The organism is Erwinia wuhanensis (assembly GCF_030484085.1).
Lineage (GTDB): Bacteria > Pseudomonadota > Gammaproteobacteria > Enterobacterales > Enterobacteriaceae > Erwinia > Erwinia aeris.
Window position 1 is genome coordinate 1 of sequence record NZ_JAUJUH010000005.1, and the last position, 229,770, is coordinate 229,770.

The following is a 229,770-nucleotide window of genomic DNA, read 5'->3' on the forward strand; positions in this document are numbered from 1 at the left end:
CACCCAGGCCGCTACGTGCGGTATCGACGCTCTTGATACGCGCGTCCAGGTCAGACAGGTTGCCGCCGGTCACGCTGAAGGTTGCGCCCAGGCCAGAAGTCTGGAAGCCAGCGCCTGACAGGTCGATATTGATGACGTTAGCGTCGGTTGCGTCGTTGGCGCCAACCTGGATTTTTACGCTGCCGGTCGTATCAAAGATCGCCGTGCCGTTGAAGGTAGAAGCTTTACCGATACGGTTGATTTCAGACAGACGCGCGTCAACTTCTTTCTGGATTGAGTCGATGTCGTCGGCGCTGTTGGTGCCGTTTTTCGCCTGAACAGTCAGTTCACGGATACGCTGTAAGTTGGTGTTCATCTCGTTCAGAGAGCCTTCAGCCGTCTGAGTCAGAGAGATACCGTCGTTGGCGTTACGTGCCGCCTGAGTCAGACCTTTGATCTGAGAGTTCATGCGGTTAGCAATAGCTTCACCCGCGGCGTCGTCTTTTGCGCTGTTGATACGCAGACCGGAAGAAAGACGCTCGATAGCGGTGCTCAGAGAAGCCTGTGATTTGTTCAGGTTGTTCTGAGTAGTCAGCGACATGATGTTAGTGTTAATAACGGACATAATAGTTTCCTTCAAAATCAGTTAGTTTGTTAGGCTGAGCTTTTAACGCTCACGGCGTCTGCCACCGTTACTGAAGTTATCGGTTGGGTTAATCTGAACTTTAGAAAAAAAGTGAAAAACCCATTAGCCCGTTGAATCAACATTAAAAATCGTGACTATTCTACCCTTCCCAACCGCCGTTTCGCGGCCGATACGTACTCTGCAACTCTCATTATAGTAACCCCGGCCTGAAGAAACGATCTGGCTAATTACCTGCGGATACCCCTCTTATTCTGCCCATTAAATTTTTTTCTGCGGCGTAAACTTTTTATCTCTGCGGCCGATATGTGTTTTGCACCTATCTCATTCTTAAGGATCTCTCATGGCAAGTGTAAGCTCGCTCGGAGTCGGTACCAGCCTTGATCTGGATACCCTTTACACCAGTTTAGAAACCGCTGAGAAGACAAAACTGACCGCGATTACTAAACAACAGACGACCTATAATTCCCAGCTCAGCTCTTATAGCAAGCTGCAGAGTTCTATGGCCGCGCTGCAAACGGCGGCGGCGGCGCTGACCAAGACGTCTGCTTTCAGCGCGACGGCCGTAACCAGCACCAATACTTCCTTTACCGCTACTACCGACGCAACGGCCTCAACCGGCGATTACAGCGTTGACGTTGATCAAATAGCGAAAGCGCAGACGCTGATGTCCGGCTCGTTTAGCAGCAACAGCACGGCGCTGGGCGGCACCACCAGCGGCAACAGCCGTACGCTGACCATCGCCCAGGGCGGCAGCACTACGCCGCTGACGATTACGCTGACCGACAGCCAGACGTCGCTGTCCGGCATTGCCGACGCCATTAACAAAAGCGCCGGCAACGTCAGCGCCAGCATTATTAAAGCCAGCAGCGGCGATTACCGTCTGATGCTCAGCTCGAAGACTACCGGCACCGACAGTGATATGACCGTCAGCGTGACCGGCGACGATACGCTGCAAAGCGCGATTGGCTATAGCGCCAGCGCGACCGGCACGCAAAATATGTCGGTGCAGACCGCCTCTCAAAACGCCAAACTCAACATTAACGGCGTGGCGATTGAGCGTAGCAGCAACAATATTACCGATGCGTTAACCGGCGTTACGCTGAACCTGAACGCTCCCAGCACCGATGCCTCCGGCGAGAAGCTGACGGTTTCACGCTCTATTGATGACAGCAAAAAAACCATCAATGCTTTTGTGACGGCCTACAACTCGCTGAAGTCGACTATTGCTTCGGTTACCAAGTATACCGCCGTTTCAGCTGGCGAAACGCAGGCAAGCAGCAACGGCGCGCTGCTGGGCGACAGTACGGTTCGTGCGGTAGAAAACAGCATGAACTCGATCCTGACCACGGTACAGGGCGGTTCCTACTCGATTCTGGCGCAGCTGGGCATCACTATCGATCCAACCGTGCAGAGCGACGGTTCTACCGGCGCGCTGACCGTAGACGACACCAAGCTGACCGCCGCGCTGACCAATAACCCGCAGGCTGTCAGCCAGTTCTTTATCGGCGACGGCAGCACCACCGGTTTCGCGACCAAGCTGAACAGCACCTTAACCGCGATGCTGAGCACCACGGTCGGTAAAGAAGGCATCATCAAGAACGCAGAGGATGGCATCAATACCACGCTGAAAACGCTGAGCAATCGCTATGATCAAATGAGCGATTCGATTGACGCGACGATGGCCCGGTACAAGACGCAGTTTACGAACCTGAGTACGCTCGTAAACTCCCTGACCAACACGTCGACCTACCTGACGTCGCAGTTTTCTTCAACTTCATCCAGCTAATTAAGCCGGGGACGATATGTATAAAGATTCAGGAGCACAGCTCTACCGCAAAGTAGGTTTGGAAAGCAGCGTGCTGGGCGCCAGCCAGCAGCAGCTGACCACGCTGTTGTTCGACGGGGCGCTTAGCGCCCTGGTTCGCGCACGGTTGTTTATGCTGGATGGCCAGATTGAAGGCAAAGGCAACGCCATCTCCAAAGCCATCAACATTATTGAAAATGGGTTGAAAGTGGGCCTGGTGGATGAAAGCGGCGACGAGCTGGCTGCCAATCTGCTCGCACTCTATGACTACATGATAAGACGCCTTCTCCAGGGTAATTTGCAGAATGATGTCGCTGCCGTTCAGGAAGTAGAAGATCTGCTGCGCAACATTGCCGATGCCTGGAAAGAAGTTACTGTTAATACTGTTCTTCAGGACGCCGTTTAATGAATATTGCACCGCATCTGCTCTCGATTTACCAACAGCTTTTAGTGCTCAGCCAGTCAATGTTGCGTCTGGCAACAGAAGGCGAGTGGGATAAATTGATCGAAATGGAAGTCGATTATGTCAGTGCGGTGGGAAAACTGGCGGAGTGTACGCAGCAAACACCCGTCTCGGCTCAGACTCAGGACCAGTTACGTCCTGTACTGCGCCATATCCTTGCCAACGAAGCGGAAGTGAAAAACCTGCTGCAGGCGCGCAAGGCAGAGCTGGCGCAGCTGATTAGCCAGACCAGCCGTCAGAAAACCGTCAATAAAGCCTATGGCGGCATGGCGGGCGTGATCCTGTTCCCGCAAAACGCCCAGGGCGTTTAATTCCACTCGGGCAATCGTCCCGAATGAAGCCAGTAAGCGCAGCGGAAAATATTTCTGCGCTTACCGCGCTTTTCCCGCCGCCTCTTCCATACTTCAGTTTCCCGCTGATGACTATTGGAGCAATGGCATGCGTAACCCCACATTATTACAGTTCTTTCACTGGTATTACCCCGAAGGAAGCAGGCTGTGGCCAGAAGTGGCTGAACGCGCCGAATGGCTGGCGCAGGCGGGGATCACCGATGTCTGGCTGCCACCAGCCTATAAAAGCTCCGAAGGCGCAACAGGCGTAGGCTACGCCACTTACGATCTTTTTGACCTTGGGGAATTTGAACAGAAAGGCAGCCGCGCCACCAAATATGGCGATAAAGAGCAGCTGATCGCGGCGGCAAACGCGCTGAGAGAGCATGAGGTCGGCGTCATTATGGACGTGGTCTTCAACCATAAAATGGGCGCGGACGAAAAAGAGAAGGTGCAGGTCAATCGCGTTAACCCTGAAAACCGGGAAGAGATCGATGACGAGGTGATTGAGGCGGAAGCATGGACCCGTTTTACGTTTCCGGGCCGTGGCGGCCAGTATTCAAAATTTACCTGGGATTATAAATGCTTTAACGGCGTGGACTGCATTGATAACCCGGAGGAGTACGGCGTCTTTAAGATTATCAATGCCTATACCGGCGACGGCTGGAACGAACAGGTTGACGACGAGCTGGGCAATTTTGATTATCTTATGGGCGCCAATATCGATTTCCGCAATCGCGCGGTTACCGAAGAACTGAAGTTCTGGGCGCGCTGGATGATGCAGCAGCTGCCCTGCACCGGCTTTCGTCTGGATGCCGTCAAGCACATTCCCGCCTGGTTCTATAAGCAGTGGATCGATCATATTCAGGAAGTGGCAGAGCAGCCGATGTTTATCGTGGCGGAATACTGGTCGCACGAGGTCGAGAAGCTGCAAAACTATATTCATCAGGTCGAAGGCAAAACCATGCTGTTCGACGCGCCGCTCCAGATGAGATTCCACAATGCCTCCCGCGAGGGCGCCAACTTCGACCTCAGCCAGATTTTCAGCGGGACGCTGGTCGAACACGATCACTGGCATGCTGTAACTATTGTCGCTAACCATGATACCCAGCCGCTCCAGTCGCTGGAGGCGCCGGTAGAGCCCTGGTTTAAACCGCTGGCCTATGCGCTGATCCTGCTGCGCGAACAGGGCGTACCCTGCGTCTTCTATCCCGACCTGTTTGGTACCAGCTACAAAGACACGGGCGGCGATGGCGAAGAGTATCAGATTGATATGCCGGCAATCCCGGAGCTGCCTGCATTGCTGCGTGCGCGCCAGGAACATGCGCACGGCATCCAGACCGAATGGTTCGATCATCCGAACTGTGTGGCTTTCGCGCGCAGCGGCACGGATGAACACGCGGGCTGCGTGGTGATTATGTCAAACGGCGAACAGGGCGAGAAAACGCTGCCGCTGGGCATGGATTTTGCCGGTAAAACATGGCACGACTACCTGGGCCATCGTGAAGAGCAGGTGACCTCGGACGAAGAAGGCAACGCGACCTTCTTCTGCAATGCGGGCAGCGTCAGCGTTTGGGTGCTGGATATTTAAAAAAATGCGCGCGCGGCGGGCCGCGCGCGGCTTGTTCAGGATCAGGATTTCCCGTTTTTCATCATCACTTTATGATGCGACCGGCCGTTGCTATGTGCTTTGGCGACTTTTTGCGCCTGCGCCTGCTCTGTAGCCTGTTTTAACGCTTCCTGACACTCGGCGGTTGGCTGCTGCACCTTCTGCATCACCAGCTTGTCGTAGTGCAGCGCCTGTCCTTCCAGCACCAGCGGCATGACGCGCACTTCATTATTTACATTCACCCAGTCGCCGGAGAACAGGGTAATCTTGCCCGGCTTGGCGATAACGCGCTGCCACTGGCGACAGTCCAGCGTATCGCCTTCGGCGGTAACGATCAGGCTGGCTTTTGCCTCTTTGCTGACCAGCCCCTTCTGCGGCCCCATCGTCTGCCAGTTACCAACCAGGTTTGCAGGCGGCGGCGTTTTAATCGCGCTCTGGTAATTAGGTATTTGCGCACAGCCAGTCATCGCGACGGCAGCGGCCGCTAAAATCCACTTTTTCATGTTCAGTTCCTGATTCTTCAGCCAGGCGCTACGTTATAATTTTTTACCCGTACAATTCAAGCTGTCTCGCCCTGCCCTACGCGCTTTTCAACAGCAGATGCTGAAAAGACGCCGGACGTGTAAACTGGCGCATCATTTTTTTGCCGGACCCCGCTATGAAAACCATTGAAGAGTATTACGCCGCCGCCACCGCGCTTTTTCTGGAAGCGCACCCGGAAATCAAAGCCGGTATCGCCGCGCTGAGCCAGCAGGACGCAGAGACGCTCGGCATGTCGTTACCGGCCTTACAGCGTATGCAAACCGATCGCGCCTATGCTGCGTTTACGCGTGAAAAAAAGCTGGATGGCATGTTGTTCGCCATCCAGCTGGCCGAGCCGGATAAAGCCGTAGCGGCTCAGGCTATCGAAGCCTACCTGCGCCAGCACGCCGAAGCGCTCGGCATGAGCTGGGAAGAATTCTGCATCAAAAACGAGCTGTAGCCGTTTATCCTGCTTTTTTCCGGCGTAATCCCTCTGTTGCGCCGGATAAACGCAACTTCAGGACCGACCCCGGTGAGAATGCTCTCAAACAGAAAAGCGCAGTGAATAATAATGCGTAAAGCGCACTTTTTTACGGTATATATAGCCTTAACGCCTGTATCTCGTGATAGATCGCGACAGGATGATTAATTTTTCAGGAGATTGAAAACAGCAAATTATAAGGATATTCTTTACGCGCTTTTCCGCCTGGATAAATAAGCCTGACTTTATTGCCTTGTCGCGACCAGGGGCATTATCTGCTTTACCTGTTTGAATCATAAGAAATTATTAAGAATACTAAAGTCAGAAAACCAACTGTGATAGCTGGAAGTATAAGCGCAGGCCACGTTTGCGGCATTGCCTTAAATAAAATTTGAGCCACCGAAATGCCATTAAGTAAATATAAAATCAACCTGGTTATTCTGCTATTTTTTATCACTCTTTGTATGGCAATGCTGGGGCTTTACTGCCGCACTAACGCCGCGCTTTCTCTTTTCTGGCCCTGCAACGCGATGCTGCTGGGTCTGCTGGTCCGTTTTCCCCAGCTTAGCTCGGCCCTGACTTTTCCGGCTATTTACGTTGGGCTGGTGACTGCGGATATCGCTTTTGGCACGCATGTCGCTGCCTCAATGGGCATGGACGCGGCCAACCTCTCTTTTATCGTCACCGGCCTTGGCGTCCTGCTAACCGGCAGCACTACGTCACGCCGCCTGCAGGCGCTGAACCGCGTTTTTCCGGCTTCTGTCGTGGGCGCAGCGGTATGCGCGGTTATCGGCTCGGTCGCCAGCCAGCACTATTTTCATGACGATTTGGTGCAGGGCTGGATTTCCTGGTTTTGCGAGCAGGTATCCACTTCTATTCTGCTGTTGCCGGTCATGATTACCTTGCCCCGCAGCGATGAAATCAACGAGCTGCTGAGGGAGTGCCGTCAGGTTTCGCCGCTGCCGCTGATTTCGCTGGGCGTATCCATCGCCGCCGGCATTAGCGTGGGCGGCGGCGGCAGCCTGATTTTCCCCCTCCCGGCGCTGATGTGGTGCGCGGTCAGCTATCCGCTTTTTATCACCTGTCTGCTGACGCTTATCACGGGCATCACTGAAATTATCCTGGTCGCCAGCAACGTATTAACGATTCAGGGCAGAGACGATTTCTTTCTGATCGATAGTCTTGCTTCGGCGCGGCTGGGCGTAGCGGCGATGACGGTCAGTCCGCTGATCGTCGCCCTTAGCGCTACCGCCAATAAAAAGCTGGTGGCGCGCATTACCCGACGGGCCGATTACGATCTGCTTACCGGCGCGCTGACCCGCAGCGGTCTGGCCGCCAGGCTCGACGCTTTGATGGCGCGCAGGGATCATAACTTTAACGGCGCGGCTTTTGTGGTGGATATCGATCGCTTTAAAAATATCAACGACACTTTTGGACATGCGGCGGGAGATTATGTGCTGGCGCAAACCGTCGAGCGTATTCGTCAGACGCTACAGCAAACGGCGATTATCAGTCGGATGGGGGGTGAGGAGTTTTTAATTTTAATTGAGGATATTTCGCTGCCTCGCGCTTTTCTGCTCGCCAACCGGCTGCGGCAGAGCATTGAGCAGCATACGATTATTCTTAACGACGACGATTTAAGCGTGACGATCAGCATCGGTATCAGCTCGCTGGAGCGGGTTGATGCTAAAACGCTGGATGAAGCGATTAAGAGCGCGGATAAACAGCTCTATCTGGCCAAAAGCAGCGGCCGCAATCGGGTCTGTCCGGAAGTTGTGCTGTAAAAAAAAAGGCCGCCATCACTGGCGGCCAAAGCCTTAACGGCTAATAGTAAGCAATTTTACGGTCTGTACCGTTAATATTGACCGTGACATAGCCTGCTACTGTCGTGGTCGAAGGTGCTGTAGCGGTAGCGGTAGCTATCGTCAGCACGCCTTTTTCATTGGCGCCAATCCCTGCCAGTCCGTTGTGCAGGCTCATCCTGGCGTTAACCACCGTTGTCCCTACGACGCTGGCATCGGCTTCTGCCAGACTGGGTCGGTAGTAACAGCACTCGCCGGAATCAAAGCGGCTTGGGCCCGTCGCCCGCAGGCTGAACGAGGTATCGCCGCTGTTGGCTTTCACCTTGATAAAGACTTCCGCAACGGTCATCCCAACACGGTTGATTTTGGCCTCCAGCACGGACGGCAAGCCTTTGTGCTGCATATCGCCATAAATACCGTTCCAGCAGCGCGAAATATTCAGCCAGGTCATACAGGAGTTGGTTGAGGTGATCGGATTGCCCAGCGTTTTATCCAACGCTTCCGTACTTAGCTTGCCGATAATCTCAAAAACCCATTGCAGGTTATCTTTCGGGAAGTTAATTAATCCCAGATTGAACCACTTATCGGTGCTGGTATTGTTCGTCACCCGATAGCCGGAGTACCAGCCGGGACGAATCGAACCGTTGAGCGAGATACCGTAGTTTTCATCGCGGCGCCAGCCGTACTCAAAGGCGGACAGCCAGCGGCTTTTATCATCAAAGGTCAGGTCCAGCGCGCTGCCGCTTTGCAGGTTAAGCTGACGCATCTGCACGCGGCTGTTGGTCATATTCAGCTTGTTGGCGCAATCCTCCACGCTCAGCGCATCGACAATCCACTGCCCGTCACTTAAGTTGCCGGGGAAGCGGGTATGTTCGATCCAGACGTTGTTGATCAACCCCTGGGTCACGCGCGGCATCCACAGCGTCGCTTCGCCATAGCCGTACTGGAAGTTCGCATTCGTCAGCTCAATTGCCGTTGAGTGATCCCACGAACCCGCCGCCGTGCCGGAATAGTTGACGTCAAAAATCCGGCCGTAGGTGGTGGTGGTATAAACCTGGTTAAACTTGGTATCCAACGTATCCAGCAGCTTGATAACCGTACCGCCGCAGTACTGCGCGCGGAAACCGTCAATCAGTACGGATTCGCCCGCCACGATGGTATTTTCAAAGAACGGCTGCGTGTTGGAACACATCGCCGCCGTAATCGCCCCCGTATTGGTTTTAACATCCGCCGCCGTCTGACCATCCCAGCAGATACCTTCAATGGTGACACGCCGCGATTTAACCTTGAATACCGGCGCTGACGACTTATCGGAGATAATCGTGGTACGGGGGATGGCGCCGTGCGGGTTATGATCCCCGTAGAGATAGAAGAACGCCGTCTCACTTGCTGAAATATCAATGGGCTTAACCAGAAATTTACCCGCCGGGAAGCGCACGGCGATATCACGCATACTGGTGTTATACGTCTGTGCCCAGTTCAGCATGTTTTTAACCGGCGTAGTATCGTCGTTAGCGCCATCACCGCGTGCGCCGAAATGGAACAGGTTTACCTCATCCGGATCGTCCACCACGCGGCGCCAGTAGAAGCCGTTTCCGACCGCAATGGTACCGCCATTATCTGCCGGCAAAGAAGTGGTAACGTAGCCCACGAAATTACCGCCGCCGCGATAGTAGTTGTCGTTATTATAATAACGACGCAGGATAGCCAGCTCGCCGGTTTTGGATGGCGCAGTTGTTTTCAGTTCAGCAAAAGAGTTAACTTCAATCATAATAACCTCCGCGACAATAAGCAGGTGCAAATTGCCTGTAGTGAATAAAAGAATAGTTAAACAGATTTAGCCTTTATTATTTCCCGCCTGCTCCTTCCCCTGGAGGGCGATTAGTGTCCTTTTTATTTGTGCAGAGTTTATTCCACATATCATTGTGCACATTTATTTCCTTCACTGTCCTGATGTCCATGAGTTTCCAGTCTTCCCCGTATGTTTTAACAGGTGAGAAAAACGTACAGGATGAATCCACAATTAGCCTAGGGCTGTTTGTCGTTGTATTGCGACTCGCGCAGCTTGCGACGAGCGTCGTCGTCATTAAGAGCATTATTAGCGGCCTGAACATTTTTGGCTTCCTCGCTATTTTTTGCCTGCTTTTCAGCAACGGCGGAAATTTGCGCGCTTTCAACCTTTGCGGCCTGAACGTCCGCTTTCGCTTTCTCCTGCACCTTGCCGGTTTTTTTACCGCCGAACCAGCTGGCCACGACTGCCGCGATTACTACGCCGATCCCGGCAAGGACATGCCAGCTCCCGTTAAATAAGGCGAGGAAACTTGTCATGATTTCTCTCCCGGTTTAGGCTGCGTTTCCGGTGCCACAGGGGCTGAAGCAGGTGCTGCCGCCGTATGCGAACCGCCTGGCCTGCCGGCTACGGCAGTTTGATCCGACGTTACTACCGAAACTTCAGGCGCTACGGGCATTGATACCGGTGCTACGGGGGTTGCGTCAGAGTCCGCAGGTGCCGGGTCAGATGGCGTCGTTGCGTCAGGTGCCGTCGTTTCCGGCGTGACCGGCCTGCCGGGTACCGCGGTTTGCTCCGACGTCACGACTGACACCTCAGGCGCCACGGGCGTTGATACTGGTGCCGCAGGCGTTGAGTCAGATTCCGCAGGTGTCGGATCGGGCGGCGTTGTCGTTTCTGACATGGTCGGCCTGCCGGGTACCGCGGTTTGCTCTGACGTCACGACCGACACCTCAGGCGCCACGGGCGTTGATACCGGCGCTGCGGGCGTTGAGTCAGATTCCGCAGGTGCTGCGTCAGGCGGCGTCGTTGCGTCAGATTCCGCAGGTGCTGCGTCAGGCGTCGTTGTCGTTTCCGGCGTAACCGGTCTGCCGGGCACCGGAGTTTGCTCCGATGTCACGACTGAAACCTCAGGTGCCACGGGCGTTGATATCGGCGCGGCGGGCGCTGAATCAGAGTCCGCAGGCGCTGCGTCAGGCGGCGTCGTTGCGTCAGGCTGCGTCGTTTCCGGCGTAACCGGCCTGCCGGGCACCGGGGTTTGCTCCGACGTCACGACTGAAACCTCAGGCGCCACGGGCGTTGATACCGGCGCTGCGGGCGTTGAATCAGATTCCGCAGGCGCTGCGTCAGGCGTCGTTGTCGTTTCCGACGTGACCGGTCTGCCGGGCACCGGAGTTTGCTCCGATGTCACGACTGAAACCTCAGGTGCCACGGGCGTTGATATCGGCGCGGCGGGCGCTGAATCAGAGTCCGCAGGCGCTGCGTCAGGCTGCGTCGTTGCGTCAGGCTGCGTCGTTGCGTCAGGCTGCGTCGTTTCCGGCGTAACCGGCCTGCCGGGCACCGGGGTTTGCTCCGATGTCACGACTGAAACCTCAGGCGCCACGGGCGTTGATATCGGCGCGGCGGGCGTTGAATCAGATTCCGCAGGTGCTGCGTCAGACGGCGTCGTTGCGTCAGGCTGCGGCGTAACCGGCCTGCCGGGCACGGGGGTTTGCTCTGACGTCACGACCGACATCATGGCCGAGGAGGATCCCATCCCCGATGCTGCTGCCATTGGCATTGCTAATATCTCTGGCATCACCGAGCCGGAAGCCATAGCCGGCGCCGTAACCGCGGTTAGCGGGTTAGCGACCGGCACCCGAATTGGCCTTATTTCCGCCGTTGGCCCGGCGGCCAGCTGCCCTTTTTCCGCCGCTAATTTTTTCTGTCGGATAAACTGGGCGATTACCGCCATCGCGACCATAAAAGAGGCCAGGAAGCCCAGAAAATGCTGCGGAATAACCGTTTTTACATCCTCAGGCAGGCCGTTCCACGCGCTGGAAGCGGAATCCGGGAAGGACTGCACCCAGGCGCCGATGGCCGAGCCGGCGGAGGCCAGCCAGACAGACCAGGTTTTGAACAGGAGCTTAGCGTGGGCTACCAGCTGGATGTTGCCGTGTTTACTGCTCCACCAGACGATAAACCCGATCGCCATCACAATAAGAATAAAGAGGATAAATTTCATAACGCCCCCTGCCACGCATCATAAGTTCCGCTGCGCATAGCCTCTGCATGACGCTTCGCTCGGGCAGGCGTCTGTTTTGCCCAGAGGCTGCTCAGCATTCCTTCCGCCGCGCCTGAAAAGTTTTTATTGGAAATCATGACCAGCGTATTTTTAAACGCGGCCAGCCCGTCGATGCCAAGCTGATAAGCCATACTGTAAAGCACATCAGCGCGAGCTTCGTTGCACTCTTTGAGCGCGGCTACTAATACCGGTCTGTTATTCATTTCCTTTATTTTGTCGTTAATTATTTTTTGCATCCATACATCGCCGACCTCACGCGGAACGGTGAATGAATAATATTTCAGCGGCGCCTCTTTGGGGCCAATGAGAATACCGCACCCCACCGTTGGGTAGCCTTCAGTATCGATATATGGCTTCTCTTTATAGCCTTCTTCATAGGCCAAAATTTGAATTATCTTACTCATTTTTCACCCCTTCATCGAATAAGCCGCCGTAGCGGAATGGATAAGGACCTTTCCCCGGTGAAAATGAATTTTATATTTATGCAGGCGGTTTAAATTGCCTTTCTAACACACTAGAACCGAAATTGCGTACGCAACCAATTTTTCTTAAAAAAATTTTCAAGCTATAGGAAAAGATATTTAAAGTTAAAGGAATTTTTTAAAGGAAATAAAATATTTAGGCCCGTAACGAGGCGAAAATTATTTTTCGCACTCCAGCTCTACCTCCAGCGCGCTCAGCACGCCTTCAACAAAGCCCTCGGCGGTTTGCAGCTGTTTACGAATGGTGCCGTCCGCACAGCGACGACGGCGCGCAATAGAGCGCAGTGAGATCCGATAGTGATAGTGCGCCACCAGCAGCGCATGTTCGTCAGGATGATTAATTTTCAGTCTGCTGATGCAGCTATCAAGGATCATGCCGTCGTTATCACTACAGGTAGGACGATCGGAAGGCGCGGCGGTAATCAATCCGCGGAATCCGGCGGCGATGTGTGAATAGCTGACGCCGCTCTGTTCCGTCGCCGCCCAGCCTCCCCATTTTTCCAGCAAGCGTTTCATGTCTCGCATCTTGACCCCCTCAGAGTGAGTAAAGCAGAAGAAAAAATGAAGTTTCCCACACTTTCTCTTAACACCTGCTAATTTCAAAACGGTACTGTTTTTTTGCGTGCGGCGCTGCCGCTTCGCTTGTTTTCCCTGGGTCAAATGGGTTGCCAGCGGTTAGGCTGGACGGCCTGATTGTCAAAGAGCGGGCGTGCTGAAACTGATAGCCTGAAGGAAGAACTTTTATCCGCTTAAGTATCAACACACCTTAATTAATAGCATAGGTTATTAAACCTGCCAATAGCAAAGCGTGTTTGACGAAAAATACGCGTCGCTATAAATTCTGGTATATGAAACCGAATACACTCGCCTACCGACTGAACATGGCTATGACCATGATGGGGATCACCCAGGGTGCTTTAGCTAAAGCATCGGGCGTATCACAACCTACGATCTGGCGTCTGACCAAGGGAGAGGCCGAAGGGTCGCGCAAACTGGTCGATATTGCCAGAGCGCTGGATGTTAATGTGCAATGGCTGGCCAGCGGCGAAGGAGAGATGCGCGGCAACGCTGGGCTGAGCGCTATTGATAAAGTAAAAAGTGGATCGACGATTCCGGTCTGGGGACCGGAAGGGAAAACAGGGGAAATAGTCTCTTCGCCCAATGGAGTAAAGGCGAAGAAGACCTGGCGCGCCTACATTCTTGACAGGAACAGTGGCTGCGCGGAAGCCACTACCGGCAGCATCGTTATTGTCGATACCGACGTACCACCCGAATCTGGAGATTTGGTCATGGCCAGGGTGAGTTCACGCATCTCGGTTTATCGCTATCTGGAAGGCCCCTCCAATGGTTTTTTAACCGTGGACGATCCCCGATTGCCCGCCGTAGAACTCTCCGATGAGTCAGAACTGATTGGCGTAGCGATCTTTCTAATCCGTGATTTAAGGCGATAGTTACTGACATCCTGCCCTGGCAGAATGGTTTCTTTGTAACGCCCCCCAGACACTCTGTGCAGCACAGATATCATCAGCTTATCCTCGCGAAAACCCATCCTCTGTAACAGTTAATCTGCGCAGAGGCTTTGGCGCATTGATTCAACTGAATAGATTAGTAAAGCTTTTAATAACATCGCCAGAATAATACGTAAAAAAAGCGTTAAGAAAATAATTAAGCAAACAAAAACAACAACTTAAGCCAATAACAAAAGTTATACTTGCAATACCTATTGATATTAATAATAACTATGGCTATTGTTTTTTAAGGTGGACAAATTCCCCCCACTTAACATTCCTCATCGCCTTGTTTAAGTCGCTGGGAAATCGACTAATTTGCCCGTAACCGGAGGGTTGTTTATGACCATTATCATCTGGAAAAAGTCCCGTCCTGCCGGCACCAGCAAGAGCCGTTATAAGGCCAGACGTGCCGAGATGCAGAAGGTGTTGGCGCAGGAAGAACAGCTTGCCCGGCGGATAACGCGAACGTTGGCGGGCTGCAGTTTGAGGGTGCTGAAGGCGGTACACAAGTGACACAATGGCCTGCTCCTGTAATTTATACTGGTTTTATATACAGTATTATTTCTTTTACCGGGCAGGCAAGTTTTTTTCATAGCGGCTGGTACGGTTTTAAAGGTCGTTCTCCCCTTCCCACCGTTCCCCCGTACTGTCGCAGGGCGCAACAGTGCAGGTCTGCGCAGTAAAATGCGCGCAGGCCGACGGAAAATCAGGCCCGATCGGCGTTAGCAGCGTGACAGGCCGGAAAAAAACTTTTTTGGGGCGATAGACTAGCTGGCGAAAGCTTTGTAGCTAACCGTCATGGTGGCTTTGCAGAAGATGCAGTTAGCGCCGTGAGGATTTTTAGGCGTGATACTGTGGAGCGAGAAGCGGTACTGACATCCGTGGCATGTCGGACATCTGAATTTGATAGGAGGAATAAGTAGCCTTAGTTTTACGAAATTGAAGCTCCAGCCTAACACTCCCTGCCGTCTCTGTCGAATCTAACACCCGTTCCACATCAATAAATGCGATTATTTATTCCGTCAAACTGCTTCGTTGACGTTGGTGAAGTTCTTAAAGCCGCTTCTGATATGGATACGCCTGCTAAAACGCCATCACAGCGCTGTCACAGCATTTTTATCCATTAACGTCCTGTCACCCTGGTAGCGTGCCGTAACGGTGTCAGTCGCTCGACAGCGGCTCTGAAGCGGGCTGCCGTCATAGCAGCCCGGATCCTGCGGATCCTTGATATATTCACGGCCTTTAAGGCCTTTTGCCGACATTAAGACTAAACTCAAGAGGCATTTACCCCGGTAGACATAATCCGGATAGCGTAGTCGTACCACCCCCTTGTCAAGCCTTACGCCTTTCACACTCAGAAACAGTCAAATCTTGTTTATCAATTCTTTGCGGGGGATTTTACCGTGGTGTTTTTTGCGACCCGTTTCCGGCTACCGTACGTAACCAGAAGCAGGGTAAAAAAAATCAGAGCTGAGCCAATCAACGTTTCCATTAAAAGCCTGCCTTAATGATTTGATGAAGTCCCTATTTTTGCCCGACGCCGCTAAACGCTTTGCCAACATGCTGCATAAATGTCCTGTTCTGCCCTTCTGGTAAGCGCTATCTGACGCCGCTATAACGATTTTTTGCTCCCGTTTTGCGAAGGGTTATGCATTCTTCTGCAAGTCGGCTGTAAGAGATTTTATTTTTTGGAATAAACGTCAGATCTGAAAGAAGTTGTCGGTGACAGCCTTTCGGCAACAGGCTTAGGATACAAAACGAAGTCAGAGAAAAGTCAGGACAGACCGTTACAACGGATGCCAAAAGCAGTATGGCAAGGGAGCGTAACTTATGCGAAGGCAAGTAAAGAAAACAGTCAGCTTGCCGTTCCCGGCGTTAAACCAGCCTCATGACGGCCAGATCAGCGGAGAAGAAAGGATGCTTAACCGAATCAAAAAACTGGAAGAAGATATGTACATCGTCCGGACAGACGTGGCGGTCATCAAGGCCAGCTATGCCACACGGACAGACGTCAGCGAAGCGAAACAAAGCATTATTTTATGGGTGGTAAGTGCCATTTTTCTGGTGCAGCTTTTACCTGCTTTTATTCACTACTTCAGCCCTTAAGCCGGCAGGCCACGGCATTCGCCCGGCAAAGCTGCTGCTGGCATCCGTAAGCCAGCCAGATGCGCAATGGCGCGATGGCCCTACCCCAGAAACGTTGGCGCCCAGGCCTGCGTATGGCCCTGGCGCGAAATACGGCGGTAATAAGCGGTTTTAAACCAGAAGGCTGGCGGACTATACCTGCATATTCATCACTTCGGAGTAGGCATTGACCAGCTTGTTGCGCACCTGAATGCCCATCTGCATAGAAAGCGATGCCTTCTGCATATCGATCATAACGTCATTCAGGTTCACGCCGGGTTTACCCAACTCAAAATCCTGCGCCTGCGTACGTGCTTCAGTTTGCGTATCGCTGATTTTGTTCAGCGCAACTTTCATCGCGTCTGCGAAATCTGCGTGGCTGGCCGCATCGGTCTGCTTACCGCTTGCCTGAATCGCTGCGGTCTGCAGCTGCTGCATTACGCTCTCAATACCCTGAATTGCCATGACTTACCTCGGTTAGAAAAGGGAGAAGATTTTTGCTGTGTGAAAACTTACCACAATGTCAATAAGACAAAGCCCGTAAATAAGAGCAAAAGTCATAGCTTATCCAGCCATCGAATTTTTCATTTCAGAAAATAATGGCACCCCATAAGAGGTGGATTAATTTGTTTAGCCAGCACATCAGGGAGTCAGATTTGTTACGACACTACACGAAACAGTCCGGTCAACTGTCAGGCGGGAAAGAGTCATGAATGCAACTGTCACGCAGGATCAACCAGAGAAGAAAGGTTTGAACGACCTTTTTGCTCGTTTAAAGGCAAATCCTCGCATCCCGATTATCATCGCTGCGGCGGCTGCCGTTGCCATTGTAATCGCCATGGTGCTGTGGGCCAAACAGCCTGAGTACCGTGTGCTTTACAACAACCTCAGCGATGAAGATGGCGGCGCCATCGTCACTCAGCTGACCCAGATGAACATTCCTTATCAGTTCGATGATAAGGGCGGCGCGCTGATGGTGCCCGCTGAGAAAGTGCACGAGCTGCGTCTGCGCCTGGCCCAACAGGGCCTACCGAAAGGCGGTGCGGTCGGCTTCGAGCTGCTGGATCAGGAAAAGTTCGGCATCAGCCAGTTTAGCGAGCAGGTTAACTACCAGCGCGCGCTGGAAGGCGAACTGTCCCGTACTATCGAAACGTTAGGCCCGGTCAAGAACGTACGCGTACATCTTGCCATGCCAAAACCGTCGCTGTTTGTGCGTGAACAGAAAGCGCCAACCGCATCGGTTACCCTGACGCTGCAGCCCGGCCGTGCGCTGGACCAGGGTCAAATCAGCGCCATCGTGCATATGGTATCCAGCAGCGTTGCCGGCCTGCCGCCGGGCAACGTGACCGTGGTCGACCAGGCCGGTCATCTGCTGACGCAGTCCGATAATGCCGACCGCGATCTGAATGACGCGCAGCTGAAATACGCCAGCGATGTGGAAACCCGCTACCAGCAGCGTATCGAAGCGATCCTGAACCCGATTTTGGGTAACGGCAACGTACACGCTCAGGTAACGGCGCAGATTGATTTTAATGCTCGTGAGCAGACCGACGAGAAGTATCAGCCCAACACCGATCCTTCTAAACAGGCGATCCGCTCACGGCAGAGCAGCAACAGCGAGCAGTCCGGCGGTCAGTCCGGCGGCGTGCCCGGCGCACTCTCTAACCAGCCTGCGCCTGCCAACAGCGCGCCGGTGACGACGCCAGCTAATGGCGCAAACGGTGCGAACGGTGCGAACGGTGCGAACAGCACCACGGCGAACAACGCCACGGCAAACCAGAACAGCAGCACGACAAAAACCGGGCCGTTAAGTAGCCGTAATGATGACACCACGAACTACGAAGTAGACCGCACCATCCTGCATACCAAGATGAATGTAGGTGAAGTACAGCGTCTTTCTGTAGCCGTAGTGGTGAACTACAAAACCGACGCGGCCGGCAAGCCGATAGCGCTGACCGATGCGCAGCTGAAGCAGATTGACAACCTGACGCGTGAAGCGATGGGCTATTCAGAGCAGCGCGGCGATACGCTGAACGTGGTGAACTCCCAGTTCAACGATACGCAGGAAATCGGTGGCGACCTGCCATTCTGGCAGCAGCAGTCCTTTATCGACCAGATAATGGAAGCCGGACGCTGGTTGCTGGTACTGATTGTGGCCTGGATCCTTTACCGCAAGCTGGTTCGTCCACAGCTGCAGCGTAAAGCGCTTCAGGAGAAAGCGATGGTGGATGCCGCGACCCAGGCAAGAGCGGGCAGCGATGACGATGCCGTCTCCGTGAAGCTGTCGAAAGACGAGCTTGATCAAGAACGTAAGTCTCAGCACCGCATGAGTGCTGAGGTAATGAGCCAGCGTATTCGTGAGATGTCGGAAAACGACCCACGCGTGGTGGCTCTGGTCATTCGCCAGTGGATGAAGGACGAACTATGAGTCTCACCGGTACCGAAAAAAGCGCCATTCTGATGATGACGATTGGCGAAGACCGCGCGGCCGAGGTGTTCAAACACCTTGGCGCCCGCGAGGTGCAGCACCTGAGCGCCGCGATTTCAAATATGCGTCAGGTTTCTCACAAGCAGCTGACCGAAGTACTGCATGAGTTTGAAAACGATGCCGAACAGTTTGCGGCGCTGAGCGTTAACTCTAACGACTACCTGCGCTCCGTACTGACTAAAGCGCTGGGTGAAGAGCGCGCAGCCAGCCTGCTGGAAGATATTCTGGAAACCCGCGAAACCACTACGGGCATGGAAACGCTCAACTTTATGGAGCCACAGGCGGCGGCAGACCTGATCCGCGACGAGCATCCGCAGATCATTGCTACCATTATGGTACACCTGAAGCGTTCGCAGGCGGCCGATATCCTGGCCCAGTTCGACGAGCGTCTGCGTCACGACGTGATGCTGCGTATCGCCACCTTCGGCGGCGTGCAGCCAGCGGCGCTGGCCGAGCTGACCGAAGTACTGAACGGCCTGCTCGATGGTCAGAACCTCAAGCGTGCGAAGATGGGCGGCGTGAGAACCGCAGCGGAAATCATCAACCTGATGAAGACGCAGCAGGAAGAAGCGGTTATCGAAGCGGTACGCGACTTCGACGGCGAACTGGCGCAGAAAATTATCGACGAAATGTTCCTGTTCGAAAACCTGGTGGAGGTCGACGACCGCAGCATCCAGCGTCTGTTGCAGGAAGTGGAATCGGAATCGCTGCTGGTGGCGCTGAAAGGCTCCGAACAGCCGCTGCGCGAGAAGTTCCTGCGCAACATGTCGCAGCGTGCGGCAGATATTCTGCGCGACGACCTGGCGAACCGTGGCCCGATGCGTATGTCGGCAGTGGAAAGCGAACAGAAAGCCATCCTGCTTATCGTTCGTCGTCTGGCGGAAAGCGGCGAGATGGTGATTGGCGGCGGCGAGGAACAGTATGTCTGATAAATCTTCACTTCCCTGGCAGCGCTGGCAGCCCAACGATCTTGGGCAGCCGAATAAGCCGCTGATGGCCTCGTTCGACGAGCCGGAAGCGCCGCTGGCGGATCTGACAGACGATCCGTTCAGCCAGCAGCAGTCTGAGCTGGAGCAGATGCAAAACCAGGCGCGCAGCGAAGCGCAGGGCCAGGGCTATGCCGAAGGGCATCAGCAGGGGTTCAGTGAAGGACAGAAAGCAGGCTATGAAGCCGGCTTTCAGCAGGGGCTGGCCGAGGCGCAGCAGCAGCAGGCGCCGCTTCAGGCCCGTATGCAGCAGCTGGTCTCTGAGTTTTCCCACACGCTGGAAGCGTTGGACAGCGTGATCGCCGCCCGTCTGATGCAGCTGGCGCTGGAGGCCGCTCGCCAGGTGATTGGCCAGGCGCCGCACGTCGACGGCACCGCCCTGCTTCGTCAAATCCAGGGCATGATCCAGCAGGAGCCGATGTTCAGCGGTAAACCCACGCTGCGCGTGCATCCGGATGATTTACAGCGTATTGAGCAGTCGCTGGGCGCCACGCTCAGCCTGCACGGCTGGCGCCTGATGGCGGACAGCACTATCCATCCCGGCGGCTGTAAAGTCAGCGCCGAAGATGGCGACCTTGACGCCAGCATCGCTACCCGCTGGCACGAACTCTGCCGCCTTGCCGCGCCGGGAGAACTGTAATGACCACCTCTCGCCTGTCGCGCTGGCTTGGCGCGCTTGACTCTTTCGAACAGCGTCTGGCCAATGTGCCGGACGTTCGCCGCTATGGTCGCCTGACCCGCGCCACCGGCCTGGTGCTGGAGGCGACCGGCCTGCAGCTGCCGCTGGGCGCGACCTGCGTGATCGAGCGCATGGACGGCAACGGCGTCAGCGAAGTCGAGAGCGAAGTCGTCGGTTTTAACGGCCAGAGGCTGTTTTTGATGCCGCTGGAAGAAGTAGAAGGCATTTTGCCCGGCGCGCGCGTGTATGCCCGCGTGGCCGGCGACAGCCAGCACAGCGGCAAACAGCTGATGCTCGGCCCGGAGCTGCTGGGGCGCGTACTCGATGGCAGCGGTCGGCCGCTGGACGGGCTGCCTTCGCCGGAAACCGGCTATCGCGCGCCCTTGATTACGCCGCCGTTTAACCCGCTGCAGCGTACGCCGATTACCGATGTGCTGGACACCGGCGTGCGGGCCATTAACGCCCTGCTGACCGTGGGTCGCGGCCAGCGTATGGGCCTGTTCGCCGGGTCCGGCGTGGGTAAAAGCGTGCTGCTGGGCATGATGGCGCGCTATACCAAAGCCGACGTAATTGTGGTTGGGCTGATTGGCGAGCGTGGCCGTGAAGTAAAAGACTTTATTGAAAATATTCTGGGCGCCGAGGGCCGCGCGCGCTCTGTAGTAATCGCGGCGCCAGCGGATGTTTCTCCGCTGCTGCGTATGCAGGGCGCGGCCTACGCCACGCGCATCGCGGAAGATTTTCGCGATCGCGGCCAGCACGTGCTGTTGATTATGGATTCCCTGACTCGTTACGCCATGGCCCAGCGTGAAATCGCCCTGGCTATCGGTGAGCCGCCTGCCACCAAAGGCTATCCGCCTTCCGTTTTCGCCAAGCTGCCCGCGCTGGTGGAACGTGCCGGTAACGGCATTGACGGCGGCGGCTCCATCACCGCTTTTTATACGGTGCTGACCGAAGGCGATGACCAGCAGGATCCCATTGCGGACTCCGCGCGCGCCATTCTTGACGGTCACATCGTGCTGTCGCGTCGCCTGGCGGAGTCGGGCCACTATCCGGCCATTGATATTGAAGCGTCGATCAGCCGCGTGATGTCGCATCTGATCGACGATACGCACTATGCGCGGGTTCGCCAGTTCAAACAGCTGCTTTCCAGCTATCAGCGCAACCGCGATCTGGTAAGCGTAGGCGCCTATGCCGCCGGCAGCGATCCGACGCTGGATAAAGCGATCAAGCTCTATCCGGAGCTGGAAACCTTCTTACAGCAGGGCATGTTTGAGCGCAGTACGTTTGACGACGCCTGTCTGCATCTGCAGGCAATTTTTGGTTAAGGGCTGACTGATGGCAAAACACGCATCGCCAATTGAAACCTTGTGCGGCCTGGCGCAGAAAGATCTGGAAAAGGCCGCCATCCAGCTGGGCGACGTTCGTCGCGGTCAGAAACAGGCTGATGAGCAGCTACATATGCTGCTGAACTATCAGGACGAATATCGCAAAACGCTGAACACCACCATGGCGGAAGGGATTAACAGCACCCGCTGGTACAACTACCACCAGTTTATCGAGACGCTGGAAAAAGCGATCGAACAGCATCGCCAGCAGCTGGCGAACTGGAACGGCCGGGTAGAAAACGCATTGCGCCTGTGGCGCGACAAGCAGCAGCGGCTTCATGCTTATGAAACCCTACAGGCTCGCGCGGCAGCAACCGCACTATTACAGGAAAACCGTCTCGATCAGAAACGGATGGATGAATTTGCCCAACGGGCATCATTGAGGAAAGGCGAATGATGACTTTGCCACTGGTTAACACGGCGGCGAAAACCGCGACCGCTTCCACTAACGGCGCGGCGGCGGATGCTACCGATATCGGCACGGATATTGGCGGTGCGGCTACGGCCGACGGCGCGCAAACTGGCAACGCGGGCTTTCTGTCACTGCTTGGCAATAAGCTGCTGACGCTGGCGCAGCAGGGGCAAACAGCCCTGCCCGCCTCGGCGACGGCGGCCGTTGCCGCTGCCGACGATAAAAATGCCGCCTCGCCGAAGGCGAAACTGAACGCGCTGCTGGCCGCGCTGGATAAACCGGAAACGCTGAACTCGCTGCTACAGTCCGCGAAAACACCGTCGGAAGACAACGCGATCGCGCTGACTAAAACCCAGGACGACAGCGAAACCGCCGCCGCCCAGCCCCTGAGCAGCAGCGATATGCAGGCGCTTCAGGCGCTGTTCGCCATGCTGCCGCAGGCGCAGCAGCAGCCGACCGCAGCCCTTGCCAAAGGCGGCGATAGCCTGACCGAAGGCAATATCAAAGGCAGCAACGCTAACGCTACCCTTGCCTCGCTGTTAGCCAGCGCGGGCGGAGCTAAGACGACAGCCGTCGACGGCGATGAAACCGCAAAAGACAGCGACAGCAGCATGCCGCTGAGCAGCACTAACACCCTGAGCGCAACGGCCGGCACGCAGAAAGGCGATATCGCTACGCTGAACAGCGCCTTCCAGCAGGTGCTGGGCCAGGTGACTAAAGACAGCGATAAAGACAGTGCCGCCAGCCAGACAACGATTACACCTGGTGTTATCAGCGCTGCTTCCGTCGCCGTGACGCCAGCTACAACCTCGCTGGTTAGCGCACCGGCTACGCCGCAGCTGAGCTCTCAGCTGGGCAGCCCGGAATGGCAGCAGGCGCTGGGCCAGCAGATTGTGATGTTCAGCCGCAACGGTCAGCAGACCGCCGAGCTGCATCTGCATCCGCTGGATCTGGGCAGCATCCAGATTAGCCTGAAGCTGGACAGCGATCAGGCGCAGCTGAGCATGGTGTCGAACCACAGCCAGGTGCGCGCCGCGCTGGAGGCTGCCATGCCGCAGCTGAAGGAAGCGCTGGCGCAGAGCGGCATCAACCTTGGGCAGACCAACGTCAGCAGCGATGCCCAGGCGCAGAGCCAGAGCTTTAGCGGCCAGCAGGAGCAGCGTAATAACAGCCGTGGCAACACCTTTAGTCTTGCTGCCGACGCCGACAGCGAGATCACCCCTATCGCCGTTCCTGCCTCCCTCCAGGCGCGCGCTTCGGGCAGTAATGCCGTTGATATCTTCGCCTGACGATCACAAACGCCAAAGCTAACGGCAAAACCCGCGTCTTTTCGCCCTATTGTTTAGCGAGCGATGCGGGATAATCTGCCCATAACGTCGTCAGAGAGCAGGCACTCCCGGCTCTTGAACATACTCACAGGAATTATCGCCCGTATGACTGAGAAGAAAGCCAAAAGCGGCAAACGTAAACTCTTGATTATCCTGATAGCGCTGGTGGTTCTGGCCGCTTGTGGCGCAGGAGGCTATCTGGTCTGGCATAAAATGCACGGGTCTGCCGACACGGCAAAAGCTGAAAAGCCTGCGCCGCCGCCTGCACCGGTATTCCTGGCGCTGGATACGTTTACCGTTAACCTGATCAACCCGGATAACGATCCCGATCGCGTGCTTTACGTTGGCTTCACGCTGCGTCTGCCCGATCAGGAAACGCTGCAGCGCGTAAATGATTATCTGCCGGAAGTTCGCAGCCGCCTGCTGCTGCTGCTCTCTAACCAGAACGCCGCGTCGCTGGGCAACGAACAGGGCAAGCAAGAGCTGGTCAAACAGATTAAAGCCACGCTTGCGCCGCCGCTGGTGCCGGGACAACCTCCGCAAAAGGTGACGGACGTTCTGTTCACCGCCTTTATCCTGAGGTAGGGCAAAATGGCCGATAGCATTCTCTCACAAGCGGAAATTGACGCGCTGCTTAACGGCGACAGCGACAGCGCGGCGGAAGAAAACGTCAGCAGCGCGGGCGACAGTGATATTCGTCCTTACGATCCCAATACCCAGCGTCGCATGGTTCGCGAACGTCTGCAGGCGCTGGAGATCATTAACGAACGCTTTGCGCGTTCATACAGGATGGCGCTGTTTAACCTGCTGCGTCGTAGCCCGGATATCACGGTAGGCGCGATTAAAATTCAGCCGTATCATGAATTTGCTCGCAACCTGCCGGTACCGACGAACCTGAACCTGATCCACCTGAAGCCGCTGCGCGGTACGGCGCTGGTGGTGTTTTCGCCAAGCCTGGTGTTTATCGCCGTGGATAACCTGTTTGGCGGAGACGGTCGCTTCCCTACTAAAGTAGAAGGACGCGAGTTTACGGCAACCGAACAGCGCGTCATTCGCAAGATGCTAAAACTGGCGCTGGAAGGCTACAGCGAAGCGTGGAAACCGATTTATCCGCTGGACGTGGAGTATGTTCGCTCCGAAATGCAGGTAAAGTTTACTAATATTACTACTTCACCTAACGATATCGTGATTACCACGCCGTTCCAGGTGGAGATTGGCAACCTGATTGGCGAGTTCAATATCTGCATTCCGTTCAGCATGATTGAACCGCTGCGTGAAACCCTGGTCAACCCGCCGCTGGAGAACTCGCGTCAGGAAGATCACAACTGGCGCGAGACGCTGGTGAAGCAGGTTCAGCACTCCGAACTGGAGCTGATTGCGAACTTTGCCGACGTCTCGATGCGGATTTCACGCCTGCTGGCCCTGAAGCCCGGCGATGTATTACCGATAGAAAAACCGGATCGCATTATCGCTCATGTCGATGGCGTGCCGGTCTTAACCAGCCAGTACGGCACCCTGAATGGGCAGTACGCGCTGCGTGTGGAACATCTGATTAACCCGATTTTGAACTCGATGAATGAGGAACAGCCCCATGAGTGACACCAATAAGCCGTCCGTTGACGACCTCTCTGCGGACGACCTTTGGGCTGACGCGCTGAACGAGCAGTCAAACTCAACCAGCACCGCGTCCGAAGGGGTGTTTAAATCTCTGGAAAGTAATGATATCGCCGGTTCGCTCCAGGATATCGACCTGATTATGGATATCCCGGTCAAGCTGACCGTGGAACTGGGCCGCACCAAGATGACCATTAAAGAGCTGCTGCGTCTGACGCAGGGTTCCGTGGTGGCGCTGGAAGGCCTGGCCGGCGAGCCGCTGGATATTCTGATCAACGGTTATCTGATTGCCCAGGGCGAAGTCGTGGTGGTTGCCGATAAATACGGCGTGCGCATCACCGACATCATTACGCCATCTGAACGTATGCGTCGACTGAGCCGTTAATGACGACCGCCAGCCAAACGCAGCAGGAGCAAGCGCCAATGAGCACGGGCCAGCAGCAACCGGCGGCGCATTCGCCGGTCAACGTCGGACAAACGCAACAGCCGCCAGGCCAGCCGGCCGCTTCCACCGGTTCAGTGTTGACGCAGGTCAGCAGCGTGTTGGCCGTGATTATTCTGTTGATTCTGGCCTGCGCCTGGCTGGCGAAACGATTTGGCTTCGCGCCCAAAACGGGCAAGCGCGGCCAGCGGGATATCTCGATCAGCGCCAGCTGCCAGGTTGGGCAGCGCGAGCGCGTGGTTATCGTTGACGTGCAGGATGCCCGGCTGGTGCTGGGCGTGACCGCACAGCAGATCACCCATCTGCATACCCTGCCGCCCTCACCGGTGCAGGAAAATCCGGAAGAGCCGCAGCCCGCTGGCGATTTCCGTCAGGTGTTAGAGCTTATTAAACGCGCCGGAAAACCAAAATGAAACGCATTCTTCCTTTCTTAGCGCTGCTGCTGCTGCTGGCGCCTGAAGTTCACGCCCAGTTGCCGGGCCTGGTCAGCCGTCCGACGGCTAACGGCGGTCAGAGCTGGTCGCTGCCGGTGCAGACGCTGGTGTTTATCACCTCGCTGACTTTCCTGCCCGCTATTTTGCTGATGATGACCAGCTTTACGCGCATCATCATTGTTTTCGGCCTGCTGCGTAACGCGCTGGGCACGCCGTCCGCGCCGCCAAACCAGGTGCTGCTCGGCCTGGCGCTGTTTCTGACCTTCTTTATTATGAGTCCGGTATTGGACAAGATTTATCAGAACGCCTATCTGCCGTTCAGCGAAGACAAGATCAGTATGCAGGACGCGCTGGATAAAGGCGCGCAGCCGCTGCGTGAATTTATGCTGCGGCAGACTCGCGAAGCGGATCTGGCCCTGTTTGCTCGCCTGGCCAACTCCCCGCCTTTGCAAGGCCCGGAAGCGGTGCCGATGCGCATTCTGCTGCCGGCCTACGTGACCAGCGAGCTGAAAACGGCGTTCCAGATTGGCTTTACCGTGTTTATCCCGTTTCTGATTATCGACCTTGTCGTCGCCAGCGTGCTGATGGCGCTGGGGATGATGATGGTGCCGCCCGCGACCATCGCGCTGCCCTTTAAGCTGATGCTGTTCGTGCTGGTAGACGGCTGGCAGCTGCTGATTAGCTCGCTGGCGCAAAGCTTCTATTCATAATAATCGGGCGACGACGTCGCCCGGCAAAAATCGCGGCGCTGCCTGTCGCGACGATATAGGCCCTCAATTTTCCCGGAGTCGTGATGACACCAGAATCGGTTATGTCAATTGGTCATGATGCGCTGCACGTTGGGCTGATCCTGGCCGCACCTCTGCTGCTGGCGGCGCTGGTCAGCGGTCTACTGATTAGCCTGCTGCAGGCGGCGACGCAAATCAACGAACAAACGCTCTCTTTTATTCCAAAAATCCTCGCCGTCGTTGCGACAATCGTCGTGGCTGGCCCGTGGATGCTGAGCCTGGTGCTGGACTATATGCGCACCCTGTTTACCAACCTGCCTAATATGATCGGTTAAATGATTAACTTCGACAGCAGCCAGCTGATGTTATGGATGGGGCAACTTTTTTGGCCCCTCGCCCGCGTGCTGGCGTTAATCATGACCGCCCCGATCCTCAGTGAAAAATCGATTAGCAAAAAGGTTAAGCTCGGCTTAGGCCTGATGATTACCTGGGTTTTGATCCCCACGCTGCCGCCGGTTAATGTGACCTTATTCTCAATTGGCGGCTTCTGGCTGCTGATTCAGCAGATTCTGATTGGCGTGGCTATCGGTTTTACGATGCAATTTGCCTTTGCGGCAGTCAGAACCGCAGGTGAAGTCATTGGTTTGCAGATGGGTATCTCTTTTGCCACCTTTTTCGATCCTTCAAGCCGACTGAATATGCCGGTGCTGGCCCGCTTTATGGATATGCTGGCCATGCTGCTGTTTTTATCTTTTAACGGTCACCTGTGGTTAATTTCTATGGTCGCCGACAGCTTTCATACGCTGCCTGTTGGCGGAGAGCTGATTAACGGCAACGCGTTTCTGGCGTTAACGAAAGCAGCCAGTCTGATTTTCCTTAATGGAATGCGATTAGCGTTACCCCTGATAACGCTGCTGCTCATCATTAACCTGGCACTGGGTTTGTTAAACCGTGTTTCACCTCAGCTGTCGGTTTTTGCCATCGGCTTTCCTATCACCTTATCAATCGGTCTTATCTTCCTGAGCCTGATGATGCCGCTCCTGGCCCCGTTTTGTGAGCATTTATTCAGCGAAGTATTTGATTTACTCTCACAGATCCTTAGCGAACTTCCTGCCAAATAAACTTAAGTATTCAGAACCACCTCAAGAGAGGCCCTGGGTGCATTGTTAAGCGTGTAGAATGTTTTTGCACATTTTTCAAACCGCCGATACCAGAAAATTCTTAAGGAAAATCTGATTAATCGCTTCACCCAATGAAAATTATTCTTATTAAATGCCAGTTAGCGTATTTTGTTTAACGAAACGGATGCAATGTTGCTTAAATGTTAAGCATCGGAGTGAATAAAAACGTCTGTTTTTACTGGAAATTTTATTTTTTGCCGTTATTCTTGTAGCAAATCGTATTTCACAGCAGGTTTAGTGCCCTATACAGCGGCACACATTCGCGTGATGAATGTTTTTTAGGATTCGTCCTATCAGATTTCTCTGCGTTCTGCGCGATAGTGGCGAAGTTCACAAAGCAGTGCGGCAAACTTCTGTCAGATCCTCCATCTGTCTACGGATGTTTTACCGCGTTGGTAGTGGGTGGTTTGCCTAAACTAAACGGTTACATCGAGCATGGACAGGTTTGTTCAGCGTCCGCTAACAGACTTAATGCTGAGTACAAATAATAAAATTGAAAACAGAACATATTACTCTCGTAACTTACACAACGCGTAATTCATCGTTAGTTTAAACGAATAACAATTTGGTGAGGGTCGCAGTTATGCCAACAATTATAATGGATTCATGCAGCTACACACGCTTAGGTCTTACTGATTATATGTCCGTCAAGGGAGTTAAAAAGAAAAACATAACTTCCGTTACCGACATCGATCAGCTTCAAATTAAATGCCAGCAGCTCCAACCGGGCGTTGTATTTATTAACGAAGATTGTTTTATTTATGAAGCAGATGCCAGCCAGCGTATAAGAGACATTATTACGCAGCATCCTGACACGCTGTTTTTCATCTTTATGGCTATCTCTAACATCCATTTTGAGGAATACCTCTACGTTCGTAAGAACCTGATTATTACGTCAAAATCGATTAAGCCTGCTACACTCGATAACTTACTTCTGTCCTATTTCCAGAAGAAACTCAACGTGTCGCCTCGCTATTCCGCTGGCTTCGATGTTCATCCATTGACGCTAAGCCAAACCGAGTCGAACATGCTTAAAATGTGGATGTCCGGTCACGATACCATTCAGATCTCGGACAAAATGCAAATTAAAGCCAAAACGGTTTCTTCGCATAAAGGCAATATTAAACGCAAGATTAAGACTCATAATAAACAGGTCATCTATCATGTTGTGCGCCTGACTGATAACGTCACCAGCGGTATCTACGTCAACGTACGCTAAGCGTTAAAGAAGCCGGCTTATGCCGGCTTTATTTTATCCACTAATGTTAACAGGATCACACTTTTCCGTTAACCTTTCGCCTCTCTCTGCCGATGAGTTGTAAACAAAGCGAAGCCTGTCGCTTCGTTTACCCAGACAGAGAGCACAAGGACATGACACCACTCCCCCAACCCGAAGGTTCTTCTCACTTAAGTTTCTGGCAGCATCTGCGCCTCGTTCCCCTGTTCACCACTATTCTCGGTGCCATCCTGTTTCTGTTCGCCCTGTGCATCGGCCTGGCGAGCTATTATCTGATCCAGAGTAATCAGTCGCTCAAGGACGTTACCGAAGAGATCCAGGTACGTATGGCTATCTCTAACAGCTCCAATCACCTGCGTACGGCCCGGCTGAATATTATTCACGCGGGCGCGGCGGTGCGCATTGGCGATATGGATCTGTTTAACGAGAATCTTAAACAGGCGGAAAAGCGTATTCAGCTGGCTGGCGAGAATTTTAAAGCCTACACGCAACGGCGCATTAAAACCCCGGCGGACGAAGCGCTGGATGGTGAATTGACCACCCGCTTTACGGCCTATGTCAGCGAGGGCCTGCTGCCAATGGTAAAAAGCGCCAAAGACGGCAGCTTTGAAAATGTGATAACGCGAGAAACAGATTTCACGCGCGGCCTGGATAATGACTATAACGCCGTACTGCTGAAAGCCATCGCCATTCGTACCCAGCGCGCCACCGCCATTAACGCGGGCGCGGAGGCGCAAACCCGCATGGGCTTTATTATGATGGCCGGCGCTTTCGCCGCCGCGCTGCTGCTGACGCTGGCTACCTTTATCTTCCTGCGTCGCGTGATCATTGCCCCGCTACGCCAGGCGGTGCAGCGAATTGAGCGTATTTCGCATGGCGATCTGACCGCGCCGCCGCAGGCCTGGGGCCGCAGTGAAATCGGCGCGTTGGGCAGCAATCTGCAAACGATGCAGCAGGCGCTGGTGAAAACGGTCGGCACGGTGCGTGAAGGTGCGGTAGCTATCTATCAGGGCTCGACCGAAATTTCGGCGGGCAATACCGATCTATCCTCCCGTACCGAGCAGCAGGCGGCGGCGCTGGAAGAAACGGCGGCCAGCATGGAACAGCTGACCGCAACCGTGAAGCAGAATGCGGAAAATGCGCACCATGCCAGCCAGCTGGCGGGCGACGCCTCCGGGAAAGCCCGCCAGGGCGGGGATATCGTTTCCGGCGTGATCGGCACCATGAATAATATTTCCGCCAGCTCAAAGAAAATTGCTGAAATTACCACGGTTATCAACAGCATCGCATTCCAGACCAATATTCTGGCGCTGAATGCCGCCGTTGAAGCGGCGCGGGCGGGCGAACAGGGTCGCGGTTTCGCCGTGGTGGCCAGCGAGGTGCGGAATCTGGCGCAGCGCAGTGCGGGCGCGGCGAAGGAAATTGAAGGGTTGATTGCCGAATCGGTCAGCCTGATCGATCGGGGATCGACTCAGGTCAGCCATGCAGGCGAGAGAATGACGGATATCGTCCAGGCCGTACACAGCGTTACGGAGATTATGGCCGAGATTGCTTCTGCTTCTGATGAACAAAGCCGGGGCATCCAGCAGGTGAGCCAGGCCGTATCGGAAATGGATAACGTTACCCAGCAGAACGCCTCGCTGGTGGAACAGGCCTCCGCCGCCGCCTCATCGCTGGAAGAGCAGGCCTCACGTCTGACGCAGGCCGTAGCGGCCTTTAATCTTAGCGGCACGCCGCAGCCGACTGCGCCAGTGCTGAAAACCAAAGCGGCACCATTGCGTCCGGCGCTGGCGGACGGCGATAACTGGGAAAAATTTTAGAACGGGCGTAAAAAAGGGCGAATCGCTTCGCCCTTTTTCATCCTGCGCGGCTATTCGGTATGCGGTTCTACAAAAATGCCGTCCCGCTGCCCCAGCTCGTTAAAAAACCAGATCCCCTGCGGATAATCCTCCAGCGAGACCAGATACATGGTGCCTTCGCTAAAGTCCTCTACCGCCAGTACCGTGCCGGCGCGGCGCGGCCCGCCGTCGGTCTTTACCGTGACCCGATCGTTTACCTTCATTTTTTTCTCCTGGTAGGTGCGCTACAAATAAGATAGCGCATCTTACCCGGAAACCGGCGCGCTTAACGACGCGCAATGACCCAAACGGCGTGCACAATACCCGGAATGTAGCCGCAGAGCGTCAGCAGGATATTCAGCCAGAAGGCGCCGCCAAAACCGACCTGCATAAAAACACCCAGCGGGGGCAGAAGAATAGCAATAATAATACGTAAAAGATCCATGTCGCCTCCATAGCGCGGATAACAGCTTGTTTTGTAATCGTTTGTTCAGTATAGCCCGAATCTGCCGTTGCGCCTGCCGCCGCATGTAAAACAACGTAATGAACGTATATTTTTCACTTTTTTAACGTTTTACGGTGAGACTTCTGACAACGGCCCGGCATACACTGTTCCCACTGCACCAACCCCAAAGGCGCAGTCAACCTAAAAAGTAACAAGGATTTTTGCCCGCGCAGCGCGGGCTTTTTTTTGCCTTTTTTTCAGGCATTGCGTCGGTTATGCGCAAAAAAAACCCGGCCAGCGGCCGGGAAAAAATTAAAATTCGCTACAGAGAAAAATCTCTGACCCGCGTAGCCTACCGATTGGCCTTATTAAGAATTTTCTTAACTTCATAGCACATTATTTTTTTTCCTGTGAATTTATCCACCTTTTTTGTCTGAAGTCCTGTCGCCTCGCCTGCTCGCCTGTAAGTAGTTACTTACGTGAGTTATTGCTGTTTTTTAAGAGAATTCCTGGGCGAACCGCTTCGTTTGTTTGCCTGCCTTTTCTGCGCCTTCGATGGATACCGCTATACTTGAGTCACTTGCCTCAGGCTATGGAGAAACAACGATGCCAGCGCTGCATGATCCCCTGATGATAGTTACGGATTTAGATGGTTCCCTGCTGGATCATCATACCTACAGCTGGGAGGCTGCCGAGGCCTGGCTGGCGCGTCTGAAGGCGGCCGATATTCCCATCGTGATCTGTTCAAGCAAGACGGCGGCGGAAATTGAGCCTCTGCAGCGGGCGCTGGATATCGTCGGCGCGCCTTTTATTGCGGAAAACGGGGCCATCGTGAAATGGCAGCAGCAAACGCCTGTCGCTGCCGATCGGCCTTCCGCAAAAGATTATGCGGCGATCTGCAAGACGCTGCGGCAATTGCGTGAGCAGGATGGCTTTAAATTTACCGGGTTCGCCGACGTGACGGAAAAAGAGGTGGCGGACTGGACAGGCCTGACGCCGCGCGACGCCGCCCTGGCGAAAACGCGGGAAGGGTCGGAAAGTTTGATCTGGCGAGATACCAGCGAGCAGTTTACCGCTTTCCAACAGGCGCTGGCGGCGCAACAGCTGGAGCTGGTTCAGGGCGGGCGTTTCTGGCACGTCATGAATCAGGGACGCGGTAAGGGCGCGGCGCTTGACTGGCTGCTGACGCACTACCCGCCTCCCGGCAGCGGCCGCTGGATCACTATCGGTCTGGGCGACGGTCCCAACGATGCGCCCATGCTGGAGAAAGTAGATTATGCCGTCGTGATCAAAGGCTATAGCAAAACCGGCGTGACGCTGAAGCGTCAGCAACATGTTTTTTACAGCGCAGGCTTTGGCCCGGAGGGCTGGAGCGAGGGCCTGACGCACTACATTACCTGATAACAGATTTCCCATGCAGCCCAACTACGGGCCCGGCTTAAGGAACACGCGATGAGTGATTTTTTCCAGAACGGCGTTATCACCAACTTTCATAATCTCACCGCACGTCCAGTTGAGGAACTGGAGCAGGAGCTGGTGCAGTTCGCCACGCGGCGCAAGATGGGACTGATCCTGCCTTCGCTTTTTTCCGAACTGGAAGGCCCGGCGCTCGGCCATATCGTTGACGAGCTGGCTAAGGTGCCCTATCTCGAAGAGATAGTTATCGGCCTGGATCGCGCCGATCGCGAGCAGTTTCTTTACGCCCGCGACTTTTTTTCCCGCCTGCCGCAGCGCCATCGTATTTTGTGGAACGACGGGCCGCGCCTGAAGGCGATTGATGCCGAGCTGGATAAAGAAGGACTTTCCCCTTCTCAACCGGGCAAGGGTCGTAATGTCTGGTTCTGTACCGGCTATACGCTCTCTTCGGAAAGTACCAGCTGCGTGGCGCTGCACGACTGCGATATCGTAACGTATGAACGCGGCATGCTGGCAAGGCTGCTCTATCCGCTGGCGAACCCGTCTTTTCAGTATGAGTTCTGTAAGGGTTTTTACGCCCGCGTGGCCGACAACAAGCTGAACGGTCGCGTTGGCCGACTGCTGGTTGGGCCGCTGCTGCGTTCGCTGCAGAAAGTGTACGGCCATTCGGAATACCTGGACTATCTGACCAGCTTCCGCTATCCGCTTTCCGGCGAGTTCGCAATGCGCACGCACGTGCTGAACAATATAAAAATCCCCGGCGACTGGGGGCTGGAAATCGGCGTGCTGTCTGAAATCTATCGCAACTACACCACGCGCCAGAGCTGCCAGGTTGAGATCGCGCATAATTACGATCACAAACACCAGCCGCTGTCGGAAGAGGACGGCACCGGCGGCCTGCGTCGGATGAGTAACGATATCGTCCAGTCTTTGCTGCGCAAGATGGCGACAATGGGCGTGGATTTGACCAGCGACTCGTTCCGCGTGTTGAAAGCGACCTATTACCGCAACGCGCTGGATATGATGGAGATTTACAGCCATGAAGCGGCGATGAACGGGCTGAAGTTCGATCAGCACGCGGAAGAGGCGGCGGTGGAAATGTTTACTCAGTCGATTCTGGAAGCCGGACAGTCCTTTATCGAGCGGCCGAACGAAAAACCGTTTATTCCAAGCTGGAGCCGCGTGCAGTCCGCTTTCCCTGACATTATGCAGCGTATCTATCAGGCGGTGGAAGAGGATAACAAGGGCAACGTTTAGTCCCGGTCGCAGACGCGATTGCGTCCTGACGTTTTGGCTATATAGAGCCTGCGGTCGGCAATCGAGCGCAGGCTTTCAAAATGGTAGTCGCCCGACGCCTCGCTGGAGGCGACTCCCAGCGAGGCCGTTACCCTCAGCCATGCTGAATTCCCGGCAAACACCTGCTTTTGCGCCAGCGCGACGCGAACTTTCTCCGCTATTGTCACGGCCTGGGCGGCAGTAACGGCCAGCGCAATGCAAAACTCTTCACCGCCAACGCGCCCGGCGATCGCCGACGGGTCAATGGTGTCATCTATCACGGCGGCGGCATAGGCCAGCACGCGATCGCCTGCCTCATGACCATAGCCGTCGTTTACCTGTTTAAAGCGGTCGAGATCCAGCTGGATCACCGAAAAAGGCCTCTGCCTGAGCTGGCTCTCGTACGCCAGCGCGTTAGCCCGTTCGAAAAACGCGCTGCGGTTCAGCATCTTCGTCAGTCCGTCATGGCTGGCGCGCCAGCGGAGTTTTTCCTGCATTGCCAGCAGGCGCCTGACCAGACGAATAATGAGCTGGTGCGACAGCAGCAGCGCCAGCGTAAACAGCAGCCACATCCCCAGCAACGCCAGCGCTACCTGACCGGTGCTGCCCGTCAGACTCTGCCGCAGCGTATCCACATTAATCAACACGCCTCGGGCATAACGGGTTTTGACCCAGCTGATATAGCGCGTATCAAGCCGCAGCGCGCCGCGATCGCTGTGGGCGATGGCCCGTTGCAGCCGGGCGATCTGCTCAGCGGTAAAATGTGCGGTCGCTGGCCCGTCTACGGCGCTGGCCAGCGGCCTCAGGTTGATATCATAAAAAAGTATGCTGCCCATTGGCCGTTCAGGCAGCGACAGCAGAAGCTGTTGGCGAATGTTGGCGGCCGAAAAATCCATTGCCAGCACGCCATACCAGTAGCCGTCCAGATCGACAGGCAGACTGAGCGTCAACGCGCTGCGGCCTGCGGCAGTCGCGTCCGGGCCGCTCCAGCGCGGCTGCCTGGACAGATTGCTTCCAGGCCGCATAGCGGTAAACCAGGGCGCGCTCACCACGCGGGTAAGATAGCGCAGCGTATCCTCGCCCTGCGGCAACGGCGTGGAGCTAAGCCAGAATCCCGCCCGCGAGAGGTACCAGAGCCGCGAATGAAAATCTCTGTTGGCGTCGTTAAGCTGCAAAATCAGGCTCATCATCAGCGTTGCCGCCAGCTCCGGCTTTAGCCTGGCGTCGTCGCGCCTGAGCAGCGGATAGGCGGCAACCGCGTCGTCGGCAATACCGGATAGCGGCAGGCTGTGGGTCATGCTGGCGTAGAGATGCCAGACCGGCTGGCTACGCAGCAGCGAAAAATAGTCCAGCTGTCGCCGCATCTGGCTGTTTTCGGCAGGCGCGCGCATAACCTGTTGCAGCATATTGCGGCAGAACAACAGCTGGTCAAGGCTGAACTGAAACTGGCGATCAAGATCGTCGGCAATATCTTTCAGGCTGGCGCGCTGGCTAAGCTCATAGGTTGCTTTTAACATGCTGCCTTCTCGCCAGGTCAGTACCGAGGAGAAAAGAAAGACCAGCAGAAAACAGACATGAATAACTGCCTCAGGATGGGAATGGGCCAGCTTCACACGGCAACGCTCCTGCCAGCGGGAAAGAGCTTTTCAGTTTAGCTGCGGCAGGAAGGTTGCGCCAGCAGCGGCGCGGCGGGAAGTAAATGATAACAGGACGAAATTTCTCGTCCCGTTCGGTCAACGCTAGCTGGCAAGCCGGTTTTGCCCCGCGCTCAGCGCGCAAAGCTCCTCTTCCCGAAACGCTTCGCGCCGCACGCTGTAGCCGTCATACCAGCGACACTCCACCATACCGCTGGCATAGCCGGTAACCACCATTGCCGGACCGCCTTCTTTAAGCTGCACTGCCTCACTGACCATGATCATGCCGTTTCTCCTGAGCTGGAAACTTCGGGGGAAATTCAGGTATAGCAGGCAATCGCGCGGCGCGCCGTTAACGGTAGGTAAAAGTTTTGTTAAAAAGGAATAAGCAGTTAAAAAGGCGAAAATTAAAAAAAGCGAGTAAGGATTACTCGCTTCAAAGAAGGGTCGAACTCAGATTTTGCAGCCTTCGCAGTCCGCTTCGTCGCTCAGGTCAGTCGGGACTTCGCTGGCTTTTTTCTCGGCGTTGGCTTCTGCCTGTTCCAGCTCGGCATCAATATCAAATTCAAAAATATCGTCTTTCATCTTCGCTCCCGGTTTGGTGAAGGGGTGTCTTTATACTGATTATGCCCGCAGTTTGCCAGCCAGATTTACCCCGCACAGTACGATCGATCCGACGATAAAACCAATCACCAGATTTGCGCCGTTGCTGATAAGCGAGCTGATAAAACCGCTGTGGCCCGCGGCCAGATGCTCAATAAAGTGATGGATGAAGGGCACGCCGTGCGCAATGATGCCGCCGCCGACCAGAAACATCGCTATTGTGCCGACTACCGTCAGCACCTTCATCATTTTTGGCGCCAGGGTCAGCAGCACGCTGCCGATACCTTTGGCCAGCGATGAGGTTTTCTGTTGCAGCCACAGGCCCAGATCGTCGATTTTCACGATACAGGCGACAATGCCGTACACGCCGACGGTAACCAGAATGGCGATACCCGCCAGGATCATCACCTGGCTCAGCAGCGGCGCTTCGGAAACGATACCCAGCGTAATGGCCACAATTTCTGCCGACAGAATAAAGTCCGTGCGCACTGCGCCTTTGACCTTTTTCTTCTCGAAGGCGGCGGCTTCCTGCTGCGAGAGATTGCGCAGCCGCTGTTCTCGCGCCGCATCGCTGTTTTTCTCTTTGCCGTGCAGGCTATGCAGCACCTTTTCCACGCCTTCATAGCTAAGGTAAGCACCGCCCAGCATCAGCAGCGGCGTGATCGCCCAGGGGATCCACGCGCTGATGGCCAGCGCCAGCGGCACCAGGATCAGCTTGTTAAGAAAAGAGCCTTTCGCCACGCCCCAGACCACAGGCAGTTCCCGATTGGCTTTGACGCCGCTGACCTGCTGCGCGTTCAGCGACAGATCGTCGCCCAGCACGCCGACGGTCTTCTTTGCCGCCACCTTGCCCATGATTGAGATATCGTCCATCAACGTGGCGATATCATCCAGTAAAGTCAGTAAGCTACTACCCGCCAAAATTTCCTTCCTTATTTAATGTTCATCATGCTGACAGCAGGGACAGACGTTGACTTCCGCTACCGTCATATCGGCTATGCCTTCGCAATCCCACTCAACCCTCACCGGCTGGCCCGCGTCCAGGTTGTGATGCACAAATTTGCTGACCGGGCTTTCGGTCATCCCGGCGATCTCCTCCGTCGCCACCAGCTGCTCGCCTACAAAAATGCGCGCGGTAGCCTGCGTGTTGACCATGCGCTCGCCGCTGATTTTGTACAGCCGTCTGACTGTGAGTTTGATACTGGCCATCGTCTGTCCTGCTACAGGATGTTAAAGAGTGTGATCTAAGCAAGTATGCACGAGAGATGCAAATTATGTGGACTGAATCGCTTTCCGGCCGTTAAAAAGACGCTATTTCATCTGGTTGAAATCTTTTTTTAACGGTAACTTAACGACCCCAACCCGCTGTGAGAAACCTTATGTTACGTCGTGCGCCCGCTCTGCTTCCGCTTCTGGCCGCTTTGTTCGCCCTTTACTTTATCTGGGGATCGACCTATTTCGTTATTCGTATTGGGGTAGAAAGCTGGCCGCCGATGATGCTGGCTGGCGTGCGCTTCGTGCTGGCGGGCGTCGTCCTGCTGGTCTTTCTGCTGCTGCGCGGCGAGCGGCTTCCCGGCTGGCGAGCGGCAGGTAACGCCGCGCTGGTGGGGATTATGCTGCTGACCATTGGCAACGGCGCGGTGACGATTGCCGAGCATCAGCAGGTGCCTTCCGGTATCGCCGCCGTGATGGTCGCTACCGTGCCGCTGTTTGCAATGTGCTTCAGCCGCCTGTTCGGCATGGCAACCCGCTGGATAGAGTGGCTGGGCATTGCGGTTGGCCTGGTCGGCATTATTCTGCTGAACAGCGGCGGCCACCTGGGCGGTAATCCCTGGGGCGCATTGATCATTCTGATCGGCTCGATCAGCTGGGCGTTTGGCTCGGTATGGGGATCGCGCATCACGCTCCCGACAGGCATGATGGCGGGCGCAATAGAAATGCTGGCGGCGGGTGCGGTTCTGCTGGCGGGCAGCCAGCTTAGCGGCGAAAAGCTGGTTGCCGCGCCGGGCCTGTCCGGCCTGCTGGCGCTGGGCTACCTGACGCTGTTCGGTTCGATTATCGCCATCAATGCCTATATGTTTTTGATCCGCAACGTCAGCCCGGCGGTCGCCACCAGCTACGCCTACGTTAATCCGGTGGTGGCGGTGCTGCTGGGGATTAGCTTCGCCGGTGAAAGCCTGTCGCCGCGCGAATGGCTGGCGCTGGGGGTGATCCTTTTTGCAGTGGTGCTGGTCACACTGGGCAAATATCTTTTTCCCGGCAGGCCGGTGATTAAATCGGTATCTCGTCCAGACTAAGGCGCTATGCGGGGCTTTTATCCATTAGTGGATGCCCTCAGTCATCAATGGCCAGAGCACTATGCAGGGCGTTCGCGCATCAGGTGAATGCCCTGCCAGTCGATTTCGGCGTTACCCTCGCCGGCAAAAAGCCACTCTTCCAGCCTGGCGCTTATCGCCTCGTCAGCCAGCTTGTGCTTACCGCGCAGCGCGCATTCCCAAACCACCAGCACCCGCCAGCCGCTGGCGCTCAGCTGATCGATAAAACGCTTATCGCGCGTCACGTTGCCGCTGATTTTATTCATCCAGAATTCGGTGCGGGTTGCCGGCACTTTAAACAGATAGCAGTCGTGATGATGCCAGAAGCAGCCGTGCACAAAAATAATGGCCTGGGGGTTCTCCAGCACGAAGTCCGGCTTTCCCGGCAGCGTCTTATCCTGCACGCGATAGCTGAACCCGCGCTCGGCCAATAGCTCGGCCAGGCGGGTTTCAATGGCGGTATCCTGGGTACGGATAGCGCGCATATTTTTACTGCGAATTGCGGAAGTGTGAACATCGGCCATAGCATCCTCCTTGAGGTGGCTTAAGTATAGACGCCTCCGGGCCTACTTCTCCGCCTGCTTAACCGCCTGCGCTATCCAGGGCTGCAACAGTCTGGCGACGGCGGCAAAGGCGGGCACCACCACTGAATTGCCAAACTGGCGATAGGCCTGACTGTCTGAAACCGGAATGCGGAAACGCGTTTCGCCCGGCGCCTCAAAGCCCATCAGGCGGGCGCACTCTCTTGGCGTCAGGCGGCGCGGACGGCGCTGCTGGTTTTGCGGATGGTCGAAATCCACCTCGCCCTGCTCTTTGTCCCAGCCGCGATCGATCAGGATTTCCGAGCCGTCTTTGTAGTAGCGCGCGGAGAGCGTGCGCACCACGCCGTGCTCTTTATCCGGGTCGACCAGCCCGTAGCCAAAGCCGTTGCCCTTCGCCTGATGCTTTTTCGCGTAGTTATAGAGATATTTCCACAGCGACGGCGTCAGAATATATTTGGCCTCGACCTGGCTGTCCAGCAGCTGGCGCAGCGGGATCCTTTGCTGCGGATAGTGCTGAGCGAGCGCGGAAAGCGTGAATTTGGGCAGATTTAAATCGCGCCGAAACCCGACCAGCACGATACGTTCACGGTGCTGCGGCAGAAAATGCCTGCCGTCGACGATTTTCGGATCGGCGGCGCCGTTGAGATCCGCATCGGCCACGTCGTAGCCCAGCTCGTCCAGCGTTTCCATAATGATGCGGAAGGTTTTGCCTTTGTCGTGGCTCTTCAGGTTTTTGACGTTTTCCAGCACGAAGATCGCCGGTTTCTTCGCGGTGATAATGCGCGCCACGTCGAAAAACAGCGTGCCCTGCGCTTCGCACTCAAAGCCATGAGCGCGGCCCAGCGCATTTTTTTTCGATACGCCCGCCAGCGAAAACGGCTGGCAGGGAAAACCGGCCAGCAGCACGTCGTGATCCGGTACCTGCTGGTCAATATGTCGATAGGCTTCCTGCTCGCTGACCGGCTGCGCGCTTAGCGTCACGTCGCGGATATCCTGATTGAAAACGTGCGCCTGCGGATCGCAGTACCAGTTCGCCTTATAGGTTCTGACCGAGTATTTATTCCATTCGCTGGTAAACACGCACTGCCCGCCAATCGCCTCAAAGCCGCTGCGGATACCGCCGATACCGGCAAACAGATCGATAAAGCGGAAAGCGTAATGCGGATGGTGCGCGGGCGGCTGAGGCAACAGGCGCGCCAGCGCGTCCGCTTCCGCCTGGCTTAACGTCCCGCCCGTGCCTTTCAGCCAGCGGCTTAACGATTCCCGCGTCCACTTAGCGTGACCAACCTGCTGCAGCGTAGCCAGAAGGGTTTTGATATCGTAAACGGCCTGCAGGCGGGCGGCCAGCTGGCGATCTTCCAGTCCAGGCTGCGCCTCTGCAATAGTGTCGAACTCGCTCATAGTCTCTCCGGAAATAAACGCCTGCCAGTCTACCACTTCATCACGCTAAAACCAGGGGCAACCGCCTTTTACTGCGGGCCGCGATCCGTGACATCGGCCGGCCATCAGCCTAAACTTGTCGTGTTTAAAACAATGGAGCTGAAATGATGAGCGATATTACGCGACCGCCGTTAACTCTGCCGAACGGCGCGAACAAACTGCTGCTGCACTCCTGCTGCGCGCCCTGCTCTGGCGAGGTTATGGAAGCCATCGCGGCGGCCGGCATCGATTACACCATCTTTTTCTATAACCCCAACATTCATCCACAAAAAGAGTATCTGCTGCGCAAAGAGGAGAATATTCGCTTTGCCGAGAAGCACGGCGTGCCTTTTATCGATGCCGATTACGATACCGATAACTGGTTTGAGCGGGCTAAGGGCATGGAATGGGAGCCGGAGCGCGGCGCGCGCTGCACGATGTGTTTTGATATGCGTTTTGAACGCACCGCGCTTTATGCGCACGAAAACGGCTTTCCCGTTATCACCAGCTGCCTGGGCATCTCTCGCTGGAAAAATATGCAGCAAATTAACGAGTGCGGCGAGCGGGCCGCGGCGCCCTATCCGGGGCTGGTCTATTGGGATTACAACTGGCGGAAAAAAGGCGGATCGGCGCGCATGATTGAAATCAGCAAGCGCGAACGTTTTTATCAGCAGGAATATTGCGGCTGCGTTTATTCACTGCGCGACAGCAACCTGCATCGTAAAAGTCAGGGGCGTCCGTTGATTAAGCTTGGCGTACTCTATTACGGCGATGAAGACGAGTAGCGGCTGACAGGCGTCCCTGACCGGGCAGTCAGGGACGGAAAGGCCTTTTTACTTCTTCTTTTTCGTTTTTTTCAGCAAGGCGCGTACCTGTTTCAGCTCGCTGGCGTTCAGCTGGGGATCGACGTCTTCGAGCACGCTCTGGTTGTCCACGGCCGGATGCTGCTGGGTGGTCAGACTGAGCTGTAAACGATGGCTGACTTCCTGGCTGAGCGAAATCTGGTTTTCCTGCGCCAGGTTTTTCAGCGTTTCTTTCAAAGCGGGGTCAATTTTTAACGTTAAGCTAACAGCGTCGGTCATGCCTGAATCTCCTGATAAATGTTAGCAACACGGTAGCCTGAAAAGATCTGCTTAACCATACTGTCACAAAAATTTAATATTTCCCCCGCGCCGCGACAAATTCACGCAGCACATCCGGATCCAGCTCGCAAAACTCCCCTTTCAGTTCGGCGCAGAGTTTGGCCATATAGGTAATCAGGAAATCCGCATTATGCTCGGCAAGCCGACGCCCTTCCGCCGTCTGCATGGTTTGCGGCAGCTTAAGCAGCTTCTTCTGGAAGTGATCGAGCGCCCATTCAGCATCATTTAGCGGGCGATCGCGACCCAGCGGATCGGCGCTGTCGAACAGCGAGCGGCCCAGCGCGCCGGAAACATAAAACACCCGAGCCAGCCCGATCGCGCCCAGCGATTCCAGCCGGTCGGCGTCCTGAACAATTTTTGCCTCCAGCGTTTCCGCCGTTACGTTGGCGCTAAAGCTGTGGGCATGTACCGCATGCGCTACCGCCTCACGCTTATCGGCAGGAAAATCAGGAAACACTTCCGACAAAATTCGCCGCGTTTCAACCGCCGCCTTTGCTGAAGCCAGGTGTCTTTCGGGATGGTTCTTAGGCAGGTTGACGATATCGTGGAAATAACAGCTGGTGAGCACAACCAGTTCATCCACCGCCATCCCTTTCATAATACGCTGTGCAGTCAGCCAGACGCGCCGTAAATGGGCGATGTCGTGCGCTTTATCATCCTGCGGCCAGGTCTCAAACAGCCAGCTTTCAAAGCGGGTTTGCCAGTGGGTTAGTGTCATAGCCTTCTCCCTGTAATGTAAAATTGCAGAGACGTCAGCGGCCTTGCTTCACCGCGGCGCCACCGGCGATAAAAATGCGATCTACTTCATGTTTATAACGTTTGTCTTAACACTTCCACAACCCCTTTCCCGTTACCTTCGTCGCCCGCCATTATCAGGTGGCGCGTTTTTAACCAAAAAGATAAACGCTTATAATGTTGTTTTTGCAATAAGTTACCAGCATTTTGTTGCACAGTAAGTTAGAATCAATGCCGGTCGGTCGTTGTTTTTAGCTCATGCCATCATCAGAAAGCTCCGATAATACACCCTTGCGGCTACTGTAAGGGATTGTAAAGGCGGCATATGTCAAATTTATGATGGCCCGGATAATCCGGCGCTAACCGGCCTTCCGAACCCGATCCTGGCCACCCGTCGCACACAGAAAGCGAGAGCGCAGAACGGGTTCAAAAATAAACAAGCACGGCTAATGATTGCATACTTTTTGTATACACTTTTCACTACAGGCTAACAGCATATGCCGGATCCCTTTTCGCCTGACGGCGGCGAGCGGGTCTTAACTAATAAGAAACAGGGGTCAAACCATGAAAGAACGCCCGATTTTGTTTAGCGATCAACGGGTGCGAGCACTGCTCTCAGGCCAGCAGCGCCAGACCCGACGCATTATGAAGTCACAACTTTTTGGTCCAGGCCAGGATAACCATGAAGGATGCTACGGGATTGATGTTCTGAACAATCACTTGCAGGGCAACCGCGTGATGGGCATGGAGAACTTGAGCTACCACTGCCCTTACGGTCAGCCTGGCGATCGCCTGTGGGTAAGAGAGACCTGGCGCGGCCCGGTGGTTCCCGTAGAAGAGATGGCCAACTACGAGCGCAATCCGGCCCAGTTTAAATCTTCCGCCTGGTGCCGCTATCGTGCCGATACCAGCGAGTTCTCCAGCGCAGGCGAAGAAGACGAGCATTTTGGCTGGCAGGCCGGCATCCATATGCCGCGCTGGGCAAGCCGCATTGATTTAATGGTGACCGCCGTTCGGGCAGAGAAAATTCAGGATATCAGCGACGATGATGTGCTGGCCGAAGGCGTGCAGACAGACTCCCATTTTCTGAATAACTTCTTCACCATGCACAACGAGGTCGTTTCGCCTAAGGATGCCTACCGCAAGCAGTGGGCATTGCAGTATGGCGGCACCAGCTGGGAAGTGAACCCCTGGGTGTGGGTTATTGAATTCGAGCGTATATAACGCTGCCCGCAGGCTCCGGCTGGTCTGGGCCGCCGGGGCCTGAATATCTCGCTTCGTCACAGAAAATCGCTGAAAAGCTTGCTTAAATTCGCTCTGCTGTTCCATGCTGCTATGCCCTTTTATATGGCCTGCTCGCCGGAGACTGCGCCAAGCGATCCGCCGAAGCAGGGTAAGATTTTTCTGCTGTGGGTTGCATCATGATTAAATGGTTCCGGAAATCCAACGATGCTGTGTTCGACGCGCTGCCCTGGCAGCAGGCGTTAGCTATTCCGCTGCTTGGCGCGCTGAATGACGCCGAGCGGCAACAGCTTATCCAGCTGGCCACGCGCTTCCTACAGCAGAAACGGCTGGTGGCGCTACAGGATTTCGCGCTGGATGAGCTGAAGTCGGCCCGGCTGGCCCTGCTGTTCTGTCTGCCGGTACTTAATCTGGGTTACGACTGGCTGGACGGGTTTCACGAGGTGCTGATCTATCCCGCGCCTTTTATCGTTGACGACGAATGGCAGGATGAGTTTGGCCTGGTGCATCGCGAGAGTATGGTGCAGTCGGGCCAGAGCTGGCAGCAGGGTCCGGTGGTGCTCAACTGGCTGGACGTGCAGGATTCGTTCGATCTTTCCGGCTATAACCTGATCGTTCACGAGGTTGCCCACAAGCTCGACAGCCGGGGCAGCGACCATGCCAACGGCGTGCCGGCTATGCCGCTGCGTCACGTCGCGGCGTGGGAGCACGAGCTGAATGCCGCGATGACCAGTATTGCAGAAGAAATCGAACTGGTCGGCGAAAATGCCGCAACGATTGATGCCTATGCGGCCAGCGATCCGGCGGAGTGCTTTGCGGTCCTGTCGGAATATTTCTTCAGCGCCCCTGAGCTGCTGAACGACCGCTTTCCTGCGCTTTATCCGCATTTTTGCCGCTTCTATCGCCAGGATCCGCTTTTGCGCAACGGCGCGGGCGTAGTACATTAGCTGCGCGCCCTGTTTTAAAGATAGCCAGTTGAAAGGGCTGGACTTTTTTCCTGTTGACACGCCGGTCCGCCCTCGCTACTATGCGCCCCATCGAAACCGATTCCTCTGTAGTTCAGTCGGTAGAACGGCGGACTGTTAATCCGTATGTCACTGGTTCGAGTCCAGTCAGAGGAGCCATATTAAAGAAGCCCGCTCAAGGAAACTTGAGCGGGCTTTTTGCTTTTTGGCCCAGGCCGCTTTTAGCATTAAGCCTGACCCACCCGTTTTAAGCGTATAGCCAGCCCTCATTTTATTTTGCTATGCCATAAAATTACACCAGGCACGGGGTAGCGACATTGCCAGGTCTCTACCATCTGAACACCTGCTATTTGCTGCTTTAACCATTGAGCAGGTAATAAATTCAGCCACGCATACTCAGCAAAAGAGCCATAATTGCTGTCAGAGCACGGCCAGCTTCACCAGCCGCCGTTTTTTTAGCGGCAGCGGGCTGACAGGATGGCTTTTTGCGCCCCTGGCATCGAGAATAGCGCCCTGAAACAGTCATTCACGGAATAAAAAGAGGTTATAACATGCAACAAGGACCCTTAACGGCTGAAGAGCTGGAATGGCTCGATAATATTCTGGCGCAGTACGGCACCGATGACGCGGTGCTTGATGCCTCAGAACTGGATGGATTGTTAACCGCCCTGCTCTCTTCACCGGAACCTGTCTCCGACGAGCGTTTGCAGGCCATTATTTGGGGCGGCGAAAACAATCTTCCGCTTTGGAATGAAACAGACCAGCAGCGTTTCACCGAACTGGTGACGCAGCATCAGAACGATATCGCCGAGCGGCTGAAAGAGTATCCCGAGCAGTTCGAGCCGCTGTTCGGCACCAGCAGCGAGGAAGATCTGGAAGTCACTATCGTGGAAGAGTGGTGCATTGGCTATATGAAAGGCGTAGCGTTAAGCGACTGGTCGGCGCTGCCGGATCACCTTAAGCCTGCGCTCCATGCCATTGCGCTACATGGCAAGGAAGAGCACTTTAGCGAGCTGGAAAAAATGACGGCGGAAGAGTTTGAGCAAAGCGTGGAGGCTATTAGTCACGCCGCGCTGGAGCTGGCCGGCAACTGGCCGCTGCACTAAAAGCGAAGACGTGCCGCGTTGCTGAAGACGCGGCACGCTAAAGCGCACAGTTCATTCCAGTAGCTGTAGCGCAGCGTCAGGCGGTAGCGATTATTTTTCACCGTAGCCCCTTGCGCGCAGCCAGCTCATCTCAAAGCCGTACAGCTGGCCGATCGGCAGCAGCGATTCACTCAGCCTTGACGGATCGATGCTCTCTTCGGGTGTAACCGATGGCGTAAACCAGCCGGAAAAGGCGGCAAAATACTTTTTCAGACGAGACATAAATTTCTCCTGCAAAGCGGATAGATGCGTTAAGCGGATTTAACCGCAGGTGCGCCTGGCAGGGAAATATCCACTTCTTCCAACCTTTCCCAAAAATCAGCTTAGGGTTTTTATGGTATTCTTGTCCGCTTCAGCCGCTAAGGCTCTGGATCACGGATTAACTGATTTGCTATGCCCGCACTTGCCAAACGAAAAAACGACCCGGAAGGGTTAAAGAAACGTATTCTTGCCGGCGCGCTGGCTACTTTTGCCGAATTTGGTTTACAGGGCGCGCGCATGGAGCAGATCGCCGACCACGCCGACACCACTAAACGTATGGTGGTCTACCACTTTACCAATAAAGAAAACCTGTACATGGCGGTGCTGGAACAGGTCTACCAGGCTATTCGCCAGCACGAAACCGAGCTGAACCTGACCGAACTGCCGCCGCAGCTGGCGATGCAAAGGCTGGCGGAAGCGAGTTTTGACTATCATCTCTCCCATCCCGACTTTATGCGCCTGGTATGCAGCGAGAACCTGATGCGCGGCCGCTATATCAGCCAGTCTGCGCGCATTAAGACGTTAAATCAGAGCGCGCTTAACGTGCTGGAAGAGATCTTAACGCGGGGCAAAGCCGACGGCGTTTTCGACCCCAACGTCAATACGGTGGACGTGCACCGCCTGATTAGCAGCATCTGTACGCATAATGTCTCTAACCGCTACACCTTCAATACGCTGTTTGGCGATAACGAAAGCGAACAGCAAAGTATTGCCCGCAATCGCCAGCTGGTAGTGGATGCCACGCTGCGCTATCTGCGGCCCGGTGCCGCATAAGGTTGTACAACTTACAAATATGTTGTACAACTTTTTTACCCTGAACCGCTGTTGTTCCAGGGTGATTCAGCTACGCTTACTGAGGTTAACCCCTTTAGTTCGTCCCGCATTTTATCTTTTGAAAGGCCTCACGCCAGGAGTTGCCAATGGCAAGCGAAAATTCCGGTTACCCACGCCGTAAGCCGGATGCCGAAGAAGGCAAAATAATGAACTGGGCGCAGAACGCGACGCTGGCCGACAGCCACGCCGTCAGCGCCCCCAAAACGGAAGAAGAGCTGTGCCGCCTGATTGCTGCCAGCCGCGGTAAAATCCGCGTAATGGGCAATAAAATGTCGCCTGGCCGCGTGCTGAAACTGGCCGCCGCAGGCGATACGCTGCTGGATCTGCGTCATCTGCGAGGATTAATCGCGATGGATGAGCACAGCGCGACTTTTGCGGGCAGCACGCCTATGCATGAGATTTATGAAATACTGAGCGCCGAAGGTAAAATGCTGCCCGCCTCCCCTGGCGTTATCGCCGCGCAAACGCTGGCGGGCGCGCTGGCGACCGGTACGCACGGTCAGGGTCTGCAGCAAAGCTCTATCGCCGACGAGGCGCTGAGCATCCGCATGGTGCTGGCCGACGGCACGGTGGCGGATTTCGATCGCGATCATCCTTTCTTTCACGCCGTGCAGCTGGGCGTGGGCGCGCTGGGCATTGTGACCCAGGTAACGTTGCGCACGCGATCTTCGCTGATCTACACCTGTTATAAAAATGCGGTCAGCGGCGATACCCTGGAGCAGGATATCTATGACTGGAACCATAACTATGCGCTGAGCAAAGCATGGTGGTTCCCTAACGAAAATCAGGTGCACGTCTGGACGGCTCGCGAAGCCGATAGCGAAGAGATTGCGCAGTATCGCGCCAATAATAACGATCTGGTGAAGCAGGAACAAACCAGCGATGCGATGAACGAAACCATCGACCAGACGCTGGAACATATGCGCAGCGATACCAAAATCGTGGATGAAAACGGCAAGCCGTTCCGCACCGTCACGCGTTTTAAAGATTTCTCCGACGTAACCGGCGACGTTTACCAGGTGTTCTGTCGCGGTATTGCTACGCCGCAGATTAACGTTGAAATCGGTATTCCCATGTCGCGCGTGGGCGAGGTCATCCGTAAGATTAAAGACTGGCACAGCGAAACGCAGCCGCATATGCACTACCCGATTATCTTGCGCTGTACCGGCCCTTCCGCCAGCTGGCTCAGCCCGGCTTACGGCGTCGATACCTGTTTCTTTGGCTTTGTGGTTTATTACGCCGAAGACGGCTCGCTTTCTGAAGAGGGCGTCAGCTTTTTGCAGGCCATCGAGCGGGTGCTGGCGGCGGAAGGCGGCAGGCCGCACTGGGGCAAATACTTTGACGAGTCGCTTTACCACTGGCCGGAAATTTACCCGCAGTGGCAGGCGTTTCGGCAGGTTCGCGAGACGCTGGATCCGCAGCATAAATTTGATAATGCGTTTACCGCAGCACTGTTTGATTAATTAAGGAGAATGCCAATGAAGGCATGGGCAACCCTGCTGACGCAGCCGGGCTATCTGGTGGGCGTCAGCGCGTTGAATCGCTCGCTGAAAAAAAGCGGCAGCCGCTATCCGCTGGTGGTAATGGTCACGGAAAATATCGACGCCCAAAGCCGGCAGATCCTGGAGCAGGAAGGCTGCCTGGTGCGGGAAGTGCAGCCGATCAGCCCCGACAGCAGCCTGGCGCAGCACTACGCCAACGCGCGCTTCTCCGAAGTGTGGACCAAGCTGGCCGCCTGGCAGCTGACGGAATTTAAGCGTATCGTTTTCTTAGATGCGGACATGCTGGTGGTGCAGAACATGGATGAACTCTTTGCCCTGACGCTGGCAAAAGAGAGTATCGCCGCGTGCCACGCCTGCCGCTGCAATCCTAACAAGATCCCGAGCTACCCGAAAAACTGGACGCCGGAAAACTGCTTCTATAGCTACTGCCGGGGCGTGGATCATACGGAGCAGCCTGACGAAGTGGATAATTATCTGAACGGAGGTTTTCTGGTGCTGACGCCGGATCGCGCCGTCTATGACGATATGCTGCAAAAGCTGGCGGAGGTGAAGGATTTGTCGCGCTATCTGTTTGCCGAGCAGGATTTTCTTAACGACTACTATCATCAACGCTGGCGGCCGCTGCCCTATATCTATAATGCGCTGAAAACCCTTCCCTTCCAGCACAGCGCCATGTGGCACCTGCCTGAAGTGAAGAATATTCATTACATTATCGATAAGCCGTGGGAGCGTCAGCCTAATCCTGACGATCGCTACTACTCGCTGAATAAAATGTGGTGGGAGATTGCCGGTTAACAGACCACAACGTTGGTGGTGTGCGGCAGCGCCATCATCTGATCGCCGCAGGTAAAAATCAGGTCGATCGGCTGAGGGAAAGAGTGTACCCGCTCACGCAGGTAATGCAGAACCGCTTTCGGCAGCTTTGGCGCAACGGCGCGAGACTCACGCAGGGCCGGGCCGCTTAAGCGCAGCGTCAGGCCGCCGCTTAGCGCAGGCACCTCAATAATCACGGTGGCGGGCGCGTCGCCTGGCGAAAATTCCGCAATGGCCATGTCGGAAGCGGCATGAAGCAGCGCCACCGACGCTTCCGCTTTGGCCGTGGTTCTGGCGCCAAAACGCTGTAGATTTTCCAGCATCGCCTCGTCGCCGAGCGAGCTGTCCAGCCAGAACGGCGTTTCCCGATCCACCAGCGTCATTAAAATAGCCGTTGCCGCAGGCGAAGCGTTGCCCCATACCGGGATTTGCGGCAGCGTCACTTTTACGCCGGGTTCGCTTATCGCTTTCAGAATAAGACGGAAGGCGCGCTGCGAATCGGCAAAAGAGTGGCTGAAGCTGGCAATCAAAGTCATAAATTTTCCTGTGAGATAATAGGCTGGTTGGTCGGCCCGCAGAACGGACGGCAACGGAATAGCCGTTAAGTTTTAAGCATGGCAGAAAAAAATGACAGCGACGTTAAAAATGCGTGGCGTTCTGATGAAAATCAGACTGGGCCGTCCCGTCAGCCTTCAGCGCTGCGCATCCGGCGTCAAAAACAGCATTCTTTCGCGCTTTCTGCGCGGCAGCAGGAGATTGACCAGTTTGCCCGCTCTTTTCCACAGCAGAAAAGCCTCTGCGGCTTCCTGATAGTGTTTTTCATTCAGTTTTTTTCTGACCGTGGAATTAACGAAAGCCGTTACGCCAATATTAAAAATCAGGCTGCAAAGCGCGTCATATTGATTCTGGCTAAGCGGTACGGCGACATGCTTTGCAATAGCCTGTTCGACGACCGCTAAATCTTTGCGCAGCAGCTCGGTGGATTTTTCCGCGCTGATCATCATCTCTTTGCTGACGGCAACGCCATCGACGTGGCCGGTATGCCCTACGCCAATCGTCGCTATCCCCACCGAATCCAGATAGCCGCTCAGCTTCTCGCCCTCCTCCTCTTTAATAAAGCGGATACCTTTTTCGCTAATGTTCATTCTGCTTTCCGTTCTCTGTTTGCTGATTAACGCTGTTGCCCATATGCAGCGCTCGGCTGGCTGATTAATGACGGACAAACCGACGTGATTTTTAATACGCGCGGCTGTTAAACGGCGAAGGCGTATTAAAAATCACGCTGTAGTAGCCGTTAACGACTTAACAACGTGATTTGATTTAATTTATGTCAGGCGAACGGGCCGCGTCCCTTTGGCCCGCAAGGATAAATTAACGTGCCTGACGCCACAGGGTTTCTGCCAGACCCGGCGCCCAGTCAACGGCGTGGGCAACATGCGTCTGGATACAAACCCAGTTTTTACCTTGATGGGTAACGATATCGCCAGCGGTGTAAGATCCGCCCAGCACCCATGCCGGATACTGGCCGTTATCGCCGTTGTCGTCGTTGCCGTTGTCGTCGTTGCAGTTAGCCAGAGTGGTGATGCTCAGTACGTTGCTCGGAACGGAAAGCAGATCCTGAGAATCCACAGCGGCAACAAAGTAACGGTAAGTGGTTTCTGCACGCAGGCCGCTGTCGGTATAGCTGAGCTGAGAAGCCGCCACGCGAGCGATTTCATCACCTTCGCGGTAAACGATGTAGCCGGCAATGGCGTTGCTGCCTTGAGAAGAACCCCACATCAGCGCAACGCTGTCTGCGGTCACGCCCATGCTGTGCAGCTGTGCTGGCGCAGTTGGTGGCGTGGTGGAGGCGTCAGGATTTTTAGTGGTCACGATAACAGCTTCGCTGCGAACGGATTCTCTGCCTGTAGCGCTGACCGCGCTGATGGTGTAGCGGTAAGCGGTGTTTGCCTCCAGGCCGTTATCCACAAAGCTCAGCTGGGTACCGTTGAAGATCATGTTGTTGTCACGATACAGACGGTAAGAAACGCCTGCGGTTGAAGAAGCGTTCCACGCCAGCGCAATGCTGCTGGTGGTGATATCGGTCGCGTGCAGGCTGGCTGGCACCGCAGGCGCAGTTTCGCCGCCGTTGCCGTTGCCCACGAAATCCAGATCGATAACCTGGTAGAACGCGTTACCGGTATCGGCAACTTCCCATACCGCCAGCAGCACATGGTAGCCGCGACGCTGTGGCAGCTGGATTTCATGCGTGGTTGGGCCGGTCGGACGCAGCGTGGCGCCGTGGCTCCAGTAAGGCTGCTCGGTAAATTCCGCTTTAAAGAACGGCGTGGATTCAAACTGCGCGCGGCTCAGCGGCTGGTTTGGATTCCAGTCTTCGCGGGTAATAAAGTAGTTATAGCGACGAGTGGTGTGAGCTGCGGTATAGGTCCAGACGAATTTCATGATTTCGCCTGGGGTTACCGTGTGTTTTTTCCAGTGGGTGCCTGGCTCATCCAGGAAGCGACCGTCGCCCTGGTTGGCGCTGGCGATTTCGCCGTCGCGTGGTGGCACAGCATTCGGGCTGTCGTCCGGCGCTACAGCGTCACGCAGACCGCTCTGCGCAGCCGGGAAGAATTTACCCGCTTCGCGCTGGTTCAGCTGCCCGGCGTTCAGTTTGCCTTCCTGCCATGCAAAGAAAGCACGTGAAGCTGGCGTGGCGATATGACCGTGGCGCAGTGCCGGACCGATGTTATTTGACATTGTTTTAAATTCCGTAGTGGTTTTATTGGTGGAAATTGGCTGCCAGAGCGATGTAGCCAGTTCAGGCGTCCAGAAAAGGTTAGAGTCATGCTGCATAACGCAGATATAGTTACGTGACAGCCAGCTCACGCGGGCACCATCGATATAACGCACGCCCGCGCGCCACTGTTCAAACTGCGGTTCAGGCGTGGGTTCAGGCGTTGGCTCTGGGGTTGGTTCCGGAGTTGGCTCAGGCGTTGGTTCCGGGGTTGGGTCCGGAGTTGGCGTCGGCCCAGGCACCACACCATCACCGGCCAGGTAGCCGTAGCGACGGATAAATTCCCAGTTGTAAGGCACGTTATCGCTGGTAAAACCGGCATCCCAGTTAACGGACCAGGTCATCAGACCCGCAACAGGCAGACCAGCGGCCTCAAGGCGAGCCAGGGCATTTTTCACATCCTGTGGATTAATGACATAACCGGTTGCTGCCGCATCGTTATTGGTTGGCAGGCCGATAATGAATTTTTCGCTTGGGATCTTCAGGAAATTACGGGTACCGGTGACCAGGCTTTCAGTCAGGTAATAGAGAAAATCTTCTTTAATCGCGTCGTTGCTTTGCGACACCCATTGGTTGATTTCATCAACCCAGACGCCGTCGCCGCCCTGGTTATAGAACTGTGGCGCAACGTAATCGTAGTAGCCTTCCAGGCCGATGATATAAGGGCTGTAATGGCCGCCATTGGTCAGGTAAGGGAATTCTGGCGCCATGCTGATGATGAAGTTCTTACCGAACTTGCGGTAGTGATCTTTCACCACGCGCAGCGCAGCAGGGATCACCGTCTGGTTATCGGCAGCGGTAATCGCAGACTGCTCCAGATCGATATCCAGGCCGTCAAAGCCATATTTATCGCTCAGCGCGATAATACGCTCGGCCAGCGCCACTTCGTCCCCGGCGTGCATTTCGATATGCGCATCGGCGCCGCCCATGGAAATCAGAACTTTACGGCCCTGAGCCTGCACTTTCGCGATTTCGCTGCGGAATTCAGCATCCGTTCCTTTATACGGTTTGAAATCAGGGATGCGGTCGCTGTCATCCAGCACTTTCATAAAAGCGACGGCGATAATGTTATATTGCACAGGAATTTCGGACAGGGTCATTTCCGTGAAGCGGCCCTGTTTATAACCCTGAGCGCCTACGGCTGGCCAGTTGTGCCAGAAGCCCATAACGATTTTATTTTGCGCGGAGCGGTTTCCGGCAATCTGACCTGCCGATAAATTTTTAGAAGCTGGCATAATTCCTCCATATGCATCTGCCATGATGCATATTTCATTATGTAAAATGTTCTTTTTGTTATGCAGCCAGCAAGCAAAATAATGCGCTTACTGCATGCGTTCTATTTTATTCAGCCAGGCAAAACAGACAAACCCAATAATTGCATTCAGCTATTAATAATTGAAAAGCCTTTGTTTTATATGAGTTATTTATAGAAACACCTCGTCATTTAATTTTATTTAAACCCTGAATAAACACCTTTGATTATTCTATTTACTTTTAAAATTACATTATAAGAACGTATATGTTTAGCTATTATTTAATTTTATAACCTTGCGCAAACACCAGCAAAGGCATTCCATTACATCGTCATTTCATTTTGGTAATTAATCAGGGAAAGGAGCAGTAGATGCGGCCAGAGATTCAGGTGGGTAAATAAAATAAAAATAAATATTGCGTTATTTTATGCAAGGGTAACATGAAAAAAAACCGGCCATATCAAGGCCGGTTTTTCACTAATGGGCATTAGCTGTTTATGGGTTTTAGTTCAATCGCGTAATCAAGACCGTTTACCCTTACCCGCAGGCATTCTCTGGCCGTACCAACCGACGCGGTGCTGACCACGCGGCCACGCATAATCAGGTCGTTATTATTGTTGTAACCATAGCCGACCCGATCCGTTCCTTCCCAGTGCTGCAAAAATGCCGTTACCGGCTCGGCATCCAGCACGGCCGCTTCCGCAGCAGAAACCTGCGTATAAGACTTGATAAAGCGGAAATGAACGCCGCGCGAGAAACGATCGTGGCAGTTAGTGGTGATCAGAGCGATACAGAAGCCGGTGTATTTAGCCAGCTTAACAAATATTTCCCCTCTGCTGCTGCCCAGCGATCTCACCCTGACCCGCGTCACCGGGCACGATCCTTCCGCTGCCCAGGAGGCGTTAAAGCTGCCGTTCACGTTCTGAATAGAGATTATCGCTTCGCCTTCCGGCGTGCGTGACGTGAAGTCGATTTGCGTTTCCGGCATCGCATTAAACTGAGAGGAACCGATAATGCGCATCTGCATCTGCGTGGTCCATTCCGGCATCTCAATCTCGCCCACTTTAAACCAGGTTTCCCGATCCTGACGGTTATCCATACGTTCCTGGGAAGTGATGTACTCGTAGTTCAGCGAACCTTCAATACGGGCGCCGTGGTTTTCAAGGAATATCTGCCCTTCTTCATATACAGGCAGCCAGCGCTCGCCGCTGTCAGAGAGATCCAGCCCCTCGCCGTTATGCACATTCAGCATGGTAGAAATAAGGCGCGTATGATGGCACTTGAGCGGATTTTTATTGCCTTCCAGATTCAGCGCATTGACCTTCCACTGGCCGTTGGAAAGGTCGCCGGGGAATTCGGTATGCTCAATCCAGCCGTTATGCAGCACGCACTGCGTCGCGCGCGGCAGATCGATCATTTCAGACTTCACGCCGTACTGGATATTAAAGTTGCTGAGCTCGATAGCGGTAAGGTGATCCCAGGAGCCAGCGGCGCGATCGGACCAGCGGCCATAGATAACGCTGCCGGCGCAGCGGGTGGCGTACCACTGATCGATCTTACAATCCAGCGTATCGAGCAGATCCAGCGCGCGGCCGCCCACATCCTGGAAATGCACCCCGGTCACGCGCAGATACTGACCGCCGGGGATGATATTTTTAAAGAAACCTTTGGTTTTAGTGTTGTCCTGCCCGTTAACGATAATGCCGCTGATATAGGTCCAACGGGCGTTGACGGTAAACATGTATTCGCCGTCTTTCTGGTCAGAGAAAAGACGGGTGTTAGGGAAGTAGCCGAAGTTGACGTGGGCGCCAGAGAGACGGAAACGGTTTACCTCCTGGCCGGAGAAATCAAATTTAGAGATAAAGAAGTTACCTGCCGGAAAGCGGATGCCGACGTTTTCATGGGTACGTACATTGTTTTGACGATCCATGATGCGTGACCAGTGCCACATACGGGTAACGGCTTCCAGACAGTCCGTTTTGCCATCCGGGATAGCGCCGAAATCGACCACGGTTACGCCCGCGTTATCGGTAATATAACGTTTCCAGCGCATATTTCGGGGAGTAACGATAGTCATGCCGCCATCTTCCGGCGCCGTCTTGTCGTTAAAGTCACTGATAAAAATACCGCCGCCGTAGCCGGTTCCTGCACTATAAGAAAGCACAATAGCCAGTTCGCCGTGGGCGGCAGGCTCGTGCGCCCGTAATTCATCAATAGAGTTCAGCATAGAAAAGTTATTTTCTTCATCAGCTGAATGCGCAAGATATACAATTCTGTCGAAGTCAATAGCTTTGCCATCTTTATCAAGTACGTTTAAGTTCCTGACCATTTCATTTAACTTAACCTGTTGTGATGTTAAATTATCCTGGTTGTTGTCACCAATGACACTCATTTAAAGCCTCTTTATTAAATATATATTATACGATGGTTGCATTTTCTGATGGGTTGCAGGCTTGCATTTAATGTTGGTTTAGTTTTCCACCAAAAAACGCGGTTTAAACCATATTTCTTGCTTTAGTTTTTAGAATTGGCAGGATAATAATTGAAGGCCATTCATACAATTTTAAAAAATGATGCTCACGCGTAGAAATTAGCATCTCTATGATTAGCAAAATAAAAACAGTCTTATTTTGTAAATACCCCCCATCCAGAGCTTTCGTAAGTATGCTATATTTTTCATAAATTTACGCTAAGTTAACAGTTGTTAAACGATCTGGAGGTTTTATGTTTCTGTCATCTAATCTGAAATGCTTTATTGTGCTGGCGAAAGAGAAGTCATTAAAGAAGGCTTCTGAGATATTATTCGTTACCTCTTCCCCTATTTCTCGCCGGATAAAAATATTAGAAGACGAGCTGGGATTTAAATTATTTTCACGCACGGACCATGATTTCACCCTGACCAAAAAAGGGCTGGAACTCTACGATAAAATAATGCCGCATTACGATAAGATGACGGAACTGGAAGACTATTTTTCACGAAAAAGAACCAACGTTAATATTCGCCGTGGCCTGATGATTGGCGTAGAAAACCTCAATCCCTTTTTATTCAACCTGCTGGTAAAAACCCGCAAGAAGACCGAAAGCGTCTCTTATTGTTCCTGCGATACCAAAACTTCGGTGGAATCGCTGCTTTCCGGCGAGATCCACGGCGTTATTTCCCATCGGGAAATCAACGATAACGGGATCCTGTCGATGAATTTTTTCAGCGAGCCCGCCTGCTATCTCTATTCTAAAAAGTTCCCCGATTCGCAGCTTAGCGATATAAAAAACACGCCCGTCATCATTCCTACCAATGGCTTTTACGAACACTATGTGAAAAACGCGCACGCCAAAATCCTGACTATGTGTCCTACGGCGCAGGTTATTATCGTGGATGATATTTATGATTATATTTCGCTGATTGCCAATGGCGAAGCCGTTGGGCTAATCAGTGAATCAATGGTGTCATTTTATCAAAGCAAAATAAGCAATTTCAGTGAGTTAAGTTACAGAGTCGAAAAATCATTCCCGGAGCTTAAAACCTATATCTACTATCTGAAAGAACGTGAGTTCTCTTTGAAATATGCGTTAGACACCGTTGACGCCGCACAGGTAAATGCGTGATAACAGAGACAGGATGTCTCTTTTTTAACATTCTTACAGGCTGAGGGACAACGGGAAACGCATCGGGAAAAAACTTTTTCCTGATCTGGCGGGTAAAGCATGGCGCCAGAATTAATGACTGGTATCATCCGCGACGGTGAAAAGCGAACTATCCCTGGCGTATCGCCAACCAGGGAAAATAAGAAAGGATAACGCCCTTCATAACATTTTTGCCGTCATTATGTCCGACAGCCATCAGAACTCCATCGTTTGACGAAAGATAAGCGAACGCAGCGGCACGCTGCTTTTCAGGATCGGCGATTTAATAACAATGTAGCTAAAGTATTTATCTATCCCGATTTTAGCGTCCAGAACGCTTTCAATGACTTCCTGGTAATGTTCGATGCTGCGGGTAATAAAACGCAGCAGATAATCGTATCCACCGGTAATCAAATGACACGCCATCAGTTCGTCCACCTCCCGGAGCGCGTTTTCAAAACGCATAAAGTCTTCGCGCCGGTGTCCGGCCAGCGTAACCCCGGTGAAGACGGTAACGGAATCGGTAATTTTAGGTAAATTAACGTGCGCCTCGTAACCGGTAATAAACCCTGCCGTTTCCAGACGTTTTACCCGCTGTAGACAGGGACTGGGTGAAAGCCCGACAGCGTCGGCAAGGTTTACATGACTGATGCGACCGTCCTTTTGCAGCTGTACCAGAACAGGGATATGTAACGCCTCGCCGATATCCGGCTACTGGCGAAACACCGCTTACGCCGCCGGCTCCGCCACCAATGCCGCCCGGATAAGGCCGCGCTCCGGCTCTGATTGCTGGAGGATATTTATGCCATTGCCTGGCTCACCAGCGCGAACGCCCGCACGTCCTGCGGCTGCCAGGGGGTGCCTTTATACATGGTGATGGGCTCGTCAACCTGAACCATACCCAGGGCGACGAGCCATTCGCCCAGCCCGCAGGCGCTGTCGGTATCGATACGGACGAAGGCGCCTTCCAGACCGGCAAGCAGTTCGCTGACCAGTACTTTCGCCTGCTGTAGACTGGCACAGATAATAGGGCCGATAGCGAAGCCGTGCCCGAAGCGGCGTAGGCAGGCGAATCCCGCCGTTTGATCCTGCTCTTCCAGTACCAGAAAGCGGTCTGCGCTGGCAAAAAGCTCGGCGATCAGTGCCGGACGATGCTGCCCGTGCGCCCTGGTTTCCAGCTTGCTCAGCGCCGTCAGCTCTTCGCGGCGAGCGGGGCGCAAGCTTTGCGACGCCTGCGGTAGAACGCGTTCGCCCGGTGCCAGCGCGCGACATTGATGCTGAGCGATCGTTCCCGTGACCACAAACCCCAGCTTTTCATACAGCCCTTTGCCCATTTCCGTGGCGTGCAGGCGCAGCTGATGCCCTTCCAGCGCGGCCAGCGCCGTCTGCATAAGCTGTTTACCGATACCTTTGCCCTGCGCGCTGCCGGCGACGTTCACCAGACCAAGGGTGGCGTAGTCGCCCCAGCGCCAGTAAAGCACGGTGCCAATCAGCTCGCCGTTTTCCATCGCCGCCAGGCCTTCACCCAGCGCCAGCGCCTGCTGCCAGTCTTCACGGCGGTGCGGCCAATGTAACCGCTGCGTCAGGGCATAAGCGGCATCAAGATGCTGCTCGTTCATCGTTACTATGTTCATCCTTTTCTCCTTAAATCATGCCTGGCTGTTGCTGGCCGCTGCCGTCTGTCAGCCTGGCATAGCGGGACGGCGTGGGATCAACCACCGGCGCAGAATCGGTCGCTAAATCAGCGGCCAGTCGCCCGGCACCCGGTTCTCGCAGGAAAGGCGTCAGGCCCCGTTCCAGCCTGAGGTTTTTGCGCCTGGTTTTAAACGTGGGATAAAACTACCGCGCATAGCGCAGCCTTTGTACGGCACAGGTTAGGACGCTCAGCCATGTGCAACAGGAATTTATACTGTGGACGCGCGGCCATGTGCAACAGAGATTTATATTGTGGACGCGCGGCCATGTGCAACAGAGGTTTATACTGTGGACGCGCAGCCGTGCGCGGCGCAGGTTTATGCTGCGGGCGGAGATAACAGGGCTTAAGCGAGCCCAGAAAAATTATGATGTGGCCGGATAATGTCAGATATTGCACAACTACATTTTATGCGCTGAATAAGGGAAAGCTTATTTGGGGGCGATTATCGGGCCGCATCATGGCCCGATAATTTTCTCCGTTCATTTTTATAAATTTTCAAACATACTTTCCGACAGCGGTCAGGCCGTTGGCGCTTTACCGCCGCAAGCCTGGCTATGGCGTTGAGAACGTCGCCACATCCTTCACCATATCGTCAATAGCGCCCTTCACGTCCGCCGGGGTAATTGGCACAGTGCCGTTCGCCACGCTTTTACCGTATCCTTTACGGATAATTTTAATAACCGGCTTGCCGGTAGCAATATCAATCGCTTCCGCCTCGATAAATAGCTCGGCGTTCTGGCTGCGATGCCCGGTGGCGGCCATCGTGCCTGCTACCACGGCGGCGACCGGCACCACCTCATAAAACTGGAGATCTTTGTTTTCAGCGGTTACGGCAGTAATGGCCGTTTTCACTATCAGACCGCCAGGCTGAGGGGTGTCGACAATCTTCTTACGCCCGGCCAGCGCGCTTTTAAGACTGGATTCGGTATAGCTCCGGATTTGCTCCAGCGTGGCGGCAGAGACCCGACTGTTGGGTAACGCGCGAGGATAATAAGTAACAGGCGCAAAATAGAGGCTGGTATAACGATCTGACTGATAATCGGGCGCAATCCAGCGCAGCGTTTCATGCCCGCTTGCTGTGTTTACCGGTTTTATCTCTGCATAGTTTCCTAAAAAGCCGGAATATTGCGACTGCTCGGCGGTTTTGCTGGCACAGCCGGTCAATAAAATAGCGAGGAGAGCAAAAGGCAGCGTTCTTTTAGCAACAACCATACAACCCCCTGGTGGATAAACCTGCTTTACAGCATAGTCGTTCGCCGTTTATTTACTTGCTGTCAGTGTTAACTGTGCGATCGCCCCGCCGCTCTGCTTCCAATAACATGCTGTACGGCGATAGCGCGCCTGGCCAGGCGCGCTAAAGGCTATTACCACTATGGATCGCATCCAATGAATAAAACCCCACCATAAAAAATTTTTGCTGCACGACACCGAACGCAAGCTACCCAGGCCCAGGGGCAAAAACAAGGCAATATTGCCGGGCGAACGGCTTTCTTTGCTGTTCTTCGGGACGCCTCTGAAATTTTAAATCTGAAAATCCAGCACCGGTTCTACCGCGTCATGCGTGGAAAGCGCCTTGCGCTTGATCTCTTCCAGCGACAGGTTGGCGTTGCACAGTTCCAGAAACTGCCAGACGTAGTTGCGCTGTAGCTGCCCACGCTTCAGGCCCAGCCAGACGGTATTGGATTCAAACAGGTGTTTGGCTTCCAGCCGGGTCAGCGCGGCCTGCGCATCCAGCTGGCAGGCCTGATCCGCCAGCACGCCCACGCCCAGCCCAAGTTCGACATAGGTTTTTACCACGTCGGAATCCTGCGCGCTGAGCACGATATCCGGCGTCAGCCCGGCGGCATGAAAGGCGCGGTCAACGCGGGAACGGCCGGTAATGCCCTGGCGATAGGTAATTAAGGGATAGCGGCTGAGCGCCGCCAGCGAAACCGGCTGCTCCTGCTCCAGCGGATGCCCCTTTGGCACCAGCAGCGCATGATGCCAGCTGAACCAGGGAAAAGCCGCCAGCGACGGATTATTGACGACCTGTTCGCTGGCAATACCGATATCGGCTTCGCCCGCCATCAGCATGGCGACAATCTCCTGCGGCGTGCCCTGATTTAACTCCAGGCGAACACCGGGATAGAGCGCGCGAAACGCTTTGATCACCTTTGGCAGACTATAGCGCGCCTGGGTATGCGTGGTGGCGATGGTCAGCACGCCGCTGGATTCGTTGGTAAAGACATCGGCCAGACGGCGCACCTTTCCGGCTTCATCCAGGATGCGTTCAGCAATAGTCAGCAACGCCTTGCCTGGCTCGGTCATGCCGAGCAGCCGCTTGCCGCGACGGATAAAGATCTCCACGCCCAGCTCATCTTCCAGATCGCGTATATGGCGGCTGACCCCTGACTGGGAGGTAAAGAGCGTATTAGCCACTTCGGTCAGGTTAAACTCGCAGCGTGCCGCTTCCCGGATGATTTTAAGTTGCTGAAAATTCACGTGCGCCTCTCCCTCTGTTATCTGTTGGTTTCAGCCATGTTAATAAGGCACATTGATAGCAACAAATAATAAAAAGAGGTTTTATATGCTTTTTAGCGATATAGGAGTGAGGCGCGCCGACGCGCGCCCGCAGAAAGGCATTAGCTCACCAGCATCAGTTCACGCTCTTCAATCGTCGGTTTGTTGAGCAGCGACAGCAGGATATTTTTTACCGCCTGCGCAGAAGGAGAAAGCGGCGAGCGCGCCGAAACGTTCAGCGACAGCGGCAGGTTCAGCGTCGGGCTGTTGATGCGTGCCATCCAGGCATCGGTGGAGCTGACCAGCGCGCGCGCTGCGGATTCCGGCAGTACGGTGACACCCATGCCGCTGGAGACGGCGGCGGTCAGCGTGGCGATCGATTCAATTTCGCCGATAATGCGGGCGCTCAGGCGGCGCAGCGAAAACGCTTCGTCAACGCGTTTGCGCACGGCGCTGTAGTCGCGCGGCAGAAACAGGTTCATTTTGGCCACGTCGGCTAAATCGATGTTTTGTCCAGGGCAGTCGGTTGCGCCAACCAGATAAAGTTCTTCTTTCATCAACGGCAGGCTGGTGATGCCGGCGGACGGCGCGCGGTCGTAAAGTACGGCCATATCAAGCTGCCCATCCATCACTTTTTCGTTTAGCGATGCGCCGCTGTTTTCATGCAGGTAAACCAGCACTTCCGGAAACTGTTCGCGCACGGTTTGCAATAAAGGCATGGTCAGCGAAGAGGCGGCGGTTCCCGGCGCCAGACCGATCGAAACCTGACCGGTCAGCGTCTGCCCGGCGTTGATCACCGCCGTCTGCGCCTGTTCGCACTGCCGTAAAATGGTACGGGCATGGGCGTATAAAATCTTCCCGGCTTCCGTAGGCGTCACGCCGCGCTTGGTACGGATAAGCAGCTGCTGGTCCAGCTCGTTCTCCAGCGTGGCAACCTGCTGACTGAGCGCAGGCTGCGCAATATGCAGCACCTCTGCGGCCTGGGTCAGGCTGCCAATATCGACGATTTTTACAAAATATTTCAGTCGTCTTAAGTTCATTTTGCCTCCGTCACGGGACGCCATTGTTACTGGCGCTAAAAAATAAGTTTTCACTCTGGTGCGGGTTAAGAATTGCAAGTGACGTGCCAGAAACTTCCGGCTGCGCTTTCAGCCCATTTGTTTCAGGCTAAGCGCCGGTAAAATAAGAGAATCTGATTACCTCTAAAGGAGTAGCGCTTTTTTTTAATGCTTTCACCAACCGCTTGCCTGCACCGATGAGGTGCAAAATATGCTGTCAGGCTGTGCATGGTAACGTTTACATGGCATAAAAAAGCGGCGGCTGAGAGGAATACAGGGGCCGGCCTGGCTCCTGCCCGCTAGCGCTTTTTACGATTGCGGTACATATCCACTGAAACGGCGCTGACGATAATAATGCCTTTGATAATGTCCTGAACGTAGGCGTCCACGCCAACAAAGGTAAAGCCGCTCTTAATCAGCCCTAAAATCACCGCGCCGATCAGCGTACCTGTAATCCTCCCTACGCCACCCATCAGGCTGCTGCCGCCGATGACGGCGGCGGCAATCGCATCCAGCTCATAGGACATGCCCATGCTGGACTGGCCGCTGCTGACGCGCGCCGCCAGGACTACGCCAGCCAGGCCGGAAAGCCCGCCCGCGATGGTATAAACAATCACCAGGTATTTATTGACGTTAATCCCGGAAACTTTCGCCGAGGTCATATTGCCGCCAATGGCGTAAACGTACTTGCCATAACGGGTGTGTTTCAGCGCGATATGGAAAATGACCGCGACGACCAGGAAGATGACTACCGGCATTGCGCCCTGGCCGATGGCGGTAAAACTGTCGGAAAGGAAGCTGATCGGGTTGCCCTGCGTGTAGTATTGCGCCAGCCCGCGCGCGGAAACCATCATGCCCAGCGTGGCGATAAAGGGCGGAATACCGGTTTTAGTGATCAGCACGCCGTTCACCACCCCGCAAAGCAACCCCACGCCGACCCCGGCTACAATCGGCACCGCCGCAGGCATGTTGACCAGCGACGGGAACATCGGGGAAAGGCTGTCGGAGGTTTGCGCCAGGCTGGCCGCTACCACGGCGGTTAAAGCAATCACCGAGCCGGATGAGAGATCGATCCCCGTGGTAATAATCACCTGGGTCACACCGACCGCAATAATGCCGATAATGGCAACCTGCAAAATAATCAGCACCAGCCGGTTTGGATTAAGCAAAAACGATTGATCGCGCACGTACCAGCCTGCCGCTTCAAAAATCAGCGCGATGGCGACCATCACGATAAAAATGCCGGTATCCTTCGGCATCTTTCCCTTAAAACTGCTTAAAAACGTCGCCGAAGACGGCTGTTGGCCACTCATTTTTACGTCGCTCATGGTTTCAGCCCTTATTCAGACGCCAGTGACAAAATGGATTCCTGATCGGCCTCTTCTTTATTGAGGATGCCGGTGATGCGGCCGCCGTGCATGACCATCACCCGATCGCTCATGCCGAGTATTTCCGGCAGTTCAGAAGAAACCATGATGATGGCGACGCCGCGATTCGCCAGTTCGCTGATTAGCCGGTAAATTTCCGCTTTCGCGCCCACGTCGATGCCGCGCGTCGGCTCGTCCAGGATCAGGACTTTGGGCTGTGCCAGCAGCCAGCGGGCGATCAGCACCTTTTGCTGGTTGCCGCCGCTGAGGTTATTGATGATTTGATCCATAGTGGGCGTTTTGATGTTCAGCCGACGGATCTGCTCCATGCAGTCCTTCGCCATCTGGATATGGCTGACAAAGCCCGCGCGGCTGCTGTATTCCGGCATATTGACGATGCTCATGTTTTCCATCACCGACAGCACCAGAAACAGCCCGGACTTTTTCCGATCTTCAGTAAGAAAAGCCAGCCCCTTTTCTATCGCCGTGGCAGGCGAATCTATTTTTACCGGCACGCCGTCTATCAGAATTTCGCCGCCGTCGGGGCTGGTCATGCCAAACAGGCTTTCCATCACCTCGCTGCGGCCCGCGCCGACCAGCCCCGCCACGCCCAGAATTTCACCACGGCGCACGCCGAAGCTGATGTCATCAAACACGCCTTTACGCTGTAAATGACGTACCGTCAGCACCTCTTCGCCAATGGCCGTGTTGAACTTGGGAAAAAGCTGGGTCAGCTCGCGCCCGACCATCTGGGTAATCAGCGACTGCCGCGTATAGTCCGCCGTCGCGCTGCTACCGACCCAGGCACCGTCGCGAAATACGCTGACCTCATCGGTAATCGTAAAGATTTCATCCATTTTGTGGCTGATATAGATGATGGCTTTACCCTGCTCTCTGAGATCGCGAATGATAGCGAAAAGATGCGAAACCTCGGTTTCAGTCAGCGCGGAGGTTGGCTCATCCATGATCACCACATCCGCATTCCAGGATACGGCTTTAGCGATCTCTACCATTTGCTGTGAGGCGATGCTCAAATCGCCCACCAGATCGTCCGGCGCAAGGAGAATGTTCAGCTTGCTTAACAACTCGCGGGTCTGGCGATGAAGGCTGCCGTGATCGACAAAGCCATATTTCATCGGCTCGCGGCCCAGCCAGATGTTTTCCGCCACCGTCATATGAGGCACCAGGTTAAGCTCCTGGTGGATCATCGAAATGCCTGCGCGCAGCGCGCCCAGCGTGTCCTGAAACGCTACCGCCTCGCCCCTGACGCGGATTAAGCCTTCATCCGGGCGATAAATTCCTATCAGGCATTTCATCAGCGTGGATTTTCCCGCGCCGTTTTCGCCCATCAGCGCGTGTACGCTGCCGGGCCTGACCCGTAAAGAGACGTTGTTCAGTGCCTTTACGCCAGGAAAAAACTTGCTGATGCCTTCGGCTTCAAGCGCATATGCGGTCATGATGCACCCCGGCTATTTCTGGTTCAGGCTGGTAAACTTCGCCATGTTTTCTTTGGTGATCAGCTGGAAAGGGATATCGACGTTCGATTCCACGTTTTCACCTTTTGCCAGCTTCACCGCCGCCTGTACCGCCCCCTCGCCCTGGCCTTTTGCGTCCTGAAAAACGGTAGCGACCATTTTGCCGTTTTTGATCATTTGCAGCGCGTCCGGCGTGCCGTCAACCCCCGCCACCAGCACGTGGTCGCTGTTTTTTCCCAGCGCCTGAAGCGCGCCAATCGCCATTTCGTCGTTATTGGCAGCGATCGCCTGAATATCGTCGCCAGCGGTGAGCCAGTTACTGACCACATCTACCGCATCGTTACGCATAAACTTCGCGGTCTGCTCCTGAACGATTTTTAAACCAGGATATTTCGCAACAATCTCTTTCACGCCTTTGGTACGTTCACGCGTCGATTCATTGGCCAGATCGCCTAACAGGATGGCGACGTTGCCTTTGTAATTCATTTGTTTAGCCAGCGCTTCCATCTGCAAACGCCCCGCCAGCTGCGAGTTGGAGCCAACATAGGCCATTTTGCCCGTCAGTTCGGCTGCGGGACGGCGGTTAATAAAAATCAGCGGGATGCCCGCCTTGCTGGCCTGATCCATAATCGGTTTAACCGCGTTGGTGTCGACCGGATTGACGATAATGGCGTCCACGCCCTGCCCGATAAAGTTCTGCACCTGCTGTAGCTGCTGGGAAACATCGTTTTTGGCGTCTTCTACCTGCCCTTTAACGTTTTCTTTTTGAAGTTCTTTTTGCATAGAATTGCGAACGATGGTGAGGAAGTTGTCGTCAAACAGCGCCATTGAGACACCCATCTGGAGATCTTTTGCCAGCGCGACAGCAGGCAGCGAACAGACTAACAGTAACCCTGCAACGAATTTTTTCATGATAGAGCCCTTATGTGATTAGCTTGTGCGGCTGGCTGGACCTCGAATGAAAGATATTTTTTACATTCACACAACTTCACCGGTGCCTGGATAACATTTTTAAGTGGTGAAAAAGCAATGTCTTAGTCAGATTGCTCCTGGTTATTAACAATATTTATCAAAAGCTTAATTTAGTTTTTCAGTCTTTATCGCTTCGACATATAGCGGCCGACTGACTGATCAGTGCAATTATTCCATAATTAACATTTTTGAAACTTTTTACATAAAAGCACCGAAACGCACGTTTTAAAAACGGCAAACAACAAAATTTTGACACACCTCTAACATCAGCAAGGCATTCGCCGTAAAGTGCGATCTGGCGCAAGAGATTGAATTTTGCCCGAACGGGCGAGAAACAGAGCGGGTTGCTGATTTTGCGGCCGAACGCGCGGGAAAATGGCATTCGACCTTTGACACGCCCGGACGCGGCCGTTACTATGCGCCCCATCGAAACCGATTCCTCTGTAGTTCAGTCGGTAGAACGGCGGACTGTTAATCCGTATGTCACTGGTTCGAGTCCAGTCAGAGGAGCCATATTTATGTTGTCATGCATCTTCACGAATCTTTATATTATTAAGATTCAACAAGCTAGCGTGAAAACCTCCCCGATGCATTTTCATTCCCCCTCTGCATTGGGCAAGATTTGGGGTCATTTCAGTTTTACTATGGAGTGACCGCCCAGTGTTTCTGAACGTCACTAAAATCCACAGCTTTAAGCCTCTGATAACTCCATTACGCTGACCGATTCTCATCTCCTGTATTTGCTTGTCGATTCAGGCGGTTAAAACCTCTGGTATTTCAAATATCGCTTTAACCGAAAGGATCTTCCCTTGCTCTGGATGCATATTCGCAAGCCTCGCAAAAACGAGGGCGCTGTATGTGACAGCGCCCTCGTTCAGGTGGCCTAAAAAACATTAGCTCAAAATGGCCTCCAGGCGGGCCAGCACTTCATTCACAACGACGTCAGGTATACATTCCAGCCGCTTACCATTTCGGGCCACCATATCAATGGTTCTGGGCTGGTCGCAGCGGATCACGCCCGTCGTTTTTGTTCCCGCCTCGTCCAGTGAAACGGTAAAACCGGCTGTTCGAGCAAAGTTTCCGCCGTGGGTAACGGGAACAATAACGGGTAGCCGGGTCAGCTTGTTAAACGATGCCTTCGATACGATCAGTACCGGACGTTGTCCACTTTGCTCGTGGCCGGCAATCGGATCCAGTGAAACAAGCCAGATTTCCCCTCTGTCCATTTACAGGATCTCCTTGCCCATCGCAGGCGCATCAATCCATTCACGATCCTCTTCGCTCATTTCGGCGTGCGGATCGCACTGCGCCAGCAGCTCCTCAAGCGAATAACGGGGCCGTTTTTGGGGTTCAATAATCAGGCAGCCATTATCAATGGTCATACCTACTTCGCTGTCCGTCGACAGCGCCAGCGTTTTCAGCACGGCAGGAGGAACCGCCAACATGACGGATCCGCCGACCTTTTTCAGGCGAGTGGTATACATAGAACACCTCCGGATATTATATTTTAATATAACATCCAGGGCAGGCGATGCACAATTATTCATCAGATTCATTGTGATTTCCTTAGCGTAAGAAAGCCTTAACCCATCGAAGGACAGAGCCGGTAGTCTTCAAAGCGGCATTGCCGGTAAAACGGCAAGCATCCTGATACATCAGGCGTTTCTTTCAGATCCTAAAGCATGCCATGCAGAGAGGAGCTTAATGCGCGACAAAGAGGGCCGATAATAGAAAACTGTTTTTTCGGTGCAAAGATTTATTACGAATCGGATAAACAAAATGCGGCATATCTTCCGTATTCAGGCTGCGCCGGAGGGTTATCAGTGATAGCACGAAGGCCGTTTTTTCAGGCGCAGGCCCAGCACTTCCGCTATCAGCTTTTCGCCGTGGGCCAGCGCTGGTTAAGAGCGTTGGACAGCGTGGAGGACGCCAGCCCAGCGTTACGGGAAACTGCCGCCAGCGACCTCTCCCTTTTTTCAACGACGCAATAATATCGGCAGGATAGCAGTCGGTTGCGTCATGCGGTCACCTTATTGATAAACATCACACCGTCGGCAGTGCGTATCTAACGCGTTGATTTAAGTTCGGCGGAAAAAAACCAAAGCAGCTCACCGAAAACCCGTTCTGCTACAGAGTAATTTATCAATTTTAGACAACCCTGAGGTTGGCACCTTAGCTGCGCCGTCTTTTTACGCGCTGCGTTTTTTCAGCAAGGTCTGATAATTAAACAGGCGGCACCCCAGGCGCCCTCGCTGCCTTCATCATGGATATCGGAAATAATCTGTTCGACCCGATAACGATCGGAGATATTCTCGCTGACATAGGTTTCTACGCGTTCGAATTTATTAAGCACTTTCTGCGCCCCGCTGAGCAATTCGCCATCCGCTGCCGAATAATAGTAAGCAAATACGCCAAATTTTATGGATGAGGCGTCGCGGTTAATAGAAAGCACTGAGGTTATCCTTTCAATATCGTGATACCAGCCCGACGGGCCGCCCGGCTGGTTTTTGACTTCGATTACCGCTCGCGGCTGGGCTTTGCCCCACCACAGCAGGAGATCGAAACGGCCGCTCAAACGCGCCTTAACCGGTTTTGGCCCCGGCGCTATCGCGCCCGCGTGATCCATTGAGCTAAGCCCATTGCTTTCAAGCGTCACGAATTTAGCGCCCGGCATGTCGCTTAGCGCTTTGGCAATATAGGTAGTGAGCATATATTCCGCAGCCGTCCAGACCCAGTATCCGCCGGACATTTGACGATAATCTTTATGCGCTTTTTCTATACCTGAAATGATAGCGCCACTAATTGCTTCAGTTGAAACGGCAGCCATTTGGTGATCCTTATAAAAAAAGATAAGCCTATACCTCAGGGCTGCTTTCTATGGCCTTAATAACGTTAATTATTAATCTTAGTTCGGAGCTTAAAGATAAACCTTCACAGGGAATTTTGTCATGATGCTTGTTCTTTAGCCGGGCGCTGTGTTTTTTTATTCCTTTTTGGCGCCTCAAACGGTGAACTTCTTTTTTTGCCTATATTTGAATCAGTCGCATCCAAAAATCACATTTCCCCTTTGATAGTCTGCTGCGTCTTCGCTATGATTCGCCCTGTTTCAACAATTCCTCTGTAGTTCAGTCGGTAGAACGGCGGACTGTTAATCCGTATGTCACTGGTTCGAGTCCAGTCAGAGGAGCCATATTAGAGAAGCCCGCTTAAGGAAACTTAAGCGGGCTTTTTGCTTATCGACCTTGTTCTGTCATTTACTCTTTACCTGTCGGCGTTGCGTTTTCATCAATTTTGGTTTCGCCCTGATTATGCAGTGCTTCGGGTAAAAACTCTGCGCCCTGGCTCAGCAGGGTGCCGTGCCAAAAGGCTGCCGGTAAAGTGCTGACTGCATGGCGCTGCCGCCAAAGATTAAGCATTCTCTCGTTAGCCGATTGGTAGCGAGTTTGCAGACTGGATGATTTATAAACCTGGTTTTGCGCGCAGTATGCCGCTTTTAAATGAATTTATACTGTTCAGTGTTATTCATCCCAATATCCTTCTGGCAAGTGGCCGTTCATGGGACTGTATCCGGCAGTGAAGCTACCAGAGATTTAACCGGCAAACGGGCAGAGACAGGCCAGATAATTCCCCGTTATCAACTCGACTATTTTAACCCCATCACATCTGCTCGCAATTGTTCCACAGCGTAAGGAACCAGGCGGTTTTTCTGTTCACTTACTCTTCCTTACTTTGCAGTGAAGTCGGATCGGCCTGCCCTTGCCGTGCCGGTTTGCTACCTGAGACAAATAAAAAGGAAGATTTATGTCAACATCCTTTAGTAGTGCTCTTATTCCCTTGTTCAATTACCTCAAGCTAACGCCTGAGATGCGGGGCGATGAAGAAGCCTTTGAGTTAGTGATGTGGTCAGATTTATCGCTGCGGCTTTTGCATTATCCCGGTAACCACATCACCTTTAGCTGCCTGCTTCCTTTCAGGACGGCTAATGACATTACCACTGAGCTTCTCTGGGAACTCCTGCAGGCAAATTTGATGAACGAAGAGTTCCCTCCCATTGTGCTGGCGGCTTCGGCAAACAGTGACGAGCTAGTGATATGGTCGCGTTTGCCGATGAACACGGCAGATCCTCAGGCCCTGATTGCCCTGTACGAAAATATGGCTTTTTATACTCATACGCTGGGACAGCGTCTGGGCATCATCAGCCAGCACCTTCCTGATGAAGTCGGAGTCGGATTATGATGCGTATATTTTCTTCTGGCAGCAGCCGCCAGACTCAGCAGAGCCAGCCCGCTCATCAGAGCCTCAGCGCGACACAAATGCAGGCATCCGGCCCCTTTCAGCATCAGGTCAGGGTGGTTTCACCACAGACGCTGCAAAGCATGGATCTGGCGGCGCAAGTCCAACAGGAAGTGCGTACGCAATTAGGGCGTGGTGGTAATCAGTGGTTGCCGCTTGTGGCCGATAAGGGAGAGAGTGCGATGCGCGGTATCATGGCCGTGCGCGCTGCGGACCGCTTTAGTCATGAAGCCAGTGAACGCTTTACACAACGGTTTCCTGACGCGGCGACCGGCCTGGATCGTGCTTATGCGAGTGGACACAGCGCCCTGAGAGTGCAAGGAGGACATTGTCAGGAATTTGCCGATCTGGCCTACACGCAAGTGGCGGCCAGAGGAGCCAATAAGCCCGTGTTTAATACTCTCTACAATAATGACCACGTCCTGGTGCTGTTAGGAGACAAACGTCAGGAAGATCCGGTAGTGCTTGATGCCTGGCAACATCTGCCGATTGTAACCACGCTGGAGAACAGCAAACTCGATCCAGGCAGGCTTGACGTTATCCAGCAGCGAAACGATCCCCGCCCCGATCCGCACGCCCAGTGGGCGCTGCGCCATGTACGTACCATGCCAATGGCGGAGATCGAGGATATATTAACCTCGACTACCTATCCGCCAGTGGGGAAAAAATTTGTCAAACATATGGTAGAAAGTGCGCGGGCGAAGGAACCTGGACGTTATGACGTACGCTCGCTGGCGAAAGATCCCAGTACCCGCTTCACTGACGATCCCGCCCGGGCGGCGAAACCTTTTGACGTCATGTCTGCGTCATCCCTATCCAGTACCCGACGAACTATTGAGAAATATGAACAGGCTGCAGCCGCCGATCCCGGGGGTTATGGCAAGGCAAAGCGTTTCTGAATACGGCATCGGTGACCGGCGCTTTACGCCTGCGTAAGTGCGCCTGAACCCGGCCTCTTCTGAGTGAAAAATTTACTTGTTAGCCAGCGATTTACGACATACCTGTAGCAACCCGTTCCGTGCTTTTTTAAGACTTATTGTTATCTCGCCTACAGAAAACCGGACGTCAGCTGATTATGTCGAAAATATTTTTCACGGGATGTCTCATATTCAACTCTATATTGAACAACGCTATAAGAATTGCCTTATGGCACAAGGCAGTAGCATGGCAGAAGAAATGGGTTTGGTGTTATCTCAAGATCAGCGATGAGGAACACCTTCTAACCTGAGGAAATTTCAACAAAATGCTGATTTATTCAGCAGCCGGTTAAAAAGGTGCAATCAGGCTTTGACATCCCTCTGCCCTCTGGATATTATGCGCCCGTTCCAACAATTCCTCTGTAGTTCAGTCGGTAGAACGGCGGACTGTTAATCCGTATGTCACTGGTTCGAGTCCAGTCAGAGGAGCCAGATTAGAGAAGCCCGCTTAAAGAAATTTAAGCGGGCTTTTTGCGTTTGTGCCGTCAGGTATTCTGCGCGAAGGGAATGGACTGGCGGCGGCCCTTGTTCATTCTTTAACGGCCGGCCGCTGGTTCGGTATCTGAAGGCGCCTGCATCGTAACCACCACCTTCCCTTTTGCATGTCCCTGGCCAAGCCAGGCCAGCGCCTTCTTTGTTTCAGCAAAGGAAAATACTTTGTCGATCGTTGGTTTGATTTGTTCAGCCTCTATTAGCTTGCCAATTTGGGTCAGCTGCTCCCCCTCCGGGCGAACAAAAAGAAAAGAATAGGTCAGACGTCGTTTTTTGGTGAGGCGCGTGATTTTTCGGCTCATCATTTTCATCACAAAAGTCAGAAAAAAGTTTACCCCTCTGTCCCGTGCGAAGGCGGCATCTAAAGGCCCGACGAGAGAAATAATCTGTCCTCCAGGCTTAAGGATCTGCACGGATTTTTCAATCGTATCGCCTTTGAGGGTGCCCAGAACGATATCGTAGCTGCTTAAAACGTTTTCAAACTTTTCTTGTTTATAATCTATCACTTTATCGGCGCCAAGCTGACTAACCCACCCGACGTTAGCCGTGCTGGTAGTCGTGGCCGTCGTGGCGCCCAGGTGCTTAGCCAGCTGGATAGCAAAGGTGCCAATGCCTCCCGAGCCTGCCGGAATGAAAATCTTCTGGCCCGGCCGCAGTCTGCCCCGCTCCGTCAGCGCCTGCCAGGCCGTGAGGCTTACCATCGGCAGCGACGCCGCCTGCACGAAATCGAGATTTGCGGGTTTTAAGGCGGCTGCACTTTCAGGCACGGCTGCAAATTCGGCAAGAGAGCCTGTTCCACTGTCGAACAGGCTGGCAAAAACTTCATCGCCTGGCCTGAAGCGAGTGACCTGCTTGCCCACCGCAATAACTACGCCAGACAAGTCGCTCCCCAATATTCCCGGAAGTTTAAAATGCAGAACCGGCTTAAATATTCCAGTGGGGATCATATTATCTATGGGGTTCAGCCCCACCGCGTAAATTTTTACCAGAATTTCATTGGCGTTGATCGCTGGATAATCGACTTTTTCGAACCCCAGCTCAGGATGTTTGCCATAGCGTTTAAACGTGAAGGCTTTCATCGTTTTATTCATTTATTATTTACCTGCAACGGCCGGTTGCGAAAATATTCTTTCTTATCAAGCTAAGGCTATTTCGGCTTTGCCGGGTAATTTCGCCGGCGCACGGCTTTTCCGTGAAAAGAAAAAGACCCTGCGCCGACAAAACAACTCAAGGGATATTGCCTCGTCCTGCTGGCTCCCTCGCTTTGGCTAAAGCGCTTTATATCGCTCCGCCGCTTCCGCCTGTCTGATATCCGCCATCAGAGCCTGACGGGCAGCATCAAGGGCATCCCAGCGTGCCGCATTATGTAAAGGCGGAATGGTGACAAGTTCCCGACGGTCAAAGCCAACCAGCGCGGCATCGACCAGCTCGCCCACTTCCATCATTTGGGGCAAAGTGCGGGTATCAATGCCTGTCCGCTGCCAGATTTCCGTATAGGTTCCGGCAGGAAGCACCGCCTGCACGTAAATGCCTTTGGAAGAGAGCTCGTGATCCATCCCCTGCGATAAAAAGAGAACAAAGGCTTTGGTCGCGCCATAAACCGACATGCCAAATTCAGGGGCCAGGCCGACAACGGAGCCGATGTTGACGATCGCGCCTTCACCAGCTTCAACAAAGCGTGCCGCTGCCGCCCTCGCCAGTCGCGTCAGCGCCGTTATGTTAAGCGCGATAAGCCGCTCGATCGCATCAGGCTGCTGGCCGATAAAGTTACCCGACTGGCCGACGCCCGCGTTATTGATAAGAATACCGATCCGCGCGTCATCACGCAGACGAGCTTCGACAGCCGTTAAATCCTCTGCCTGGGTGAGATCGGCAGGCAGAACGTCGACGGAAATCCCCCTTTCATGACGCAAACGTTCTGCAAGGCTATCCAGTTTTGTCTTGTCGCGAGCGACCAGCACAAGGTTGTGGCCCCGTGAGGCGAACCGTTCCGCGTATACAGCACCAATCCCTGTAGAAGCGCCGGTAATAAGAACTGTCGATTGGGTCATAAGTTATTCTTCTCTGTTAAAAAATAAATGAGAGCGGCGCCAGGCGATACAGACAGAATCGGGCGCTGGCAAGGTTATGCGTTAGCGGCGCCATCGAGGCCCACAGGGGGGAAACAGGTGCTGGCGCTTCCCCTGCCAATAAACGTCCGATGACGCAAATTAATGATGGTGATCGTAATCTAAAAAGTCAATCAGTTTGATTACGCCCATCATCAATGTATACTGAGCGTGGAAATGACAGGTGGAAAGGGTAAACCGATGAAGGTGTCGAAAGAGCAGGTTCGTGAAAACCGCAGGCGCATTGTCGAAACGGCTTCGGAGCTGTTTCGCGAGCGGGGTTACGACGGTGTGGGCGTTGCGGAGCTGATGTCAGCCGCCGGTTTAACCCACGGTGGGTTCTACAAGCACTTTGGTTCCAAAGCTGATTTGATGGCAGAGGCGCTGGGCTGCGGTTTTGCGCGCTCCGCCGAGAATGCTTCAGGCGCCGGTCGGGAACAATTTGTTGAACACTATCTGTCACGGCAGCATCGGGATGCGATGGGAAAAGGGTGTGCGATTTCGGCGCTGGCGGCCGATACGGCGCGTCAGCCTGAATCAATTAAGGCAGTATTTGCGGCGGGTATTGAAAACCATCTGGCCCGTTTAGCGCATGAAGAGCAGGCAAGCGCCGAAACCCGTGCCGACCTGCTTGCTACCCTTGCACAGCTTGTCGGCGCGCTGGTGCTGTCACGTGCCTGCCCTGATGATTCTGCTCTGGCCGATGAGATTCTGGCTGTTAGCCGCTCGCGTATTCTCGGTCAGGAAGACGAGGCGAAATAAGGTTTCGATTTAAAAAAGCCCGCTTTTACAGCGGGCTTTTTGCTCTTCCCCTTGCGGCAAGCCGCCATCAGCTACAGCAGATCCTGCCATGTCATAATCAGCTTCGCCGGTAACGGCTCCGCCAGCAGCGCGGCGTCCGGCTGCCAGCTGTCCCAGGCGCGGAAAGCGCTGAAATCAAGCCCGGTCAGGGTTTCCAGCGCGCTGACGGCAACCCGGTATTCATCCACATTGGGCACCGCTTCCGGCTGCGCCTGCGGCAATACGCGGCGCGGTTCGTCCAGCAATTTATCCTGGCTCACCAGCAGTGCCGTAGCCTGTGGCTTGCCCTGCGGCCCGATGCGCAAAACGACCTTCCAGAACATCAGCGGCACCGCTAAATCCGCATATTGCCTGCTTTGCTCGTTAAGCACCGGCCCGGTCAGCACGCTGATCCGCTGCTTTGACTGCAGGACGCCAGACTCAAGGATGTAGCGCTCAACGCCCTGCCAGTACTGCAAACTCTGATTAAAGCGGAAATGCTGCGGCGAGCAGTTGGTAAAGTGAAAAGTATCTTTATTGGCGCGAACCGCTTCGGCCGCGCTGCCCCAGGTGGGATCGCTGCGGCGGGTCAGATGGCCCCGATCGAACCAGCGGCTGAACTCGCTGTAAAACGCCTGACCGGTGACGAAACGGCTGTCGATGCGGCTGTCTTCATACCAGCGGTCGCCCTCCGGCAGCAGCGAAGGCTGTCCGCTGTCGCGATCGATATTGATATAGCTCGCGCCATCAATGTTGGTGGCGGTAAAAAAGGCCAGCCGCCGCTCACCGCTCATCAGCAGAGAAAAGTGCTGATAGTCGAGCCTGGCCTCTGCGCCTTTGCTGCCGTCGCGCAATGGGGCGACTTCCGCCGCGCGCGGAGCGATAATCTCCGCCATATCAATATGCGTACCGGCAAGAAAATCGGCCTGATAACCATCACGATTACCATAATTGCTCTCCGGCGCGGCGGCGCTGGCGACGGGACGCAGCGGCGTGGCGTCCGAAGTTAACGCCTGCATCAGCTGTGCCTGCATATCGGCGGACAGCTGCGGCAGCTCGCCTTTCAGCCAGTCGGTTAAGGCGCTGAGGCGTATGCCTTCATTAACCCATTTTTCGCCGTCCTCAACGGCACCGTGGTGCAGCGCCACCAGCTGCCAGCCGTCGTTGAACACGGGCGCGCCGGACGATCCGCCCTCGCTGTCGGCTTCGTAATGCAGAAACTGCTCGTGCCGCGCCAGCAGCGCATTATTACGCAGCGTGAGCTGCTGTGGCGCGCCGCCCGGATGATGGATAAGGTTCAGGCTGATACCCAGCGCATGTTTATCGTTGCGATCGTTAAGCGCCAGCGGCAACGGCGTTTCCCCGCTGCCGCTAAGGGCCTCGCCCAGCGCAATCAGCGTGCAGTCGAACGCCTCTGTCGGGCTGGTCAGCCAGAAACGCTCTGCATCCAGCGTGTAAAGCCGCCCGTCGCTAATTTCGCCGGTCTCGCTCTGACGGAAGCCGAACTGTACCGTCACCGTGCCTGAAGCAGGCGGTTCAGGCAGCACGTGATGGTTGGTGATAAACAGGCCGCCGTGGGTCAGAAAGCCGCTGCCCTCAGGAATGCCGTCTTTGCGGATCAGCCCTACCGCCCGCGCCGAACTCAGGCCCTGCTGCAAAAAAGAAACCGGCAGCAGATCGCGCTCGCCAATAATCAGGCTCTGCCGGGTTCGCTGCTGAAAAGCATAGCGCTGCGCGCGTCGCCGATCCGGCTCGGCCTGCTCACCCTGCGCCAGGGCCGCGCGGGTTTGTTCTCGTTGCTCTGCGGTCAGCGCCAGTCTTGCAGCAATCAGCTCGTTAATTTTCATTCGCCTCTCCATGCCAGGGATATGTGCCTTTTAACCATAGCTGCTGCCTGTGACGGAACAAGCGCTACGCTGTTACGCCCTCGTCATGCCGTTCCGGCTGCTGCGATATTTTATCGGCGTCATAGCCAGGTTTTGCCGTGAAACGGTGCAAAAATATTGCGGCGTGCTGTAACCGCACAGACGGCTGATTTCGGCCACCGGCAGCGAGGTGGTTTCCAGCAGCTCCTTCGCTCTGGCAAATTTCTCATCCTGGATCACCTTATGGATCGTGGTGCCCAGCTCGGTCATAAATTTTTTATCCAGATTGGAACGAGAGGTGCCGACCGCTTCCAGAACCTGTTCAACGGTGGCGCCCCGGCAGGCGTTTTTACGGATAAACCCCATCGCCTTCACCACCATAGCGTCGATAATCGAGCGGTAATCGGTAGACTGCCGGGCAATCACGCTTTCCGGGGCAACTATCACCGGTTCGCTACTTACGCGACGGCCTGAAAGCAGATTGTCCAGCAGCCTGGCCGCTTCGAATCCCATTCTGCGCGTGCCCTGCACTACCGAAGAGAGCGAAATTCGCGACAGATAACGGGTAAGCTCTTCATTATCAATGCCGATCACGCACAGGCTTTCCGGCACCGCAATGCCGATATGCTCACAGGTTTGCAGGATGTGCCTGGCGCGGGCATCCGTGACGGCGACGATGCCGGTATGGGCGGGCAGCGAATGCAGCCATTCGGCCAGCTTCTGCTGGGCCGTTTCCCAGGTGTTGCTGTCCGTGACCATGCCTTCATAAAGCATGCCGGTAAAGGCCATATCGCAGGTCAAACGCCGGAACGCCGCGGCCCGCTCCTGCGCCCAGCGTTTTCCTGCCTCGGCGGGCAGGCCGAAAAAAGCGAAGCGCTCAATGCCTTTCTCGGTAAGATGATGCAAAGCCGCAGCCACCAGCGCCTCGTTGTCCGTGGCGACATAGCTGACGCCGGGATAGTCTTCCCGATTAGTGTAGGAGCCGCCCACGCCCACAACAGGCATAGCGATCTGGCTAAGCTGTGCGGCCAGCTGCGCGTCGTCAAAGTCCGCAATAATACCGCTGCCGGAAAGAATGTTCTCGTTCAGGTGATGAACGCTGAAATCTTCTTCTATATAGATATCCCAGTCGCACTGCGAGGCGTAAAAATACTCGCCTATCCCCTCAATGATCTGGCGGTCATAGGCTTTGTTAGCGTTGAACAGCAGCGAAATCCTGGCGTGCCTGGCGGGAGCCTCATTTTTCTTCATATTCAGACCCTGAAACTAAAGCGACCGCTTCAATATGAAGAGTTTTTTTGTAAAGACAAGGGATTGGGGGGAGCAACCGTCAGGTCTGCTCGGGCGATCAAAAAAATGCGGCGCGGCTTCCTCCCGTTACCGCGAAGAAGCCGCTGACTGCCCCTTAAAGCAAAGCGGTGGCGTTGCTGCCAGAACGCCAGGCTTGTCGATAAGCTGTGGCCGCGCCTTAAAGCGAGGCGGTTTGTTGATAAAGCGCGCTGAACAGCCTTTGTCGCTGGCGGTAGAAGTCATGGCGATCGGCGCGGGGCGTATAGCGGGACTCCAGCGGCAGCACCGGCAACAGCTCCGCTGGCGAAACGCCCGGATGACAGCTCATGCGGGCAAGCCTGGCGGCACCCAGCGCCGGGCCGACATCGCCGCCCGTGCGGTATTCCATGGTTACGCCGGAGATATCGGCCAGCAGCTGCCGCCAGAACGCGCTGCGCGCCCCGCCGCCAATCAGCGTGACGGCCGCCGGCCTGACGCCTGTCGCCTGTAGCGCGGCCATTCCTTCCGCCAGCCCCAGGCTGACGCCTTCCAGCACCGCCATCGCCAGATCTTCCGGACCGTGCTGATGGGTGAAGCCCCAGAACACGCCGGTAGCATCAGGATTATTATGCGGCGTGCGCTCACCGGACAGATAAGGCAGAAAACAGGGCGATTTATCTCCCGGCTTCGCCTTTTCGGCCAGCGCCAGTAGCGCCGCTACCGAAGGCTGCCCGGTCAGCCGCGCCGCCCAGTCCAGACAGGAAGCGGCGCTGAGCATCACCGACATCAGGTGCCAGGTGTCGGGCAACGCATGGCAGAAGCTGTGCACCGCCTGGTCGGGATTGCTGAGAAAGCGCTCGCTGACCGCAAAACAGACGCCGGAAGTGCCTAGCGACAGCATCGCCTGGCCCGGCTGCCAGATCCCGGCACCAATCGCGCCGGCGGCGTTATCTCCCCCGCCCGCCACCACCGGCAGCTCAGAGGGCAGCGACCAGCGCTGACTCAGCTCTGCGGTTATCTGTCCCGTGACTTCGTTGCCTTCAAACAGCGTCGGCATCTGGTCGCGCGTCAGTCCACAGGCGGCCAGCAGCTTATCGCTCCAGGCGCGCTTGCCGACATCCAGCCACATCGTGCCCGCCGCGTCGGACATATCGCTGGCGAAATCGCCGGTCATCCGCCAACGTAGATAATCCTTCGGCAGCAGAACATGCGCTATCTGATTAAAGATCGCCGGCTCATGCTCTTTTACCCATAGCAGCTTTGGCGCGGTGAAGCCCGGCATCATCAGATTGCCCGTGATCTTTCGCGCATCCGGCACGCTTGCCTCCAGCTGCTGGCAGGCCCGCGCGCTGCGGCCGTCGTTCCACAAAATAGCGGGCCGTAGCACCTCCTGCTGTCGTCCCATCAGCACGGCGCCGTGCATTTGCCCGGTCAGCCCGACAGCCCGAACCGCCTTCAGCGACCGCTGTGCGGCCAGCGCCAGCATCACCCGATCGGTGGCCTGCCACCATGCCTGCGGATCCTGTTCCGACCACAAAGGATACGGCCGTGAGACGGTCAGCTTCTCCGTGTGGCTGGCTAATACCGCGTTGTTTTCGTCCAGCAATACGGCTTTTACGCCGGACGTACCCAGATCGATTCCTATATACATGCGTCGCTTCCTCTGGCGTGAGGCTAAAAGACACTAGCGGTAGAGCGCCTGGTTGACAATATTTTCCAGCCGCTCCTGATGGCCGCTGCGGTGTTCCGGAAAGAACGCTGATTTTTCCGTATAGCGCGCCAGCTCCTGCAAAGAGAATTTCCCGGCAAGAATGTCCTGGCCCAGCGGGCCCTTCCAGCCCGCGTAGCGTGCTTCGCGAGCCTGTTCAAGCCGTCCTTCTTCGATCAGACGAGCGGCAATCCGCAGGCCCTGTGCCATCACATCCATCCCGCCAATATGGCCGTAGAACAGATCGTAAGGATCGGTGCTCTGCCGACGAACTTTGGCATCGAAATTCAGTCCGCCGGTGGTGAAGCCGCCCGCTTTCAGGATCTCATACATAATCAGCGCGTTTTCCTCCACGCTGTTCGGGAACTGATCGGTATCCCAGCCCAGCTGCAAATCACCCCGATTGGCATCCACAGAGCCAAAAATGCCCAGCGCTGCCGCCGTGGCAATTTCATGCTGGAAGGAGTGCCCGGCCAGCGTCGCGTGGTTAGCCTCTACGTTGACCTTGATTTCGTTTTCCAGCCCGAACTCCTTCAGGAAGCCATAAACGGTTGCCACATCATAATCATACTGGTGTTTGGTTGGCTCCTGCGGCTTTGGCTCGATGAGCAAAGTGCCGGTAAAACCGATGCGGTGCTTGTTCTCCACCACCATCTGCATAAACCGGCCAATCTGCGCACGTTCCTGTTTAAGATCGGTATTTAACAGGGTTTCATACCCTTCACGACCGCCCCACAACACATAATTTTCACCGCCCAGCTTTTGCGTGGCGGCCATTGCCGCATTAACCTGCAAAGCGGCCCAGGCAAAGATTTCCGGGTCCGGACTGGTCGCCGCGCCCGCACCGTAGCGTGGATGGGTAAAACAGTTCGCCGTGCCCCACAGCAATTTCACCCCGGTCTGCTGCTGTTTTTCCGCCAGGATATCCGTCATCACCGCAAAGTTATGCAGGTAGTCTTTGACGGAGTGGCCCTGAGGCGCCACGTCGGCATCGTGAAAGCAGTAAAACGGCACGTTGAGCTTATCGAAAAACTCAAAGGCGATGTCCGCTTTCGCTTTCGCCTGTTCCAGCTCGTCACCGCCCTTAAACCAGGGCCGATCGAAAGCGCCCGTGCCGAACATATCGGTGCCGGCCCAGCAGAAGGTGTGCCAGTAGCAGGCGGCAAACCGCAGGTGTTCTTTCATGGTTTTACCCAGAATGACTTCATCCGGATTATAAAAATGAAAGGCCAGATCGTTCTGGCTGTCGCTGCCTTCATAAGCAATTTTGGTAATGCGATCGAAATAGTCTGCCATGGTCATTATCCTTAAAGATATGTTCAGGAATTAGCGGGAACCCCATCACTATGCAAACAACAAAGCGCGACACTCAATTATAAAATTTCACAAAGCGGCGCTGTAATATCCCAACCATGACCTTAGTCACAAAGTTGCTACCGGCGTGAACGAAGACACCCGTGATCCCTCTCATAAAAAGCAAAACGAGCATAGCGATTACAAAAAATTGTAATTTCTTTGGCGAGTCAGGAAGATTATGTTTACCTCGCGACATAGGGAGTTCAAAAAATAAACGCGTGGAAGTTTATAAAAAGCATCCGTCTTACCTCCAAATATAAACGCGTTTTATCCTGTTCCTTTATACCCAAGAGGTTTGTTATGGCAATAGCATCCGAGATGAAAGCCAACAATCGTTATATAATCTCTGTCACGCTGGTGGCGACATTAGGCGGGTTATTATTTGGTTATGATACGGCGGTGATCTCCGGCACCGTTTCCTCCCTGGATAAAGTTTTTATTTCGCCCAGAGGATTAAGCGAGTCGGCGGCCAATTCCCTGCTGGGCTTTTGCGTCGCCAGCGCGCTGATCGGCTGTATTATCGGCGGCGTGCTGGGCGGCCCGTTAAGCGCCCGCTTTGGCAGAAAGAAAACGCTGCTGGTGGCTGCCGTGCTGTTCTTTTTATCGGCGCTGGGTTCAGCTTTCCCTGAAATCGGCCACCGCGCCGTCGGTACTGACAGCGGCGTGCCTTATTACCTGTCGGGCTATCTCAGCGAATTTGTGATCTACCGTATCGTCGGCGGGATTGGCGTAGGCCTGGCCTCTATGGTTTCCCCTATGTATATCGCGGAAATTACGCCGGCGAAAATTCGTGGCCGTATGGTTGCCTGTAATCAGTTCGCTATTATTTTAGGGCAGCTGTTAGTTTATTGCGTGAATTACAGCATTGCGCTGTCCGGCAATGCCGACTGGCTGGATACGATGGGATGGCGGCTAATGTTTCTTTCCGGCGCCATTCCTTCTTTATTATTTTTCATTTTATTATTTGCCGTCCCGGAAAGTCCGCGCTGGCTGGCAGCCAAAGGTATGAATGATAAAGCCGCCGCCATTCTGGAGAAGCTTTTTGGTAAAGCGCAAAGCCAGAAAGAGCTACAGAATATTTTACAGTCGGTTAATACCCGTACCAGCAAAAGCGCTCCGCTGTTTTCTTTTGGCGCTGGCGTCATTGTTATTGGCATTATGCTTTCCGTGTTTCAGCAGTTCGTTGGTATTAATGTGGTTTTATATTATGCGCCGGAGGTCTTTCGCTCTGTTGGCTCCAGTACGGATGTCGCTCTGTTACAAACTATCATTGTTGGCGTCATTAATTTAATTTTTACCACTATTGCCATTATGACGGTGGATAATTTTGGCCGTAAGCCGCTACAAATTATCGGCGCGCTGGGCATGGCGATCGGCATGTTTACGCTCGGCACCGCTTTCTACAGCAAAATGTCCGGCGTGGTGGCGCTGGGCGCAATGCTGTTTTACGTGGCGTCCTTTGCCATCTCGTGGGGGCCGGTCTGCTGGGTGCTGCTGGCGGAAATTTTCCCCAACCGCATCCGCAGTAAAGCGATGTCGCTGGCCGTGGCGGCGCAGTGGGTGGCAAACTATCTGGTTTCCTGGACCTTCCCGATGATGGATAAAAACAGCACGCTCAATGCGCATTTCAACAACGGTTTCGCCTACTGGCTGTATGGCGTGATGGGGCTGCTGGCGGCGCTGTTTATGTGGAAGTTTGTGCCGGAAACCAAAGGCAAATCGCTGGAGGAGCTGGAATCCCAATGGAAAAAACCCGCTTCAGCCGGGCTGAGTGAGAAACTGGCGGACTGACCGACTCGTGCACGGGAGGCGGCCCATCTTCCCGGGCGGAGTGATTACGACAGCCAGCCCTGGCTAAAAAGAATATCAGCTTTGCCATAAAAAACTGCACTTTACTCGGTTGGGTGACCAACTTTTAGGGTGCAGCCCATTTACAACGGGCCTGTGGTTTCTCTTACCGGCGTTTTGTCAAAGGCACAGGCATCGGCTGCTATTTAACCGATGCATTACTTTTCAGCTGCCTTATTGCCGGAACCAGGCTGGTTGCAACGGTAGCGATAACCACGGCAGCAGCGCAACACAGCAGCACGGCGCTATTGCCGTAGCGGATCGCCAGCGGCCCGGCGGCCAGCTCGCCTACGGGAATAGCAACAAAAGACCCCATAGCGTCATAAGCGTAAACGCGCGCCAGCCTGTCACGGGGAATATGCATTTGTAGCGCATGCGCCCAGACCACGCCAAACTGCCCGAATCCTGCGCCCGCCAGGCAAAACCCGCCCATCAGTGCCAGCGCCGTCGCGCCGGTCGCCAGCTGCAAAACAGGAACGGCACAAAGCGCCACCAGCATGACGCCGATAAACATCGCGCGCTGCGGTCGCCAGCGCAGCGCGACGCACGAGCCGAGGATCAGTCCGATGCTTTGCGCGGCAATCATCATGCCCCAGCAGGTGCGGCCAAAAGAGGCATCGGCGATCACCGGCCCTAACACCATTACCATGCCGGTAAAAGCGGCGTTCACCACTGCAAACTGCGCCACCACCGCCCAGACCCAGGCGCGCGCCGTAAACTCGCGCCAGCCGTCGCGCAGATCCAGCCAGAGATTACCCGGCGCATCGACAGGCTGATAGCTAATACGGATGCACCGATAGAGCGGCGCGGCGGCAGCGAACCCCAGCGCATCAACGGCAAGCCCCCAGCCCGGCCCAACCGCGCTGGTCAACACACCGCCGAACGACGCGCCAAACACCGTCCCGATATAGATGCCGACCTGAATAAAGGCGTTAGCCTGACGCAGCGTTGGCGAGGGGACGGTTTGCGGTACAAGCGCTGAGGAGGCAGGCAGCGCAATACCGGCCGCCGCGCCGTTCACCGTGCCGAGCAGAACCAGCAGCGGAATAGTCGCCATCCCTTCCAGCACCAGCCATGCCACCACGCCCTGCGACAAAGCAGCCACGGCGGAGGAGGAAAAAAGCACCAGGCTGCGCGAATAGCGATCCGCCAGCACGCCGCCGAACAGCAGAAAGGCAACGTTGAAAATGGAGCGCGCCGCCACCACCAGTCCCAAATCCGCTGCGGATCCGCCCATATCCAGCACGGCGAAAGCCAGCGCAACGGGCGCAATGCTGTTGCCCAATACGGTAAGGAAACGGGCCAGAAAAAGGTTTCTGAATGGCGCATAGCGGAACGCATGTTGTCGGTGCGGGAGTGCGGCTTTAGCGTTCAAACCTGCCTCCCTGCGCACCGCCTTGAGAGCGATTCCGGCTCAGGCAGGGACTGGTGCGATCCCCGCCTCCCCCTGCGCAGCCTTGATACGGGCTGTGGTTTGACGCCGCGCGCCCTGTGATTTTTCTGCTCATGCCGCCAGCTATCGCCTCCCTGCTTTTGCCTTTAACCCTGAAAAAAAGAGGGTGAAATAATAACGGCTGGCTGGCCCGTTGCCTATGCCCTTTTGCCTGCGGTTTTACACCTTGAACCCATAGTGCGAGCCGTCCGGCAGCTCTATGTTCAGCTGCAGCTTGCCGCCCGCCGCTTCGATATAGCGTTTTAGCGTGGAAAGTTTGATATCGCGCCCCGGCTTTTCCATGCCCGCCACGGTAGGCTGTTTTACACCCAGCGCCTGCGCCATCTCGCTCTGGGTTTTCTGCACCCGCTCACGCAGTTCAGCAAGCTGAATATCCAGCCGTATCTCTGCGGCCAGCTTTTCCGCTTCTGCCACGACATGCGGTGCTTCTTCCGCCAGCATTTGTTCTAATGTACGCATACGTTACCTCTGGTTCTGTTCAGATAGTCAGTAAACTCCCGATCGGCTATCGGGATCATCACGCGATAAAAACGTTTTTCATTGCCTGTTTTGCCGCCTGCGCAAAGAAGCACGCCGGTTCTCTGTGGGTCAAAAGCGAAAAAGATCCGTATCGGTTTGCCACGGCACTGCACGCGAAACTCTTTCATATTGCTGTAGCGCGAACCCTGAATGCTGTCGGCCCTGGGACGTGGCAGCTCCGGCCCTCTTGCGCGCAGTACCAGCAGCGAACCCAGCACGGCTGCCCGTTCGTGATCCTGAAGCGTGCTGAACCACCAGTCAAACCTGTCCGTTGTTTTGAGCAACCACATATGCGGCCTCCGTTAATATAGCTCCAGACCTATATAGGTGTAAAACTATAATGACGGCTTTTTTTGTAAGATGCCGCTGCCTGTTTGCTAAAACCAGAAGCGCTTTCCTGAGAAAGCGTGCACGTATGCCTTGCTTGCAGTGTGAATGCAGCGCCGCTCGCAAAACTGTGCCTCGGAAAGCGCAGTTTTCTGTCTGTAACGAATTCTTTTGCGGCCGATCAATAAGCGTTAGAAAGTAACTTATTAGCCTTGAGCAGCGGCTATGTTGGCTGCGCGCGATGCCAAACAGGCTAAGGGTTAAGATGACAACTTTTGAAAAACGTATTCAGGTTAATTTCAGCCAGAGCCAGATGTATAACCTTGTCGCCGACGTCGCCGCTTATCCCGACTTCTTGCCCTGGTGTCGGCAGGTCGAGATCCTTGCCAGCCAACCGGAAGCAAAAATGGTGCGCATCGGGTTGCGCTTTCAGCAGTTTCCTGAACTTAGCCTGACAACCCGCGCCACTTTCCATCCCCCCTCCTCGCTGCATCTGCGGCTGGTAAGCGGTTCCTTTCTGTCGCAGTTTGAGGGCGACTGGTTTTTTGAGGCTACGGGAGAAAAAACCTGTACCGTGACTTTTGCGGTAAAATATCGCTTCGCTAACGGCCTGCTGCGATTGACCCTCGCCCCTTTTTTCAGCCTGATGGTCAGAATGCTGCCGGGCGTATTTATTCAGCGGGCGGAGGAAATTTATTTGCACGCCTGAAGCCAGGATGCGGCATCTGCGCCTGCAAACTGCCGCGCGCCCTTTTTCCCAAATCTGACTATCCTTATCTTTCCGATACGCTCCTCTAAAAAGAGCGATCGCATTCACCTTTTCAGGCGTGCCTGTATTCCGAGCAATGAGGCAGTGTCGACATGAGTAAGCGCTGCGCACACTGTCAGTGACCTCCCCAATCTGGAGACGACAATGACTCAACTTTATCCTTTGCAGCTCACCGTCAACGGTGAAAGCTGTCAGCTGATGGTCGATCCGCGCACTACCCTGCTGGATGCGCTGCGGGAGCATATTGGTTTAACCGGCTCGAAAAAGGGCTGCGACCAGGGGCAGTGCGGCGCCTGTACCGTGCATATCGACGGCGAACGCGTGCTGAGCTGCCTGACGCTGGCGGCCCAGGCGGCGGGCAGAGATATTACCACCATTGAAGGCCTGGCCGCGCCGGACGGGACGCTGCACGCGGTGCAGGCCGCTTTCCTGCGCCACGATGCCTTCCAGTGCGGCTATTGCACCTCCGGCCAAATCATGTCGGCCGTCGCCTGCATCAAAGAAGGTCATGCCCGTTCCGATGACGAAATCCGCGAATATATGAGCGGGAATTTATGCCGCTGCGGCGCCTATCCCAATATCGTCAAAGCCGTGAAGGACGCGGCGGCCAGCCTGAGCCAGGAGGCCACATCATGAGATCGTTCAACTATCAACGCGCGACCGACGTCAGCCAGGCCACGATGCTGGCCAGCCAGCCAGAGGCGCGCATTCTCGCCGGCGGCACGACGCAGCTGGATCTGATGAAGTGCGGCGTTGAGCGTCCCGCCACGCTGGTGGATATTACGCATTTGCAGGATCTGCATGATATTACGCTCAGCGACGGTGAGCTGACGCTCGGCACCCTGGTAAAGATGAGCCAGGCGGCCGACAGCAAAACGGTAAAAACTTTTGCGCCCGCGCTGGCGGAAAGCCTTTCGCTCGCCGCCTCGGCGCAGCTGCGCAATATGGCCTCGCTGGGCGGCAATATTCTACAGCGCACCCGCTGCAGCTATTTTCGCGATCCGCAGGCCTGGTCCGCCTGCAACAAGCGCAACCCCGGTTCCGGCTGCGCCGCGCTGAACGGCCTGAATCATAATCATGCGGTGCTGGGCACCAGCGACAGCTGCATCGCGCTCTATCCCGGCGATTTTGCGGTGGCGCTGACCGCTTTCGACGCGGTGCTGAACCTGCAAAACAGCGCGGGCGAACTGCGTTCCGTTCCCGTTACCGATTTTTTCCGCCTGCCGTCCGATCGTCCCGATCTTGAACACCAGCTCGCGCCTGGCGAGATGATCGTCAGCCTGACGGTGCCGCGTAGCGCCGCGCTGGCCCGCTCGCACTACCTTAAAGTGCGCGATCGTAGCTCCTACGAATTCGCCGCTGCCAGCGCGGCCGTAGGGCTGGAGATGGAAGAAGATAACCTGACCATCAAAGAGGTACGCGTCGCGCTGGGCGGCGTGGCAACCAAACCCTGGCGCGCTTACCAGGTAGAGCAGGCGCTGAAAGGCCAGCGGCTGGAGGAGAAAACGCTGCGCAAAGCGGCGGAAAAAGTGACGGAAGGCGCCATTGCCCGCCAGCATAACGGACACAAAATTATTCTTGCGCCTCGCGTTATCGCCAGGGCTTTGATGACCGTGGGAGGTCTGGTATGAGCACGCTCGAAACGTCATCGATCGGTCGTCAGCAGGCTTTAGGCAGCCCGCTGGATCGCGCCGACGGCAGGCTGAAAATTCAGGGGCTGGCGACCTACGCTGTCGAAAAATCGCTGGATAATCTCGCTTACGCGGTAGTGGTTCAGTCAACTATCGCCTATGGACGTATTACCGCGATGCATACCGAGCGAGCGCGCCAGTCGCCCGGCGTGTTGGCGGTGTATAACCACGAAAGCGGATTAACCATTCATTCAGCCAAAACCTTTGGCGAAGGCGGCGCGGCGGCGCAGGCTTTTCTGCCGTTGCAGGACGATAAGGTTTTGTGGAACGGTCAGCATATTGCGCTGGTCGTGGCCGAAACGCTGGAGCAGGCCACCGAGGCCGCCGCGCTAATCGAGACGGAATATGAACAACAGCCGCCTGTGGTGCATCCGACCCACCCCAACGCTAAACCAGAAACGGTGGATGCGTTAACGATTGACTGGGGCGACGCCATCCCCGCGCTGACCCAGGCGGAGGTGCAGGTAGGCGGCATCTATACCACGCCCAGAGAATATAACTCGCCCATTGAGCCGCACGGCTGTATCGCGCACTGGCAAAACGGCAGCCTGACGCTGTGGGAACCGAGCCAGTGGCCGGGCGGCGCGCGTCAGGTAGTATCGGAATGGCTGGCGATAGATCACGACAAGGTGCGCGTGATTTCACCCTTTGTCGGCGGCGGCTTCGGTTGCAAAGGCGGGATACAGCCGCATAGCGCGCTGGCCTGCGTGGCCTCGCGCGAGCTTAACCGGCCGATTAAACTGGCGCTGACCCGGCCGCAGACCTTTACCGCTTTCGGCGGCAGGCCGCGCACGCATCAGCAGCTGGCGCTGGGCGCCAACCGTGACGGGCTGTTACAGGCTATCGTGCACGACAGCTGGAACGAAACCGCGCTGAACGATGTGCACAAGGAGCCTTGTAATTCCGTAACGGCGCTGATGTACGCCTCGCCAAACTTTTTATCGCACCACAAGCTGATCCACCTGAATACCGTCAATCCAAGCTGGATGCGCGCGCCGGGCGAAAACCCGAGCGCCTTTGCGCTGGAAGTGGCAATGGACGAGCTGGCGTGGGCGCTAAAAATGGATCCGCTGGCGCTGCGCCTGAAAAACTATGCGGAGCAGGATCCGCAGGCCAATATCCCCTGGAGCTCTCGCCAGCTGCGCGAGGCTTATCAACAGGGCGCCGACGCATTTGGCTGGAGTAAACGTCCTCTTGAGCCGCGCAGCCTGCGCGAAGGCCGCCAGCTGATCGGTTGGGGAATGGCTTCCGGTACCTATCCGGTACGCCGTACGCCCGGCGAGGCGCAGATTGTTTTGTCCGCTGACGGCAGTATTGAGGTGCAGAGCAGCGGGGTGGATATCGGCACGGGCACCTACACTATTCTGGCGCAGACGGCGGCGGACGTGCTGCTGGTTGCGCCGGAAAGCATCACCGTGTCGCTTGGCGATACGCTGCTGCCCCGTGCGCCGGTTGCGGGCGGTTCGCAGCTGGCGAATTTGCTGACTGGCGCGGTGCATAAGACCGCGCAGGCGCTGCGCGATAGGCTGATAACGCTGGCGACTGCCACGGAGAAATCGCCGCTTTGGCAGCAGCCGCCTTCCGCTCTCTCGCTGGCCGACGGTTATCTCTGGCTGAGCAACAGCCCGGGATTACGGATTAGCTTTGCCGAGCTGCTGAAGCTTAGCGGCCGCGAAAAGCTGGTAGCGCATCAGGACACTTTCGATAAAACCGCCAGCGAGGAAGATCGCAACAAAGCGGATCGTACTTCCACTATGATGCTGCCGCCTACCGATGGCGGCGTGTCGGCCCACAGCTGGAGCGCTATCTTTGTCGAAGTCGCAGTAGATGAAGACTTCGGCACGGTGCGGGTTAAAAGAATGGTCGGCGCCTTTGATTCCGGCCGGGTTTACAATCCTAAGCTGGCAGAAAGCCAGTGGATTGGCGGCATGGTGATGGGCATTGGCCAGGCGCTGCTGGAGCAGGGACAGATAGACGATCGCGACGGCTGGATAGCCAACGCCAACCTGGCCGACTATCTGATAGCGGTCAACGCGGATATCCCTGAACTGACCACGATTGACGTTGGCAAGCCGGATTACCTGGCTACCGTGCTGGGCGGCAAAGCGGTCGGCGAGCTGGGGATCGTCGGCGTGGCGGCCGCCATATCCAATGCGGTCTGGCACGCCACCGGCAAACGCATCCGCGATTTACCCATCACTCAGGACAAGCTGTTATAACCGCAGGCGGGCTGGCAAACGGCCCGCGATTTTTATGCGGCGCCAGCGCTGTTTCGGCTGGCGTTTTGCTGCCGATCGCCAGCCCTACCGGCGCAAACCGCACCGCCCCCGTCAGCGATCGGCAGCGATCCCACTGCCCAAGGCGACGATCCCCAGGTTTTGATGACGATACAGAGCCAGACGGGCCGATCTTTAGTCCAGCTCAGCGCCTGGCGCATAACCCGATCGTTGAGCGACAGCAGGGCTCTCTCCTGCTGGCAGCTGTGAAGGCAGATCGATATCCTGCAAAATTGACGCATCCTGTAGCTCAATCGTATACAGGGGAAACTGCACCAGCAGGCTGCGTGCGCCCTGCTCATCGGTCAAGGCGCTGAGCGCCCTGAAAGCGCAGCGGCCAAACCCCACCGGATGCCCCGGACTGGCGCGAAAAACGGGGCGCACGATCCCCTCCTCAACCACTTTACTGGCTACCAGCCGCAGCGTGGCCGCAGAAATAAAGGGCATATCGGCCAGATGGATCAGCCAGCCGTCCCATGCCGCCGTCTGGCGAACGCCGGCGGCGATCGATTCGCCCATGCGGGTATTTTCCACCAGCACCGTCGGAATGCCCTGCTGCTCGCAGTAGTCCCGGATGGCCTGCTGCGCGGGCCGCGTCACCACGCATACCGGCAGGCCGCTCTGCTGCGCCGCCTGGCAGCTGTGAACAAACACCGATTTTACCTGCCCTGACGCATCGGCGAACGCCGCCTGGAGCTTATCGGTTGCGCCACCCGCTTCGGTAAACCGCTGTCCCTGACCGGCCGCGATAACCAGAACGCCGATCGTTTTTTCCCTGTGCTCATGCTTATCCATATCCCATTCCCCTTATTAACGTTCGGGGCTACCAGCGTAGCGCAAATTATCCCCTGTGGGGATGAATTCAGACTGCGCCTGAGCGCGCACGCTTTATTTCAGCTAACATGCTGTTAAGAAAACAATAACCGCCCAGGAGAGACTTATGACGCGGCCACCATCAGGATTAACCGTAGACGAGGCGCTGGATAAGCTGGATGACCTGTACGAAGCAGCGGTCAGCGCGCTGCGCCAGGCGATTACCACCTATGTCAGCGAAGGCACCTTGCCGGATGCGGCCAGCCGCGCCGCCGGCCTGTTTGTTTACCCGGAGCTGCGCGTCAGCTGGCAGGGTGATGCGGCGGGCCACAAGCTGTCGCGCGCCTTTGGCCGTTTTACCCGCCCCGGCAGCTATGCCACCACCATCACCCGCCCCGCGCTGTTTCGCCACTATCTTTCCGAACAGCTTTCCATGCTTTGCAGCGAGTATCCGGTAACGCTGGAAGTCAGGCCTTCGCAGCAGGAGATCCCTTTCCCTTACGTTATCGACGGCTCCAACCTGGGGCTGGATCGCAGCATGAGCGCCGGGCTGGCGCAGCATTTTCCGACTACCGAGCTGGCGCAAATTGGCGATGAGAACGCGGACGGCCTTTACCAGCCGGGCGAAAAGTTCCCTTTGTCGCATTTTGACGCGCTGCGCACCGACTTTTCACTGGCGCGACTGCGTCACTATACCGGCACGCCGGTCGAGCATTTTCAGTCGTGGGTGCTGTTTACCAACTACACCCGCTACGTTGACGAATTCGTGCGCTGGAGCTGCGAGCAGATAGCAGATCCGGATTCGCCTTACGAAGCTCTTTCCTGCGCGGGCAATATCTGCGTGACTGCCGAAACGCCGGATCCCCAGACCACTATTTCCGGCCTGGCGTGGAAAAACCACCAGATGCCGGCCTGGCATTTAATTGCCAAAGAGGGCCAGGGCATTACGCTGATTAATATCGGTGTTGGCCCCTCCAATGCGAAAACCATCTGCGATCATCTGGCGGTACTGCGTCCGCATGCCTGGCTGATGATTGGCCACTGCGGCGGCCTGCGTGAAAGCCAGACGATTGGCGACTACGTGCTGGCTCACGCTTACCTGCGCGACGATCACGTGCTGGACGCGGTACTGCCGCCGGATATTCCAGTACCGAGCATTGCCGAAGTGCAGCGCGCCCTGTTTGACGCCACCAAACAGGTTAGCGGCATGCCGGGCGAAGAAGTTAAACAGCGCCTGCGTACCGGCACGGTGGTGACGACGGACGATCGCAACTGGGAGCTGCGCTATTCCGCCTCCGCTCTGCGGTTTAACCTCAGCCGCGCGGTAGCGGTGGATATGGAAAGCGCCACCATCGCGGCCCAGGGCTATCGCTTTCGGGTGCCTTACGGCACGCTGCTCTGCGTCTCCGATAAGCCGATCCACGGTGAGATCAAGCTGCCCGGCCAGGCTAACCGTTTTTACGAAGGCGCGATCTCTGAACATCTACAGATCGGCATCTGCGCGATAGATCTGCTGCGCGCGGAGGGCGATAAGCTGCATTCGCGTAAGCTTCGCACCTTTAACGAGCCGCCGTTCCGCTGATCAACAGGGCGGAGGTAGAAGCCTCCGCCTGTCAGAGACTGATGTCGCCAAGGCCAGCAGCTGGTATCGCTAAAGTGGTCATTCTTATCTCCGGCGAAAAAGCATAAAAACGCCGCATTAAAACCGGGACGTGCCCTGCACCTCAATCCAGCGACGCTCCAGCGCAGAAACGGCTATCGCCTCCAACACTTTCGATACCTGTAGCCCTTCGGCAAAGTCTGGCCACATCGGATCGCCCGCCGCGATGCCGTTGATTAGATCCCGGATTTCCACCGTTTTTTGATCGTTAAAGCCGATGCCGTGTCCGGCAGAAATGCAAAAGGCAGCATAATCAGGATGCGCCGGGCCGGTCAGAATGGTTTTAAACCCCTGTCGTCCGGCGGCGTCCTCATGCTGATAAAGCGCCAGTTCCGCCATTCTCTCCTGGCTGTAGCGGATCGCTCCTTTCGTGCCGGTCACCACGTAGGTCAGCCCCATTTTGCTGCCGCAGGCGATACGCGACGTTTCAATCACGCCGTGCGCGCCGTTGGCAAAGCGCAGCAGCGCGCTGGCCTGATCTTCGTTTTCTACCTCGCGCAGCACGGCGGGATTTTTCGCATCGGGACGTTGCCCGATCACCGTCTGCATATCGCCAGAAACCTCGCGGATTTCGCCTACCAGATAATGCGCCATATTAACGATATGCGCGCCCAGGTCGCCAAGCGCGCCCAGCCCGGCCAGCGCCTTCTGACAGTGCCAGTCCAGCGGTGCCTGCGGGCTGGCGAGATAATCTTCATTATGCGTGCCGTAAAAATGCACCACCTCGCCTATCTCGCCGCTGGCGATAATCTCTTTCGCCAGCTGGCTGGTAGGGTTTTTCATATAATTAAAGCCCACCAGCGTTTTCACCCCGGCCTGCGCGGCGGCCCGCGTCATCTCCTCGGCATCCGCCACGCTCAGCGCCAGCGGCTTTTCAGAATAGACATGCTTGCCGTGGCGGATAGCCTCCAGCGCCATTTCTTTGTGCAGAAAATTGGGCGCGCAGATATCCACCACGTCGATCGCCGGGTCTGCCGCCAGCTCGCGCCAGTCCCCTGTCCAGCGGGCAAAACCCAGCGCTGCGGCCTGCGCTTTGGCGACCGCCGGGCTGACCTCCGCCACCATCTCGCGCACGATCTCGCCTTTCAGCGCAAAGACGGTGGCCGCCTGCGCATAAGCAATCGCGTGGCAGCGTCCGATATAGCCGGTGCCGATCAAACCTATCCTGACCTTTTTCATTGGGGTTCCTTACGGGTGAACGAGGCGCGTCGATGGAATGTATATTTCAAAATCCGTCTGAACAATGTGAAAATGAAATAAACGTGATCATGCTGACGAAAATTGCTGCGTTATTCAGCGGTTACATTCACGGATTGCGAGGCGCTACGCAAAGCCTGGCCGACGGCGTTTTTCGCTTCGGGCGATGCCCGCCGCTTAATTGCCGATTAATGCAGCAGTCAGCGAAAAAAGTGCAAACAGGCTTTGACATCGCAAATCGCTATAGATATTATGCGCCCCGTTCCAACAATTCCTCTGTAGTTCAGTCGGTAGAACGGCGGACTGTTAATCCGTATGTCACTGGTTCGAGTCCAGTCAGAGGAGCCAGATTTGAAAAGCCCGCTCAGGGTTACCTGAGCGGGCTTTTTGCTTTCGGGGATTTTCCGTTGCGGCTGGCGGTTACCATCCCCCCATTCTGTCAGTGAGAACCGAAATCCTGCGCCTCGGTCAGCAATAAAGCCTCATTAAGCGCTGATGCCGTGATGGTAAAGGGCAAATGGTCCAGGCTGGCGGCGGGAAAGTGAATGCCGGCGGCAATCTGTGCAAGGCGGGCGGCCCGATCTCCCTGCAAGGCAGGCAAACGCAGCGGGCTGCGGAAATGACGCAGCAACGCCAGTAACGTGCCGTCGGGGCGATCGTTATGGTTCGCCACCAGCGACTGGATCAGCAGGCTGTATCCCACCTTTTCGCCATGCAGCCAGTCATGTAATTCGGGCTGATGGGTTAGCGTATCGTGGATCACATGCGCAAAGCCTGGCGTATCCAGCGAGCCGCGCACGCTGTTCGCCAGCCCGGCCAGCACGATATTGGCTTCAATCACTTTTTCCAGCGCCTGCGTAACCTGCTGCTGCTGATTATCACGTACCGCCACCTCGCCCCAGCGTTGGAATACCTCCACGGCCTGCCACGCCGCCGATACCTTCACATCCAGCGCAAGCTGATGCGGGTTGTGACGCTGATAAGGCTCAAACTCATACCATTTAGCCAGCGCGTCGACGATACCGGCGCGCAGATAGCGCACATCGCTTTGAGCAATCACCGCGCTATCGACCAGGATCAGCGCCGGCATGGCGTCCAGCGGCTGGCTTCTGAGGTGCCCGCCCGCCGCGTTATACACTATCGCCAGCGGCGACCAGGCTGCACAGGTTGCGGCCAGCGTCGGCAGCGCAATCAGTACGCGATCGCCCAGCGCGGCATTCACCGCTTTGGCCGTATCCAGCACGCGCCCGCCGCCAATCGCCAGAATGCCTTCTGCGCCCTGCTCCAGCAGCCTCTGCTGAAAGCGGGCGATGTTGTCATCGGTACATTCACCGGATAAATAGTCGAGCTGCCAGCGGATCCCGGCGCGCTCAAGGCTTTCGCTTAGCGCCGGATTGACGGCCTGCCAGGCACGCGGCGAGGTCAGAATGCGTAAGTGAACGGCCAGCGGGCGGATAAGCTCGCCCGCCTGCTGACACAGCCCGGCCTGCTGCACATAGCCAGCGGGTGATTTGATAGTAAACATATAAAAGTCCTTGTGATTCAGCGACGCCAGCTTAGCGAACGCACCAGGCGATCGCCCGATTTCTGCACCAGCAGCACCAGCAGCAGCAGCACCAGCACCGTTGCCGCCATCAGGGTGTTATCGAAGCGTTGATAACCGTAGCGAATAGCCAGATCGCCCAGCCCGCCGCCGCCCACCACGCCGGCCATGGCAGAGAAGCCGATCAGCATGACGGTGGTCAGCGTGATGCCCGCCACCAGCGCAGGGAGCGCTTCCGGCAGCAGCACACGGCTGACGATATGCCAGTGACTCCCGCCCATTGCTACCACCGCCTCGATGCGGCCGCGATCGACCTCATCCAGCGCATTTTCAACGATGCGGGAAAAGAAAGGAAATGCGCCAAGCGTAATGGGCACGACGGCGGCGGTGCTGCCCAGCGCGGTGCCGACGATCAGCCGCGTCACCGGGATCATGGCAATCAGCAAAATCACAAACGGCAGCGCGCGGCCAATATTCACCACGCAGTTCAGCACCAGAGAGAGGGGGCGATTGGCAAGTATCCCCTCTTTACGGGTAAGAAACAGCAGGACGCCAACCGGCAGCCCGATCGCCACGGTAAAGAGCGCCGCCAGCGCCACCATATACAGCGTTTCCAGCGTGGCATTGATCATCAGGTCCTGAAAACGATCCCAATTTACGCTACGCATCGCGCACTCACCTCCGTATATTTTGCCAGGAAAGCCCTGTCTGCTTCGCCATCCTGCAATAGCATCTGCCGCAGCCGCCCCCCTTTGTGCGCCATAATCTCTGCAAGCGAGCCGCTTTCAACCAGCCTGCCCTGCTCAAGCAGCGCGGCGCCGTGGCAAATTTGCTTCACCACGGCCATTTCATGGGTAATCAGCACGACGGTGATCTTGAGCTGCCGCTGAATGTCCGCCAGCAGCTCAAGAATGGAACGGGTGGTTTCAGGATCGAGCGCGCTGGTGGCTTCATCACACAGCAGATAGTCCGGCTCGGCCGCCAGCGCGCGGGCGATGCCGACGCGCTGCTTCTGGCCGCCGGAGAGCTGCGAAGGCCAGGCATTGCCAAAATTTTCCAGCCCGACCAGTTGCAGCAGCGCGGCAACCCGCGCCTTTCGTGTTTTTACCGGCACGCCAGCAATCTCCAGCGGCAGGTCGATATTGTCGTTGACGCTACGGGAATGCAGCAGATTGAAATGCTGGAAGATCATGCCCGTCTGCCGACGCTGCTGGCGCAGCTGCTTTACGCTGAGCTGGCCGATATCCTGCCCGTTAATCATTACCCGGCCGGAAGTCGGCTGCTCCAGCCGGTTCAGGCAGCGTAGCAGCGTGCTTTTTCCCGCGCCGCTGCGGCCCACGATGCCGAAAATAGTGCCCGCCTCTATCGTCAGCGAGATATCCGATAAAGCTGGTGCGGCTGCGCCGGGATACCTCTTACTGATTTTTTCGAGTTTAATCATGCTTAAGCCCTTCAACCGGGATCACCGAACCGCTGTAGTTTTTACGAATAAACTCAGCCACCTGCGGCGACTTCAGATCTTTAGCCAGCTGCACGATGCGGGGATCTTTTAACAGCTCGGGCGTCGTTACCAGCAGGTTGGCATACGGATTGTGGTCGGCCGACTCCAGCGCCAGCGCGTCTTTGGCCGGAACCAGGCCCGCTTCCAGCGCATAGTTGCCGTTGATGATTGCCGCATCGACATCGTCCAGCGCGCGCGGGATCTGCGGCGATTCAATCTGCACTATTTTAAGTTTTTTCGGGTTGTCACTGATATCGGCCGGCGTCACCAGCGTCGATGCGGCATCCCCCGTGGACTTCAGCTTCAGCAGGCCGTTCTTCTGAAGCAGCCACAGCGAGCGGCTCAGGTTTGGGGCATTGTTGGGTACGGCAATGCTGGCGCCTTTCGGGAGTTCCGCCAGCGACTTTACTTTGCGTGAATAAAGCCCCAGCGGCTCAATATGCACCGCCGCCGCCACGCTGAAAGTTTTGCCCAGCGCTTTTTCCTGATCCTTTAAATAAGGCAGATGCTGGAAATAGTTAGCATCAACTTCGCCGGAGGCTAATAATTCATTCGGGTTAATACCGCCGCTGCTCATTTCAATAATTTTTAAATCCAGCTTCGGATCGAGGGTTTTCACATATTCCAGAATTTCCGCATGGGGAACCGGATCGGCCGCTACGCGTAATGGCGCAGCATGGAGCGTCTGTGCAACAAATAAAGAGATCCCGGCTAAGGTGTAAAAAGCAGCTTTCATCATTTTATGTTCTCAATTTTATGGGTGTTTTTCGTGATTCAGATAGTCGGAATAGAAACGGTCAGCGACTTCAGGATGCGAGCGAAGGCGGCCTTTTAAATAATTCCAGCCCACCTCGCGTAATAAGGGATTTAACGGATCGCTGGTCGGTCCCTGGGCAAATTTCGCCAGTGACGGAGAGAGCTGATAAACCGGCACCACCGCGTCAAGCTGCGCGCCGAGGAAAAAGGCCACCGAGAGGCGTTCGCGTTCAGCCTGCGGCGAGACCACGCGGTGTACGGTCGCACGCAGATAGCCATTGGTCGCCAGCTCCAGCAGTTCGCCGATGTTGACCACGAAAGATCCGGGCAGCGGCGCGGCATCTACCCAGTTATCCGGCGTCACTTCCACCTGTAAGCCGGCCTGGTCGTCCTGCAACAGCAGCGTTAAAAAGCCGGAATCTTTATGCGCGCCGACGCCCTGCCGGGATTCGCCCTCCGCACGGCCAGGATAGCGGATCAGTTTGACGTGCTCGTTAGGGTACTCGCCATATAAGTCGTCAAAAGCATGGCGCGGTAGCGACAGCGCTTCGGCAAACGCGCGCAGCAGCGCCAGCGCCACGCCGGTCATCTCCTGCTGCCAGCGCGTTAGCAGGCTGCGCAGTTCAGGCAGGCTCTCTGGCCACTGATTCGGCCCCTGCAAGCGTTGCCAGGGCGCGTCAGGATTTCCAATGGCCGGGCGTTCCGCGCCGATATCAAACTGCTCACGGTAGTCCGGCTGGCTGCGGGTGATTTCGGCACCCGCACGGTTATAGCCGCGAAAATGCGGAGAGTTCGCCATTTTCACGCCCAGCTTTTCCTGCTCCGTCAGCGCAAAGAACTGGCGGGAAACGCGTTGTACATCCGTTAACAGCTGCGGAGAAATACCGTGACCGATCAGATAAAAGAATCCGACTTCACGAGCGGCATAATTTAAAGTTTCCAGAAAGTCCTGACGCTGCCGGGGATCGCCATTTAATTGAGAAAGATCAATCACCGGCAGGGAGAGCTGTTGCGCTGTACTCATTTTGTTTCGCCCTGCTTATAGAGAAGGTTTTACCTTGCCATTTCGCTCAGGGCTGTACTACGAAGTTATCTTTCTTTCGATATGCAAAAGCCGGCGACAAAATGCGGCGGCTGCCAGGCGGTTATTTCCGGCAGCGGTAAATCAAAGCGCTCAATTTCAACGAAACAGGTTTGCGCGCTGCATCCCTGCCCTAACCGTGAACTGCCGATATCGACGGTTAATACGTTGGGATTACCCTGCTTATCCAGCGAGTGTGATTGGGTAGGATCCAGCGGATCGTACCAGGCGCCCGTGGCTATCTGCACAACGCCCGGCAGGATATCTGCCGTTACTCTCACCCCAGCCAGCAGCGCGCCGCGATCGTTCCAGACTTTGACGATATCGCGATCCTGAACGCCGCGCGCGGCCGCGTCCTGCGGATGCATCCACAGCGGCTCACGCCCTTTGATCTTGCTCTGCTGGCTGATCAGCCCATGATCGTACTGGCTGTGTAAGCGCGTACGCGGCTGGCTGGAGAGCAGATGCAGCGGCCAGCGCCGTTTTTCCTCGCACTGCGCCGCCTGCTCCGGCTCGTGCCAGTAAGCATGTCCCGGCGCTTCCTCGTAACCCCAGGCGGCCACCGAGGCAGAAAACAGCTCGATCTTTCCCGAGGGCGTGGTCAACGGCGCGGCATCGGGATCGTCACGAAAAGCCTTAAGCAGCACCTGTGGCTCGTTGGGGCGCGCATACTCAAGCTTGCCCAGCGCCCAGAACGTGGCAAAATCCGGCAGGGTAATGCCCTCTTCCGCCGCACGTGGGCGTGAGTCGTCATAAATCTTTGCCAGCCAGTCACGTACGCTGCGCCCTTCGGTAAAGGCGCTGTCGAAGCCCAGCTTCGCGGCAAGCTCACTGAAAATCGTATAATCATCCCGCGCCTCGGCAAACGGCGGCAGGTGCTGGCGCATGGCGATCATAAAGCCGTCGTTGCTGGCGCTGCCGATATCCTCCCGCTCCAGCGAAGTGGTGGCGGGCAGCACGATATCGGCGAATTTTGCCTGTGCCGTCCAGTATTGTTCATGAACGATCACCGTGTCCGGCCGCCGCCATCCCTCAATCAGGCGATTAAGATCCTGATGATGATGAAAAGTATTGCCGCCGGCCCAGTAGATTAAACGAATATCGGGGTAGGTCAGCGTCTTACCGTCAAACTCAAAGTCCTTACCAGGATGCAGCAGCATATCGGCGATGCGCGCGACGGGAATGCGCGTACTGACAGCGTTCTCCCCTTTCGAGAGGCGCGGGCCGGAAAATCGCCGCCGATCGGCGCCCGCCAGATTGGTGGAAGCATAGCCAAACCCGATGCCGCCGCCGGGGGTGCCAATCTGTCCCAACAGCGCGGTAACGGCAACTAAAGCCCAATAGGCCTGCTCGCCCTGCCGGGCGCGCTGAACCGACCATGCCATATTGATCAGCGTCTTTTTCTGCGCCATTTGCCGCGCCAGCTGGCGAATGGTGGCGGCGTCCAGACCGGTGATCGGCGCGGCCCACTCTGGGGTTTTGGCTTCCCCCTCCTGCTCGCCCCGTAGATAAGCCGCATAGCGATCGAAACCTACCGTATAGCGTGCGACAAAATCGTGCTGAAAGAGATCTTCTTCAATAAGCACCTGACAGATCGCCAGCAGCAGCGCGGTATCGCTGCCGGGCCGGATCGCCAGCCATTCGGCATCCGGCAGGGTAGCCAGATCGTTACGCACCGGGCTGACGTTGATAAATTTGCAGCCGTTGTCGCTCAGCGTTTGCAGCCAGTAGCCGAGCGCATGTTCGTTGGCGCCGCCGCCGTTAACCTGCGCGTTGCGCTGCGGCAGGCCGCCAATGGCGACAAACAGCTCACAGTGCTGCGCCAGCTGCGCCCAGTGCGTATGCTGACGCTGAAGCTCGTCGAGATCGCCCAGAATATGCGGCAGCACGCGCTCGCCGGCGGCGATGCTGTAAGTGTTGGTACTGGCGGTATAGCCGCCAAACTGATTTAAAAACCGGTGCAGCTGGCTCTGGGCGTGATGGAAACGACCCGCGCTTGACCAGCCGTATGAACCGCCGTAAATCGCCTGATTGCCGTGCTGCTCTTTTACCTTTTTTAGCTCGGCGGCGACCAGCGTCAGCGCCTGTTCCCAGCTCACTTCCACAAACGGCTCTTTACCGCGACCTTGCCGATTCGCCGGTTTGCCCTGAAGATAGCCAAGCCGCACTGCCGGTCGTTTTACGCGGCTGTTGCCCTGGACGGCTCCCGGCAGCGAGAGGCCGATTTTTGACGGCTGTCTGTCCCACTCAACCGGCTCAAGCGCGGTCAACACGCCATTATTGGTGGTGACGCGATAGGTGCCCCAGTGGGTCACGGTAAGCTGATGTTCCGTAGCTGGCCCGGCGGTTTTGTCCGCATCGGCAATATGGCTTACCTTTGGCATAATTTTCCCTCTGGGGTTATTCACGACGCACCCGACGCGCCAGACGCGTGCCGAGAGTCTGTAGAAGCTGCACGATTACAATCAACACCAGCGCGGTGGTTAGCGTGGTGAAAGCGTCAAAGCGCTGATAGCCGTAGGTGATGGCTAAATCGCCAATGCCGCCGCCGCCCACGGTGCCCGCCATGGCCGTGGCGCCCAGCAGGCCGATAGTGGCGGTGGTCAGCGCCAGGATCAGCGAGGAGGCCGCTTCCGGCAGCATAAAGTGCCAGATGGTTTGCCAGGTGCTGGCGCCCATGGCGTTGGCCGACTCCAGAATGCCCTCGTCGACTTCCAGTAGCGAACTCTCCACCAGTCTGGCGATATAGGGCGCGATAAACACCACCAGCGGCACAATCGCGCCCGCCGTACCGATAGTGGTGCCGACCAGCCAGCGCGTCAGCGGCAAAATAACGATCAATAAAATAATAAAAGGCAGCGAACGCAGAATATTAACCAGCGGATTCAGCAACTGATGCAGCAGGCTATCAGGCAAAATACCGCCGGGACGGCACACCACCAACACGACGCCCAGCGGGATCCCAAGCAGCGATCCGAACCCCAGTGAAACGCCGATCATCACCAGCGTATCCTGCAACGCCAGCAGAAACTGTTCGCCGGTGACGGCGGTATCGATAAATTCAAACATCGCTGATTTTCACCCCTGCATCATGGAGATAGCGAATGGCCGCGTCAGTATTCGTCGCGTCGCCGCTGATCTGCACAATCATAAAACCGAGAATGGTCCTCTGAACCTCGGACATGTTGGCAAACAGAATATTCACCTCTACCGGAAACTGCCGGATCAGCTGATTGATAATCGGCTGCTGCGCCGTCTGGCCGATAAACTCCAGCCGCAGCGCGCGGCTGTGGCTTTGCTCTCTGATGCGCTTCAGGGTTTGCTCCGGCACGCGGTCGTGGATCGCTGACTGCACAAAACTGGCGGTGACGGCGTCCTGAGGCTGCCCAAACAGATCCAGCACGCTGCCCTGCTCCACCACGCGGCCATGCGCCATTACCGCTACCTTGTGACAGATTTTCTGCACCACCGACATCTCGTGGGTGATCAGGACAATGGTGATGCCGTAGCGCTGGTTGATCTCCTGCAACAGCAGCAGAATTTGCACCGTGGTATGGGGATCGAGCGCCGATGTCGCCTCGTCACACAGCAATATTGACGGATTGGTCGCCAGCGCGCGGGCAATCCCAACCCGCTGTTTTTGCCCGCCCGACAGCTCATTGGGATAGCGCTGCGCTTTATCGCTGAGGTTGACGAAAGCCAGCAGCTCCGTCACGCGCTGGCGAATAAACTGTTTATCCCGCCCCTGCAAAATCAGCGGGATAGCGACGTTATGAAACACCGTGCGCGAATTCAGCAAATTAAAATGCTGAAAGATCATGCCAATCTCTTTCTTCACCGCGCTGAGCTTTTTTTTATTGAGCGATTGCAGCGAAACGTCGTTAATCAGCACCTCTCCCCGGTCGGGGACTTCAAGGTGATTAAGCAGGCGCAGCAGCGTGCTTTTTCCCGCGCCGCTTGCACCAATCACTCCAAATATTTCGCCTTTATTAATAGTCAGACTGACATTGTCTAACGCCAGCAGCACCTCTCCCTTGCGGGAGAAGGTTTTGCTGACCGAGTTAACGCTTATCGCCTCGCTCATTTGAAATAGTCAGGCAGCAGATAGCCATCATATTGATGGTGCGTGCGAATATAATTCTTAAACGCTTCAGACTGGTAGCCAGCCACAATATCTTTGGCAAAGGCCGCCTCTTTATTTTTTCCCGCAACGGTAACCACGTTAATAAACTGGCTGGTTGGCGCCTCCAGCTTTAACGCTGAAGCCAGTTTCATTCCGCTGGAAACGGCAAAGTTCCCCTGGATCAGGCCGAAATCAACGTCCGGCAGCGCACGAACCTGCTGGGCGTTATCCATCTCTTTCAGTACGATTTTATAAGGATTCTCGCTGATGAATTTTTGCGAAAAGGTGGCCGGATCGCTGTCGGGACGGATTTTCAACCAGCCTAAGCTTTGCAGCACCAGCACCGCGCGGTATTCGTTAGGCGCCTGGTTAGGCACTGAAATCACCATGCCGGGCTTCGGCGTTGCCAGCGTGGTAATTTTGCTGGAATAAAGCCCCATCGGCGGCGTTGGCACCTGCACAATCCCTGCATTATCAATACCCAGGCGCGCGTTTACCGACTGAAGATAGACCGGGTGCTGCATGATATTGGCTTCGATATTGCCGCGGCTCACCGCGTCATTGACCTGAATGCCATCGCTGAAATCTTTATATTCAATCCTGTAGCCTTTCTTTATTAACCAGGGCGCCACGCCCTGCTGAAACTGCTCTTTATAAGGTCCCGGATTAAAACCAACACGGATTAATTTATCGTCCGCATGTGAAACCGAAGAAAATAAAACAAAAAGCAACCCTGTCGTTAGCAACCTGCGCATAAAAAACATCTCTCTGTATAAATAATCAAAACGATTAAATCACAGAGCGATTGCCGGTAAGAAGCCAAAAAAAGGCTGTCCCTGTGACTTTATTACGCTAAGGTTATGCAGATTATGCTATTGCATTCGGCGAATAAGATTATCCGTTTTATTGCTTACTGCCGGGACGTGATGCTGTTTTATGCCGTGGCCCACTGTGCGATAGTGGCACCCTCCTTTTATCTGTTCGGAATAATAATGCCGGTATTTTCTCCCTCTGCGCTGGTTAATGAATTAGAAGAGAATCTGTTCAGCGCGCTCGAAAAAATGGCCGCCCAGGTGGAGTCCTTGCAGCGTCCGCTCATCGATCTCTCTTCCGGCAGTCCCCGACAGCCCACGCCGCCAGCCGTGGTGGCCAGCCTGCAAGCCGCTGCGGCACGGCCCGAAAACCACGACTATCCCTCTTTTTGGGGAAAATTTACGCTGCGCCAGGCGATTGCCCGCTTTTATCAACGTCAGTACGGCGTTGAGCTGGATCCTGAACATGAGATCGCCGTTTTTCACGGCGCGCACATTGGCGTTACGGGCCTGCCGCGAGCTTTACTCAACCCCGGCCAGTATCTGATTTCAACCGATCCCTGCTATCCCATTTACCGCTCTGCCGCCGTGCAGGCGCAGGCTGAATTTTATGGTATCCCGCTTCATGCCGCGCGCCGGTTCCTGCCTGACTTTACTGAAGTGCCTGAAAAGATCGCGCGTCAGGCCGGGCTGCTGATGCTGAACTATCCGCACAACCCTACCGGTGCCATCGCCACGCCTGGGCTGTTTGCAGAGGCGCTGGAATTTGTCCAACGCTGGCAGATCCCGCTGCTGCATGATTTTGCCTATGCCGCCATTGGCCAGCGCGCTGGGGAAAAACCGCTGAGCCTGTTAGCCCGGCCAGAGGCAAAGCAGTGGGGTGTGGAAATCTATACGCTGTCGAAAACCTTCCTGATGGCAGGCTGGCGTTTTGGTTTTGTCGTGGGCAACGCCTCGATTATCAGCGCTTTTAAAAAACTGCATACGCATAGCTACAGTACGGTGTTCGGGGCGGTGCAGGACGCTGCCGTGACGGCGTTGGATCTGCCGGAGAACGAGGTGACGCACTTTGCCGCCATTTATCATCGCCGTCGCGAAAAGGTTATCCAGGCGCTTCGCGCGATGCGCTGGCCGGTCGACGAGCGCCAGGGCACCTTTTTCCTCTGGCTCCCCGTGCCTGCGGGTTTCAGCGCGCAACAGTTTACCGAAAAGCTGCTGCGCGACGCTCAGGTACTGGTTGCGCCAGGACACGGCTTTGGCGCGGGCGGCGAAGGTTTTGTGCGCCTGAGCCTGACCGCCAGCGAGGAAGCCCTGGCGGAAGCGCTGAAGCGGATAGCGGCGCTGAAGCTGTTTGCTTAAAAATGCACGGGATATAATGCAAAGGCTCCTTTTGTAGTTCAGGCGTAGGGGGTTCAACCGCCACGGCTATTTTACACTGGCCGTGGCGCTCTATTTACGGTATCAGCCCGCCAGGTGCCAAGCCTCTTGTGCTATGTCAGCCACCGCTATTCTGCCCCCATCGGCCTGTTCAACCTCATTAATAAACAGGCGGCGGCGTTCGCCTGCGGGCAACGAGACAGCCAGCCGCCGCCATGCCGGTTTAAACTGTCCCTGGCGGGAAAAGCTTACCCGTACAGCATCCGCCTCGCAGCGCATCTCCCAGTGCAGCAACAGCGCCCGGCCTTCTTTATAACCCCATGATTCGCCATCGTCCTCAAAAAGACAGCCGCTGGCGGTGCCGATCCCCCTCTGCGGAAACAGAAGCAGCTCCCGGCTATCGTCGGCGCGGGCGTCAACATGCTGTAAACGCTCGCTTATCGGCAGCCCCGCTCCGGCACGTACCAGCAGCGGCAGCTTTTCCAGCGGCGCGGCGAGCGTGATCCACTGGCCGCCGCTGTACCACTGGTGCGTGTAAAAGTCGTACCAGCCGTTCGGGTTATCCGGCAGCCACAGGCGCCGCTCGCGCTGCCCCGGCTCTACCACGCTGGCCACCAGCAGGTCGCGACCCAGCATAAACTCGTCGCATTCCGCAAAGGTCTGCGCATCATGCTCATGGTCGAGGAAGGTCGGCCGCAGCATTGGCTCGTCTTCGCTATAAGCCTGCCAGAGCAACGTGTAGAGATAAGGCAGCAGGCGATAACGCAAGGCGATGGCTTCACGCACGGCTGGCGTGACGGCCGGATACATCCAGGGTTCGTTGACGGTGCCGTCATCGTTCCAGGAGTGAATTGTAAACCGAGGATGCATCACGCCGTTTTGCACCCAGCGCACAAAGAGTTCCGCGTCGGGCCTGTCGCCAGCGAAACCGCCCACGTCATGCCCCACGTTATACAGGCCGGAAAGGCTCATCCCCAGGCCCATTCGGATGTTGTAACGAAGCGACTGCCAGCTGGTGCGGTTATCGCCGCTCCAGGTCTGTACATAGCGCTGCATCCCGGCGCAGCCCGAACGAGAGATCAGAAAAGGCCGTTGATCCGGCGCGAAGCGCTGCTGCGCCTCCATTGAGGCCCGCATCATTAACAGCGGCATGACCGGACGAAGATGCTTAATGGCTATCGCTTTTCCAAAGCCGTAACAGCGCGCCTCGCCATCCCAGATTTCATATTCATTGTTGTCGTTCCAGCTGGCATCAATGCCTTTTGCCAGCAGCTGACCGGTAAGATTTTCCTGCCACCAGGCGATGGCGCCAGGATGCGTGAAATCGAGGTGGGAACCTTCATCGTCCCAGAACACGGAGCGTTCCGGCGCGTCGCTTTCTGAATCACGAATAAAGAAGCCCTTTTCCGCCACCTCCTGATAGCAGGGATGATCCTTTAGCAGGCAAGGTTTGATATTGGCCGCCAGCCGCAGGCCTGCCCGGTGAAAAGCCCCGGTCATCGCTTCCGGCTGCGGCACCTTGTCATGATTCCAGTGAAAGACATAGCGCTTGTTATTAATCGAGGTATAGCCGGAAGAGAGCTGGAAAGAGTCGCAGGGGATCGCATGCTGTTGGCACAGCCGGATAAAATTTAACAGCTGGGCCTGCGCATCCGGCGCGTCCGTGTAGTGCATGGTAGAGCCGCTGTAGCCCAGGCTCCATTTCGGCCCGAAGCAGGTTTTTCCGGTCAGCCGGACAAAAGCTTTGGTGACGTCGACCAGCCGCGCGGCGGCAAAAAAGTAGTAATCGATATCGCCGCTTTCCGCCTGCCAGCGCCGATAGGGCGCATGATAATTATCCAGCTCGTTCCCCAAATCAAACCAGCTGCTGCTCAGGTTGTCGTAAAACAGCCCAAAACTGGCCCCGCTCCGATGGGTCAGCGTAAACGGCACGTGCTTATAAAGCGGATCGGTCGAGGCGGCGTTATAGCCCATAGCGTCCAGATTGCGCATCTCAAAACGCCTGCCGTTACGTTGCAGATCGCCCGCTTTTTCTCCCAGCCCATAATAGCGATCGTCATTCATCCGCCGCTGGTAGTGCGCCACGCCGTCGCCATGAGCGTTAAGCAGGTAAGCGCCGCTGGGGCGATCGCTGGCCAGAAACACCCACTCTCCGCCGCTATTCCGATAGTGCCATTCCAGCCACAGCGGCTGATGAATCGTCACCCGCAGCTGCTCCGTCGCGATAATCAGCCTGTCATCCTGCTCCGTCAGCGCGTAGCCCGGCAGGGAGAAACCCGCCAGGCTTTCACGCGGCCGCCCTTCCCAGGGCACATCCTCCTGCGGCGCAATGCTCCAGGTACGATCCAAAGCAAACTGCCCATGCCGTTTGAGCGTGACCCGGATTAGCGCCTGTTCCAGTACCGACAGGCACAGCAGATGGCGGTTATCCACCCTGAGCTCAATACTATTTTTGTCCGAAGCGTTCAGGCTCCAGTGCTTAAGCGTTTTCATCGTTATCTTCCCTTCAGGCGCGTGCGGCGCGGCGTTCAGCAATAAAAGCGATCAGAAACAGTGCGCCGATCAGATCGAAAAATCCTATCGCGATAAACAGCGGATTGAAGCCGATTTTGTCCGCCGTCAGGCCAATGAGCAGAGAAAAGAGAAAGCTGGCGATCCACGCGCAAGAGCCTCGCATGCCGTTTACGGTTGCCATTTCGCCTTTATCGAACTTTTCCACCACCAGCGCGCTCAGCATGCAGGAGATAATCTGATGCCCGAAGCCGCCCACGGAAATCAAGGCAATCGCGATATAGGGATCTTTGGTAACGGCTACCAGCGCCAGCGATACCATCAGAAACGCGCCGGTGATCGAGCTGGCGACCACGCCGTTGACCTGCGTAAAGCCAAACAGGCGCGTATAGAGGCGCGTCAGATAGCCGCTGGCTATGCTGCCCAGATCGGCGGCCAGAAACGGCAGCCAAGCGAATAAGGCGATCTGCTTTAAATCCATACCCAGATCGTTTGCCAGATAGAGCGGCACCCAAAAACTTAATACGCCCCAGGCCGGTTCGGCCATAAAGGCCGGAATGGCTATCCCGTAGAATCGCTTGTTTTTGCCTACCGAACGCAGCGCGCGAAACAAGCTCTGTTTCACGGCGGGCGGTTCATTATCCTGCTGGATAAGGGCCAGCTCTTTTGCGCTCAGATTGGGATGGTCGGCCGGATTGTGATAAAAAAGCGCCCATAATCCAACCCACGCCATCGCCAGAAAACCGGTAAACAGAAAAGCGCCCTGCCAGCCGAAGGCGGCGTGCGCAAAATAGATAATGGGTGGCGCCAGCATCGCGCCGATGGAAAAGCCCACGCCAGCCCAGCCGGCCGCAATCGGCCGCTCTTTTTTAGGAAACCACTCGCCCAGTACTTTGGCATTGGCGGGCGTGGCCGCCGCCTCTGCGCCGCCCATAACAAAACGCAGGATCGCCAGCTGTAGCCAGCCGCCCGCGCCAGCATGGAGCAAACAGGTCAACGCCCAGACGGTGGCGCAAATCAGGAAACCGATTTTCAGCCCGATAACGTCAATAAGCCAGCCGCAAACCGGCTGAAACAGGGTGTAGGCCAGTTGAAAAGCGCCCACGATCCAGGAATAGTGTTCCGTCGTGATGCCCAGGCTGGTTTTCAGCTCGGGTGCCAGAATAGCTAATGAATTGCGGGTGATATAGTTAACCGTGACGCCGGTTAAAAACAGGATGAGTACCCACCATCGCAGATTGGGGAAGGTACGTTTGCTACCTGCTGCGCTTATTTGTCGCTCTAAACTGCGGTTCATCTGCTTCTCCCTTTCAATGACACCGCCCTGGCTTTGCGCCTGGCCACAATATTGGTCAACCAATTAAAGGCGAGGTCGTCCTGATTATCAATCGATCTGATACCGTCAAGGCATCAGCTCAGATGCGCCCACAGCCCGCAAGGGTAAGCTGCCGCAGGGACTTACTTCGGCAAAGCAGCACTGGCATCCGAGCTGGAGTGAAGCACAGTTCCCGACCCCGGTCGCCAGCCTGATAATATATTTGTGATAAGGTTAACCAAATAATCCATTTTGGTTGACTTATTTATACGGATAACTAATTCTGCCCGTAACAGAGCGGGACGCCGTGCGGCCAGCCCGCGCTGTCCGTTAACATGTGGCGGCACGCGTCGCGTTTAGCTAAGAGCATGGAGGTGAAAATGGAACAAACCTGGCGCTGGTATGGCCCCGAGGATCCCGTCTCGCTGGCAGATGCGAGACAGGCTGGCGCAACGGGCATCGTCACCGCCCTGCACGCTATTCCCAACGGCGAGGTGTGGTCACAAGAGGCGATCCGCGAGCGAAAGACGCTGATCGAAGCTGCCGGGCTGGTCTGGTCAGTGGTGGAAAGCGTCCCCGTTCATGAAGAGATCAAAACCCGTAGCGGGCAGTGCGAGCGGTGGATAGAAAATTATCAGCAAACGCTTCGCAACCTGGCCGCGTGCGGCATCACTACTGTTTGCTACAACTTTATGCCCGTGCTGGACTGGACGCGCACCGATCTGGGCTGGACTTTACCTGACGGGGCAAAGGCGCTGCGTTTCGATCAGATCGCCTTTGCCGTTTTCGATCTGCATCTTTTACAGCGGCCCGGTGCAGAACAGGATTACAGCGCCAGGGAGATTGCCGAAGCCAGAGAGCGGTTTATAACCATGAGCGAGGAAAGCAAGGCTCGTCTGGTGCGTAATATTATTGCCGGACTGCCGGGCGCGGAAGAAGGCTATACCCTGGATCGGCTGCGCGCGCAGCTTCGGCGCTATGCCGCTATCGATAAAGCCCGGCTGCGCGAAAATTTCAGCCACTTTTTACGCCATATTATTCCGGCAGCGGAAGCCGTCGGCGTGCGGATGGCGGTGCACCCGGACGATCCGCCGCGCCCTATTCTCGGTCTGCCGCGCATTGTCTCTGACGCTGAGGACTGGCAGTGGATGGTCGACACGGTCAGCAGCATGGCTAACGGCTTTACCTTCTGTACCGGGTCGCTGGGCGTGCGGGCCGATAACGATCTGGTCGCCATATTTGAACAGTTCGCCCCGCGTATCTATTTTGCCCATCTGCGCGCCACCCGACGCGAAGAAAATCCCGCCAGCTTCCACGAGGCCCCTCACCTGGCGGGCGATGTCGATATGTATGCGGTAGTCAAAGCGATCGCCCACGAGGAACATCGGCGTAAAACGGCTGGCAAAGAAGATCTTATTCCGATGCGGCCCGATCATGGCCACCAGATGCTGGACGATTTGCACAAACAAACCAACCCCGGCTATTCGGCGATTGGCCGCCTGAAAGGCCTGGCGGAAGTGCGTGGCGTGGAGCTTGCGGTTCATCGCGCCTTTTTTTAGTGCCTGCTGAGTGAGCATTGCTGTTTAAGGATAATGATTTATGGGCTGCCGGGCGGCATGGCGCGGGATATCTGCATCAACAATGCGGCGCGCTGTTTCGCGCCGTAGTCTTTGTCGTCCGGCCTGGTCAATTGCTGCCCGCAGCTGGCCCGCCCGCTGCCATCAATATGCTATAGTCAGCCGCTCACGGCGGTGATAACACCGGTCAGCCCAGCAACTTAAAAGAACATGATGAAATTAACTCCCTCTCAACAGCGGCCCTACCAGGAAGTCGGCGAAATGCTTCGTAAGCTGATCGCGCAAAAGCCTTACGCCGTCGGCGAGCGTCTGCCGCCTGAACGTGAAATCGCCGAAAAGCTGAACGTGACCCGAACTCTGGTGCGAGAAGCGCTGATCATGCTGGAGCTGGAAGGACTGGTTGAAGTCCGGCGCGGCGCGGGGATTTTCGTACTGGCCGATCGCGCTACGCCGCAGGCGCCTGCGGCGGCGGAAAGCGCCTGTAACGACGCCGGCCCGTTTGAAATGCTGCAGGCGCGGCAGCTGCTGGAAAGCAATATCGCCGGGTTCGCGGCCATCCAGGCCACGCGCGACGATATCCGCAAAATGCGCCAGGCGCTGGAGCTGGAGGAGCAGGAGCTGGCTTCCGGCGCGGTCAATGAAACCGAAAACGGCGACATGAACTTTCATCTGGCGATAGCCCAGGCGACGCACAACAGTATGCTGGTCGAACTGTTTAAGCAGTCCTGGCAGTGGCGCGAAAACAATACCATGTGGAGCCAGCTACACCGCCACCTCGATAACACCCACTACCGTAAAGAGTGGCTGAGCGATCATAAAAAGATCCTCGTGGCGCTGATTAAAAAGGATGCCCGCGCGGCGAAGCTGGCCATGTGGCAGCATCTGGAAAACGTAAAGCACCGCCTGCTGCAGTTCTCCGACGTGGACGATCTCGATTTTGACGGCTATCTGTTTGATTCCTGGCCGCTGGATACGGCCAACGGCCAGGCCGATCTTAGCTGAGATCGCTGCCGTTGCTGGCAATCACCTTCTGATACCAGTAGAACGATTTTTTCTTATAGCGGTTGCCGGTGCCGGAGATAGTGTCGTCCAGATCGACATAGATAAAGCCGTAGCGCTTACTCATTTCGCCGGTGGACATGCTGACCAGGTCGATGCAGCCCCACGGCGTATAGCCCATCAGCTCGACGCCGTCGTCAATCGCTTCCGCCATCGCTTCAATATGCTGGCGCAGATAGTTGATGCGGTAGTCGTCTTCCACCCGGAAGTTTTCATCCGGCTTATCAATGGCGCCCAGGCCGTTTTCGACAATAAACAGCGGCTTCTGGTAGCGATCGTAGAGCTGATTCAGCCCGATGCGCAGGCCGACAGGATCGATTTCCCAGCCCCAGTCGCTGGCCTCCAGGAACGGGTTGCGCGCGCCGCCCAGCAGATTGCCCTGAGCGGACTCCGCTTCCGCAGTTTTATTGATGGTGGTGGACATGTAGTAGCTGAAGCCGATGTAATCCACGGTATGCGCTTTGATTAACGCCATGTCGCCCGGCTGGATATCCAGCGTCACGCCCAGCGATTTCCACAGGCTTTTGGCGTAATAAGGGTAGTCGCCCTTTGCCTGCACGTCGGCGCAGTAGAAGTTAAACGACTGCATCTCTTTCAGCGTGGCCAGCTGGTTAAGCGGGTTACAGTCAAAGGCATAGGCGGTAGCGTAGATAATCATGCAGCCAATCTGAATGGCGGGATTGGTTTCGTGCGCGATTTTCACCGCCATGCTGCTGGCGACAAACTGGTTATGCCACGCCTGAAATTTCGCCTGCGGCTCCAGCGCGCCGGTTTTTACCGTCAGGCTCTGGCTCATCATCGGGAAATGTACCGCGCTGTTGATCTCGTTAAAGGTCATCCAGTACTTTACTTTCTGGCCGTAGCGTTCCAGCACCGTCCGGGCAAAGCGTTCAAAATGCTCAATGATTTCACGATTTTTCCAGCCGCCGAATTCGGTGGCGAGATGCAGCGGCATTTCATAATGGGAAAGGGTGATAACCGGCTCGATGCCGTGCGCAAGACAGGTAGCAATCACCTCATCATAATGACGCAGGCCCGCTTCGTTGGGCTGCTGCTCAACGCCGTTTGGATAGATGCGGGTCCAGGCAATGGAGAAGCGATAGCACTTAAAGCCCATCTCCTTAAACAGCGCGATATCCTCGCGGAAGCGGTGATAGTGATCGATGCCTTTATGGTTGGGATAGGTGTAGCGGGAAGGGTCGAGGGTGAAATCAAAATCAGGCGAGGAAACGATAGCCAGGCGGGACTTGCCGCCGGGAATGGCGTCCACGATGGAAAGCCCTTTGCCATCCTCGTTGTAGGCGCCTTCTACCTGATTCGCGGCGGTCGCGCCGCCCCACATAAAGCCTTGCGGAAATCTTTCTTTCATTGCATTCATCCTTTTTAAAACGGCAAGTTTTAACGGCAATTGATGACAAGATTTGTACCAGCGACGATTTTAAAGCAAAAGCAGGATGGCAGACAGGAAAGAAGCCGATTAATGCCGTGCGGGCACAATGGTCAGCGCTATGCGTTCTGCCAGCTCCAGCACTTTAAACCAGGTGCCGTGATCCTGTAGCAGAGAACGGGAAACGCCCGTGGGCCGTAGCGTTTTTACGCCGAGGCGATCGCCAAAAAGCACGATGGCGCGCGCCGCGTCATCCTGTCTGGATATCCAGAGCAATCCCTGCGCCTGCGGACACTGGCAATAAATAGCTTCGGCCCATTTTCGGGTGGCCGGATAGCAATCTTTTTCGGTATCGATTAGCTGGCTACGCTTCAGGCCGAGCTTGTGTAAAGCCAGGCTGCGTAAATCCACCAGCCTCAGCGCTTCCGTTACCTCAATAACCGAGTGCTGCTGGCCGGTAAACTTTGCCTTGTCCATGCTTTTGAACCCGGCGGTATGCGGAACGTCGTGAAACAGCGTTTCCATCAGCGCGCAGGAAAACGTCGTACCGGCATACAGCGTGGGAATAGCGCGATCTTTCTCATCTTTAATGGGGCTGAATCGCGCGTTGCCTTTAAGGCCCGGATTAAACTGCGTCGCTTGATATTTATCCAGATGGATACGGTGTAGCTTTTCACCGGCGTTAAGGAGCGTCAGGGTAACAGCAAGCTCTGCCGTGGGAGCGGGAAGCAGTAAAGCATCGGCAGAGCTAGCCATGTTCAACACCTTCTACCTCATCTTTCGCTGCTTCTATTACCTGTTCCGGGCTGCTGAGCAGCAAATCCTGCGGACGCCTGCCGCCCAGGGCGCTGTTGTCGGCCCGAAACCAGTAGGCCATTCCCCAACCGTCCTTGCTATCGGTGAAGATTTTTATGATTTCCGCCAGCGCCTTACAGGGCCGGAACCCGGTGTCCGCCGCCAGAGCCCAGGCAGGATAGTAATCAATACCGTGATGCTGAATGGTAAAAATCTGCTGCTGTTTTTTCCACTTATGCGGCTGCGCGCTGGGGTTGCGCGCGCTGAACCCGGCCAGCCCGGCCACTTCTGCCGCCGTCAGCCAGTCTCCGCTTTCCAGTACGGCCTTACGGGCCTGGATCAGCATAGCGGCTTCTTTCAGCAACGTTGGCGAGACCGGCGCCGACGGCAGCATGATTTCCGCCAGTCGCTCCAGCGATGACTGCTCCTGACGCTCCCGCAGCACCTCAAGCAAAGAAACGGTCATGTTCATAATGTTTTCCGTTAACGTCTCGACCACGCCCGGCTGTTGATGAACAAAGGTCATGGCCAATACGCGATCGGCCTGAGACTTATTTAAACGGGCCTGGATCTCTTTCGGGGTGCCTACCAGCGTCGCGATACCTGAAGAACCCGGAATGGCGCTCATAGCTTTATCCTTGGTGATGGTAGTTATGAGCAATATAACATAACCATCATTACTGACAAGGTCGCTTTTTGAACGGAAACGTAAAGATAAAGCCCCGACGTCAGCGATCGGGGCAACGGATTACAGCGCGACGCGCATCACCTCGTCAGGCGCGGCGGCTTCCTGTTTGCGGGAAGAAGCCTGCTTAACGGAGATATACAACGTCTGACCATCCGGCGACAGCGCAAGGCTGTTTGGATGGGTTGGCGCCTTAAGGGTTTTGACAACTTTATAGGTTTTGCCGTCAATAATGCTGACTTCGCCCGCCTCACGGTGGGTCACATAAATTTCATTGCGCTGCGGATTAAACAGCACCGCCAGCGATTTTGGCACGGCGACCTTCTGTATGACCTTGCCGTCTTCGGTGTTCACCACCAGCAGCTCAGGCTGCTTAGAGTCGGTGATAAAGGCGCGATGCGTGGCCGGATCCAGGCTGATATTCAGAAAGAAGTGCTCGCCCTCTGCCAGCTTCACTTTGCCAAGCAGCTTGTTGCTGGCGGTGTCGAAAGTGAAGAGTTCGTTATCGCCGCCGGTGGCGTAAAGGCGGTGCGCGGCGGTGTCCAGCGTCAGGCCGGTAGCGTGCTTGCCTAAGCCCTCCAGCGTATGGCGCAGCGTCAGCTTATCGCCATCCACCACCCAGATGCGGCTCTCTTCGCCCACGCCGCCGATATAAACCGTATTGGTATTTTCATCTACCGCCAGCTCACGCGGCGCCAGCGGACGGAAATTTTCGCTGCGCGGACGCGCATCCAGCACCAGACGTCCTTTTACCTGACCGCTTTTTACATCGATCGCGGTGACCGTGCTGTCCAGCGTGTTGCCGACAAAAAGCGTGTCGGTTTTATTGTTGATTGCCGTACCAAAGGGCTTGAGGTCGTTGTGGATCGCCTGAGTAATGGCCAGGGTCTGCGGATCGAGGCGGTAAACCACGCCGCCCTTATCCAGCTGGCGGCTGCCGGAGGTTGCCACATACAGCGCCTGCTGCGACGGGCTGTAAGCCATTTCATAAGCGCCTTTGGCAACGGGCTGGCGCAGCGGTTCAGCGGTTTCACTGTGGGCGGGGATCGCGGCGGCAAACAGCGCCAGCGTTAACAGGTAGCCTTTTCCACGGCTGAAGGTAGCGTTCATATTCTCTCCATGTAACTGAATGATCAGAGGTAAAGCGGCCCGACGTGCTGTCTTGCGGCGGCGGGCCGAAAATTAGCCCAGCAGCGCCGTGGTCAATCTTGCGGTACAGCAGCGCCTGTCCCTGTCGTCATAGATAGCGATTTCCCAGACCTGCTGGCTTCTGCCAAGATGCAGCGGCTGACACACGCCGCGCACCAGGCCGCCGGTCACGGCGCGATGGTGGCTGGCGTTAATCTCCGTGCCGACCACGCACTGCCCTTCCTGGCTGGTCAAAAAGCCGGCCATCGATCCTAACGTTTCCGCCAGCGCGACCGACGCGCCGCCGTGCAGCAGGCCAAAAGGCTGCTGCGTACGGGCATCGACCGGCATGGTCGCCTCCAGCCTGGCCTCTTCCAGCAGCGTAAAGGTCATGCCCAGATGGGCGACCATCGATCCGTCGCCCATGCGGTTAAGCTCATCCAGACTCAGCTGGCGCTTCCAGATAGATTTTGTCATTACGCCCCCAGCGTGCTGCCACCGTCGATCACAATATCCTGCATCGTGATATGGCTGGCTTGATCGGACGCAAGGAACAGGATGGTACTGGCGACCTCCTCTGGCCGGGCGATTTTGCCCAGCGGAATACCGACTTTAAACTGCTCCGCGAAGCCGCGAATGCGCTGCTGTTCGGCATCCGGGCTTTTCCACAGCGTGCGCTGCATATCGGTATCGGTCGAGCCTGGCGACACCAGGTTGCAGCGCACGCCGAAAGAGGCCAGCTCCAGGCCAACCGTCAGGCTGAGGCTGCGCAGCGCCGCTTTCGACGCGCCGTAGGCCGACATGCCGATGCGCGGACAGTGCGCAGCGTCCGACGCCACGGTGACGATAGCGCCGCCGCGCTGCTCGCGGAACCACGGCATGGTCTGCTGGAACAGGTTAAACGCGCCGCCGACGTTGACGGCCATCACCGCTTCCCAGTCCGCCACGTCCAGCTCATCCGTCGCGCCCATCCGCAGAATGCCCGCGCCGTTGACCAGCACGTCCAGTCGCGGCGTTTCCGGCCGCAGCCGCTGGCATACCGCTTTTACCTGCTGCGCGTCGGCCACGTTCAGCTCCACGGTCTGAAACGGGTAATCGGCCTGAGGGAAAGCGAGATCCAGCCCGACTACCGTCGCGCCCGCCTCGTGAAAGGCCAGCGCGGTGGCATAGCCAATGCCTTTACCGGCACCGGTTACCCAAATATGTTTATTGGTAAAATCGAGGTTCATGCGCGCTCCCGCGACAGCAGACGCCACCAGGCCGCCAGCGTCGGTTCTTTCGCCAGCATCACAAAATCGATATCGCCGTAAACTTTACGCCAGCGCGCCGCCAGCGCCATCATGCGCACCGAATCCAGGCCGTAATCGATCAGGTTCTCATCCTCTTCCGGCGTTTCGTCCTCATCCAGCATCGGCTGCACCAGCGCGCGCAGCTGCGCCATGCTCAGCGGCACCGGCAGCAGATCTTCCGTCAGCACCACTTTCCCGGCGCGACCGGCGGTGTATTTCAGCGCCATCAGGTGCTCGTCGCGGCTGAAGTCAGCCAGCGCATCCGCCACCATAAAGGGCTGGATATCCCGCATAAAGGCATCGATAGCAGTGGTCAGGCAGCCGATATGCGCGTACACGCCGCAGATAATCAGCTGGTCGCGGCCGGTCTCTTTCAGGTGCTGCTCCAGCGGCGAGCGATGGAAGGCGCTGTAGCGCCATTTCACCAGCACTTCGTCACCCTCTTCCGGCGCCAGTTCGGCTACGACTTTCTGCTGCTCCGGATGTTTATTCAGCCCCGGCCCCCACATATCGTTCAGCAGCGCGCGGTCTTTATCGCTTTGATGATTAGGCTGCGCCGTGTAGTAAACCGGAATGCCGTTCTGGCGGCAGTATTCACGCAGCGCGGCGATATTGCTGATGACCTGTTTGATCATCGGGCAGTCTTCGCCCCAGAAATTAATAAAATAGTTCTGCATATCGTGGATCAGCAGCGCGCCCCTGGCGGGTTCAAACGTCCATTTGACCTTGTTTTCTGGCAGGTCGGCGGCGGCAGGCAGCGCATAGGCTTTCAGTGCAGGGATAGTCATTTTTTCTCCGGAATTCAGTTGGTCTGGCTGGCGGCCAGCTGTTGACGCAGGCGTTTTTTATCCACTTTACCGACGGGCGTCAGCGGCAGTTCGTCAACGGTTTCAATACGATCGGGCAGCTTGTAGTCCGCCACGCCAAGCTCGCGCAGATAGCGGCGGATCTCCACGGCGCGCACGGGACGTTTGCCCACGATAAAGGCGCAGCTTTTTTCGCCCAGCAGGCTGTCCTCCATTGAGACCAGCGCAACGTGCAGAATGGCCTCGTGGCGTAACAGCAGGTTTTCGATCTCTTCAGCGGCAATTTTCTCGCCGCCGCGATTGATCTGATCTTTTTCGCGGCCCTGCACGCAGATATAGCCGTCCGGCGTAATGGAGACCAGGTCGCCGGAACAATAGAAGCCGTTGGCGTCAAAGGCCTGCGCGTTGTGCTCCGGGCTGCGGTAATAGCCGCGGAAGGTGTACGGGCCGCGCGTCATCAGCCGTCCGGTTTCGCCCTGCGGCAGCGGATTGCCCTGCTCGTCCGCGACCCAGACCTCATCGTCCGGGCTCATCGGCGTGCCCTGCGTCGAGAAGATGTGCCACTCGTCGTCGGTCAGCTGCGTATAGTTGACCAGCCCTTCCGCCATGCCGAAGACCTGTTGCAGCCGGCAGCCAATTTCTGCCGGAATGCGTGCCGCCAGCGCTTCGCTTAAGCGCGCGCCGCCAACCTGCAACAGCTGGAGCGAGCCAAGCGCCCGATTGCTGCCCCACTCCTGAATCGCCTGTAGCCAGAGGCTGACCGCTGGCGGCACCAGCGCCGTCGCCGTAATCTGGTGTTTTTCAATCAGCGGGAAACAAAGGTTGGCGCTCGGATCGCCTGCCAGCACCACCAGGCCGCCGCCATAAAACACGCCGAAGGCGCCCGGCGAACTGAGCGGATAGTTGTGCGCGGCGGGCAAAGCGCAGAGATAGCGGGTTTTTTCGTTAAAGCAACAGACTTCCACGCTGCGGCGGATGCTGTAGTAGTAGTCGTTATGGGTACGCGGGATCAGCTTGGGCGTGCCGGTACTGCCGCCGGAAAGCTGGAAAAACGCGACTTCGTCAGCGGCGGAAGGCGCAGCGACAAACTCGCCTTGCGCCTCGTCAATTAAGGCCGCAAGCGAGGTATCGTCCTCACGAGCGTTGCGCAGCACCACCTCACGCAGCGACGGATAGCGCTGGCGCAGCGGTTGCAGATAGTCGTCGGTGGCGAACAGCGCGTGCTGACGATCGGCGATCAGCAAAGCAGGCTCAATCTGGCTGGCGTAGGCGTCCAGCTCCTGGCGCTGATGGCTGAACAGCGCGTTGACCGGCGCCACGCCGAGCTTCAGCAGTGCAAACAGCACGATATAGAATTCGGCCACGTTGCCCAGCTGCACCAGCGCGGTATCGCCGCACTTCAGGCCGCGACGCTGTAAGGCCGCCGCCAGACGGGTGCTGGCGCTCTCCAGCTGCCGGTAGCTGTATGCGCGGTCGCCGTCGATCAGCGCCGTTTCCGTGCTGTCGGCATGGCGAGTCAAAATATCCGTTAGCGGCAGATCCAGCCAGTAGCCTTTTTCACGGTAGCGGGCCGCAAAATCGTCGGGCCAGCGGGAATAGGAAATCGTCATAAAATAGCCTTATTGCAGTCCAAATACGTGCAGCATGGTGCTGAGCTTGACGCCGGTTTCGCGCCATTCCGATTCCGGCGAAGAGGCCGGAACGATGCCCGCGCCGGCGAACAGGCGAATGTTTTTTCCGGCCAGCGTGCCGCAGCGAATGGTCACCACCCATTCGCCGTTGCCTTCGTCGTCGCACCAGCCGACGATGCCGCCGAACAGCTCGCGGTTAAACGGCTCCAGCTTTTCAATCCACTCGCAAGCGGCAACGTGCGGATAACCGCTCAGCGCGGGCGTAGGATGCAGCAGGCAGGCGAGCGACAGCGCCGTTTCCTCAGCCGCTGCGGCTTTGCCTTCAATCGCGGTAGCAAGGTGCCACAGCGTCGAAGTAGTGATCAGCTCCGGCTTGTCCGGCACCGCCAGAGAGCGGCTGCGCGGTTTCAGCACGTCGTACATGGCGTTGGTCACCAGGCGGTGCTCGTAGCGATCTTTTTGCGAGTACATCAGCTTTTCGCCTACCGCAAGATCGCGCGCTTTGTCGCTGCGATCGCGTCTGGCCGAGCCCGCCAGCGGCAGCGAAGTGTAGGTTTCGCCCGACTTACGCAGCAGCAGCTCCGGGCTGGCGCCCAGCAGCGTGCTGCCGTCGGCCAGCGGAACATGGAAGTGATAGCTGCCAGGGTTGAGCGCAATCAGGCGATCCATTAACGCCGTAGCCTGCACCGGCTCGGCGGTAGTGATATCGATCAGACGCGAGAGCACCACTTTATCCAGGCCAGGCTGGGCGGTCGCTTCCGCTGCTTTCGCCACCATCTCCATAAATTCAGCCTGTTCAGGAATGTTCTGGCGCGCGGTAATTACTGGCTCTACGGCAGATCTCGCCTGCTGCGCCGACTCTGGCTGCTGCTGGCGGGAGAATGCCTCATGACGCTCAGGAATAAATAGCGCGGAAGGCTGGCGCGTATCAAAGGGGATGGCGCCAACCATCACCGGGCGCATAATCCCTTTGGCCCTGGCTGCGGCAAAGGCGCTGCGTACCTGCTGCTGGAAAGCGCCCTGCAGGTTGTCGCCGTCGGCGGCGGGACAGGTAATTTCGGCAAAGCGACCAGTGGTGATAAAGCTTTTCCACGACGATGCGAAGAAAAAGCTCTCAGATGAGAGAGAAACTGATGGTTTAACTGCATCAGCGCAAAGCGTCTCCATAACGGCCTCCAGCCACAACGATAAAAAGTATAATAATGATTATCATTTGCATTATTACCGCGTAACTTTAAGTAAATTCTTTGTGATGTCAAGCAACGTTTCGCAGTTTAAAACAGTGCAAAACACCACGCCGCGACCGGGCGCAACGTTTGCGCCGTTATTAGCATCATTTGGCAGCATTACCTGCCGCCAGGGCAGGTAAGGAAGGACTAAAACCCGATGTTATTCAGTTACGCTTTCTCCCGGCGAAGCGGGCGCGGGCTGGCGATAGCGTCGGAGCGAACCGAAGGCGGCGGCCAGCACCAGGCTGACGATGGCCAGCCCCAGGCCGCTGCTGCTGGCGGCGGTGGCGGGCAGCATCACCGTGGTCATCGCGCCCAGCAGCAGCGCGCCCAGCGAGTCACCCATCACGTTTTGTGCCGTCCACAGGCCGTTGATACGGCCCAGCATCGCGTCCGGCGTCAGCGTCTGGATCAGCGTGTATTGCAGCAGCGCGCTCAGGGCGCTCAGGTAGCCGAACAGCATCAGACAGAGCGCGCCCGCCTCCCAGTAAGGCATCAGGCCGCACAGCCCTACCGCGACGAAAGCGGCGACGGCGGTGAAAAGCATCACCTTGCCCGGACGCGGATGCTGTGCCAGATTGCCGCTGGTCAGCGCCCCTGCGGCCGCGCCGAGCGGTACGGCAGCATAGAGAAAGCCGATCTGCTGCGCGCTCAGCTCCCAGCGAATGGCCAGCGCCGGATAAAGCACGCGTACCGCCGTCGCCATGGTCAGCAGCGCGCCCACCAGCGCCACGCCGCCGATCAGACGATGGCCGAGCAGAAAGGTAAAGCCTTCCGCCAGCGACCGTAGCGGCCTGGCGTGCGACTGCGGCGGCGGCGGCAACGACGGCAGACGCAGCAGCGGGATCAGCGTAATAAAGGTGCCCGCCGCCGCCAGCGCGAAGTTCCAGAATACGCCGCCCGCTGCGAGCAGCACGCCGCCCACCATCGGCGAGATCACCGCGCCCAGTCTGACCGTGAGCATGGTGATCGCCCCGGCCTGCATCAGGTTTTCACGGCCCACCAGCGCGGGCGTGGCGGCAAGCAGCGCCGTCACGCCGATGGCGCCGAAAAAGCCGTCCCAGATGCCCAGCAGGTAGATGGCGGTCAGCGACGGGGACGGCATGGCGGCATTGACGCACAGGCCGATAAAGCCCAGCCCGCAGGTCGATCGCGCGAACAGGATCAGCCGCCGACGCTCGTGGCGATCCGCCAGCACGCCGCCCAGCATCAAACCGGTAAACAGGGCCGCGCCGGTCAGCGTGACCGCCAGGCTTACCTGCCAGGCAGAACCGGTCAGCTGCTGGATCTGCACCGGCACGCCGACGCCAAGTAGGCCCAGCGCCAGGATAGAGATAAAGCGGGCGATAAACACCGCCCGAAAATCAGGGTGCGTCTTCAGCAGGCTGAGGCTGAGCATAAAGGTCTGTTTTTTCATTGTGTTGCCCGATCCAGCAGTTGGTTAAGGCGTGGGCCGATATGGGTAAACGCCTCTGCCGAAATAATATCCACATGCGCGCATTCCACCGGGAAGGTTTGCAGCGCGTCGAGCCATGGCGCCCACGCGGTGTGCGCATCCTGCCCCGGCTTCAGCGTTTTCTGCGCGACGAACAGCGTGGCTTCCCCGACGAAGCGGCGGCTTTTCGCGGTCGCCAGCAGCCTGACCGCATCGCCGTAGTTGCCTTCGATAGCGCCAAACAGCGCCTGGCTGGCCGAGGCCGCCAGCGACTCGCGCAGCGACGCCTGGGCGGCCATAAAGGCTTCACGCTCGCGGTCGATTTCCGCCAGCACTTCGGCATCCAGCTGGTTATTCCGTGACCAGTTTTGCGTTTCCGGCGGCCAGGTATCCAGCAGCCCCAGGAAGGCGACTTTTTCGCCCTGCGCCTGCAGGCGCGCCGCGATAGCGTGCGCCAGCGTGCCGCCCAGCGAATAGCCCAGCAGATAGTAAGGGCCGTGCGGCTGCTGCTCGCGCAGCGTGGCCAGATGCCGCTCGCAAAGCTCATCAAGATTTTCCGCCTGCTGCATTGGCCCGTGCGGGCGCGGCGACTGAATGCCGATCAGCGACCAGCGCGCGTCCAGATAGCGTTGCAGAATGCTGAACTGCCAGGCGAAGCCGGAGGCCGGATGGAAGCAAAACAGCGTGGGGCCGTGCGAACGCCGCAGCGGCAGGATGGTTTCCATGCCCGCGCGGCTCGCCTCTTCTTCGCTCTGCCGCGTCAGCTTTTCCGCCAGCGCGCCGACGGTGGACGCCACCATAATCAGCCCCGGCGTCACCGGTCTGTCGAGACGGCGACGCAGATCGACCGCCAGCCGCATCGCCAGCAGCGAATGGCCGCCGAGGGCAAAGAAGTCATCATTAACCGAGCGGATCTCGCAGTCCAGCAGGCGGGCAAAGGCTTCGGCCACCACGGTTTCCACACCATCTGCCGGCGCGCGACCTGCGGCGTGGGCCAACTGTGGCAGCGGCAGCGCCTTGCGATCCAGCTTGCCGTTAGCGCTTAGCGGGAAAGCCGCCAGCTGCACCAGCACCACCGGCACCATGTGCGCGGGCAGGCGATCGCTAAGCTGCTCGCGTAGCGCGGCCGTATCCAGTTCGCCGGACGCGGCCACCACGTAGCCCACCAGCTGCCGTTGATCGCCGCCGCCCGCGCTGGCGTTGCCGAGCACGCAGGCATGGGTAACCGCCTGCGCCACGTTATCCAGCGACAGCAGCGCCTGATCGATCTCGCCCAGCTCGATCCTCTGTCCACGGATCTTAAGCTGATCGTCGCTGCGGCCCAGATATTCCACCGCGCCGTTCTCCAGCCAGCGCGCCACGTCGCCGGTGCGGTACATTCTTGCGCCCTCGCCTTCCGGATCGGCAATAAAACGGCTGGCGGTCAAATCGGCTCGCGCCAGATAGCCCTGCGCCAGCTGCACGCCGGTCAGATAGAGATCGCCCGCAATGCCCGGCGGCACCGGCTGCATATTGCCATCCAGGATGCGCAGCCCGGTGTTCCAGACCGGATAGCCAATCGGCACGCTTGCGCCCGTTACGTTGGCCAACGCTTCGCCGTAGGCCGGATACCAGCTCACATCCACCGCCGCTTCGGTCGGGCCATAAAGATTGTGCAGCGGCACGGCCGTTTTGTCCTGCCACTGGCGACAGAGATCGGTCGGCAGCGCCTCGCCGCTACAGAATACCCGCCGTAAAGAAGCACAGTGGGCCACGGCCTCGTCATCGGTTAACGCGGTGACAAACGCCGCCAGCATGGAAGGAACGAAGTGCGTAGTTGTGACACCGTAACGGCTGAACAGCGCCTGGAGCGCCTGCGGATCGCGATGCGCTTCCGGTGGCGCCATCACCAGCTGCGCGCCAGTCAGAAACGGCCAGAAAAATTCCCAGACCGAGACGTCAAAACTGCACGGCGTCTTTTGCAGCACTACATCGTCGGTAGTCAATCGATAGTGGTCCTGCATCCACAGCAGGCGGTTTACGATCGCCTGCTGGCCGACCATGACGCCTTTTGGCCGTCCGGTTGAGCCGGAGGTATAAATCACATAGGCGGTATGGTACGGGCGTGACAGATCCTGAGCAGGCGCAAGATCCACTGTCGGCAACGGCTGGTGGTAGCAGAAGCTTTGCAGATTTTCGAGCTGCGCAAAGCGGCCCAGCTGTTCTTCGGTGGTGATTAACAGACGCGGGTTAGCGTCTTCCAGCATCATGCTCAGCCGATCGGTCGGATAGCCGGTATCCAGCGGCAGCCAGGCGGCGCCCAGCTCCACAATGGCCTGTAGGGCAAGCGACAAAAATACCGAACGCGGCAGCGCCACGGCCACGATGTCGCCCGCCTGCACGCCCCGCTTTTGCAGCGCCTGAGCCAGCGCCGTTACCTGCTGACGCATCTCGCGGTAGGTAAAACTATGCTGGTCATCCGCCAGCGCGTCTGCGTCCGGGGTGCGCCGCGCCTGCGCCATAATCAGGCTGCTCAGCGTGGTTTGCGGTACCTCGATCGCCGTATCGTTAATCTGCCGCAGCCGCTTTTCCTCATGCGGGTGCAGCAGCGTCGCCTGCGCGTAGGTCAACGTCGGATGGCCCGCGAACTGGCTAAGCAGCAGCGGCAGGCGGGCAAGATGCTCACGCAGCGTTTCCGCCTGATAGCGCTCCGCGTTCGCCAGGATTTCCAGCGAGACGTTGCCCTCTTCGTCCGGGTAGAGCGCGATTTCCAGATCGCGTACCGGGCCGGAAGCCAGCTGGTGGGTCACGCCTTCGATACCGGCAAAATCCAGCCGGTAGTCAAACATTTTCAGGTTAATGACCGGGCCGAACAGCGGCTCGCTCAGCTGGCCGATATCCCTTTGGATTTGCTCCGCGTCGTAGCGCTGATGGCGGCGCGCTTTTTTCAACTGCTGCTGCAGCGCCTCCGCCAGCTGTGGCAACGTGGCCTGAGGATCGAGCCGTATCGCCATTGGCAGCACGTTGAGCACCGGCCCGGTGGCGCTCAGCGCGGCCGATCCCAGGCGGCGCATAAAGATAAAGCCCGCGCTGTATTCCGCCCGCGCGCTGAGGCGGCCCAGCCACACCGCAACCAGCGCCAGCGCCAGTTCCGACGCGCTGAGCTGGCTTTGCGCCCGCAGCTCGCGGAAATCTTCGCGGCTCAGCTGCAAATGCTGACGAATAAGATGCGTGGTGGCGCTTTGTCCGTTCAGCGGCAGCGGCGACAGGCTGGCGGGCATCGGCAGCTGGCTCGCCTGCTCTTTCCAGAAGGCGGCATCGCGCTGGCGGGTCGCGGAGGCGCTATAGCGATCGTACTCCTCCACCACGTCGCTGAAAGGGACGAAAGGCGAAGGCTTCGGCTCGCTGCCGGTGCAAAGCGCAGTATAAATCTCCGCAATGCGACGAGTGATGGCGGTAAAGCTGAAGCCGTCCACCACCAGATGATGAAAACGCTGATACCAGTACCAGCGGCTTTCGCTCAGGCGAAAAAGAATATGACGGTAGATCGGACTGCCGCTGCTGATGCGCAAATCCTGATCCAGATCCTGCTGCATACGCGCCAGCGCCGCCGCTGCGGGATCGGCCTCGTGGCGCAGATCGACGCACTCCGGCAGGGTAAAGTCAGCGTCGGCATCGACCCACTGCATCGGCACGCCGTCCCTTTCGGTAAAGCGCATCCGCAGCGTGTCCGCCTCCTGCATCCCGCACACCACGGCCTTGCGCAGCAGCGGCTCATTCAACGCGCCGTTCAGCTCCACATAGTGCGCCACGCTCCAGGCGTTTACCTGTGACGAAAGCTGTTCCGCCATCCAGATACCGGACTGCGCCGCTACCAGCGGCATCATTTGCTGCTGCACTTTATGCATCAGCGCCTCGCTCATTTCACTTTTCACGCTGTGACTCCCGCCGCAAAATGGGCCGGGGTCAGCGTTTGCCAGCGCGCCAGCCAGTCGTTGCATTCGTGCTGCGTCGCCGGGCCATACGCCGGCTGCCAGCCAGCGGGCCGGGCGCAGTGGGCTGGCCACAGGCTGTAGCCCAGATGATTTTGCAGCACGAAAAACGGCCCCTCAGGGCGATCGAAAGGATTACTCTGTTCCATCGGAAACTCCGGATTTAGCAGGGACAGACTGCCACAGCGTGGTCAGCCCGTTAATCAGGCCGCCTCGCCAGCACAGCGCGTCGTGGCCGCCGTCAACAAGGCGATAGTGCAGCGTCGGGCAGGCCCGTTGCAGCAGCGGATAAATGCGCTGGTTAGCCTGCAAAACGACAGGTTCGCGCAGGCCCGCTTCCAGATAAATGCGCAGCGGCGCAACGCTGAGCCGGCCCTGCATCAGCTGCTCTGTCAGCCAGCCGTCCTCGCCGGTGCGCTGGCGATGCGGCCACCAGAAAGAGCCGGACTGGCTGAGCGCGCAGCCGAAACGCTGCGGCCAGTGCAGCGCGGCATAGAGGGCGGAAAGACCGCCGAAGCTCTGTCCGGCCACCACGGTGGTCACCGGTTCGTCGCGCCAGCGCGCGTGCTGCGCAAGCAGCGGCAGCAGCTCTTCCTGGACCGCCAGCCAGAAGTCGGGATTGCAGGTCAGCTCCTCGCCGCGATGCTGCGTGTCGATGGCATCAATCAGCAGATAAACCGCCTGTGGCAGCTGACCGCGATCGGTTTGCGCCTGCAGTGCAGACCAGACCGGCATCTGCTCCGCCCAGAACTGGCCATCCAGCAGCACGGCCAGCGGGCGCTGTTCCGGCTGGCTTTCGCCAGTGGTGAAAAGCCATACCCGCCGCTGATTGCCCAGCCTTTTGCTTTCCCACGTCAGGCAGCACGGCGCAGCGAACTCAACGCGCTCTGTCCAACCCGGCTGCACAGGCGCCTGCGGCAGATGCAGCGCGGAGACGGGATGGCCGCGTCCGCCTCGCCAGCTGGTATGGGGATTAAGCGGATCGGCTATCGCCTGCGGCAGCAGCCTGCGCCAGCCTTCGCGCAGCGCCGCGCGGTCCGGCGGACTTTGCAGCGCCTCGGGGGGAAAATCATTTTCGTTTACGGAAGGGATAAAGCAGTAGCTGCCTCGCCAGCCCGCATTTAGCCGAACCTGCCACTGCCAGATAGCCGTGCCGCTGATGCGTTGCAGGCTTTGCGGCGCGCGCTGCTGGTGATGATCGGTGACGCCGGTGATATAAATCCATACCCGGCGCACCGGCGAAGTCTGTTCCGTTCCGGCGGGATCCCGCCAGTAAAAGGTGACGGTGCAGATGTCACCTTCCGTCACGACCGCTGGCGACCCCAGGCTCAGCTTGTGCTGCCAGCTCGCCTGCGCGTCGCTATCCCAACCGCCTGTCATATCATCATCTTCCATCATTAGTGCCATGAAAACAGGAACTGCAAGGCGTCGATTTTATTGATAATGGTTTTCATTTGCAATAAGAAATCATCACGTTTTTCAGACCGTCGAGACGTACCGCTTGGTCTTAACCCGCAGAAAAGATAAGGAAAAAAGGAAGCGACCACGGAAAAAACAGGCTGTCGATAACCTATCGGCGCGGCCAGCCTGGCGAAAAAAACGAGGGGGAGAAAAGCGGTAACGGCGCCGTTAATCATTAACGGCGCTTATTAAGGGTGGGATCAGGAAGAAGAAACGGGATCGTGCAGCCGCTGGCGCTTGCGAAGGCTCGGGAACCAGGCCATCCACAGGCCGACCACGATCAGCGTGCCAATACCGCCGACTGCCGCCGCCGGCGCCGCGCCCAGCCAGGCTGCCAGCATCCCCGACTCAAATTCACCAAGCTGATTAGAGGTATTAATAAAAATAGAGTTAACCGCGCTGACGCGTCCGCGCATCTCATCCGGCGTATCCAGCTGCACCAGCGAGCCGCGGATCACCATACTGACCATATCGAACCCGCCCAGCGCAAACAGCGCCAGCAGCGACAGCCACAGCTCTTCAGAGAGCGCAAACACCAGCGTCGCCACGCCGAAACCGGCTACGGAGGCAAACATGATTTTACCGACGTTGCGCTCCAGCGAACGACGGCTGAGCCAGAAGCCGACCAGCAGGCCGCCAACCGCTGGCGCGCCGCGCAGCAGGCCCAGCCCCCACGGCCCGGTATGCAGAATATCTTTGGCGAAAATGGGCAGCAGCGCCGTCGCCCCGCCCAGCAGTACCGCAAACAGATCCAGCGAAATGACGCCCAGCACGTCCGGCCGGTTACGGATAAATTTCACCCCGGCAAAGACGCTGGCGAAGGTGGCGGGCGTGCGCGGCGGCGGCGCATGGTCGTAGCGCAGGCGGCTGACCATCACGACGGAGATAAGATAGAGTACGCCAGTGGTGATATAGACCGCCTGCGGCCCGGCAACGTATAAAAAGCCGCCGAGCGCCGGGCCAAGCATGGAAGCCGTTTGCATCGATGCGGCGTTGGCGGCCGTCGCCCGCGCCAGTATTGAGGGCGGCACCAGCGCGGGCAGCATGGACTGCAGCGACGGCGCCTCTAACGTTTTGGCGATGGAAAGCACGAAAATCAGCGCCAGGATCACCAGCTCGTTGGTCAGGTGCATGAGCGTCAGCACCGCCAGCGCGGCAATCGCCAGCAGTTCGGTAAACTGCCCCAGTAATACGACGCGACGACGGTCAAACTGATCGGCAACGTGCCCTGCCGGCAAGGCCAGCACCACCGCCGGCAGAAACTGCGCCAGCCCGATTAAGCCTAAATCGAAGGCGCGGCCGGTAAGCGCATAAATCTGCCAGCCGACCGCGATAGAGAGCATCTGAAAACCGAAACTGGAGCTGGTGCGGGCCAGCCAGAAAGCGACAAAAGAGCGATGGTGAAACAGCGATTCCGACCCGGCGGAAGTAGGCGATTGCATGGTGATTTCCGGTTATTTTTTTGACAGCGCCAAATCCTGAGCGGCCGGCTCCTGCCGGGGCGCATATTTCCACAGCCAGCGTCCGCTGGTCATGCGGCGGTAGAAGAAGATACCACGGACAATCCAGTCCAGAAACATGCCCAGCCAGATCCCCACCACGCCAAAGCCGAGTACCACGCCCAGTCCGTAGCCCGCCACAATGCGGCATCCCCACATGCCCAACAGCGAAACCCACATGGTAAACCTGGCGTCGCGCGCGCCCTTCAGCCCCGCCGGTAAAACCCAGGATGCGGCCCAGAACGGCATAAACAGCGCGTTCAGCCAGATCAGGATTTTGACCACGTGGATAACCTCCTCGTCGCGGGTATAAAACGAAGCCAGAATGCCCGCAAAAGGCACCGTCAACGCCGCCAGCGCGCACAGCCCGATGGTTGAAAGCCAAAAAATATGCCGCAGCTGCCTTTCCGGCTGCTTCAGCTGTCCTTTGCCCAGGCGGGTGCCGACAATAATGGTTGAGGCGGAGCCAAGGGAGTTGCCCGGCAGGTTGATCATTGAGGCAATGGAAAAGGCGATAAAGTTACCGGCGATCACGTCGGTGCCCATTCCCGCGACAAAAACCTGCGTCAGCAGCTTGCCGCCGTTGAACAGCACCGATTCAATACTGGCGGGCACGCCGATGCTCAGCACCTCCATCAGGATATTGGTGTTGAGCCGGGTGAAATAGCTTTTCAGCGTGATTTTCAGGCGCGGATTGAAGCCGATAGCCAGCACATAAATTACCGCCGCCGCGCCGATATAGCGGGCGATGGTCAGCCCCAGTCCGGCACCAACAAAGCCCATCCCTTTCCAGGAGAAACAGCCGTAGATCAGCACCGTACTGAAAATAATATTCAGGATATTCATGCCGCCGTTAATCAGCATGGGGATCTTGGTATTGCCCGCGCCACGCAGCGCGCCGCAGCCAATCAGCGCAATCGCGGCGGCCGGATAGCTCCATGCGGTGATATTGAGATAGATCAGCGCCATCTCTTTTACCCGCGGTTCTGCGTTACCGGCGATAAGATTGATGATCCACTCGCCGTAAAACTCAATGCCTATTGCCAGCAGCACGGCGAAAATAGTCATCAGCACCAGCGACTGGCGGGCGGCCGCCTGGGCCCGTTCACGGTTAAGCTTGCCCAGGCTGAAGGCGACCACCACCGTGGTACCCAGATCGATAGCGGCAAAAAAAGCGATGATGACCATATTAAAACTGTCGGCCAGCCCGACGCCCGCCATCGCCTCCTTGCCCAGCCAGCTCACCAGGAAAGTGCTCAGCACGCCCATCAACAGCACGCAAAGGTTCTCAAAAAAGATCGGTACCGCCAGCGGCGTGATTTCTCGCCAGAACAGAACCCGATAAGAACGTCTTTTGGGATACCAGGGCGTACGCCTGATGGCCTCTAACGGAGAAATACGGAATATTTGCAAAGTGCTGCCTGCCAGAAATGGAGAAGACTCTACTGATGATGGTAAAAGGCGCTCTGATATGCAAAGTCTTTTCCGGAGAAAAGTGATTTTCCCCTGCGGATAGCGCCGTGCCCTGTAAGATCGAAAAAGGCGATCGTCGATCGCCTTTTTTGGTTCTCCAGCCCTGGCTACTGCGCTTTAGGCTCGCCCAGCGCCTTGAGCCTTTTGGAAAGCTCGCGGCGCTCTTTGGAAAGATCGGCGTTTTTGATGATGTAATCGTCAACGCGATCTTCGTAATCGCTGCGCATGCTGCTGATAATTTCCTGAATGGCTTCGACGCTCATGCCAGGCTTGATATATTCACTCAGGTTATCCAGCAGCAGCACGCGTTTCTGGTTGTCGCGGATTTTCTTTTCAATATCGTGGATTTCACGCTGCAGCTTGTTCTTACGACGGAACATCCGCACAAACTCCAGTACGTCCTGAAAGGATTGCTTTGCATTTTCCATGGAAACACCTTCTGTTCAGGCCTGCAAGGCAGGCATTATTATCATTGCGCTCAGCGTAGCGGCGAACCGCTGTCGAGGCGATTAGTTGTAGAGTCGGACTGGCGTTATCTTAGCGCGAACCGGCGCTTTTCGCAGTAAGTTGTTATTAATCGTTTATTTACGCAGCACCAGACGCATCAGATCCGACAGCCTTTCCAGCTGCGCGGCCATCTCCAGACTCAGCCAGACGTAGCCGTGGATCGGCGTTTCCACCAGCTCGTCGCTGTTGGAGGCTTTGATCAGCTGCCGCAGCTCGCGGGTGATTTCCGCCAGCTCCGCGCTGTTGGCGGAGATTTGGTCCGTGCTGCCCGCCACTATCGCCTTTGACAGCGCGCGCAGCGTATTTTCCGTCATCTGCTGGGTGCGCCTCAGCGTAGGCGCGTTCAGCATTATCAGGTGGCTTTCGCGAGAGGACCACCAGGCGTTCAGCTGCAGCTCCAGCGTGCAGACCATATTGCGGTTCAGCGTCTGAATACCTTCAAAAACCGAACGTGGAATACGCGTTTCCTTGCTGGCGGGATCGATCAGCGACCGCATTTTCACCACGCCGGTCAGCAGCCGCTGCAGGGGGCGCGTCAGCCGGGGCTTGTCCACCAGGTTAGGTGAACAGCCGGCATGGTAAATTTTAGCGGTTTCCAGCAGGGAATCGGAAAGCTTGATGCGCCAGTGGGTATAGGCCTTTTGCGGATAAATGCTGGTAAAAAACAGCGCCAGCACCGAACCCAGGATCACGTCGCCGCCTCGCCACAGCGCCATGGTCATATCGCCCGGCGCGCCGCCGCAGATCACCGCCAGCGTAATGCCGATCAGCAGCGCCATATAAGGGTGCTTGCCCAGCGTCAGAAAACCGCATAAAAACATCACCAGTGTGCACCAGGCCAGCATTACCGGCAGCGACCACAGCTCCAGCCAGAGCGCAATCAGCCCCGAAACCGAGCCGAATATCGTACCGCCGATGCGCTGGATCGCACGCGGAAAGACGTTACCCCAGGAGGAAATCGGCCCCATCACCACCACCAGCGTAATCAGCGGCCAGCTGCCTTCCGGGATAGAGAACAGGCGGATCAGCAGAAACGTCAGCACGAACGCCAGCGCGATGCGAATGCCGTGCACCGTGCGATAGTTACGATAGAGGGTGAATTCAAAGGCCGATAGCGGCTTGTCGGGACGCAAAACTTTCTCCAGGGGCGGGCTATTTTCCGGCATCATACCCTGCCCTGCGGGGCTTCGCCCGCTTTTTTGCGTATTGCCGTCTCACGATAACAGTGGTGCAACAGCAGCTCAACAAACAGGCAAAATGGCGACCCGTTGCGGATCGCCATCAGGGGTTACAGCTTGCGTTTGATGTAGTCAGTAATGCGAGTGATCACGCCCGCTTTTTCCACCGGTTTCAGCGTCACCAACGGGTAAGAAGCCAGCTCTTTGTCGCCATCCACCAGCTGGATAGTGCCGACCTGCTCATGCAGCTTCAGCGGCGCCTCAAGATCCTTGCGGTCAATGACGTACCTGGCCTTGATTTTTTTGACGTCTTCACGAGGCAAGGAGAGATAAACATCCTTATCGCTGCCTACGGCTACCTGATGCGGATTGCCGTACCAGACATTCTCATGGCCGATCTCTTTACCAGCATGGAACAGCTGCACGGTATCAAAATTGCTCTGTCCCCAGATCAGCAGCTTGCGCGCCTGCTCTTCGCGCCCTTTAGGGCTTTTGCCGCCCATGATTACGGCGATAAGTCGGCGCTGGCCGTCCACGCTGGAAGCAATGATATTGAAACCCGCGCTTTCGGTGTGGCCGGTCTTCAGGCCGTCGACGTGCAGCGTTTTATCCCATAACAAACCGTTACGATTCTGCTGGGTAATGCCGTTCCACGTCAGCGATTTCTCGCTGTACATCTGATAAAAATCCGGCTCGCCGGAGATAATGGCGCGCGACAGCTTAGCCAGATCGCCAGCCGTGGTGTACTGTCCCGGCGCATCCAGGCCGTGGACCGTTTCAAAATGGGTGTTTTTAAGGCCAAGCTTAACCACATACTGGTTCATCTGCTCGACAAAAGCGGCCTGGCTGCCCGCAACATAATCCGCCAGCGCCACGCAGGCGTCGTTGCCGGAATCGATAATGACGCCGCGGCTCAGATCGCGTACCGAGACTTTCTCGCCGGGCTTAAGAAACATCAGCGAAGACCCTTTAAACACGGGATTACCGGCGGCCCAGGCATCTTTACCCACGGTGACCATGTCGTCGCGGCTGATGTGCTTGCTGTCGATAGCACGATCCACCACGTAGCCCGTCATCAGCTTGGTCAGGCTGGCCGGATTGCGGCGTTCGTCGGCATTGCCCTGCGTCAGCACCTGTCCGGTCGTGGCGTCCATCAGCACCCAGGAAGCGGCGTCGATAGCGGGCGCGGTCAGGGGAAAAGCTAAGGGGTTATCTTCAGCATGGGCTACGGCGACCACGGCCAGAACCAGGCTGATACTTGCAAGCTGACGCTTCTTCAACGGTAAATCCTCAATAGACTGGAAAAAAACAGCCTGTTGTACGGGATCCGCCGTCGTAACGTATTAAAAAAGTGCAAGAAAATATTAAGATTAGGGAAGGTAAACCGCCTCCTGATCTCTATAAGAAAGTGGCTACGCTTTGCAGAAAAAGAACCGGAAGGAGCGCGTAACCTCCTGCCGCTTTTTGGCAGCCGCAATATGGTTTACCATTAAAGGCGTCAGGACAGGCATCGCTACGGGCGCGGTTCTGCACGCATGGGTGTGAAGATTATCTTCATTGAAGAGTTTGAGGTTACTTCAACCAATATGACTGAACGTATAAGACCGCAAGCATCAGATTGAGCGCTGCGTTTTCAGGAAGTTAACAAACAGAAGTGGACAGAGATAAACAGTGAAAAACGAAAGCAATCAACCTACGTTCCTTTTCCACGACTACGAAACTTTCGGGAAAAGCCCATCGCTGGACCGCCCTGCGCAGTTTGCCGGCATCCGCACCGATATGGATTTTAACATTATTGGCGAACCGGAAGTGTTCTACTGCCAGCCTGCGGACGACTATCTGCCGCAGCCGGAAGCCGTGATGATCACCGGCATTACGCCGCAGCTGGCGAAAGCCAAAGGCATGAACGAGGCCGCTTTCACCCAGCGTATTCACCAGCTGTTTAGCGAGCCCAATACCTGCATCGTCGGCTATAACAATATCCGTTTCGACGACGAGGTCACGCGCAATCTGCTCTACCGCAACTTTTACGATTCTTACGGCTGGAGCTGGCAGAACGGCAACAGCCGCTGGGATTTGCTGGACGTGATGCGCGCCTGCTACGCGCTGAGGCCGGAAGGTATCGAGTGGCCGGAAAATGACGACGGCTTTCCCAGCTTTCGCCTGGAACATCTGACCAAAGCCAACGGCGTGGCGCACGAAAACGCGCACGATGCGATGTCCGATGTTTACGCGACCATCGCTATGGCAAAGCTGGTAAAAGAGAAGCAGCCGCGCCTGTATGATTTTCTGTTCAGCCATCGCAACAAGCAGAAGATTATGACGCTTATCGATATACCGCAGATGAAGCCGCTGATGCACATCTCCGGCATGTTTGGCGCCCAGCGCGGCAATACCAGCTGGATCGCCCCGCTCGCCTGGCATCCCACCAATAAAAACGCGCTGATTACCTGCGATCTGGCCCAGGATATTTCTCCGCTCCTGGCGCTGGATGCCGATGCGCTGCGTGAAAGACTCTACACGCGCCGGGAAGATTTGGGCGATGCCGCCCCCGTACCGATCAAGCTGGTGCATATCAATAAATGTCCGGTCGTCGCACCGGCCAATACGTTACGCCCGGAAGATGCGGAGCGTCTGGGGATCGATCGTCAGCGTTGCCTGGATAATCTGGCGCTGCTGCGTCAGCACCCGGAGGCGCGTGAAAAAGTGGTGGCGCTCTATGCGGAAGCGGAGCCGTTTGTGGCTTCTGACGATGTGGACGCCCAGCTCTACGACGGCTTTTTCAGCGATGCCGATCGCAGCGCCATGAATATCATCCGGCAAACGACGCCGGAAAACCTGCCCGCGCTGGATCTGACCTTTAACGATAAGCGTATTGAGAAGCTGCTGTTCCGCTTTCGGGCGCGCAACTTCCCCGGCACGCTGGATGAGGCCGAGCAAAAGCGCTGGTTGCAGCATCGCCGTGAGGCGCTCAGCCCGGAACGCGTGCAGAACTATGTGCAGGAGCTGGAGATGCTGTTTAATCAGTACGACGGCGATAAGGCGAAGATGACGCAGCTGAAAGCGCTGTTTGATTACGCTCGCGAACTGGTTTCCTGATTTTTCGGCTACGGGCAGCGGCAATTAAAAAGGGCGCGGTTCACAGAACCGCGCCCTTCTTTTTAGCCCATCACCACGCTAAATGCGGGCTGGGTTACATCGGCTCTTCGGTGTACTGCGGCACCGGTTTGCGGAAGCGCTGCGTCACCACGGCCAGATAGACCAGGCCAATTGCGCCCCAGACCAGGCCGAGGATCATCGAGCTTTCTTCCAGATTGATCCACAGCGCCCCCACCGTCAGCGCGCCGCACAGCGGCAGCAGCAGGAAGTTAATGTTGTCCATCAGCGTCTTGTTGCGCCCTTCACGGATCCAGAACTGCGAGATCACCGAAAGGTTAACAAAGGTGAAGGCCACCAGCGCGCCGAAGTTGATCAGCGCCGTCGCCGTCACCAGGTCGAAGGTAATGGCGGAAAGCGCGATAGCGCCTACCAACAATACGTTCAGCGCTGGCGTATGCAGCTTCGGATGAATATAGCCGAAGAAGCGCTCCGGGAACACGCCGTCACGCCCCATCACATACATCAGGCGGGAAACGCCCGCGTGCGCCGCCATGCCGGAAGCCAGCACGGTGATGCAGGAGAAAATCAGAATGCCGAACTGGAAGGTTTTACCCGCCACGTAGAGCATGATTTCCGGCTGCGACGCGTCCGGATCTTTAAAGCGCGAGATATCCGGGAAATAAAGCTGCAGGAAGTAAGAAACCACGATAAAGATCACGCCGCCAATCAGGGCGGTCAAAAAGATCGCTTTCGGGATCACTCGACCCGCATCCTTGGTTTCTTCCGACAGCGAACTGATGCCGTCAAAGCCCAGGAACGAGAAGCACAGAATGGTCGCGCCGGTGATCATAGGCACCACGTGCGCCTGCTCAGACCAGAACGGCTTGCTGCTGGTCAGGGTGCCGGCCCCTTCGCCATGGGACACGCCGTAAATTACCATACCGGTAATCGCCACCATGACCGCCATTTGCAGCACCACGATAATGCTGTTGAAATTGGCGACGGTTTTAATGCCCTTGAGGTTAGAAAGGGTCATAAAACCAACCAGCAGCACCACGAATATCCATGACGGGACACCCGGCACCAGCGCTTCAAAATAGATTTTCGCCAGCAGGATATTGATCATCGGCATGATCAGGTAATCCAGCAGCGAGGACCAGCCCACCATAAAGCCGACGTGCGGGCTGATGGCTTTTTGGGCATAGGTATAGGCCGAGCCGGCAGACGGGAAGCGGCGAACCAGCTTGCCGTAGCTCAGCGCAGTAAACAGGATCGCGATTAACGCGAAGGCGTAGGCGGTTGCTACGTGACCGTCTGTGAGGCCGGAAACGATGCCGAACGTATCGAACAGGGTCATTGGCTGCATATAAGCCAGGCCCATCATCACTACAGGCATCAGAGTCAGCGTTTTTTTCAGGTGCGCGCGCGGCGCGGCGGTCTGGGAATTATGCGACATGATTCAGCCTCCCCATAGCATCAACCTTTCTGGGTTGAACCACAGGGAAACTTCGCTTTATGCGAGCGTTGTTCTGATTTGGGAAGGTAAAGCAGGCAGGCGTGAAGGTGACGGCTGCCGCTGCGCCGTAGTCGTCGCGCAGATGTTTACCGGCTGCGGCCGGCGTAATGAAGTGTTGCCCCATCTTTATTTCCTCAAAAACACTGTCAGTGTGTATCAGTCCGGCTGAGCCGGCCTCTTTGGCTTCGTTTTTTTGTGCAAAAAAAATAACCGGCGCGTTAAGCGTCGGTTATTCATTTACAGTCCGTATATTTTGCCAGGCTGTAAGACAGAATACAAGTTTTTAAAGCCTTTCTGCGCCATTTCTTTACAGGAAACGTCAGGCATTTTTCAACATCCAGTCGATTTCTGTGGCGGTGATCAGCCGTTCAAAATGCATCAGTTCATGATGTTTGCAGCTGTGCCAGACAAACCCAAAGCGCTCGCCCAGCAGCTTTTGCAGCGGAGAGCTTTGGGCAAATTCGTCCAGCGCATCGCTTTGCCTGATCGGCAACGGTCTGCCGTCGGCTTCATGGCCGTTGCCGGTAATGGCCGACGGCAGCGGCAGCTGATTATCGATGCCGTGCAGAATGCCCGCCAGCACCGCGGCGACCACCAGATAAGGATTGGCATCCGCGCCTGCCACGCGGTACTCCACGCGATGGTTTTCCGCTTCGCCACAGGGAATACGCAACGCTACCGTACGGTTGTTGTGCCCCCATGATGCCTGTAGAGGCACAAAGGCTTCCGGTAAAAAGCGACGATAGGCATTAACGTTAGGCGCCAGCAACGCCATGGAGGCGGGCATCAGATCGATCATCCCGGCCAGCGCTCGCTTCAGCAGGGGCGAATCGCTGCCGTCATCGGTGATAAAGGCGTTATGATCGGCGGCGTCCAGCAGGCTGATATGAACGTGCATTCCGCTACCGGCCCAGGCCTCGTAGGGTTTTGCCATAAAGGTAGCGTTCATCCCGTGATTTTCTGCCACCTGACGGATTAGCCGCTTCAGCTGCACGGCATGATCGCAGGCGCTGAGCACGTTGCGGGTATGGCGCAGATTGATTTCAAACTGGCCTGGCGAGGCTTCCGCCAGCGCGCCGTCGGCCGGAATACCCTGCAGTCTGGCCAGCCTGTCGATATCATTGAGCACGGCGGCAAAACAGTCGAGATTATCAACCGAATAAACCTGGCTTTGCCGGTTACGATCGTCGCTGCCCGGCGAGCACGGCGGCTGAATGGCGCCTTCCGCATCGCGTTTTTTATCGACGAGATAGAACTCCAGCTCTACCGCTACCACCGGAAATAACCCCCGATTGCGCAACTGCTGCCAAAGGTGATTCAGGACATTCCGGGGTTCAACGTCAAAGGGAGTACCATCTTGATTACGCATGGTCAGCAAAAGCTGCGCCAGGCGCTGCGGATCGGTTGCGGAGGGAGTCAGCGTGCCTTCGACGGGAAAGCAGATATTATCCGGTTCACCCAGCGCCTGGCCAAGTCCGGCCTCTTCCACCGTGTTGCCGAGAATATCCATGGCATAGACGGAAGCGGGAAAATAACAGCCTTTTTCCAGCCTGAGCAAACTGCCGATCGGGAGGCGTTTGCCGCGAAAAACACCGTTTAAATCATTAAGCAGAACATCAACATGCTGTGTTTCAGGATAGCGTTCCAGATAAGTTTCTACTTCAAGCTGGAACGCGCTGGTTCGCTCGCCATGCCGCGTAAAATCTTCCACTTCGACGATATTGGTCATGATGCCACCCGCCTTCGCTCAGTCTGATGTTTGCGCGCCGCTCAAAATAAGCGCCGCCTTCTTAACATAGCGTCAACTATTGAGCGCGGCAAATGTTATGACAGAGTTTATTTTCCAGGCAAAATCTTTTGCATATTGCCTTGCAGAGTGCCAGATTGGCTGGATAAGGCACGGATCCGTCCTGCCTTTCCGCGCTCACTAAAACCGGACGGAGAGTTGGGATGGGCATTATTTCGAACAACCCCTTGATTGACGTAATAATGTATCAGGCAAGCCTCAGCAAACAGGCCCTGACGACGGCGCTTCCCGATGCCTGCCCGGCATGGCAAAACCCAACCGGGTATGCTGGCTTTGACCTTAAGGAAGACTATTTATTAACGCCTTTACGTGCGTTTTTTCGGCAGCAAAAGGAAACCCGTCGATGAGCGATATTTCTCTGGCCCCCGGCCGCCGCCTGGCTGAAATCCGCCAGCAGCAGGGCCTGTCGCAGCGGCGCGTGGCCGAGCTTTCCGGCCTGACGCACAGCGCCATCAGCACTATCGAACAGGACAAGGTCAGTCCAGCCGTCGGTACATTACAGAAGCTGTTAAAAGTTTATGGCCTCTCCCTTTCCGAATTCTTTTCCGAGCCGGTCCAGCCTGACAGGCCAAAGGTGGTAATAGAGGCAAATGAGCTGATTGATATTGGCAGCCAGGGGGTATCGCTGCGGTTGATCCATAACGGCAGCCCCGAGCGGACGCTGGCGATGATGTTAGAAACCTATGAACCCGGCGCGACAACCGAAAAAATTCGTCATCAGGGTGAAGAGATCGGTACGCTGCTGGAAGGCGAAATCACCTTAACCGTCGACGGCCAGCGCTATCAGCTTCGGGCTGGCCAAAGCTACGTTATCGATACCGGCCATCCCCACAGCTTTAATAACACCTCTGCGCAGCCCTGCCGGATCGTCAGCGCGCATACCCCAACCACCTTTTGATCGCCAGTTGACGCCGCTTCGCGCTTTTTGTTGGAGAAAGCTATGGAACATGTGCAGAGCTATTACGCCGCTACGGCCAATCCTCATGACCGCTGGCCGCGGCTGACGGATGATATTCTCTGCGACGTCTGCATCATCGGCGGCGGTTTTACCGGCCTTTCCTCGGCGCTCTACCTTACCGAAGCGGGTTATGACGTGGTGGTGTTGGAAGCGGCCAGGGTTGGCTTTGGTGCCAGCGGCCGTAACGGCGGGCAGGTGGTTAACTCCTACAGCCGTGATATTGACGTTATTGAGCGCCGCTACGGCAAAGAAAGCGCACGACTGCTGGGCAGCATGATGTTTGAAGGCGCAGCGGCGATCCGCGACCGTATCGATCGCTACGCCATTAGCTGCGACTACCGGCCCGGCGGCGTTTTTGCCGCGCTTAACAGCCGTCAGTTTAGCCATTTAAAGCAGCAGCACCAACGCTGGCAGCACTATGGCAATCATCAGCTGGAGCTGCTGGACGAGCTGGGCATCCGGCGTAAAATCGCCAGCGAACGCTATGTCGGCGGCCTGCTGGATCGCAGCGGCGGTCATCTGCATCCTCTGAATCTTGCGCTGGGCGAAGCGGAGGCGATTCGCCGTCACGGCGGCAGGATTTATGAAGAGTCAGAGGCGACCGCCGTGACCTACGGCACGCCGCATCGCGTCAGGACGGCTCAGGGTAGCGTACTGGCTAAATACGTTATTTTTGCCGGTAATGCCTATCTGGCGCCGCAGCTGGAACCCAGACTGTCGAGCAAGAGCCTGCCCTGTAGCTCGCAGATCGTCGTCACGGAACCGCTCTCACGCGATAAGGCGCTGGCGCTGCTGCCGGACAACTACTGTGTAGAAGACCGTAACTATCTGTTGGATTACTATCGCCTGACGGCCGACAACCGCCTGCTGTATGGCGGCGGCGTGAGCTATGGCGCGCGCGAGCCGGGCAACATCCACGAGCTGATCCGGCCCAGGCTGCTAAAGACCTTTCCACAGCTGGAGGGAATAAAATTTGATTATGCCTGGAGCGGGAACTTTTTGCTGACGCTGTCCCGTATGCCGCAGATCGGCAGGCTGGAAAACGGCGTTTACTATATGCAGGGCGACAGCGGGCACGGCGTGACCTGGACGCATCTGGCGGGCAAGCTGGTTTGTGAAGCGTTGCAGGGCGAGCCAAAACGCTTTGATGCGTTCGCCCGCCTGCCGCATCTGCCTTTCCCGGGCGGTCGCCGTCTGCGCGCGCCTCTGACGGCGCTGGGCGCCGCCTGGTATGCGCTGAGGGACCGATTGGGGGTTTGATTACCGTAACGGCATTTTCAATGGATCGGGATAGCGGTAGCTGAAACCCAGCTCCTTGCAGATACGCTCGCCGTTGATAATCTTGCCCGTGGCGACGTTTGCTTCTGCAAGAAACGTCGGCGGCGTCAGCCCCAGCTGGCGGGCAACCGCCGGATAAAAATCTTTGCGGGCAGGATGATGCGGCGCGCTCAGGTTATAAGTTCTTCCACCTTCGCCGTTTTCCAGCAGCAGGATAATAGCGGCAACCACATCTTCCAGGTGCACCAGATTAACGCCGTGTGAGCCGTCGCCTAAATCGGTTTTACCCGCCAGGAAGCGGCCCGGATGCCGCTGCGGCCCCACCAGGCCGGACAGCCGCAGAATATCTACCGAGGTGCCCGGCAGATTATGTAGCCAGGTTTCCAGCTCTTTCAGCGTCTTGCCCGCTACCGTAACCGGCTCAAGCGGGCTGTCTTCATTCATCTCGCCGTTTCCACTGCCGTAAACAGAGGTGGAACTGGTAAAAACAATGCGCGGCACGTTTGCCGCCAGCGCGCTGTCCACGATTTGCTGAACCGCCAGCAGATAATTTTCGCCGCCCTCCGCCGTGCGGCTGGCAGGTAAGGTGATGACCAACGCCTCCACGTCCAGCAGCGCGTCAAGATCGTCGGGATCGCACTCCAGTTCCGGCGTCAGCGTCAGCAGCACGCTTTCCAGCCCGCACATGCGCGCCGCCTCCACGCCATCAGCCGTGGTTTTGCTGCCGGTGACCTGCCAGCCTCGCGCCGTCATCGCCAGCCCCAGCGGCATACCCAGCCAGCCCAGTCCTACAATCGCCACTTTTTTCATCTTTGTTCCCTGCTTTCTCAACCATGCCCTAAAACTACGCCAGCCTTTCGTCAACAACAATCGGTTAAGCCTTTTTATCTGTCATCAATGATAAAAAAGTGTTGCGCCCGACATTTGTCCTGAGTTAGGTTATTGGTCACGAAATGAATAATCATTCACCCCTATTTGAGAAGACTATGACACGCGTTCAGTTCAACCACCATCATCACCATCATCCTGACTAGTCTTTCAGGCGATGTGTGCTGGGAGACATTCAGATCTTCCAGCGGTGCAGAACGCAAAAAAAGCCCCCGGAAGATCGCCTTCCGGGGGCTTTTTTTATGGGCGCAGGCCCGGGCCTGAAAGGATGAACAACGCTGGCCGGTTAAATCGAGCAGACAGGAAAAGAGGATAAGCACCGATGTTAGATAACAAACGTTTACGCATAGCTATGCAGAAATCAGGCCGTTTAAGCGATGAATCACGCGAGCTGCTGGCCCGCTGCGGCATCAAAATCAACCTGCAGCAGCAGCGTCTGATCGCCTTTGCCGAGAACATGCCGATCGACATCCTGCGCGTGCGTGATGACGATATTCCGGGGCTGGTGATGGATGGCGTCGTGGACCTGGGCATTATCGGCGAAAACGTGCTGGAAGAAGAGCTGCTGACCCGCCGCGCGCAGGGCGAAGATCCTCGTTATGCCCTGCTACGCCGTCTTGATTTCGGCGGCTGCCGCCTGTCGCTGGCGATGTCGGTTGATGATGAATATACCGGCCCGCAGTGTTTGCAAAATGCCCGTATCGCCACCTCTTATCCTCACCTGCTGAAAAAGTATCTCGACAAACAGGGCGTCGCTTTTAAATCCTGCCTGCTGAACGGCTCCGTCGAAGTGGCACCTCGCGCCGGCCTGGCCGACGCCATTTGCGACCTGGTTTCCACCGGCGCGACGCTGGAAGCCAACGGCCTGCGCGAAGTCGAAGTTATTTACCGCTCTAAAGCCTGTCTGATCCAGCGCGACGGCGAAATGCCTGCCGCCAAGCAGGAGCTAATCGACAAGCTGATGACCCGCATTCAGGGCGTCATCCAGGCACGTGAATCCAAGTACATCATGCTGCACGCGCCGAGCGAGCGTCTGGAAGATATCATCGCTCTGCTGCCGGGCGCGGAGCGTCCAACCGTTCTGCCGCTGGCGGGCGACAAGAGCCGCGTCGCCATGCACATGGTGAGCAGCGAAACGCTGTTCTGGGAAACGATGGAGAAACTGAAAGCGCTGGGCGCCAGCTCCATCCTCGTGCTGCCTATTGAGAAGATGATGGAGTAAGCGATGATGACCCCGATTGACTGGCAGGCGTGCAGCGCCGAAGAACAGCAGGTGCTGCTGACTCGTCCGGCTATCTCCGCTTCTGAAAACATTACCGCCAGCGTGCGCGCTATCCTGGAAAAGGTAAAAGCGGAAGGCGACGAGGCGTTGCGCTACTACAGCGCCGCTTTTGACAAGACCGAAGTTGAGGCGCTGCGCGTCACCAGCGAAGAGATAGATGCGGCGTCAGCGCGGCTTGGCGATGAGGTCAAACAGGCGATGGCGGTGGCGGTCGCCAATATCGATAAATTTCACCAGGCACAAAAGCTGCCGGAAGTGGATATTGAAACCCAGCCCGGCGTGCGCTGTCAGCAGATCACCCGTCCCGTAGCGTCCGTCGGCCTGTATATTCCCGGCGGTTCTGCCCCGCTCTTCTCTACCGTGCTGATGCTGGCGACCCCCGCCCGCATTGCCGGCTGCAAGCGCGTGGTGCTCTGCTCGCCGCCGCCGATCGCCGACGAAATTTTATATGCCGCTAAGCTGTGTGGCGTGCAGGAGGTGTTTCAGGTCGGCGGCGCGCAGGCTATCGCCGCCATGGCGCTGGGCACCGCATCCGTGCCGAAGGTCGATAAAATCTTCGGGCCGGGCAACGCCTGGGTGACCGAAGCGAAACGTCAGGTCAGCCAGCGTCTTGACGGCGCGGCGATCGACATGCCTGCCGGCCCTTCCGAGGTGCTGGTGATTGCGGATGGTGCAGCCACGCCGGATTTTGTCGCCTCCGATCTGCTTTCTCAGGCGGAGCACGGCCCCGATTCGCAGGTGATCCTGCTGACGCCCGATCGCCAGATGGCCGAAGCGGTCGCCGACGCGGTAGAAAAGCAGCTGGCCAGCCTGCCGCGCGCCGAAACGGCTCGTCAGGCGCTGGCCGCCAGCCGCCTGATCGTGGCGAAAGATTTGGCGCAGTGCGTTGAAATCAGCAACCGCTACGGGCCGGAACACCTGATTATCCAGACGCGCCAGGCGCGCGATCTGGTTGCAGACATCACCAGCGCCGGTTCCGTGTTTCTGGGCGACTGGTCGCCGGAATCCGCCGGCGATTACGCCTCCGGCACCAATCACGTGCTGCCGACCTATGGCTTTACGGCGACCTGTTCGAGCCTGGGTCTGGCCGATTTCCAGAAGCGGATGACGGTGCAGGAGCTGACGCCGCAGGGCTTTTTAAATCTGGCGCCGACCATTGAAACCCTGGCCGCCGCCGAGCAGCTGACCGCCCACAAAAACGCCGTGACGCTGCGCGTTGCCGCGCTGAAGGAGAAGCAATGAGCAAGATTGAAGATCTCGCCCGCGCCAACGTGCGCCAGCTGACGCCCTATCAGTCCGCTCGTCGTCTTGGCGGCAGCGGCGATGTCTGGCTCAACGCCAATGAGTATCCGCTGGCGGTGCCGTTCGACCTCCGCCAGCAGACGCTGAACCGCTATCCCGAGTGCCAGCCGAAAGCCGTAATTGAGCGCTATGCGGCCTATGCGGGTTTGTCGCCGGAGCAGGTGCTGGTCAGCCGTGGCGCGGACGAAGGCATCGAGCTGCTGATGCGCGCATTTTGCGAGCCGGGCAAAGACGCCGTGCTGTTCTGCCCGCCGACCTACGGCATGTACAGCGTCAGCGCCGAAACGCTGGGCGTGGAATACCGCACCGTGCCCGCGCAGGAGGGCTGGCAGCTTAACCTGTCCGCCATTGCTGAAAAACTTGACGGCGTGAAGCTGGTTTACGTGTGCAGCCCAAACAATCCTACCGGCAACCTGGTGAAGCCGGAGGCCATCCGCCAGCTGCTGGAGATGACGCGCGGCAAGGCGCTGGTGATAGCAGACGAAGCCTATATAGAGTTCTGCCCGACGGCGACGCTGACCGGCTGGCTGAAGGAATATCCGCACCTGGTGATCCTGCGTACGCTCTCCAAGGCGTTTGCGCTGGCCGGACTGCGCTGCGGCTTTACGCTGGCCAACGCCGAAGTTATTGCGCTGCTATTAAAAGTTATCGCGCCTTACCCGCTTTCCACGCCGGTAGCCGATATCGCTGCCCAGGCGCTGAGCGAACAGGGCGTCGCCCTGATGAAAGAGCACGTTGGCGAGCTGCTGGCGACGCGTGACAAGCTGATTAGCGATCTGCGCGACTGCCGCTGCGTGGAAAAAGTATTCCCCAGCGAGACCAACTACGTGCTGGCCCGCTTCACTGACTCCGCGCTGGTCTTTAAAACCTTGTGGGATCAGGGCATTATTCTGCGTGACCAGAACAAACAGCCGGGACTGGCGGGCTGCCTGCGCATCTCCGTCGGCACGGCTGAAGAGTGTGACCGCGTTATCTCCGCGCTGCAAAAGTTATCCGGCGCGTCCGCATCCATGGAGCAAGCATGAGCCAGAAAGTTCTTTTTATCGATCGCGACGGAACGATTATCGCCGAACCGCCGGAAGATTATCAGGTTGACCGCATGGAGAAGCTGGCCTTTGAGCCGGACGTGATCCCTGCCCTGCTGGCGCTGCAAAATGCCGGTTATCGACTGGTGATGATCACCAATCAGGACGGGCTGGGTACCGCCAGCTTCCCGCAGGCGGATTTTGACGGCCCGCACCAGCTGATGATGCAGGTTTTAAGCTCGCAGGGCATCCGCTTTGATGACGTGCTGATCTGTCCGCATCTGCCGGAAGACGGCTGCGACTGCCGTAAACCGAAAACCAAACTGGTCACGGCATGGCTGGCGGAAGGCGTGCTGGATACCGCTAACAGCTATGTTATCGGCGATCGCACCACCGACCTGCAGCTGGCAAGTAATATGGGCATTCAGGGGCTGCACTACTCTAAGGAAGGCCTTAACTGGCAGGGTATTCAGCAGCAGCTGACCAAACGCGATCGTCACGCGCTGGTGAACCGCAACACCAAAGAGACACAGATTAAAGTAGAGGTCTGGCTGGATCGCGAAGGCAACAGCCAGTTCAATACCGGCGTGGGCTTCTTTGACCATATGCTGGATCAGATCGCCACCCACGGCGGCTTCCGCATGAATATTGAGGTGAAAGGCGATCTCTATATCGACGATCACCACACGGTGGAAGACACCGGCCTGGCGCTGGGCGAGGCGCTGCTGAAAGCGCTGGGCGACAAGCGCGGCATCGGCCGCTTCGGCTTTGTGCTGCCGATGGACGAGTGCCTGGCGCGCTGCGCGCTCGATATCTCCGGCCGTCCGCACCTGGAATATAAAGCCGAGTTCAGCTATCAGCGCGTGGGCGATCTCAGCACCGAGATGGTGGAACACTTCTTCCGCTCGCTTTCCTATACCATGGCCAGCACGCTGCACCTGAAAACCAAAGGCAAGAACGATCACCACCGCGTGGAGAGCCTGTTTAAAGCCTTTGGCCGCACGCTGCGCCAGGCGATCCGCGTGGAAGGCAACACCCTGCCCAGCTCGAAAGGAGTGCTGTAATGAACGTGGTGATCCTGGATACCGGCTGCGCCAACCTCTCTTCCGTCAAGTGGGCGATCCAGCGCCTGGGCTATGAGCCGGTGGTCAGCCGCGAGGCCGACGTTGTACTGCAGGCCGACAAGCTGCTGCTGCCGGGCGTGGGCACGGCACAGGCGGCGATGGACCAGCTACGCGAGCGCGAGCTGATCGAGCTGATTAAAGCCTGTACCCAGCCGGTGCTGGGGATCTGCCTGGGGATGCAGCTGCTTGGCTCGCACAGCGAGGAGAGCAACGGCGTCACCACGCTGGGGATTATCGATCAAGCGGTTGAGCAGATGAACGACTGCGGGCTGCCGCTGCCGCATATGGGCTGGAACCAGATTACCGCTCAGGCGGGCAACCATCTGTTTCGCGGCATTCCCGACGGCGCGTACTTTTATTTTGTGCACAGCTACGCTATGCCGGTGAATGCCTGCACCATCGCGCAGTGCAACTACGGCGAGCCTTTTACCGCCGCGGTGCAGAAAGATAACTTCTTCGGCGTCCAGTTCCATCCGGAACGTTCCGGCGCGGCTGGCGCGCAGCTGCTGAAAAACTTCCTGGAGATGTAAGTGATTATTCCCGCATTGGATTTAATTGAAGGAAAAGTGGTGCGGCTGCATCAGGGCGATTACGGTCAGCAGCGCGACTACGGCAGCGATCCTCTGCCGCGCCTGCAGGAATACGAGGCTCAGGGCGCCCAGGTACTGCACCTGGTCGATTTGACCGGCGCGAAAGATCCGGCGGCGCGGCAGATCCCGCTGCTGAAAACCCTGCTGGCGGGCGTCGGCGTGCCGGTACAGGTTGGCGGCGGCATCCGCACGCGGGAAGATGTGGAGGCGCTGCTGGAGGCGGGCGCCACGCGCGTGGTGGTTGGCTCTACGGCGGTAAAAAACCCCGAAGAAGTGCAGCGCTGGTTTAAGCAGTACGGCGCGGAGGCGATCGTGCTGGCGCTGGATGTGCGTATCGACGCGGCTAACCGCAAGGAAGTAGCGATCAGCGGCTGGCAGGAAGCGGCTGGCGTGACGCTGGAAGATGTTATCGAACAGTTCCGGCCTTATGGTCTGAAACACGTGCTTTGCACCGATATCTCCCGCGACGGCACGCTCGGCGGCTCTAACGTGGCGCTGTATCGTGAAGTCTCGGCCCGCTATCCGCAAATCGCCTTTCAATCTTCCGGCGGCATCGGCTCGCTGGAGGATATTCGTGCCCTGCGCGGCTGTGGCGCTGCGGGCGTGATTGTCGGCCGTGCTCTGCTGGAAGGTAAATTCAACGTATCGGAGGCGATAACATGCTGGCAAAACGGATAATCCCCTGCCTGGACGTGCGTGACGGCCAGGTGGTCAAAGGCGTGCAGTTCCGCAATCATGAGATCATCGGCGATATCGTGCCGCTGGCGCAGCGCTACGCGCAGGAAGGCGCGGACGAGCTGGTATTTTACGATATTACCGCCTCTTCGGCCGGTCGCGTGGTGGATAAAAGCTGGGTAGCTCGCGTAGCGGAAGTGATCGATATTCCTTTTTGCGTGGCGGGCGGTATTAAATCGGCGGAAGACGCGGCGCAGATCCTCTCTTTCGGTGCCGACAAAATCTCGATTAACTCACCGGCGCTGGCCGATCCTGAGCTGATCACGCGGCTGGCCGATCGCTTTGGCGTGCAGTGCATCGTGGTCGGTATCGATACCTGGTACGACAGCGAAAGCGGCAAATACCACGTGAATCAGTATACCGGCGATGAAGCGCGTACCCAGGTCACAACCTGGGAAACGCTGGACTGGGTACAGGAAGTACAGCAGCGCGGCGCGGGCGAAATCGTGCTGAATATGATGAATCAGGACGGCGTGCGTAACGGCTACGATCTGACCCAGCTGCAAAAAGTCCGCGAGGTCTGCAAGGTGCCATTAATTGCTTCCGGCGGCGCGGGCACCATGGAGCATTTCCTTGAGGCTTTCCGCGACGCCAACGTCGATGGTGCGCTGGCAGCCAGCGTTTTCCATAAGCAAATTATTAATATCGGCGAGCTGAAGGCTTTTCTGCTCGACCAGGGTGTGGAGATCCGCGCGTGTTAACAGAACAACAGCTTGCCCAACTTGACTGGGCAAAAACCGACGGCATGATGCCGGCTATCGTGCAGCACGCCGTCTCCGGCGAAGTATTGATGCACGGCTATATGAATCAGGAAGCGCTGGCGAAAACGCTGGAGACCGGTAAAGTGACCTTCTGGTCGCGTACCAAACAGCGTTTGTGGACCAAGGGCGAAACCTCGGCGCATTTTCTTAACGTCGTCAGCATCACGCCTGACTGCGATAACGATACGCTGCTGCTGCTGGTCAACCCGGTTGGGCCAACCTGTCATCGCGGCACCAGCAGCTGCTTCTCGCCTGCCGCCGCCGACTGGACTTTCCTGTATCAGCTAGAACAGCTGCTGGCCGAACGCAAGCACGCCGATCCGGCCAGTTCCTATACCGCCAGCCTGTACGCCAGCGGCACCAAGCGCATCGCGCAGAAGGTCGGTGAAGAAGGCGTGGAAACCGCGCTGGCGGCCACCGTTAACGATCGCGATGAGCTGACTAACGAGGCTTCCGACCTGGTGTATCACCTGCTGGTGCTGCTTCAGGATCAGGATCTTAATCTGAGTGTGGTAATCGAAAACCTGCGCCAGCGGCATAAGTAACAGAGCCGGGGTATAGCAACAAATAACAAGGTCGGGCAACCGGCCTTCTTAATGAAGGGAGCAAGATGAGCACGTTTGACAAGTTAATCACTCTGCTGGACGGCCAGCAGGCACGTTATAAGATCATGACGCATGAGCCGACCGGCAAATGTGAAGAAGTTGCGGCAATTCGCGGCACCGCTGTCGGTCAGGGTGCCAAGGCGCTGGTGTGCCATGTCAAAGGCAACGGCGTTAAACAGTACGTTCTGGCGATATTACCTGCCGACCAGCAGGCTGACCTGAGCAAGGTAGCAAAAGCGGTCGGCGGCCTGCGCGCCTCGCTGGCCAGCCCGGCGGAAGTGGATCGGCTGACCGGCTGCGTGTTTGGTGCGATACCGCCCTTCAGCTTTCATGATGAGCTGAAAGTCGTCGTCGATCCCACGCTGTGCGAGCGCAACAGCGAGATTGCGTTTAACGCCGGACTGCTGGAGAAATCCGTGGTGCTGAACGCGCAGGATTATCAGCGTATTTGCGATTTCAGTCCGGCAGACATTCTTAAATAAGAGTGTACAGGCTGCTGACCGTCGGTTTATTTCTGCAGGCAGGAATAACAATCCGAAATTAAGCCATGCCACGCCTTTTCTCCCCGGCGTCTGTAAGGCAGACGCTGCGGCATTTTATGCTGTGCCAGAAGCACTCCCTGTCTGTCGCCGATACGTCAGCTCAACTCTTCAGGCCAGGCCCCGCCACGGTGATAACGCCAACGCTGGATCTGGTCGAAGAAAACGCATAGCGGAACAGACCACGCCTGACGGCATGCTCTCTGGCTGCGCGGTGCGATACTGATTTAAATCAGTAATCAGCAGCTAACAATTTATGACAAATGGTGTTTGCTAAAAAATTAACTTAGAATGCGCTATTAAGAATCCTGACGTTAAGCTAATGAGAAACGGAATGGCCAGTCAAAAAATCAAAAAATTGCTCTTAAAAATCCCCTCGGTCAGACATTATGTTGAAACAACCAATAATATCAGAAATGAAAATATTCGGTTGACACAGGAAATTGAAAAAAAAACATCTTTAATTTCCCAGTCAAGAAGCCCGGCCCTTTTTAACTGTAGTGATGATTTTCTGACAGAAAGACTATTATCTCATCCGATAAAATCCGTTAGCGGATCGCTGACGCTGGTCAGCGAACCTGCTCGCCATATCGCAAACCGGGTAGAGGTCGCAGAACGCTTAATCAAAGCCTATCATAAGGCCTTAGCCGATGAAGCTACCTCGCCGCTGCGCCGGGAAGGTGAAGACTTATGGACGGGTTTATTACGTAATGAACTGCCTGAGTTGCTGAGCGCTATTGACAGCCGTGACGCGGTAAAACTGGCCGATTTTTTAGCTGAATTCGGGACTTCTTATGTCTGGTTTGGCGGTATCACCACCTGTATTGACGGTTTCAATAAGGATTTACGTCCTGAAAGCATCGCATTAACCTATTATGATAAACTTATCAGCCTGGCGGAGAGCCTGGGGGTTTTACGATACGAAAGCCCGGAATCAGGCCCGTGGGGAGAGAACATGCTCGCGGATCCCACCGAGGTGTTGAACAGCATAGCGCAAAAAATCGGCATAGATATTGAGCCGCCGATGGGCATAATACACACGGACGGCATCAAAGCCGGCAAGAGCGTTTTGCACTATCGCCATATTAACGCCCTGTATAGCGCGCTCAGGCTACATGCGATTAATAAAAAGCAGGAAGCAGTCTGTGAATTTGGTGGTGGCCTCGGAATAACAGCTATGTATTCCCTTCGTCTGGGCGTGAAGGATTATACCATTTTCGACTTACCCATTACCTGTTTGCTTGCGGGGCATTATCTTATCCATGCCATTGGCGAAAACAATGTCGTACTCTATGGCGAAGAGCCAAAAGAAAATGCTGTAAAGCTGCTGCCTTACTGGGAGTGTCAAAAACAGGATGATAACAGGTTTGCCTATGCCCTGAATCAGGACAGCCTGCCTGAAATTTCAGACAACCTTATTCTGGAATATTTAACACAGATAAAGAAAATGGTAGCTGAAGGATTTCTTAGTATTAATCACGAGTGCTTTCACCCTCGCACGGTAATGCGTTTTACCGAGGAGTCCGGCGGATTTGAGCTTTTACACCGTTCAAAATGTTGGGTGCGGGATGGCTATGTAGAAGAGCTATATACTTTACAAAAATAATGACAGGCTTATAAAAATGGAACAAAAAGTTCAGACTGCTAATGGGTCATACTTTAAAAAAAGCAACAGGTCAATTTATCTGGCAGTAATGCTATTTTCATTCCTGTTGCTGTCAGCCGTATTTTACATAAAACCCCCCTTTGGTTCTCCGGATGAAGCGACACATCTTTTCAGAGCAAATAGCCTGGCGCAGGGCTATGTCTTGCTTGAACCCATAGGAAAAGACGGTACTACCGGTGGTGAAGTTAATGGTTCACTCGGCAAAGCGGTGCTGAAATACGGTGACTATGTAAATACTCACTCATACAGAGGAAGTGATAACTTTGTTGAAGAGTTAAAATCGCTAAAGTGGGACAGTAACAACGCCGAGATTGGACTACCGACAACGGCCTTTTATATGCCCTTTGTCTATGTACCCCAGGCTGTTTCTTTTTACATAGGTGAAAAGCTGAACCTGAGTGTTTATTCAACCTACGCGCTAATCAATTACCTTACCTTTGGCGTATGTATTTTAATTTTCTTAGCCGCTTACCGAATATACCCTATCCCTCTTTTTTCGCTTTGCCTGATACTCCTGCCGATGTCGGTTTATCAGATTTTTTCGCCTACCATTGATGGCATAAGTCTGGCGCTTACCTGCCTGGGCATGTCATTTTTTATGGCATTGCTTAACAGTGAAAAGGATAACACCGGAAAGAACTGGCGCTATATCCTGGCAGGTCTGGCATTGTGCATTATTATTGTAATCGGCAGCCGCGCCAATTTAATTTGCATGGTATTAATTCCTCTGTGGCTGTTCTTCATTTCCAGAAAAAAAACGTATTTAGCGGCATTTCTTATCGTATCCGTGATTACGCTGGGCTGGATTGGCTATTCGATAACAAGCTCTTATGACCCCTCATCGGTGAAACACGGCGGATTAAGCAATGCACAGCTAATAGCCTACTACGTCAAGAACCCACTGGTCATCCTGAACATAGCGATCAATACCTTTACAAACGGTGACAAGCTCGTCTTTTACTATAACTCGTTGATAGGCAACCTGGCATGGCTTGATGCCCCCATTCATAAAACAATCCGTAACCTTTTCGCTGCAATACTGGTGGCTTCATTACTGGCACATCTGATAGCCGGAAAATTAAAAACAAGCCGCGCGACTGCATTTCTTATCGCCATACTGGCTGTTGTATCGCTTGCCTTAATTTTCGCAGCGCTGCTGGTACAGTGGTCGACCTTCCCAACGGAGGAAATAGATGGCGTTCAGGGAAGATATTTTATTATTCCCCTGGTCATTCTGGGGTATGCGTTGCCGCAGCTCAGATTCACTAAAAAAACCACTGCCCTGATCCTGGCCAGCCTGTCGGTTGTCTCTGTCGCTACTATTTACGTCACGCTTAATGAGCGCTATCACACCACTATTGATATTCCGCAAGAACGTGACGTGAAGCGTGACGGGGTTATTTATAACCTTGACGGCGAAAACCATTTGCAGTTTGGGATAAACACCCCTGATGGCAAAATCAAGACTGTTAACGTGTTAATGGCCAACTATCGCAGAACAGCTAAAGGCATAGTTTCTTTACGTGTCTGCTCAGAAGGTAACTGTGTCGATGCCAGTTCCGATATCAGCAACCGACCTGATAACGCCTACTACAGGTTTAAATTCAATAAGCCTTTAGAAATCAATAACGGGGCCATAACGATGGATTTCTCTTTTAAAAAACGTGATAACTCATCTCCGGCAGCGCTGTGGCTTTTTGAACAAAAAGATGACGAAACGGTCCGCATTCCTAAAATGCAGTTTAAATATAGCAGTATTAAATAAACGATCTGTACGTCATACAGATATTATTTAAGCGTAACCGCAAAAAAGCTATCCGGTGCTTAGCCCGGATAGCCAACACAATAGATACCTGTAGTAATCTTCGTAGTCAGTAACAGCCACCATCGTAGATAACAGTAATCATCAGGCTGTAAAGATAAAAAAAAAGCCGATAGCATAAGCTAGCGGCTTTTTTCTTAAAGACAGTTTATCTGCAAGCGGGATTAAGATTTTACGGCAATAATAATTCCGATCATAATCAGGGCTACCCCGAAAAAATACTGATAGGTGAACTTTTCGCCCAAAAACAGGTAACTGCCAATAGGGACGATGGCAAAAGCAAGCGCCATCAGGGGATAGGCCTTGCCCAGCTCTATCTTCTGCAAAACCCAGACCCACGCTACCGTTGTAATGCCATAAAGCGCAAAGGCACAAAATAATATTGCCAGCGCGTTAAAGGAAAACATGGTGCCACTTTTATGCATAGCGATGGCGCTAAGCTTAAACATGATTTGCCCTGCGGCAATACCGAGAACGCACAATAGCGCGACAAAATAAAACATGATTACTTATACCTGCGATGGAAAGCTCTTTTAGGCGTGTTTGCCACATCATGACCCACAAAAGCCATAATAAACTGTATGCCGATAATGATTGGTAATGCGGCTAACATTATAGCACCGGACGTGGTAGGAATACCGCTCTGAATAGATTGAACCCAGTGTGAAACACCGGTACAAAAGCCAAACAGCAGCATCAGCAGCCCAACAGGTAACTCTATCGATGCCAGAGACATGTCACGCAGGTAGTAATTATAAAAAACACGCTTACAGAAATTCCTGCCGTGTTTAAATAAAAAGTCCCCGATTATTTTAGAAATCTTAAGATTCGATACCTCTTCTTCATATTTGGCATGCATGGGGATATCAATCACAACGGCTTTTAGCGTGTTGAGCCTGAAAAGCATATCGGATTCGAAAAAATATCTCTTACTTATTTTGTTTAACGGTAAGTTTTTAATAACATCTTTATGGATCGCCGTATAGCCATTCGTCGGATCGAATATATTCCAGTAACCCGAAGATATTTTTGTCATGAAGGACAGAACAGCATTGCCAAACAGTCTTATTTTAGGCATAGCCATAATGTTTTCAAGATTAAAGAAGCGGTTACCTTTAGTATAATCCGCTTCGCCACTTATAATCGGCGCGATAAATTCGCACAGCAATGAGGGATCCATCTGCCCATCGCCATCAATCTTAACAATGACGTCAATATCGTCTGCCAGTGCTGCACTGTAGCCATGCATTACCGCGCCGCCAACGCCCTGATTAACGCTGTTACGAAGGACTGTTACTCGCTGATCCGTATTATTTTCTTCAATAAAATCGCCAGATCCTTCTGGACAACAATCATCAACGGCGTAAATTTTATCCACTTCGGGTCCAATGGCCTGAATGACCCCTAAAATGTGGTTTTTTACCTTATAACATGGGATAACAACAGCAACGGCGATCTTTTTACTCATAGAGATTCCTTAAAGTGACAAATGGAGAAAGTCCTTTTATAAAATAAAGGAACAGACTAATAAAATTCGTCTCGCAGGTAAACTAAGTTATCAAGTTATTTCAGGCAGGATGAACCTGAAAATATGATAGTCGATCGCGATCGATGACGAAAAATGCCTGGCTTCAGGCAGGTTAACCCTAAAAGAGGATAGCCGATCGCGTTCGGTTATTTAAAGACAGGCAGGTGAAATTATATTCAGATGACAAAAGGGCTTCAGAATGAAGCCCCTGGAATTACTTATGTAGCAGCTAAAATTAATCCAGCCACTCGGTGTGGAACACACCTTCTTTATCGGTACGCTTGTAGGTATGCGCGCCGAAGTAGTCACGCTGCGCCTGGATCAGGTTCGCTGGCAGCACCGCTGAACGGTAGCTGTCGTAGTAAGCGATAGCAGCGGAGAAGGTTGGCGTTGGGATACCGTTCTGTACGGCATAGGCCACAACGTCACGCAGCGCCTGCTGGTATTCGTCCGCGATGTTTTTGAAGTACGGTGCCAGCAGCAGGTTAGCGATGTCGGCGTTATCCGCATAGGCATCGGTAATTTTCTGCAGGAACTGCGCGCGGATGATGCAGCCAGCGCGGAAGATTTTAGCAATCTCGCCGTAGTTCAGATCCCAGTTGTTTTCGGTGGAAGCCGCTTTCAGCTGAGAGAAGCCCTGTGCATAGGAAACGATTTTGCCCAGGTAAAGCGCGCGGCGCACTTTCTCAACGAACTCTGCTTTATCGCCGGAAACGGTCTGCACGGTCGGGCCGCTCAGAACTTTGGAAGCCGCTACGCGCTGAGTTTTCAGCGAGGAGAGGTAGCGTGCGAATACGGATTCGGTGATCAGCGACAGCGGCTCGCCCAGATCCAGAGAGCTCTGGCTGGTCCATTTACCGGTGCCTTTGTTGGCCGCTTCATCCAGGATCACATCAACCAGGTAGTTACCCTCTTCGTCTTTCTTGGTGAAGATGTCTTTGGTGATGTCGATCAGGTAGCTGCTCAGCTCGCCTTCGTTCCATTCGCTGAAGGTCTTAGCCAGATCTTCGTTGCTCAGGTTCAGGGCGTTTTTCAGCAGGGAGTAGGCTTCTGCAATCAGCTGCATATCGCCGTATTCGATACCGTTGTGCACCATTTTCACATAGTGACCAGCGCCGTCCGGACCGATATAGGCAACACAGGCTTCGCCTTCGGCGCGCGCGGCAATTTTATCCAGAATAGGTGCAACCAGCTCGTAAGCTTCTTTCTGGCCGCCAGGCATGATGGATGGGCCTTTCAGTGCGCCCTCTTCACCGCCGGAAACGCCGGTACCGATAAAGTTGAAGCCCTGCTCAGACAGTTCGCGGTTACGGCGAATGGTGTCTTTATAGAAAGTGTTGCCGCCGTCGATCAGGATATCGCCTTTATCGAGGTGTGGCGTGAGAGAAGCGATAGTTTTGTCAGTCGCTTCGCCTGCCTGCACCATCAGCAGAATACGGCGAGGTTTCTCAAGGGATTCAACAAACTCTTCGATGGTGTAGTAAGGCGCCAGCTTTTTGCCTTCGTTCTCGGCGATGACTTCGTCAGTCTTTTCGCGAGAGCGGTTAAAGATGGATACGGTATAGCCGCGGCTTTCGATGTTAAGAGCCAGGTTACGACCCATTACCGCCATACCTACAACGCCGATCTGTTGCTTGGACATTACATACTCCTGTCTGGGGATTACATAGACTTAAAGCCCGTATTCAATTCATATTAACTGAAGAGTAAGGGCTGTTGGTAGCAATAGGTGTGATAGGTATCTAAAATGTTCCGGGTAACATGTTTACTATTTAAACAATATCCACCCAAAACATTTTATCAGACCATTTTCCAACCGTTTTTATGAAAGAATTTAATCATCGAAGAGGTAAACAACATAATATGTTTTAGCCCTTTACGTGAGGCATTACCCCCATGATGAACAACTTCCACCTGTGGAACATAGGCAACTTTCGTCAGGCTGGCCGCGCGCCAACTCAGATCGGTATCTTCAAAATAGAGAAAATAGTCAGGGTCAAATCCCCGCAACTCTTGCAGCACGCTGTTTCTGAAAAACATAAAGCAACCACTAACAATAGGGGGATTCCAGTAGACATTATCCAGCGTAATATCTTCAGCCATATTATAGTTAGCAAGCCGTTTTTTTAGGATTTTCCTTATAAAAGAGGGTGCAAACCCACGCAGTAAAAGGGTAAAAACGCTGGGATAGCGCTTACATAAGAATTGTCTTTCACCATTACGCCAGCGAGCAAGGGGTGAGAGCAGACCACATTCAGGATGTGAGTTCAGAAAATCCAGAGCTACAGCAAGCGTATTTTCATGCAAAATAATATCCGGGTTAAGGATGAGGTGATAATCCGCATTTGCATTCATAGCCAGGTTATGAGCACGTCCATAGCCAAGGTTTTCACCGGCGATAATAATTTCACAGAAAGGATATTTTTCTTCCAGCGCACGGTGTCGATCGTTTTTTTCTTTATAGCCGTTTTCGATCAGGATCACTTCAAGACGCGTAGCCTGGCAATGCTTAAATGCGGCTTCCAGTGACGCCATCAGGGTGAAAATGTCGTCATCAATATAATAGGTTACAACAGAGACACGCAGGATCCTGGTTGCAGTAGCGGGATTTATCTCATCAACATTGCCGGAAAGTTTCATTTCAATTCACACTTACCTGATTTGCTATTTATGCCGTCCCGACATCCCCGAATGATAGCTTTGATATTTTTCAACCTTTGCCCGGTAAACAATAACAAAATAGTCATTTTAATAGCAAGTTTATAGCAATCTACCACTTTCCAGCTTACCGGGATAAAATTCCTTTTATAAAGAAGGATAGCGTTTCTTACCATATAGTAGTGGCGCTGAGGGGAATGCACGGCAACATTTCGACCCATGAAAGCTACCTTGTTATCACCCAAAGCATGGTGCATCTGTGCAGAGAAGCAGCCATATGAGCGCAAGCCTTTTGCCCGTGCACGTAGCGCCCATTCTATATCAACGTAATCAATGAAAAGGGACTCGTCCATCAGACCCGTTACGGCCAAAGCACGTACCGGGATTAGAGAACCTGAGGCAATCAAATGATCAACTTCAACGATGTTACTGCTGTCATTTTGCGACATTTTGATAATGCTTAGCCCCTCGACACGGATAAAACGCGCCTGGGAAGCCTCTTGTCCATTGGTAAAATTAGGGCCGATTGCCGCCGCATCAGTCAAGGTTGAAAAACCCTGGAGCAGCTCCTCAACCATATTTTCGGCAGGCAGGCTGTCCTGATCCATGAGCAGGATATATGCGTACCCCTGCTCTGTTGCTTTGGTAATGCCCTGGTTTTGCGCGGCAGCAATGCCCAGATTTTCTTGCATTTTCAGCAAAGAGACATTATCCGGGCAGCCTGAAACATACTCTTCCAGCGCTGCCACATTTTCTGAACCATTATCGACAATAACGATATCTACATTGCTGTTGAGCAAGACAGCAACCTGGCGGGATAAGTCTTTAATGACAGGCTGCCAGGTGACCGTAATGGCCAAAATTTTCTCGTTCACATTACATTACCCTGATTAAAAAGGGCCAAAGGCCCTTTTTTCAGTGAGCCGAACGGTAAATCTCTACCAGCTCTTCATATTGTTCATCAAATGAACGAATATGGGAGTGCGGAAGGTTCTCCATTTTTCCTGCGGGAAGCTGCCTGAAGTGCGCTATCGTAGCGACGATGGCTTTTTCAAGTTCTTCGGCATTATTATTGAACGGTATGATCGTTCCATTACGTCCTTCAATAATGTCCTCAGCGGCTCCTCCTGCATCGGAAGTGATAACCCATACGTTACGCACCAGCGCCTCGCGCACCGTCAAACCGAAGCTCTCTTTTGATTGAGTAGGATAAATCAGAACATCAATACTGTTATAAAAATCATCCATTGTTTCCTGGCTAAAAGCCGGGGCCAGCTGATAATTTTTGAAGTTCGCAAGATCCGACTCGCTAAAGGAAGAGAAGCCCAGCGCGAGAGTATTATCAATAATGGTCAGCGCCGCATCTTCGGCCGAAACATTTTTGAAAGCAGCCTTAAGAAGATGGAAGCCTTTGATGTCGGTATTACCGCCCAGGTAACCAAAGCGAAGCGTACCCGGCTTAGTCCTTTCTATATTGACAGCAGGATAATTTACGCCATTTTTGTTGACCGAAATTTCCTTAAACCCTTCGCTTCTATAAAGATCGCGGCAGAAGGCTCCCGGCGCCAGTAAAACAGAAGCCAGAGAAAGCGCATCACGCTTTTTCTGATTATAGTAAATTTTGTTTTTATCGCGCTCGTCGGCAGGAGCCTTATCCTGATAACTAAGAATAAACTGGTGCTCATATAACCACCAGTAGTCATGCGTGGTGACAATCACAGGGATTTGCCTCTCGGCACACATCTCCAGCATCGTCACGCCCAAGCCCTGAATCGAATGGAAATGGACCGCATCGGGTTTAACAATGTCCAGAACCTCAGAAAAAGCAGGTTCGATTTTACGATTAACTATTTGCTCATTTGGTTGCAAAATACGCGGCAGGCCAATCCCAAAACATTCGTGATCCCATGACTGGTAACGACGTAATTCATATGCAGGCACATACTCTTCAGATAACGAAGTTAAAACATGGATATTTATATCTTCGTTATTGGCAAAGCGCTTATTAATTTCCTCTGCCACCACCGTTGCGCCACCGAATGAGCGAGGATTATAATAGCAGTTTACTGAAAGAATATTCTTCTTATCGCTTTTATTTAATCGGGCATAGTCAGCAATAATCTTGCTAACTTGTTCATGCGCAATATTTTCTGGTAAATAGTGCTCATAAACAGAATGGTAGGCCTGCGCACCAACCTTAGTACGCAGCGCTTCCGATTCTATCAGCTGCGTTAACACATCTTCCCATTCTTGCGGTGTTTCGCAAAGGAAACCATTCTCGCCATGCTTAATAACACGGCTAAAAGTCGGACGCGGTGAGCAAACGCTTGGTATAGAAAGTATGGAGGCTTCGATATACTTAATATTACTTTTCGAGTAGTTGAATACGTAATCTTCCAGTGGTGCAAGGCTGATATCACATTCGGCCAGAACTTTCAGATAATCGCGATACGGGCACAATGCAATATATTCAACTTGCGCCTCAACCTCTTTAAAGGAGGCAGGCAAATCAAGATTACCGATTAAACGGAAATGAACGTTCTTGTTTTGCCTGAGCACGCTGACTATCGCATCAGCCGCTTCCAGGAAATCAATATTATGAGTGGTCGTGCCTGAGCCGTAAACAATTCTTATAATACCATCTTCAAGGCTTTTCCTGCCCGTGGTAATCGACTCAGCCGCCGTAATGGTTTCCGGATCAAGCGCATTTTCAACAACGTAAGCGTATTTGGCCCCGGCCTTTATCATTTCATCGGCCAGATGCTGGGTAGAAGCAATAGCACCGCTACACTGCAGCATAGCGCTCTTGTAAAGGTGCGCGCCGTCAAGAAGCCCGTTATAAGTAGCAGTATCCAGAGCCTGTAACGTTTTACTGTTACGCAGAATGTCGGCGTCGAAGATCAGATCATCCACTTCCCACAGGGTAGTGATATTGAGGCGTTTACATTCGGCAAACACAGGATCAAGGCTGGCGAAACCAGGAACACGGTAAAAAATTACCAGCGTATGCGACTGCATTGCTTTAATGCATTCGTTTTGATGGCTCCATGGCAAAACGGTGACTTCTATACCGAGGCGGTTGAAAAGTTCAACTTTCTGATCGACACGGTATTTTTTACATTGCGGGATGGAAACTTCTGCGATAATAAGGACTTTAGGAACCAGCAGGGTCTCAGCACGCAACGTGACTGGAGCAAGGGCTTTCGACTCAACGACAGCAGAGAGCTGCTGCAGTTGATTAATATAGCGAAGCTTATTCAGCAATCCACGAAAACCGTGTTGATTATAAATATTTTTTGCCCGATTGATACTCTCGCTCAAACCGTAATCCCTGACGATTTGGCCTGAAAGATCCACGCCTTTTTTCACTTTGCGCAAATGGGTAACTGACTTGCGCAGAGGCTGCGTCACTTTCCAGCTCGTTGACGTCAGTAAGGCGTGATTATCATGAGATAATCTATGTATAAGTTCGTCTTTTTCAGCGACCTGCTGACGCAGTCTTTCTTCGTTTTCTTTATAATGAGCGATATCTGCTTTAAGCCTTCTGATTTCATTAAGATTTTTGCTTAATTTCTTTTCAGCAATGCTTAAATTTTCTTTGAGATCCTTCCATTCCATTTCAGGGAAAGTGGGTAAGTCTCGCCAGGGATTATTGAACTGGTCCTGAGGTTCATTAAAGGAGCCATGAATGTTGCTGTGCCCCTGAACGACTATTTCAACATCACCGGAGATAACGCGCGGGCCTAAAATATTACTTTCTTTTTTTCTTTTTTGAATAATGCATAGTGAGTTTACAAAAGTAACGGAATGGATTTCACTGTAGTCAACGTTATCGAAGCCCACACAGTCATAGTGTTCATAAAACGGACGTAGGTAGTCTTTTTCCTGCTTTTGACTTCCCCAATGCTCATGGTTGGGAATGTCGCCCAGCTTTTTCAAAAATGCCATTGAAGAATAGGGATCGTACAGGCCACCTTCAAAATTTAGCCAGTAGCTGCAATGGAGATCTTCAATAATATAAAAACCGCCCTCTTCTATCAGGGGAAAATAGAGAAGGAATGATTTAATGATATCAGAAGAGTCGTGTGAACCATCATCAACAATGACGTCAAAACGCGGTGAGATTTCCGCGATACTGTTTCTGACTCTTGCGGTAGAAGAGTTGCCAATAACCAGGCTTATCTTTTTATTTTCATATTCCAGCAGCGCACATCTTTCATTGATATCGCAACCGACAATATTATTAGCATTCGGGAAATACTTAGACCAAATCTCCAGGGAACCGCCGTTTTGTACGCCGATTTCAAGGAAATTAACCGGCTTTTCCTGCAAAGGAGCCAGAACTTCATGGTAGGTCTCTAAATAAATCGTCCACTTGTCGGAAGATTTTCCATGATGATTTTCATAGAGTTCAAAAAGTGTCTTCATTTGATTTCCATCTTAACTTCATCAAATTTTATACCTACCAGGCCCCAACGTACTTCACTGGATGAAACATTGATAATCAGCGCATCATGAAGCAAGTGGTGCTGTACATGGTTGTTAATATCGCCATTAGCCAGTGACACCATCATGGCATATTCACCATTTGGCAGCATAGGAAGCGTAAATTTATATTCAGCTTTGATTTTGTCGCCGGCCATAACCGGCACGGGATTAACCGTAGTAAAAGGCAGCGTATTTTCACCAAACAGAACCTGTCCCAGACGATCCTTCACCAGAAAACCGATAATGGGAGCATCAAAATCCTGATGGACCGTAGCTTCAACCGTCAGCTTAACGGCTTCGCCACCCTTGTAGATGTGTCGGGTGTTGCCAGTTTTAATATCAGCGAAGGTAACGGAATTTATTTCCCCCCCACCCGTCTTCCAGCCGTTGGCTTCAGAAAGGTTATCTTCGATACCGTACTGAGTATTATAATTTATCGCTGACTCAAGTGCCGACGCCTCGTTATGGTTCTCCGCAGCAGCCTGTTGAGCCTCTTCAGACATCGGTGCGGCTTTCAGGCTTTCAAGCTTAGCTTCAGCGCCGTAAACTTCCTGAAGCGTGTATTGCAGGTACTTTTCCGCAATATCTTTCGCTTTGCCGGAGGTTATCATTTTGCCCTGATGAAGCCAGATGGCCTTATCACAAAGGTTGATCACCGAGCTGGTGTCGTGACTGACAAAAAGTAGCGTGCCGTTTTCTTTAAACTTACGGATAAAGCGCATACATTTTTGCGTAAACACAGCGTCGCCAACGGCCAACGCTTCGTCCACCACTAATATATCGGCGTCGACGTGTGCTATAACAGCAAAGGCGAGGCGGACATACATACCGCTGGAGTAGGTTTTTACCGGCTGATCTATATGTTCGCCGATTTCGGCAAAGGCCAGAATGCTTTCATAGCGATCCCGGATTTGCTCATTGGTCAGGCCATAAAGTGACGCGGCCATAAAAACATTTTCATGTCCGGTAAATTCCGGATTAAAACCCGCGCCCAGCTCCAGCAAGGCGGCGATTTTACCACCAACTTTCACCTGCCCATCTGTTGGATTCAATGTCCCACAGATCATTTGCAGCAGCGTCGATTTTCCCGAACCGTTTCTGCCAATTATTCCGACTGTTTCTCCCTTTTTTAAAGTAAAGGAGACGTCATTCAGCGCCCAGAAATCGCGATAGAGCTTTTTACGACTGCGGTAAAACATTTGTAACAGCCGATCTTTAGGGGAGTCGTAGATTTGATAACACTTACTGAGTCCCTGAACGGTAATGATATCTTCAGATGACATCTGCAAACCCCTTGCGCGTTTTCTGGAAAAAGTAAAAACCAGCCCAGGCAATAACAATGCTTATCACAAAGCCGATTAGCCAGGATCCCATATCAGGAATGGTTCCCCAGTACATAACCGCCCTGGCCTGTTCAATAAAGTGTGCAAGTGGGTTTAGCAGCAGCCACGAGCGGATGCTGGCCGGTAGAGCAGACGTAGGGAAAAATATTGGCGAAAGGAACATCAGCACCATAGTTATGATACCGACAAGCTGGCTGACATCGCGAATATAAACGCCTAAAGCAGCCAGAAACCAGCTCAGCCCCATCGTCAGCAATATCAGCGGGATCAGCACCAGCGGCAGCAGCAGCAGCGTCAGATGCGGGATACCCACTTCAATAACGTAAAACACCAGCCAGACCACGCAGCTGATAAAAAAGTGAAACAGCGCCGCGCCCATATTAACCCAGGTTAATATTTCCAGCGGGAATATCACCTTTTTGACGTAGTTTGCGTTGGCAATAATAGTGCCTGGCGCCTTGTTGATACATTCGGCAAAGAGGTTAAAGATAATTAAACCTGAGAATAAAACCAATGCAAAAGCCGATTTAGACGTTTGACCCTCACTCCATTTAGCCTGAAACACTACGCTAAACACGAAGGTGTAAACCACCAGCATTAATACGGGCGTAAAGAAGGACCACAGCAGGCCCAGCATCGACCCCCGATAGCGGCTGATAACTTCTCTTTTTGTCAGGGTGTAAATCAAACGACGATGCATCAGCATCGTCTTTACCAGGGCACCCGGTGTTTTAGCCTGTTCGTTCATTTAGAAAACCTCTGCATCCTGAAGACGAGGTGCGTGCTTGTCTTTGTCGGAAAGAAGAACGTCTGAGATTTTCCAGTCAATTGCGATATCAGGATCGTTCCATACGATGGAGCGCTCGCTTTCTTTTGCATAGTAATTAGTGGTTTTATAAACGAACTCTGCGGTTTCACTCAGCGTGACAAAACCGTGTGCAAAACCGGCAGGGATCCATAACTGCCGTTTATTTTCAGCGCTCAGCTCTACCCCGACCCACTGACCGAACGTAGCAGAATCCTTGCGGATATCGACCGCGACATCCAGAACGGCTCCTTCGACGCAACGAACCAGCTTACCCTGAGCATTTGGATTTAACTGATAATGCAGTCCGCGTAGTACGCCCTGTGATGATTTTGAATGGTTATCCTGCACAAAGCTGACGGAAGTTCCCACCGCTTCATCGAAAAATTTTTGGCTGAAGCTTTCAAAAAAGAAGCCACGATGATCGCCAAAGACCGTTGGCTCAAAGATCAGGACATCGGTTAAAGACGTAGTAATAACCTTCACGTTTTTTCCTTCCAGTTTATTCAGAGCGTTATTTCTTAATCAAATTCAGCATATATTTGCCATAACCATTTTTTGCAAACGGTTTAGCCAGTTCTTCCAGCTGAGCGCTGGTTATAAATTTTTGTCGCCAGGCGATTTCTTCAATACACGCAATTTTAAGCCCCTGACGGTGCTCGATAGTCTGAATAAAGTTCCCGGCTTCGATCAGGCTTTCGTGCGTGCCGGTGTCAAGCCAGGCGTAGCCTCGTCCCATCGTCACAACAGAGAGCAAACCTTTATTGAGATAAGCCTGGTTGATATCGGTAATTTCAAGCTCGCCACGGGCAGAAGGTTTAAGACTTTTCGCTATTTCAACTACGCTGTTATCATAAAAATAGAGTCCGGTAACGGCATAATTACTTTTTGCAACTGCTGGTTTCTCTTCCAGAGAAATAGCGACACCGTCCTCATCGAATTCGACAACGCCATAACGCTCAGGATCGTGAACGTGATAGGCAAACACCGTTGCCCCTGTTTTTTTATTTTTGGCGGCTTCAAGCTGAGGTACCAGATCGTGGCCGTAAAAAATATTGTCGCCCAGAATCAGCGCGCAAGAATCTTCTCCAATAAATTCTTCACCGAGGATAAAAGCTTGCGCAAGACCATCAGGACTCTCCTGCACTTTATACTGGATGGAGAGACCCCATTGCGAACCATCACGCAGTAAACTTTCAAAGCGAGGCGTATCCTGAGGCGTGCTGATAATAAGAATATCGCGGATCCCCGCCATCATCAGCGTGCTCAGTGGGTAATAAATCATCGGCTTATCGTAAATAGGCAGCAATTGTTTACTGACCGCCATAGTAACCGGATACAGCCTTGTTCCGGAGCCGCCTGCTAAGATAATACCCTTATTTTTTGCCATAATTCCTTGCACCCGTTTAGCAGTATTCAGCACTGCTGATTAGAGAATTTATCCAATGACTTCGGTAAGCATCCGCTCAACGCCGATACGCCAGTCAGGTAACGTTAACGCAAAAGTTTGCTGGAATTTAGTGATATCCAACCTTGAATTAGCAGGTCGTTTAGCCGGGGTCGGGAAAGCTGAAGTCGGTACCGCATTGATCCTGCTGACCTTAAGTTCCAGACCTTTTTTACGTCCTGTTTCAATGACGTAAGATGCATATTCATGCCAGGTCGTTATGCCATTGGCTATCAGGTGGTAAATGCCAGAGAGTTGCGGTTTACCTTTAGCCTTACGAACAGCATGCGCTGTACAATCTGCAATCAGCTCGGCGCCCGTAGGCGCGCCGAACTGATCGTTGATCACAGACAGTTCATCACGGTCTTTAGCCAGCTTTAGCATGGTTTTCGCAAAATTGTTGCCTTTCGCCGCATAGACCCAGCTGGTACGGAATATCAGATAGCTGCTGCACGTGGCTGTAATGGCCTCTTCCCCTGCGCATTTCGTTTTGCCGTATACACTTAACGGCTCCGTAGCGTCGGTTTCGGTCCAGGGTTTATCCCCCTGACCGTTGAATACATAGTCAGTGGAATAATGAACAAGCAGCGCGCCCGCTTTTTCAGCGGCATCAGCCATTTTCGCGACGGCTTCGGTATTTAATAAGGCAGCAACTTCAGGTTCCGATTCCGCTTTATCGACGGCCGTATGGGCCGCAGCATTGACAATAACGTCTGGTTTCAGAGCAGCAATAGTAGCGGCAATGCCCTCAGGGTTTGACAGATCGCCGCAGTGTTCCGTGGAATGACGATCCAGCGCAGTCAGGTTGCCTAAAGGAGCCAGCGCACGCTGCAGCTCCCAGCCAACCTGGCCATTTTTACCAAAAAGAAGAATGTTCATTAGTTACGTTTCTCGTAATTTTGCTCAATCCAGCTTTGGTAGGCGCCGCTTTTTACATTGCTGACCCACTCATCATTGCTAAGATACCATTCCACGGTTTTACGCATCCCGGTTTCAAAGGTCTCTTCCGGTTTCCAGCCCAGCTCATTTTGAATTTTAGTTGAGTCGATGGCATAGCGACGATCGTGGCCTGGACGGTCATTAACGTAGGTGATCAGATCCGCATAGTGGCCCTCGGAAGGCTTCAGCTCATCCAGCAGCGCGCAAACGGTTTTTACTACATCCAGATTTTTCTTTTCATTGTGGCCGCCAATATTATAAGTGCTGCCCGGCTTAGCCTCTGTAACCACTTTATACAGCGCGCGGGCGTGATCCTCGACATAGAGCCAGTCGCGGATTTGATCCCCTTTGCCATAGACAGGCAGCGGCTTTTTCTCCAGCGCATTAATAATGATGAGCGGGATCAGCTTTTCCGGGAAATGGTATGGACCATAGTTATTAGAGCAGTTGGTAATAATGACCGGCAGCTTATAGGTACGTCCCCATGCGCGTACCAGATGATCGCTGGCCGCTTTGGTTGAGGAGTAAGGGCTACTCGGCGCGTAAGGTGTAGTTTCGGTAAAAAGTGGCAGCTCGCCGCTCATCTCATCGGGATGGGGCAGATCGCCATAGACTTCATCGGTGGAAATATGATGAAAGCGGAAAGCCTGCTTTTTCTCTTCACCCAGCGAGTTCCAGTACTGGCGCGTGGCCTCTAACAGGCTGTAAGTTCCGACTACGTTAGTCTGCACAAAATCTGCAGGGCCGGTAATGGAGCGATCGACATGGCTTTCTGCCGCAAGGTGCATAATGGCATCCGGCGCGCATTCGTTCATGACCTTGATCAGCCCTTCCGTATCGCAAATATCAAGTTTGAAAAACTGATACCGGTCGCTGTCGCTGACGTCCTTGACTGATTCCAGGTTGCCCGCATAGGTCAACTTGTCAACGTTGATTACGGCATCTTGCGTATTGTTGATGATATGTCTTACGACTGCTGAACCAATAAAACCAGCGCCACCAGTGATCAAAATCTTCATAACAAGTCTCTAAACGGAGTGATTTGGAACAATAACCGTAGATTATTGATATTTATGTCAGTTACATTACCAGCCTGAAATTTAGCCACGCTACCGCCCCTGGGTATACATCCCCAGTACGTCAACGTCTATCCTGCTATGACTTTGCTTAAGCCCTGTCAACATGCCAGCCAAAGAGCCCTGCTGCCTAACGGTTTGAATACACGCTATATTTTTAGCTAATATTGACAACTTAACCCGTACATACTGTCAAGAATTGTATCATTCAGCAATTATGAAAACTAACTAAAATAAGAATTTTTCCTTGTTTATGCGGTGCAACTTAGGAAATTTCTTAGAGAAAGTTAAATCGCCCACTTTATATACGCGCCTGAGCTTTTTAGCTTATTTTATGAACATGAATTTTGACCTACATTGCATTTCCACTGTGTGGAACCAGCATCAAACCAAATTAAATCTTGTTTCAGATACGCAAAAGCCCGGCTTAAGCCGGGCTTTTTCACGTAAACACTTAACGGCTACTTATAACCGTTAGGGTTATTGCTCTGCCAGTTCCAGGTATCGCGCATCATCTCGTCGATGCCGCGTGAAACGCGCCAGTCCAGCTCTTTGTCCGCCAGCGAGGCGTCGGCCCAGAACGCTGCCAGATCGCCATCGCGACGAGGCGAGACCTGGTAAGGCACCGGACGACCGGAAGCCTTCTCGAACGCCTTCACCATTTCCAGTACGGAATAGCCTTCGCCCGCGCCCAGGTTATAGGCTTTATAACCGCTGATAGCCGACAGATGATCCAGCGCTTTCAGGTGGCCTTCTGCCAGATCCATTACGTGAATATAGTCACGTACGCCGGTGCCGTCTTTAGTAGGATAGTCGTCGCCGAAGATACCCAGCTTTTCGAGGCGGCCAATCGCAACCTGCGCAATATAAGGCAGCAGGTTGTTAGGGATACCGTTTGGATCCTCGCCAATCTGGCCGGATTCATGCGCGCCTACCGGATTAAAGTAGCGCAGCGCGATGGCTTTCAGCTCCGGATTGGCTTTGGCATAGTCACGCAGGATCAGCTCAACCATCAGCTTAGAGGTGCCGTAAGGGCTGGTCGTGCCGCCGATTGGCGTAGTCTCAACGTAGGGTACCGGCGCATCCGCGCCGTAAACGGTGGCGGAAGAGCTGAAAATAAACTGATTCACGCCGGCCGCGCGCATCTCTTCCAGCAGCACCAGCGTGCCGGTCACGTTATTCTGATAGTATTCCAGCGGCATACGGGTAGATTCCCCAACCGCCTTCAGACCAGCAAAGTGAATAACCGCAGTGATATTGTGCTGAGCGAAAAGGTCGCGCAGGCAGGCGCGATCCAGGATATCACCTTCGCAAAAAACGGCCTTTTTACCGGTCAGCTTTTCTACCCGAACGATAGATTCGCGGGAAGCGTTGCTCAGGTTATCCAGAACCACCACGTCGTCGCCGCGCTCCAGAAGCGTCAGCACCGTGTGCGAACCGATGTAGCCCGCTCCGCCCGTTACCAAAATAGCCATATGGACTCCTTTATGGCCGCGCTGGCGCGACCTTAAATAATGGGAAATTACTTAGCGAGGATCTTTTTGATTTCTTCGCGGAACTCGCGGCCCTGCGCGTTATTTCTCAGTCCCCAGGAGACAAAAGCTTTCATGTAGCCTAATTTACGGCCGCAGTCGAAGCTGGTACCGGTCAGCTGCTGTGCGTCAACACGCTGCTTTTTCGCCAGGCTGGCGATAGCGTCGGTCAGCTGGTAGCGGCCCCAGGCGCCCGGCTCCAGATTTTCCAGCTCGGCCCAGATATCGGCGGACAGCACGTAGCGGCCTACCGCAGCCAGATCGGATTGCAGCGTCTGCGGCTGCTCCGGCTTCTCCACGAACTCCAGGATCTGGCTGGTCTGACCCGGGTTATCCATGACTTCTTTCGTTTTAATCACGGAGTATTCGGAAAGGTCGGCTTCAGGCATATGGTGCGCCAGCACCTGGCTGTGGCCGGTTTCTTCGAAACGCGCAACCATCGCGGCCAGGTTATAGCGCAGCGGATCGGCAGTAGAGTCGTCCAGCAGCACGTCCGGCAGGACGACCACGAAAGCTTCGTCGTGCAGCATAGGACGAGCGCACAGAATAGAGTTAGCCAGGCCCAGCGGCTGTGGCTGACGCACGTTCATGATGGTCACGCCTGGCGGACAGATTGACTGCACTTCGCTCAGCAGCGAACGCTTCACGCGCGCTTCCAGCAGGGCTTCCAGCTCATAAGAGGTATCGAAATGGTTTTCAACCGCATTCTTGGACGCGTGGGTGACCAGAACAATTTCCTTGATGCCTGCCGCTACGCACTCGTCGATGATGTACTGGATCATCGGCTTGTCGACAACGGGCAGCATCTCTTTAGGAATGGCTTTTGTAGCAGGGAGCATGTGCATACCCAGACCCGCAACGGGGATAACTGCTTTAAGCTTGGTCATATTTTTTCCATATAAATGAAGTAAAAAACGTTCAGCAATTATGCATTAAAGTGATATTCAGCAAGTATAATCTTAATCTGAAAATTTAGCTGCGGCTGGCCCATATAAGGGCCGGCATTTTAATGCTTAGCCCATGAATTTTCATAAATGCACGCGGAAAACGGCTCTTGTGCTGCGAGCCTGCAAACGCAGGCGGCGCGGCTTTGCCAGACTTTGCCGTGAACCTCGTTCAGTTTCGATAACTTATCGGGCTTAAATAAAAAAAGGCCATTGCCACAGCAATCGCCTTTACCTGTCTTAGCTTAGCGCTGAATTAATTGTCGGGTATTCGATAAGTCCGCACAAAAATATAATTACGCTGCACTCAGCGGCAAATTTACTCTGCCGCTTTAATAAAGATTACCTGAAATTAATAGTACGATTTATTAACGCTTAGCCAGCTTTTCCAGCGTTTCCGCCAGTTCCTGATAGGCAATATGCTGGTTAAACTCCGTTTCCACTTTTTGGCGAGCGGCGACCACCACGGGCGCGACGTCCACATCGCCTTTGGACAGCCGGAACAGGATATCGCTCAGCGCCTGCGCATCGCCTTCCGGGGCCAGCCAGCCGGAAACGTTGTTTTCAATCAGCTCCGGAATGCCGCTGTGATCGCTGGAAACCACCGGTAGTCCTACGGCCATCGCTTCCATCAGCGCAACGGGAATGCCTTCCATATCGCCATCGGCGGCGGTCAGCGAAGGCAGCAGGAAGATGTCGGCTTCGTCCAGGTAACGCTTAATCTCTTCCTGAGGCTTAAAGCCGACCATCTGCACGCAGTCTTCCAGATGGGCCTGACGAATAGTGTCGCGCATCTGCTCTTCCATATCGCCGTTGCCGATAATGGTGTACTGGAAATTAGCGCCTTTCTCTTTCAGATATTTGCAGGCTTCCACCGCCACACCCAGGCCTTTTTTCTCGGTCAGGCGCGCCACGGTAAGGATACGTAACGGCTGATGCAGCGCTTCACGCGCTTTCATATTGAATTTTTCAGGTTCAATACCCATCCGCGTGACCTGGATTTTCTCCGGCGGGCAGCCCATGGCAATCAGCTTTCTTTCCCACAGATGGCTGATAGGCAGCAGCAGCTCGGTATCGCGGAAAAGGATGGGATAATCTTTACGGTGCTCGTTGAGGATAAAGCGACGGGAAATATCCGCGCCGTGAAAAACCGTTGCCTGCTTGCCGCGCAGCACTTTCAGCTCACGCAGCTTGTTGGCCAGCGCGCCCGCGTAGCCGAAATGCACCAGAAACACATCTGAAGTAATAGGTTTCTTAGCCCAGGCGACGATAGCCGGCAGCAGCAGCTTCATGGACTGATCGCCATAGCGACCCACGTTCATGGCCTTAATAACCCCAGGCTTGAAGAGCTTCGGCAGGATCATTTTCAGGCGCTGCTTTAGCTTTTCCGCGTTGCTTTTTTGCTCTTCCGGCAACAGATAATGAATACGTTCCGCCAGATTGTAGCGATCGAAAGCCGCATGCCGGTTAACGTGATCGCCCGGAAATACCGAAATGATCTCTACGTCATATCCACTGTCAATGAAGTGGGTTACCTGGTTGAGCACAAAGGTTTCTGACGCTACCGGAAAACGCATGGTGAAAAAAGTTAGTTTCATCGATTTACCCTAAAATACTGACGACGTCTTCGGTAGTAAGTCCCGGGAACGCGCTCCTGCGCAGACTGGCGGATCGCCCGGGGCGAAAGACATAATATTCGCAGCGTCGTATCCACCAAGAGGCGGTTTTAGCAACAGGGCAGGAACGTCTCGCCCTGCCCCGAACAGCTTGATCAATTTTATCTAATACTAGCAGCTAACCTGTGCAGCCAGGCAAGCGTAATTATCCTAAAAATCAACCGGCTAGCCTGCTTTTTTACGATTAAAAGCAGGCTGACCGCCGAAAGCAGCCGTTAACCCTGATTTTTTAGCGCATACCAGGGCACCGCAACCTGCTGGCCGTTGATCACCATGGAAACAAAACCGCCGGGTTTGGTGGTATCGACCTCGGCCGCATCCAACTGCCGCGACTGCACCAGCAGATCGCCCTGCTCGTTGGCGCCTATCCCTGCTTTGCCATTGTGCAGCGAGAAGCGACGCACGGCCTGACGCGCGCCCTGCGGCGGATTTTTGAAGTCCATCTCCGCATCGAAGCGGGCGCACTGGCCGGTCAGGAAGCGATCGCGCGCCGTGGTTTTCATCATCACGCCGGACGAGCCGACCCAGCCTGCCAGCTTCACAAAGACCTGCGTATCGGCATCGTGCGTAGTGGTATACATCACGTCGACAATCGGGCTGCTGCCCTCGATGTGCCAGCTTCCTTCAAAACCGTGAACCTTACGTTGCAAGGTGATAACGGCTTTACCGCCGGTGTTGCGATCGTTCAACAGATTATGCAGCGGCTCCGACGTGGTGCCATTGCTGAACTGCGACTGCCCGAGGATCTCAATTTCCCAGCTGTCGCCCACATCCGGCGTATGGATGTTGCCCAACAGATACCATTTTTCCTGGTTGCTGTTGTTCTGAATACGAAAGCGTGAAGTCAGATAGTTGTACTTCATGCTGCCGTCGGCGGCGATGCCGTAAGACTCTACGCGAGTAGAACCGCGTTCGTAAGGGCCAAGCCACTCATCGCCCTGCAGCGAGTTATCAATCCAACTTTTCGCCTGCAGGTTGATTTGCCGCATATTCAGCCGCGAGTGGTGGGCAATCAGCGGGTTCGGGCAGGTTTCAATGCTTAACGCATCCACGATCCACTGACCGTTAGAGAGATCGCCCGGAAACTCGGTGTGCTCAATCCAGCCGTTGTGAATAATCGACTGCGTACAGCGCGGCAGGTTCAGCGCCATGCCTTTAGAGCAGTGCTGCACGTTGAAGTTCGACAGTTCGATAGCGGTGCTGTGATCCCAGTTGCCTTTTTTGGTATAGGACCAGGTCGCTTTGATCACATCGCCGGTACAGTTATTGGCATACCACTGGTCGATTTTACAATCCAGCGTATCAACCAGGCTCAGCGACGTGCCGCCAACGCCAATAAAGCGCAGGCAGGAACCGCGGAAGTACTGCCCCGCCGGACACGAGTTGTGATAGAAGCCCTGCGTGTTCGGCAGTTCTTTATTGCGGCCTTCAAAGCTCAGGTTGCTGATCTCTACCCAACGCGCGTTCACCTTAAAGGCAAAGTCCGATTTGCCATCGGAGACAATCGTGGTCGAGGGGAAATAGCCGAAGTTGATTGGCGCGCCCGATACGCGGAAGTAGCTGACGTAGTTAGCGGAAATATCAAACGAGGAGACGAAAAAGCGCCCGGCCGGGAACTGCACGGACAACATTCTGTTGTTATCCTGCGCCCAGTGGAACATTGCCTGAATGGCGGGCAGCGAGTCGGTGCGGCCGTCGGCCACTGCGCCAAAGTCAAAGATGGTCAGCGCGTTCAGATCGTCAGAGATGCGACGCCAGTGGTAATCCTGACCAGACGAGGCAATATAGCCACCGTCATCCTGTGCTTTGCTCAGCTCGCCGACAAAGGCGCCGCCGCCCGTTTCCGTTCCGGCGTGCCAGCCCTTAAGCCGCACTTTTGCGCCGTTGAACAGCGGTCGGGTCTGGCGTAACTCATCGTAAGAGCCGATTTCGCCAATCAGCTGGTAGCCGGAAGGCTGCGCCAGACGGCGGCTGAATTCGGAAGCGCCGCTGTTTTTCACATCCGGCACGTAGAACAGCTGCTCGTCGCGATCGTTATAGAGCGCCATCGAATATTCGCTGTTTGACCACAGCGCGCCTTTGGCTGCCACAAAACGTTTTAAAGTATCGCTGTTCAACGACACGGGCTGCGACAGCAGCGAAACTTCGCCGTTGGCGCTTTTAACAAAAACGTCGATCGGATGCTGAGCGGGATCGGTGCCCGCCTTGCCGATATAGAGCTTGCCGTTAAAGTCATGCCAGAATTCGGCGGGCATGGTGAAGACGTCGTCAGGTGAAAAAATCGGCACGTCATTTTTGGGAATGGCATCGGCCGGCACTTTCTTCAGCTTCAGACCCGCTTCTTCACTGCGGGCGGCTGCGGGTAGCGAACTCAGTGCTGCGGTTGCCACGATAGAGGAAAATGCTGTTCGGATTAATTCTCTGCGCTTCATACAAAATTCCGTTAATCAGGTAAGTGTCGATGCTGTTTCATCCAGAGGTATAGTCCGGTGCAGGCTTTTTTATCCTTTGCGATCCCGCTCGTACAGGAACTTCATTACGCTTACCGGCATCACCCGCGTTGAGGTGCGGATCAGAAAATAGAGCGTGCCGTTCACGAAGTTAGTCTGGCGCAGGCGATTCTTTAACGACCACAGCTGCACCTCGCTTTTGATATAGGTCATGCCGCGGCGCTTGCTGACCATCTCGCTGCCCGAGCGCACACGCATCAGCACATCGTGCAGGTTGGCGACGTCATAGCCCTGCGAGAGCATACGCAGCCACAAATTGTAATCTTCCATAAACAGGTGGTGCTGGTAGCTGCCCGCCGCCAATACCTTATCCTTACGGAACACCACGCACATATGGTTGAACGGGTTTTTCATGCGGGCGAAATGGCGGATCTCTGCGTTGTTCAGCGGCAGACGCTTCAGACGCTCGTTGCCGAATTCATCAAATTCAATTACCGCCGCGCCCAGCAGCGCCATATCAGGATGCGCTTCCATATAGGGGATCTGTTTTTCAAAGCGTTCCGGCAGGCAGATGTCGTCGGTGTCCATGCGCGCGACGATATTATGCGAGCAGCGATCCAGACCCGCGTTAAGCGCCTTGCCCAGACCGACGTTTTTTTCCAGCGGCACGATGACAAGCGGCAGCTTGTCCATCCAGTTGTTGACCGCCGCTTTCAGATCGTCGCCCAGCGGGCCGTCGTAGACCAGCACGATCTCGTCAGCTGGCAGCGTCTGCTCGTACAGGCTCTGCATGCACTGCTCAACATTTTCCGGTTTCTCTCTGTGATAGAGAGACATAAGAACTGAAAACATAACATCACCCGTTAATTCAGAAGTTCATTCCACTTTTGTAAGATCAGCGTCGGCCCGTAGTTTTCGGCGTTGCGCCAGGCCGCGTGGGCAAAGGTTTTGCGCTTTTGCTCGTCGGCGATCAGCATGTTCAGCTGCGCCACAAAGGCGTCGTCGTTGTCGTAATCGATAACGAACCCGTCGTCTTTGATAATTTCCGCCGGGCCGGTTTTGCAGTCGAAGGCGACGGCGGGCAGCGCAAAGTTTTTCGCCTCGATCAGCACCATCGGCAGGCCTTCATAACGGGAGGTCATGATGATGATGCCGGCGGCGCGGTAGTAATCGTTGATCTTTTTGCTGGGCGTAATGATTTCCGTGCTCGCTTCCATGCCGTAGCTTTTAATTTTCGCCAGCAGCGCGGGTTTGTCTTCGCCGTCGCCGACGATTTGCAGCGTCCAGCCCTGCTTATCCACACGTTGCCAGACGTCGAGCATCCGGTCGAAATTTTTCTGGTAAGTGAGACGGCCCACCGCCAACACCCGATCCTGCTTGCCGGCGAAAACGTCATCAAAGCTGCTGGCGCTGCTTTCAGCATGGAAAGGCGAGATGTTTCTCATCACGTGCACGTTTTTCACGCCGTAATTTTTTTCCAGATAGCTTTTATCGTGATCGGTAAGCACGGCGATTTTGTCCGCCAGGCCGTAGCAGAACACTTTCAGGCGACGGATCGGCGTTTTAAAGGTTTCAATCGAGACATGATCGCAGCAGATGATTTTTGACTTCACGCCGAACAGCTTCATGGCCAGCAGCGCCTGCACGGAAAGCTTGCCCATGGAGATAATCATAATGCCGTCAAAGGGCTGCGATTTCGCAAAGCGGATAAACTCGCGGATCTTAAGCAGGCGCGCGGTCGCTTCGGGATAGCGAATTTTCACTTTCGCATCGGTCGGATAGTAAGGATCGCCTTTGTTCAACGAATAGAGCGTGACGTCGTAATCATTATTGCTGAGCAGGCTGGATAAGGTGCTGGCAACGCGATCCGTACCGCCGCTGTTGGAAATGCCGTCAATAAGGATCAGCAATTTGTACATATTCAATCATCCTGTTGAAATTGAGCAAAAAGCGCGGCTCAGGGCCGCCTAGCCGCTGAACATACGGAACAGCGGCGCTACGCTATAGCCGGTAATCGACTGCGCGGAAAGTATCGTGTTATAGGCGAGGTAGTAAGAACAGATCCCCGCTAACAAGGCGACGTTTACCAGCAGATTGCGTATTCGCAGCAGCAAGAAAGAGAAAAGTATCGGTTCGGCGTGAAGGAACAGGTTGCCCACCCTGCCGCCAAAGATACTGAAGTCGGAGAACGTAATACGCACGCCCGCGCCCACCGCATACGAGACCAGCAGGATATAAACCAGACGATCGCCTTTCTGGATGCCGTTACGGAAGTAGTAAAGGGTAAAGGCGGCAATAAAGAAGATGTTTTTCAGGTTGGCCAGGCCAAACACCGGCGAGGCGGTATCGAAGTCGGTGCCGCTATAGCCCGCCGCTCGTTCGCCCAGGCCAGGCACGATGCCCAACGAGTCGAGAAAGAGCTTTTTCCCGCCGATAATTCCCAGCGGAATACAGGCGAAGACGATAATCAGCGGCAGATACTTGCGCTCGCGCAGGAAGAAGAACGGCACCGCCAGCAGGATGGTATAACCCGTGGCGTGCGACTGCGTACTGAGCACCAGGAATACCAGCGCCAACACGTTTCTCTTCGTCGCCAGCGAGCAGATAAAGGCGATAGCAAAGGCGCTGGATAACCCAAAGCGGATCTGGTTCATGTCTTTGTTGATAAACAGGTGAGTTGAATATAAACAAAGCGAACAGAGGATCAGCGGAGAATACTTTTTGTAGCAGTAAGCGTTAGTCGAAACCGCAATAAAGCAGATAAAAAAGAGAAAATAGTAGCTCTGGCTGGTGACCAGTGAAAACAGCCAGGCCAGCAGCATAAAGAGTTTTTCATAGCGATAGGTGTCGGTGATCGCGTCATAGGTGTTGACGTGAAGCTGTGCCGAAAAATCCGCGAAAAAGTCCAGGTACTGGCTGTCATCCATGCCGGAGTGCAGACCGCGCGAGCCGCCGAAACAGATCAGCGCCATCGTGCAGATAAACGCCAGCCACATGATGACGCGTTTGATCCTGGGGTCGTTAAGCTGGTTGATTGCTGCCAACTCAAAAATACAGCACGCCAGAATGCTGTAACTGATTATCCAATATATGGCCATTGTTGTTCCGCCGTCTTATTATTTTAATCAGGGCTATTTTTTTGCAATACGTTCTGAGAACTTCTGTTTTAAACGGCCGAGAAAATAATCGCGATTGCCTTTGTTGGTTAAAAAGAAATATTGCGCGAAGCTCAGGCTGGCGTGCAGCACCTTGCCATCCATTTTATAGCGGATCGGCAGCTTATACGCTTTATAGGTATAAACATCCCGCTTGCTCAGATACGGGCTCATGCTTTTCAGCCAGAAGGTGGAGTACTTTACGGACTCGCCTTTATGGCTGGAGTTGAATTTGCTCACCATATGGTAGTTAGCCAGTGGTTTTGCAATCATCACGAATTCAAAATCGTTTTTATCCGCGCGGATGCAGAAGTCGTAGTCCTGATGACGGATAAACCGCTCATCAAACTTAATTTCCGCCGCGTGCTCGCGCTTCAGCACAATAGTACTGGTCTGGATAAAGCCGTAGCAGCCAAACAGATATTCGGCGATGCTTTCATTGTGCGCAGGCAAATTGATCGGCATCACCTTTAAAAAGGCGCCGTCCTGCATAATGTTCACCTGGCTGTAGATCACAAAGCGGTCTTTGCCTCTGGCAGTCAGCTCCTGGATTTTTTTGACGTTTTCCAGCAGCTTGTCTTCATGCCATTCATCGTCGGCGTCCAGGAAGCAGACATAGTCGCCCGTCGCCAGGTCAATGCCCCGGTTGCGCGCGCCCGCGCCGTTGAGTTTGACCTCTGACAGCACCAGATTAATTTTCAGGTCGCTGTAGCGATCGCTGTTAACGACCTCGGCCAGCTTTGCCGCATCGGCCGACTTGTCGTCGACGATAATCACTTCAAAATGCTTATAGCTTTGCGCTTTAACGCAGTCCAGCGTGGTGACGATCGATTCGGAGGCGTTATAGGCAGGGATAACGATCGAGAAGAAAATATCCTTCATCACAAGGCACCTTTTAAACGTTATACATAAAACAGCCGGAAACAGGCCTGATTCCAGAGGCGAAAGGATCCGCCTTGCGGCGGATCCTTTTAAGCATTAGCTTTTTGCATTGCCTTTGTAGCTGTAATCGTAATAGTCGTAGCCGTAGCCGTACGCATTGGCGGCTTTCCGCACGACGGCGTTAAGAATGACGCCTTTAATATCGATACCGTTTTGCGCAAAGCGCTTGTAGCTGAACTCTACTTCTTTCAGCGTGTTGGTTTCAAAGCGCGCTACCATCAGCGCGGTGCCTGCCAGCTTGCCGATAATAGTTGCATCGGTCACGGCCAGCACCGGCGGCGTATCGATCAGTACCAGATCGTAATTTTTGCTCGCCCACTCCAGCAGCTCGTTCATGCGGCTGTGCATCAACAGCTCGGAAGGGTTTGGCGGCACCTGTCCGCGCGGAATAAAGTCAAAGCCGTATTCACCGTGCTGGATCAGATCCTGCGTGAAGGCGGTTTTGCCCGACAGGATGGTGGACAGTCCGGACTTATTGGCCGCGCCCAGCAGCTCGTGCGTATAGCCACGGCGCATATCGCCATCGATAAACAGCACTTTCTGCCCCGCCTGTGCAACCAGCGCCGCCAGGTTGGCGCTGATAAAGGTTTTACCAATGCCAGGGCTGGCGCCGGTGATCATCAGCACGTTGTTACGGGCTTCCATCATCGCGAAGTGCAGGCTGGTACGCAGGCTACGGATCGCTTCGATAGAGAGGTCGGTCGGGTTGCCCAACGCCAGCAGGCTGTTGTGCGGATCGACCTTCACGCCGCGCTTGTTCAGCGCCTCGACGTCTTTCTTACGCTGCCATTCGGAAAGCGGCACGCTGGCATAAACGTTCATACCGGCTTCTTCCAGCTGATCCGGCGCGGTGATGCCGTGGTGGAACAGCGCTTTCAGCAGAATGATGCCCACGGAGATCACCAGGCCTGCAATCAGGCTGGCCAGCATAATCAGCATTTTCTTCGGCGCAACCGGCTTGGATGCGGTTTCCGCATGGTCGATGATGCGCACGTCGCCAACCGTACTGGCTTTGCTGATGCTCAGCTCCTGCTGACGGTTAAGCAGCTGCATGTAGATTTCCTGACCGGCCTGCACGTCGCGGGTCAGACGTAAAATTTCCTGCTGGGTCTGCGGCATCTGACCAATTTTCTGGTTCAGTTTTTTCTGCTCGTCTTCCAGCGTTTTACGTTTTTCCAGCAATGCGCGATAGGTCGGGTGATCCTTGGTGAACAGCTGGGAAACTTCCGCTTCACGGAAGGTCAGCTCGTTCAGCTGGCTCTGTACGCTAACAGAGGAGTCCAGCGCCGATTTGGCTTCCAGCGACATATCCACCGAATCGTTATTGCGACGATAGGTGTTAAGCTTGTCTTCCGCTTCGTCCAGCTTGCTGCGCACCTGCGGCAGCTGATGCTGCAGGAACTCCAGGCTCTTCTGCGCTTCGGCGGATTTACGCTCCACGTTCTGCATCAGGTAGTTGCTCATCACCCGATCCAGCACCTGGCTAATCAGCTCCGGATCTTCACCGGTATAGGTCAGACCCATCACGCCGGTATCTTTGCCTTTGTCGGCCACGGCAAGGTTGTTAGTGACCATGCCGATCGCCGCCAGCGTGGACAGCTTAGAGACGGTAAAAGTGGTGCCCGGTTCAGCGTCAATGCCGCTAACCAGCATCGACACGCCATGCTGCTGCTGGAACTGGCCGATTTTACCTTTGAACAGATCGTCGCCGTCTTTCGAAACGGTGTAGCTGTCGGCGCCGGTGATCTCAACCTTTACGCTGGCATCTTTCCAGCTTTTCGGCATCTCAAGACGGGATACGGCGATTTTGGCCGGCTTTTCGCCCAGCAGGCGGGCAAAGCCTTTGCCCACTACGGGGAAGTGATTTTGCTCAACCTGGATGTTCAGGCCCAAATCGTCTACCGTTTTGCCAATCACCATACGAGACTGGATGATCTGGATTTCCGTGGCGGAAGCGGGTTCCACCGGCGCCTCGGTCAGATCGGTCAGCACGGTGTTAGGGCTTTTCTGCTCTACCTGTACCAGCGCGTCCGCACTGTAGATAGGCGTGGCGAACAGCGAATAGAGCGTGCCGAGCAGCAGGAAGAAGGCCGTAACGGCCACGATAATCCAGCGATGATCAACCAGCTGTCCGACAAGGTGCGCTAAATCCCACCCGCCAGCTTCCTCTTTCGACGCGGTCGGCGCCTTACTTTTTATATTCATCGAGTATCCCAACTATCGGCTTAATGCGGTGACCCATTTCTGGGCAGCTTTTTCGAGTAATCCGTACACGGCTTCAAAGGCATCGCGGCTTTTCTTATAGGGATCCGCTATTTCCTGCTGGTTGAGCCAGTGGCCAAATAACATGGTCTTGCCACGTACGGAGGGGTTAATGCGGTTGACCAGATCGACATGCCTTTTTTCCATCACCAGGATGAGATCGTAATCCCGGCACATGCCGGAGGTCAGCTGCCGTGCCTGATGGCCCGCCAGCGAAACCCCATGTTCGCTGGCGACGCTGCTGGCGGTTTCGTCGGCCGGATGGTCGACCAGCGCGCTCAGCCCCGCCGAGGCGATCTTTTTATCCGGTAGCGCCTGTTTCAGCAGCCGCTCCCCCGTAGGAGAGCGGCAGATATTGCCGACGCAGACCACTAAGATTGAATTAATCATCATGCCCCGCCGTTACCATCTGTGAATGATCTGTGCGTTTTCGCTCGCGTTATAGATACCGGTGATAGTTGGGGTCAGCTGCGAAATAACACGGTTCCAACGCGTCAGCGGCGTTGAGGTGACATAAACGATGTCATACGGTTCCAGCTGGAATTCGGAGCCCATCACCATCGCCGACGCATCCTTCAGGTTCAGCTGATAGATGTTGGCGATCTTGGTGCGGTTTTTCCCTTTGATTGGACGGATAACAAATACGCCCGTCGCGTCAGAGGCGGTCTGATCCATGCCCTGGGCGCTGCCCAGCGCTTCGGAAAGCGTCATACCGCTGCGATCCATTTTCAGCGTGGTCTGCTGTCTGACTTCGCCCATTACAAAGACTTTCAGATCGTCGTTGCGCGGCACAAACAGGATATCGCCCGGATAAAGCAGATGGTTCTGCGACAGATCGCCGTTTTGCATCAGCGCCTGCAGAGAAACCGGCACTTCGCTGCCGTTGTGGGTCAGCACCACATTGCGCCAGTCGGCATTGGCGGTCAGGCCGCCTGCGGCGTTGATCGCATCCAGAATAGTCAGCGGCACGTTGGTAATCGGCTGCTGGCCAGACGTGGTCACTTCGCCCGTCACGTACGCTTTCTGCGACTTGAACGAGGCGACGCTGACGTCAACCTGCGGGCTTTCGATATACTGCGCCAGGCGGCCGGCGACTTCGGTACGCACTTCCTGCACGGTACGACCGGCTACGCGAACGCGGCCGATATAAGGGTAAAAGATGGTGCCGTCTGAGTGAACCCAGTTACCGGTGTCGCTGGCGCTGCGGTACTGGCCCGCTGGCGTGGTCAGCTCCGGGTGGTCCCAGACGATAACGGTCAGCACATCGCCGACGCCGATACGATACTCATAGTTTTGCAGTTCATTTTGCAGCTGAACGTTCTGTCGCGCCACAACGGGCGCCGGACGCATACGGTCAACCAGGCTTGGGGTCATCGGGAAGACATTAACGTATTTATCAATGTCAAAATCGTTGTCCTGCTGCTTAATTACGTCTTTTCCGCTGGTGGAAAGCTTTGAACCCGGAACTACCGTACATCCGGAAAGGAGGGTAGCCGATATCAACAAGGGCAGTAACTTCGTTTTGATTGTAATCATCTGTTTCATCGCTATCAGTAATTTGATTGATAGTGGCGGATCCGCCGCTGTGTAGCGTCTTGCAAAAGTAAAGATAAGCGTTTCAATCGCTATAACTGTCAGTCATTATCGTCCGATCCCTATCCTTTTTTAATGCCTTGCCGACTCGCTGTGAACCGACGCTTAACAAAGAAAGTGGTGAGCGCGTAAGTCCATGACGGTTACAGTCAAACTACGCTATAACAGCGACGCGCTCCGAAGAGCGCGTCGAAAGCTCAAATTAATAGGCGCCGTCGCGCTTAAGCACCACCCCGATGGTTTTGAACAGGATGGCGATATCGTTCCACAATGACCAGTTTTTTACGTACCAGGAGTCAAAATAAACGCGGGTTTCATAATCGACATCGTTACGTCCGCTTACCTGCCACAGGCCGGTCATACCAGGCTTAGCCATAAAGTAGTAGTCAACGTCGCCCGCATAGCGCTCCAGCTCGTCTTCAATCACCGGACGCGGGCCGACCAGGCTCATCTCGCCGCGAACCACGTTCCACAGCTGCGGCAGCTCATCAAGGCTGGTTTTACGAATAAAGTGACCGATGCGGGTGATGCGGGGATCGTTCTTCAGCTTAAAGTCTTTATCCCATTCCGCACGCGCTACAGGATCGGTGCGTAGCACTTCTTCCAGTACCTCTTTGGAATTCACCACCATTGAACGGAACTTAAGGCATTTAAATTTGCGTCCGTTGCGCCCTACTCGCTCATGCCCATAAATAGGATTGCCGCCGTCGCGAGCGACCATAAAGATCAGGAAGGCCAGCGCAGGCATCAGCATGGTGATAATACTTAAGGCACCGACAATATCGAAGGTACGCTTAAGGAAACGCGAGGTGCGCTTCGCCAAATTATTGCTGACGCGCAGGATCATAACTTCATGGCTGAAGATATAAGCCATATCAGTACCGTATAGCGGTACGCCACGCAGTGAAGGAATAACGGAAACGGAACGGCAATTATGTTTCGCCAGATTTTTCAGCCAGAGATCACGATACTGACTCTGTTCATATTCTACGGCGACAATAAATTGCGTTTCGCTGTTGACCAGCTGCCAGAGCGAGGTTTCATCGCGAATGACCGGAATGCCGAACAGCGCAGGCGCGGGCGTAGTGCCATCCACATCGTAGAAAGCCACCACGTCAAAGCCCATTACCTCTTCGCTTTGCAGCGCCAGATAGGCTTCTTCCGCATTTTTACCGCTGCCGATAATAATGGACTGCTTTTTCCACAGGCCGTTACGGTTCAGCACACGCTTAACGATGGCGCGGCCGACAGGAATAAGGATCAGCGCCAGCAGCCAGGTAATAATCCACACCCAGCGGGACATTTCCCATTTTGACAATGCCGTAATCGACAGGTCAATAACGGAGAAGATCAGCACGCTGCGGAAGACTTCTTTTAATTCAAACCAGAACGGTTTGCGATAGGTATAGTGGCGCAGGCGAACCCAGAACCAGCCGATACAAATCACAGAGAGAATGATGTGTGTGCTTATTTTTAATTGCAGATCCTGCTCTGACATATTTTCCAACAAACTGTTTGGAAAAGTTTTCATCAGCAGAACAGCAATAAATAAGGAGGCGTTAAAGAAAATAAGATCTGAAAGTGCCAGTGATATTTTTATTAACAGTCCTTTAAATGTAAATTCTATATCGCGCATAGTTAACTCTTATTTTTTCTTCAAAAGCCTGTGATTTAATAATTCCCACCGCTAAGGATTGCGTATCTTATCGACACGCTCTTTATTACACAGGAGACGTATTCAGAAATTGTGTAAAAGCTCATGGTAACTGGCAGTACAATCAGAGAATGACATGTAAAATCAACAACTGCGGTGATTTTATCGCCAAAAGGCGTGGTCTTTTCACCGCTTCGGACACGCTACCGCCCCTGGCTTGTAGCTGCCAATGCGCTGTATTTTGTCCTGAAGTGTTGGTTTTATCCTGCCATCTAAAGGCACTAACTGGCGCGTCTACATAAAGCCGAACATAAAAAAGAACGTTAAGACGCGACCGTGCTAATTGCTACATTAACGCAGCCATTTACTAACACATTGCTATACTAGTTATTACTGGCCTGTTTACAAGAGCCTGCCGCTACCCATGCGCGCTTTTAGGATTAAGACTACCTTCAGCGCCATGCTAAACCATACCTTTCATCTTTATCCTCACGATAAATTCAGATTAGCTTTACTGTCACAGTCAGAATATTCCTGTCTGACTTTACTTCATTGCTTAAGTATCCCTTATTTCAACAGGCAGACCTATGCGAATATTCCTGAAAACCTTTTAATCAGATGCCAAATTTTGCGCGGGCAATTCCAGGAATGAGTGGCGATTTATTCGGCTGTTTATCGACCTTGCGGCGACTTTCAGGGGATTATTTGTTGAATCAGGCGGCGTTCACTATCATCATGGCATTTCCTTAATCTGTATGAGTGAACTTCTGATGTTTGAATGGATCGTCGATCCGTCAATCTGGGCTGGCCTTGTCACCCTGATCGTGCTGGAACTGGTGCTGGGCATTGATAATCTTGTCTTCATCGCTATCCTGGCGGAAAAGCTGCCGCCCGCGCAGCGTGACCGCGCCCGCGTCACGGGCCTGATGCTGGCGCTGATTATGCGTCTGCTGCTGCTGGCCTCTATCTCCTGGCTCTCTTCACTGACCTCTGCCCTCTTCTCGGTTGGCGGACACGCCTTCAGCGCGCGCGATTTGATCATGCTGCTGGGCGGCGTTTTTCTGCTGTTTAAAGCGACAGTGGAGCTGAACGAACGGCTGGAAGGCAAAGATGAGGATGAAAATCCACAAAAGCGTGGGGCTAAATTCTGGCCAGTGGTAGCGCAAATTGTGGTGCTGGACGCCGTTTTTTCCCTGGATTCCGTGATCACGGCCGTAGGGATGGTGGACCATCTGGCCGTGATGATGGCGGCCGTTATTATCGCAATTTGCTTAATGTTGCTGGCCAGCAAGCCGCTGACGCGTTTCGTTAATCAACACCCGACGATCGTTATCCTCTGTCTGAGCTTCCTGCTGATGATTGGTTTCAGCCTGGTGGCGGACGGCTTTGGCTATCATATTCCTAAAGGCTACCTTTACGCCGCTATCGGTTTCTCGGTGATTATCGAAGCGCTGAATCAGCTGGCGCATTTCAACCGTCGCCGCTTCCTCTCTTCCAAAGCGCCCCTGCGTAAACGTACTGCCGAAGCCGTACTGCGCCTGCTGCGCGGCAGCCACGAGCAGGCGGAGCTGGATGCGGAAACCTCTTCGCTGGTTGCCGACAGCAGCAGCCAGGCGATCTTTAACAAGCAGGAGCGCATGATGATTGCGCGCGTGCTTGGCATGGGGCAGCGCACGGTCAGCAGCATTATGACCTCCCGTCAGGATATCGCTTCTGTGGATCTCAGCGAGTCGCCGGCAGAAATTATGGCGATGCTTGACCAGAACCAGCATACGCGGCTGGTGGTCACGGAAAACAGCGAGGATCCGCTCGGCGTGGTGCACGTTATTGACCTGCTGAAGCAGGCGCTGCACGGCGACAGTCTGGATATCCGCGCGCTGATCCGTCAGCCGCTGGTGTTCCCCGAGCAGCTGTCGCTGTTGCCGGCGCTGGAGCAGTTCCGCAATGCGCGCACGCATTTTGCCTTTGTGGTGGATGAGTTTGGGTCGGTAGAGGGCGTGGTCACGCTCAGCGACGTGATGGAAACCATCGCGGGCAACCTGCCTAACGAAGGCGAAGCTATCGATCCCCGCTACGATATCCAGCAAAACGCAGACGGCAGCTGGACGGCCAACGGGCATATGCCGCTGGACGACCTGATTATGTACGTGCCGCTGCCGCTGGATGAAAAAAGGGAGTATCACACGCTGGCGGGACTGCTGATGGAGCATATGCAGCGGGTGCCGCAGGAAGGCGAAGAGATCCAGATTAACGACTGCCTGTTCCGCACGCTTAAAGTGGAAAGCCACCGCGTGCAGAAAGTCCAAATTATCCCTCTGGTGACGGAAGAAGAAGACTGGTAACACCGGCGCTGATAAAGCGATGCTGCTTTATCAGCGCTGCCCATCAAAGGTCGTTAATCAGTTTCTGTACCGAGCTGCTTTTGCCGCTTTGCGGATTTTTCTCCGACCACGCTTTCAGACGTTTCTTCGCTTCATCCTGTAGCTGCTGGCGCAGTACCTGATCGATTTGCAGCGAATAGTTCAGGCCATCCCACGGGCCGTAGATCCTTAACGGCACTGGCGTCTGCTGAAGCCGTCCAATCAGCTCGCTGTCGCCCTGCCAGCCCTCGGTGACCGTTACGCCAAAGTTCATATCCGCCTGTTTGTCTGCCATATTCACCGTGCCCTTGCCGCTATAGTTAAGCATGGAGGCGCGTCCGTGCAGGTCGACGAAAGCCAGCAGCCCTTTTTGCAGCGACATCTTACCCGTGATTTGCTGGAAGTCGTTCTCCGGCCCGGCGGCGGCGTGAACGCGGTTGCTGCTACGCTCTACGGCGCGCTGGATCATACGCTGGAAGTTCAGTCCGGAGAGCAGCGCGTTGTTCAGGCTGATTTCGGCACTGCCCTGCCAGGCATGTTTAAAGGCGGGCACGCTCAGGCCCGCGCCGCTGAAGCTGCCGTTCAGCGTCAGATCGCCGCTCAGCGAAGCCGGCAGCTCAAACGCTTTAAGCAGCGGCGCCACGGCGATATTCTGCAAGGAAGGCGTCAGCGCGATCTGCGTCTGTGCATGGCGGAAATCGAGGCTGCCCGGCAGGGAAAACTGCCCGTTGCCCGTTTTGCCGGTCAGCGTCGCCAGCGTCACCAGGCCATTACTGCTGTTGCCCTGTAGCGTCACCCCGTCAAACGTCATACCGCGCCAGTTAAGCTTATCTGCCGACAGCGCCAGCTGTCCGTCCATCTGGTTAAACGGCGAGCTGGCGTTATCCTGCACGGGTTGAGCAATAACGGGCGCAGGGCCGCCGCGCTGAGTCTGGATATTTTGGCCTTCGCTGTTGACCTCGGTTTCCAGCCCTAACAACGGATCCAGATTCAGCACGGAGGCATGCAGATCCAGCGAGATTTGCGGGCGGTCGCCCAGCGTCCCGCTGGCGCTGCCGTTGAGCTGACTGTCGTTAAGGCTTAGCGCCAGATTTTTCAGGCTGAAAGCATCGCTGTCGCGCCACTCCGCCTGCAGGGTCGCCTGCCCTTTGACGCCTTCACGCGGCAGATCGGCCCCGCTCAGCTGGTAGTCCAGCTGGTTTACCGTTGCTGCAAGATGCTGTGGATAGTGGCTGAGATCCACATCCGCATTCAGATTCACCAACAGCTCACGCTGGTCACGGCTGACGCGGCTGCCAAATTCAATATGGGCATGGCGCTGCGCGTTCTGCGACAGCTGCAGGTTCAGATCGCGAACGTTAAGCTGCTCGCCGCTGTTCTGTTGCCAGATCAGCAGGCTGTCGGCAACCTGCAAATTATCGATATCAAAGGTCCAGCGCTGAGTCAGCGGCGGCGGCGGTGCGGTATCCGCCGGGCCCTGCGGCGCATTGGCCGGACGCTGCGCCGCGCTGTCGGGCGTCAGGCGGATCACTGCCCCTTTCAGCAGAACCTGTTTAACCGCCAGCTGATGAGAAAGCAAAGGAAGGAGCTTGACGTCAAGCCGCATATTGCTGGCGCTGACAAAAGGCTGCTGCGCGCCGGGCGCGGTCAGGGTCATCGGGCCGGAGAGAATGCTGAGCTGCGGCCAAACGTGCCAGCGTAAATCGCCGTTCAGCGCCAGCTGATAGCCGCTGCGCTGTTCGACCTGTCTGGCCATATAGGCGCGAAAATCATTGGGATTGACCAGCAAAACCAGCGCCGTCATGCCGGCCACGATAACCACCAGCAAAATGGCCAACGTGGTGATAAACCTTTTCATGCCTTCCCCTTATAGCTTCCACTTCCTGACGCATGCCGCTGGCTCAGGCCCTGCCCCGCCGCCGCTATACGTCGTCCTGATCTTTATCGATACGGCTGGCGTCCGCGCCCTGTTGCCCTTTGTATTTGGCATCCTGACGGCGGTTATAAGGACGAGCCGCCGGCCCGGAAAGCGGTTCAAAGCTCAGCGCGCCAATCAGCATCCCCGGCCGTAACGCCAGCGGCAGCTTACCAGAATTATAGAACTCCAGCACGATACGTCCCTGCCAGCCTGGATCGATACGGTGGGCGGTAACGTGCACCATCAGTCCCAGCCGGGCCAGCGATGAACGCCCGTCCAGCCAGCCGACCAGGTTATCAGGAAGGGTCACGGATTCAAACGTCACCGCCAGCGCCAGTTCGCCAGGGTGTAAAAAGAACGCTTCGCCTTCCGGCAGCACGATTTCGTCGCTCATCACGCGGTCAAGCGCCGCGCTGACCTCGTCTTTCGGGCCGCTGAGATCGATAAAGGCAGCGGTGTGGCCGCGGAAAGTGCGGAACTGATTGCCGAGGCGGACGTCAACGGTAGCGCCGTTAATACGCTCTACCGGCGGACGCGGAGAGATATCAAGCTGGCCGCTGTCGAGCCAGGCTTCTATATCACGGTCGCATAAACGCATGGACAGATACTCCCAAATTAATAACAGGCTGAGCGGCGGGAGCATGAGCGCTCCCTGCGCGGGCTACCCGGTCGGCCCTTTCGGCCGCCGGGACAGGTTTACTCGAAGAACTGATTGATCTTCGCCTTCAGGATATCGATCGCGATGCGGTTTTTACCGCCGCGAGGCACGATAATGTCAGCGTACTGTTTGGAAGGTTCGATAAACTGCAGGAACATCGGACGCACGGTTTTCTGATACTGCGCCATCACGGAGTCCATTGAGCGGCCTCGTTCGTTGACGTCGCGCTTCATGCGGCGCATCAGGCAGATATCCAGCGGCGTATCCACGAAGATCGAAAAGTTCATTTCGGCGCGCAGCCGCGCGTCCGTCAGCAGCAGGATCCCTTCCAGAATAATGACTTTCTTCGGTTTCAGCTCAATAGTCTGCGCGGTACGGGTATGTTCTACATAGCTGTAAACCGGCAGATCGATCGCTTCCCCTGCTTTCAGCATCTGCAAATGTTGCAGCAGCAGGTTGTGATCCATGGCGCTGGGGTGGTCATAGTTTGTTTTAACCCGTTCATCCATGGTCAGATGGCTTTGGTCTTTGTAATAAGCATCCTCAGGGATAACACCAATATTTTCATCGCCGACCCGATCGCGAACTTCACGATAGAGCGTACTGGCGATAAGACTTTTTCCCGAGGCAGATGCGCCGGCGATACCTACGATGACGCACTGATGCGACTTGTCAGTCATAAATTAAAGACCTGATTTGTGTCTGAGACAGATGGAGAGGATGAATTCGCGCGTAATTATAGGGATTTCGGGGTGTTGATGCCAGAAAAAACCGGCGGAAGGCTTTTAAGACTTTCCCGTTATACCTCTGCTGCCCCTCTCGCTAAACTGTTGGCTGTCAGATTCACAATGTCGGCCCGGCCGTTGCAGGCACCCTGTTGCAACAGCGTAGCGGGTTATCACAGCATAATAAGGAAACACCGTGTACTGGCGTACATTGCATTTTTTGACCTATTTTGGCGACAGCATGTTGCTTATCCCTACCGCTATCGTGATGGCCGGGCTGATTAGCTGGAAAAACAGCGATCGGCGCGCGGCCTGGTATTGGGCGCTGGCGTTCTGCACCGCCGGTGCCGTGGTCAGCCTCTCTAAAGTGGCTTTTATGGGCTTTGGCCTTGGCAGCGCGCACCTGAACTTTACCGGCTTCAGCGGCCACACCGCCATGTCGGCAACGCTGTGGCCGGTGATGCTATGGCTGCTCAGCGGACGCCTGTCGGACAAGGGCCGCCTGTTTGCCGTTGGTATCGGCTACCTGATCCCCATCCTGGTCGGCGTCTCGCGGCTGCTGCTTAGCTACCACTCCACCAGCGAAGTGATTACCGGTCTGATCCTGGGCTTTACCCTGAGTACGGCTTTCCTGGTCAGCCAGCGGCGCGCCAGAGTGCAGGGCTTTTCCACGCTGCAGCTTTGCATTGCGCTCCTGCTGCCTCTGCTGCTGCTGAGCCACGGTCGTCTTGCCACCACGCAACAGTTTTTACAGCGTCTTTCCGTGCAGATTGCCGGCATTGACCATCCCTGGACACGTGACGATTTGCTGAAGCTTCGGCAGTAATTCCCCGTCCACCAGCGGCGCGCGGCGGTCAATCGCCCGAATAAAGCGATCTTTTGAATTAGCGCAGGCATTCAAAAACGAATGTGTTAGCATGCCTTAAGTTACCTGGTTCGAGCTGACCGTTCCCCGTTGCCTCGCTGGATTTTTATGACGACTGATACGTTTTCCCCCGCTGACCGCTCCTCTCTCCCCTGGCTCAGGGGAGCGATGTTTGGCGTGCTTTCCTTTGTCCTGACGCTGTTTTGTCTGGAACTGATTAAAGTCAGCATTCAAATCTCTTCGCTTTGGCTGCCCACCGCCCTGATGACCCTGCTGGTATTCCACTATCCGCCGCGCAGGCTGCCGGGACTGCTGGGCGGCTGTATGGTTGGCATTATCGCCGCCAACGCGCTGATGGTAGGCACAGCCGTCGTCGTATTGACGTTTCCGCTAATCAATTTACTTCAGGCGCTGCTGGGCGGCGCGCTGTTGCGCAGGCTTCTGGACAGAGAAGCGCCGCTGGATTCGCTGCTCGGCTGGAGCAAGATGGTGGTATCGGTCGGCATCTTTACGCCGCTGCTCGGCGCGCTGCTCGCCTGCTGGTCACTGAACTTTACCGGGCGGGCCAACTTCCACTTTTTTACCACCTGGGCGGTGTCGGAAACTATCGGGATGCTGGCGATCGGCCCGGTTTGCCTGCTATGGCGACCCGAAGAGCTGCGCAAATCCCTTAGCCAGCACGCGCTGGTGGAAACGTTGTTGACGCTGATCGTGACGCTGGCGCTGAGCTACTGCGCGTTACGCTATCTGCCGTGGTCTTTTACCTTTGTGATGGTGGTGCTGTTCTACAGCGCCGTACGCCTGCCACGCCTGTCTGCCTTTATTGTTTTCTTCGCCACGCTGCTGATGATGAGCCTGCTGCTGGCGCTAAACCAGCTGGTGCAATATACCAACGCGGTGACTATCGTGAACAGCGCGCCCTGGCTGCCGTTTTTGCTGGCGATCATTCCCAGCCATATTATGGCGCAGGTGATGCACTCGTTCCGGGAGGAAAAAAAGCATATCTCCCAGAGCGAGGCCAGATTCCGTCATGCCATGGAGTATTCGGTGATCGGCATGGCGCTGGTGTCGCCGGAAGGCCGCTTTCTACAGGTGAATCAATCGCTTTGTCGGCTGCTGGGCTACGCCCAAAGCGAGCTGGTCACGATGACCTTTCAGATGCTGACGCACCCTGATGACCTGGCGGTTGATGAAAGCAAGTTTCACGAGCTGCTGGCAGGCGAGATCGAAACCTACAGTCATGAAAAACGCTATCTGCGTAAAGACGGGGGGATTGTTTGGGCGCTGCTGGCAACCTCGCTGGTGCGCGACAGCGAGCAGCGGCCGCTCTACTTTATTTCTCAAATTGAAGATATTTCCGACCTGAAGCAGACCGAAGCCGCCAACCGTCGCCTGATGCAACGTATTACGCTGGCTAATGAGGCGGGCGGCATCGGCGTCTGGGATCTGAGCCTGAAGACCGGCAAAATGAACTGGGACAAGCGCATGTTTCAGCTCTATGGGTTGAAGGAAGAAGGCCAGGCGACCTATCTGACGTGGGTTAACAGCCTGCTGCCTGCCGATCGTCAAATGGCCATCGACGCTTTTGATAAGGGCATCAAAGAATCCCTGCCGGTAGATATCGTGTTCCGTATCGCTACGGATGACGGCATCCGCTTTATTCACAGCCAGTCGACGCTGGTTTTTGGCGACGACGGCAACGTTGAAAGAATGCTTGGCATCAATCAGGACGTGACCGCGATGCGTCAGCTGACCGACGCGCTCTACCAGGAAAAAGAGCGAATGCACATTACGCTGGACGCCATCGGCGAGGCGGTGATCAGCACGGATGAAGAGATGCGGGTGACGTTTATGAACCCGGTAGCGGAAGTGATGAGCGGCTGGACGCAGGAAGAGGCGGCAGGAAAACGGCTCAGCGATCTGCTGCGCATCACTCACGGCAGCGACGGCCCGGAAATGGAAAACCTGCTGTTATGCGGGCTGCCGCACAGCAAATCGGTGCCGGAACTGGCCGAAGAGCTGGTGCTGCATACTCGTTCCGGCGACTGTTTTGATATTCACTACAGCATTACGCCGCTGAAAACGCTGGAAGGCGGCTATATCGGCAGCGTGATGGTGATCCAGGACGTCAGCGAATCGCGGGAGATGATGCGGCGGCTGAGCTACGGCGCCTCGCACGATATGCTGACCCGCCTGCCTAACCGCGTCAGCTTCGAGCAGCGTCTGAAACAGCTGCTGCACAGCGCCAGCCAGCAGCAGCGTCAGCACGCGCTGATCTTTATCGATCTCGATCGCTTTAAGGCGGTCAACGACAGCGCCGGTCATGCCGCCGGCGATGCGCTGCTGCGGGAGATATCGGGCCAGATGAAACAGCATTTGCGCAGCGGCGATTTTCTGGCGCGCCTGGGCGGCGATGAGTTTGGCGTGCTGCTGCCGGACTGCGCGCTTGGTGAGGCTCGCGATATCGCAGAGTGCCTGGTGGTGGCGGTAAATCATTATCCTTTTCTGTGGGAAGGCCAGCTGCACCGCATTGGCGCCAGCGCGGGCATCACCCAGCTCAGCAAGGACAACGCTCACGCCAGCGACGTGATGGCTCAGGCCGATCTGGCCTGCTACAACGCCAAGCACAACGGTCGCGGCCAGTTTTCCATTTATGAAGCAAAGCTGATAGATACGCTTAAACCCGTGCTGTCACAGCGCGAAAACGAACAAATTTTACCGCAGCAGCTCTCTTCTCAAGGCAATAACAGCAGCCCGCTGCGGTAGCCTTTGCTCGCCCTGGCACACAACCAGCGCCGCGCGCGTCAATTAAAGCTTACCCGGCGCTTGCTCTCCTGCCGCCCCTGGGCTAAAGTCGCCCCCTTTTTTTATTAGCGGAGGGAAGGAATGTTTATCGGCTTTGATTACGGGACGGCAAACTGCTCGGTCGCCATCATGAAAGAGGGCGTGCCCGCGCTGCTGCCGCTGGAAAACGGTTCCAGCCTGCTACCCTCAATGCTCTGCGCGCCGACGCGCGATACGGTCAGCGAATGGCTGTTTCGCCATCACCAGGTGCCAACGCCCGAAGCCGAAAATCAGGCGATTTTACGGCGCGCCATCGCGTTCAACCGTGAAGAAGATATCGAAGTCACGCCCGCCAGCGTGCAGTTCGGTCTGGCTTCGCTGGCGCAGTATATGGCCGAGCCGGAAGATACCTGGTTCGTTAAATCGCCAAAATCCTTCCTGGGCGCGAGCGGCCTGAAGCCGCAGCAGGTCGCCTTCTTTGAAGATCTGGTGTGCGCGATGATGCTGCATATCCGCCAGCAGGCCGAAGCGCAGACGCAGGAAAGCATTACCCAGGCGGTGATTGGCCGTCCGGTCAACTTCCAGGGGCTGGGCGGCGAAGAAGCCAACCGCCAGGCGCAGGGCATCCTGGCGCGCGCCGCCAGCCGCGCCGGGTTTAAAGAAGTTGAGTTCCAGTTCGAGCCGGTCGCGGCCGGTCTGGAATTTGAAGCGACGCTGAAAAAAGAGACGCGCGTGCTGATTGTGGATATCGGCGGCGGTACCACCGACTGCTCCGTGCTGCTGATGGGCCCGCAATGGCACGACAGGGCCGAGCGACAGGAGAGCCTGCTGGGCCACAGCGGCTGCCGCGTCGGCGGTAACGACCTGGACATCATGCTGGCCTTTAAAGAGCTGATGCCGCTGCTGGGCAGCGGCGGCCAGACGCACAAAGGCATCGCGCTGCCTGCGCTGCCGTGGTGGAACGCTATCGCTATCAACGACGTGCCTGCGCAAAGCGACTTTTACGCCACGGCCAGCCGCAAACAGCTTCAGGATTTGATCCGCGACGCCCGCGAGCCGGAAAAAGTGCAGCGCCTGCTGAAAGTCTGGCAGCAGCGGCTGGGCTATCGCCTGGTGCGCGCGGCGGAAGAGAGCAAGATCGCCCTTTCCGATCGGCCTTCGGCCACCTCGACGCTGGATTTTATTGAGCAGTCGCTGGCGACCGATATCAGCGTGGACGCGCTGAAAAGCGCTATCGCCCAGCCGCTGGAGCGCATTCAGGAACAGGTAAAGCTGGCGCTGGACGGCAGCGGCACCCGACCGGACGTGATCTATCTGACGGGCGGCAGCGCCCGCTCGCCGGTGCTGCGCGAGGCGCTGCAAAAGCAGCTGCCGGACATCCCGCTCGCCAGCGGCGATGACTTCGGTTCCGTCACCGCCGGTCTGGCGCGCTGGGCGCAGGTGCTGTTTCGCTAATTAATAGCGGCTCGCTTCGGTAAGCTTGCGGATCGCTTCCTCGCTAAGCTGAAGACTGGCAGCCTTGCTCAGCTCTTCCAGCTGAGGAAGCGAGGTCACGCTGACAATCGGCGCGGTGATGCCCGGACGGGCAATCTGCCACGCCAGCGCAACCTGCGTTGGCGTGGCCTGGCTCTCTTCCGCCACCTCGTCTAACGCTTTCAGGATGCGCAGGCCACGATCGTTCAGGTACTTCTCGACCACGCCTTCGCCGCGCTTGCTTTTGTTCGCGTCGGCCTTGCTGCGATATTTGCCGCTTAAAAAGCCGCTGGCCAGCGAATAGTAGTTGATGACGCCCAGGCCATGTTCCCGTGCTACCTGCTCCAGGCCGCTTTCGTAACCCTGGCGGTCATAAAGATTGTATTCCGGCTGTAGCGTTTCATAGCGGGCCAGGCCCTGCTGTTTGCTGATATTCAGCGCTTCCTGCAGCCTTTCCGCACTGTAGTTAGAGGCGCCGATGGCCCGCACCTTGCCTTCTTTAATCAGCGAGTCGAAGGTCGCCAGCGTCTCCTGCAAAGGGGTGTCGCTATCGTCGCGGTGCGCCTGATAGAGATCGATATAGTCGGTTTGCAAACGTTTTAGCGAGGCCTCTACCGCCTGGCGAATATAGGCGGGCGACAGGCCGGTTTTGCCTTCGCCCATCTCCATGCCGACCTTGGTGGCCAGCACGATTTGATTGCGCTTGCCGGTTTTCTTCAGCCAGTCGCCGATGATGGTTTCTGATTCGCCGCCCTCGTTGCCCGGCGCCCAGCGCGAATAGCAGTCGGCGGTATCAATAAAGAAGAGGCCTTTTTCCACCAGCGCGTCCAGCAGAGAAAAAGAAGTTTGCCGATCGACCGTCCAGCCGAAAACGTTGCCGCCAAAAGTCAGCGTGGGAACCTGAATACCGGTACGGCCCAGCTCGCGATGCGTTTGGATCATCTTTATACTCCTGTATTGGAAGGGTTTCTGAAGTGACTATTAGCGTAGCAAATATCCACACGAGCCGTTTGTTGATTGACGGTACAGGCACGCCGGGGCAGGAATACTTACACTTGCTGAACGGTTATTCTTAATTCCTTCATTTTTATAATCGATAAATCCGTTAAAATTGAAATATTAAGCGTCTTCAGTCTCGGCCGGCCCCGGAAAACAGCCATGCTTTTCGACCGGCGAGATTGCTTTACCGACGCTAACTTTTGCCTTTGGAGAGCTGATAACAGGATGAACACCCGGCGCCGTTTTAAAATCATACTTGTGGTGCTCGCGGCTATCGCAGCGGGCGGACTTTACTGGTGGCACAGCCACGGCGAGCCGCAAAAAACAGCCGAACGCCCGCACGCTTCCGGCGGCGGTCGTAAAGCCGCAGGCGGCCCGCTGGCGCCGGTGCAGGCCGCCGCCGCCGCGCGTCAGAGCGTGCCGCAATACCTGACCGGGCTGGGCACCGTGGCCGCCGCCAATACCGTTACGCTGCGCAGCCGCGTCGATGGCGATCTGATGGCGCTTCACTTTACCGAAGGCCAGGAAGTTAAAGCGGGCCAGCTGCTGGCGGAAATCGATCCTCGCCCCTTCCAGGTCGCGCTGACGCAGGCGCAGGGCCAGCTGGCAAGAGATCAGGCGACGCTTGCCAACGCGCGTCGCGATCTGGCGCGGCTGGAGAAGCTGGTGAAAACCAACCTGGTTTCGCAGCAGGAGCTGGATACGCAGCGCGCGCTGGTCAGTGAAACCCTGGGCACGATCAAAGCGGACGAGGGCAGCGTTGCCAGCGCGCAGCTGAACCTGACCTACAGCCGCATCACCTCGCCCATTTCCGGCCGCGTCGGGCTGCGTCAGGTAGATATTGGCAACTATATCAGCAGCGGCGATACCAACGGCATCGTGGTGATCACCCAAACGCATCCTGTCGAGCTGGTGTTCAGCCTGCCTGAAAACCAGATCGAAACCCTGCTGAACGCGCAAAAAGCCGGGCAGCCGGTGCCGGTAGAAGCCTGGGACCGCAGCAACAAAACGCTGCTGGCGACCGGTTCGCTGCTGAGCATGGATAATCAGATCGACGTCACGACCGGTACGATTAAAGTCAAAGCGCAGTTCACTAATCAGGACGACCGCCTGTTTCCTAATCAGTTTGTCAACGCGCGTTTGCAGGTCAACACGCTGCACGACGCCATTGTTATCCCGGTAGCGGCGCTGCAAATGGGCAATGAGGGGCATTTTGTCTGGGTGGTTAACAGCGACGGCAAGGTCAGTAAAAAGACTATCACCGTCAGCGTGCAGGACAGCGAAAAAGCGATTGTGGATGCCGGACTGGATGAAGGCGAAAAAGTGGTGACCGACGGTATCGATCGCCTGACGGAAGGCGCCACGGTAGAAGTGGTCGCGCCGCAGGCCACGCCGCTGCCGGGCACCGGCACGCCGCCCGCTAAGGGAGCGCGCCAGTAATGCAGGTGATGCCTTCCAACCCCGGCGGCGGCCCTTCCCGCCAGTTTATTATGCGTCCGGTGGCGACCACGCTGCTGATGGTCGCTATCCTGCTGGCCGGTATTCTGGGCTACCGCTCGCTGCCCGTTTCGGCGCTGCCGGAGGTCGACTACCCCACCATTCAGGTGGTGACGCTCTATCCCGGCGCCAGCCCGGACGTGATGACCTCGGCCGTTACCGCGCCGCTGGAGCGTCAGTTCGGCCAGATGTCGGGCTTAAAGCAGATGGCTTCGCAGAGTTCCGGCGGCGCGTCGGTCGTGACGCTACAGTTTCAGCTAACGCTGCCGCTGGACGTGGCCGAGCAGGAGGTGCAGGCCGCCATCAACGCCGCGACCAATCTGCTGCCGTCCGATCTGCCAAACCCGCCGGTTTACAGCAAGGTGAACCCCGCCGATCCGCCGATCATGACGCTGGCCGTAACCACCACCAGTATGCCGATGACCCAGGTGCAGGATATGGTGGAGACGCGCGTGGCGCAGAAGATTTCGCAGGTTTCCGGCGTGGGTCTGGTGACGCTCGCGGGCGGCCAGCGGCCAGCGGTGCGGGTGAAGCTCAACGCGCAGGCGCTGGCCTCGCTGGGCTTAACCAGCGAAACGGTGCGCACCGCCATCAGCAGCGCCAACGTTAATTCGGCTAAAGGCAGCCTGGACGGCCCGGAGCGCTCGATTACGCTTTCCGCCAACGATCAGATGAAGTCGGCGGAAGATTATCGGCAGCTGATTATCAGCTGGCAGAACGGTGCGCCGGTGCGCCTGCGCGACGTCGCTACCGTGGAACAGGGAGCGGAAAACAGCTGGCTGGGCGCCTGGGCTAACCGCCAGCAGGCTATCGTGCTTAATATTCAGCGGCAGCCGGGCGCAAACATTATCACCACCGCCGACAGCATTCGCCAGATGCTGCCCGCGCTGACCGCTTCGCTGCCGAAGTCGGTCGAGGTCAAAGTGCTGACCGACCGCACCACCAATATTCGCGCCTCGGTCAACGACGTGCAGTTCGAGCTGATGCTGGCAATCGCGCTGGTGGTGATGATCATCTATCTGTTTCTGCGCAACGTGCCGGCGACGATTATTCCGGCGGTCGCGGTGCCGCTGTCGCTGGTCGGCACCTTTGCCGTGATCTACTTCCTTGGCTTCTCCGTCAATAACCTGACGCTGATGGCGTTGACCATCGCCACCGGCTTTGTGGTCGATGACGCTATCGTGGTAATTGAAAATATCTCCCGCTATATCGAAAAAGGCGAAAAGCCGCTGGACGCAGCGCTGAAGGGCGCGGGCGAGATCGGCTTTACCATTATCTCGCTGACCTTCTCGCTGATAGCGGTGCTGATCCCACTGCTGTTTATGGGCGATATCGTCGGCAGGCTGTTCCGCGAGTTTGCCGTTACGCTGGCGGTGTCGATCCTGATTTCCGCCGTGGTATCGCTGACGCTGACGCCGATGATGTGCGCGCGGATGCTCAGCGTGGAATCCTTGCGCAAACAGAACCGCTTTTCGCGCGCCAGCGAGGCGATGTTCGATCGCGTCATCGCCGCCTATGGTCGCTTCCTCAAGCGCGTGCTGGATCACCAGTGGCTGACGCTTGGCGTGGCGCTCGGCACGCTGGCCGTCACCGTGCTGCTGTGGATAGCTATCCCGAAAGGCTTTTTCCCCTTGCAGGATAACGGCATTATTCAGGGCACGGTGCAGGCGCCGCAGTCGGTTTCCTGGGCCAGCATGGCGCAGCGCCAGCAGCAGGTCGCGTCGATTATTATGAAAGATCCGGCGGTACAGAGCCTGACCTCGTTTGTCGGCGTGGACGGCACCAATCCGGCGCTGAACAGCGGACGGCTGCAAATCAACCTTAAGCCGCTGGACGAGCGTGAGGATCGCATTCCGGCGGTGATTGCCCGTTTACAGCAGGCGGTCGCCGCCCTGCCCGGCATTAATCTTTATCTTCAGCCGGTGCAGGATCTCACCATCGATACCCAGCTCAGCCGCACGCAGTATCAGTTTACGCTGCAAACCGGCTCGCTGGATTCGCTGAGCCTGTGGGTGCCGAAGCTCACCGAGGCGCTGAACCAGCTGCCACAGCTAAAGGATGTCAGCAGCGACTGGCAGGATCGCGGGCTGGAAGCCTATATCAAGGTGGATCGCGATAACGCCAGCCGTCTTGGCATCAGCATGGCGGACGTCGACAACGCGCTCTATAACGCCTTTGGTCAGCGGCTGATCTCCACTATCTATACCCAGGCCAGCCAGTATCGCGTGGTGCTGGAAAACGATATTTCCGCCACGCCGGGCCTGGCCGCGCTGGAATCGATTCGCCTGACCAGCACCGACGGCGGCAGCGTGCCGCTCAGCGCTATTGCCAGCGTGGAGCAGCGTCACGGCGCGTTAAGCATCAATCATCTGGATCAGTTCCCTTCCACCACCTTCTCGTTTAACGTCCGCGACGGCTATTCGCTGGAGGAGGCGGTGAACGCCATTACTCAGGCTGAACAGACGATGGCAATGCCCGCCGAGATCGTCACGAAGTTCCAGGGCAGCACGCTGGCGTTTCAGGCGGCGCTCTCCAGCACCGTCTGGCTGATCGTGGCCGCCGTGGTGGCGATGTATATCGTGCTGGGCGTGCTGTATGAAAGTTTTATCCATCCGATCACCATTCTTTCCACGCTGCCGACGGCGGGCGTCGGCGCGCTGCTGGCGCTGATGCTCAGCGGCAACGAGCTGGATGTGATCGCTATCATCGGCATCATCCTGCTGATCGGCATCGTGAAGAAAAACGCCATTATGATGATTGACTTCGCGCTGGCGGCGGAGCGCGAACAGGGCATGACGCCTTATGACGCGATCTATCAGGCCTGCCTGCTGCGCTTCCGGCCGATCCTGATGACCACGCTGGCGGCGCTGCTGGGCGCGCTGCCGCTGATGCTGAGCACCGGCGTCGGCGCCGAGCTGCGGCATCCGCTGGGCGTGGCGATGGTGGGCGGCCTGATCGTCAGCCAGGTGCTGACGCTGTTCACCACGCCGGTCATCTATCTGCTGTTCGATCGCCTGGCGCAGGCCGCCCGTCGTCGTCTGCCGTCGAAGGAGGCGCAGTGAAATTTTTTGCGCTGTTTATTCACCGTCCGGTCGCCACTATTCTGCTGACCATCGCCATCGCGCTGGCGGGCGCGCTGAGCTTTCGCCTGCTGCCGGTCGCGCCGCTGCCGCAGGTCGATTTCCCGGTGATTTTAATCTCCGCTTCGCTGCCCGGCGCATCGCCGGAGACGATGGCTTCGTCAGTGGCCACGCCGCTGGAGCGGTCGCTGGGCCGCATCGCGGGCGTCAGCGAGATGACCTCCACCAGCTCGCTGGGCAGCACGCGCATCATTCTGGTTTTTGATTACGATCGCGATATCAACGGCGCGGCGCGCGACGTGCAGGGCGCGATCAACGCGGCGCAAAGCCTGCTGCCGACGGGGATGCCGAGCCGGCCGACCTGGCGCAAAATCAACCCTTCCGACGCGCCGATTATGATTATGACGCTGACGTCGGATGCCTGGTCGCAGGGCGATCTGTACGACTACGCCTCTACCCAGCTGGCGCAGAAGCTGGCGCAGATCGAGGGCGTGGGCGACGTCTCCGTAGGCGGCAGCTCGCTGCCAGCGGTGCGCGTGGATCTGAATCCGCAGGCGCTGTTTAACCAGGGCGTGTCGCTGGACGCGGTGCGCACGGCTATCAGCAACGCCAACCAGCGCAGGCCGCAGGGCGCGATTGAAGACAGCCATCAACGCTGGCAGATCAAAACCAACGACGAGCTGAAAACGGCGGCGGAGTATCAGCCGCTGATCGTGCACTACAGCAACGGCGCGGCGGTGCGGCTCCAGGATGTCGCCAACGTCACCGACTCGGTGCAGGACGTGCGCAACGCCGGGATGGCCAACGCTAAACCGGCGATTTTGCTGCTGATCCGCAAGCTGCCCGAAGCCAATATTATCGATACCGTCGATCGTATTCGCGCGGCGGTGCCGGAGCTGCGCAACAGCATTCCCGCCTCCATTCAGCTGGATGTCGCGCAGGATCGCTCACCAACTATCCGCGCGTCGCTGGCCGAAGTGGAACAGTCGCTGGTTATTTCCGTCGGGCTGGTAATCCTGGTGGTGTTCGCCTTCTTGCGTTCGGGCCGCGCCACGCTGATCCCTGCCGTTGCCGTGCCGGTATCGCTGATCGGCACCTTTGCCGCCATGTATCTCTGCGGCTTCAGCCTCAACAACCTGTCGCTGATGGCGCTGACGGTGGCGACGGGGTTTGTGGTGGATGACGCCATCGTGGTGCTGGAAAATATTTCCCGCCACGTGGAGGCGGGCATGAAGCCGATTCAGGCCGCGCTGCAGGGAACGCGCGAGGTCGGCTTTACCGTGCTGTCGATGAGCCTGTCGCTGGTGGCGGTGTTCCTGCCGTTGCTGATGCTCGGCGGGCTGATTGGCCGCTTTTTCCGCGAGTTCGCCGTGACGCTCTCCGTCTCCATTATCATTTCGCTGCTGATCTCGGTGACGCTGACGCCGATGATGTGCGGCCGCCTGCTGAAAGCGCATCCCCGCCGCGAGCAGCCGCGCCTGCGCGGTTTCGGCCGCGTGCTGACGGGCATTCAGCAGGGCTACGGCCGCTCGCTGAACTGGGTGCTGAACCATTCGCGCTGGACGCTGCTGGTGTTTATCGCCACCATCGGCCTGACCATGTACCTGTACGTCGTGGTGCCGAAAACCTTTATGCCAGAGCAGGATACCGGGCGGCTGATGGGCTTTATCCAGGCGGATCAGAGCATCTCTTTCCAGTCGATGCGCGGCAAGCTGGAAGATTTTATGAAAATCGTCCGTGACGATCCGGCGGTGGAAAGCGTGGTCGGCTTTACCGGCGGCTCGCGCACCAACAGCGGCTCAATGTTTATTTCGCTTAAGCCGCTCAGCGAACGCAGCGACAGCGCCCAGGCGGTGATCGCCCGGCTACGCGGCAAGCTGGCGAAAGAACCGGGCGCGAGCCTGTTTTTAATGGCGGTACAGGATTTAAGAGTGGGCGGGCGCGAGTCGAACGCGGGCTATCAGTACACGCTGCTGTCGGACGATCTGGACGATTTGCGCAGCTGGGAGCCGAAAATTCGTCAGGCGTTTTCTAAGCTGCCCGAGCTGGCGGACGTTAACTCCGATCAGCAGGACAAAGGCGCCGAGATGGCGCTGGTTTACGATCGCACCCGCATGGCGCAGCTGGGCATCAACGTCGCCGACGCCAACAGCCTGCTGAATAACGCCTTCGGCCAGCGGCAGATCTCCACCATTTACCAGCCGCTGAATCAGTATAAGGTGGTGATGGAGGTCGACCCGCGCTATACCCAGGACGTCAGCTCGCTGGATCTGATGTACGTGATCAACAACGACGGCAAGGCGATTCCGCTTTCCGGCTTTGCGAAGTGGCAGCCCGCCAACGCGCCGCTGTCGGTGAACCATGAGGGGCTTTCCGCCGCTTCGACGGTGTCGTTTAACCTGCCGGAAGGCGTCTCGCTTTCTCAGGCGTCCGAGGCTATCGAGCGCAGCATGACCGCGCTGGGCGTACCGTCCAGCGTGCGCGGCAGCTTTGCCGGCACGGCGCAGATCTTTCAGGAGACGCAAAGCAGCCAGCTGTGGCTGATCCTGGCCGCCATCGCCACCGTTTATATCGTGCTGGGCATTCTTTACGAGAGCTATGTGCATCCGCTGACTATCCTCTCCACCCTGCCCTCTGCGGGCGTGGGCGCGCTGCTGGCGCTGGAGCTGTTTGGCGCGCCCTTCAGCCTGATTGCGCTGATCGGCATTCTGCTGCTGATCGGCATCGTGAAAAAGAACGCTATCATGATGGTCGACTTCGCGCTGGATGCGCAGCGCAACGGTAATCTGAGCGCGCGCGAGGCAATCTTCCAGGCCAGCCTGCTGCGCTTCCGCCCTATTATGATGACCACGCTGGCGGCGCTGTTGGGCGCGCTGCCGCTGGTGCTGACCACGGGCGACGGCGCGGAGCTGCGCCAGCCGCTGGGGATCACCATCGTCGGCGGCCTGGTGATGAGCCAGCTGCTGACGCTCTACACCACGCCGGTGGTTTATCTCTATATGGATAAGCTGCGCAGAAAACCGGCCGCGCGCAGGCGCGCAGGCGCGACCGGCTGATGGAGACGCTTCCGGCCGGCGTGCGCTGGCAGCTGTGGATTGTGGCGTTCGGCTTCTTTATGCAGTCGCTGGACACCACTATCGTCAACACCGCGCTGCCCGCGATGGCGCACAGCCTGCACCAGGATCCGCTGCAGATGCATTCGGTGGTGGTTTCCTACGTGCTGACCGTCGCGGTGATGCTGCCGGTCAGCGGCTGGCTGGCCGATCGCTTCGGCGTGCGCAATATCTTCTTCAGCGCCATCGTGCTGTTCAGCGTTGGTTCGCTGTTCTGCGCGCTCTCCTCCACGCTTGACCAGCTAATCGCCTCGCGCGTGCTGCAAGGATTAGGCGGCGCGATGATGGTGCCGGTCGGCAGGCTGACGGTGATGAAGCTGGTGCCGCGCGCGCAGTATATGGCCGCGATGACCTTTGTGACGCTGCCGGGCCAGATCGGGCCGCTGCTGGGGCCGGTTCTGGGTGGCGCGCTGGTGCAGTACGCCAGCTGGCACTGGATTTTCCTGCTGAACCTGCCGGTCGGCCTGGCGGGCGCGGCGGCAACGCTGCTGCTGCTGCCCGATCTGCGCCTGCCGCGCCGCCGCTTTGACTTTCGCGGTTTTCTGCTGCTGGCCGCAGGCATGGCGACGCTGACGCTGGCGCTGGACGGCTCGCGCGGCGCCGTTTTTTCTCCGCTGCTGCTCTGTTTGTTTATCCTGACGGGCGTCCTGGCCCTGCTGTCCTATCTGCTCTATGCCCGCGCCAACGACCAGGCGCTGTTCAGCCTGAAGCTGTTCGACAACCGTATTTATTCTGTCGGCCTGTTGGGCAGCCTTACCGGGCGGATCGGCAGCGGCATGCTGCCTTTTATGACGCCGATCTTCCTGCAGGTCGGCATGGGCTATACGCCTTTTCACGCGGGGCTGATGATGATCCCGATGGTGCTGGGCAATATGGGCATGAAGCGCATTGTGGTGCAGATCGTTAACCGTTTCGGCTACCGTAACGTGCTGGTCGGCGCTACCGTCGCCCTGGCGCTGGTGGTGCTGCTGTTCCCGGTGACGGCGCTGCTTGGCTGGGAGGCGCTGCTGCCGCTGCTGCTGTTCCTTCAGGGCATGGTTAACGCCATTCGTTTTTCGGCCATGAACACGCTGACGCTGAAGGATTTGCCGGACGAGCTGGCCAGCAGCGGCAACAGCCTGCTGTCGATGGTGATGCAGCTGTCGATGAGCGTGGGCGTCACGCTGGCCGGGCTGCTGCTCGGCACCTTTGCTGCTCAACAGTCGCAGCCTGAGCTGATGCAGCAGGCCTTTATTTCAACCTGGATCTGTATGGCGGCGGTGATTGTTCTGCCCGCGCTGGTGTTTCGCCACGTGCCGCCAGACGTCACCAAAAACGTGGTGCTGAGCCGTCGGAGAAAGCCCTGAATGTTTGCAAAATTACGTATCGGCATCACCGCCAAGCTGTTTATCGCTATTTTTTCCACCTGTATGCTGGTGCTGATCACCATGCACTGGGGCGTGCGCCTCAGCTTTGAGCACGGCTTTATCGACTATATCAAAAAAGGCAACGAGCAGCGGCTGGGGCTGCTGAGCGACGCGCTGGCCGATCAGTATGAGCAGCACGGCAACTGGGACTTTCTGCGCCATAACAACAAGCTGGTGTTTCAGATCCTGCATTCGCTGGAGCAGAACCCGGAGGCGAATAATCAGCTGCCGCCGCACGGCTGGCGCACGCAGTTCTGGATCATCGATCAGCAATATCGCGTGATGATGGGGCCGCGCGGGCCGGTGCCGCCGGAAGGCACCCGCCGCAGCATTACCACCAGCAGCGGCCATATCGTGGGCTGGGTGATCGGCTCGCCGCCGGAAAGGCTGACCCGCAGCGCGGATATTAACTTCGATCAGCAGCAGAAGCGCACCAGCTGGATGATTGTCGGCCTGACCATGCTGCTGGCGGCGCTGGTGACCTGGCTGATGTCGCGCGGCCTGCTCGCGCCGGTGAAAAGGCTGGTCGAGGGCACGCATCACCTGGCCGCCGGGGATTTCGCCACGCGCGTTAAGGCCGACAGCCGCGACGAGCTGGGCCGCCTGGGCCAGGATTTTAACCGACTGGCCAGCACGCTGGAGAAAAACGAAAGTATGCGGCGGGCTTTTATGGCGGATATTTCGCACGAGCTGCGCACGCCGCTGGCGATCCTGCGTGGCGAGCTGGAGGCCATTCAGGACGGCGTGCGCAAGCTGACGCCGGAGTCGATTGTCTCTCTACAGGGTGAAGTCGCGACGCTGACCAAACTGGTGGAGGACGTGCATCAGCTTTCACTCTCTGACGAAGGCGCGCTGGCCTATCGCCGCAGCGATATCGATCTGGTGCCGCTGCTGGAAATGGTCGCCGCGAATTTTGCGGGACGTTACCAAAGCCGACATCTGACTTTGCAGCTTCGCCTGCCCGATTCCGCACCGCTGTTTGGCGATCCGGATCGCCTGATGCAGCTGTTCACCAACCTGATGGAAAACAGCCTGCGCTATACCGATGCGGGCGGCGGCCTGGTGGTGACGCTGCGCGCGGAACAGGGCCAGCAAATTATCGATTTTGAGGACAGCGCGCCGGGCATTACCGACGAGCAGCGCGAGCAGATTTTTGAGCGTTTCTACCGGGCGGAAAGCTCGCGCAACCGCGCCAGCGGCGGTTCCGGCCTGGGGCTGGCCATCTGTCAGAATATCGTGGAGGCGCACGAGGGCGTGATCAAAGCGGATCACTCTGCTGCCGGTGGCCTTAAAATTACGGTACACTTACCCGCAAGACTAACCCGGGCGTAATGCGCCTGCTTGCAAAGAAGAGTGTCATGAATCAGGAACCGCTTAGCCCACTGATCCTGGTGGTTGAGGATGAACCCAAGCTCGGCCAGCTGCTGGTCGATTATTTGCAGGCCGCCAATTACCGCACGCATCATCTGCTGCGCGGCGATGAAGTGCTGGAATGGGTTAAGCAGACGCCGCCGGATCTGATGCTGCTGGATTTAATGCTGCCGGGCGTGGATGGCCTGACGCTGTGCCGCGAGCTGCGCCGTTTCTCCGAGCTGCCGGTGATTATGGTTACCGCCAGAACGGAAGAGATCGACCGGCTGCTGGGGCTGGAGATTGGCGCCGACGACTATATCTGCAAGCCCTTCAGCCCGCGTGAAGTGGTCGCGCGGGTGAAAACTATCCTCAAGCGCTGCAAGCGTACGCCGGAAGAGGCGCAAAAAGCGTCGCTGCTGGTGGTGGATGAAGCGCGTTTTCAGGCCAGCTGGAACAGCACGCCGCTGGAGCTGACGCCCGCCGAGTTTCGCCTGCTGAAAACGCTGGCGCACGAGCCAGGCAAAGTCTTCTCCCGTGAGATGCTGCTGAACCATCTGTATGACGACTATCGCGTGGTGACCGACCGCACCATCGACAGCCATATCAAGAATCTGCGCCGCAAGCTGGAGGCGCTGGATGCCGATCAGCCCTTTATCCGCGCGGTCTACGGCATGGGCTACCGCTGGGAAGCGGACGTGTGCCGCTTGATCTAGCGCAATTTACATTCCTGCCGCCAGCTTTTACAATCCCCGCACATTTTGTAAGGCCGTCATACGGCCTTATGCCAGGATTGAGACCTCTATGTTTAAACCAGAACTGCTTTCTCCCGCCGGCTCGCTGAAAAACATGCGCTACGCCTTTGCCTATGGCGCGGACGCCGTCTATGCCGGTCAGCCTCGCTACAGCCTGCGCGTGCGCAACAATGAGTTCAACCACGAAAATCTGGCTATCGGCATCAGTGAAGCGCACGCGCAGGGAAAGCGATTCTACGTCGTGGTGAATATCGCGCCGCATAACGCCAAGCTGAAAACCTTTATCCGCGATCTGACGCCCGTCGTGGCGATGGGGCCGGACGCGCTGATTATGTCCGATCCCGGTTTAATTATGATGGTGCGCGATGCCTTCCCGGAGATGGACGTTCACCTTTCCGTGCAGGCCAACGCGGTCAACTGGGCCACGGTCAGGTTCTGGCAGCAGATGGGGCTGACGCGCGTTATCCTCTCGCGCGAGCTTTCGCTGGAGGAGATCGCCGAAATCCGCGAGCGCGTGCCGGAAATGGAACTGGAAATTTTCGTGCACGGCGCGCTCTGCATGGCCTATTCCGGCCGCTGCCTGCTTTCCGGCTATATCAACAAGCGCGACCCGAATCAGGGCACCTGCACCAACGCCTGCCGCTGGGAATATAAGGTGCAGGAAGGCAAAGAGGATGAAATCGGCAATATCGTGCACCAGTATCAGCCCATTCCGGTAAAAAACGTCGAGCCGACGCTGGGCGTGGGCCAGCCAACCGACAAAGTCTTTATGATTGAGGAAGCCATGCGTCCCGGCGAGTATATGACCGCCTTTGAGGATGAGCACGGCACCTATATTATGAACTCCAAAGATCTGCGCGCGGTGGCGCACGTGGAGCAGCTGACGAAGATGGGCGTGCACTCGCTGAAAATTGAAGGCCGTACCAAATCGCATTATTACTGCGCCCGCACCGCGCAGGTTTATCGTCGCGCCATCGATGACGCCGCCGCAGGCAAACCCTTCGATGCCTCCCTGCTGGAAACGCTGGAAGGCCTGGCCCATCGCGGCTATACGGAAGGCTTTTTACGCCGCCACACGCATGACAGCTACCAGACTTACGACCGCAGCTTCTCCGCTTCCGAGCGCCAGCAGTTTGTCGGCGAGTTTACCGGCGAACGCCGTGGCGACATGGCGCTGGTCGAAGTAAAAAACAAGTTCAGCCTGGGCGACAGCCTGGAGCTGATGACGCCGGCAGGCAACGTCAATTTCCGCCTGGAGCAGATGGAAAATCAAAAAGGCCAACCGACCAGCGTCGCGCCGGGCAACGGCCACTTTGTCTGGATCCCGGTGCCGGAAGCGATCGACCTCGCTTTCGCGCTGCTGATGCGCAATTTTCCTGAATCGGCATAACGTTCAGGGTGCTAAAAGTTTCCTGACGTGACTTTTAGAATGCCATCACATTCCGGCGCGCCGTTTCCGGTTATGATGCACGGGCCTCGAATGAAAAATTCTAAATAGCGGTTTTTAAAACCACCTCCTGGCCCGCCCGGCTCGCCGAGCGGGCCTTTCTTTTAGCCCACGGTTTTTTCCACCGATGGTCGGATGTGCTATAACAGAAGCTCGTCTGGCTAAGGCCATTTTGACAGGAAAAGAAGATGGACCAACAATCGCTTACGCTGGTAATCCTTAATGGTAAAGGTGCAGGTAATGAGGAACTGCGCGAAGCTATTCTGTCGCTGCGCGAGGAAGGACTGCAGATTGAAGTCCGCGTTACCTGGGAACACGGCGATGGCGAACGCTTCGTCAAAGAGGCGGTAGATCTGCACGCGGCGACCGTGGTTGCGGGCGGCGGCGACGGCACGATTAACGAAATCGCTACCGCGCTGGCGGGCGTGGATGCGCCGCTACGTCCGGTATTGGGGATTATTCCCCTCGGCACCGCCAACGATTTTGCCACCAGTGCGGGCATACCTGAAGAGATGGAGCACGCGCTGCGGCTGGCTATCGTCGGCAAGGCCACCTCCGTCGATCTGGCGCGGGTCAATCAGGATCGCTACTTTATCAATATGGCGACCGGCGGCTTCGGCACGCGTATTACCACCGAAACGCCGGAGAAGCTCAAATCAGCGCTGGGCGGCGTCTCTTATCTGATCCACGGCCTGTTGCGCATGGATACGCTTAAGGCGGACAGCTGCGAACTGCGCGGCCCGGACTTTAGCTGGCAGGGCGACGCGCTGGTGATCGGTATCGGCAACGGACGCCAGGCGGGCGGCGGCCAGCGGCTCTGTCCGACCGCGCTGATCAACGACGGCCGGCTGGAGCTGACCATTGTCACCTCAAAAGAAATTTTGCCGACGCTGTTTAACTCGCTGACCGGCGGCGATGATGAAAATCCAAACATCATTCGCGCTTCGCTGCCGTGGCTGGAAATTACCTCGCCAAACGAGATGGCCTTTAATCTTGATGGCGAACCGCTGCGCGGCACCACTTTCCGTATTGAGATTTTGCCCGCCGCGCTGGCCTGCCGCCTGCCGCCTTCCTGCGAGCTTCTGGCCTGACCGACCGGGGCCATTGCGCCCCGGTTTTGGACAGCGATGCATAAAGGCGAAGGCAGGCTTTTAGCCTTGTCCCACGCTGACCGCCAGCCTTAGCGTTCAGGGCAAACCGACGCTGACCGCCAGCCTTAGCGTTCAGGGCGAACCGGCACGCGCCCTCTTCCGCCGTTACCGATCTTATCTCCTGCCGCATAGCGGCGCCGTTTCCGTCTGGATGCTGAAAAGCGCGCTTCCGGTGGATCCGGCATCGGCTTCCGCCAGCAAAAATGCCTCTCTGCTCATAACAATGCTTTCACAAGTGTGATCGCTATCGGAGTTTCGTCGCCTGCAACTTGTATGGTAGTACGCCAGAACGTATTTTCTCCTCATTCTCTTCACCAGGACGACAAGAATGAAAATTGTAAAAGCGGAAGTCTTTGTTACCTGCCCCGGCAGGAACTTCGTTACGGTTAAGATCACCACGGATCAGGGGCTGACCGGCATCGGCGACGCCACGCTGAACGGCCGCGAGCTGCCGGTGGCCTCCTATCTGAAAGATCACGTTTGCCCGCAGCTGATCGGTCGCAACGCGCATCAGATCGAGGACATCTGGCAATATTTCTATAAAGGCGCCTACTGGCGTCGCGGCCCGGTGACCATGTCCGCCATTTCGGCTGTCGATCAGGCACTGTGGGACATCAAAGGCAAAGCGGCCAATATGCCGGTCTACCAGCTGCTGGGCGGCGCCTCGCGTGAGGGCGTGATGGTTTACTGTCACACCACCGGCCACAGCATTGATGAAGTCATGGACGACTACGCAAAGCATAAAGAGATGGGCTTTAAGGCTATCCGCGCGCAGTGCGGCGTGCCGGGCATGAAAACCACCTACGGGATGGCCAAAGGCAAGGGCCTGGCCTACGAGCCGGCCACCAAAGGCGACTGGCCGGAAGAGCAGCTCTGGTCTACGGAAAAATACCTCGATTTTACCCCTAAACTGTTTGCCGCCATTCGCGACAGGTTCGGTTTTAATGAGCATCTGCTGCATGATATGCACCACCGCCTGACGCCGATTGAGGCCGCCCGCTTTGGTAAAAGCGTGGAAGATTACCGTCTGTTCTGGATGGAGGATCCGACGCCTGCCGAAAATCAGGAATGTTTCCGCCTGATCCGCCAGCACACCGTTACGCCGATTGCGGTAGGCGAAGTCTTCAACAGCATCTGGGACTGCAAGCAGCTGATAGAAGAGCAGCTGATCGACTATATCCGTACCACCATCACCCATGCGGGCGGCATTACCGGTATGCGCCGCATCGCCGATTTCGCTTCGCTTTATCAGGTACGTACCGGTTCGCACGGCCCGTCCGATCTGTCGCCAATCTGCATGGCGGCCGCGCTGCATTTTGACCTTTGGGTACCGAACTTCGGCGTGCAGGAATATATGGGCTATTCCGAACAGATGATGGAAGTGTTCCAGCACAGCTGGACTTTTGAAGACGGCTATATGCATCCGGGCGATAAACCGGGCCTGGGCATTGAGTTTGACGAGAAGCTGGCGGCGAAATACCCCTATGAGCCTGCCTACCTGCCGGTAGCCCGCCTTGAAGACGGCACTTTATGGAACTGGTGAGGAAAATAAAATGAAAAGCGTCGTTATTGCTAAACCCGGCGAGCTGGTAATTGAGGAGCGCGCCTTACCGGAGCCAGCCGCTGGCGAAGTACGGGTAAAAATAGCCTATGCCAGCATCTGCGGTTCAGACGTGCATATCTGGCACGGCCACAATCCTTTCGCCCGCTATCCGCGCGTGATCGGCCACGAGTTTTTTGGCGTGATCGAGGCAGCAGGCCCGGGCGTAGAGGCATCGCGCGTTGGCGAGCGCGTAGCGGTCGATCCGGTGGTCAGCTGCGGCCACTGCTATCCCTGCTCCGTTGGTCGCCCCAACGTTTGTAGCGAGCTACAGGTGATCGGCGTCCACCGCGACGGCGGTTTTAGCGACTATGCCGTCGTACCGGCGCGCAACGCTTACGTGGTGCCGCCATCGATCCCCGATAAGCTCGCCAGCCTGATCGAGCCTTTTACCATCGCCGCCAATATCTGTGCTTTCCTGAAGCCCGTGCCGGACGATGTTGCGCTGATCTTCGGGGCCGGCCCGATGGGCTTAACCGCTATCCAGGCGCTGAAAGGCGTATTCAACGTGCGTAACGTCATTGTGGCGGACAGGCTGCCGGAAAGGCTGACGATGGCGCAAGAAAACGGCGCGGATACCGTGCTGGATAACAGCGAGATCCCGCTGGCTGCCCAGCTGGAAGGGGTCAAGCCAACGCTGATTATCGATGCCGCCTGCCATCCCGCTATTCTGGCCGAAGCCGTCGCGCTCGCTTCGCCAGCGGCGCGTATCGGGCTACTGGGTTTTTCCGGCGAGCCGTGCACCGTAACGCAGCAAAGCCTGACCAGCAAAGAGCTCTCCCTGTTTACCTCAAGGCTGAATAGCCACCGTTTCCCTCAGGTGATCGAGTGGATGGAAAAACGCCTGATCCAGCCAGAAAAGCTGGTCACGCATTATCTGCCGCTGAGCGAGGTGGAGGCAGCGATGACGCTGTTTGAAAAAGATCCGCGCAGCTGCTGCAAAGTTGTCCTTAAAGTCAGTTAACGAACGCCGGGCTTAACGGTCAGGGCGGTAGTCGGTAAGGGAGGGCCAGCCTCCCGTTACCAGGCTCCCTGAGTCGTCAAGAGAATCACTTAAAACCATAAGAAATAAGGATTTTATATGTTCAAGCATCTCCGCTGGACTATCGTACTCCTGCTGTTTCTGGTCTACATGATCAACTATCTCGATCGTGTGGCGCTCTCTCTGACCGTGCCGATGATTGAAAAAGATCTGTTGCTGAACGCCGAACAGTTCGGTTTGATTTTCGGCAGCTTTTTCTTTGGCTATGCGATTTTCAACTTTGTTGGCGGCCTGGCCACCGATAAATATGGCCCGACGCTGGTGCTGGGGATTGCCGTCGGCCTGTGGTCGCTGTTCTGCGGCTTTACCGCGCTGGCTACCGGCTTCTGGTCGATGCTGATCCTGCGGGTGCTGTTTGGCATGGCCGAAGGGCCGATCTGCGCCTCGGCGAATAAGGCGATCAACGGCTGGTTTCCTAAAAAACAGGCCGCGACCGCGATGGGCTTTCTCAGCGCCGGTTCGCCGCTGGGCGGCGCGGTAGCCGGCCCGATTATCGGCTATCTGGCGCTGGCCTTCGGCTGGCGGCCGGCGTTTATGATTATCTGCTCTATTGGTATCGTCTGGATGGTGGCGTGGTTCTTTATCGCCGCGGATAACCCGTTAAAAAGCCGCCTTGTCAGCGCGCGCGAGCGTGAGCTGATTGCCAGTCTGAAAGCGGAGCAAACCACGCCGGACGAAGAGCTGGCGCAGGCGTCCCACGGCCTGGGCTACTATCTGCGCCAGCCGATTATCCTGGTGACCGCCTTTGCCTTCTTCTGCTACAACTATATTCTGTTTTTCTTCCTGAGCTGGTTCCCGGCCTATCTGGTGCAGGCGCATAACCTTGATATCAAATCGATGAGTATGACTACGGTGATCCCCTGGGTGGTGGGGTTCGTCGGGCTGGCGCTGGGCGGCTTAATCTCCGACAAAATCTTTAAGGTCACCGGTAAGCTCCTGCTCTCCAGAAAAATTGTGCTGGTGGTGTCGCTGCTGGCCGCCGCTATCTGCGTCGCTTTCGCCGGCTCGGTAAAAGGGGTTTATCCGGCCGTTATCCTGATGTCGGTCTCTATCTTTTTCCTCTATATCACCGGGGCTATCTACTGGGCGATTATTCAGGATGTGGTGCATAAAAGCCGCGTCGGCAGCATCAGCGGCTTTATCCACCTGATCGGCAGCCTTTCCGGCATTATCGGCCCTGTCGTTACCGGCTATATCGTGCACCACACCGGCAAGTTCGACAGCGCTTTCGTGCTGGCCGGCGTGATTGCCGCCGTGGGCGCGGTGCTGGTACTGCTGGTGATCAAAAGCCCGAAAAACGCGGCGGCGCGAGTTTCCGTCTGACTGGCGCATTGCGGCGCCTTTTATTTGATAAGGATTTATCATGTTACTTGTCGATGTGTTACCTGAAGGCACCCTCCTCCCGCGTTACGATCGTAGCGCGCTGCGTACGCGTATCGTGCATTTTGGCTTCGGCGCTTTCCATCGCGCTCATCAGGCCGTGTGTACCGACAGGCTGGCCGCCGAGCAGCAAAGCGACTGGGGCTATTGCGAATGCCAGCTTAACAGCGGCGATCTGATTAAAGCGCTGCGCGAGCAGGATTGTCTCTACAGCGTAACGGAAAAAACCGCCGACGAGCTGCGCACCCGCGTGGTTGGCGTGGTCAAAGAAGCGCTCTTTGCGCGCGAAGACGGCGTCGAGCGCGTTATTACCGCGCTCTGCCAGCCGGACGTGGCGATTGTCTCCGCCACCATCACGGAAAAAGGCTACTGCTACCAGCCTGCCAGCGGCGAGCTAAACCTGACGCATCCGTCCATTGTGCATGACCTGGCTCATCCTGAGCAGCCTGTTTCTTTTCCGGGGATCGTGCTGGCGGCCATCAGACGTCGGCGCGCGCTCGGCCTGCCGCCCTTCAGCGTGATGTCCTGCGACAATATGCCGGAAAACGGTCGGGTAACGCGCAACGTCATCACGCAGCTGGCGCAGCAGCAGGAGCCGGCGCTGGCCGACTATATCCGTAAACACCTTACCTTCCCTTCCACTATGGTGGACCGCATCGTGCCCGCCATGACGCCGGAAGCCTTTGACGAACTGAGCCGCAAGCTGGGCTGCGCCGATCCGGTGGGCGTCGAATGCGAGCCTTTTTTCCAGTGGGTCATTGAAGATAATTTTGTGAATGGTCGCCCGGCATGGGAAAAAGCGGGCGCGGAGCTGGTGGCGGACGTCCTGCCGTTTGAGGAGATGAAGCTGCGGATGCTCAACGGCAGCCATTCGCTGCTGGCCTACCTCGGCTATCTGGCTGGCTATGAGCATATCAGCGACTGTATGGACGATCCTTACTACCTCAAGGCCGCCCGCAGCCTGATGCTGGATGAGCAGGCGCCCACGCTGAGCACTAAAAATGTGGATCTGACAGCCTATGCGGATTCGCTGATCGCGCGTTATCGCAACCGGGCGATTAAGCACCGCACTTATCAGATCGCTACCGACGGCACGCAAAAGCTGCCGCAGCGCTGGCTGGACAGTATTCGCTGGCATCTGGCTAACGGCAGCGATTTTACGCTGCTGGCGCTGGGCGTGGCAGGCTGGATACGCTTTGTTGGCGGCGTGGATGAGCAGGGCAAGCCAATCGTCATTAACGATCCGCTGCGTGCGGAGCTGGCGCAGCGGGTAAACGACAGTCAGGAAGGCGATGAGCGCGTCGCCGCTCTGCTCTCGCTGCGGGCTGTTTTTGGCGAGGATCTGCCCGATAATTCGCTGTTCCGCGAAAAAGTCGGCCATTACTACGCGCTGTTACTGAAGTTGGGCGCGAAAGAAACGGTCAGGCAGGTTATCGGCTGACCGCCGCTTAATGGCAAAAGAACTGGCGCTGGCGCAGCAGGCTGATTAGACTGGCTGTTTCCAGCGTCAGGCTTCGCGACGCACTAATGAAATGAAAATTGCCGCATGTCTACTGCCTATATCATTACCGCCAGCGAACCAGTCAATCAGCAAATCTATCGCTTTTTACGCCAGGATATTGTGACCTGCGTGATTTCACCGGGTGCCTTACTGTCTGAAAAAGAGGTTTCTGCCCGTTTCAGCGTCTCGCGCCAGCCGGTGCGGGAAGCCTTTATTAAGCTGGCCGAGGCCGATCTGGTGCAAATTCTGCCGCAGCGCGGCACCTTTGTGCGCAAGATTTCTGCGCGACGCGTTGCCGACGGCCGTTTTATTCGTGAAGCGGTGGAAACGGCGGTAATAAGGCGAGCGGCGACGGAAGCGACCCCAGAGGCGCTGGCCCGGCTGGAGCATAATTTGCGCCTGCAAAAGCTGTCTGCGGAGCGCAACGACAGCCAGGCGTTTTTGCTGCTGGATGATGAGTTCCACCGCCTTATCGCGCAGAGCATCAACTGTGAGCTGGCATGGGAAACGGTAGAAAATATCAAGGCGACGATGGATCGCGTGCGCTTCCTGACCCTCAGTAAGGTTTCGCCGCCGGAAAGCCTGATCAATCAGCATGAAGAGATCCTGCAGGCGCTGCTGGCGAAAGACGCCGACGCCGCCGAACAGGCGCTGCGGCATCATTTGCAGGAGATGATTTTTTCCATCACGCCGATTGCAGAGCAAAACGGCGCGTGGTTTGAACAGGAGTAATCCTGCCGGGCTGGCGAGCGGTTCCGGCCGTCAGCGTCCTTCCACCCGCGCGTCTCATCACTACCGCTACACGCGCCGGTTCAGCCGTAACGTTTTCGCTCGTCGATGCACTACTAATCATCCTCTCCCGGCCCGTCAGCAGTTTGCCCGCTGATAGCGTTCCAGCGCGCTACCACCAGCGGTAGAAATGATGCACCGGGCCAATGCCTTTACCCACTTCCAGCGTATCTGCGTGCTGCAATGCGCCCTGCAGCCACTGTTTCGCTGCGCTTACCGTACCCGGCCAGCTGGTATGACGCGGGCGCAGCGCGGCCAGCGCGGAAGAAAGCGTGCAGCCGGTGCCGTGCGTATTTTTAGTCGGCACGCGCGGCGCGGTAAAACGCTCTTCTCCTTCCGGGGTCAGCAGCCAGTCCGGGCTTTCGTTGTCGCTCAGGTGGCCGCCTTTCATCAGCACCGCCTGACAGCCCAGCGCCAGCAGCGCCCTGCCCTGTTGCAGCATCTCCTGTTCGTTGCGGGCCGGTGAGCACTCCAGCAGCGCAGCGGCTTCCGGCAGATTCGGCGTGATAATGGAAACCTGCGGCAGCAGTTTTTCCCGCAGCGTCGCCACGGCCCGCCCGGAAAGCAGCGGATCGCCGCTTTTCGCCAGCATCACCGTATCCAACACCCGCCAGGGGATCGCCGCCTTTGCCAGCCCTTCTGCTACCGCCTCCACAATATCGCTGTCCTGCAACATACCGATTTTGACGCTGTCGATGCGCACGTCGCTTAATACCGAGGCTAGCTGGGCCGAAACAAAATCGGCCGCCACGGGATAGACGGCCTGCACGCCGCAGGTGTTCTGCGCCACCAGCGCGGTGATCACGCTGGTACCGTAGGCTTCAAGCGCGGAGAACGTTTTCAGATCGGCCTGGATCCCGGCTCCGCCGCTGGGATCCGTACCGGCGATGGTCAATGCGTTGACTCTCATACCGCCTCCTTGTACAGACGGTAGAGCGCATCGAGAAACAGCGGTTCAAAGGTGCCCGGCCCGTTGGCCGCCGCCGCCGCCTGCTCGCCCGCCTGGCTCATTACCCGACAGGCGGCAGCGATATGCAGCAGCCTGTCGCCCGGCAGTGCGCAAAATGCGGCCACCACGGCGGAGAGCGCACAGCCCGTGCCGACCACGCGCGTCATCAGCGGAGAGCCGCCCGATACCGCCAGCAGCCGCCGTCCATCGGTGACGTAATCCGTTTCGCCCGTCACGGCAACCACCGCGCCGCTGGACTGCGCCAGCTGAATAGCGGCCTCCAGCGCGGCGGAAGGATGATGCTGGCTGTCGACGCCGCGACCGGAAACCGCCTGTCGGGCCAGCGCCATAATTTCAGAGGCGTTGCCGCGAATGGCGGCAGGACGGAATGCCAGCAGCCGCTGGCAAAAATCGCTGCGAAAAGTCAGCGCGCCGACGGCAACCGGATCCAGCGTCCACGGTCGGCCTGCCGCCGTCGCTCCCTGCACCGCGGCAAGCATCGCTTCGCTACGTGCAGCGGTCAGCGTGCCGACGTTGATCAGCACGGCATCCGCAATAGCGCTGAACTGTGCCGCTTCCACAGGTTCAGTCACCATCGCGGGCGACGCGTCCAGCGCCAGCAGCACGTTAGCCGTCAGGCTTTGTACCACATCATTGGTCAGGCAGTGAACCAGCGGCGACCGCTGGCGGAACAGAGCAAGAGACGCGGCCGGGCTGGCCGTATAGTGAGTAGGTTGGATCATAGCGCTCCCAACCGGCGATCAAGAAGGCGATGCGATAAAGCATCTGACTTCCCTCCGCTGGCATTATCCAGTTCAGGTTCAACGGGTATTTCTCAGCCTTCACAAGGAAGGGCACCCCGAGTCGTAGTGCTTGCCAGCATAGGGAAACGCGCTGTTTTACGCAAGCGCGGAACGGCTTGCTAACGCAGATAGCGCCAGGGTTTACACTGCTGCCAGCGCCAGCAGCAGCAGCGGCGGACGGCATGGATTGGCGGCCTGGCCTGGGATTACACGCTGCCGATAGTCCCTGGCACCCTGCATCTGGGCATGGACATGCACTGGCTTCATCGTCCGGCAGGCCAGGACAAAGTAACCGTTAGCGATGGCCACAACCGTGACGCCTTCCGTACCGGCAACGGCGGCGATGCGCTGGCCGTGCAAGCGGAGGCCAGGCTGGCCGTTACCGACAACGTTTCTTTCTCTACCCGCCTCAACCATCAGCGCAGGCTGCAACAGGAAGGCGCCAACGACTGGCTGCTGGCTGGCGGCGTGACGGTGAATTTCTGATTATTTTCCGGCGGCCTCTTTTGCCGCCGGGAATTTTTGCGTCATACTCTCCGATCCCGTAGCGGCTTTTGATAAAGTCCGCCCATTCGCTAATCTGAACGCCATTCCTGTCCTGACGAGAAGTAAGATGACAAGACCGCTTAATGAACAATACGGCATCAGCGTCGCGGCGCTGCAAATGCTGCACTATCTGCAACAGATAGCGCGCGGCGATCGTGCCTTTACCATTCAGGATACCGTGCTGAATAGCCGCTGTAACGTTACGCCCCCGGACAATTTCCGCCTGCTGGATCAGCTTTTTGAAGCGGGCAAAATCGACTATGACTATCGCGGCACGGGCATTGAGGGCGAAAGACACGTAAAGCCCGTCTGGGGAGAAAACGGATGACGGTACGCGCCTTTACCGAAGCCGACCGCCCTTTTCTGCGCACGCTGTTTCTGGCCGCCCGCAAGGCGAACTGGCACTGGCTTGACGGCAGCGACTGGCAGCTGGAGGATTTCGACCGCGTGACGCTGGGCGAACGCATCCTGGTCGCCGAGCATGACGGCCACCGCACGGGCTTTGCCGCGCTGCTGCCCGCCGATAATTTTTTGCACAGTTTATTTGTCGACCCGGCGTGTCAGGGTCAGGGTATTGGCAGCGAGCTGCTGGAGGCGGTGCAGGCAGGCTTCACCTCGACCGGCGCGCTAAAGTGCCTTAAGGCAAACGACCGGGCGCTGGCTTTTTATCAGCGTCACGGCTGGCAGGTTATCAGCAGCGGCGAAGGCGACCAGGGAGAATACCTGCTGCTGCACTACGTGCTGTAAAAGAAAACGGGCGCATGATGCGCCCGCCGGGTTACTGACAAACTTAAAAGCCTGGCGGCGCCCTGTCGTTTTGCAGCAGCAAAGCCGAGTTGCCGTCAGACTACGCGGAAAGCGATATCGTCCGGGATCACTTCGCCATCCCAGTAGAGCTGTGCGGCGACCTGGCCTGCCAGCTGGCGATACAGCCAGGTAAATTCGCTGTCGGGACGGCGCACCACCGTCGGCATTCCGTCGTCCAGATCCTCGCGCAGCGTGATGTGCAGCGGCAGCTGGCTCAGCAGGCGCGTGTGATACTGTTCCGCCAGCGCCAGCGCGCCGCCGCTGCCGAAAATCGGCTCGTGATGACCGCAGTTGCTGCACACGTGCACGCTCATGTTCTCGACGATGCCCAGCACCGGCACGCTGACCTTTTCAAACATCACAATCCCCTTACGGGCGTCGATCAGCGCGATATCCTGCGGCGTGGTCACCACCAGCGCGCCGGTCACCGGCACGTTTTGCGCCAGCGTCAGCTGAATATCGCCCGTGCCTGGCGGCATATCCAGGATCAGGTAGTCCAGATCCGGCCACAGCGTTTCGTTCAGCAGCTGCATCAGCGCCTTGCTGGCCATCGGCCCGCGCCACACCATCGCGTTGTCATCGGTCACCAGATAGCCGATAGAGTTGGTCGCCAGCCCGTGCGCCATAATCGGCGCCATATGCGTACCGTCCGGCGAGGTAGGCCGTTCGTTTTGCGTGCCGAGCATATCAGGGATCGACGGGCCATAGATATCCGCATCCAGCAGGCCGACTTTCGCGCCTTCGGCCATCAGCGCCAGCGCCAGGTTGACCGCCGTGCTGGATTTGCCGACGCCGCCCTTGCCGGAGCTGACGGCAATAATATTTTTCACACCCTTTACGCCTGGCTGGTTCTTCACCCTTTTCAGCGTGGCGATATCCAGGCTCAGCTTCCAGCTGATGGCGGTGGCATTAGTCAGGCGCAGCAGCTCCGCGCTGGCGCTCTCCTTTAAGGCTTCAAAGCCGCTGTGCCAGGCTAAAGGCATCAGCAGTTCGATATGCAGGGTGTTGTCCAGCATTGCGCAATGGTGCAGCGCCTTCAGCGCGGTGAGGTTGCGCTGTAGCGTCGGATGTTCAAACGTGGTTAAAACGCCCATCACTATCGCGCGCAGCGCTTCAGGTGAATGTTGGGATTGAGGCATCATCCCGGCTCCTTTTTTTCTGTGACGTTATTCAGAGCATATCAGATAAGGCTGTCGGCGGCAGGCAGTAAAAAACGGCACGGTCGGCGCGGCGTTGTTTACGCAGGCCGGGCCTTTCGGGTAACATCGGAACCCCCTATTTTAAACAGGTATAGCAAGTCTCACTATGACTCAAGTCGCGAAAAAAATATTGGTAACGTGCGCACTCCCTTACGCCAACGGTTCTATTCATCTCGGCCACATGCTCGAGCATATCCAGGCGGATATTTGGGTCCGTTACCAGCGAATGCGCGGCAACGAGGTTTACTTCATCTGCGCCGACGATGCGCACGGTACGCCGATCATGCTGAAAGCTCAGCAGATGGGCATTGCGCCTGAGCAGATGATTGCCGAGATGAGTCAGGAACATCAGAATGACTTCGCCGGTTTCAATATCAGCTACGATAACTACCACTCCACGCACAGCGAGGAGAACCGCGAGCTGTCGGAGCTGATCTATACCCGTCTGAAAGAGAACGGTTTTATCAAAAACCGGACTATTTCGCAGCTTTACGACCCGGAAAAAGGCATGTTCCTGCCGGATCGCTTTGTGAAAGGCACCTGCCCGAAATGTAAATCGCCGGATCAGTACGGCGACAACTGCGAAGTGTGCAGCGCCACCTACAGCCCGACCGAGCTGATCGATCCTAAATCCGTGGTGTCCGGCGCGACGCCGGTACTGCGCGACTCCGAGCACTTCTTCTTCGATCTGCCGGAGTTCAGCGCCATGCTACAGGCCTGGACCCGTTCCGGTGCCCTGCAGGAGCAGGTCGCCAACAAGATGCAGGAGTGGTTCGAGTCGGGTCTGCAACAGTGGGATATCTCCCGCGATGCGCCCTACTTCGGCTTTGAAATTCCGGGCGCGCCGGGCAAATATTTCTACGTCTGGCTGGATGCGCCTATCGGCTATATGGGCTCGTTTAAAAATCTCTGCGACAAGCGCGGCGATATTGATTTCGACGCCTTCTGGCAAAAAGACTCCGAGACCGAGCTGTATCACTTTATCGGCAAGGACATCGTCTATTTCCACAGCCTGTTCTGGCCAGCCATGCTGGAAGGCAGCAACTTCCGCAAGCCGAACAACCTGTTTGTCCACGGGTACGTGACGGTTAACGGCGCGAAAATGTCCAAGTCGCGCGGCACCTTCATTAAGGCCAGCACCTGGCTACAGCATCTGGATGCCGACAGCCTGCGCTATTACTATGCCGCCAAGCTCTCTTCGCGCATTGATGATATCGACCTGAATCTGGAAGATTTCGTCCAGCGCGTGAATGCGGATATCGTTAATAAAGTGGTTAACCTGGCGTCCCGTAACGCCGGATTTATCAACAAGCGCTTTGGCGGCAAGCTGTCCGCCGAGCTGGCCGATCCGGCGCTGTATCAATCCTTTGTGGACGCCTCTGCCAGCATTGCGGAAGCCTGGCAGAGCCGTGAGTTTGGCCGTGCGGTGCGTGAAATCATGGCGATGGCGGACGTAGCGAACCGCTACGTTGACGAGCAGGCGCCGTGGGTGGTGGCGAAGCAGGAAGGCCGCGATGCCGACCTGCAGGCGATCTGCTCAATGGGCATCAATATGTTCCGCGTGCTGATGACCTGGCTGAAGCCGGTGCTGCCTTCGCTGAGCGAGCGCGCCGAAGCCTTCCTGAACCAGGAGCTGAGCTGGGACGGTATTGCGCAGCCGCTGCGCGATCACACGCTTTCCGCCTTTAAAGCGCTGTATAACCGCGTCGAGATGGACAAGGTCAACGCGCTAATCGAGGCCTCGAAAGAGGACGCGGCGGCGGCGAACAAACCGGCGCTGACCGGCCCGCTGGCGGACGATCCGATTCAGGAAACCATCACCTTTGACGACTTTGCCAAAGTGGATATGCGTATCGCGCTGATCCAGAACGCCGAGTTTGTTGAAGGCTCCGATAAGCTGCTGCGCCTGACGCTGGATCTGGGCGGCGAAACCCGCAACATTTTCTCCGGCATTCGTACCGCCTATCCGGATCCGTCGGTGCTGGTAGGCCGCCTGACCATGATGGTGGCTAACCTGGCGCCGCGTAAGATGCGCTTCGGCATCTCGGAAGGTATGGTGATGGCCGCCGGCCCTGGCGGCAAAGAGATCTTCCTGCTGTCGCCGGACAGCGGCGCTCAGCCGGGAATGCAGGTAAAATAAGCAACGGAGACGGGCGAAGCGATTCGCCCGTTTTTTTGCGGCCCACTGTGATCTCTGGCACAAATCTCCTGCCGATCGTATGATTAATGCGTTGCAAAACCGGAGCTTATCATGCGTACCGTACTGTTGATCCTCTGGCGCTATCTGCGCGCCTTTCTGATTATCTATCTCTGCCTCTATGCCGGAAACGCGCTGGCGCTGCTGCTGCCGGTCACGATCCCGGGCAGCATTATCGGTATGCTGATCCTGTTTTTTCTGCTGGCTTTTCAACTGGTTCCACCCGACTGGATCAGGCCCGGCAGCCTGCTCCTGATCCGCTATATGGCGCTGCTGTTTGTGCCGATCAGCGTCGGCGTGATGAGCTATACCGACCTGCTCAGCGCGCAGTTCGGCCCGATAGTGGTTTCCTGCGTGGTCAGCACCTTTATTGTTTTGCTGACCGTGGGGCTGGCTTCGCACCAGCTGCATGGCAAAGTGAAAGGAACAGGCGATGAGTGATATCTGGTGGTCTCTGCCGCTGACCATGCTGGTCTTTTTCGGCGCTCGCCGGGTGGCGGCGAAGGTGAAAATATCCCTGCTCAATCCGTTGCTGATCTCCATGGCGGTCATCATTCCGCTGCTGCTGCTGATGCAGATACCCTACGCCCGCTATTTTCAGGGCAGCGCTATTCTGAACCAGCTGTTGCAGCCCGCCGTGGTGGCGCTGGCGCTGCCGCTGTATGAACAGATGCATCAGATCCGCGCGCGCTGGAAGTCAATTATCGGTGTCTGCTTTATCGGCAGCATGACGGCGATGATTTCCGGTACGGCTATCGCGCTGTGGATGGGCGCCACGCCGCAGATAGCGGCGACTATTATGCCTAAATCCGTGACCACGCCGATTGCCATGGCGGTTTCCGCCACGCTGGGCGGCATTCCGGCCATCAGCGCCATTTGCGTGCTGATTGCGGGCGTACTCGGCGCGGTTTTCGGTCATATGCTGCTTAACCTGCTGAAGATCCGCAGCAAGGCCTCGCGCGGTCTGGCGATCGGCAATGCTTCTCACGCGCTGGGTACGGCGCGCTGCTCGGAGCTGGATTACCAGGAAGGCGCCTACAGCTCGCTGGCGCTGGTGATCTGCGGCATTATCACTTCGCTGCTGGCACCGTTTCTTTTTCCGCTACTGATGCATTTCTGGCGATAAAACTTGCGATGCGTCGCGCATTTTGTGGTTCTCTTTCATAAATTGCATAATCTGTGTGATTATAATCACATACATTAGCCTGGCTGCCCGCCAGAATAAGCGGCCACTTATGCAAGAGAAGCCACTATGCAACCACGTTTTCAAGCGGCTTTCGCCGCGCTGCCTTCCCCGCTGCAGGCGGCGTTGCAGCCTTTGCTGACCGACACCTTTCCCGCTTTTTTCACCCCAGAACAAATGGCCGCCATCAGAACCGAAACCGGTCTGGACAACCGCGAACTTACCTTTGCGCTGCTGCCGCTGGCGGCCGCCTGTGCCGTCGCGCCGCTGTCGCGCTTTAACGTCGGCGCGCTGGCGCTGGGCCGCAGCGGCCATCTCTATTTTGGCGCGAACATGGAGTTTTCCGGCGCGACCATGCAGCAAACCGTCCACGCCGAACAGAGCGCGGTATCCCATGCCTGGCTGCGCGGCGAAAAAGGTCTTGAGGCGATTACCGTCAACTACACGCCCTGCGGCCACTGCCGCCAGTTTATGAACGAGCTGAACAGCGGCACCGCGCTGCGCATTCATCTGCCGGGACGCGAACCGGCGACGCTGGGCGATTACCTGCCAGATGCTTTCGGCCCGCGCGATTTAGCGATTGAGACGCTGCTGCTGGACGAGGTCGATCACGGCCTGACCATTACCGGCGACGCGCTGGTCAGGGCCGCGCTTGAGGCGGCTAACCGCAGCCATGCGCCTTACTCGCAGGCGTTAAGCGGCGTGGCGCTGCAAATGGCCGACGGCGCGATTTTTGCCGGCAGCTATGCGGAAAACGCCGCCTTTAACCCAAGCCTGCCGCCGCTGCAGGCCGCGCTGATCCTGCTGAACCTTGCAGGCTACGACGTGCTGCAAATTCAGCGCGCCGTGCTGGCGGAAGCGCCCGATGCCCGCCTTATCCAGCGACAGGCAACCGCCGCGACGCTTCAGGCGCTGGGCTGCGCGACGTTGCAAACCGTGCCGCTGCGCTGATCCGCTTCGCCAGCCCGCAAGCCCCGCTGCCGGCTGGCTTTTTATTGCCAAAAAAGTGCCCGCATTTGTTATAAGCTGTTAACAAATGCTGTACTTTCGGATGAATTATTTTAGGATTGGGCCACTACCGATCCCAGTGAGCATTGATTACATGGAACTCGACTACGAAAGTAAACGCCCTCTCTACATTCCCTACGCTGGCCCTATCCTGCTGGAATTTCCGCTGTTGAATAAGGGCAGCGCCTTCTCTATAGAAGAACGCAATGACTTTAACCTGAACGGTCTGCTGCCCGAGACGGTGGAAACCATTGAAGAGCAGGCCCAGCGCGCCTGGCGTCAGTTTCAGGATTTCAAAAACGCCAACGACAAGCACGTTTATCTGCGCAACATTCAGGACACCAACGAAACGCTGTTCTACCGCCTGCTGGATAATCATCTTGAAGAGATGATGCCGATTATCTATACCCCGACCGTCGGCGCGGCCTGTGAACACTTTTCTGAAATCTATCGTCGCGCGCGCGGGCTGTTTATCTCCTATCCGAACCGCGCCAGCATTGAAGATATGCTGCAAAACGCCACCAAGCAGAACGTGAAGGTCATCGTAGTCACCGACGGCGAGCGTATTCTTGGCCTGGGCGATCAGGGCATCGGCGGCATGGGCATTCCTATCGGCAAGCTGTCGCTTTATACCGCTTGCGGCGGCATCAGCCCGGCCTATACGCTGCCGGTGGTGCTGGACGTCGGCACCAACAACCAGCAGCTGCTGAACGATCCGCTCTATATGGGCTGGCGTCATCCGCGTATTACCGGCGAAGAGTACGATAACTTCGTTAATGAATTTATCCAGGCGGTAAAAAGCCGCTGGCCAAACGTGCTGCTGCAGTTTGAGGATTTCGCGCAGAAAAACGCCATGCCGCTGCTGGAACGCTATCGCGATGAAGTCTGCTGCTTTAATGACGATATCCAGGGCACCGCCGCCGTCACGCTGGGCACGCTGATCGCCGCCAGCCGCGCGGCAGGCAGCAAAATGAGCGAGCAGAAAGTCGTGTTCCTGGGCGCTGGGTCTGCCGGCTGCGGCATCGCCGAGCAGATTATCGCGCAGATGAAATCAGAAGGCCTGAGCGACGAAGAAGCCCGCGCGCGCGTCTTTATGGTGGATCGCTTCGGCCTGCTCACCGACAAGCAGCCAAACCTGCTCAGCTTCCAGAGCAAGCTGGTGCAGAAGAGCGAGGATCTGGCCGACTGGGATTCCAGCTCCGATTCCCTGTCGCTGCTGGACGTGGTGCGTAACGCGCGCCCGGATATTCTGATCGGTGTTTCCGGCCAGCCCGGCCTGTTCAGCGAAGAGATTATCCGCGAGATGCACCAGCACTGCGCGCGCCCAATCGTCATGCCGCTCTCCAACCCGACCTCCCGCGTGGAAGCAACGCCGCAGGATATTATGGCGTGGACCGACGGTGCCGCGCTGGTCGCGACCGGCAGCCCGTTCGCGCCGGTCACCTGGAAAGAGCAAACGTTCCCGATCGCGCAGTGCAACAACTCCTATATCTTCCCCGGCATCGGCCTGGGCGTGATCGCTTCGGGCGCCACCCGCGTGACCGACAGTATGCTGATGGCCGCCAGCCGCGCGCTGGCCGACTGTTCGCCGCTGGTCAACGACGGCGCTGGCCCGGTGCTGCCGGAAGTGAAAGATATTCAGGGCGTGTCGAAAATAATTGCGATGGCCGTAGGCAAAGCGGCGCAGCTGGCCGGCGTGGCGGTGGTCACCTCGGAAGATGTGCTGTCCAAAGCGATTGCCGCCAATTTCTGGCTGCCGCAGTACCGTAACTATCGCCGTACTTCTATTTAATACCGCTGACCGGGCGCGCCGTGCGCCCGGTTTTTATCCCCTTTCCACAGCGTTTGACGATTTTGTGCAAAAAGCCGCCAGCCGGTGCGCTACCGCTTGCTTCACCTCGTCGGGTACAGTAGCCTTGAGCCACCTTTTCGGCTTCAGTCTGAGTACCGTACGGCATGATAAAACGCTTGATCTACGGCCTGATTATCATCGTTACCCTGATGGTAATAACCGCGCTCGGCCTGGATCGCTGGATAAGCGTCAAAACCGCGCCTTACGTCTACGATAATCTCAAATCGCTGCCCCATCGTCAGGTCGGCGTCGTATTAGGCACGGCGAAGTATTATCGTACCGGCGTCATCAATCAGTATTACCTTTATCGGATGCAGGGCGCGCTCAACGCTTATAACAGCGGCAAGGTTAACTATCTGCTGCTGAGCGGCGATAATGCGCAGCAAAGCTACAACGAGCCGATGACCATGCGGCGGGATCTGATTGCCGCCGGCGTGGCGCCTGCCGATATCGTGCTGGATTACGCCGGCTTCCGTACGCTGGATTCTATCGTGCGCACGCGCAAGGTCTTCGACACCAACGACTTCATCATCATCACCCAGCGTTTCCACTGCGAGCGCGCGCTGTTTATTGCGCTGCATATGGGCATTCAGGCGCAGTGTTACGCGGTGCCCTCGCCGAAAAACATGCTGAATATCCGCACCAGGGAAGTGGCGGCTCGCCTGGGCGCGCTGGCCGATCTGTATCTGATGAAGCGCGAACCGCGCTTTTTGGGGCCGCTGGTGCCGATCCCGGCGCGGCACGAAGTCCCGGAAGATGCGCAGAGCTATCCGGCGGTCACGCCTGAACAGCTGCTGGAGCTGGAACAAAAAATGAAGGCGGATGCCCGTCCGCCAGCGTGACATGCCGCCGTTAACGCACTGATTGTTATGAACCTGCCCGCTTCTTCTGTCAGTCTGTCTGCCGAATAGATCACTAAACGTTAACAGGAGAGACAAATGGATCTGAACTTGAAGGATCGTCGCGTACTGGTCAGCGGCGGCTCGCGCGGCATTGGACGAGCAATTGTGGAATGCTTTCTTGCCGAAGGCGCACGAGTGGAGTTTTGCGCGCGCAGCCCTGAAGGCGTGCAGGAAGCGCAACAGGCGCTGGGTTCACGCGCAAACGGCACGGCGGTCGATGTCACCTCCCCAGAGCAGATGCAAACATGGATTCAGGAAGCGGCAAACCGCCTTGGCGGGCTGGATATTATCGTGCCTAACGTCAGTGCGCTGGCGGCAGGCAGCGATCCGGACGTGTGGCGTAAAGCGTTCGACACCGACCTGATGGGCACCGTAACGATGGTGCAGGCCGCCCTTCCTTACCTGAAAAAATCCTCTGCGGCATCCATAGTGCTGATCTCCAGCGTGGCGGGACGCGAGGTCGATATGTTTGCCGAGCCGTACGGCATCATGAAAGCGGCGCTGATCCATTACGGCAAAACCTTATCGGAACGCCACGCGGCAGACGGCATTCGCGTGAATACCGTTTCGCCGGGCAACGTTTATTTCAGTGAAGGCGTGTGGGGCGATATTGAACGCAACCAGCCGGAAACCTTTGCCAAATGCCTGGCGGCGAATCCGCTGGGAAGAATGGCGACGCCGCAGGAAGTAGCGAAAGCCACGGTGTTTCTTGCCAGCGAGGCGGCCAGTTTCACCACCGGCACTAATCTCCTGGTGGACGGCGGGCTGACCAAAGGCGTGCAGTTCTGACAGGAAAAAGAGAAAGGCCGGGCTGGCCTTTCTCTATAGAAGCACACTATTTCTTGCGGGCGTATTTCAGGGAGTCGAGCGCCACGGCGAAAATAATGATGCCGCCTTTGATAATGTACTGCCAGTAAGGGTTAACGCCGATATAGGTCAGGCCGTAGTTGATAACGGTGAAAATCAGCACGCCCGTTACCACACCGGCCACGGTGCCCACGCCGCCGGCGAAGGAGACGCCGCCTACTACGCAGGCCGCAATCGCATCCAGCTCGTACATAAAGCCCAGGTTATTGGTTGCCGAGCCGATACGTCCCGCTTCCAGCATCCCGCCGAAGGCGTAGAACACGCCGGAAAGCGCATAAATCAGGATCAGGTTGAAGTTAACGTTCACGCCCGACACTTTTGCCGCTTCCGGGTTGCCGCCGATAGCAAAGATGTTTTTGCCAAAGCGGGTCTTGTTCCACAAAATCCAGACAAAGAAGATAGCAATAGCCGCATAGAACGTAATGTAGGAGAGCTTGAAGTCGCCCAGGCGAATAAAGCCCTGCGCAAAGGTCGAGAATTTCTCATCGAACCCGGCGATCGGCGAAGCGCCTACATAGTCGTAATAAAGCGAGTTAATGCCGTAAACGATAATCATCGTGCCCAGCGTGGTGATAAAAGGCGTCACCTTCAGATAGGCGATGATCACGCCGTTGATCAGGCCAATCAGGCCGCCGACAACGCAGACAATCAGGATAACCAGCGGGATCGGCACGGTATCCATATGTGGAAACACCTTGTTGGCGTTATCCATCGCCTGGAGCAGCGTCGCCGCCACTACCGCGGCCAGACCAACCTGACGACCGGCGGAAAGGTCGGTGCCCTGCGTTACAATCAGCCCGGCCACGCCAAGCGCAATAATAATGCGCACGGAGGACTGGGTCAGAATATTACTCAGGTTCATCAGGCTTAAAAATGTCGGATCCTGGAAAATAATAATCGCCAGCAGAACCAGCAACACAACATAGATGCCACCCTCTTTCAGCCAGGTGAGCGCATTCTTCTTATTCACAGCATTCATGGACAGCCCTTACCTCATTAAAGGTGCTTGGATGCTAAACGTAATATTTCGTTTTGCGTGGTAGTTTTGGTTTCGACAATGCCTGCAACCATGCCGTTGCTCATGACCAGGATCCTGTCGGTAATGCCCAGCAGCTCCGGCATTTCGGAAGAGATAATAATGATGCCCTTCTCTTTTTTCGCCAGATCGGAAATCAGCTGATAAATTTCAAACTTTGCGCCGACGTCGATGCCGCGCGTCGGTTCGTCCAGCATTAATATTTCCGGCTGGGTTAACAGCCAGCGGCCAATAATGACTTTCTGCTGGTTGCCGCCCGAAAGCGAGCCGATAGAGGTCGCGTGTCCCGGTGTTTTTACCCGCATGGCATCGATAACCCATTGGGTATCGCTTTTCATCCGGTTATTATCCAGCAGGCCAATCGAGTTTTTATATTTGCGAATATTTGAAATCAGCGAGTTAAAACCGATATCCAGAAACGCATAAATCCCCGTGGCGCGACGCTCCTCCGTCACCAGCGCAAAGCCGTGATTAATCGCTTCGTTAGCCGAGTTATTGTTGATTCTTTTGCCGTGCAGCTTAATGGTGCCGCCGGACTTTTCGCGGATGCCGAACAGCGTTTCCACGATATCGGTACGTTTAGCCCCCACCAGCCCGGCCACGCCAAGGATTTCGCCCTTGCGCAGATCGAACGAAATATCGCGAATAGACGGCTGGCGCAGCGAGGTAAGGTTACGCACCTCCAGGATAGTTTCGCCCGGCACGTTGGACTTATCCGGGAAGCGCTGGTTCAGCGAGCGCCCTACCATCATGGCGATGATCTTATCCATATCCAGCCCTTCCAGCGGCTGGGTAGCGATCCACTGGCCGTCGCGCAGAATAGTAATTTCGTCGCACAGCTGGAAAATCTCTTCCATCTTGTGGGAGATATAAACTATGCCGCAGCCGCGATCTTTTAATTTACGGATAATAGTGAACAGGTGGTTCACTTCTTTTTCCGTTAATGAAGAAGTCGGCTCGTCCATAATGACGATTTTGGCATCATAAGAGAACGCTTTAGCTATCTCTATCATCTGCATCTGCGAAACGGAAAGGTTAATCACTTTGTCGCGCGGATCGATATCAATATCCAGCTCTTCAAAGATGGCTTTGGTATCGCGATACATTTTATCCTGGTCGACGAAAAAGCCTTTTCGCGGATAGCGGCCCAGCCACATGTTATCCATGACCGTGCGCTGTAAAACCAGGTTTAATTCCTGATGCACCATAGATACGCCGTTTTCCAGCGCCTCTTTGGAGCTTTTAAAGTCGATCTCTTTGCCCTGAAAAACAATGCTTCCCGTGTCTTTGCTATAAATACCAAACAGGCATTTTAATAAAGTCGATTTGCCCGCGCCGTTTTCCCCCATCAGCGCGTGAACCGAATGGGGACGAATTTTTAAATTAACGTTATCTAACGCCTTTACGCCCGGAAAGGACTTGCTGACGTTAGTCATTTCCAGCAGATACTGCCCCTGATCGCTGCTCATAATTCTACCTGGCGGATCGTTTTACGATCGGGCCCGTTCTGCGACGGGCCCGGTAACGGACGCGAGTGCGCCCGGAAAGACTTATTTACTGAACTGAGCGAGGTTCTCTTTATCAACCGGCACATAGGCCACGCGCACCACTTTACCTTCCAGCTTGTAGTTGGTGCCTTCGGTCGCCGGTTTGCCCGCCGCCAGGTTTTTCGCCATTTCAAAAGTGGCTCTGGCCTGGTTTTCCGCATCGTTCAGCACGGTGCCTTCCATCGCGCCGGATTTCACCATCGCCATCGCTTCCGGCAACGCATCCACGCCGAAGACCGGTACGGACGTTTTGTTATGCGCCTTCAGCGCTTCTACCGCGCCCATCGCCATCGCATCGTTATTGGCGATCACCACTTCGATTTTGTTGCCGTTCGGGCCGGAGAGCCACGCGTCCATCTTGTCTTTTGCCTGAGCGGTAT

The 229,770-nt window shown here is 55.9% G+C and carries 205 protein-coding genes, 5 tRNA genes, 1 pseudogene, 1 riboswitch and 1 other annotated feature (1 of these 213 only partly in view); of the genes and pseudogenes, 95 read left to right on the top strand and 116 right to left on the bottom strand.

Annotated elements, in window-relative coordinates; translation table 11 throughout:
• Positions 1-604, bottom strand: a 604-nt coding sequence (locus QZH36_RS12835; RefSeq protein WP_301730380.1) for a flagellin N-terminal helical domain-containing protein, incomplete at its 3' end; no start/stop codon positions are given.
• Positions 605-965: 361 nt separating this feature from the next.
• Here QZH36_RS12835 and fliD point away from each other — a divergent pair.
• From fliD to amyA, 4 genes are all read left to right on the top strand, one after another.
• Positions 966-2,411 (top strand): flagellar filament capping protein FliD, encoded by a 1,446-nt coding sequence (gene fliD, locus QZH36_RS12840; RefSeq protein ID WP_301250974.1) that lies wholly within the window; start codon positions 966-968, stop codon positions 2,409-2,411.
• Between the two features lie 16 nt (positions 2,412-2,427).
• Positions 2,428-2,835 (top strand): flagellar export chaperone FliS, encoded by a 408-nt coding sequence (gene fliS / locus QZH36_RS12845; protein ID WP_125287994.1) that lies wholly within the window; start codon positions 2,428-2,430, stop codon positions 2,833-2,835.
• Positions 2,835-3,203 (top strand): flagella biosynthesis regulatory protein FliT, encoded by a 369-nt coding sequence (gene fliT, locus QZH36_RS12850; protein WP_125287995.1) that lies wholly within the window; start codon positions 2,835-2,837, stop codon positions 3,201-3,203. The genes fliS and fliT overlap by 1 nt, the downstream gene beginning before the upstream one ends.
• Before the next feature lie 127 nt (positions 3,204-3,330).
• Positions 3,331-4,812 carry an alpha-amylase gene (amyA, locus tag QZH36_RS12855; protein WP_253460503.1) on the top strand — a complete coding sequence of 494 codons (1,482 nt, stop codon included), beginning with the start codon at positions 3,331-3,333 and terminating at the stop codon, positions 4,810-4,812.
• Positions 4,813-4,853: 41 nt separating this feature from the next.
• Here the strand turns inward: amyA and yedD are convergent, their stop codons facing one another.
• Positions 4,854-5,333 (bottom strand): lipoprotein YedD, encoded by a 480-nt coding sequence (gene yedD, locus QZH36_RS12860; protein WP_253460501.1) that lies wholly within the window; start codon positions 5,331-5,333, stop codon positions 4,854-4,856.
• A 155-nt stretch (positions 5,334-5,488) separates the two neighbouring features.
• Here yedD and QZH36_RS12865 point away from each other — a divergent pair, with 155 nt between their 5' ends.
• Together QZH36_RS12865 and QZH36_RS12870 are read left to right on the top strand one after the other, a co-directional pair.
• Positions 5,489-5,812, top strand: a complete 324-nt coding sequence (locus QZH36_RS12865) for a DUF6388 family protein (RefSeq protein WP_253460498.1) — start codon at positions 5,489-5,491, stop codon at positions 5,810-5,812.
• 425 nt (positions 5,813-6,237) lie between these two features.
• Positions 6,238-7,617, top strand: a complete 1,380-nt coding sequence (locus tag QZH36_RS12870; protein ID WP_253460495.1) for a GGDEF domain-containing protein — start codon at positions 6,238-6,240, stop codon at positions 7,615-7,617.
• A 40-nt stretch (positions 7,618-7,657) separates the two neighbouring features.
• Here the strand turns inward: QZH36_RS12870 and QZH36_RS12875 are convergent, their stop codons facing one another.
• The 5 genes from QZH36_RS12875 to QZH36_RS12895 form a co-directional block, all read right to left on the bottom strand.
• Positions 7,658-9,406: a putative phage tail protein gene (locus QZH36_RS12875; protein ID WP_301730381.1), complete on the bottom strand. Its 1,749-nt coding sequence runs from the start codon at positions 9,404-9,406 to the stop codon at positions 7,658-7,660.
• Between the two features lie 257 nt (positions 9,407-9,663).
• Positions 9,664-9,963: a hypothetical protein gene (locus QZH36_RS12880; protein ID WP_253460489.1), complete on the bottom strand. Its 300-nt coding sequence runs from the start codon at positions 9,961-9,963 to the stop codon at positions 9,664-9,666.
• Positions 9,960-11,648, bottom strand: a complete 1,689-nt coding sequence (locus tag QZH36_RS21405; RefSeq protein WP_367652775.1) for a DUF7940 domain-containing protein — start codon at positions 11,646-11,648, stop codon at positions 9,960-9,962. The genes QZH36_RS12880 and QZH36_RS21405 overlap by 4 nt, the downstream gene beginning before the upstream one ends.
• Entirely contained in the window at positions 11,645-12,112 is a 468-nt protein-coding gene (locus QZH36_RS12890) for a glycoside hydrolase family protein (protein ID WP_125288002.1), read from the bottom strand. The genes QZH36_RS21405 and QZH36_RS12890 overlap by 4 nt, the downstream gene beginning before the upstream one ends.
• A 237-nt stretch (positions 12,113-12,349) precedes the next feature.
• Complete coding sequence (locus QZH36_RS12895) at positions 12,350-12,715, bottom strand: antiterminator Q family protein (RefSeq protein ID WP_253460486.1); 366 nt, start codon at positions 12,713-12,715, stop codon at positions 12,350-12,352.
• A 287-nt stretch (positions 12,716-13,002) separates the two neighbouring features.
• On the opposite strand from QZH36_RS12895, the gene QZH36_RS12900 reads away from it, so the two are divergent.
• Both QZH36_RS12900 and QZH36_RS12905 read left to right on the top strand, forming a co-directional pair.
• Entirely contained in the window at positions 13,003-13,641 is a 639-nt protein-coding gene (locus QZH36_RS12900; protein ID WP_253460483.1) for a LexA family transcriptional regulator, read from the top strand.
• A gap of 399 nt (positions 13,642-14,040) precedes the next feature.
• Complete coding sequence (locus QZH36_RS12905; RefSeq protein WP_253460480.1) at positions 14,041-14,214, top strand: hypothetical protein; 174 nt, start codon at positions 14,041-14,043, stop codon at positions 14,212-14,214.
• A 254-nt stretch (positions 14,215-14,468) separates the two neighbouring features.
• On the opposite strand, the gene ymcF is transcribed toward QZH36_RS12905, so the two are convergent.
• A complete protein-coding gene (ymcF, locus tag QZH36_RS21410) occupies positions 14,469-14,660 on the bottom strand; it encodes a cold shock small protein YmcF (RefSeq protein WP_367317858.1) in 192 nt (63 codons plus the stop codon).
• Positions 14,661-15,618: 958 nt separating this feature from the next.
• On the opposite strand from ymcF, the gene QZH36_RS12910 reads away from it, so the two are divergent.
• Complete coding sequence (locus QZH36_RS12910; RefSeq protein WP_301730382.1) at positions 15,619-15,807, top strand: hypothetical protein; 189 nt, start codon at positions 15,619-15,621, stop codon at positions 15,805-15,807.
• 171 nt (positions 15,808-15,978) lie between these two features.
• Here QZH36_RS12910 and fliE read toward each other — a convergent pair whose 3' ends face one another.
• A complete protein-coding gene (gene fliE, locus QZH36_RS12915) occupies positions 15,979-16,290 on the bottom strand; it encodes a flagellar hook-basal body complex protein FliE (protein WP_125288006.1) in 312 nt (103 codons plus the stop codon).
• A gap of 244 nt (positions 16,291-16,534) precedes the next feature.
• On the opposite strand from fliE, the gene fliF reads away from it, so the two are divergent.
• The 15 genes from fliF to QZH36_RS12990 all read left to right on the top strand — a co-directional run bounded on the left by fliF (position 16,535) and on the right by QZH36_RS12990 (position 30,559).
• Positions 16,535-18,253: a flagellar basal-body MS-ring/collar protein FliF gene (gene fliF / locus QZH36_RS12920; RefSeq protein WP_253460472.1), complete on the top strand. Its 1,719-nt coding sequence runs from the start codon at positions 16,535-16,537 to the stop codon at positions 18,251-18,253.
• On the top strand, positions 18,250-19,242 hold the full coding sequence (gene fliG, locus QZH36_RS12925; RefSeq protein ID WP_253460469.1) for a flagellar motor switch protein FliG: 993 nt from the start codon (positions 18,250-18,252) through the stop codon (positions 19,240-19,242). The genes fliF and fliG overlap by 4 nt, the downstream gene beginning before the upstream one ends.
• On the top strand, positions 19,235-19,939 hold the full coding sequence (fliH, locus tag QZH36_RS12930) for a flagellar assembly protein FliH (RefSeq protein WP_253460466.1): 705 nt from the start codon (positions 19,235-19,237) through the stop codon (positions 19,937-19,939). The genes fliG and fliH overlap by 8 nt, the downstream gene beginning before the upstream one ends.
• Positions 19,939-21,303: a flagellar protein export ATPase FliI gene (fliI, locus tag QZH36_RS12935; RefSeq protein WP_125288010.1), complete on the top strand. Its 1,365-nt coding sequence runs from the start codon at positions 19,939-19,941 to the stop codon at positions 21,301-21,303. Before fliH ends, fliI begins: the two co-directional genes overlap by 1 nt.
• 10 nt (positions 21,304-21,313) lie before the next feature.
• Complete coding sequence (gene fliJ / locus QZH36_RS12940) at positions 21,314-21,760, top strand: flagellar export protein FliJ (protein ID WP_125288011.1); 447 nt, start codon at positions 21,314-21,316, stop codon at positions 21,758-21,760.
• Entirely contained in the window at positions 21,757-23,064 is a 1,308-nt protein-coding gene (locus QZH36_RS12945) for a flagellar hook-length control protein FliK (RefSeq protein WP_301250978.1), read from the top strand. The genes fliJ and QZH36_RS12945 overlap by 4 nt, the downstream gene beginning before the upstream one ends.
• Before the next feature lie 144 nt (positions 23,065-23,208).
• Positions 23,209-23,688 (top strand): flagellar basal body-associated protein FliL, encoded by a 480-nt coding sequence (fliL, locus tag QZH36_RS12950; protein ID WP_125288013.1) that lies wholly within the window; start codon positions 23,209-23,211, stop codon positions 23,686-23,688.
• 6 nt (positions 23,689-23,694) lie between these two features.
• Complete coding sequence (gene fliM, locus QZH36_RS12955) at positions 23,695-24,702, top strand: flagellar motor switch protein FliM (protein ID WP_253460461.1); 1,008 nt, start codon at positions 23,695-23,697, stop codon at positions 24,700-24,702.
• Positions 24,695-25,102 (top strand): flagellar motor switch protein FliN, encoded by a 408-nt coding sequence (gene fliN, locus QZH36_RS12960; RefSeq protein WP_125288015.1) that lies wholly within the window; start codon positions 24,695-24,697, stop codon positions 25,100-25,102. The genes fliM and fliN overlap by 8 nt, the downstream gene beginning before the upstream one ends.
• A 38-nt stretch (positions 25,103-25,140) precedes the next feature.
• Positions 25,141-25,572 carry a flagellar biosynthetic protein FliO gene (gene fliO, locus QZH36_RS12965; protein ID WP_125288318.1) on the top strand — a complete coding sequence of 144 codons (432 nt, stop codon included), beginning with the start codon at positions 25,141-25,143 and terminating at the stop codon, positions 25,570-25,572.
• Entirely contained in the window at positions 25,569-26,303 is a 735-nt protein-coding gene (fliP, locus tag QZH36_RS12970; protein ID WP_125288016.1) for a flagellar type III secretion system pore protein FliP, read from the top strand. The genes fliO and fliP overlap by 4 nt, the downstream gene beginning before the upstream one ends.
• Before the next feature lie 83 nt (positions 26,304-26,386).
• Positions 26,387-26,656 (top strand): flagellar biosynthesis protein FliQ, encoded by a 270-nt coding sequence (fliQ, locus tag QZH36_RS12975; RefSeq protein WP_125288017.1) that lies wholly within the window; start codon positions 26,387-26,389, stop codon positions 26,654-26,656.
• Complete coding sequence (gene fliR, locus QZH36_RS12980; RefSeq protein WP_253460458.1) at positions 26,657-27,442, top strand: flagellar biosynthetic protein FliR; 786 nt, start codon at positions 26,657-26,659, stop codon at positions 27,440-27,442.
• 643 nt (positions 27,443-28,085) lie between these two features.
• Positions 28,086-28,721, top strand: coding sequence for a transcriptional regulator RcsA (gene rcsA, locus QZH36_RS12985; RefSeq protein ID WP_253460455.1), 636 nt, complete (start codon positions 28,086-28,088; stop codon positions 28,719-28,721).
• 152 nt (positions 28,722-28,873) lie between these two features.
• Complete coding sequence (locus tag QZH36_RS12990; protein WP_301730388.1) at positions 28,874-30,559, top strand: methyl-accepting chemotaxis protein; 1,686 nt, start codon at positions 28,874-28,876, stop codon at positions 30,557-30,559.
• A 50-nt stretch (positions 30,560-30,609) separates the two neighbouring features.
• Here QZH36_RS12990 and dsrB read toward each other — a convergent pair whose 3' ends face one another.
• Together dsrB and QZH36_RS13000 are read right to left on the bottom strand one after the other, a co-directional pair.
• Entirely contained in the window at positions 30,610-30,801 is a 192-nt protein-coding gene (gene dsrB / locus QZH36_RS12995) for a protein DsrB (protein WP_253460447.1), read from the bottom strand.
• 62 nt (positions 30,802-30,863) lie between these two features.
• On the bottom strand, positions 30,864-31,022 hold the full coding sequence (locus QZH36_RS13000; RefSeq protein WP_039385165.1) for a YqaE/Pmp3 family membrane protein: 159 nt from the start codon (positions 31,020-31,022) through the stop codon (positions 30,864-30,866).
• Between the two features lie 606 nt (positions 31,023-31,628).
• On the opposite strand from QZH36_RS13000, the gene QZH36_RS13005 reads away from it, so the two are divergent.
• Together QZH36_RS13005 and QZH36_RS13010 are read left to right on the top strand one after the other, a co-directional pair.
• Entirely contained in the window at positions 31,629-32,423 is a 795-nt protein-coding gene (locus QZH36_RS13005) for a mannosyl-3-phosphoglycerate phosphatase-related protein (RefSeq protein WP_253460445.1), read from the top strand.
• Positions 32,424-32,474: 51 nt separating this feature from the next.
• The gene (locus QZH36_RS13010) at positions 32,475-33,695 is read left to right on the top strand and encodes a glycosyltransferase family protein (RefSeq protein WP_253460442.1); all 1,221 of its coding nucleotides are present in this window, start codon (positions 32,475-32,477) and stop codon (positions 33,693-33,695) included.
• Here the strand turns inward: QZH36_RS13010 and dgcQ are convergent.
• From dgcQ to QZH36_RS13035, 5 genes are all read right to left on the bottom strand, one after another.
• A complete protein-coding gene (dgcQ, locus tag QZH36_RS13015; RefSeq protein ID WP_301730395.1) occupies positions 33,692-35,326 on the bottom strand; it encodes a cellulose biosynthesis regulator diguanylate cyclase DgcQ in 1,635 nt (544 codons plus the stop codon). The genes QZH36_RS13010 and dgcQ overlap by 4 nt on opposite strands.
• Before the next feature lie 126 nt (positions 35,327-35,452).
• On the bottom strand, positions 35,453-35,632 hold the full coding sequence (locus QZH36_RS13020; RefSeq protein WP_125288024.1) for a YodC family protein: 180 nt from the start codon (positions 35,630-35,632) through the stop codon (positions 35,453-35,455).
• A 168-nt stretch (positions 35,633-35,800) separates the two neighbouring features.
• Entirely contained in the window at positions 35,801-35,932 is a 132-nt protein-coding gene (locus QZH36_RS13025) for a hypothetical protein (RefSeq protein WP_255416512.1), read from the bottom strand.
• A gap of 39 nt (positions 35,933-35,971) precedes the next feature.
• Positions 35,972-36,871: a DUF808 family protein gene (locus tag QZH36_RS13030; protein WP_253460436.1), complete on the bottom strand. Its 900-nt coding sequence runs from the start codon at positions 36,869-36,871 to the stop codon at positions 35,972-35,974.
• Positions 36,872-36,886: 15 nt separating this feature from the next.
• A complete protein-coding gene (locus QZH36_RS13035) occupies positions 36,887-37,159 on the bottom strand; it encodes a hypothetical protein (RefSeq protein ID WP_125288026.1) in 273 nt (90 codons plus the stop codon).
• A gap of 170 nt (positions 37,160-37,329) precedes the next feature.
• Here QZH36_RS13035 and yedA point away from each other — a divergent pair, with 170 nt between their 5' ends.
• Positions 37,330-38,247: a drug/metabolite exporter YedA gene (gene yedA, locus QZH36_RS13040; RefSeq protein ID WP_301730396.1), complete on the top strand. Its 918-nt coding sequence runs from the start codon at positions 37,330-37,332 to the stop codon at positions 38,245-38,247.
• A gap of 59 nt (positions 38,248-38,306) precedes the next feature.
• On the opposite strand, the gene QZH36_RS13045 is transcribed toward yedA, so the two are convergent.
• Positions 38,307-38,789 (bottom strand): very short patch repair endonuclease, encoded by a 483-nt coding sequence (locus QZH36_RS13045; protein ID WP_253460429.1) that lies wholly within the window; start codon positions 38,787-38,789, stop codon positions 38,307-38,309.
• Between the two features lie 42 nt (positions 38,790-38,831).
• Complete coding sequence (locus QZH36_RS13050) at positions 38,832-40,208, bottom strand: DNA cytosine methyltransferase (RefSeq protein WP_253460425.1); 1,377 nt, start codon at positions 40,206-40,208, stop codon at positions 38,832-38,834.
• A 146-nt stretch (positions 40,209-40,354) separates the two neighbouring features.
• Here QZH36_RS13050 and QZH36_RS13055 point away from each other — a divergent pair, with 146 nt between their 5' ends.
• A complete protein-coding gene (locus QZH36_RS13055) occupies positions 40,355-41,011 on the top strand; it encodes an epoxyqueuosine reductase QueH (protein ID WP_301251156.1) in 657 nt (218 codons plus the stop codon).
• A gap of 48 nt (positions 41,012-41,059) precedes the next feature.
• Here QZH36_RS13055 and QZH36_RS13060 read toward each other — a convergent pair whose 3' ends face one another.
• Together QZH36_RS13060 and QZH36_RS13065 are read right to left on the bottom strand one after the other, a co-directional pair.
• Complete coding sequence (locus tag QZH36_RS13060; protein WP_301730397.1) at positions 41,060-41,308, bottom strand: hypothetical protein; 249 nt, start codon at positions 41,306-41,308, stop codon at positions 41,060-41,062.
• A gap of 73 nt (positions 41,309-41,381) precedes the next feature.
• Positions 41,382-42,086 (bottom strand): phosphohydrolase, encoded by a 705-nt coding sequence (locus QZH36_RS13065; RefSeq protein ID WP_253460422.1) that lies wholly within the window; start codon positions 42,084-42,086, stop codon positions 41,382-41,384.
• 581 nt (positions 42,087-42,667) lie between these two features.
• Between QZH36_RS13065 and QZH36_RS13070 the strand changes: the two genes are divergently transcribed.
• The 4 genes from QZH36_RS13070 (at position 42,668) to QZH36_RS13085 (ending at position 45,416) form a co-directional block, all read left to right on the top strand.
• A complete protein-coding gene (locus QZH36_RS13070; protein WP_253460419.1) occupies positions 42,668-43,327 on the top strand; it encodes a hypothetical protein in 660 nt (219 codons plus the stop codon).
• 197 nt (positions 43,328-43,524) lie between these two features.
• Complete coding sequence (gene mtfA / locus QZH36_RS13075; protein ID WP_301250993.1) at positions 43,525-44,292, top strand: DgsA anti-repressor MtfA; 768 nt, start codon at positions 43,525-43,527, stop codon at positions 44,290-44,292.
• A 101-nt stretch (positions 44,293-44,393) separates the two neighbouring features.
• Positions 44,394-44,469 (top strand) — tRNA-Asn (locus QZH36_RS13080).
• 392 nt (positions 44,470-44,861) lie between these two features.
• Positions 44,862-45,416: a UPF0149 family protein gene (locus QZH36_RS13085; protein ID WP_253460397.1), complete on the top strand. Its 555-nt coding sequence runs from the start codon at positions 44,862-44,864 to the stop codon at positions 45,414-45,416.
• Between the two features lie 90 nt (positions 45,417-45,506).
• Here the strand turns inward: QZH36_RS13085 and QZH36_RS13090 are convergent, their stop codons facing one another.
• Complete coding sequence (locus QZH36_RS13090) at positions 45,507-45,677, bottom strand: hypothetical protein (RefSeq protein ID WP_253460394.1); 171 nt, start codon at positions 45,675-45,677, stop codon at positions 45,507-45,509.
• 171 nt (positions 45,678-45,848) lie between these two features.
• On the opposite strand from QZH36_RS13090, the gene QZH36_RS13095 reads away from it, so the two are divergent.
• From QZH36_RS13095 to QZH36_RS13105, 3 genes are all read left to right on the top strand, one after another.
• Positions 45,849-46,490: a TetR/AcrR family transcriptional regulator gene (locus tag QZH36_RS13095; protein ID WP_253460391.1), complete on the top strand. Its 642-nt coding sequence runs from the start codon at positions 45,849-45,851 to the stop codon at positions 46,488-46,490.
• Positions 46,491-46,636: 146 nt separating this feature from the next.
• Positions 46,637-48,013: a D-arabinono-1,4-lactone oxidase gene (locus QZH36_RS13100; RefSeq protein WP_301730398.1), complete on the top strand. Its 1,377-nt coding sequence runs from the start codon at positions 46,637-46,639 to the stop codon at positions 48,011-48,013.
• Positions 48,014-48,028: 15 nt separating this feature from the next.
• The gene (locus QZH36_RS13105) at positions 48,029-48,847 is read left to right on the top strand and encodes a glycosyltransferase family 8 protein (protein WP_301251006.1); all 819 of its coding nucleotides are present in this window, start codon (positions 48,029-48,031) and stop codon (positions 48,845-48,847) included.
• Here QZH36_RS13105 and phnH read toward each other — a convergent pair.
• The 4 genes from phnH to QZH36_RS13125 form a co-directional block, all read right to left on the bottom strand.
• A complete protein-coding gene (phnH, locus tag QZH36_RS13110; protein ID WP_253460383.1) occupies positions 48,844-49,401 on the bottom strand; it encodes a phosphonate C-P lyase system protein PhnH in 558 nt (185 codons plus the stop codon). The two genes, QZH36_RS13105 and phnH, sit on opposite strands and share 4 nt — an antisense overlap.
• A gap of 156 nt (positions 49,402-49,557) precedes the next feature.
• A complete protein-coding gene (locus tag QZH36_RS13115) occupies positions 49,558-50,010 on the bottom strand; it encodes a lysozyme (RefSeq protein WP_253460380.1) in 453 nt (150 codons plus the stop codon).
• Positions 50,011-50,236: 226 nt separating this feature from the next.
• Complete coding sequence (locus QZH36_RS13120; RefSeq protein WP_301730399.1) at positions 50,237-52,876, bottom strand: lytic polysaccharide monooxygenase; 2,640 nt, start codon at positions 52,874-52,876, stop codon at positions 50,237-50,239.
• 505 nt (positions 52,877-53,381) lie between these two features.
• Positions 53,382-55,121, bottom strand: a complete 1,740-nt coding sequence (locus tag QZH36_RS13125) for a putative phage tail protein (protein ID WP_301730400.1) — start codon at positions 55,119-55,121, stop codon at positions 53,382-53,384.
• A 497-nt stretch (positions 55,122-55,618) separates the two neighbouring features.
• Between QZH36_RS13125 and QZH36_RS13130 the strand changes: the two genes are divergently transcribed.
• The gene (locus tag QZH36_RS13130) at positions 55,619-56,497 is read left to right on the top strand and encodes a LysR family transcriptional regulator (RefSeq protein WP_253460371.1); all 879 of its coding nucleotides are present in this window, start codon (positions 55,619-55,621) and stop codon (positions 56,495-56,497) included.
• Positions 56,498-56,731: 234 nt separating this feature from the next.
• Here the strand turns inward: QZH36_RS13130 and QZH36_RS13135 are convergent, their stop codons facing one another.
• From QZH36_RS13135 to QZH36_RS13175, 8 genes are all read right to left on the bottom strand, one after another.
• Positions 56,732-57,220: an Lrp/AsnC family transcriptional regulator gene (locus tag QZH36_RS13135; RefSeq protein ID WP_301730550.1), complete on the bottom strand. Its 489-nt coding sequence runs from the start codon at positions 57,218-57,220 to the stop codon at positions 56,732-56,734.
• Between the two features lie 95 nt (positions 57,221-57,315).
• Entirely contained in the window at positions 57,316-58,149 is an 834-nt protein-coding gene (locus QZH36_RS13140) for a GNAT family N-acetyltransferase (protein ID WP_301730401.1), read from the bottom strand.
• Positions 58,150-58,763: 614 nt separating this feature from the next.
• Positions 58,764-59,423 (bottom strand): DUF3313 domain-containing protein, encoded by a 660-nt coding sequence (locus QZH36_RS13150; RefSeq protein WP_301251012.1) that lies wholly within the window; start codon positions 59,421-59,423, stop codon positions 58,764-58,766.
• Between the two features lie 309 nt (positions 59,424-59,732).
• Entirely contained in the window at positions 59,733-60,692 is a 960-nt protein-coding gene (cbl, locus tag QZH36_RS13155; protein ID WP_301730403.1) for an HTH-type transcriptional regulator Cbl, read from the bottom strand.
• A gap of 140 nt (positions 60,693-60,832) precedes the next feature.
• Entirely contained in the window at positions 60,833-61,750 is a 918-nt protein-coding gene (gene nac, locus QZH36_RS13160) for a nitrogen assimilation transcriptional regulator NAC (RefSeq protein ID WP_253460354.1), read from the bottom strand.
• A gap of 317 nt (positions 61,751-62,067) precedes the next feature.
• Entirely contained in the window at positions 62,068-63,081 is a 1,014-nt protein-coding gene (locus QZH36_RS13165) for an ABC transporter permease (protein ID WP_370734459.1), read from the bottom strand.
• A 26-nt stretch (positions 63,082-63,107) separates the two neighbouring features.
• Positions 63,108-64,592, bottom strand: a complete 1,485-nt coding sequence (locus QZH36_RS13170) for a sugar ABC transporter ATP-binding protein (protein ID WP_253460348.1) — start codon at positions 64,590-64,592, stop codon at positions 63,108-63,110.
• 12 nt (positions 64,593-64,604) lie between these two features.
• Positions 64,605-65,522 (bottom strand): sugar ABC transporter substrate-binding protein, encoded by a 918-nt coding sequence (locus tag QZH36_RS13175; protein WP_253460345.1) that lies wholly within the window; start codon positions 65,520-65,522, stop codon positions 64,605-64,607.
• Between the two features lie 497 nt (positions 65,523-66,019).
• Between QZH36_RS13175 and QZH36_RS13180 the strand changes: the two genes are divergently transcribed.
• A tRNA-Asn gene (locus QZH36_RS13180) sits at positions 66,020-66,095 on the top strand.
• Positions 66,096-66,475: 380 nt separating this feature from the next.
• Here QZH36_RS13180 and QZH36_RS13185 read toward each other — a convergent pair.
• The 4 genes and pseudogenes from QZH36_RS13185 to QZH36_RS13200 form a co-directional block, all read right to left on the bottom strand.
• A complete protein-coding gene (locus QZH36_RS13185) occupies positions 66,476-66,808 on the bottom strand; it encodes a type II toxin-antitoxin system PemK/MazF family toxin (RefSeq protein WP_301730405.1) in 333 nt (110 codons plus the stop codon).
• On the bottom strand, positions 66,809-67,066 hold the full coding sequence (locus QZH36_RS13190) for an AbrB/MazE/SpoVT family DNA-binding domain-containing protein (RefSeq protein WP_253460339.1): 258 nt from the start codon (positions 67,064-67,066) through the stop codon (positions 66,809-66,811).
• A 336-nt stretch (positions 67,067-67,402) separates the two neighbouring features.
• Positions 67,403-67,574: pseudogene (locus tag QZH36_RS13195) on the bottom strand (helix-turn-helix domain-containing protein).
• 214 nt (positions 67,575-67,788) lie between these two features.
• A complete protein-coding gene (locus QZH36_RS13200; RefSeq protein ID WP_301730406.1) occupies positions 67,789-68,409 on the bottom strand; it encodes a hypothetical protein in 621 nt (206 codons plus the stop codon).
• Positions 68,410-68,696: 287 nt separating this feature from the next.
• On the opposite strand from QZH36_RS13200, the gene QZH36_RS13205 reads away from it, so the two are divergent.
• Positions 68,697-68,772 (top strand) — tRNA-Asn (locus QZH36_RS13205).
• A gap of 64 nt (positions 68,773-68,836) precedes the next feature.
• Here QZH36_RS13205 and QZH36_RS13210 read toward each other — a convergent pair.
• The gene (locus QZH36_RS13210) at positions 68,837-68,998 is read right to left on the bottom strand and encodes a hypothetical protein (protein ID WP_301730407.1); all 162 of its coding nucleotides are present in this window, start codon (positions 68,996-68,998) and stop codon (positions 68,837-68,839) included.
• 385 nt (positions 68,999-69,383) lie between these two features.
• Here QZH36_RS13210 and QZH36_RS13215 point away from each other — a divergent pair, with 385 nt between their 5' ends.
• The 3 genes from QZH36_RS13215 to QZH36_RS13225 all read left to right on the top strand — a co-directional run bounded on the left by QZH36_RS13215 (position 69,384) and on the right by QZH36_RS13225 (position 71,284).
• Complete coding sequence (locus QZH36_RS13215; RefSeq protein ID WP_301730408.1) at positions 69,384-69,818, top strand: CesT family type III secretion system chaperone; 435 nt, start codon at positions 69,384-69,386, stop codon at positions 69,816-69,818.
• A complete protein-coding gene (locus QZH36_RS13220) occupies positions 69,815-70,774 on the top strand; it encodes a hypothetical protein (protein ID WP_301730409.1) in 960 nt (319 codons plus the stop codon). The genes QZH36_RS13215 and QZH36_RS13220 overlap by 4 nt, the downstream gene beginning before the upstream one ends.
• 434 nt (positions 70,775-71,208) lie before the next feature.
• Positions 71,209-71,284 (top strand) — tRNA-Asn (locus tag QZH36_RS13225).
• A gap of 104 nt (positions 71,285-71,388) precedes the next feature.
• On the opposite strand, the gene QZH36_RS13230 is transcribed toward QZH36_RS13225, so the two are convergent.
• Both QZH36_RS13230 and QZH36_RS13235 read right to left on the bottom strand, forming a co-directional pair.
• The gene (locus QZH36_RS13230; RefSeq protein ID WP_445235129.1) at positions 71,389-72,423 is read right to left on the bottom strand and encodes an NADP-dependent oxidoreductase; all 1,035 of its coding nucleotides are present in this window, start codon (positions 72,421-72,423) and stop codon (positions 71,389-71,391) included.
• 189 nt (positions 72,424-72,612) lie between these two features.
• Positions 72,613-73,395, bottom strand: a complete 783-nt coding sequence (locus QZH36_RS13235) for an SDR family NAD(P)-dependent oxidoreductase (protein ID WP_253460305.1) — start codon at positions 73,393-73,395, stop codon at positions 72,613-72,615.
• Positions 73,396-73,653: 258 nt separating this feature from the next.
• Here QZH36_RS13235 and QZH36_RS13240 point away from each other — a divergent pair, with 258 nt between their 5' ends.
• Entirely contained in the window at positions 73,654-74,214 is a 561-nt protein-coding gene (locus QZH36_RS13240) for a TetR/AcrR family transcriptional regulator (RefSeq protein WP_301251160.1), read from the top strand.
• Between the two features lie 71 nt (positions 74,215-74,285).
• On the opposite strand, the gene QZH36_RS13245 is transcribed toward QZH36_RS13240, so the two are convergent.
• The 4 genes from QZH36_RS13245 to xylA form a co-directional block, all read right to left on the bottom strand.
• Positions 74,286-76,079 (bottom strand): DNA/RNA non-specific endonuclease, encoded by a 1,794-nt coding sequence (locus QZH36_RS13245; RefSeq protein WP_301730414.1) that lies wholly within the window; start codon positions 76,077-76,079, stop codon positions 74,286-74,288.
• 72 nt (positions 76,080-76,151) lie between these two features.
• Positions 76,152-77,348: a XylR family transcriptional regulator gene (locus QZH36_RS13250; RefSeq protein WP_301730416.1), complete on the bottom strand. Its 1,197-nt coding sequence runs from the start codon at positions 77,346-77,348 to the stop codon at positions 76,152-76,154.
• Positions 77,349-77,565: 217 nt separating this feature from the next.
• The gene (gene xylB, locus QZH36_RS13255; RefSeq protein ID WP_301730418.1) at positions 77,566-79,017 is read right to left on the bottom strand and encodes a xylulokinase; all 1,452 of its coding nucleotides are present in this window, start codon (positions 79,015-79,017) and stop codon (positions 77,566-77,568) included.
• Positions 79,018-79,050: 33 nt separating this feature from the next.
• The gene (gene xylA / locus QZH36_RS13260) at positions 79,051-80,370 is read right to left on the bottom strand and encodes a xylose isomerase (protein ID WP_301730419.1); all 1,320 of its coding nucleotides are present in this window, start codon (positions 80,368-80,370) and stop codon (positions 79,051-79,053) included.
• A gap of 360 nt (positions 80,371-80,730) precedes the next feature.
• On the opposite strand from xylA, the gene xylE reads away from it, so the two are divergent.
• Positions 80,731-82,221, top strand: a complete 1,491-nt coding sequence (xylE, locus tag QZH36_RS13265; RefSeq protein ID WP_253460290.1) for a D-xylose transporter XylE — start codon at positions 80,731-80,733, stop codon at positions 82,219-82,221.
• A 199-nt stretch (positions 82,222-82,420) separates the two neighbouring features.
• Here xylE and QZH36_RS13270 read toward each other — a convergent pair whose 3' ends face one another.
• The 3 genes from QZH36_RS13270 to QZH36_RS13280 all read right to left on the bottom strand — a co-directional run bounded on the left by QZH36_RS13270 (position 82,421) and on the right by QZH36_RS13280 (position 84,540).
• Positions 82,421-83,653, bottom strand: coding sequence for an MFS transporter (locus QZH36_RS13270; RefSeq protein ID WP_301730420.1), 1,233 nt, complete (start codon positions 83,651-83,653; stop codon positions 82,421-82,423).
• Positions 83,654-83,890: 237 nt separating this feature from the next.
• The gene (gene proR / locus QZH36_RS13275) at positions 83,891-84,190 is read right to left on the bottom strand and encodes a transcriptional regulator ProR (protein WP_301730421.1); all 300 of its coding nucleotides are present in this window, start codon (positions 84,188-84,190) and stop codon (positions 83,891-83,893) included.
• Positions 84,178-84,540: a type II toxin-antitoxin system RelE/ParE family toxin gene (locus QZH36_RS13280; protein ID WP_301730422.1), complete on the bottom strand. Its 363-nt coding sequence runs from the start codon at positions 84,538-84,540 to the stop codon at positions 84,178-84,180. Before QZH36_RS13280 ends, proR begins: the two co-directional genes overlap by 13 nt.
• A gap of 302 nt (positions 84,541-84,842) precedes the next feature.
• Between QZH36_RS13280 and QZH36_RS13285 the strand changes: the two genes are divergently transcribed.
• The 4 genes from QZH36_RS13285 to QZH36_RS13300 all read left to right on the top strand — a co-directional run bounded on the left by QZH36_RS13285 (position 84,843) and on the right by QZH36_RS13300 (position 89,256).
• A complete protein-coding gene (locus QZH36_RS13285) occupies positions 84,843-85,286 on the top strand; it encodes a type II toxin-antitoxin system RatA family toxin (protein ID WP_301730423.1) in 444 nt (147 codons plus the stop codon).
• Between the two features lie 204 nt (positions 85,287-85,490).
• Positions 85,491-85,982 (top strand): (2Fe-2S)-binding protein, encoded by a 492-nt coding sequence (locus QZH36_RS13290; RefSeq protein ID WP_125288063.1) that lies wholly within the window; start codon positions 85,491-85,493, stop codon positions 85,980-85,982.
• Positions 85,979-86,977 carry an FAD binding domain-containing protein gene (locus tag QZH36_RS13295; protein ID WP_301730424.1) on the top strand — a complete coding sequence of 333 codons (999 nt, stop codon included), beginning with the start codon at positions 85,979-85,981 and terminating at the stop codon, positions 86,975-86,977. Before QZH36_RS13290 ends, QZH36_RS13295 begins: the two co-directional genes overlap by 4 nt.
• On the top strand, positions 86,974-89,256 hold the full coding sequence (locus QZH36_RS13300; protein ID WP_301730425.1) for a xanthine dehydrogenase family protein molybdopterin-binding subunit: 2,283 nt from the start codon (positions 86,974-86,976) through the stop codon (positions 89,254-89,256). Before QZH36_RS13295 ends, QZH36_RS13300 begins: the two co-directional genes overlap by 4 nt.
• A 32-nt stretch (positions 89,257-89,288) precedes the next feature.
• Here QZH36_RS13300 and QZH36_RS13305 read toward each other — a convergent pair whose 3' ends face one another.
• Positions 89,289-89,474 carry a hypothetical protein gene (locus tag QZH36_RS13305; protein ID WP_301251038.1) on the bottom strand — a complete coding sequence of 62 codons (186 nt, stop codon included), beginning with the start codon at positions 89,472-89,474 and terminating at the stop codon, positions 89,289-89,291.
• A complete protein-coding gene (locus tag QZH36_RS13310) occupies positions 89,449-90,108 on the bottom strand; it encodes a nucleotidyltransferase family protein (protein ID WP_301251039.1) in 660 nt (219 codons plus the stop codon). The genes QZH36_RS13305 and QZH36_RS13310 overlap by 26 nt, the downstream gene beginning before the upstream one ends.
• Positions 90,109-90,253: 145 nt before the next feature.
• Here QZH36_RS13310 and QZH36_RS13315 point away from each other — a divergent pair, with 145 nt between their 5' ends.
• Positions 90,254-91,708 carry an AMP nucleosidase gene (locus tag QZH36_RS13315; protein ID WP_253460262.1) on the top strand — a complete coding sequence of 485 codons (1,455 nt, stop codon included), beginning with the start codon at positions 90,254-90,256 and terminating at the stop codon, positions 91,706-91,708.
• Positions 91,709-91,825: 117 nt separating this feature from the next.
• On the opposite strand, the gene QZH36_RS13320 is transcribed toward QZH36_RS13315, so the two are convergent.
• A complete protein-coding gene (locus tag QZH36_RS13320) occupies positions 91,826-92,965 on the bottom strand; it encodes a Gfo/Idh/MocA family protein (protein ID WP_253460258.1) in 1,140 nt (379 codons plus the stop codon).
• Positions 92,966-93,255: 290 nt separating this feature from the next.
• Between QZH36_RS13320 and QZH36_RS13325 the strand changes: the two genes are divergently transcribed.
• Positions 93,256-93,331 (top strand) — tRNA-Asn (locus QZH36_RS13325).
• Between the two features lie 91 nt (positions 93,332-93,422).
• Here the strand turns inward: QZH36_RS13325 and QZH36_RS13330 are convergent.
• The 9 genes from QZH36_RS13330 to QZH36_RS13370 form a co-directional block, all read right to left on the bottom strand.
• The gene (locus QZH36_RS13330; RefSeq protein WP_301251042.1) at positions 93,423-94,508 is read right to left on the bottom strand and encodes an iron-containing alcohol dehydrogenase family protein; all 1,086 of its coding nucleotides are present in this window, start codon (positions 94,506-94,508) and stop codon (positions 93,423-93,425) included.
• Positions 94,509-94,525: 17 nt separating this feature from the next.
• On the bottom strand, positions 94,526-95,194 hold the full coding sequence (locus tag QZH36_RS13335; protein ID WP_301251043.1) for a methionine ABC transporter permease: 669 nt from the start codon (positions 95,192-95,194) through the stop codon (positions 94,526-94,528).
• The gene (locus tag QZH36_RS13340; protein ID WP_301251044.1) at positions 95,182-95,967 is read right to left on the bottom strand and encodes a methionine ABC transporter ATP-binding protein; all 786 of its coding nucleotides are present in this window, start codon (positions 95,965-95,967) and stop codon (positions 95,182-95,184) included. Before QZH36_RS13340 ends, QZH36_RS13335 begins: the two co-directional genes overlap by 13 nt.
• Entirely contained in the window at positions 95,960-96,763 is an 804-nt protein-coding gene (locus QZH36_RS13345) for a MetQ/NlpA family ABC transporter substrate-binding protein (protein ID WP_441004974.1), read from the bottom strand. The genes QZH36_RS13340 and QZH36_RS13345 overlap by 8 nt, the downstream gene beginning before the upstream one ends.
• A gap of 18 nt (positions 96,764-96,781) precedes the next feature.
• A complete protein-coding gene (locus QZH36_RS13350; protein WP_301251047.1) occupies positions 96,782-97,807 on the bottom strand; it encodes an isopenicillin N synthase family dioxygenase in 1,026 nt (341 codons plus the stop codon).
• A gap of 65 nt (positions 97,808-97,872) precedes the next feature.
• Positions 97,873-100,248, bottom strand: a complete 2,376-nt coding sequence (locus QZH36_RS13355) for a molybdopterin-dependent oxidoreductase (RefSeq protein ID WP_301251049.1) — start codon at positions 100,246-100,248, stop codon at positions 97,873-97,875.
• Between the two features lie 16 nt (positions 100,249-100,264).
• Positions 100,265-100,933: a methionine ABC transporter permease gene (locus tag QZH36_RS13360; protein ID WP_301251051.1), complete on the bottom strand. Its 669-nt coding sequence runs from the start codon at positions 100,931-100,933 to the stop codon at positions 100,265-100,267.
• A complete protein-coding gene (locus QZH36_RS13365; protein WP_301251053.1) occupies positions 100,926-101,948 on the bottom strand; it encodes a methionine ABC transporter ATP-binding protein in 1,023 nt (340 codons plus the stop codon). The genes QZH36_RS13360 and QZH36_RS13365 overlap by 8 nt, the downstream gene beginning before the upstream one ends.
• Positions 101,945-102,742 carry a MetQ/NlpA family ABC transporter substrate-binding protein gene (locus QZH36_RS13370; protein WP_301251055.1) on the bottom strand — a complete coding sequence of 266 codons (798 nt, stop codon included), beginning with the start codon at positions 102,740-102,742 and terminating at the stop codon, positions 101,945-101,947. The genes QZH36_RS13365 and QZH36_RS13370 overlap by 4 nt, the downstream gene beginning before the upstream one ends.
• 237 nt (positions 102,743-102,979) lie before the next feature.
• On the opposite strand from QZH36_RS13370, the gene QZH36_RS13375 reads away from it, so the two are divergent.
• Positions 102,980-104,158: an aminotransferase class I/II-fold pyridoxal phosphate-dependent enzyme gene (locus QZH36_RS13375; RefSeq protein ID WP_301730427.1), complete on the top strand. Its 1,179-nt coding sequence runs from the start codon at positions 102,980-102,982 to the stop codon at positions 104,156-104,158.
• Positions 104,159-104,260: 102 nt separating this feature from the next.
• On the opposite strand, the gene QZH36_RS13380 is transcribed toward QZH36_RS13375, so the two are convergent.
• Both QZH36_RS13380 and QZH36_RS13385 read right to left on the bottom strand, forming a co-directional pair.
• Positions 104,261-106,669, bottom strand: coding sequence for a glycoside hydrolase family 31 protein (locus QZH36_RS13380; RefSeq protein ID WP_301730428.1), 2,409 nt, complete (start codon positions 106,667-106,669; stop codon positions 104,261-104,263).
• A gap of 13 nt (positions 106,670-106,682) precedes the next feature.
• Complete coding sequence (locus tag QZH36_RS13385; protein ID WP_301730429.1) at positions 106,683-107,984, bottom strand: MFS transporter; 1,302 nt, start codon at positions 107,982-107,984, stop codon at positions 106,683-106,685.
• A gap of 398 nt (positions 107,985-108,382) precedes the next feature.
• On the opposite strand from QZH36_RS13385, the gene uxuA reads away from it, so the two are divergent.
• Together uxuA and uxuR are read left to right on the top strand one after the other, a co-directional pair.
• Positions 108,383-109,561 (top strand): mannonate dehydratase, encoded by a 1,179-nt coding sequence (gene uxuA / locus QZH36_RS13390; protein ID WP_301730430.1) that lies wholly within the window; start codon positions 108,383-108,385, stop codon positions 109,559-109,561.
• Between the two features lie 231 nt (positions 109,562-109,792).
• Entirely contained in the window at positions 109,793-110,581 is a 789-nt protein-coding gene (uxuR, locus tag QZH36_RS13395) for a Uxu operon transcriptional regulator (protein ID WP_301251161.1), read from the top strand.
• Here the strand turns inward: uxuR and QZH36_RS13400 are convergent.
• From QZH36_RS13400 to dacD, 18 genes are all read right to left on the bottom strand, one after another.
• The gene (locus tag QZH36_RS13400) at positions 110,574-112,007 is read right to left on the bottom strand and encodes a glycoside hydrolase family 1 protein (protein ID WP_301730431.1); all 1,434 of its coding nucleotides are present in this window, start codon (positions 112,005-112,007) and stop codon (positions 110,574-110,576) included. The two genes, uxuR and QZH36_RS13400, sit on opposite strands and share 8 nt — an antisense overlap.
• A 108-nt stretch (positions 112,008-112,115) precedes the next feature.
• Positions 112,116-112,781 (bottom strand): RES family NAD+ phosphorylase, encoded by a 666-nt coding sequence (locus QZH36_RS13405; RefSeq protein ID WP_253460248.1) that lies wholly within the window; start codon positions 112,779-112,781, stop codon positions 112,116-112,118.
• The gene (locus QZH36_RS13410; RefSeq protein ID WP_301730432.1) at positions 112,774-113,448 is read right to left on the bottom strand and encodes an antitoxin Xre/MbcA/ParS toxin-binding domain-containing protein; all 675 of its coding nucleotides are present in this window, start codon (positions 113,446-113,448) and stop codon (positions 112,774-112,776) included. Before QZH36_RS13410 ends, QZH36_RS13405 begins: the two co-directional genes overlap by 8 nt.
• 120 nt (positions 113,449-113,568) lie before the next feature.
• The gene (gene yncE, locus QZH36_RS13415) at positions 113,569-114,615 is read right to left on the bottom strand and encodes a 7-bladed beta-propeller protein YncE (RefSeq protein WP_301730433.1); all 1,047 of its coding nucleotides are present in this window, start codon (positions 114,613-114,615) and stop codon (positions 113,569-113,571) included.
• A 72-nt stretch (positions 114,616-114,687) separates the two neighbouring features.
• Entirely contained in the window at positions 114,688-115,110 is a 423-nt protein-coding gene (locus QZH36_RS13420) for a hotdog fold thioesterase (RefSeq protein ID WP_253460240.1), read from the bottom strand.
• A complete protein-coding gene (gene dhbA, locus QZH36_RS13425; RefSeq protein ID WP_301730435.1) occupies positions 115,110-115,862 on the bottom strand; it encodes a 2,3-dihydro-2,3-dihydroxybenzoate dehydrogenase in 753 nt (250 codons plus the stop codon). The genes QZH36_RS13420 and dhbA overlap by 1 nt, the downstream gene beginning before the upstream one ends.
• Entirely contained in the window at positions 115,859-116,710 is an 852-nt protein-coding gene (locus QZH36_RS13430) for an isochorismatase (protein ID WP_253460234.1), read from the bottom strand. Before QZH36_RS13430 ends, dhbA begins: the two co-directional genes overlap by 4 nt.
• A 14-nt stretch (positions 116,711-116,724) precedes the next feature.
• Positions 116,725-118,338 (bottom strand): (2,3-dihydroxybenzoyl)adenylate synthase, encoded by a 1,614-nt coding sequence (locus QZH36_RS13435; protein WP_301251064.1) that lies wholly within the window; start codon positions 118,336-118,338, stop codon positions 116,725-116,727.
• Between the two features lie 9 nt (positions 118,339-118,347).
• Positions 118,348-119,526 (bottom strand): isochorismate synthase, encoded by a 1,179-nt coding sequence (locus tag QZH36_RS13440; RefSeq protein WP_301730436.1) that lies wholly within the window; start codon positions 119,524-119,526, stop codon positions 118,348-118,350.
• Between the two features lie 222 nt (positions 119,527-119,748).
• A complete protein-coding gene (gene entS / locus QZH36_RS13445; protein WP_253460226.1) occupies positions 119,749-121,005 on the bottom strand; it encodes an enterobactin transporter EntS in 1,257 nt (418 codons plus the stop codon).
• Positions 121,002-124,925: an enterobactin synthase subunit F gene (locus tag QZH36_RS13450; protein WP_445235130.1), complete on the bottom strand. Its 3,924-nt coding sequence runs from the start codon at positions 124,923-124,925 to the stop codon at positions 121,002-121,004. The genes entS and QZH36_RS13450 overlap by 4 nt, the downstream gene beginning before the upstream one ends.
• An 8-nt stretch (positions 124,926-124,933) precedes the next feature.
• Positions 124,934-125,143: an MbtH family protein gene (locus QZH36_RS13455; protein WP_125288080.1), complete on the bottom strand. Its 210-nt coding sequence runs from the start codon at positions 125,141-125,143 to the stop codon at positions 124,934-124,936.
• Positions 125,130-126,392, bottom strand: a complete 1,263-nt coding sequence (gene fes, locus QZH36_RS13460) for an enterochelin esterase (RefSeq protein WP_301730437.1) — start codon at positions 126,390-126,392, stop codon at positions 125,130-125,132. The genes QZH36_RS13455 and fes overlap by 14 nt, the downstream gene beginning before the upstream one ends.
• Before the next feature lie 263 nt (positions 126,393-126,655).
• Complete coding sequence (locus QZH36_RS13465) at positions 126,656-127,897, bottom strand: MFS transporter (RefSeq protein ID WP_253460220.1); 1,242 nt, start codon at positions 127,895-127,897, stop codon at positions 126,656-126,658.
• Positions 127,898-127,909: 12 nt separating this feature from the next.
• The gene (locus tag QZH36_RS13470) at positions 127,910-129,367 is read right to left on the bottom strand and encodes an EmmdR/YeeO family multidrug/toxin efflux MATE transporter (RefSeq protein WP_253460217.1); all 1,458 of its coding nucleotides are present in this window, start codon (positions 129,365-129,367) and stop codon (positions 127,910-127,912) included.
• A 167-nt stretch (positions 129,368-129,534) separates the two neighbouring features.
• Positions 129,535-129,855, bottom strand: a complete 321-nt coding sequence (locus QZH36_RS13475; protein WP_253460215.1) for a DUF496 family protein — start codon at positions 129,853-129,855, stop codon at positions 129,535-129,537.
• 153 nt (positions 129,856-130,008) lie between these two features.
• On the bottom strand, positions 130,009-131,067 hold the full coding sequence (locus QZH36_RS13480; RefSeq protein WP_301251164.1) for an FUSC family protein: 1,059 nt from the start codon (positions 131,065-131,067) through the stop codon (positions 130,009-130,011).
• A 155-nt stretch (positions 131,068-131,222) separates the two neighbouring features.
• Positions 131,223-132,392, bottom strand: a complete 1,170-nt coding sequence (dacD, locus tag QZH36_RS13485; protein ID WP_301730438.1) for a serine-type D-Ala-D-Ala carboxypeptidase DacD — start codon at positions 132,390-132,392, stop codon at positions 131,223-131,225.
• Positions 132,393-132,783: 391 nt separating this feature from the next.
• Here dacD and sbcB point away from each other — a divergent pair, with 391 nt between their 5' ends.
• Complete coding sequence (gene sbcB, locus QZH36_RS13490; RefSeq protein ID WP_301730439.1) at positions 132,784-134,211, top strand: exodeoxyribonuclease I; 1,428 nt, start codon at positions 132,784-132,786, stop codon at positions 134,209-134,211.
• A 94-nt stretch (positions 134,212-134,305) separates the two neighbouring features.
• Here the strand turns inward: sbcB and QZH36_RS13495 are convergent, their stop codons facing one another.
• A complete protein-coding gene (locus QZH36_RS13495) occupies positions 134,306-135,667 on the bottom strand; it encodes an APC family permease (protein WP_301730440.1) in 1,362 nt (453 codons plus the stop codon).
• Positions 135,668-136,046: 379 nt separating this feature from the next.
• Positions 136,047-137,459 carry a glutamine synthetase family protein gene (locus QZH36_RS13500; protein ID WP_253461276.1) on the bottom strand — a complete coding sequence of 471 codons (1,413 nt, stop codon included), beginning with the start codon at positions 137,457-137,459 and terminating at the stop codon, positions 136,047-136,049.
• Between the two features lie 218 nt (positions 137,460-137,677).
• On the opposite strand from QZH36_RS13500, the gene QZH36_RS13505 reads away from it, so the two are divergent.
• The 3 genes from QZH36_RS13505 to QZH36_RS13515 are packed head-to-tail and all read left to right on the top strand — an operon-like array spanning position 137,678 to position 139,752.
• On the top strand, positions 137,678-137,881 hold the full coding sequence (locus QZH36_RS13505; protein WP_253460152.1) for a hypothetical protein: 204 nt from the start codon (positions 137,678-137,680) through the stop codon (positions 137,879-137,881).
• On the top strand, positions 137,878-138,432 hold the full coding sequence (puuR, locus tag QZH36_RS13510) for an HTH-type transcriptional regulator PuuR (protein ID WP_301730441.1): 555 nt from the start codon (positions 137,878-137,880) through the stop codon (positions 138,430-138,432). The genes QZH36_RS13505 and puuR overlap by 4 nt, the downstream gene beginning before the upstream one ends.
• Before the next feature lie 42 nt (positions 138,433-138,474).
• Entirely contained in the window at positions 138,475-139,752 is a 1,278-nt protein-coding gene (locus tag QZH36_RS13515) for an NAD(P)/FAD-dependent oxidoreductase (RefSeq protein WP_301730443.1), read from the top strand.
• Here the strand turns inward: QZH36_RS13515 and QZH36_RS13520 are convergent, their stop codons facing one another.
• A complete protein-coding gene (locus tag QZH36_RS13520; RefSeq protein ID WP_301730444.1) occupies positions 139,753-140,580 on the bottom strand; it encodes an SDR family oxidoreductase in 828 nt (275 codons plus the stop codon).
• A gap of 176 nt (positions 140,581-140,756) precedes the next feature.
• On the opposite strand from QZH36_RS13520, the gene hisL reads away from it, so the two are divergent.
• The 12 genes from hisL to QZH36_RS13580 all read left to right on the top strand — a co-directional run bounded on the left by hisL (position 140,757) and on the right by QZH36_RS13580 (position 152,052).
• Positions 140,757-140,804 (top strand): his operon leader peptide, encoded by a 48-nt coding sequence (gene hisL / locus QZH36_RS13525; protein ID WP_100396937.1) that lies wholly within the window; start codon positions 140,757-140,759, stop codon positions 140,802-140,804.
• Positions 140,780-140,901: a sequence feature (His leader region), on the top strand. (Overlaps the previous gene by 25 nt.)
• A 79-nt stretch (positions 140,902-140,980) precedes the next feature.
• Positions 140,981-141,880, top strand: a complete 900-nt coding sequence (gene hisG, locus QZH36_RS13530) for an ATP phosphoribosyltransferase (protein ID WP_125288103.1) — start codon at positions 140,981-140,983, stop codon at positions 141,878-141,880.
• Positions 141,881-141,886: 6 nt separating this feature from the next.
• Positions 141,887-143,182 (top strand): histidinol dehydrogenase, encoded by a 1,296-nt coding sequence (gene hisD / locus QZH36_RS13535; protein WP_301730552.1) that lies wholly within the window; start codon positions 141,887-141,889, stop codon positions 143,180-143,182.
• Positions 143,179-144,267, top strand: a complete 1,089-nt coding sequence (hisC, locus tag QZH36_RS13540) for a histidinol-phosphate transaminase (protein WP_301251096.1) — start codon at positions 143,179-143,181, stop codon at positions 144,265-144,267. Before hisD ends, hisC begins: the two co-directional genes overlap by 4 nt.
• Positions 144,264-145,331 carry a bifunctional histidinol-phosphatase/imidazoleglycerol-phosphate dehydratase HisB gene (gene hisB / locus QZH36_RS13545; protein WP_253460129.1) on the top strand — a complete coding sequence of 356 codons (1,068 nt, stop codon included), beginning with the start codon at positions 144,264-144,266 and terminating at the stop codon, positions 145,329-145,331. The genes hisC and hisB overlap by 4 nt, the downstream gene beginning before the upstream one ends.
• Complete coding sequence (hisH, locus tag QZH36_RS13550) at positions 145,331-145,921, top strand: imidazole glycerol phosphate synthase subunit HisH (RefSeq protein ID WP_253460124.1); 591 nt, start codon at positions 145,331-145,333, stop codon at positions 145,919-145,921. The genes hisB and hisH overlap by 1 nt, the downstream gene beginning before the upstream one ends.
• Positions 145,922-146,659 (top strand): 1-(5-phosphoribosyl)-5-[(5-phosphoribosylamino)methylideneamino]imidazole-4-carboxamide isomerase, encoded by a 738-nt coding sequence (gene hisA / locus QZH36_RS13555; protein ID WP_301730448.1) that lies wholly within the window; start codon positions 145,922-145,924, stop codon positions 146,657-146,659.
• The gene (gene hisF, locus QZH36_RS13560) at positions 146,641-147,417 is read left to right on the top strand and encodes an imidazole glycerol phosphate synthase subunit HisF (RefSeq protein ID WP_301251098.1); all 777 of its coding nucleotides are present in this window, start codon (positions 146,641-146,643) and stop codon (positions 147,415-147,417) included. The genes hisA and hisF overlap by 19 nt, the downstream gene beginning before the upstream one ends.
• Entirely contained in the window at positions 147,411-148,022 is a 612-nt protein-coding gene (hisIE, locus tag QZH36_RS13565) for a bifunctional phosphoribosyl-AMP cyclohydrolase/phosphoribosyl-ATP diphosphatase HisIE (protein ID WP_301730451.1), read from the top strand. Before hisF ends, hisIE begins: the two co-directional genes overlap by 7 nt.
• A gap of 65 nt (positions 148,023-148,087) precedes the next feature.
• Complete coding sequence (locus QZH36_RS13570; protein ID WP_301730453.1) at positions 148,088-148,564, top strand: YbaK/prolyl-tRNA synthetase associated domain-containing protein; 477 nt, start codon at positions 148,088-148,090, stop codon at positions 148,562-148,564.
• Between the two features lie 391 nt (positions 148,565-148,955).
• On the top strand, positions 148,956-150,227 hold the full coding sequence (locus QZH36_RS13575) for a putative sugar O-methyltransferase (protein WP_301730454.1): 1,272 nt from the start codon (positions 148,956-148,958) through the stop codon (positions 150,225-150,227).
• A gap of 16 nt (positions 150,228-150,243) precedes the next feature.
• Entirely contained in the window at positions 150,244-152,052 is a 1,809-nt protein-coding gene (locus QZH36_RS13580) for a DUF2142 domain-containing protein (protein ID WP_301730455.1), read from the top strand.
• A 221-nt stretch (positions 152,053-152,273) separates the two neighbouring features.
• Here the strand turns inward: QZH36_RS13580 and QZH36_RS13585 are convergent, their stop codons facing one another.
• The 24 genes from QZH36_RS13585 to wbaP form a co-directional block, all read right to left on the bottom strand.
• A complete protein-coding gene (locus QZH36_RS13585) occupies positions 152,274-152,612 on the bottom strand; it encodes an EamA family transporter (protein WP_301730456.1) in 339 nt (112 codons plus the stop codon).
• Between the two features lie 2 nt (positions 152,613-152,614).
• A complete protein-coding gene (locus QZH36_RS13590; RefSeq protein ID WP_301730458.1) occupies positions 152,615-153,577 on the bottom strand; it encodes a glycosyltransferase family 2 protein in 963 nt (320 codons plus the stop codon).
• A 295-nt stretch (positions 153,578-153,872) separates the two neighbouring features.
• On the bottom strand, positions 153,873-155,279 hold the full coding sequence (gnd, locus tag QZH36_RS13595) for an NADP-dependent phosphogluconate dehydrogenase (RefSeq protein WP_253460110.1): 1,407 nt from the start codon (positions 155,277-155,279) through the stop codon (positions 153,873-153,875).
• 158 nt (positions 155,280-155,437) lie between these two features.
• A complete protein-coding gene (locus QZH36_RS13600) occupies positions 155,438-156,277 on the bottom strand; it encodes a glycosyltransferase family 2 protein (RefSeq protein ID WP_301730461.1) in 840 nt (279 codons plus the stop codon).
• Positions 156,274-157,170, bottom strand: coding sequence for a glycosyltransferase family 2 protein (locus tag QZH36_RS13605; protein ID WP_301730463.1), 897 nt, complete (start codon positions 157,168-157,170; stop codon positions 156,274-156,276). Before QZH36_RS13605 ends, QZH36_RS13600 begins: the two co-directional genes overlap by 4 nt.
• 40 nt (positions 157,171-157,210) lie before the next feature.
• Complete coding sequence (locus tag QZH36_RS13610; protein ID WP_301730465.1) at positions 157,211-160,723, bottom strand: glycosyltransferase; 3,513 nt, start codon at positions 160,721-160,723, stop codon at positions 157,211-157,213.
• Complete coding sequence (locus QZH36_RS13615) at positions 160,720-162,066, bottom strand: ABC transporter ATP-binding protein (RefSeq protein ID WP_301730466.1); 1,347 nt, start codon at positions 162,064-162,066, stop codon at positions 160,720-160,722. The genes QZH36_RS13610 and QZH36_RS13615 overlap by 4 nt, the downstream gene beginning before the upstream one ends.
• On the bottom strand, positions 162,056-162,874 hold the full coding sequence (locus QZH36_RS13620) for an ABC transporter permease (RefSeq protein ID WP_301730467.1): 819 nt from the start codon (positions 162,872-162,874) through the stop codon (positions 162,056-162,058). Before QZH36_RS13620 ends, QZH36_RS13615 begins: the two co-directional genes overlap by 11 nt.
• A complete protein-coding gene (gene rfbC / locus QZH36_RS13625) occupies positions 162,875-163,417 on the bottom strand; it encodes a dTDP-4-dehydrorhamnose 3,5-epimerase (protein ID WP_301730468.1) in 543 nt (180 codons plus the stop codon).
• A 28-nt stretch (positions 163,418-163,445) separates the two neighbouring features.
• Positions 163,446-164,321, bottom strand: coding sequence for a glucose-1-phosphate thymidylyltransferase RfbA (gene rfbA / locus QZH36_RS13630; protein ID WP_301730469.1), 876 nt, complete (start codon positions 164,319-164,321; stop codon positions 163,446-163,448).
• A gap of 48 nt (positions 164,322-164,369) precedes the next feature.
• Positions 164,370-165,257 carry a dTDP-4-dehydrorhamnose reductase gene (gene rfbD, locus QZH36_RS13635; protein WP_301730470.1) on the bottom strand — a complete coding sequence of 296 codons (888 nt, stop codon included), beginning with the start codon at positions 165,255-165,257 and terminating at the stop codon, positions 164,370-164,372.
• Positions 165,257-166,336, bottom strand: a complete 1,080-nt coding sequence (rfbB, locus tag QZH36_RS13640; RefSeq protein WP_301730471.1) for a dTDP-glucose 4,6-dehydratase — start codon at positions 166,334-166,336, stop codon at positions 165,257-165,259. The genes rfbD and rfbB overlap by 1 nt, the downstream gene beginning before the upstream one ends.
• A gap of 518 nt (positions 166,337-166,854) precedes the next feature.
• Positions 166,855-167,868: a UDP-glucose 4-epimerase GalE gene (galE, locus tag QZH36_RS13645; RefSeq protein WP_253460080.1), complete on the bottom strand. Its 1,014-nt coding sequence runs from the start codon at positions 167,866-167,868 to the stop codon at positions 166,855-166,857.
• A 47-nt stretch (positions 167,869-167,915) separates the two neighbouring features.
• Positions 167,916-168,812 carry a UTP--glucose-1-phosphate uridylyltransferase GalF gene (galF, locus tag QZH36_RS13650; RefSeq protein WP_301251110.1) on the bottom strand — a complete coding sequence of 299 codons (897 nt, stop codon included), beginning with the start codon at positions 168,810-168,812 and terminating at the stop codon, positions 167,916-167,918.
• A gap of 425 nt (positions 168,813-169,237) precedes the next feature.
• Positions 169,238-170,467, bottom strand: a complete 1,230-nt coding sequence (locus tag QZH36_RS13655) for a glycosyltransferase (RefSeq protein ID WP_301730472.1) — start codon at positions 170,465-170,467, stop codon at positions 169,238-169,240.
• A 293-nt stretch (positions 170,468-170,760) separates the two neighbouring features.
• Complete coding sequence (locus QZH36_RS13660) at positions 170,761-172,977, bottom strand: phage tailspike protein (RefSeq protein WP_253460074.1); 2,217 nt, start codon at positions 172,975-172,977, stop codon at positions 170,761-170,763.
• A gap of 69 nt (positions 172,978-173,046) precedes the next feature.
• Positions 173,047-173,847, bottom strand: a complete 801-nt coding sequence (locus QZH36_RS13665; RefSeq protein WP_301251112.1) for a glycosyltransferase family 2 protein — start codon at positions 173,845-173,847, stop codon at positions 173,047-173,049.
• Between the two features lie 11 nt (positions 173,848-173,858).
• The gene (locus QZH36_RS13670) at positions 173,859-174,914 is read right to left on the bottom strand and encodes a glycosyltransferase family 4 protein (protein ID WP_253460068.1); all 1,056 of its coding nucleotides are present in this window, start codon (positions 174,912-174,914) and stop codon (positions 173,859-173,861) included.
• A 48-nt stretch (positions 174,915-174,962) separates the two neighbouring features.
• Complete coding sequence (locus QZH36_RS13675; RefSeq protein ID WP_125288128.1) at positions 174,963-176,093, bottom strand: EpsG family protein; 1,131 nt, start codon at positions 176,091-176,093, stop codon at positions 174,963-174,965.
• A gap of 33 nt (positions 176,094-176,126) precedes the next feature.
• Positions 176,127-177,032 carry a glycosyltransferase family 2 protein gene (locus QZH36_RS13680; RefSeq protein ID WP_253460065.1) on the bottom strand — a complete coding sequence of 302 codons (906 nt, stop codon included), beginning with the start codon at positions 177,030-177,032 and terminating at the stop codon, positions 176,127-176,129.
• A gap of 96 nt (positions 177,033-177,128) precedes the next feature.
• Positions 177,129-179,297 (bottom strand): tyrosine-protein kinase Wzc, encoded by a 2,169-nt coding sequence (gene wzc, locus QZH36_RS13685; RefSeq protein WP_253460062.1) that lies wholly within the window; start codon positions 179,295-179,297, stop codon positions 177,129-177,131.
• A 12-nt stretch (positions 179,298-179,309) separates the two neighbouring features.
• Entirely contained in the window at positions 179,310-179,744 is a 435-nt protein-coding gene (locus tag QZH36_RS13690) for an arsenate reductase/protein-tyrosine-phosphatase family protein (protein WP_253460058.1), read from the bottom strand.
• Between the two features lie 12 nt (positions 179,745-179,756).
• On the bottom strand, positions 179,757-180,890 hold the full coding sequence (locus QZH36_RS13695; protein WP_199746380.1) for a polysaccharide export protein: 1,134 nt from the start codon (positions 180,888-180,890) through the stop codon (positions 179,757-179,759).
• A gap of 259 nt (positions 180,891-181,149) precedes the next feature.
• A complete protein-coding gene (gene wbaP / locus QZH36_RS13700; protein WP_253460055.1) occupies positions 181,150-182,583 on the bottom strand; it encodes an undecaprenyl-phosphate galactose phosphotransferase WbaP in 1,434 nt (477 codons plus the stop codon).
• A 788-nt stretch (positions 182,584-183,371) separates the two neighbouring features.
• Between wbaP and QZH36_RS13705 the strand changes: the two genes are divergently transcribed.
• Positions 183,372-184,943, top strand: a complete 1,572-nt coding sequence (locus QZH36_RS13705; RefSeq protein WP_253460052.1) for a TerC family protein — start codon at positions 183,372-183,374, stop codon at positions 184,941-184,943.
• Positions 184,944-184,986: 43 nt separating this feature from the next.
• Here the strand turns inward: QZH36_RS13705 and asmA are convergent, their stop codons facing one another.
• The 3 genes from asmA to udk form a co-directional block, all read right to left on the bottom strand.
• Entirely contained in the window at positions 184,987-186,819 is a 1,833-nt protein-coding gene (gene asmA / locus QZH36_RS13710; RefSeq protein ID WP_301730473.1) for an outer membrane assembly protein AsmA, read from the bottom strand.
• Between the two features lie 64 nt (positions 186,820-186,883).
• Positions 186,884-187,477, bottom strand: coding sequence for a dCTP deaminase (gene dcd / locus QZH36_RS13715; RefSeq protein WP_253461273.1), 594 nt, complete (start codon positions 187,475-187,477; stop codon positions 186,884-186,886).
• Positions 187,478-187,575: 98 nt separating this feature from the next.
• On the bottom strand, positions 187,576-188,217 hold the full coding sequence (udk, locus tag QZH36_RS13720) for a uridine kinase (RefSeq protein WP_125288134.1): 642 nt from the start codon (positions 188,215-188,217) through the stop codon (positions 187,576-187,578).
• A 241-nt stretch (positions 188,218-188,458) separates the two neighbouring features.
• On the opposite strand from udk, the gene QZH36_RS13725 reads away from it, so the two are divergent.
• The 3 genes from QZH36_RS13725 (at position 188,459) to yegD (ending at position 193,366) form a co-directional block, all read left to right on the top strand.
• A complete protein-coding gene (locus tag QZH36_RS13725; protein ID WP_253460046.1) occupies positions 188,459-189,088 on the top strand; it encodes a phosphatase PAP2 family protein in 630 nt (209 codons plus the stop codon).
• A 147-nt stretch (positions 189,089-189,235) separates the two neighbouring features.
• On the top strand, positions 189,236-191,893 hold the full coding sequence (locus QZH36_RS13730) for a diguanylate cyclase (protein WP_301730474.1): 2,658 nt from the start codon (positions 189,236-189,238) through the stop codon (positions 191,891-191,893).
• A gap of 120 nt (positions 191,894-192,013) precedes the next feature.
• Positions 192,014-193,366, top strand: coding sequence for a molecular chaperone (yegD, locus tag QZH36_RS13735; RefSeq protein ID WP_253460040.1), 1,353 nt, complete (start codon positions 192,014-192,016; stop codon positions 193,364-193,366).
• Here the strand turns inward: yegD and QZH36_RS13740 are convergent, their stop codons facing one another.
• Positions 193,367-194,326, bottom strand: a complete 960-nt coding sequence (locus QZH36_RS13740; RefSeq protein WP_253460037.1) for an aldo/keto reductase — start codon at positions 194,324-194,326, stop codon at positions 193,367-193,369.
• Positions 194,327-194,608: 282 nt separating this feature from the next.
• On the opposite strand from QZH36_RS13740, the gene QZH36_RS13745 reads away from it, so the two are divergent.
• From QZH36_RS13745 to QZH36_RS13805, 13 genes are all read left to right on the top strand, one after another.
• On the top strand, positions 194,609-195,823 hold the full coding sequence (locus tag QZH36_RS13745) for an MdtA/MuxA family multidrug efflux RND transporter periplasmic adaptor subunit (protein WP_301730475.1): 1,215 nt from the start codon (positions 194,609-194,611) through the stop codon (positions 195,821-195,823).
• On the top strand, positions 195,823-198,942 hold the full coding sequence (locus tag QZH36_RS13750; RefSeq protein WP_301730476.1) for an MdtB/MuxB family multidrug efflux RND transporter permease subunit: 3,120 nt from the start codon (positions 195,823-195,825) through the stop codon (positions 198,940-198,942). Before QZH36_RS13745 ends, QZH36_RS13750 begins: the two co-directional genes overlap by 1 nt.
• Complete coding sequence (gene mdtC / locus QZH36_RS13755) at positions 198,939-202,016, top strand: multidrug efflux RND transporter permease subunit MdtC (RefSeq protein WP_253460028.1); 3,078 nt, start codon at positions 198,939-198,941, stop codon at positions 202,014-202,016. The genes QZH36_RS13750 and mdtC overlap by 4 nt, the downstream gene beginning before the upstream one ends.
• The gene (gene mdtD / locus QZH36_RS13760) at positions 202,016-203,419 is read left to right on the top strand and encodes a multidrug transporter subunit MdtD (RefSeq protein WP_301730477.1); all 1,404 of its coding nucleotides are present in this window, start codon (positions 202,016-202,018) and stop codon (positions 203,417-203,419) included. Before mdtC ends, mdtD begins: the two co-directional genes overlap by 1 nt.
• Positions 203,420-204,811, top strand: coding sequence for an envelope stress sensor histidine kinase BaeS (gene baeS / locus QZH36_RS13765; RefSeq protein WP_301730478.1), 1,392 nt, complete (start codon positions 203,420-203,422; stop codon positions 204,809-204,811). It begins immediately after the preceding gene.
• A gap of 26 nt (positions 204,812-204,837) precedes the next feature.
• The gene (gene baeR / locus QZH36_RS13770) at positions 204,838-205,545 is read left to right on the top strand and encodes an envelope stress response regulator BaeR (protein WP_301251121.1); all 708 of its coding nucleotides are present in this window, start codon (positions 204,838-204,840) and stop codon (positions 205,543-205,545) included.
• A gap of 88 nt (positions 205,546-205,633) precedes the next feature.
• The gene (gene trhP, locus QZH36_RS13775; RefSeq protein WP_253460020.1) at positions 205,634-206,974 is read left to right on the top strand and encodes a prephenate-dependent tRNA uridine(34) hydroxylase TrhP; all 1,341 of its coding nucleotides are present in this window, start codon (positions 205,634-205,636) and stop codon (positions 206,972-206,974) included.
• Positions 206,975-207,219: 245 nt separating this feature from the next.
• A complete protein-coding gene (gene yegS / locus QZH36_RS13780) occupies positions 207,220-208,122 on the top strand; it encodes a lipid kinase YegS (protein WP_301251123.1) in 903 nt (300 codons plus the stop codon).
• Between the two features lie 388 nt (positions 208,123-208,510).
• Positions 208,511-209,725 (top strand): D-mannonate dehydratase ManD, encoded by a 1,215-nt coding sequence (gene manD / locus QZH36_RS13785; protein ID WP_301251126.1) that lies wholly within the window; start codon positions 208,511-208,513, stop codon positions 209,723-209,725.
• A gap of 10 nt (positions 209,726-209,735) precedes the next feature.
• Positions 209,736-210,746 (top strand): Zn-dependent oxidoreductase, encoded by a 1,011-nt coding sequence (locus QZH36_RS13790; protein ID WP_253460013.1) that lies wholly within the window; start codon positions 209,736-209,738, stop codon positions 210,744-210,746.
• Positions 210,747-210,863: 117 nt separating this feature from the next.
• Positions 210,864-212,147 (top strand): MFS transporter, encoded by a 1,284-nt coding sequence (locus QZH36_RS13795; protein WP_253460011.1) that lies wholly within the window; start codon positions 210,864-210,866, stop codon positions 212,145-212,147.
• Between the two features lie 40 nt (positions 212,148-212,187).
• The gene (locus QZH36_RS13800; RefSeq protein WP_301730479.1) at positions 212,188-213,645 is read left to right on the top strand and encodes a mannitol dehydrogenase family protein; all 1,458 of its coding nucleotides are present in this window, start codon (positions 212,188-212,190) and stop codon (positions 213,643-213,645) included.
• A 105-nt stretch (positions 213,646-213,750) separates the two neighbouring features.
• Positions 213,751-214,437, top strand: a complete 687-nt coding sequence (locus QZH36_RS13805; protein ID WP_301730480.1) for a GntR family transcriptional regulator — start codon at positions 213,751-213,753, stop codon at positions 214,435-214,437.
• A gap of 169 nt (positions 214,438-214,606) precedes the next feature.
• On the opposite strand, the gene thiD is transcribed toward QZH36_RS13805, so the two are convergent.
• Positions 214,607-215,404, bottom strand: coding sequence for a bifunctional hydroxymethylpyrimidine kinase/phosphomethylpyrimidine kinase (gene thiD, locus QZH36_RS13810; RefSeq protein ID WP_253460005.1), 798 nt, complete (start codon positions 215,402-215,404; stop codon positions 214,607-214,609).
• The gene (gene thiM, locus QZH36_RS13815; RefSeq protein ID WP_301251127.1) at positions 215,401-216,186 is read right to left on the bottom strand and encodes a hydroxyethylthiazole kinase; all 786 of its coding nucleotides are present in this window, start codon (positions 216,184-216,186) and stop codon (positions 215,401-215,403) included. The genes thiD and thiM overlap by 4 nt, the downstream gene beginning before the upstream one ends.
• Before the next feature lie 32 nt (positions 216,187-216,218).
• Positions 216,219-216,315: riboswitch (TPP riboswitch) on the bottom strand.
• Between the two features lie 183 nt (positions 216,316-216,498).
• On the opposite strand from thiM, the gene QZH36_RS13820 reads away from it, so the two are divergent.
• The 3 genes from QZH36_RS13820 (at position 216,499) to QZH36_RS13830 (ending at position 217,539) form a co-directional block, all read left to right on the top strand.
• Positions 216,499-216,732, top strand: a complete 234-nt coding sequence (locus tag QZH36_RS13820; protein ID WP_301730481.1) for a hypothetical protein — start codon at positions 216,499-216,501, stop codon at positions 216,730-216,732.
• A gap of 127 nt (positions 216,733-216,859) precedes the next feature.
• A complete protein-coding gene (locus QZH36_RS13825) occupies positions 216,860-217,120 on the top strand; it encodes a hypothetical protein (RefSeq protein ID WP_253459998.1) in 261 nt (86 codons plus the stop codon).
• Positions 217,117-217,539, top strand: coding sequence for a GNAT family N-acetyltransferase (locus QZH36_RS13830; protein WP_301730482.1), 423 nt, complete (start codon positions 217,117-217,119; stop codon positions 217,537-217,539). Before QZH36_RS13825 ends, QZH36_RS13830 begins: the two co-directional genes overlap by 4 nt.
• A 95-nt stretch (positions 217,540-217,634) precedes the next feature.
• On the opposite strand, the gene apbC is transcribed toward QZH36_RS13830, so the two are convergent.
• A complete protein-coding gene (gene apbC, locus QZH36_RS13835) occupies positions 217,635-218,741 on the bottom strand; it encodes an iron-sulfur cluster carrier protein ApbC (RefSeq protein WP_301730483.1) in 1,107 nt (368 codons plus the stop codon).
• 163 nt (positions 218,742-218,904) lie between these two features.
• Between apbC and metG the strand changes: the two genes are divergently transcribed.
• The 7 genes from metG (at position 218,905) to QZH36_RS13870 (ending at position 226,729) form a co-directional block, all read left to right on the top strand.
• Positions 218,905-220,938 carry a methionine--tRNA ligase gene (gene metG / locus QZH36_RS13840; RefSeq protein ID WP_253459989.1) on the top strand — a complete coding sequence of 678 codons (2,034 nt, stop codon included), beginning with the start codon at positions 218,905-218,907 and terminating at the stop codon, positions 220,936-220,938.
• Between the two features lie 111 nt (positions 220,939-221,049).
• Positions 221,050-221,436, top strand: coding sequence for a CidA/LrgA family protein (locus QZH36_RS13845; RefSeq protein ID WP_301251132.1), 387 nt, complete (start codon positions 221,050-221,052; stop codon positions 221,434-221,436).
• A complete protein-coding gene (locus QZH36_RS13850) occupies positions 221,429-222,121 on the top strand; it encodes a CidB/LrgB family autolysis modulator (protein ID WP_301730484.1) in 693 nt (230 codons plus the stop codon). Before QZH36_RS13845 ends, QZH36_RS13850 begins: the two co-directional genes overlap by 8 nt.
• A 126-nt stretch (positions 222,122-222,247) precedes the next feature.
• Complete coding sequence (gene cdd, locus QZH36_RS13855) at positions 222,248-223,129, top strand: cytidine deaminase (protein WP_301730485.1); 882 nt, start codon at positions 222,248-222,250, stop codon at positions 223,127-223,129.
• A 151-nt stretch (positions 223,130-223,280) separates the two neighbouring features.
• Positions 223,281-224,978 (top strand): NAD-dependent malic enzyme, encoded by a 1,698-nt coding sequence (locus tag QZH36_RS13860; protein ID WP_301730486.1) that lies wholly within the window; start codon positions 223,281-223,283, stop codon positions 224,976-224,978.
• Positions 224,979-225,142: 164 nt separating this feature from the next.
• Positions 225,143-225,880, top strand: a complete 738-nt coding sequence (gene sanA, locus QZH36_RS13865) for an outer membrane permeability protein SanA (RefSeq protein WP_253459974.1) — start codon at positions 225,143-225,145, stop codon at positions 225,878-225,880.
• Positions 225,881-225,976: 96 nt separating this feature from the next.
• Entirely contained in the window at positions 225,977-226,729 is a 753-nt protein-coding gene (locus tag QZH36_RS13870) for an SDR family NAD(P)-dependent oxidoreductase (RefSeq protein WP_301251134.1), read from the top strand.
• Positions 226,730-226,775: 46 nt separating this feature from the next.
• Here the strand turns inward: QZH36_RS13870 and mglC are convergent, their stop codons facing one another.
• From mglC to mglB, 3 genes are all read right to left on the bottom strand, one after another.
• Complete coding sequence (mglC, locus tag QZH36_RS13875) at positions 226,776-227,786, bottom strand: galactose/methyl galactoside ABC transporter permease MglC (protein WP_125288171.1); 1,011 nt, start codon at positions 227,784-227,786, stop codon at positions 226,776-226,778.
• Between the two features lie 17 nt (positions 227,787-227,803).
• Complete coding sequence (gene mglA, locus QZH36_RS13880; protein ID WP_445235126.1) at positions 227,804-229,312, bottom strand: galactose/methyl galactoside ABC transporter ATP-binding protein MglA; 1,509 nt, start codon at positions 229,310-229,312, stop codon at positions 227,804-227,806.
• Between the two features lie 81 nt (positions 229,313-229,393).
• Positions 229,394-229,770: the 3' portion of a galactose/glucose ABC transporter substrate-binding protein MglB gene (gene mglB / locus QZH36_RS13885; protein WP_253459968.1), read on the bottom strand. It continues 616 nt past the right edge of the window; only the last 377 of its 993 coding nucleotides appear in the window; the start codon falls outside the window, past its right edge; its stop codon occupies positions 229,394-229,396.

What these genes read in the sequence shown, in the direction of transcription:
- QZH36_RS13665 (WP_301251112.1), bottom strand. Translation starts at nt 173,847, where the DNA reads ATGTTTTCAGTTCTTATGTCTCTCTATCACAGAGAGAAACCGGAAAAT.
- yedA (WP_301730396.1), top strand. Translation starts at nt 37,330, where the DNA reads ATGTTACGTCGTGCGCCCGCTCTGCTTCCGCTTCTGGCCGCTTTGTTC.
- phnH (WP_253460383.1), bottom strand. Translation starts at nt 49,401, where the DNA reads ATGACTTTGATTGCCAGCTTCAGCCACTCTTTTGCCGATTCGCAGCGC.
- QZH36_RS13020 (WP_125288024.1), bottom strand. Translation starts at nt 35,632, where the DNA reads ATGATCATGGTCAGTGAGGCAGTGCAGCTTAAAGAAGGCGGTCCGGCA.
- manD (WP_301251126.1), top strand. Translation starts at nt 208,511, where the DNA reads ATGAAAATTGTAAAAGCGGAAGTCTTTGTTACCTGCCCCGGCAGGAAC.
- QZH36_RS13695 (WP_199746380.1), bottom strand. Translation starts at nt 180,890, where the DNA reads ATGATTACAATCAAAACGAAGTTACTGCCCTTGTTGATATCGGCTACC.
- dsrB (WP_253460447.1), bottom strand. Translation starts at nt 30,801, where the DNA reads ATGAAGGTAAACGATCGGGTCACGGTAAAGACCGACGGCGGGCCGCGC.
- QZH36_RS13450 (WP_445235130.1), bottom strand. Translation starts at nt 124,925, where the DNA reads ATGAGCGAGGCGCTGATGCATAAAGTGCAGCAGCAAATGATGCCGCTG.
- QZH36_RS13230 (WP_445235129.1), bottom strand. Translation starts at nt 72,423, where the DNA reads ATGAAAGCCTTCACGTTTAAACGCTATGGCAAACATCCTGAGCTGGGG.
- QZH36_RS13440 (WP_301730436.1), bottom strand. Translation starts at nt 119,526, where the DNA reads ATGGAGACGCTTTGCGCTGATGCAGTTAAACCATCAGTTTCTCTCTCA.
- fliN (WP_125288015.1), top strand. Translation starts at nt 24,695, where the DNA reads ATGAGTGACACCAATAAGCCGTCCGTTGACGACCTCTCTGCGGACGAC.
- mtfA (WP_301250993.1), top strand. Translation starts at nt 43,525, where the DNA reads ATGATTAAATGGTTCCGGAAATCCAACGATGCTGTGTTCGACGCGCTG.
- QZH36_RS13070 (WP_253460419.1), top strand. Translation starts at nt 42,668, where the DNA reads ATGAAAGAACGCCCGATTTTGTTTAGCGATCAACGGGTGCGAGCACTG.
- QZH36_RS13045 (WP_253460429.1), bottom strand. Translation starts at nt 38,789, where the DNA reads ATGGCCGATGTTCACACTTCCGCAATTCGCAGTAAAAATATGCGCGCT.
- sanA (WP_253459974.1), top strand. Translation starts at nt 225,143, where the DNA reads ATGATAAAACGCTTGATCTACGGCCTGATTATCATCGTTACCCTGATG.
- QZH36_RS12895 (WP_253460486.1), bottom strand. Translation starts at nt 12,715, where the DNA reads ATGCGAGACATGAAACGCTTGCTGGAAAAATGGGGAGGCTGGGCGGCG.
- fliG (WP_253460469.1), top strand. Translation starts at nt 18,250, where the DNA reads ATGAGTCTCACCGGTACCGAAAAAAGCGCCATTCTGATGATGACGATT.
- yedD (WP_253460501.1), bottom strand. Translation starts at nt 5,333, where the DNA reads ATGAAAAAGTGGATTTTAGCGGCCGCTGCCGTCGCGATGACTGGCTGT.
- QZH36_RS13570 (WP_301730453.1), top strand. Translation starts at nt 148,088, where the DNA reads ATGAGCACGTTTGACAAGTTAATCACTCTGCTGGACGGCCAGCAGGCA.
- QZH36_RS13355 (WP_301251049.1), bottom strand. Translation starts at nt 100,248, where the DNA reads ATGCCAAAGGTAAGCCATATTGCCGATGCGGACAAAACCGCCGGGCCA.
- QZH36_RS13050 (WP_253460425.1), bottom strand. Translation starts at nt 40,208, where the DNA reads ATGAGCGAGTTCGACACTATTGCAGAGGCGCAGCCTGGACTGGAAGAT.
- QZH36_RS13795 (WP_253460011.1), top strand. Translation starts at nt 210,864, where the DNA reads ATGTTCAAGCATCTCCGCTGGACTATCGTACTCCTGCTGTTTCTGGTC.
- baeS (WP_301730478.1), top strand. Translation starts at nt 203,420, where the DNA reads ATGTTTGCAAAATTACGTATCGGCATCACCGCCAAGCTGTTTATCGCT.
- QZH36_RS13830 (WP_301730482.1), top strand. Translation starts at nt 217,117, where the DNA reads ATGACGGTACGCGCCTTTACCGAAGCCGACCGCCCTTTTCTGCGCACG.
- hisB (WP_253460129.1), top strand. Translation starts at nt 144,264, where the DNA reads ATGAGCCAGAAAGTTCTTTTTATCGATCGCGACGGAACGATTATCGCC.
- mdtD (WP_301730477.1), top strand. Translation starts at nt 202,016, where the DNA reads ATGGAGACGCTTCCGGCCGGCGTGCGCTGGCAGCTGTGGATTGTGGCG.
- QZH36_RS13280 (WP_301730422.1), bottom strand. Translation starts at nt 84,540, where the DNA reads ATGTGGTTGCTCAAAACAACGGACAGGTTTGACTGGTGGTTCAGCACG.
- QZH36_RS13150 (WP_301251012.1), bottom strand. Translation starts at nt 59,423, where the DNA reads ATGGTTGTTGCTAAAAGAACGCTGCCTTTTGCTCTCCTCGCTATTTTA.
- udk (WP_125288134.1), bottom strand. Translation starts at nt 188,217, where the DNA reads ATGACTGACAAGTCGCATCAGTGCGTCATCGTAGGTATCGCCGGCGCA.
- wbaP (WP_253460055.1), bottom strand. Translation starts at nt 182,583, where the DNA reads ATGCGCGATATAGAATTTACATTTAAAGGACTGTTAATAAAAATATCA.
- QZH36_RS13750 (WP_301730476.1), top strand. Translation starts at nt 195,823, where the DNA reads ATGCAGGTGATGCCTTCCAACCCCGGCGGCGGCCCTTCCCGCCAGTTT.
- proR (WP_301730421.1), bottom strand. Translation starts at nt 84,190, where the DNA reads ATGCGTACATTAGAACAAATGCTGGCGGAAGAAGCACCGCATGTCGTG.
- QZH36_RS13090 (WP_253460394.1), bottom strand. Translation starts at nt 45,677, where the DNA reads ATGTCTCGTCTGAAAAAGTATTTTGCCGCCTTTTCCGGCTGGTTTACG.
- QZH36_RS12880 (WP_253460489.1), bottom strand. Translation starts at nt 9,963, where the DNA reads ATGACAAGTTTCCTCGCCTTATTTAACGGGAGCTGGCATGTCCTTGCC.
- QZH36_RS13385 (WP_301730429.1), bottom strand. Translation starts at nt 107,984, where the DNA reads ATGAACCGCAGTTTAGAGCGACAAATAAGCGCAGCAGGTAGCAAACGT.
- QZH36_RS13420 (WP_253460240.1), bottom strand. Translation starts at nt 115,110, where the DNA reads ATGACAAAATCTATCTGGAAGCGCCAGCTGAGTCTGGATGAGCTTAAC.
- QZH36_RS13285 (WP_301730423.1), top strand. Translation starts at nt 84,843, where the DNA reads ATGACAACTTTTGAAAAACGTATTCAGGTTAATTTCAGCCAGAGCCAG.
- puuR (WP_301730441.1), top strand. Translation starts at nt 137,878, where the DNA reads ATGAGCGATATTTCTCTGGCCCCCGGCCGCCGCCTGGCTGAAATCCGC.
- rfbB (WP_301730471.1), bottom strand. Translation starts at nt 166,336, where the DNA reads ATGAAGATTTTGATCACTGGTGGCGCTGGTTTTATTGGTTCAGCAGTC.
- apbC (WP_301730483.1), bottom strand. Translation starts at nt 218,741, where the DNA reads ATGATGCCTCAATCCCAACATTCACCTGAAGCGCTGCGCGCGATAGTG.
- QZH36_RS13860 (WP_301730486.1), top strand. Translation starts at nt 223,281, where the DNA reads ATGGAACTCGACTACGAAAGTAAACGCCCTCTCTACATTCCCTACGCT.
- hisF (WP_301251098.1), top strand. Translation starts at nt 146,641, where the DNA reads ATGCTGGCAAAACGGATAATCCCCTGCCTGGACGTGCGTGACGGCCAG.
- hisH (WP_253460124.1), top strand. Translation starts at nt 145,331, where the DNA reads ATGAACGTGGTGATCCTGGATACCGGCTGCGCCAACCTCTCTTCCGTC.
- fliL (WP_125288013.1), top strand. Translation starts at nt 23,209, where the DNA reads ATGACTGAGAAGAAAGCCAAAAGCGGCAAACGTAAACTCTTGATTATC.
- QZH36_RS12905 (WP_253460480.1), top strand. Translation starts at nt 14,041, where the DNA reads ATGACCATTATCATCTGGAAAAAGTCCCGTCCTGCCGGCACCAGCAAG.
- QZH36_RS13430 (WP_253460234.1), bottom strand. Translation starts at nt 116,710, where the DNA reads ATGACTATCCCTGCACTGAAAGCCTATGCGCTGCCTGCCGCCGCCGAC.
- QZH36_RS12870 (WP_253460495.1), top strand. Translation starts at nt 6,238, where the DNA reads ATGCCATTAAGTAAATATAAAATCAACCTGGTTATTCTGCTATTTTTT.
- fliT (WP_125287995.1), top strand. Translation starts at nt 2,835, where the DNA reads ATGAATATTGCACCGCATCTGCTCTCGATTTACCAACAGCTTTTAGTG.
- QZH36_RS13375 (WP_301730427.1), top strand. Translation starts at nt 102,980, where the DNA reads ATGCCGGTATTTTCTCCCTCTGCGCTGGTTAATGAATTAGAAGAGAAT.
- nac (WP_253460354.1), bottom strand. Translation starts at nt 61,750, where the DNA reads ATGAACTTAAGACGACTGAAATATTTTGTAAAAATCGTCGATATTGGC.
- thiD (WP_253460005.1), bottom strand. Translation starts at nt 215,404, where the DNA reads ATGAGAGTCAACGCATTGACCATCGCCGGTACGGATCCCAGCGGCGGA.
- uxuA (WP_301730430.1), top strand. Translation starts at nt 108,383, where the DNA reads ATGGAACAAACCTGGCGCTGGTATGGCCCCGAGGATCCCGTCTCGCTG.
- QZH36_RS13100 (WP_301730398.1), top strand. Translation starts at nt 46,637, where the DNA reads ATGGCAAGCGAAAATTCCGGTTACCCACGCCGTAAGCCGGATGCCGAA.
- QZH36_RS13305 (WP_301251038.1), bottom strand. Translation starts at nt 89,474, where the DNA reads ATGCGCCAGGCGCTGAGCTGGACTAAAGATCGGCCCGTCTGGCTCTGT.
- QZH36_RS13410 (WP_301730432.1), bottom strand. Translation starts at nt 113,448, where the DNA reads ATGAGCGCCATTCCGGGTTCTTCAGGTATCGCGACGCTGGTAGGCACC.
- QZH36_RS13125 (WP_301730400.1), bottom strand. Translation starts at nt 55,121, where the DNA reads ATGCTGAACTCTATTGATGAATTACGGGCGCACGAGCCTGCCGCCCAC.
- dhbA (WP_301730435.1), bottom strand. Translation starts at nt 115,862, where the DNA reads ATGAACCTCGATTTTACCAATAAACATATTTGGGTAACCGGTGCCGGT.
- QZH36_RS13315 (WP_253460262.1), top strand. Translation starts at nt 90,254, where the DNA reads ATGACGCGGCCACCATCAGGATTAACCGTAGACGAGGCGCTGGATAAG.
- QZH36_RS13005 (WP_253460445.1), top strand. Translation starts at nt 31,629, where the DNA reads ATGCCAGCGCTGCATGATCCCCTGATGATAGTTACGGATTTAGATGGT.
- fliM (WP_253460461.1), top strand. Translation starts at nt 23,695, where the DNA reads ATGGCCGATAGCATTCTCTCACAAGCGGAAATTGACGCGCTGCTTAAC.
- QZH36_RS13120 (WP_301730399.1), bottom strand. Translation starts at nt 52,876, where the DNA reads ATGCCAGCTTCTAAAAATTTATCGGCAGGTCAGATTGCCGGAAACCGC.
- QZH36_RS13360 (WP_301251051.1), bottom strand. Translation starts at nt 100,933, where the DNA reads ATGTTTGAATTTATCGATACCGCCGTCACCGGCGAACAGTTTCTGCTG.
- rfbA (WP_301730469.1), bottom strand. Translation starts at nt 164,321, where the DNA reads ATGGCAAAAAATAAGGGTATTATCTTAGCAGGCGGCTCCGGAACAAGG.
- QZH36_RS13140 (WP_301730401.1), bottom strand. Translation starts at nt 58,149, where the DNA reads ATGAACATAGTAACGATGAACGAGCAGCATCTTGATGCCGCTTATGCC.
- QZH36_RS13805 (WP_301730480.1), top strand. Translation starts at nt 213,751, where the DNA reads ATGTCTACTGCCTATATCATTACCGCCAGCGAACCAGTCAATCAGCAA.
- xylB (WP_301730418.1), bottom strand. Translation starts at nt 79,017, where the DNA reads ATGTATATAGGAATCGATCTGGGTACGTCCGGCGTAAAAGCCGTATTG.
- rcsA (WP_253460455.1), top strand. Translation starts at nt 28,086, where the DNA reads ATGCCAACAATTATAATGGATTCATGCAGCTACACACGCTTAGGTCTT.
- QZH36_RS13670 (WP_253460068.1), bottom strand. Translation starts at nt 174,914, where the DNA reads ATGTACAAATTGCTGATCCTTATTGACGGCATTTCCAACAGCGGCGGT.
- fliE (WP_125288006.1), bottom strand. Translation starts at nt 16,290, where the DNA reads ATGGCAATTCAGGGTATTGAGAGCGTAATGCAGCAGCTGCAGACCGCA.
- QZH36_RS13610 (WP_301730465.1), bottom strand. Translation starts at nt 160,723, where the DNA reads ATGAAGACACTTTTTGAACTCTATGAAAATCATCATGGAAAATCTTCC.
- QZH36_RS13585 (WP_301730456.1), bottom strand. Translation starts at nt 152,612, where the DNA reads ATGTTTTATTTTGTCGCGCTATTGTGCGTTCTCGGTATTGCCGCAGGG.
- QZH36_RS13210 (WP_301730407.1), bottom strand. Translation starts at nt 68,998, where the DNA reads ATGCTTAATCTTTGGCGGCAGCGCCATGCAGTCAGCACTTTACCGGCA.
- QZH36_RS13400 (WP_301730431.1), bottom strand. Translation starts at nt 112,007, where the DNA reads ATGAAAGAAAGATTTCCGCAAGGCTTTATGTGGGGCGGCGCGACCGCC.
- QZH36_RS13655 (WP_301730472.1), bottom strand. Translation starts at nt 170,467, where the DNA reads ATGAAACTAACTTTTTTCACCATGCGTTTTCCGGTAGCGTCAGAAACC.
- fliP (WP_125288016.1), top strand. Translation starts at nt 25,569, where the DNA reads ATGAAACGCATTCTTCCTTTCTTAGCGCTGCTGCTGCTGCTGGCGCCT.
- QZH36_RS12890 (WP_125288002.1), bottom strand. Translation starts at nt 12,112, where the DNA reads ATGAGTAAGATAATTCAAATTTTGGCCTATGAAGAAGGCTATAAAGAG.
- QZH36_RS12990 (WP_301730388.1), top strand. Translation starts at nt 28,874, where the DNA reads ATGACACCACTCCCCCAACCCGAAGGTTCTTCTCACTTAAGTTTCTGG.
- QZH36_RS13575 (WP_301730454.1), top strand. Translation starts at nt 148,956, where the DNA reads ATGGCCAGTCAAAAAATCAAAAAATTGCTCTTAAAAATCCCCTCGGTC.
- QZH36_RS13105 (WP_301251006.1), top strand. Translation starts at nt 48,029, where the DNA reads ATGAAGGCATGGGCAACCCTGCTGACGCAGCCGGGCTATCTGGTGGGC.
- QZH36_RS13055 (WP_301251156.1), top strand. Translation starts at nt 40,355, where the DNA reads ATGAGCGATATTACGCGACCGCCGTTAACTCTGCCGAACGGCGCGAAC.
- dcd (WP_253461273.1), bottom strand. Translation starts at nt 187,477, where the DNA reads ATGCGTTTATGCGACCGTGATATAGAAGCCTGGCTCGACAGCGGCCAG.
- metG (WP_253459989.1), top strand. Translation starts at nt 218,905, where the DNA reads ATGACTCAAGTCGCGAAAAAAATATTGGTAACGTGCGCACTCCCTTAC.
- QZH36_RS13130 (WP_253460371.1), top strand. Translation starts at nt 55,619, where the DNA reads ATGTTTCTGTCATCTAATCTGAAATGCTTTATTGTGCTGGCGAAAGAG.
- QZH36_RS13435 (WP_301251064.1), bottom strand. Translation starts at nt 118,338, where the DNA reads ATGACGATTTCCTATTCCCGCTGGCCCGACGATTTTGCGGCCCGCTAC.
- QZH36_RS13335 (WP_301251043.1), bottom strand. Translation starts at nt 95,194, where the DNA reads ATGCGTAGCGTAAATTGGGATCGTTTTCAGGACCTGATGATCAATGCC.
- fliF (WP_253460472.1), top strand. Translation starts at nt 16,535, where the DNA reads ATGAATGCAACTGTCACGCAGGATCAACCAGAGAAGAAAGGTTTGAAC.
- QZH36_RS13620 (WP_301730467.1), bottom strand. Translation starts at nt 162,874, where the DNA reads ATGAACGAACAGGCTAAAACACCGGGTGCCCTGGTAAAGACGATGCTG.
- QZH36_RS13240 (WP_301251160.1), top strand. Translation starts at nt 73,654, where the DNA reads ATGAAGGTGTCGAAAGAGCAGGTTCGTGAAAACCGCAGGCGCATTGTC.
- QZH36_RS13800 (WP_301730479.1), top strand. Translation starts at nt 212,188, where the DNA reads ATGTTACTTGTCGATGTGTTACCTGAAGGCACCCTCCTCCCGCGTTAC.
- asmA (WP_301730473.1), bottom strand. Translation starts at nt 186,819, where the DNA reads ATGAAAAGGTTTATCACCACGTTGGCCATTTTGCTGGTGGTTATCGTG.
- QZH36_RS13340 (WP_301251044.1), bottom strand. Translation starts at nt 95,967, where the DNA reads ATGATTAAACTCGAAAAAATCAGTAAGAGGTATCCCGGCGCAGCCGCA.
- cdd (WP_301730485.1), top strand. Translation starts at nt 222,248, where the DNA reads ATGCAACCACGTTTTCAAGCGGCTTTCGCCGCGCTGCCTTCCCCGCTG.
- uxuR (WP_301251161.1), top strand. Translation starts at nt 109,793, where the DNA reads ATGAAATTAACTCCCTCTCAACAGCGGCCCTACCAGGAAGTCGGCGAA.
- QZH36_RS13455 (WP_125288080.1), bottom strand. Translation starts at nt 125,143, where the DNA reads ATGGAACAGAGTAATCCTTTCGATCGCCCTGAGGGGCCGTTTTTCGTG.
- QZH36_RS13025 (WP_255416512.1), bottom strand. Translation starts at nt 35,932, where the DNA reads ATGAAAGACGATATTTTTGAATTTGATATTGATGCCGAGCTGGAACAG.
- QZH36_RS13085 (WP_253460397.1), top strand. Translation starts at nt 44,862, where the DNA reads ATGCAACAAGGACCCTTAACGGCTGAAGAGCTGGAATGGCTCGATAAT.
- fes (WP_301730437.1), bottom strand. Translation starts at nt 126,392, where the DNA reads ATGATGGAAGATGATGATATGACAGGCGGTTGGGATAGCGACGCGCAG.
- QZH36_RS13745 (WP_301730475.1), top strand. Translation starts at nt 194,609, where the DNA reads ATGAACACCCGGCGCCGTTTTAAAATCATACTTGTGGTGCTCGCGGCT.
- QZH36_RS13615 (WP_301730466.1), bottom strand. Translation starts at nt 162,066, where the DNA reads ATGTCATCTGAAGATATCATTACCGTTCAGGGACTCAGTAAGTGTTAT.
- QZH36_RS13845 (WP_301251132.1), top strand. Translation starts at nt 221,050, where the DNA reads ATGCGTACCGTACTGTTGATCCTCTGGCGCTATCTGCGCGCCTTTCTG.
- QZH36_RS13010 (WP_253460442.1), top strand. Translation starts at nt 32,475, where the DNA reads ATGAGTGATTTTTTCCAGAACGGCGTTATCACCAACTTTCATAATCTC.
- QZH36_RS12910 (WP_301730382.1), top strand. Translation starts at nt 15,619, where the DNA reads ATGCTTAACCGAATCAAAAAACTGGAAGAAGATATGTACATCGTCCGG.
- yncE (WP_301730433.1), bottom strand. Translation starts at nt 114,615, where the DNA reads ATGAACGCTACCTTCAGCCGTGGAAAAGGCTACCTGTTAACGCTGGCG.
- QZH36_RS13870 (WP_301251134.1), top strand. Translation starts at nt 225,977, where the DNA reads ATGGATCTGAACTTGAAGGATCGTCGCGTACTGGTCAGCGGCGGCTCG.
- QZH36_RS12875 (WP_301730381.1), bottom strand. Translation starts at nt 9,406, where the DNA reads ATGATTGAAGTTAACTCTTTTGCTGAACTGAAAACAACTGCGCCATCC.
- QZH36_RS13475 (WP_253460215.1), bottom strand. Translation starts at nt 129,855, where the DNA reads ATGGAAAATGCAAAGCAATCCTTTCAGGACGTACTGGAGTTTGTGCGG.
- mglA (WP_445235126.1), bottom strand. Translation starts at nt 229,312, where the DNA reads ATGAGCAGCGATCAGGGGCAGTATCTGCTGGAAATGACTAACGTCAGC.
- QZH36_RS13300 (WP_301730425.1), top strand. Translation starts at nt 86,974, where the DNA reads ATGAGCACGCTCGAAACGTCATCGATCGGTCGTCAGCAGGCTTTAGGC.
- QZH36_RS13740 (WP_253460037.1), bottom strand. Translation starts at nt 194,326, where the DNA reads ATGATCCAAACGCATCGCGAGCTGGGCCGTACCGGTATTCAGGTTCCC.
- QZH36_RS13200 (WP_301730406.1), bottom strand. Translation starts at nt 68,409, where the DNA reads ATGGCTGCCGTTTCAACTGAAGCAATTAGTGGCGCTATCATTTCAGGT.
- QZH36_RS13250 (WP_301730416.1), bottom strand. Translation starts at nt 77,348, where the DNA reads ATGAAGAAAAATGAGGCTCCCGCCAGGCACGCCAGGATTTCGCTGCTG.
- yegD (WP_253460040.1), top strand. Translation starts at nt 192,014, where the DNA reads ATGTTTATCGGCTTTGATTACGGGACGGCAAACTGCTCGGTCGCCATC.
- fliS (WP_125287994.1), top strand. Translation starts at nt 2,428, where the DNA reads ATGTATAAAGATTCAGGAGCACAGCTCTACCGCAAAGTAGGTTTGGAA.
- QZH36_RS13690 (WP_253460058.1), bottom strand. Translation starts at nt 179,744, where the DNA reads ATGATTAATTCAATCTTAGTGGTCTGCGTCGGCAATATCTGCCGCTCT.
- QZH36_RS13590 (WP_301730458.1), bottom strand. Translation starts at nt 153,577, where the DNA reads ATGAGTAAAAAGATCGCCGTTGCTGTTGTTATCCCATGTTATAAGGTA.
- QZH36_RS13505 (WP_253460152.1), top strand. Translation starts at nt 137,678, where the DNA reads ATGGGCATTATTTCGAACAACCCCTTGATTGACGTAATAATGTATCAG.
- QZH36_RS13165 (WP_370734459.1), bottom strand. Translation starts at nt 63,081, where the DNA reads ATGAGTGGCCAACAGCCGTCTTCGGCGACGTTTTTAAGCAGTTTTAAG.
- QZH36_RS12945 (WP_301250978.1), top strand. Translation starts at nt 21,757, where the DNA reads ATGATGACTTTGCCACTGGTTAACACGGCGGCGAAAACCGCGACCGCT.
- baeR (WP_301251121.1), top strand. Translation starts at nt 204,838, where the DNA reads ATGAATCAGGAACCGCTTAGCCCACTGATCCTGGTGGTTGAGGATGAA.
- amyA (WP_253460503.1), top strand. Translation starts at nt 3,331, where the DNA reads ATGCGTAACCCCACATTATTACAGTTCTTTCACTGGTATTACCCCGAA.
- QZH36_RS21405 (WP_367652775.1), bottom strand. Translation starts at nt 11,648, where the DNA reads ATGAAATTTATCCTCTTTATTCTTATTGTGATGGCGATCGGGTTTATC.
- hisC (WP_301251096.1), top strand. Translation starts at nt 143,179, where the DNA reads ATGAGCAAGATTGAAGATCTCGCCCGCGCCAACGTGCGCCAGCTGACG.
- QZH36_RS13370 (WP_301251055.1), bottom strand. Translation starts at nt 102,742, where the DNA reads ATGCGCAGGTTGCTAACGACAGGGTTGCTTTTTGTTTTATTTTCTTCG.
- QZH36_RS13365 (WP_301251053.1), bottom strand. Translation starts at nt 101,948, where the DNA reads ATGAGCGAGGCGATAAGCGTTAACTCGGTCAGCAAAACCTTCTCCCGC.
- QZH36_RS13235 (WP_253460305.1), bottom strand. Translation starts at nt 73,395, where the DNA reads ATGACCCAATCGACAGTTCTTATTACCGGCGCTTCTACAGGGATTGGT.
- QZH36_RS13495 (WP_301730440.1), bottom strand. Translation starts at nt 135,667, where the DNA reads ATGTCGCATAATTCCCAGACCGCCGCGCCGCGCGCGCACCTGAAAAAA.
- QZH36_RS13790 (WP_253460013.1), top strand. Translation starts at nt 209,736, where the DNA reads ATGAAAAGCGTCGTTATTGCTAAACCCGGCGAGCTGGTAATTGAGGAG.
- QZH36_RS13465 (WP_253460220.1), bottom strand. Translation starts at nt 127,897, where the DNA reads ATGCAATCGCCTACTTCCGCCGGGTCGGAATCGCTGTTTCACCATCGC.
- fliO (WP_125288318.1), top strand. Translation starts at nt 25,141, where the DNA reads ATGAGCACGGGCCAGCAGCAACCGGCGGCGCATTCGCCGGTCAACGTC.
- QZH36_RS13065 (WP_253460422.1), bottom strand. Translation starts at nt 42,086, where the DNA reads ATGACACTAACCCACTGGCAAACCCGCTTTGAAAGCTGGCTGTTTGAG.
- QZH36_RS13320 (WP_253460258.1), bottom strand. Translation starts at nt 92,965, where the DNA reads ATGAAAAAGGTCAGGATAGGTTTGATCGGCACCGGCTATATCGGACGC.
- QZH36_RS13175 (WP_253460345.1), bottom strand. Translation starts at nt 65,522, where the DNA reads ATGAAAAAATTCGTTGCAGGGTTACTGTTAGTCTGTTCGCTGCCTGCT.
- galF (WP_301251110.1), bottom strand. Translation starts at nt 168,812, where the DNA reads ATGACCAAGCTTAAAGCAGTTATCCCCGTTGCGGGTCTGGGTATGCAC.
- QZH36_RS13185 (WP_301730405.1), bottom strand. Translation starts at nt 66,808, where the DNA reads ATGGACAGAGGGGAAATCTGGCTTGTTTCACTGGATCCGATTGCCGGC.
- QZH36_RS13515 (WP_301730443.1), top strand. Translation starts at nt 138,475, where the DNA reads ATGGAACATGTGCAGAGCTATTACGCCGCTACGGCCAATCCTCATGAC.
- fliI (WP_125288010.1), top strand. Translation starts at nt 19,939, where the DNA reads ATGACCACCTCTCGCCTGTCGCGCTGGCTTGGCGCGCTTGACTCTTTC.
- xylA (WP_301730419.1), bottom strand. Translation starts at nt 80,370, where the DNA reads ATGGCAGACTATTTCGATCGCATTACCAAAATTGCTTATGAAGGCAGC.
- mglC (WP_125288171.1), bottom strand. Translation starts at nt 227,786, where the DNA reads ATGAATGCTGTGAATAAGAAGAATGCGCTCACCTGGCTGAAAGAGGGT.
- QZH36_RS13295 (WP_301730424.1), top strand. Translation starts at nt 85,979, where the DNA reads ATGAGATCGTTCAACTATCAACGCGCGACCGACGTCAGCCAGGCCACG.
- yegS (WP_301251123.1), top strand. Translation starts at nt 207,220, where the DNA reads ATGGACCAACAATCGCTTACGCTGGTAATCCTTAATGGTAAAGGTGCA.
- entS (WP_253460226.1), bottom strand. Translation starts at nt 121,005, where the DNA reads ATGAAAAAACAGACCTTTATGCTCAGCCTCAGCCTGCTGAAGACGCAC.
- xylE (WP_253460290.1), top strand. Translation starts at nt 80,731, where the DNA reads ATGGCAATAGCATCCGAGATGAAAGCCAACAATCGTTATATAATCTCT.
- thiM (WP_301251127.1), bottom strand. Translation starts at nt 216,186, where the DNA reads ATGATCCAACCTACTCACTATACGGCCAGCCCGGCCGCGTCTCTTGCT.
- QZH36_RS13600 (WP_301730461.1), bottom strand. Translation starts at nt 156,277, where the DNA reads ATGAAACTTTCCGGCAATGTTGATGAGATAAATCCCGCTACTGCAACC.
- QZH36_RS13675 (WP_125288128.1), bottom strand. Translation starts at nt 176,093, where the DNA reads ATGGCCATATATTGGATAATCAGTTACAGCATTCTGGCGTGCTGTATT.
- QZH36_RS13660 (WP_253460074.1), bottom strand. Translation starts at nt 172,977, where the DNA reads ATGAAGCGCAGAGAATTAATCCGAACAGCATTTTCCTCTATCGTGGCA.
- QZH36_RS13405 (WP_253460248.1), bottom strand. Translation starts at nt 112,781, where the DNA reads ATGGCTAGCTCTGCCGATGCTTTACTGCTTCCCGCTCCCACGGCAGAG.
- gnd (WP_253460110.1), bottom strand. Translation starts at nt 155,279, where the DNA reads ATGTCCAAGCAACAGATCGGCGTTGTAGGTATGGCGGTAATGGGTCGT.
- trhP (WP_253460020.1), top strand. Translation starts at nt 205,634, where the DNA reads ATGTTTAAACCAGAACTGCTTTCTCCCGCCGGCTCGCTGAAAAACATG.
- QZH36_RS13115 (WP_253460380.1), bottom strand. Translation starts at nt 50,010, where the DNA reads ATGAACATTAGCGAAAAAGGTATCCGCTTTATTAAAGAGGAGGAGGGC.
- fliD (WP_301250974.1), top strand. Translation starts at nt 966, where the DNA reads ATGGCAAGTGTAAGCTCGCTCGGAGTCGGTACCAGCCTTGATCTGGAT.
- QZH36_RS13520 (WP_301730444.1), bottom strand. Translation starts at nt 140,580, where the DNA reads ATGAAAAAAGTGGCGATTGTAGGACTGGGCTGGCTGGGTATGCCGCTG.
- QZH36_RS13580 (WP_301730455.1), top strand. Translation starts at nt 150,244, where the DNA reads ATGGAACAAAAAGTTCAGACTGCTAATGGGTCATACTTTAAAAAAAGC.
- QZH36_RS13215 (WP_301730408.1), top strand. Translation starts at nt 69,384, where the DNA reads ATGTCAACATCCTTTAGTAGTGCTCTTATTCCCTTGTTCAATTACCTC.
- QZH36_RS13825 (WP_253459998.1), top strand. Translation starts at nt 216,860, where the DNA reads ATGACAAGACCGCTTAATGAACAATACGGCATCAGCGTCGCGGCGCTG.
- fliQ (WP_125288017.1), top strand. Translation starts at nt 26,387, where the DNA reads ATGACACCAGAATCGGTTATGTCAATTGGTCATGATGCGCTGCACGTT.
- QZH36_RS12865 (WP_253460498.1), top strand. Translation starts at nt 5,489, where the DNA reads ATGAAAACCATTGAAGAGTATTACGCCGCCGCCACCGCGCTTTTTCTG.
- fliH (WP_253460466.1), top strand. Translation starts at nt 19,235, where the DNA reads ATGTCTGATAAATCTTCACTTCCCTGGCAGCGCTGGCAGCCCAACGAT.
- QZH36_RS13380 (WP_301730428.1), bottom strand. Translation starts at nt 106,669, where the DNA reads ATGAAAACGCTTAAGCACTGGAGCCTGAACGCTTCGGACAAAAATAGT.
- QZH36_RS13220 (WP_301730409.1), top strand. Translation starts at nt 69,815, where the DNA reads ATGATGCGTATATTTTCTTCTGGCAGCAGCCGCCAGACTCAGCAGAGC.
- QZH36_RS13820 (WP_301730481.1), top strand. Translation starts at nt 216,499, where the DNA reads ATGCACTGGCTTCATCGTCCGGCAGGCCAGGACAAAGTAACCGTTAGC.
- QZH36_RS13350 (WP_301251047.1), bottom strand. Translation starts at nt 97,807, where the DNA reads ATGAGTACAGCGCAACAGCTCTCCCTGCCGGTGATTGATCTTTCTCAA.
- hisD (WP_301730552.1), top strand. Translation starts at nt 141,887, where the DNA reads ATGACCCCGATTGACTGGCAGGCGTGCAGCGCCGAAGAACAGCAGGTG.
- galE (WP_253460080.1), bottom strand. Translation starts at nt 167,868, where the DNA reads ATGGCTATTTTGGTAACGGGCGGAGCGGGCTACATCGGTTCGCACACG.
- QZH36_RS13190 (WP_253460339.1), bottom strand. Translation starts at nt 67,066, where the DNA reads ATGTATACCACTCGCCTGAAAAAGGTCGGCGGATCCGTCATGTTGGCG.
- QZH36_RS13035 (WP_125288026.1), bottom strand. Translation starts at nt 37,159, where the DNA reads ATGGCCAGTATCAAACTCACAGTCAGACGGCTGTACAAAATCAGCGGC.
- QZH36_RS13000 (WP_039385165.1), bottom strand. Translation starts at nt 31,022, where the DNA reads ATGGATCTTTTACGTATTATTATTGCTATTCTTCTGCCCCCGCTGGGT.
- QZH36_RS13850 (WP_301730484.1), top strand. Translation starts at nt 221,429, where the DNA reads ATGAGTGATATCTGGTGGTCTCTGCCGCTGACCATGCTGGTCTTTTTC.
- QZH36_RS13060 (WP_301730397.1), bottom strand. Translation starts at nt 41,308, where the DNA reads ATGACCGACGCTGTTAGCTTAACGTTAAAAATTGACCCCGCTTTGAAA.
- QZH36_RS13705 (WP_253460052.1), top strand. Translation starts at nt 183,372, where the DNA reads ATGTTTGAATGGATCGTCGATCCGTCAATCTGGGCTGGCCTTGTCACC.
- QZH36_RS13330 (WP_301251042.1), bottom strand. Translation starts at nt 94,508, where the DNA reads ATGTTTACTATCAAATCACCCGCTGGCTATGTGCAGCAGGCCGGGCTG.
- fliR (WP_253460458.1), top strand. Translation starts at nt 26,657, where the DNA reads ATGATTAACTTCGACAGCAGCCAGCTGATGTTATGGATGGGGCAACTT.
- hisG (WP_125288103.1), top strand. Translation starts at nt 140,981, where the DNA reads ATGTTAGATAACAAACGTTTACGCATAGCTATGCAGAAATCAGGCCGT.
- wzc (WP_253460062.1), bottom strand. Translation starts at nt 179,297, where the DNA reads ATGAATATAAAAAGTAAGGCGCCGACCGCGTCGAAAGAGGAAGCTGGC.
- QZH36_RS13730 (WP_301730474.1), top strand. Translation starts at nt 189,236, where the DNA reads ATGACGACTGATACGTTTTCCCCCGCTGACCGCTCCTCTCTCCCCTGG.
- QZH36_RS13245 (WP_301730414.1), bottom strand. Translation starts at nt 76,079, where the DNA reads ATGAAAATTAACGAGCTGATTGCTGCAAGACTGGCGCTGACCGCAGAG.
- fliJ (WP_125288011.1), top strand. Translation starts at nt 21,314, where the DNA reads ATGGCAAAACACGCATCGCCAATTGAAACCTTGTGCGGCCTGGCGCAG.
- rfbD (WP_301730470.1), bottom strand. Translation starts at nt 165,257, where the DNA reads ATGAACATTCTTCTTTTTGGTAAAAATGGCCAGGTTGGCTGGGAGCTG.
- QZH36_RS13170 (WP_253460348.1), bottom strand. Translation starts at nt 64,592, where the DNA reads ATGACCGCATATGCGCTTGAAGCCGAAGGCATCAGCAAGTTTTTTCCT.
- QZH36_RS13310 (WP_301251039.1), bottom strand. Translation starts at nt 90,108, where the DNA reads ATGGATAAGCATGAGCACAGGGAAAAAACGATCGGCGTTCTGGTTATC.
- QZH36_RS13345 (WP_441004974.1), bottom strand. Translation starts at nt 96,763, where the DNA reads ATGAAAGCTGCTTTTTACACCTTAGCCGGGATCTCTTTATTTGTTGCA.
- QZH36_RS13095 (WP_253460391.1), top strand. Translation starts at nt 45,849, where the DNA reads ATGCCCGCACTTGCCAAACGAAAAAACGACCCGGAAGGGTTAAAGAAA.
- QZH36_RS13290 (WP_125288063.1), top strand. Translation starts at nt 85,491, where the DNA reads ATGACTCAACTTTATCCTTTGCAGCTCACCGTCAACGGTGAAAGCTGT.
- QZH36_RS13680 (WP_253460065.1), bottom strand. Translation starts at nt 177,032, where the DNA reads ATGAAGGATATTTTCTTCTCGATCGTTATCCCTGCCTATAACGCCTCC.